Origin of the sequence: Sorangium sp. So ce590, from assembly GCF_051521365.1 — a bacterium.
Taxonomy (GTDB): Bacteria; Myxococcota_A; Polyangia; order Polyangiales; family Polyangiaceae; genus Sorangium.
Genome location: NZ_CP150346.1, coordinates 8,307,184 through 8,537,869 on the forward strand (window position 1 = coordinate 8,307,184; position 230,686 = coordinate 8,537,869).

The window sequence follows — 230,686 nt, forward strand, 5'->3', positions numbered from 1 at the left end:
GCGGATCATCTCTATTCCTGCCCGGGCCCCGGCGCGCGCCCCGTGCCTTACCACGACTGCGGCGCGCGGGACGGGAGCGGCGCGTGCATGCCTGTACGGGAGATCCCGCCCGTGCGCTACCGTGAAGTGACGGGCTTCCAGTCCGCCGCGAACGCGCCGAAGCTCCGCGACTGGGACCGCTGCGACGAGTCGTGCCCGCCGGTGAGCCGCCCGTGCCCACCGGAGGACGCGTCGTGCAAGCCGGCGCGCGACCTCAAGTACTTCCACATCCCCGGTGGGAACAACGGGTACAACGATTGTCAGCATCTCTTCTGCGGCCAGCACGAGATCACCGGTCGCGTCGGGACCCTCTATCGCTGCGCCTACGAGTTCGGTGCCTCGACCACGTGCCCGCCCTCGGCGGGGGACACGGCGGCGGTCGTGGGGCGCCCCGTCCCGTACGAGGAGTGCCCGAGCGGCTGCGGGCTCAGGGATCCCGGGAGCAACAGCGACCGGTGCGACGGGCAGTCGGAGCAGCAGCCGTTCGGCATGCCGGATCCCACGCCCACGCCGAGCATCACGTCGGAGTGCGATCCGACCGTCGACTACCAGGGGAACCCGGTGCCCGCGCGCTCGCTCCGCCTGGGCTCGCAGATCTGCGGCCCGGGCGGGCAGGTGCTCGCGTGCGACGAGCGCCGGCTGAACCGCCCTGACGGCTGGCGCGCCACGGGGATCTCCTGCGGCACCTCCTGCGGCGTCTGCAGCCCCGACCCGTACGGCGCGCAGACCCCCGTCTGCGCGTACTTCGCCAGCGCGGAGGGCCTCACGTGCGATGACGCGAGCTTCGAGCAGCACTGGAACCCATGCTTGAACGGCAACCGGAACGTCACGGAGAACGACCCGGCGTACTGCGGGCACAACCTCGCCGGCCGCGCCGCGGGCGACCCCAACATGCTGTATTTCTGCAAAGCGTACTGCACGCGCGTCGAGGGCGGGAAGACCGTCACGAAGCCGTGTGACGGCACCGAGGGCGATGGCCGGGGCGGGCGCTCATGGGACCGCGAATACCGCTTCGAGCGCTCGGTGTACTGCGCGTTCGGTTGCCAGAAGAACGACCCGGAGAGCGACGAATGCAAGCGGCCCGGGGGCGACAAGCGGATGGCTCCCCTCCGTGACAGCCGCGTGATCCGGGGGTTCGGCGTCGTGGCCGAGGACTACGGCGGCCGCCACCTCGGCGAGGATCTCGTCATCTCGGGCGGCACGGCGGGCGCGGAGGTGCATCCAGTGGCCAACGGCAGGCTCCTCTGGAAGGGCATCAACAGGTCGCAATACCTCGGCGTGGCGCTTGTGGAGCACCCGCCCAAGGACGAGACCGGAGAGCGCTACTGCTCCTTCTATGGCCACCTCGACGTCGACGGGCTGGGGCTGGACCTCGTGGCGCGACAGGAGGTGACGACCGACGACGTGCTCGGGAAGGTGGTGCGCTGGAACGATATCCCTCGCCTACACAACCTCAACTTCGCCGAGAAGTGGGTGGAGTGCCCGACGTCCTCGAACGATTTCGACTGTGATCTCGTCGTCGGGCCGCGGGACAACTCGCACCTGCACTACGCGGTGCTCTCCGACGAGCAGTGCAAGCTCTTCACCGGCAGCCTGGGCGCGCCGTACGGTTACGACGAGTGCAAGACGCCCGACAAGGACGCCGTCGCCCTCACCGCGATGAAGGCGGCAGACGACTGCACGGCGCCGATGTCGGGGGCGACGACGGAGGGGTACATCTCGCCGACGTGGTTCCTCGAAGCGCCGCCCCGGTGAGCGGCGCTCTCCGCGGCGGTCGACCGCCGCTCCCTCAGGGCTTGCCGAGGAAGTCCATCTTGCCGATGTCGAGCCCGTTGTGGCGCAAGATCGCGTAGGCGGTCGTCACGTGGAAGAAGAAATTGGGCAGGACGAAGTACAGCAGGTAGGCCTGGCCCTTGAACTTCAGCGGCTGATCGCGCGTGGGGATCGTGATCTCGCGGTCCTCGGAGCCGTCGATCTGCTCGGGCCGCAGGCTGTTCAGGAACTCGATCGTCTTGGTGATGCGGGCCTGCAGTTCGTCGAAGCTCGCCTCTTTGTCCTCGTACTTCGGCGCGTCGATGGCCGCCAGCCGCGCCCCACAGCCCTTGATCGTGTCGCTGGCGATCTGCACCTGGCGCGTGAGCGAGAGCATGTCCGGGGCGAGGCGCGCGTCGAGCAGGACGCGCGGCTCGATCTTCCTCGCCTCGGCGTACGCGGCGGCCTTCTTGAGGATCGCGGACAGGTTGCCGAACGTCCTCACGAACACGGGGATCGAAGCCTGATACATCGAGATCGCCATCTTCATCTCCTTGCTGTCACACGGTGCGGAAAGCGCGGCCCCGGGTACGTCACGGGGAGCGCGGTGCGGGAGCACCGCCGGCGGGGACGCGCGCAGGCGCCAACCTTGTGGTCGCCCCGCGGCCTAGGCAAGCGCTCCGCCGCACAGAAATCACCTGTGCCTTCCCGGGCGCTCCAGCGCCGCCCTCGTCCGCCGGAAACCACGTACTCCGGCGCCGAGAGCGCGCCACGCAGGCGCTCCGCCGCGCGGAAAACCTGTGAAGTAATGTAAAAACTCTTGACGAACCGGGGTTCCGGTCTTCTTGCAGACCCAGGCTCGGGCGAGCGCAGCCGCGCGCCGGTTCCACACGTCGTGAAAGGATCCTTGTCGGTAGAAGCCAGGCCACGCCGCTCGCCCTCTCGCCTGCGCGCGCCCTCCGCCGTGGCCCTCGGTCCTGCGGAGTGGAGCCGCTCGAGGATCAGCGATCCCTGGACGGCGCCGAGGCGGCCTTGAACGGCGCTGTCGACGGGCGACGCGGGCAGCGGCGTCGAGCGCTCCCGAGGAGCGCGCGGCGGTGCTCCTCGACGGCCGCGCCGGCGGTGCGCTATAGGAGACGGTCATGCGGAATCATCTTGTTATCTGCTTGATCTCGGCGGCGTTCGCGGCCGCGTGCGGCTCCACGACGACCGATCCCGATCCGACCGGGAGCGGCGGGTCGGCCGCCAGCTCGACGAGCGCCAGCTCGACGAGCGCCAGCTCGACGAGCGCCAGCTCGGCCACCGGGACGTCGTGCGTGCCCGGCTCGACGATGCAGTGCACCTGCCACGCCGTCAGCGCGCCGGGCGTCGCGACGTGCTTCCCCGACGGCAGCGCCTACGGGGCGTGCATGGGCGAGGACGGCAGCGACTGCACCTGTCCTCCGGGGCGCGGCGACGGTTGCTGTCTGGGCGACGGCCTCTGCTGCGCGTGCGTGCAAGGCTGCGATCCGAGCACGGATCCGCTGCAGGATCCGGAGACGGACGCGCTCATCGACTGCGTGTGCGCGGCGGGCGTGTGCGCGGACGAGTGCGAGGCGGAGTGCGCCGGCGGGGGCATCAGGGCGAACTGCGCGCCCTGCGTGCAGCAGGCGGGGATGGACGCGTGCAAGGCGCAGTACGAGGCCTGCGGCGGGACGTGAGCCCCGCGGCGCGGCGCTCGCGGGGCGCCGCGCCCGCATCGCGCTCGGTTCGATGCTCTCCAGTCCATTCTCGCGCTCGACGAGGCGCGCGGCAGGTCGTGTATCGACCTGGATCCCCGCGGCGCTGCACATGCCGCCTGGGGGGACATCTTCGAGAAAGACGAGCGCGGTCGGCGATCGGGAGAGCTCTGTCTCGACACCACGCTCCATGGAATGGCGAGCAAACCGAGCAGTGGACGTTTCGAAGGGGCCGGCCCCGCTGTCAGTCCATCGCTCGCCTCGTCTCCCCCGCGCTGCGCTCCCCATGCTGTAGGATCAAGCGCTTCAGGGAGATGCGGTGCTCCTTACGAAGCCATCGGGCGCTCGTCCACCACACGTAAGTACTGGTAGAAGCCGCGCAACCGTGACGCGAGCTCGCGTTCGTGGCGCTGCCTTACGCGCCCCGCACCTCTCCTGGAAAATTGAATCTGCATCAAATATCCATACATCGAAGGGGCGGCCTTCACTCCACGGCCAGCTGGGCTCGACACCCACGTGCCTGGGCGCATCGAAGACAGAAACTATCAATCCCTCTGGATTCTGGGAAGCGGAATTGAGCAGGTGGTACTGGAGGCGAAATGGACGCTGATCTGGAGATCAAAATTCGCGATCGCGGGAATTACTTAAGATCCATGGCAAAAATCGCGCGCGTAGGCGCGGCGGACTGGACAGTCTTGGGCGAGTGGCGGCAGCGACGGCACCGGTGGCATCAACGGTGGTGTCTACAATTTTGATTTCATCGCACAATGATTGATAAATATACAGGCACCGCAACAGCCAGATGTTCTTGTTGACGACGCATGTATGCCACTGGTAGAGTGTGGCCGCCCGCCCGCTGTGGGGCTGGACGCGCCTGACGGACTGAGCTTACCGGCCTGCGAGAGCGATATGCAATTGAACGATCTGCACCACGCATCTGCAACCGACCGCCGCAAATCCCGACGACGCCTGGCCACGTTCGTGGCGCTGGCTGCGTTGTCACTGAGCGCATGCGGCGGCGATGACAACGACAATTCGTTGAGCGGCGCCGGGGAGGGCGGCGCCGGGGGCCCCGGTGCGACGACAGGCGAAACAGGCGGTCCGGGCCCGGGATCGAGCTCCGTCTCGGGCGGTGCTGGTGGCAGTGACACCGGCAGTGGCAGCGGCAACGGCAGCGGCAGCGGCAGTGGCAGTGGCGGCACGGTCGACCACGAAGATATGAGTGACCACTGCGTGTACGGCTATCCTCCCCACGAGAGCGACTCGAGCCCGACGATGAAGGATGGCCCCGCGGACTTCTTTCCGCCCGGCAACAACGATCCGAACATCGTCGATACCACCGTGCAGCCGGAGGTCCTGAAATGGATGTATGACAACTCCTGGCAGGTGGCCCACATCGAGTGGCACGCGGTCCGCACGTGCAATGGCCCCTTCGGCGGTGGTGGGAGCAAGGTGGGCATCTGCGACTTCAAGCAGCTGATCCCGGCGGATCAGAACTGTCAGACCGCCGGCGACGGCTATCAGTTCCTCGTGTTTCACCGCCACATGATTCAAGCGCTGAAGCAGCTCTGGCCCAATCACAGCGAGCAGTTCACCGGCTTCACCAAGTTTCCGACCTCGGCGGAGGACGTGCCGCCCCAGTGGCGCTCCGCGTGGCGGAACTGGGATGCGTCCGCCCTCGAAGCCGGAAGGATCGGCGACGAGATCGACAAACCCGAGAACCTCGCGAGGTTCCCGGACGAAGGCACGCTCGGCTTCTGGCTCCAGTGCAACGTGGGCCAGGCGCTGAGGGGGGCGACCAACATGCCGTGGGTGGGCCTTCACTTCGTGCTGCACGCCAAGTGGGCGCGGCCGGGCAACACGACGCACGGCGTGAACAACACCGAAGCGAACATCGACAACTACATGTTCTGGAAGCTCCACGGCTGGATCGATAACGTGTGGGAGAAGTATCGCCTCGCCAAGGGGATGCAGCCGACGGATCAGAAGTTGAAGGACGATCTCGCCGCGCAGTGCCGCGAGATGGACACCCACATCAAGATCATCAAGCAGAACCTGGACCCCGACGAGGTCAACAATCCCAACGAGCCTTTGCCGGTGGAATCAGGGTTCTTCCACGAGAAGGTGCGGCCCATCTTCGCGACAAACAAGAACCTGTGCAGCGGCTGCCACGCCGAGACGGGCGCCAATGCGAAGCTGATCCTCGGTGGCCACATCAGCTCCAGGAAGATCGTCGACGGTCTGGTCAACAAGCCCTCCCGCGACGGCGGCCAGTTCAAGCTCGTCGTCCCGGGCGATCCCGAGAACAGCTGGCTCTACCGCAAGGCCGCCGGCACGGCGGAGACCGCCGGCTGCGTGGAGTCCGCCACGGCAGTGTGCATCTCGGGCGTGATGCCCCCCAGCGGGGCCGGGCCGACCGTCAGCCAGGACGAGCTCGCGATCTTGCGGCAGTGGATCCAGGACGGCGCCGCGGGCCCGCCCTGATACGTAGCAGCGACCCGAGACAGCGCCTGCCCTGAGCCCCCGGCTACGTCCCCCCCGCCGGCTCCACCGCCCTCGCCGGCAGCAGCGCCTCCACGCGGCGGATCAGCTCCGCCGGATCGATCGGCTTCGGCAGCACGCGCCCCCCGTGCGCTGCCAGGAACCGCCGGCTCGCCTCGCTCGTCCCGCCTCCGGTCATGAACAGCACCCGGTCCGCGAGCGCCGGCAGCTCCGCCTCGATCCACTCGTGGAGCTCGATCCCCGTGCCTTCCTGCATCACGAGGTCGCAGAGCACGACATCGAAGTCCGCATCGAGCCGGAGCGTCCTTTGCGCCTGGGCGCCCGAGGACACGCACACGACCTCGTGGGATGTCCCGAGGAGCCCCCGCAGCGCCCGCAGGATGAGCGGCTCGTCGTCCACGACGAGGATCCGGGCGCGCCGCGTCGGCCCCTGCTCGCGCGCTGGCGCGGGCAGCGCCGCGGGCTCCGCGCTCGTCCAGGCGGGCAGACGGACGCGGACGCAGGTGCCCACGCCGGCCGTGCTGCTGATCCCGATGGTCCCGCCGCACGACTCGACGATGCTCCGGCAGATCGCGAGCCCGAGCCCCGTCCCCTCCCCGGCGCGCTTCGTGGTGAAGAACGGCTCGAACAGCCGGTGGATGTGCTCCTCGGCCACGCCGCAGCCCGAGTCCACGATCTCCGCGACGACCTCGCGCCCCTGCTCGCGGGTGCGCACCTTGACGAGGTTGTCGGCGACGCGCCCCTCCCGGATGGACTGCGCCGCGTTGATCAGCAGGTTCACGAACACCTGCGTGAGGCGCCCCTCGGCCCCACCCACGCGCGAGACCGGGGCGAGCTCGCGCACCACGCGCGCGCGGTGCTTCATCTGGGCGTGGACGATGTTGAGCGCGCTCTCGAGCACCGCGTTGACGTCCGTCGGCCCGATCGCCTCGTTCGCCTCGCTGCGCGCGAACACCCCGAGATCCCGGACGATGTGCATCACCCGCGCCGCGCCGTGGCGGGCGTCGTCGAGCGGCTGGGCGAGCTGCTCGGTGGCCACCCCGTTGCCGGCGAGGCGCCGTATCTCACGGGCGAGCAGCTCGAGGTTCGCCACCACGTAGGCGAGCGGGTTGTTGATCTCGTGGGCCACGCCCGCCGCCAGCTGCCCGACCGCGGCGAGCCGCTCGCTGCGCTCGAGCCGGAGCCTCAGCTCCTCCCCCCGGCGCCGCCCGGTCACGTCGCGCAGGAGCGCCATGCGCGAGGGCCGCCCCTGCCAGTCCACGTCGACCCAGCGAACATCGATGAAGACCGTGTCCCCGCCGAGCTCCAGGCTCGTCTCGCCGGCGCGCAGCGCCACCGGGCAGCCCCGCCCGGCGACGAGGCGCCCCTCGCCGAGCAGCGCCTCTGCAGCGGGGTTCGCGAACAGCACTGTGCCGCCGGGGTCCAGCACGATCACCCCGTCGGCGCTCCGGGCGATGAGCTGGTGGAGATTGGCCTCGTTCTCCCGGGCCTCCGCCATCGTGCGCGCGAGCTGCGTCACGAGCTGCTGGCGGCTGACCGCATAGCGGATGGCGCGCCACAGCGTGTCGGTGTCGAGGCTGCGCTTCACGAGGTAATCCTGCACCGAGGCCCCGAGCGCGCGCTCCGCGAGGCGGACGTCGTCGTGGCCCGTCAGCACCACGATGGGCACGTGGGGATCCACGTCCCGGACGCGCTCGACCACCTCGAGGCCCTCCCCGTCGGGCAGGGAGAGGTCGAGGAGAACGACATCCCACCCTTCCTTCACGCGTGCGAGCCCTGCCGCGAGCGTCTCGGCGTGTGCGAGCTCGGCGCGCTGCCACGGCACCGCGTCGAGGTGGCTCTGCACGATCGAGGCGGCGATGGCGCTGTCCTCGATCAGCAGGAGGCGAAAGCACGGCCCTGGCGGAGCCCGGCTGGGTTCGGCGGACATGAGTGACCCCCTGGGTCTAAGGAGCTCAAAGGCCTTCCCGGAAGTCAAGCGTCTCGCACGCGCGGCGGTGCCATCGGCGCTATCGTCGGCGGGAATGGAGTTCCTCCCCTTCCCCAAGATGCCGTGCCTCGGCGCGAGCAGCGCAAGGAGTGGCTCCGGAACGACGACCCTTCTCCGGCTGGCAGCTCCTCCGCGCGTCGCTCCGGGACGCCGCCCGCGCGACGTTCGCGGCGTTCGCGGCGGTCGGCGCGGATCGGCGCGTCCTCTACGGTGAGCTCTTCGGCGGCGGCGACCCCCATCCGGACGGCCCCACGGGCGGCGTGATCCCGGTGCAGACCGGCGTCTGGTGTGCGCCCGACCTGCGGTGGGCGCTCTTCGCGCTCCGCGCCGTCGACGAGGGCGAGGACGCGTTCCTCGCCTTCAGCGAGGCGGCCGCCGTCGCCGCCGCCGCCGGGCTCATGATGCCCCCGCTCCTCGCCCGCCGGCGCAAGGCGGAGGTCACCGCCCTGCCCGAGCGCTTCCCGCCCACGCTGGTCCGCTGGGGCGAGCGGCTCGCGAACGGCCCGCGCCTGGCCTCCGGTGAGGGCGGCGATCGCGGGGCAGCCTGCCGCAGCGACGAGCGATGCCGCGCACAACCAACGTTGAGCCCTCGCAAGGATCGGCTCGGGCCAGTGGGATCTCTTCATGGACGTGCAGCCGCGAATCCGTGGACTCGCGCAGCTCTGGCCGATACGGACACACCCACCCGTGACGGAGGCCGGTCAGTCGGCTGGAACGCAGGATTGCTCTGCCGTGTCGCAGCGGTACCCGTCCCGGCAATTGGCATCGGTGAAGCAGAAGTGGAGACAGCGCGCGACGCCGTCCGCAACACCGCACGTGCTATCCGGGGGGCAGACCAGGTCGCCGTCGCAATGGTCCGTGGCGCAGGAGCCCCCGGGCCAGCTCGTCAAGCAATATCCCTCCAGGTTGCCGAACGAGGGGCACTGCGCATCATCGGTGCACGGGTCTCCGACCCGCTTCCTCTCCGTACCGCCGCCGCCGGCGGCGTCGCCGCCGCTGCCTGAGCCAGCGCCGCCGGAACCGCCCGTGTTCCCGCCGCCCGTCGTCGACGAGCTCCCCCCCGCCGTACCGCCCGCCCCGGCGCTCGTCTCATCGTCGCCGCCGCACGCCATCGGTACAAGGAGTGAGCACAAGATCGGCAAGGCAGGAGTTAAATTGCGCATCTCCATCGATCTCCTGCGCGGAGCCTAGCAGCGCGATCTCGCGCCGGTCAAGCGTGCTCCTGCGCTCTGGGCTCGTGCCCCCAGGATGACGGCATCGCCGCCGCCAGGCCGCTTGGCGTGCCGTCGCATCCATACGATATCGGCAACGCGTGCCAGGCACTCGTGCCTGCAACACGTGCCTGGCACCGGGCCTATGTCCCCTCCGTGACACGCGCGCGCCGGGCCAGCGTCGCCTCCGCGCTCGCGCACGAAGCGCGCTTCAAGGTAGGCGAGCCGGGACGCGAGCGGCGACTGCGTCAGCCATTGCGATATGGCCTGGGTGGCAATATCGATTTCGAGCTCAACCCGAGCACGCTCCTGGGGACGGGCAGCGAAGAGAAGATCGCGAACGTGAGGGCGAACGCAAAGCCCTACGCCTTCGCGGGCGTGGGTCTGTTCGTGGGCGTCGGCTTCGACGCGGGCCCGCTGGCGCTCAAGGCCGGCGTGCAGGGCGATCTAAAGCCGATCCGTTCGGCGTGCGCGAGGCGAGCCTCGGCGCGGGGTCCCCCCGGCGCCGCCACACGCTAGCTCGTCAGCTGGGGGCTCCACGCCGGCGCTTACCTCGGCGTCCTCGTCGGCGTCTTCCTGGACGGCCGACCCGCCCTCCGCCGATCGCCCCGGCCGTGAAGTACGATGACGAGCTCATCCCACACCGTCCTCTCTGGAGAGAGCGGGAATGACCCGCCGCGACCATGCGTTCCGGCGGCCATGGCGCGACGCGTGATGAGCTGGGTCCTGATCCTGTTCACGATGGCCCTGGTGGGGTGCGATCACGCGACCAAGGCGGTCGCGCAGGCCGCGCTCGAGCGGCGAGCGCCCCTGTCGATCGTGCCGGGGGTGCTCGATCTCCGCTACGCCGAGAACCGCGACATGGCCTTCAGCCTGCTCCGGGGCATCCAGTCGCCGGCCAAGGTGGCGTTCCTCTTCGCGTGCTCGATGATCGTCCTCGGCGTCGTGATCCTGGGCTGGTGGCACAGCCGCCGCGCCTCGCTCGCCGAGCAGGCCGCGTACGCGCTCATCGTCGCCGGCGCGATCGGGAACGCGATCGATCGCGCCGTCCGCGGGTACGTCATCGACTTCATCCACCTTCATCGCTGGCCGGTGTTCAACGTCGCCGACATCGCCATCGTGGCGGGCGGGATCCTGCTCGGGATCGTGATGTTCCAGCGTGCGCGCCGGGAGCCGCGCGAGGTGTCCTGAGCTTCCTCATCACCACGCTGCTCTCGCGCGAGCACGCGGCGACCGGACGAATCTCCGCGAAAGCACGGCGCTGGCGTAGCCCGGCTGGGTTCGGCGGACATGAGCGCCCCCCTAGGTCTAAGGAGCTCAAAGGCCTTCCCGGAAGTCAAGCGTCTCGTGGACCTCGAGGCGGCGTTCCCGGGCGCGATGCGCGCCCCCTCGCCCGAGGACAGCGAGGCGCCAGGACGCCATCAGAGAGGGAAGAGAGAAGGAATGATACGCCCGCGCGGCTGGCGGCGTCGGTTTCATTTCGACCCCAGTACTCTTCTGGCGTCCTTGGCGCCTTGGCGGCTCATTCTCCTCTCGCGGGAGCACCGCCGTCCATCACGGATCTGAGCTCTCGACCCACGACGGCCCTTCGCTATCATCGCCCGGTGCCGACCGAACCGCCGCGCCTCGTTCGTCTCGTCCTCGTCACCAGGGCGGGAGAGCTCCTGGGCGCGCTGCCGCCCTATCCGGTCGCGATGCCGTGGTGGCAGGAGACCCAATCGGTCCTCCAGGGAGCTCGCGAGCGCCACGGCATCGAGGTGACGGTCCTCCGGATGCTCGCCGCCGAGCTCCCGGTTCCCCACGGCGGGGCGGTCACCTACCTCGCGGAGACCGAGGCGCCGCCGCCGCCCGGCGTCGAGCGCCCCGCGCCAGGGCTCGACGCCGGGCGGGCGCGGGCATGACCGGCCTGCCGGCCCGGCCCGGAGGGGCGCTGCTCCGGCTGCGGCTGCCGGGCGAGCGTTGCAGTGGACGGGAGAAAAAGCGAGCCGAACGGCTTTGGGGGGCCCATGGCGCCCGTCGGAGGTCGCCAGCGCGAATCCTGCGCTCGCCGAGATCCACGACAGGCCTTTTTCTGGGAGCTGCACTCCTGGCGACGGCTCATGTTTCCTGCCGCTCCGGCGGTGCGGCTCCAGGTACCCTCTCGCTCGGCAGCGACGCCGCGCGACGTGCACCGGACGCAACGGGGCCATCTCTCCCGCGACCCCGAATTTCGTTTGGCAAGGTCGCCGAGCTGCCCGTCCGTACGGCCCATCTGTGGCCCCTGGAGGGTGGACAGATCTTGCTGGAGCGCAATGGCACCTCTTTCGCCTTGATCGAGGGTGACCATGTAGGGTCGTCGGCAGAGATCGCCGAAGGCCTGCCCATGGAGTCCTCCGTACCGGACGGAGAGATAAGGACCCTCGTCGGGCGCTGGCCCGATGCGGCATGGATGGTCTTGCGCACCCCGGACAACTCGAGCCGGGATTACCCGTTCTATCATGAGCGCGTGTTCCGTCTCGGTGGTGCTCGCTGGACGAGGGTCCACCAGGCACCGGAAGGCGACCACGCCGAGGACCTGTACCAGGACCTGTGGGATCAAGGCAGCGGGTGCCTTGTCGGCCTGCTCGTGGACAACGAGGACGCGACAAATGCCTGGACGGCGCGCCAGGAGGTGCTCGATTGCCCCGGACAACCAGCGCCGCGTCCCTCGTACAAGGCGACGAACGAGAAGACGTACGGGATAGCCGCGGCGCGGGGCTGGCGCTCGGGAGACGTGCTGGCGCTCGAGGCGCACGCTGCAATGAAGGAAGGCGAGCCAGCGCCGGTCCGGCTCGTCCTGTCCCGCCCGGGGCGGCCGGACAGGACCGAGATTCTCCTCCCGCTGCCGCCCGAAATCCGGCGCGACAGGCGAAAATTCTACCCATGCGACACCCGCCTGCTCGGAGAGAGCCCGACCGACGTGTACGTTGTCGGCAATCATGAGCTCGGTGTAGAGGCACCCCAGGGGGTATATGGGCCTTACCCCTCGGAGGAGACGTCGCCGCCCCTGCTCTTCCATTTTGATGGGACCGCTGTCTCGGAGATGCCCGCCCCACCGACAAGGAGGATCCTGAACGCTGCTCGCGGGCAGGACGGAACGTTGGTGATCCTCGGCCTGCCCCGAGACGCTTCCCGAGGTGGGAAGGCGCCGGAGGTCTGGGCTCTCCCACGGGGCGGCGCCTGGGTGCAGGTACAAATGCCCGTCGATCCGGAGGTGAAGGCCGCGTACACGCCGAAAAGCGTCGCGGCGCGGTCGCTGTCCGACATCTGGGTCGTCGGCGTTCATGAGAAGAGTGAGAGGGATCGCCGGCTCGCCCTCTTCCGCTCTCACCGCCTGACCGAGATCGCGCCGGGATCGGGCCCGACGCACCGGTAGCCGGTCGCCCGTCCCGCAGAGCGCGCGGTCGCCGAATGCGTGCTCACGTGGCGCCGCTCCTTGCGGCCCGCCCCCCCGGCTCCTGGTACACTGCGAGGGAGCGGCGCTCTCTTCGAGCTGGCAGCGGACGGGCGTCGCGGGAGGGGAACAGGGATATGGCGACGCGAAGCGTACTGTGCACGCTGGTGAACTATACGGGCGAGCCGCTCACGTTCGTGGGCCCTCCTCGGCTCGACCACGGGATCCTCACCCCGGGCCGGGAACCACCGCCGGCGTGCCGATCGACGGCAGTCTGGTCGGCCGAGTCCGACGGCGTCATGACCGGGACCGAAGGCCGCGTGACCTACCGCGGCCCGAGCGGATCGGTGACGGTGTACTGGAACAACCCCTTCGTCGGCGGCAACGACTACGGCGCCACGCCGGACGGCGCCTATATCATCACCAAGGTGCAAGGCCCGAAGGTCGGCAGCAACGTGAACGCCACCTACGTCGTGGACCGCAAGCACGAGGCGGCGCCGGAGGCAGATGCGCCCGGCGGGGCCGCCCCCGCGCAGGCCCAGCCGCAGGCCGAGCGGCCGGAGGAGCCGGGGAAGAACAGCCACCTGCCCACGGGGACTGGGCAGGTCATCGTGATCAGCCCGAAGGACTGGCTCGTCGACATCGCCTGGCAGGCCGTCAACAGCATCGAGTGGAGCCCGCTCATCCTCGAGATCACCGAGAACCGACACGGCAGCCAGAGCGGCGCTGCGTGCCCCGGCATACTGCCCACCTTCCCTGGGGTCAAGGCGAGCGGGAAGTGCCAGCTGCAGCACCAGGCGAAGGCAGCGGAGCGAGAGGCGAAGTACGCCGCAGCGTTCGAGCGGCTCAAGAAAGAAGGAATGGATGAAAAGCTCGCCCGGGCCAGGGCTCGCGAGGAATCCAGCCAGAATTACAATGACTTTCACTCCTGGTGCGGCGACTTCGTGACCTGGGTGTTCTGGAAGGCCTGGGCCTTGCGTGGCGAGCCGGAGGACAAGATCACGAGCGCGGAGCTCGGCAAATTCCTCAACCGTGAGGCCCTCAACGGCGCGTGGAGACCCGGGGCGAACCTGAACATGATCGAGGCCTATGCGAAGGGTCTCTCGCTCGAAGCATTCCGCGAGAACCAGAACGCGAAAGGTACGCCCACCGGCCTCCTCGTCTGGCATGCGCCGGGGGACGGGTATGCGCCCAAGCCGGGAGACATCTTCATGGCGAACCGCAAGTCCGGAGGCCATATATCCATCGTCGCGTCCTGCGAGCTCGAGGCGATCTACGCCCCGTCGGACACGCAACGGCAGCATCCGCACTATCGATTCACGACGCTGGACGGCAAATCTTTCGATTTCCGCGACGAGGACGGCGAGGCCGGCTGGAACGAGGCGCTGGCGGAGCTCAGCCCAGAAGAGCGCAAGGAGATCGAGGTTCCGCAGGGAAAGTGGCAGGGGGTTGCCCAGAACGAGCGCAGCACCGGCGCGACAAAGGACCCGCTCCGGGGTTTCATCGACACCTCGAAGCTCCGGGAGGCCCTCGGGTACCGTTGATACGGGACGGGTCGGCCGCTTCGACCAGGTTCGTGGCCGGCGCGACCAGACGGATCCGCGGCGAAGCGATTAACCTCCTTGCACGCGTCCGCCGGGTAGCGGTCGACGCGCTGGAGCAGGCGCCATCCCTCGGAGAGATCGTCATCGTAGAAGCCGTGAGCGACGAGCGCCGCGGCGACCTTGTTCTTGCGGAGCCCCATGAGCAACAGGAGCACTCGCTCAGCCTTCTGACCTATCGTGAGCTTTGCCACGATCCATTTCCCGGCATACGGCTATCAAGGAGGTAGAGGGGTTTCGAGACGTCGAGTGCGCCCGGAGCGTGCTCTGCGCGCGTGATCCCCAGGGCCGGCAGAGAGAGGAATGGGGTCCGGGAGAATCGCGCCGGGGTGCGTGGCAAGGGCGCCGGCGGTCGACGAGAGGAGCCCCCGGCGCGGGCGGCGGGCGGGAGCCCCGGGACGGCGGAGGCCGCCCCCGGGTCGGGAGACGAGCGCCCCCCGGGGGAACGAGGCGGGCGAGGTGGGGGGTGAGTCGGGCGAGCCGGGGGACGAGACGGGCGAAGCGGATCTCTGTGTGTCAGGCGCGCGCCATCGCGATGGCTCTCCGCCGCTGAAAGGCGGCGCCCTCGAGATCGCCGTTGAGCACCCCCGGCTGGACCACGGCGAGCATCGCCGCCTCGTCGATCGCGACGATCCGGTTCATGCGTTCGAAGCTCACCACCACGCAGCCGTCTCCGGCGGCCGCCCCGCCCGCCACCCCGGTCCCGGCGCCGCGCGGCACCAGCGCGATGCGGTGCCGGGTCGCCCACCGCGCCAGCGCCTGCACCTCCGCGGTCGACGAGGGCCGCGCCACCGCGAGCGGCCAGCCGCCCGCCGCCCAGATCGCGTGATCCTGGCGATATCCCCCCCATCACATCCCGATCGGTGACCAGGCCACCACCCAGCGCGAGGGCGAGCTCTTGAAGCGCGCTCATGTCTCGTGGACCTCCGAGCGGCGCGCCCGCAGGAGCGCCGCGGCCGACCTCGCGTCGCGGGACCGCAGGACCGTGGAACGCCGAAGCTGCGAGACCCGCAGGCCGCTCCTCATGGGCAGGGCGGCCCGTCCGGAACGCGGCATCGCGCCTGCTGACCAGGCCGGCTCGATCCCGGGCCCCCGACCCCGACCCCGGCCCCGGCCATCTCCCGATCGCCCCCCAGAGGCGCCGGCGCCCGAGCGGGTCATGCGGGCTCCCGGACGCCCGCCGCGCCGGTCTCCGGGCTCCCGGGACCAGCGACGCCGGACACGGCAAGCCGGCCGGGCGGGCTCGTGCCGTCCGGCACGCACGATTGCTCCAGGACCACGCACCTCCGTGCTTGACTAAGGCGCCGCCGGTTGATACTCCTCCGCCGCCTCGACGGAGACAGCCATCCGACGACGGCTCGACGCACTCGGCGCATTCTCCGAGAGGCGCCGGGATGAGTGGATCTCCAGATCCCTCGCTTTCTGTGCTCGACGTTTGCGGGAGTAACTCAGTGGTAGAGTGCAACCTTGCCAAGGTTGACGTCGCGGGTTCAAATCCCGTCTCCCGCTCCACGACCTAGACGCTGCGACACGAGCCGCGGCCGAGCGCCGCGATCTCTGTGGCGCGTCACCGCGCGCCGGCGCCCAGCGCGAGGAGCGCGAAGCTCGCCAGCCAGTGCTCGCCCGCGTAATCGCCGGCCATGTGCGGCAGGCTCGCGTCGAGGTGCCGCTCCGCCGCGTCGAGGGCGCGGGCGCGCACCGGATCCGCTCCGGGCAGGGCCGCGGCGACCGAGCGCCAGCAGAAGGCGCGGCTCAGGTTGAGCCCGTCGAGGTGGGCGATCTTGCCGTCGCTCCGGTCGCTGACCGTCGCCGGCTCGAACAGGGTCGCGGGCTCGCCCGCTGCCGCGCGCGGCAGGAACCGCGCGAGCCAGCCGCGGAACTCCGGCCCGGACAGGACCCGGCGCATGCACTCGGCCTCCATGAGCGCGGGCGAGAGGAAATCGTCCTGCGAGGGCTCCCACGCCTGGCAACCCGCGTCGCGGCCATACCACGCCCGGGCGGCCTCGGCGCAGCGCCGCGAGAGCCGCTCATCGCCCTTCACGGCGGCGTACTCCAGCGCGAGCGCCAGCGCGAAGGCGCTGTTCGTGTGCGCGCCGGCGCGGACCGGATACGTGGCCCTCGGCAGGTACTCGACGAACCGCTCGGCGAACGCGTCGCCGAGCGGCGCCAGCGCGGCCGACCACCGCCGGCCCTCGTCGGTCTCGTACCGCGCGAGCTCGGCCGCGAGCAGGAGCAGCCACGCCCACCCGTAGGGCCGCTCGAAGCCGCGGCTCGCCGGCCGCCGGACATAGGCCAGCTCGACCGCGACCTTCTCGGCCGTGAGCTGCGCGTCGAGCAGCGCGCGGATCGCGGCCGCGCAGGGGGCGCCGGGGAAGAGGCGATGGACCCGCGCGAGGAGCCAGTGGCCGTGCACGCACGAGTGCCAGTCGAAGCTGCCGTAGAAGATGGGGTGCAGGTCGCGCGGGCCCTTCACGTCCTCGGGGCCGGCCATGACGTGATCGAGCTTGCTCGGATACTCCCGCGTCACGTGCCCGAGCGCGATGGCGGCGAGGCGCGTGGCGATGTCCGGTGTCAGGACGTGCGTCATGGGTGGAGACCTCGGCGCCCGAAGACGAGCACGTTCACGAGCCGATGGCCACCCGGACGCGGGGAACGGGCGCGGCCTCAGCGCCGGAAGACGAGCAGCTACATGAGGAGCGTGTTCCCGATCAGCAGGAGCAGCGCGGTGGGGAGCTGGGCCTTGATCACGCCGTCGCGATCGGGCAGCCCGAGCAGCGCCGCGGGCACGATGTTGAAGTTGGCGGCCATGGGCGTCATCAGCGTCCCGCAGAAGCCGGACAGCATGCCGATGGCGCTCATGACCGCCGGGTCGCCGCCGAGCCGGCGCACGATCAGCGGCAACCCCACGGCCGCGGTCATGACCGGAAACGCCGCGAACGCGTTCCCCATGATCACCGTGAACACCGCCATAGATGAGCAGGATCGACGCGATGGCGAGGAAGATGTCCTCTCCGAAGAACAGCGCCACGTTGTCGGCCGCCGCCGCCGAGGCGCGGATCAGCCAGCGTGTCCTGTCCGGCAGCGGCCCGTACCGGTTCTCCGCGGCGGCCTCGGCCATGGGCGCGATCAGCGGCCGGACCATCTGCGCGTGGCCGCCCAGCGAGGTCATGCCGAGGGCCGCGCTGAGCTGCCGTATCACGAAATACACGAGCAGGAGGCGCCCGGTCGTGGCGGTCTTCACCCGCGAGACCAGCGCGCGCGCCCGCTCCTGGAGGCCAGCGCTCCAGGAGACCGATGACCGGCAGGACCAGCCAGATCCACGGGCGCGCGCTGGATCGAGCCCGCGCCGGCGCCTCCTCTTGACGCCGCGCGGTCCCTCGGATGCTCTCCCCGGAGAGCGACGGACACACGGGTCGCTGGAGGAGCCGTCAGGGACCAGGACCCCGAGCGCGCAGGCTGAACGGAGGATCGCCACAGTGGAGCATGAGGCAGCTGAAGACATCGTCATCTCGTCGGACAAGGCGCTCCTCGACATCGAGCGGATCCACGCCTTCCTCGCGTCTGCCTACTGGAGCACGGGCATCCCCCGGGAGGTGGTCGAGCGGGCCATCCAAAGCTCGCTCTGCTTCGGCGTCTACAAGGCGGGAGCGCAGATCGGGTTCGCCCGGGTGATCACCGACCACGCGACGTTCGCGTACCTGGCCGACGTGTTCATCGTCGAGGCGGAGCAGCGCCAGGGATACGGCAAGGCGCTGATCGCCCACGTCGCCGAGGCCCTGGGTCACCTCCGGCTGCGGCGGACGCTGCTCGCCACCGCGGACGCGCACGGGCTCTACCGGCAGTTCGGCTTCACGCCGCTCGAGAAGCCGGACCTGTTCATGGAGATCAACGTCAAGGACATCTACCAGCAGGGAAAGGCGGGGAACTCTTAGAGCGCCGAACAAAACCGGACCGAGCCAGGCAGCCGAGGGTGGGTGCAGCGCTAGGCGCGACGAGGAGCCCTACTGAAGTAGGGCGACGAGGAGCAACGACGCGATGCGCCCGCTCTCGGCTGCCTGGCGACGGGAGGTTTTGAGAGGCGCTCTTGGCCGAGGGGCGCGCCCATCCGGAGGCCCTGTCCCCCGCGGGCGCGATCTCCACCGGCAGGGACTGCAGGTTGCGGAGCATCACCGCCTCGCGCTGCCAGTCCTCCTCCTGCCTGGCGGGCCGGATCCTCGGCCGGTACGGGAGCAGCCGCTCGCGGACGACCTACCCCGAGAGGAGCGCGCGCGCCCTTGCCTCAGCCTGGGAGGTGAAGCATTTCAAGAACGCTCGCTCACCGGGCCGCTGGAACGCTATGAGGTCGCTGGAGACCGCCAGGGTCGCCCAGTCATCGGTTCCGATCGGGTCGACAACGAGCCCGAGACGCTCGCAGAGCTCGACGATCGGGAGGTCTGAAGCGTGCGTGGCGGCGATCTTCGCGTCGAAACGAAGGATACGCTCGACGTAGGCGGCGTAGCTCGACGCCGAGACGGACCACAGGTCATCCTCGAACGTGTAACGGTAGATGCGGCGGTCCTCACCGAGGTAGAGGAACGCTTCCGATGTCCCGATGTCCCAGTAGCCGACGAGCAGCCGCGATGACTCACCCGCCGGAAGCCAGGGGTCACCGGATCGCAGGAGCGGCGATTCGAACGCCTGTGCGGAAGCGGCGCCCGCGAAGAACTCTGCGTGGCAGAGGACGGGACCACACATGGCGGCTCGATCGAACCGCCGGATGCCACGCCCGATGCCGAGCGCGTCCGAGACGGCATCGACGAGGCACGATGACGGTCCTTGTGCATGCAGCCATGCGAGGAAAGCGGGGCAGCCCTCGTCGTTGATGACCACGAATGCCGGGACCGTGGGCACGCCGTCAAACGACGACTGCCACGGGTCGTGCAAGCGCACTGTCGCTCGTTTGTCGAGCCCCTGCGACATCTCCCCGCCAGGGAGGCGGTAGCGGACTGCCGCGCTGCCGTTGCGCACCAGGAAGGCCCCCTCGACGCCCGGCTCCCGGTCATCGAACAACAGCCCCTCGCCTTCCAGCGGCTCGCTCTCGGCAAGCACGGCCGAGTAGGCAGGGAACCAGATCGGCTTGCGAGGCTGTCGCTCACCGAAAGCCCGGAGCCAGGGGACGAGCTGCTCGGCGCTTCGCGCATGAAGGCACCACGTGTCCCGGTTCTCGGTGACCAGCACCGAGCCCTCGTACCACCTGAAGGAGCCACACGACTCCGAGGCAGGCGGCACGTCACCACCCCGCGCGCGTACGGCGTCGAGGATCTCGTCGCGGGCGACGGTGGGGGCGCCCGTGCAAGCGAGGTAGCTGTCGTTCCACCCCGCGAAACGCGAGCGGAGCCGTTCGCGGTCCCTGGACGGGATGCCGGGGAGCGCGGGGAAGTCGAGCACCTGTGGTTCCAGCGATGAGGTCATAGCTGCTGCCATTGGCCATTCACGTAATCGTACGTGCCCGGGTTCATGGCGCCGACCCGCCCCACGCGTCGGTCCCGCTCGGCCCGTGACATCTGTCCAGCGGCCACTTGCTGGTCCAGCGTCTCCGCGTACCTCGCCGTATTTGCGCGGTTCGCGTCGGCCACATTTCCGGCGTTGATGTCATTGCGGAGCTGCGTGTTGGGAAGCGCCCCGCGAGCCGCCGTCGGCGGCGGCAGCGGGGTGCCGGGCGGGGCGTTTCGCGGTGGTGGTGGCGACGCCGGGGTCACGGGCGGAGGCTGACCCGCGCCCGCCATGGCATAGAGGCGCGAGAGCATCTGCGAGCAGTTCGGGCACGGAGCGCACGCGGTAGCGTTGGGGTCGCTATCATTGCTCCCGATGCTGCCCATCCGACGAAGAGCCCGCCGCAGATGCCGCTGCCCTCGCGGAGTGCCGGGGTCGCACGAGACGCCATTTCGCCGCTCGTAGTCCTGAAGGTAACGGCTCACGGCGTCCGGCTCGGAGCAGCCGCCGGCCGGCCTTGGCATGGCATTGCGCGTCGGGAGCGCGGCCGCGACGGCGGGGTGGAGCTGCCGCTGGTACGGCTCATTGCTGCCTGGCTCGGTCGGCGGTGTCCTCGGGTCGCGCGCCGAATAGCCTGTCTGCGTGGGCCCTCCTCCCCGACGAGATGTCACCGTCGAGCGCATCAGGCCATCGGCGTCGATCACGGCGAGCGGCCTCCCGCTCACGTACCCGTACGCCTCGAGTCCTCCCTCGAGCCCCAACGGCTCCGGGCTCAGGTACGTCGCGCTCGCCGGATCGAAGTACCGCCACCGGTTGTAGTGGAGCCCTGTCTCCGGCTCGTACCAGTGCCCCGGGAACCGGCTCAGGGTGGCCGCGGCGTCGCCCGCCATCACCCGACCATACGCCTCGGTCTCGAAGACCTGGTCGACCGTCCCGTCGGCATCCACGAGCGCCAGCGGCACAGGCGCCCCTTCCCGGTGCACGAAGTACTTCCACGCGCCCCGGCCCGCCTCGGTGTCGACCGCCTGCGCGATCGGCGCCGGTGAGCCCGGCGAGTACGCATAGCGCCGGCGCTCGACCAGCGTGAACGTCGCGCCAGCGCTGGCGGTGGGCGCCTGGCGCTCCACCGTCTCCTCCAGGAGATCCTCGCCATCCCAGCGGTAGCGGTGCCGCACCATCGCCGCGCCTCGCCGTGTGACGCGCTTCTCGAGGCGCCGCGCGAACCCGTCGTAAACGAACTCGAGTTGCGTGCCGTCGGGCAGCGTCATGCCCGAGAGCAGGCCGAGCACGCTCCAGGAGTAGGTGGTCACCGCGGCGCCGTCCACCTTCTTCACGAGCCGGCCGCGCGCGTCATACGTGAGGGTCGCGCCGTTCGTGGTCACCAGGCGCCCGCCGACCAGGTGGGCCTGCGCGCGGCCGCCGATCCAGCGCACGTCGCCTCGCGGTGAGAGCACGTAGTCCTCGGTCCAGGCGCGCCCCTCATGGCGCTTCTGCGCGACGCGGCCGCGCGCATCGTACGTGAAGGACTGCGCCCCGCGATCGCGATCGGCGAGCACCTGGAGCTCGTCGGCGGGCGACCATCGGTAGTCGAACCGCAAGGTCTCCGGGCCGCCCAGCTTGCCGACCCATACGGGTTCGCCCGGACGGTCGACGGCGGTCCCACGGCCGGAGACGGCCAAGCGGAGGACGTTGCCGTGCGCGTCCCTCGTGAGCGCGATGCCCCCGCCGCCCGCGAAGAGGCGCCCCGTCTCGGCGTCCATCGGGTCGTACGCGAACGTCGCGATCGGCTGGTCCGCGCCCCTGTCATCCGAGAAGAAGAGCGCAGAGCACCGTCCGGCGGGGTCGCGCGGGGTGGCGATCGAGACGGCGCCGGGCACGGTCATCCTCGTGCGGTTCATGCCGGCGTCGTACAGCTGCTGGACGCTCGCGGCGGAGGCAGGATCGTTGACCAGCGCCGTTTCCTCACGGATGCAACGCCCTCGCGCGTCGTACGTGTACTGCGTGCAGGCGGCCTCCGTCTCGAAGAGCACGAGGCGGCCGCGCTCGTCGTACTCCAGCTTGTGGAACGTGTCGTCCGAGAAGGCGCGCTCGATCACCCGATCGAGGTCGTCGTAGGTCATCTCGACGAACTCGCCATCGTCGAAGGTGATCCTCGACAGCCGCCCGGCCTGGTCGTTCCTGTACCGCAGCGAGCGGCCGTCGAAGGTGCGCTCGGCGAGGATCCGCCCCTCGAGGTCGCGCTCGATGGTGTGCACGTCGCCCTCCTCGTTGACGATGCGCACCATGCCGAGCTCGCGATCGTAGGCGTACGAGACGCGCGTTCCGTCGCTCCGCTCGACCGCGATCACCTCGCTGAGGCCCGCGTAGATCAGCCGGAACCAGCGGCCGTCTGCGTCGCGCTCGCCGGCGAAGCGGCCGGCCTCGTCGTAAATCGTGGACGTGCGCGCGCCGAGCGGAGAGCAATAGCCGACGACGCGGCCCATCGCGTCATAAAGCCAGCGGTGGACCCCGCCCTTCTCGTCCCGCATCTCCACCAGTCGCCCGAGGAAGTCATAGCGCAGCGCTCGCGTGCCGCCGTGGGGCTCGACGATCTCGACGCGGTTGCAGAGCGCGTCGTACTTCATCGTCGTCTTGCCGCCGTCGGCGGTCTCGGCGTGAACCAGACAGCCACGCTCATCATGGCGAAAGCTCGCGACGAGCCCCATCGCATCGGACAGGTAGATGAGATTGCCGTTCGGGTCGCGCGCGTGCTGCGTCTCCAGGCCGTCGGGGCCGCGCGTGGCCACGACGTTGCCGCGGTCGTCGTACAGGTACTCCGTCACGTGACCCAGCGGGTCGACCACGCGGTACGCGCCGCCGGCCTCGCCCATCTTCCACGCGCGCCCGAGGCCGTCGCGGTACCCCACGAGCTCGCCCGCCTCATCGAATGCGTTGTCGTGCACCTGCCCCGCCCAGACGATCCGGTCCGCCTTGCCAAACGCGTTGACCTCGATCCTCCGCAGCGCGCGCGAAGTGATGATGTTGTTCTCGCCCGCACCATACTCGACCTTGGCGTGCAGGAACCCCTTCGCGCGGCTGCCGTCCGCGAGCACCTCCGGAACGCCCTCGGCCAGGAGCGCACGCTCGTTGGGATCGTTACACCACGTCTCCACGCAGCGACCGTGTTGGTCATAGCGGTAGTGCACCGCGAGGCCCGTGGGCCAGCGCTCCGTGGCGAGCCGATGGTCTGCGTCGTACGCGAACGTGACCGCGTGCCCCAGGGCGTCGCGCGCGGCCACCAGATCTCCGCGCTCGTCGTACTCGTAGGTTCGGAACGACGTCCAGGCGCCCCTCACGGACGCGTTCTTCACCTCGAAGGCGGCGATGCGGCCGTCGCTGCGCCTCCGTACGCGAAGCAGGCGGCCCACGCTGTCATTCACGAACTGGAGCGGGCCGGTCCCGTTCTCGTAGAAGAGCCGGGCCTGGTTGCCGTTGTGGTCCACGAGCGCGCTGAGGCGGAACTCGTTGTCGATCGCAAAGACGTCCTCGAAGACCCGCGTGATCCCGTCGTCGGCCTTGAGGAGATAGCCGTCGCGGGTCCGCGTCAGCAGTCCGACAGGGAGCTTCACGGTCTCGCCCTCGTCGGGGCACCGGCCCTCGCAGGCCAGCGCCGTCGCCGTGACGATGCGCACCCTGCGGCGGCGGAGCTCGATGACGCGCCAGCCGAGCGAGTGGTTCCACCCGTGGCCGAGCCCGTAGTCGAGGTGGCGCTGCGCGGAGCTGTAGGCGCGCTCGATCACGAGCGGGAACGCGCCCGGAAGGGCCATGTCGGTGACGGCGAGGGTGTAGACGCGACCCGTGACCGGGTCCATGGGGTGACCCGCCTGCGTTCCTCCCCCGCCTCCGTGCGACGGGTTGGGGCAGCCACCGCCGCTACCCTGGCCGCAGCTCGAGGCGTTGGGGCCGCCGCCCTGGGCGCCGTTGCCACCGTTCTTGCCCCCCGCGCCCTGGTCTCCGCCGGCTCCGTTGCCGCCGCGCCCGCCGCTGCCCCCGCCGCCTGCGCCGCCGCCCATGATGAAGACACCGGGGTTCATTCCCGGGATGGCCGGGATGTTCGGAACCGGAGCTGTGCGTGCCATGAAGCGATGGTCCCGGATCCGGCCAGGGTGTCAATACCCGCCGCCGTGCCGGATGGACGGCGCCCCGGCGTCCGCAGGGGCCGCCGCCCTGGGTGCTCACCGCGCTCGGCTACAAGCCCGACCTGGGGGCGCGCGTGCTGTCCGCCGAGGTGGAGGTGCGGCCGCCAGCGACGCCGGAGGACATCGCTGCCCACAAGCGCGATGTGGAGATCATCCGGGAAGCGTTCGAGGCAGCAGCCCGCCAGGAACCGGCGATCGCCTGGCCGGAGCTCTGGGCGCGGCATGAGCGGCTCGCCAGGTGCCGCCCGCCCCCGGCACCGTCGATCCTATCCTGCGCGCGATGGAGGTCATGTTCGGGTTGAACAGGAGCGCGCCGTCGCGCGGTCGCCGTCGCGTGGGCTGGCGAGGGCCGCGTCATCGACAGGTCACGAGAACGTCCGCACCGCGCTCCTCGAGCGCCCTGATGTTGCCCGCCTGGGAGGACCAGATTGCTGGGAGTGGGCGGGATCCGGGCTGGGATACCCGGCTACCTTCGTATGAGTCGACGCTGCAAAATACGGTGGCGTGCCTCGGAGTCAGCTCAAATCGCAAGACCTGGACGGCTGACGCCGGCGAACACGAGTACCTACCGATGAACTGTCTGAGCTGGTATATCGCATTCGCATTCTGCGCCTGGGACGGTGGTCGGTTGCCAACGGAATCGGAGTGGAACTACGCGGCAGCTGGAGGAGAAGAGCAACGGGTGTTTCCGTGGTCCAATCCCGCAGACTCAACCGTAATTGATGACAGCCCCCGGGCTGAATTTCAATTCACCCGGCCTCCCTCGACCCCCTCCGGCTCGATCCCCCCGCCCCCCTCACAGCCCCAGCCGCCGCAGCGGGAGCTCCCGCGCGCGCGTCTTCGTCAGGGCGAACACGGCGTTCGCGATCGCGGGCGCCACAGGCGGCACCCCGGGCTCCCCGACGCCCCCGGGCGGCGCGTCGCTCTTCACGATCTCCACGTGGATCCGCTGCGGCACCTCCGTGGTCCGCACCACCGGGTAGTCGCGGAAGTTCGTCTGCTCGACCGCGCCGCCCTTCACCGTGATGGCGCCGTGGAGCGCGATGCTCATCCCGAAGACCACCGCCCCTTCCATCTGCGAGCGCACGCGGTCCAGGTTGATGACCGTGCCGGCGTCGGCGACGAGCCACACCTCGTCCACCTGCACCTTGCCGAGCGCGTCCTTCGACACCGCGGCGACGACCGCCACGTACGTGAGGAAGCTCCGGTGCGCGGCGAGGCCCACCGCGCGGCCCGCCTTGCGCGCGGCGCTCCACCCCGAGATCTCCGTCACCCGCTCGATCACGTGCCGCAGGCGGCCCACGTCGACCGGGTGCTTCTCGATCGGCGCCCCGTAGTTCGGGACCTTCTGGACCCCCAGCTCGGCCGGCGTCGCCTGGCGCGCCGGGCCGAGCACCTCGAGCAGCACCTCGCGCGGATCGGCCTGCCGCGCGTGCGCGATCTCGTCGATGAAGCTCTGCACCGCGAAGGCGTGGAAGATGTTGCACACCGACCGGAGCCACCCGATCCGGACGTGCGCCGGCGCGTCGCAGGCCTCGGCGCGGACGTTCGGGGCCGCGAGCGCGAGGTCGAGCACGCCGAGGCCGAGCTCGTTGTCGCTCGGGGTCTTCACCCTCCCGTCGAACGTCGACGGGATCGGCGGAAACGCCGTCCGGTGCAGCCAGGCGCTCACCTTGCCGTCCGCGTCGAGCCCCGCCTTGAGGTACTGCGCGCTCACGCTGTGGAAATAGCCGCTCTGCACGTCGTCCTCGCGGGTCCACTGCACCCGCACCGGCGTCCCCATGGCGCGCGCGAGCAGCGCCGCCTCGGCCACATAGTCCGGCTTGGACTTCCGCCCGAACCCGCCGCCGAGGAACGTCACGTGCACGGTGACCTTGCCCTCGTCGACCCCGAGCGCCCGCGCCACCTCGGTGCGCGCCGACTGGGGGTTCTGCGTCGGCGCCCACACCTCGCAGCCGTTCGCGTCGACCCGCGCCACCGCCGAGGGCGGCTCCATGGCCGCGTGCGCCAGGTGCGGCACGTAGTACTCGGCCTCGAGCGTGCGCGCCGCCTTCGCGAGCGCCCCGTCCACGTCGCCGACCTTCCGCACGACCTTGCCCGGCGCGCGCGCCGCGCCCGAGAGCGCCTCGCGGTAGCTCGCCGAGTCGTACGCCGCGTTCGCGCCGTGATCCCATTCGATCTGCAGCGCCGCCCGGCCGCGCATCGCGGCCCACGTCGTGTCCGCCACGACCGCGACGCCGCCGAGCGGCTGAAACCCGACCGCTCCGCCCTGCGGACCCGGCAGCTCCACGAGCTTCTTCACGCCCGCGACGGCCAGCGCGCGCGCCCCGTCGTACCGCACGACCTTGCCCCCCACGACCGGCGGGCGCGCGATCACCGCGGTGAGCATGCCCGGCAGGCGCACGTCCGCGCCGAACTGCGCTGTACCCGTCACGATGGCCGGTGCGTCGAGCAGCGGGAGCGGGCCGCCGACGCGCTTCAGCTCCGAGACGGGGCGGAGCGCGACGGTCTTCGCGTCGGGCACCGGGAGCTTCGCCGCGTCGGCCACGAGCTCGCGGAAGTCCAGCGAGCGCTTCGACTTCGCGTGGTGGACTGCGTGCTGCTCGGCCACGCACTCCGCGGCGGGCACGCGCCACTTCTTCGCCGCGACCGCGACGAGCATCGCGCGCGCCGTCGCGCCCACGCGGCGCATCGGCTCGTAGCCGTCGCGCACGCTGCGCGAGCCGTCGGTGTTCTGATCGCCGTAGGCCTTGTCGCCGTCGCCCTGCACGATCTTCACCCGCGCCATGTCGGCCCCGAGCTCGTCGGCGACGAGGACCGGCAGCGAGCTGCGGATCCCCTGCCCCATCTCCGACCGGTGGCAGACGATCGACACCGTGCCGTCGGTCGCGACGTGGAGAAACACCCCGGTCCGGAGCCCCGGCTGCGACGGCAGCGCGGCGGACCCGGGCGGCGGCGGGGCGGCCGGGGGCGGCGCGGCCTCGGCGTCGCCCTCGGCGAGCCCGAGCGCGAGCCCGCCCGCCGCGAGCCCGAGCCCCGCGAGGAAGGAGCGGCGGAGGAGGACGACGCGTTGCTGTTCCATCTTCACTCCGTCGGGAGGCCGGCGGCCTTGCGGACCGCGGCGCGGATGCGCGTGTACGTCCCGCACCGGCAGATGTTGCCGGCGAGCGACTTATCGATATCGTCGTTCGACGGCCGCGGGTTCTTCCGCAGGAGCGCGGCCGCGCTCATGATCTGCCCCGCCTGGCAGAAGCCGCACTGCGGGACGCCGAGCTCCACCCACGCGCGCTGCAGCGGGTGATCGCCGGCCGGGCTGAGCCCCTCGATGGTCGTCACCGAGCCGCCCGCCGCGCGCTTCACCGGCGTCACGCAGGCGCGCACGGTCTCGCCGTCGAGGTGCACGACGCACGCCCCGCAGAGCGCCTGGCCGCAACCGTACTTGGTCCCCGTCAGGCCGAGCACGTCGCGCAGCACCCAGAGCAGCGGCGTCTCCGGATCCACGTCGAGCTCCTGCTCGGCGCCGTTCACCTTCAGGATGATCATGGTCGGGACTCCTCGGGCGGGCACGCGGCGCCCGCCTTCACCCACGCATCGATGAGCGCGGCGAAGACCGCCTGCGAGCCGGGCGCCTTCGTGCGGCCATGCCCGGGCGCCCAGCCCCACGCGACGAGCTCGTCGTGCGCGGCGTGCTCGACGATCTGCGCGAGCGTCTTCTTGCCGTTGCGCGCCGGATCCTTGATCTGCCCGCAGATCGCCGCCGGCGAGCGGCCGAGCCACGCCATCTCCGCCGGCGCGAGGTGCCAGCCCGGCGCCCCGGGCACGCGGGCGAAATCGAGGTTCTGCGCCTGGTGGCACGACGTGCACTCCATCGCCGCGACCCCGCGATCGGTCGGCCCGCGCTCGGCGGGCGGACTGTGCCGCTCGCCGGCGTCGCCCTGACGCGGGACGCCGTCGTGCGGATGGCAGTTCACGCAGCGCGGATGGAGCAGCACCTTGCTCGCCTCGAGGAAGAGCGAGGCCGCGCGCGCGCCGTCGTCCCGGATCGACGCGAACGCCTCCGGACTGCGGAGCTCGCCCGCCGGCACGGGCGGGAGCTGGACCGGCCTGGGCGCCTCCGCGGGAGGGGCATCGCACGCCGCGGCGAGGAGGCCGACGCCCGCCAGGAAGCAGAGGAAGAGAGGCTGCATCGCGGCGCGTAGACTGATGGCTTCCTGCGCGCAGCACAAGCCCTTCCTCGGACCCCGGCTCTCCGCGCGCCGCGCCCCCGATGAGCGCCGGACGCCGCCCGCCCGCCCGCTCGCCCCGCGCGCTCCCCGCGTCGCGCGAGCCCCCCCCGAGGACCTGAAGCAGCTCGTCACGCCTTGATGGCGTCGAGCTCACCCGGGTTGCTGATGCCTGGCCCGTCGATGACGTTGCCTGCGCCATCCGTGGTGAACGACGGAGCGCTGCCACCGAAGCCAGCCGAGACCGCGTCCGACACGCCGAATCGATCGACCGGAACCCACTCGGGCGTCCCGGCGCCGAGCGCGTTGATCAAGGTCGTATAGAGCTTGTTCAACGGGACGGTTCCGCCCGATGAGCCGGTGTTGCCGCTGTTGTTCTCGTCCTCCCCGCCGCCCGCGCAGCTGGCTTCGCTGTTGCCCACCGCGAGGTTCCCGCCCGCGAGGTTCACCGCCACGCCCTGCTTGAGGTAACCGCCGGCGCCGCCGGCGATCACGATGGGTAAGTTGTTTGTGTTGTGCGCGTTGCCATCGGCGAGCTCCGGCAGCCACATGACCGCGGAGTTGTCGAGCATGGTGCCGCCCCCCTCCTCGATGCTGTCGATGGTCTTGACCAGCTTGGCGTAGCGCCCTGCGTACCAGCGGTCGATCTCGTGGATCTGCTCGAGGACGCCGCTCACGCACTGGCCGCCCGTGGCGGCGCTTCCGTTCCGGTGCGAGAGCCCGTGATGATCGTGGGTGTGGCTGATGCCGTCCCACTTGAACGTCACGAAGCCCGGCCACTGGAGCACGATGGAGCGGTTATTGTCGCACATCATCGTGAGGGCGATGAGGCGGATCATCATCTCGCTGCCCAGCGTGTACACCGTCTCGCTGTTACCGCCGAAGCCGCCGCCGCGGGCGGGGTAGCCCGCCGCCGTGAGGGCAGCGTCCGTGACGCCGAGCGCGGCTGCAGCTTCCGCGGTGCAAGCAGAGGGCAGGACCCGCTGCTCCGTCTCGCGGAGCAGGGCGAGCCAGTCGTCGACCTTCCTCCGATCGGCGCCGCTCATTTTCCGGGCCTTGAGGGCGTTCAGATCATGAGTCACGAGATCGATGATGCTCTCGCCGCGAGCCACGCGATGATCCGCCTCGGTCTCGGAGCCGCTCGCGAAGAGCCCGGTCAGGCTGCTGTACACCGTGCGCGCGTTTGTCACGGGGGCGAACGGCGTACTCGACGCCGAGTACGACACGATGCCCTTGACGTTCGTGAAGGCATTGCCGACGGAGAGCACGAGCGGGATCTTGTTGGTGCCCTGGTTGAAGCGGCGCGCGATCTCGTGGTCGAGCGAGTGCGACAGCGCCCAGTGCTCCCCGGCGGGATCGAGGGGCGCGCAGGTCAGCTTGCTGCCCATGCCCTGATCGTGGGGATCGAAATGCACGGCGCCGTCCACCTTGTTGTTGAGCCCGTTCAGGGGCATCGCGAGCCCGCGCGGGAAGAGCAGCTTCGCCGCGTAGGGAGCGAGCGGGGCGAGGGTTCGAGGCTTCCCATCCGCCTGCACCGTCTCCAGGGACGCCGCGGTGACGCTCCCGGCCCCGTTCTCGATCGTCGGGAACCAACGGTTCGTCAGGCAACCGTTGTTTGTGTAGAAGATCACCAGGCGCCGCGGCGACGGGGCTTCCTGCGCTCGCGCGGAGCGGACGAGCGAATTCAAGAAGGGAACCGCGAGCGCTGCGCCACAAATCCCGCGCAGGAATAATCTTCGGTTCACGGCGCCACCTCCGTCTGTAGTGCACGATATCGGAACGACTGACTTTGCGTGAGGTCTGCGATCAGGTCGAGCACGGTGTAGCCGCCCTGGGTGAGCTTGGCGGTCAGCTCGTCCACGGTGCAGGAATCTTCGTTGTTGAGCTCGCGCTGGTAGGCGAATGAGACCCACTTTCGCACGTAGCACCTGTGCGCCTCCGGGGAGCTCGCGATGGCCTCGGAGAGCGCCACCGGGCCGTCGAGCTCCACGATGTTCTCGCCCATGTCGACGCTCACCCGTGTGTCGATGGACGCGCCGGAGAACGACTCCGTCTGCTGGTAGGCTCCCACGGCGTCGTACGCCTCGAGCGCGAAGCCCGTCGGGTTGATGTACGGGTGATGGCAGAACTTGCAGCCGTCTCCCGCCGTCTGTGCGTCGACGCGAGCGCGGTTTGTCGTGAGGTTGTCATCCGTGGGCAGCGGCGTGCCCTCCACCATCGGTGGTGGCGGCAGGATGTTCGCGCAGAGGATCTCTTTCTGCAAGAACGCGCCGCGCAAGATGGGCGACGTCCGGTCGTACCCCGAGTGCGACACAAGGAAGCCCAGGCGAGTGAAGAGGCCGGAACGCTGCGTCGGGTCGAGATCGACCGGTACGAGCTCCGCGCCGTTGAACTGCGCAGGATCCAGGTCGTAGAGCGGCGCCAGGGAGGCGTTGGCGAAGCCCACCGGCGTGGTGACGAGCTCCTGGAACGTCCCGGCCTGGTCGAAGACCACGTGCTCGATGAAGCGCTCGGTCTCCTCCGACAGAAGGGGGACCATCGAGGCATTGAAATCCGGGAAGGCGTCCGGATCACGCTGGATGTCCGACCAGCGCGTGCCGGGCCCCATGTGGAGGTAGTGCTCGTGGAAGCCTTTGACCATCGCGCGGCTCCTGGGATCCGCCAGCATTCGCTGTGCCTGCGCGAGAATTTGCTCGGGTGTGAGCAGCGCGTCGGCGTCCGCTGCGGCGAACAGCGCGTCGTCCGGCATGCTCCCCCAGAGCAAGTACGAGAGGCGCGACGCCACCTCGTGGCTGTTCAGCGCGAAGTACTCGCCCTCGGCTTTCTCGCTGATCTCTGCTCGCGTCAGGAAGGAGGGCGAGAGCAAGAACGCCTCGATGATCAGCTGGGCGCCGTCGGCGAACGAGCCGGTCGGCGTGAGCGCCTGGCGGCGGGCGTAGAGGGCCTGGAAGAGCCCCCTCTCCTCGTCGGTGAGCGGGCGCCGGAAGGCGCGCCGTCCCAGCGTATCGATGAGCTGGTGCGCGCACGCGGTGCCGTCGGCGTCCGGGGTGCAGGGGATGGTCCTGGCTCGCGCCCCGGGGTCTGCCATGACCGCCGCCGCCACCGTCGCTGCGGCGGTTTTGTACCCATCCCACGCGCGCTGATCGACGCTTCCGACGCCGTCCGGCGCGAGCATCGACGACGGCTGGTTGTCGATGCCGACCAGATCGCGAATCGTGTTGTCGTACTGCCCCCTCGTCAGACGCGGCAGCGCCGACGTTCGCGGGACCCCCGGCACGCACACCGTCGGCTCGACGTCGGGGTTGCCACCCGTCGAGCCGCTCCCGCCGCTGCCCGCTCCGCTGCCAGGCCCGCTGCCAGGCCCGCTGCCGGGCCCGCTGCTCCCCTCTACGTCGTCTCCGCCGCCGATCATTGCAGTGCAGCCGGACATGGCCGCACAACCCGTCGTGAGCAGCGCAGGAACGATGAACCGTCTCGCCCACGTGTTCATAGAACTCACCTCATCCGGGGGGCTCTCACATCGGCCATCGCCCAGACATAGAATGCCCTGTCAGGGGGTCGCTGATCACTATTTTTCTCGTATTTTCGTGCTGGCGCAAGTTTGCTTCTGCCTCGAAATTCGCTCGGGCGAGACGTTTTGGGGGCCGGCCCTGTCGAACAGCGCGCCGTGCTCCGCCTCCGTGCGCTCGTGCCCGGACGACACGCGCATCCTGCGGATATCGAACAGCTTCGAGAGGGGGTGTCGACGAGGGTGTGCGACCGAAAGATCTATTGTCTCCATCAGGGCTTCAAGGACCCACGCGCGCTGTGGTGCGCCACCTTCGACGGGGCGTGGTGCCCTCCGCGGCACCCCTTGGTGTAGCGAACTGTCACGAGGGCTCTGCACAGCGCGGCCCCACGCCACGATGCGCCACGCCGACGCCAGCTCATGCCCCCGTAACCCCTCAATACCCCTCGAGCGAGCCGCTGGCTCGCCGCATGCAAGCCGGCTCCGGCATGAGCAACACGGTAGGAATGGGTGAGGCCACACAGCCATCGCCGTGCCTGATCGCCCCATCTGAGGCAATCCGCCACATGGCGCCGTCGAGCTCGGAACGCGGGCCGCTGCCCGGGATGCAGGTGAGCTCGCAGCTCCGGCTCCTCCGCGCGCTCGGTCAAGGCGGCATGGGGAGCGTCTGGCTCGCCGAGCACGCCGCGCTCAGGACGCAGGTCGCGGTGAAGTTCCTCCGCGACATCTACGTCGATCACCCGCTCGCCGTCGTCCGCCTCCGGCGCGAGGCGGAGGCCGCCGCCCGGATCCAGAGCCCGCATGTGGTGCGGGTGTTCGACCTCGGGCTCACCGACCAGGGGGTCCCGTACATCCTGATGGAGCACCTCGAAGGCGAGACGCTCCAGGACCTCGTCGAGCGGCGCCGGCGCCTCTCGCTCGATGAGACGGCCTCCATCCTGCGCCAGACCTGCGCTGCGCTGGCCAGGGCGCACGAGTCGGGCATCGTTCACCGCGACATCAAGCCAGAGAACATCTTCCTCGTGGAGGGCGAGCGCGAGCCGTTCGTGAAGGTGCTCGACTTCGGCATCGCCAAGAACACCGTCGAGGAGGCCGATCCGCTCACGGTCACGGGCGCCATCCTGGGGACGCCGCACTTCATGTCGCCCGAGCAGATGGCGGGCGGAGCGCGGGTCGGGCCGCACAGCGATCTCTGGGCCCTCGGCGTCGTGGCCTACTTCTGCCTGACCGGGCAGCTCCCCTTCGGCGGGGCCACCATCGCGGCGGTGGCGGTCGCGATCGACCGCGGGTCGCCCCCGCCGCCGTCCCGCTTCGCGCCGGGCCTGCCGCCCGCGATCGACGCCTGGGTCCTCTCGCTGCTCGAGCCGGACCCGGCGCGCCGCGCCCAGAGCGCCCGCGCCGTCCTCGAGGCGCTGGACGCCGCCGTCGCCGCCCCGCGCGACGCGCGGCCCTCCCCCGCCCCGACCGAGCTCATGCCCCCGCGCGACACCCTCACCTCGGGCGAAGGCTTCTCGTCCCTCGTCACCACGCTGATGCCCTTCGGCACCCTCGGCGCCGCCGCGCCGCGGCCGCGGGCGCGGGCGCGCACCTGGGCCATGGCGGCGGCCGCCGTGATGGGGATCAGCACCCTCGCCTGGGCCGGCGTCACCCGGACGACGACCCCCCAGGCGGCGCAGGCCGCGTCGCTCGCCAGCATCGGAGCCGGGCCGTCGGCGCACCCCGCCGCCGAGCCCGCAGCTCAGTGCGCGACGAGCGCGCCGCAGGCCGCGGCCGACGCGCCGCCCCCGGCGAGGGCGCCGCAGCCGGCGACGGCCACGCCGCAGCCGGCGACGGCCACGCCGCAGCCCGACGTGCAGCCTGTCGCGACGGCGCCGGCCGCGGCGCAGCCCGACGTGCAGCCTGTCGCGACGGCGCCGGCCGCGGCGCAGGCCGCCTCCAGGGCGCCGGGTGTCGCGCAGGCGGCGCGCGTGGCGCCGGTCAAGCAGGTGGCCACGCGGACGCGCGCGCGCCGCGATCTCGGGTTCTGACGGGGGAATGCATGCACTCCGGGCCCAGGACCCTGATGATGATCGCCGGCCTGATCATCGCGGCCTCACCGGCGCTCGCCGGCGAGGACGCGGGCGCCGCCGCCGGCGGCGAGGCGGACGAGGAGGCGCGGATCGAGGCCCGGGAGCTCGTGTACATGGGCGACGAGCTCTTCGCCCAGAAGAAGTACGCGGAGGCGCTCCGCGCCTACAAGCGCGCCGAGGGGCTCGTCTGCGTGCCCACGACCTCCATCGAGGTGGCGAAGACGCTCGCCGCGATCGGGCGGCTCAGCGAGGCGCGCGAGCTCGCGTCGACGATCACCGCGTCGCGCGCGACCCCCGGAGAGCCCTGGCCGTTCACGCAGGCGCGGCGCCGCGCCGACGCCCTGCGCAGCGAGCTCGATGACCGCATCCCACGGCTGAAGGTGAGGCTCACGCCGAGCCCCGCCGGCGCCCGGCTCAAGGTCGACGGCCAGGCGGTGAAGGCCTCCGCCGAGGGGTCCCTGATCGATCCGGGCAACCACTGGATCGAGGTCGAGGCCGACGGCTACGTGGGCGCCCGGCAGCGGGTCTATGTCCCGGAGCGGGAGATCACGACGCTCGACGTCGCCCTCACCCCGGAGACTCGCTCGGGCGGCGCCTCGGCGTGGGCCATCGGCGGGTTCGTCGCCTCGGGCGCCGGGCTGGCGGTGGGGATCGGCGCAGGCGCGGCCTACCTGGACGCGCGGAGCGACCTCGAACAGGCGTGCCGGCGGGGCGCCACGAGCTGCTCCGACGACGCGCGAGGCAGCGCGAACGCCGTGGGGTGGGTCTCGAACGTGGGGTTCGGCCTCGCCGTCGCCGGCGCGGCCGTCGGTGGGCTCGCCCTCGGGCTGGAGCGCTCGAAGACGCCGGCGTCGAGCGTCACCTGGGCGGTCGGTCCGGGCTACATCGGCGTGCGAGGGACGCTGTGAGGGCGCGCCGCGCTGCCGCCTGCGCGTTCGCCGCGTGGGTCTCCGGGTGTCAGGTCGTCGCCCCGCTGCCCGGCGCGGACGGCGAGGGCGGCGGTCCCTCGGCCGAGAGCGCCGGTGTCGACGGCGACGCCGCCGCGAGCGACGCGGGCGACGCCGGCGATGGAGGCCAGGAGCGCTGGGCTCCGCCACCGCAGGAGACGGGCCCGTGCGAGATCGCCGCGTGCTCGGCGCACTGCGCCCGGTCGATGGATCTCTGCGAGCTCACGCCGCAGTATCCGTCGGTCGAGGCGTGCTGCGCTGTCTGCGAGGCGATGCCGTCGCCCGCGGGCTATGCCGGGTGCCGCGCGGTGGAGAGCGGCGATCCCGCCGGCTGCACCGTCGCCGGGCCGCTCGGCCCGGCGGGCGACGCCGGGTGCGTCGGGCGGTGCGAGGCGATGTGCGCGCTCTATGCGGCCGTGTGCCCGCGCGAGCTCGCGGACATCGCGGCCTGCGAGGCCCGCTGCGCGCTCTTGCCGGCGCCGCAGGTGTTCGACGCGTGCGGCTCGCTCACGGCCGAGGGCTCGCTCGGGTGCAGTACGCAGCAGATCTACGCCGCGCTCGGCGCGATCGACAAGAAGGAGCGCGACAAGGCGTGTCGCGACATCCTGCAAGGCCGCTGCCCGAAGCCGGCGTGCGCGGACAGCGACTAGCTCGCTCCCGCCTCGCGAACGGCACCGCAAGCGGCGGAGTCTGCCTGCTCTCCGCCGGTGCGTTCGCCTGGGCAGCCGATCCTTGGGAGCGGGAAGCGCTCGCCGCGGAGGCGGGCGGCGATGTCTAACCGGTAGGCGCCGTGCCGTTCGGTGCGGCGCCGGGCACCGCGGGCGCTGCCATGCCGTTCAGCGCAGCAGGCGCTGCCATGCCGTTCGGCGCGGCGGGGGTCGCAGCGCCGGGCGCCGCCGGTTCAGCCGGCGCCTCGTCGCCCGGGGCGGCGACGGTGTCGCTGTGCGCCGTCGCGCGGCCAGTGCGGCCCTTGTAGAGAGAGGGGGCGATCGTATCGGCGTCCTCCTCGTCCCAGCGCAGGTACGCGACGGCGCGGCGGGTCTGGTCGTAGGCGTGGACGAGCAGCGAGAACGCCCGCGCCCTCCTGTCCGCCGCCTCGGTCGGCCCGGGGCCTTTGCCGTGCTCCCGCACGCCGAGGGCCGCGAGCAGCTGCGGCCCGATCTCCCCGGCGCGCCTCACCTCCTCCTCGGTCGCCGCCGTCTTGTTGGCGACCTCCGCCCAGCTCACGGTGAACAGCGCCGAGAGCGCGACAAGGTCGTTCGCCGTGTCGATGTGCCCCAGCCCAGCGCGGATCTCCGCGACCGTGTCCGCGTCGAGCAGGCCGCGCCGGGCCAGCGCCTCGGCGTCGCTCAGCAGGTTCTCGCGCAGCGGGGCCGCCTCCGCGAGCAGCGGCTTCAGCGCGTTCTCGGCGCCTCCGCTCGACAGCCACGCGAGGTGCGCGTACCAGGCGGCCAGCGCGTAGGTCTCGAGCCGGTCGAGCAACGCGACATCGTGCGTCGGCACGTGCTCCGCGATGGCGGAGCGCAGCGCGAGGAGGCCGGGCAGCACGCCCAGCACCTGGGAGACGACCCGGGGAATATCGAGGTTGATGGCGATCAGCCGATCCGGGCTCAGCGCCTCGATCTCGGGCAGGATCTTGTCGAACGCCGCCGCCGCCTGGGGCGGGGCCGCGGGCTTCTTGGGAGCGGGCTTCTTCTTGAGCGGAGAAGGCTTCTTCATGAGGGGATGACCTCTCGTTGTTCGTCGTCGCGGAGCAGCGGAGAACAGGTACGTCGCGCTCCACCCCCGCGCGCTGGACGTGTTGAGAACGTCAGGCGCACGCCGGACGTTCCGGGCAGGGATAATCACCCCCGCGCACCCGTCAATCGACCTGCCGGCTGATTTTCTGACGGCGTGCCGCCCCTCGTCGTGATCTTGCGTCATGGGCTGGGCCCCGCGAGGCTCGCGAGAAGTCGCCTGAAGGTGTCATGTGCCCGGCGCGCGGCGGGGTGGCGTCACGCGCGCAGCGAAGGTGGATGGGAGCGATGACCGCCCCATTGCCGATGTGGCTCGTCTTCAACTGCGCTCCGTCCGAGGCGCAGGAGGGGGCCTTTCCGAGTCCCGTCGTTCAGCCGGTCGCGCGGCGGGTCTACGCGCCGGTGGCGAGCCCGGCCTTCGCGGAGCACGAGCGGCTGGGCCAGGCGCTGCTGGGGTCCTGACCGGCACGCGGGGGGTGTGCTGCTCTCGTTACGGCGCCTGGTAGCTGCTGGTGTCAGCACGCAGTCAGCACGCACCATGCCATCCGCGTGTGGCGGTTCGCGGCCGACCGTTTCCGTTGCCGGCAGGGCTGCCGGCTGCCTCCCCCAGACCGTTTCCGTTGCCAGCAGGGCTGCCGGCTGCCTCCCCCAGACCGCTTCCGTTGCCAGGAGGGCTGCCGGCTGCCTCCCCCAGACCGTTTCCGTTGCCAGCAGGGCTGCCGGCTGCCTCCCCCAGACCGCTTCCGTTGCCAGGAAGGCTGCCGGCTGCCTCCCCCAGACCGTTTCCGTTGCCAGCAGGGCTGCCGGCTGCCTCCCCCAGACCGCTTCCGTTGCCAGGAAGGCTGCCGGCTGCCTCCCCCAGACCGTTTCCGTTGCCAGCAGGGCTGCCGGCTGCCTCCCCCAGACCGTTTCCGTTGCCAGGAAGGCTGCCGGCTGCCTCCTCCAGACCGTTTCCGTTGCGACCTGCGGCTCGTCAATGCTGCTCGACGCCCGAGCCCTTCCGGAGCACGAGCGCCACGTCGTCCCGCGCGGTGCGCCCCAGGGGGCGCTTTACGCTGTTCGCGAGCAGCAGCACCGAGTTCCTGCATCAGCGGCTCGTCGATCGCGAGGCGGCCGGCGGTGTCGTAGAGGATGACGTCGCGGCCGAGCCGCTTCGCCTCGCCGCGGGCCGCGGCGCAGATGGCAACCGGCGACTCGCCCGGGAGGTTGAACACCGGGATCTTGAGCTGGTCGCCGAGGACCTTGACCCGTGGGCTGTCGCCGCTCTTGCCGAGCGCACTCGCGTTCGCCAAGCCGCTGTGCGCCTCGCTGGATGGCTTCACCTTGCACGCCAACCTGACGGTGCGCGACACCGTGATCGAGACGCTGGCCGCGGGGCCGGGTAGCGACGGCGGGCCACCCGAGCAAGGGGGCAAAGGCGGTCGAGGAGCATCGGGCGGCGCCGTGGGGGACGGCACGTGGTCCTGTCAGGGTGGCAACGGCGGCCGAGGGGGTGAGGGCGGCTACGGCGGCCCCCCGGGCGCGGCGGCGACTCGATCGGCATCGGCTACGTCGACGAGGACCAGCTCACGCTGGAGCGGGTCAAGTACCAACTGGGACCGCCGGGCAAGGGCGGCGTGAGCTGGGATTGGTCTGGCGAAGAGATCCGAGGGGAGGACGGCACCCGGGTCGAGACGCTGCGTTTCCCTGAATAGGATCACGACACTTCAGGCGAACCCTGTCGTGACAGGGCGCCGTCGGTGGCACACTCGGAGCTCCACGAGGGCGCCCGCGGGCCTGCTGGTGGCGACGTGGACAGCCGCGCGGCGCCCCAGGAGCGCGACGCCGAGACCTCGCTCGCGGAACTCGCCGGCGAGCGTCACGAGCTCAGCGGCCTCCGCCTCGACCCCGCGGCCGGTCCGCAGGCCGTGGCGCCACGCACCCCCAAGCACACCTCTCCGGTTCCGCGACTGTCCGCGCATTGAGGACGGACAACCTGGCGCTCGGGGCGCGATCCACGGCCGAGCAATGTCCTAGCGCTCTGGTGGGGACGCTTGCTTCTGGAGGACGTGCGGGCGAGCGTGCGCGGGCAAGAAAAATCGCGGGGTGGAGGGAATGAGCATGAGCGAGAGATCGAGACCGTGGCGACGGAGGACGATCCTTGCGGTGGCTGTCGGCGTCCTCGCGCTTGGGGCGGCGGGGGCCGGGTGTTTGTGGGAGCGGGAGGACCGCACGTTCGGGAGCTTTTGCGCGGCCTCGGTGGGCGGCGACGAGCATTGTGTTGGCGAGAACCTTGGCCCGGGCATCGCGTGGAGTCAGGCCGAGAAGGACGGCGCCCTGCCGATCGAGATGTGGGCCACGTGGCCGACCAACAAGACGCTGGAGGAGATCGTCGCGAGCGGCACCTCGCTCGACGTCTGGTTCGGCCATGTGGACGAAGCGATCGACTACGTGCGGGACGACGCGAGGAACGCCGAGTCGCTGCGGGCGACGCTCGCGGGCAGGCTCGAGTCGCTGCTCGACGAGGCGACGGACCGCCAGAGAGCGCTGCTCGCGCAGGCGCCGGTCGACGCGACAGGCAGCTTCAAGGCGGCGATGATCGACAAGGCGAGCGCCGAAACGGAGCCGCTCGCCGCCGCGCTCGCGGCCGACAAGCAGGCAATGGCGGTCGTGCAGGCGATCTTCGACCAGGCCAGGGACGAGGCCGCGCCGCTGCGATCGAGGTACGCGGGCGCTGCAACGCGGTTCGCCGCGTACCGCGCGACCGAAGCGGCCGAGACGGCGGCGTATGCGGCGCTCTCGGAGCAGGCGTCGCGGTCGGACATCGACGGCCTCGACGGTGTGGAGCAGGCGGTGCTCGCGGCGGCGCGCGAGGCGAGCCGGGCGCCCGGCGAGCTCGCCGCGGAGATCCTAAGGTCGTCGGCGGCGCTCCAAGTCTTCGCGGCCTCCTTCGACGAGGCGATGGCGCCGCACAGGGAGTTCCTCGCGACGCACGGCGCGGTCCTGCCGGACATGACCTCGGGCGCGCTGCGCTCGCTGAACGCGATGCTGGGTTACGTGCAGCGGCGGGTCGGCCGGAGCGACGCGACGGCGACGGCGCTGCTCGGCGGGATCGCGCTGCGCCGGCAGGCGCTCCGCGTGCTGCGGATGGACGAGGGGGCGCGCGAGGCGATCGCAGGGGCGCGGACCCGGAGGGCGTCGGAGACCTTCGGGGAACGTGCGCGCACGCAGGTCGCGGCGCTGTCGGCGGCGCCGCCGGTGAGTGAGAAGCTCGGGCTGCCGCTGCTGGCCGAGCGGTGCGGGGAGCTGGCGGGGCTCGTGCAGATGCGGCCGCTCTGCGAGGCGGCGGGGTCGTCGTGGCGCGAGGCCGGGTGCGCGGCGCTTCGGGAGCGGTTCGACGCCGCAGAGACCGAGCTCAGGACGGGATTGCCGCGGAAGATCGCGGAGGGCCTGGCGGCGCTGCGGGAGAAGGGGATGGCCGCGGCGGCGCTCGACGCGGCGCAGGCGAGGCTCGACGCGAGCGATGTGAAGGGCGCCGCGGTTGCGTATGACGCCGCCGTGCGCGGCGCGGAGGGGACATGAGAGCCTCGAAGGACGTTGCGCGGCCTGGCTGGAGTGCCGCGGCGCTGCAGAAGCTCGTCGCGCTGATCACTGCGGCGGTGTTGGTGGCGCCCTCGTTGGCGCGGGCCGGCACGCCGTACACCCTCGACTGGGTCTCCACCCAGTTCAACCCGGGGTGTCTCACCCCCGAGCTCCTCAACCCTGGAGCGCCGTACTTCCGCGTGAACGATACGCCGCTTCCCACCTACGAGGTTCCGGGCGAGTTCGCGTTCCATGACGACGGCTCGGAGAGCAACCGGATGGAGGCGGCGTTCGATTCGGTGTTGCTCGGGATGGGCATGAACGACTTCCACTTCCACGTCAGCAGGGAGGGGGGCGACAACACGTGCGTCAACGCGCGCGAGGTGGTGAACCTCGTGTCGGTGCCGCTCGGGCTGAACAAGCCGCTCTTCGACGTCCGGCGGCGCGGGGTGGCGTTCTCCGGCGACACGACCCTCGACCTGAGCCTCGCGGAGATCAACCCGGCGCTCGCGCGCGACATCGAGATCCTGCTGGCCGAGATCGCCAAGGAGCGCAGGGATCTCGTGGCGAACGCCCCGCGGGTGGCGCGCCTGGCGGAGAAGATGGACCTGCTCCAGCAGCTCGACACCGAGCTGAAGGACCTGGTCAGCCGGCCGCTCGACGAGATCTCGCGGACCGATCTCGACGCGATCCTCGACCGGTACAAGGACGCGGTCGGCGCGGAGACGCGGGCGGCGATGGAGCAGCTCGTCGACGACCTGAAGAAGAGCGTCAGCGATCTCGAGGACGAGCTCGCGCGGCTGATGGACGAGTTCGGCGCGCAGGCGGACGAGGTGGCGGACCTGGCGACGCAGGACGCGCGCGCCGAGTGGTGGAACCCGGACGACGCGGGGGCGTACGCGCTTGGAGCGAGCGAGGTGCCGTGGGTCGAGGTGCCGGACGTCTCGGAGGTGGACGGGGCGTTCGACGAGGGGAGGGACCCGTACGCGGCGTACGCGGACGCGGTGCTCGCGGCGCTGGAGGCCGATGTGAGCGGTCGGGTGGTGGTCCTTCGGGCGGACTTCGTGGCGAACGTGAGGGCGTGGCGGGACAACAGCGCGGCGCTGGAGATCGCGCTGCGCGACCGGATGGGCGTATCGCTGGCGGAGACGAACGCGTTCCTGAAGGCGCAGAACCGGATCACGGGGTTCGTGCGGCAGTTCATGGATGCGTCGGACTGGTTCGAGGACTCGCCGGTGCCGGCGGACCTGCGGGCGCAGGTGGACACGGTGCTGAAGCCGCGGTTCGACGCGCTGGCCGACCAGATGAAGGACAGCCTGAACCAGTGGACGGGGGACGGGCTCGACCTGGAGCAGACACAGCTCTACCAGACGATCAGCGCGTTCGCGGGGGCGATGTCGACGGTCGGGGAGGGCTTCGAGGCGTACGCGGGGGTGATGCAGACGCTGGTGCACGCGACGACGCGCATCGGGGTGGGGTTCGTGCCGGTGGTGGGGCCGGCGCTCGACCTGTGCGAGGCCGTGACGGGCAAGGCGTGGTGCCTGCCGTCGGGAGAGGAGCTGAGCGACGAGGAGCGGATCTTCTCGGGGCTGGGCTTCGGGCTCGGGGCGGTCGGGCCGATGTGGCGGGTGGTCAAGACCAGCGGCGGGCTCAGGCCGTCCGCGATCCGGGTGGCTGGGGAGATCGCCGAGATCGAGGAGTTTTTCGCTCAGATCGTGAAGACGAAGCGCGTCAGGGGTTACAAGAACCTCCGCGGGGCGGTCACGAAGCAGAAGAAGGTGGACATCTTCGAGAAGAAGGCGGCGAAGTTCCTGGTGGACGACGGCCGATCGCTCGTCGGGGTCGGCGACGACGGCGTGCGCGACGTGCTCGGGATTCCGAAACACTCAAGCCCCGGTGGTAGCGAGGGGGCGGCGCCCGACTTCGTGTCGGTGTCCAGCGGGCACAAGCTCATCCTGAGCGAGGCGAAGGGCGGAAAGATCGATGTCTTCGAGGTACGCGATCAGCTCTCGAACGGGATGGAGGGGGTGAAGAGGAAGGGGCTCGTTGGAGACGTGCAGCGGGTCGAGCTCATCATGGAACAAGGTGCCGAGTTCAAGCAGAAGAAGTTCATCGTCAAGGACGGCTACCTGTTCGATTGGGACGCTGGCAAGACGGTTACGCTCGAGGGCTTCAACAAACCCATCATGGTGATCCGGCTATGAGTAACTCAGGACCTCAATTCTTTGCCTGGTGTAACGAGCCAGAACGGATCGATGCGTTCGCGACGGCGCTGTCTGCGCTGGTCATCCCAGGGTATATGATCAGCCTGGGGATGAGCGCGATCATCTCGTGCCGGACGTGCTCCATCGACGAGGTGCTCGCCATGGTGCGCGCCCACTTCGGAGGTTTGAAGAGCGCTCACGTCGGCTCCAGCGTGAGGCCGAACGATTCCAAGCGCGTCATGATGCTCAGGCTCGCGTGCTACCCTGAAGAAAGCGAACGTGACCATCCGTACGGCCCCCTCGAGGCGAAGGCGGGCGAACGCAAGTGGGATTTCTACCCCTACGAGATCCCCGTGGGCACGGGCCCCCGCTCCGTGGAGGCCGAGGCCGCAGCCGCCTACCACCTGGTCCAGGGCGACGTCGAGGACCTCCTGCTCCGCTTCTGCGCGCCGGACGCGAGCGGCCGCGTGCCGACCGGCGCGTGCACGGACAAGGAGGACTGGATCGCTCCGGTCGAGATGTGCGCGACCTACAACGCGAACGCCGCGGAGCTCGCGCGCGATCTCGCCCTCTCCTGGGTGAGCCTCCACGACAAGGAGCGCGTCCCGCGCATCGCGGGCACGCCGCTGGAGGCGCTCCGCGCGCGGGTGGAAGCCGCGCCGCGCGGCGCGCGTGTGTCCATGAAATGCGAGAGCGAGCTCACGGGCTCGCTCTCGCGTGAGACCGTGCTGAAGGTTCTCGCGACGCCGCCGGCGGCGCTGCTCGATGCGCTCGAGGCCGCGGCTGTGCCCGACGACGCGTGGCGCGCGGTCGAGCCGAAGGCGCGCGAGCTCCTGGAGCTACGCCGCCAGCTTGACGACGAAGCCGCGGGGGAGGTCCCCCCCGCCTTCTGGGTGGACGTCACGACGCGCGAGCACACCCGCTTCCTCGAAGAGCACGCCCCCTTCCACGTCCGGCGCCTCCCGAGCGGCGGCGTGGTGCTGGCCACGCACCCCTACCGCACGCTCTGGCCGCTCTGGGCCGATGCGATCTTCGTGCTCGGCCTGATGTCGTGACGCAGGCTACACCATGAGGATGATCGAGCGATGAGAGAAGGGCCGTTTTTCTTCGCCTGGTGTGACGAGGCACAGAGGGTCGATGCGGTCGGCGCGGCGCTGTCGGCCCTCATCAAGGAGCCACAGTACAGTATGCGCGCGATCATGGACCGCGACACGGAGTGCAACACGACCTCCGTGGACGAGGTGGTCGCGATGCTCCGCGCCCACTTCGGGCGCACCGACGCCGAAGCCTACTTCGTCGCGTCGTTGAGCCAGGAACACTTCGTCCATTGCATCCTTCGCTGCTTCACCGACAGGAGCGAACGTCTCAAGCCGATGGGCCCCATCCACATGCACGCCCGCGAGATCGAGGATTTTTCCCCCATGCACATGGACCTCGCCCTGGGGAGGGGCCCGCGTTGCGTGCAGGCCGAGGCCGTGCTCGCGTGGCACATGGCGCTGGAAGACATCGACGACGTCCTGCTCCGCCTCTGCGCGCCGGACGCGAGCGGGCGCGTCCCGACCGGCGGCTGCACGACGGCGCGGACCTGGCTCGCGCCGGTCGCCCTGTGCGCGACGTACAACGCGGACGCCCGCGACATCGCGCGCGATCTCGCCCTTTCGTGGATCTGCCTCCACGACAAGGACAGGGTGTCGCGCACCGCGGGGCTGTCGCTGGAAGCGCTCCGCGCGCGGGTGGAAGCCGCGCCGCCCGGCGCGTGCGTCGCGTTGAGACATGCCAGCGCGCATTCGAGCTCGCTCTCCCGTGAAGCCGTCCTCAAGGCGCTGGAAACTCCGCCTTCCGCCTTGCTCGAGGCGCTCGAAGCGGCGGCGGAGGCGCCCGACGGCGCGTGGCGCGCCGCAGAGCCGCGCGCGCGCGAGATCTACGAGCGGACGCTCCCATTCAGGGGGCGCGACGAGCAGGGCACGGAGACGGGCAACGGCTCGCCCCTCTCGCAGGTCGAGATCACCCTCGATCACTTCGAGTTCCTGGTCCACCACGCCCGGTTCCACGTCCGGCGCCTGCCGAGCGGCGGCGTGGTGCTGGCGACCCACCCCTACCGCACGCTCTGGCCGCTCTGGTCGGACGCCCTCTTCGCGCTCGGCCTGATGCCCTAACGATCCCGCCCAGCCGCCGCGGCGTGCCCGCCTCGCTCGTGCGCATCGACCTGGTCGTCGAGATCGCCGGCCGGCGCTTCGAGGAGCGATTCGCCTGCCCCTGCGAGCCGAACAGCGAAACGACGTTCTCGTGGGACGGCAAGGACGCCTCCGGGCGCCCCCTCGAAGGCGCGCAGCCGATGACGGTGCGGATCGGCTACGTCTACCGGGGTGTCTACATGGAGCCCGCGGAGCGCAGGAAGGCGTTCGCAGCGTTCTCGATCACCCCGATCGCCAGCACCAGGACACGCGACGACGTCACGCTGTGGAAGGTCTGGCGCGGGGCGCCCGCAAGCGGCGGAGTCTGCCTGCTCTCCGCCGGTGCGTTCGCCTGGGCAGCCGATCCTTGGGAGCGGGAAGCGCTCGCCGCGGAGGCGGGCGGCGACGTCTAGCCGGTAGGCGCCGTGCCGTTCGGTGCGGCGCCGGGCACCGCGGGCGCTGCCATGCCGTTCAGCGCAGCAGGCGCCGCCGTGCCGTTCAGCGCAGCAGGCGCCGCCGTGCCGTTCGGCGCGGCGGGGGTCGCAGCGCCGGGCGCCGCCGGTTCAGCCGGCGCCTCGTCGCCCGGGGCGGCGACGGTGTCGCTGTGCGCCGTCGCGCGGCCAGTGCGGCCCTTGTAGAGAGAGGGGGCGATCGTATCGGCGTCCTCCTCGTCCCAGCGCAGGTACGCGACGGCGCGGCGGGTCTGGTCGTAGGCGTGGACGAGCAGCGAGAACGCCCGCGCCCTCCTGTCCGCCGCCTCGGTCGGCCCGGGGCCTTTGCCGTGCTCCCGCACGCCGAGGGCCGCGAGCAGCTGCGGCCCGATCTCCCCGGCGCGCCTCACCTCCTCCTCGGTCGCCGCCGTCTTGTTGGCGACCTCCGCCCAGCTCACGGTGAACAGCGCCGAGAGCGCGACAAGGTCGTTCGCCGTGTCGATGTGCCCCAGCCCCGCGCGGATCTCCGCGACCGTGTCCGCGTCGAGCAGGCCGCGCCGGGCCAGCGCCTCGGCGTCGCTCAGCAGGTCCTCGCGCAGCGGGGCCGCCTCCGCGAGCAGCGGCTTCACCGCGTTCTCGGCGCCTCCGCTCGACAGCCACGCGAGGTGCGCGTACCAGGCGGCCAGCGCGTAGGTCTCGAGCCGGTCGAGCAACGCGACATCGTGCGTCGGCACGTGCTCCGCGATGGCGGAGCGCAGCGCGAGGAGGCCGGGCAGCACGCCCAGCACCTGGGAGACGACCCGGGGAATATCGAGGTTGATGGCGATCAGCCGATCCGGGCTCAGCGCCTCGATCTCGGGCAGGATCTTGTCGAACGCCGCCGCCGCCTGGGGCGGGGCCGCGGGCTTCTTGGGAGCGGGCTTCTTCTTGAGCGGAGAAGGCTTCTTCATGAGGGGATGACCTCTCGTTGTTCGTCGTCGCGGAGCAGCGGAGAACAGGTACGTCGCGCTCCACCCCCGCGCGCTGGACGTGTTGAGAACGTCAGACGCACGCCGGACGTTCCGGGCAGGGATAATCACCCCCGCGCACCCGTCAATCGACCTGCCGGCTGATTTTCTGACGGCGCGCCGCCCCTCGTCGTGATCTTGCGTCATGGACTGGGCCCCGCGAGGCTCGCGAGAAGTCGCCTGAAGGTGTCATGTGCCCGGCGCGCGGCGGGGTGGCGTCACGCGCGCAGCGAAGGTAGATGGGAGCGATGACCGCCCCATTGCCGATGCGGCTCGTCTTCAACTGCGCTCCGTCCGAGGCGCAGGAGGGGGCCTTTCCGAGTCCCGTCGTTCAGCCGGTCGCGCCGCGGGTCTACGCGCCGGTGGCGAGCCCGGCCTTCGCGGAGCACGAGCGGCTGGGCCAGGCGCTGCTGGGGTCCTGACCGGCACGCGGGGGTGTGCTGCTCTCGTTACGGCGCCTGGTAGCTGCTGGTGTCAGCACGCAGTCAGCACGCAGTCAGCACGCACCATGCCATCCGCGTGTGGCGGTTCGCGGCCGACCGTTTCCGTTGCCGACAGGGCTGCCGGCTGCCTCCCCCAGACCGTTTCCGTTGCCAGGAGGGCTGCCGGCTGCCTCCCCCAGACCGCTTCCGTTGCCAGGAAGGCTGCCGGCTGCCTCCCCCAGACCGTTTCCGTTGCCAGGAGGGCTGCCGGCTGCCTCCCCCAGACCGTTTCCGTTGCCAGGAAGGCTGCCGGCTGCCTCCCCCAGACCGTTTCCGTTGCCAGGAGGGCTGCCGGCTGCCTCCCCCAGACCGTTTCCGTTGCCAGGAAGGCTGCCGGCTGCCTCCCCCAGACCGTTTCCGTTGCCAGGAGGGCTGCCGGCTGCCTCCCCCAGACCGTTTCCGTTGCCAGGAGGGCTGCCGGCTGCCTCCCCCAGACCGTTTCCGTTGCCAGGAGGGCTGCCGGCTGCCTCCCCCAGACCGTTTCCGTTGCGATCTGCGGCTCGTCGATGCCGCTCGACGCCCGAGCCCTTCCGGAGCACGATCGCCACGTCGTCCCGCGCGGTGCGCCCCAGGGGGCGCTCCACGCTGTTCGCGAGCAGCAGCACCGAGCTCCTGCATCAGCGGCTCGTCGATCGCGAGGCGGCCGGCGGTGTCGTAGAGGATGACGTCGCGGCCGAGCCGCTTCGCCTCGCCGCGGGCCGCGGCGCAGATGGCGACCGGCGACTCGCCCGGGAGGTTGAACACCGGGATCTTGAGCTGGTCGCCATGTGTGCCCGCGGCACGCCGATGCGCCCCTTTGCACGCCCTTTGCACGCCCTTTGCACGCTCTGCGCCACGCGGGGCCCACTCTTTCGACCCATGAACGACGCGTCGCGACGCTCGCGGTCCCGCCACTTCGATTCGCCGCGCCACACTTCTTCGCGCAGCGATCCGGCTTCCTTTACCTACGCGCCGCCGTGCGATCGGGCAACAGGTCGATGGAGACCCGCCGCTCGTGAACGACAAGGATCGTGCCGTAGGCGTGCCCGCGCCGGATCGCCCGATCGTCCACCCCCACGATGCGCCGGGGCGGGGCCGGGTCGACCTCGGCATGGTGCACGAGCCGGAGGAGCGTGTCGGCGCTGCTCTCGAAGCCGAGCGGGCCACCACAGTTGCCGCAGAGCGGCTTCGTCCAACCGCGGCTGTAGTACTGGACGGTACTGACGATTCCCCCACGAACCAAACGCTGTCGACCACGAATTCACGCAGGCGGAAGATCGATGACGACGAATATGCCGTTGAGATCCTTGCTCTCTGCAAGCAGCGGTGAGCCGGCAGGATGCGCGTTCCATGGCCGTCGGAGCGTGCCCACTTCTTTCAGACGCGACTCCTGGCAGAGTTTGTACACCAGGTCAGGCGGCTCGTGCGTCTCCGGCGTGTCCGAAGCCTTCCACTCGACGCGAGGAGGATCCTGCGGCGGCGCGCAACATATCTCGTTGATGAGCTTCCTGACATCGGAGTCGGAGTACCGCGACACGGACGGCGCGAGCCATGCAGTGTCGACCCGCGACCAATCACTGGGGTGGGACGGCAGTTTCGCTGGATTGAACAAGCCGATGCCGGTCTGCCATGGACCAAGCTCGCACCCCTCAGGAACCAACGTATTCGCCAGCCTGAAGGCACGCAGGATATCCTCGGAACGAAAAGGACCTGCAGCGATACTCTCCGCTGTCCATCCATCCTCCACGAGCCAGAATTCGCCCTCCCGACCCCTGCGAACCACGACGTAGCGAAGCTCGTCGGATGGCTTGTACAGCAACCTTCCTGCGGGCAGTACAATGTGAGACGCAGCTCGAACATCTGTCATTTTCATCTCAGGACCAGCCCTATTCTTGCTGGTTCACTCGCACGAGCGCCGTAGCATCAACGCTGGAAGCTCGTAGCGGAGTCAGCCCAGATACTGTAGATGTCCTGCCGGATCACCCCAGCCTCTTCGGATGTCAAACCTCTTCCCAATTCATTCTCCGCCTCCGAGATCACAGCCGCCGATCTATCTTGGATTTTGCTGAAGTTCGGTCCCAGCCCGACAGGGATCGACTCGAGAAGCCCAAATGGGCCAGCCCATTCCAGAGCCGTCTCGAACCAAGATTTCTCATCTTCTGCACTCTTGTATCTGGTCGCGGTATCAAGGTCTGCCGCCTGGGCCTCGTTCTCATAGAGCGTGGCCAGCAAAGCGGCCGCGGCGATCTGCGCCGACACTTGAATACCTCTGATCGCGACACGCTTGAGGAGATTATCAACCGGGAACGCCGTCACGACCCTTCCTTCCTTGTCCACGACGACCCGGAGTATGCGTTGGCCCTTTTCTCCGATCTTCTCCTTGAACTCTTTCTCGAACACCCAGGCGAGCTTGCCATTCTCGGACATCTCGCTCAGGACGGGCTTGCCTCCAGTTCTTACGGTATCCTTGATGAGGCCGAGCAGCTCCGGCTTCTTTTACCTACGCGCCGAGATCTGCTCGATCGCGCTCGTGATCTGGCGCCCGCCGCGCGCCTGCTCCGCCGTGGCGGCGGCGATCTGCTGCACCGTCTCGGCGATGCGGCCGATCGCGCCCGTGACCTGTGCTTCGACCCCTTGGCCTGCTCGACCGTGGCGCGGGCGATGGCGCGCACCATGTTGGTCGACTTCTGCGAGCTCTCGAGGATCTTCTTCAGGGCCCGCTCGGCCTCGTTCGACACCTCGACGCCGCGGTCGACGTTGTGCGCGCCGCGCTCGACGGCGGCGATCGCGTTCTTCGACTCGGACTGGATCGTCTTGATGAGCTCCGCGATCTCCTTCCTGCTGCCGCCGGCGCGCTCGGCGAGGTCCTTGATCTCGTCGGCGACGACGGCGAAGCCCTTGCCGTGCTCGCCGGCCTGGGCGGCGATGATCGCGGCGTTCAGCGCGAGCAGGTTCGTCTGCTCGGCGACGTCGTCGATGACGGCCAGGATCTGCCCGATCGCCTCGATGCGGAGGCCGAGTCGTGTCCCGGGTCGCGCCGGACGCGGCGCGCTCGGCGCGGTACCGGGAGATCCACGCGGTGTACCGGGGGCTCTACAACGACCTGCGCGGGCAGTTCCGGGAGCTCGGCAGGCTGGCGTGATGGGGTGACAGGATCCAGGCGGCTACGGTGACGCGGTCGTTGTCCCGGTGGGCGTGAGGTCTTGCCGGGTCGCCCGGCGCCCAGAGAGGGGGTTCTCCGCGCGGGGCCCCACCCCGCGCGGAGAACCCCCTCTCTGGGCGCCTGCCGCTCGCACTTGCGCGACCGGGACGCGCCTGGCAGGTCGCGGACTACCGGGGCCTCGGGCCCGTGCCGAGGATGTAGCGAATCCAGATCGGGAGCGCGGTGTCAAAGTCCGGCGAGAAGGAGTGCTGTTGCTGCTCGGCGTAGGGCTTGTGGAAGACCTCGGCGCCGAGCGCGCGCAGCCGCGTGGCGTCGCGCTCGGCGAGCCAGACGTTGCCCGGCGACTCGCCGGCGCCGACCACCACGACACAGCGGCGCTGGGCGAGCTCGGGCGAGCGCGGCACGCCGTCGAGCGAGAGCTCGGTGGCGGACCCGGGAGACATGACGACGGCACCGGCGTAGTGGCGCGGATCCCGGGCCGCGATCTCGGCGGCCATCTGGCCGCCCTGCGAGAAGCCGATCAGGATCACCTGGCCGGGGGCAACGGTCACCCGGTCGCGCACCTCGGCGAGCGCCTCGTCCAGCCGCGCGCGGTCGCGCGCGGGCGACTCGGACCATACGAACTTGCGTGGTCCGCGCGGCAGGGTGCCGCTCACCGAGACGAAAGCGACCGAGAGCGCGTCGGCAGCGCGCTGGACGCTCTCGTCCGTGAAATCCTCCGGCTGCGACCCCAGGCCGTGCATGCCCATCACGACCGGGATCGGCTTGCCGGTGCGATAGCCCTTCGGGAGCACCAGGAGCGTCTTCTTGATCCCGGACTGCTCCCAGTAGCGCCCGGCCCGCGCCAGGTAGGGATAGACCGTCGCCCATCGCGCATCGCTGCGCAACGCCTCCAGGTCGGAGTCCCGGGCTGCCCAGTCCGGGTCGACGCCCTCCTCGACCGCAGCGCGCTCCAGCCAGTGGAAGGAGGCGTCGAGCTGCCCGGTGCGGGCGTAATAGCACGCCAGGTTGTATTTCCCGTCCACCCCGCCCGCCACGGCCCAGTGCTGGATCTGCGCCGCGGCCTGGTAATCGCCGTGCGCGGCGGCCCTCCGCGCTTCCATGAAGAGCCGCACGGGCTCGATCTTGCGGAGATCGTGGCCATCGCGCTGCGCGGGCGGCTCGGGCGGAGCCGGGAGCGCGAGGGGGCGCTCGGGGAGCACGCGCTGGGGAGGCTCGGGCGGCGGCGGCTCGAAGGAGCGAAGCATGGCCTCGATGTCCGGGCGCACCTTGGCCATCGCCTCCGCAGGGACGATGCCGACCAGGTGATAGCCGATCTGGTCCTGGACGAAGACGCCCGTCATCAGCTCGACGCGGTGCGCGTCCTTCTGAGCGCGCGCGTGGACGACCACCCCGCCCGCGGCGCGGCCAGGGAACGGCTCGCGGCGGGTCTCGTCCAGACCCGACATCCCATCCCGCATCCTCTGCACGAAGGTGTTCGCGACGTCATCCGCGGTGAGCGCCTCGTTGGCGACGGGAAGCACCTTCACCGAGAGCGAGGCGGAGGTAGGCTCGTGAAGGAACGCGAGATCCACGCTCCCGTCCTGCGCGGACGGCCCCCGCTCGCGGTGAATCCTCTTCCACGCAGGGCTCGCCGGCGTGATGCGGTAGCGCGCGGCGATGCCTTCGACGGCCACGCCCGGGCGCGCTCCGGGTTCGACGGCGCCGCTGTGCGCGGTCGGGCTGGGCGGCGAGCCCTCGGGGCCGCCCGCAGGCCGCGCGGTCCACCAGGACGTCAGGCCGACTGCTCCCGCGACGACGAGGGCGATCAGCGCGATCCTGGCATTCGCTGGGCGCGGCAGCGCTACGGGCGGCACGCCAGAGCGTTCACGGGACGAGCTCTTCATGTGAGGCGGGGCCAATGTGACCCCATGCTACCGCCCACCGCGGCGCGCAGTGCACGAGATTCCAGCGCGCGGCGCGCCGAGCGGCGTGGCCGCCGCGTTGTCTAGCTCTACTGCGGGAAGTCGGCCGGGGAAGCGAACCGCCAAGCCGCCAAGGGCGCCAAGAAACACGGGGAATAGGGGGCAATGCCGCGGACGGTTCCCTTCCCCCTCTCCCCTTGGCGTCCTTGGCGGCTTGGCGGTTTTTCTGCTGATCCGGGGCAACTTCCCCACGGAGAGGGGATGATCGACCCTGGATGGCTGGATGGTCAATCCACGGAGAGTGGATGGTCGACCCTGCATAGGGGGATGGTCGACCCTGGATGGGCGGATGGTCGACCCTGGATGGGCGGATGGTCGACCCTGGATGGGCGGATGGTCGACCCCCGGCCGGTGGTGATCCCGCCCGTCCGCGCATCTTTGCGCAATCACGCAGCGGCTTGCGGCGATGCATTGCGCAGCCACCGCTCCTCGCGCGTCGCCGGACCGCGTGTGTCCGGGCGTTCGGCCGCGGGCACCGTCGTTGATTGCGCCCTGCGCAGACCTGCGCGCCGCGCCGACCGGGACGACCGCCGTGGCGCGCGCCCTCCAAGAGGAGCCCATATGCCGTCGCGAAAGGCGCGCTGTTCGAGACGCGGGCGGCGTCCATCGTCGAGGGGCGAGCCCGGGCCGCGAGGGGCGCGGCCGCCGTCGCGCGCCCTGGGGCCGCACAGCCCCAGGGCGCGCAGCCCCAGGGCGCGCAGCCGCCGGGCGCACAGCCGCCGGCCGCGCCGTCGCCGGGCGTACAGCCGCTCCAGGCACCTCCGCAGACGACGTGAGCCGCCGTCCCGCCGGACCGGCGCCGGCGCGCGCCGCGCTCGAGTTTGTTTGACTTCAAAGTAATATGCGCGAAGCATCCCGGCCGGTTCGGCCCGGGACGAGCACGTGTCCCGCCGCCGTGTGCTCGGTACCAGATCCCGGAGATCGACGAAGTGAAGCGAACCCGATCGGGGATCGCGGCGGCGGCGCTGCTCGCGCTGCTGACCGCGATGCTCATGTTCTCGACGCGCGCGGTCGCGGGGCCGCAGGACGGCCTGCCGCCGGCCCCCGCGGACGCGGACCGCTCGACGCCCCGGCGCGCCCTGCGGCTGCTCATCGACGCCTCGCGCGAGGGGCGCCACGACGTCGCGGCGTACGCGCTCGACCTGTCCGCCGTCCCGCGCGCCGCGCAGGCGGAGCGCGGGCCCGAGCTCGCCGCGCAGCTCACGTTCGTGCTCGAACAGCGGCTCTGGAACGCGTGGGAGGAGCTCTCGGACGAGCCCGAGGGCGACCCGGCCGACGGGCCCGGCCGCGACGAGGTCGGGCGCATCCCGCTCGGGGACACCGGGATCCCGATCGTCCTGAGCCGCGCGGCCGGCCCGGGCGGCGCGCCGCTCTGGCTCGTCTCGCGGTCGACGATCGCGGCCGTGCCCGAGCTGCACGAGGCGTTCGGTCCGGGGCCGATCGCCGAGCGGCTGCCGGCGGTGCTCTCCCGGGTGCGCTTCCTGGGGCTCGCCGCCTGGCAGTGGCTCGGCCTCGTGGCGGCGCTCGCCGCGTCGTCGCTCGGCGGCCTGCTGCTCGGCCGCCTCGTCTCCGTCGCCGTCGGCAGGCTCGTGCGGCAGACGGAGGTGCCATGGGACGACCAGCTCTTCGACGGGGTCCGGACGCCGCTGCGCGCGCTCTTGACGCTGGCGCTCGCGAGCGGCCTCGTCAGGCCGCTGCGCCTGGCCGCCCCCGCGCAGGAGGTCGTCGACACGCTCCTCCAGACCCTCCTCATCGCCGCCGCGGCGTGGCTCACGACGCGCCTCGTGCGCTTCGCCAGCGACACGGTGACCGAGCGCGTGACCACGAGCGTCACGGACATGGCGCTCGCGCGGGGCAGCAAGACCCGCGTCGCCATGCTGCGGCGCATCGCCAACGCCCTCGTGGGCGTGGTGGCCGTCGCGCTCGTGCTCCTCCAGTTCGACGTGGTCCGGAAGGTCGGGGTCTCTCTGCTCGCCTCCGCCGGCATCGCCGGCGTGGTCGTCGGCTTCGCGGCGCAGAAGTCGATCGCCACGCTGCTCGCCGGCCTGCAGCTCTCCTTCTCGCAGCCGATCCGCATCGGCGACACCGTGATCGTCGAGGGGGAGTGGGGCTGGATCGAGGAGATCACGCTGACGTTCGTGGTCGTGAAGGTCTGGGATCTGCGCCGGCTCGTCGTGCCGATCACCTACTTCCTCGAGAAACCGTTCCAGAACTGGACGAAGGAATCGCCGGATCTGCTCGGCACGGTCTTTATCCACGCCGACTACACGGTCCCGATCGACGAGATGCGCGCGGAGGTCGCGCGGCTGTGCGCGGCCAACGCGAACTGGGACGGGAAGGTCGCGGGCCTCGTCGTGGTCGAGGCGACGGCGCAGACCCTAGCGCTCCGGGCGCTGGTCTCGGCCGCCGAGTCGGGCAAGCTCTGGGACCTGCGCTGCGCGGTGCGCGAGGGGCTCATCAAGCGGCTGACGTCGCTGGAGGGCGGGCGGTACCTGCCGCGGGCGCGCGTGGCGATCGAGGGAGAGGGCGAGCCGCGGGGCGCCTCGGGCCCGACGGGGGGGATCGCGTCGGCGTGAGCCGGCGGCGCCCCGTCGGCGCCCTGCGCGGGCCTACGTCTCCACCGGCTGCGGCTCCTCGTGGAACATCCCTGCGAGGATCCGCTCCGCCGCGTCGGCCAGGATGTCGCGCGAGAGCCGGGTCTCCTCGTCGAAGAACCGCGTGGCCACCCCGGCGTCGAGCGCGTGCGTCGCGAGCAGCGCGAACGCCTCCGCCTCGTCGAACGTCGCCTCGGCGGTGAGCACGCGCTTTCCGGGCCTCAGGTCCTCCTGATCGAAGCGGCCCTGCCACGTCTCGCCGAGGATCACCGAGAAGTACTGCGCAGCCACGTTCCCCGGGCGGGCCGTGTGCGAGACAGCGACCACCGCCCGCAGCCGGTCGCGCTCCTCGATGAAGCTCGCCGCCATGATCGCCGAGCCGAGCAACATCGCCCGCTTCCTCACCGCGCTCGGTGAGCCGACCGACGTTCCAGGCCGCTCACCCAGCGCCGACGCGGCGGCCGCACTGCTGGGGGTTCGGGGCGCAGGGCGCCGCAGGCGACCCGGAGCCCCGAGCGTTGAAGAGCACCGTCCTGCGCCGCAAGGCGCTCGGACACGCCGCGTCGCCGCAAGAACATCCCGGGCCAGACCAACGCCCGGAGGGCGATGTAAGGGACACGGTCTCTGCCCGAGCTGCGGAGCACGGCGCATGTGCAACACGGCGGCGCACGTGGTGGAGGCGACGGGGAAGGCGTGTAAGGGCGAGCAGCGCGCCGGAGCTGATAGCGCGGGCAGCGATGACAAGAAGACGACGATCACGCCCATGCCGACGAGGCAGGCGCCGAAGGGGCGGGCAAGAGGCATGGCGAAGCCGTCGCGCAGAGGAGGCGAGCGAAGGGAGGCGGCGCCGTCGGCAGTGTCGGAGCGAGGCGCTCGGGACGTGGCGGTTGGGGCGCTGCTGACGATGGTGCATGGCGAGGTCGAGCGCGAGCGGGTGTCGACTGCGCTGGGCGCTGTGCTGCCGTGGGCTGATGTTGGATTCGTGTCGGAGGGAATCTCGGTCCGGCACCTTGATCGGCTGCTGGATGGGCTCCTTCTGGCGACGTCGCCTCGCGTCGAATGGGCGAAGCTTTTGCGGCGGACTTACGCCGTAGATGTTCTCGCGTGCCCGCGATGCAGCGGACGGATGCGACTCATGGCCGCGATCACGGATAAGGCGACGGCGAGGAAGATCTTGAGCCACCTCGGTCTGTTCGCCGAGCCGCTGGAGTGCCGCGCGCGGTACCCGGCGGACCCCGCGTGACGAAACTGACAGAGAGGGACGCTGCTCGACGACGTGGCCGGGGGGAAGTCTGCCCTGAGGTGCGTGCGCCGGCCATCACGACGCGCCGCGAACCGCGACGGCGGCCGTTTGGACGAGCTCAGTAGGGTACAGCTATACGGTAGGATGCCTTCCGCTTGGTGCTACGTCGCGGTAATCCCAGGCGTTTCAGGCGTGGAAGACCTGCCTGATCGCATAAGGCCCGTTCTGCCAATGAGCTCGTACGGTCGGACTGCACGAGTCAGGAACGGCTCCGATAATCTTGACTTTGCGGAACGCGTTTGCTTGTCCTATCCGCGAACCTCGTCGCCTCGAACCGCCCATGCGTGTACGCCTCTTCGCACTCCTCGCCTTGCTGATCACGGCCTGCCACACGCCCGCGGTCCCCGTTCCTCCCCCTCCCAGGCCGGAGCCTCCGGCTCCTCCCCTCGCGTGCCCATCGCTCCCCGAAAACCCCGAACGAATCGCCGTCCCCGACCCCATTCCCGGCGAGCTGCACGAGGTCTTCGATCTCCCGGACGAGCCCGCCCTCTGGGCCCCCGCGCCGCCGGATCCGGAGCGGGATCGTTATCGCGCGGGCCTCCTCGCCAAGGTCGGCAGCGACGAGGGGCTCTCCCAGCGCGCCTTGCTCGAGCGCGCGCGCAAGGTGATGACCGGGCCCCCCGGATACCGCGAAATCGAGAACGTCAACGTCATCCTCGACGGGAAAGCGGGCGCCGTGCAGCCCATCTCGTGCCTCGAATGGCGCCTCTTCCAGCGCCAGGCGCGGAGGTATCCGATGATCGAGCACCCGACCGAGTTCGGCGCGTACATCCTGCGCGGAGAGGCCCGCGTAAGGGTCTACTATTCAGGGGCAGATCGCGTGGGCGGGAAACTACGCGGCGAGGTGAAGGAGCGCGTGGTCGCCGATCTCGGGCGCGGGTTCGTTCCGTTCGCGCACCTGCATAACCATCCGTTCCTGTTCGACCGCGTCCCCGGCGATCGCATGTGGACCACCGAGGAGACGAAAAACAACTACGAGGGCGGCGTCGCCCCGAGCCTCACCGACGTGCACGCTTATCGAGGGATGCGGGACGATTTCGGGCTGCGAGGCGCCTGGGTCACGAATGGGCTCGACACGGCCCATTTCGAGGCGGCCGATTTCGACGTGCTCTCGGCGAGGGATTGATCAGCCGAGCACGTCCGCCATCGAATACCGCCCCGCGGGCTTGCCGAACAGATACCTCGCCGCCCGCAGCGCTCCCCGGGCGAACAGGTCCCGGTTCGTCGCCCGGTGCGTCAATTCGAGCCGCTCGCCCGGGCCGAGCAGATGCACCGTGTGATCGCCGATCACGTCGCCCCCGCGCACCGCGAAGATGCCGATCTCGCTCTCCGCCCGCGGCCCCACGTTGCCCTCGCGCCCCGTCACCGTCCGCAATCCTTTGCGCGCGTCCCGCACGGCGTCCGCGAGCCGCGTCGCCGTCCCGCTCGGCGAGTCCACCTTCGCCTTGTGGTGTGTCTCGACGATCTCCACGTCGAACCCGGGGCCGAGCCTGCGCACCGCCTCCGCACGATCTCGGCGAGCACCTGCACGCTCAGTAGGGTACCGCTATACGGTAGGATGCCTTCTGCTTGGTGCTACGTCGCGGTAATCCCAGGCGTTTCAGGCGTGGAAGACCTGCCTGATCGCATAAGGCCCGTTCTGTCAATGAGCTCGTACCGTCGGACTGCACGAGTCGGGAACGGCTCCGAGAATCTTGACTTTGCGGAACGCGTTTGCTTGTCCTATCCGCCCAAGCGCTCTCGACCGGTGGCCTGGCGCCGTGCGTGGCGCGCGGCTGGCATGATTTACGGATTCTTGGCCCATTCCTCCGCCCCGTGACATTGCGGCTGACGTGGAGGAGTACTGCGCATGAACGGCTCCCTGCTCTCGTCGCTAGCGCCTGTCCTGGTGGAGCGGCCACCGCTGGCCTCCAACCACGAGGCCTCTTGCGAGCCATGCGAGCCATGCGAGACATCAAAGGACGCCTCGTGCCCGGACGCCGGGCCCTGCGAGACCTCTCTGCTCGCCGATTCCTCCGAGCCCAGCGCCCCTTCCGAGCCCGCCGTGCTCGAGCGCGCCGAGCGCCTGTCGCGCTCGCTCTTGTGGAAGCTCCAGCGAGCGTACTTCGAGCGGACCGGCATCGATGCCTGGCGCAAGGGCCAAGTCCCCCACTACATCACCTCCAACCCGTTCGTCGCCGCCTCCTACGCGCGCGTGGTCACCGGCTTCCTGCGCGACGTCTCGGCCGCCAGGACGCTCGCGCCGGGCGAGCCGCTCACCATCGTCGAGCTCGGCGCGGGCTCTGGCCGCTTCGCCTACCACTTCCTCCAAAAGCTCCTCGCCGAGCCGCGCGTCCCTCTGCTCGATGGCGCCCCGATCCGCTACGTCATGACCGACGTATCGCCCAACAATCTCGCCTTCTGGCGGGCCCACCCGCAGCTCCGCCCCTTCTTCGACGCCGGCGTGCTCGACGTGGCCCTCTTCGACGCCGAGCGCGATGAGGCCATCCACCTCGAGATCGCCGGGACCGAGCTCGCGCCGGGCTCACACGCGCGGCCGCTCGTCGCGATCGCCAATTATGTGTTCGATGGCCTCCCGCAGGACGCCTATCGCCTGAAGGACGGCGCCCTGTTCGAGGCCCGCGTCACCCTCAGCGCATCCGGCCCGCTCGGCGACCTGTCAGAGCCGCCGCCGCTCGATCAGATCCACGCGGCGTACGAGCACGTCCCCGTGACGGGCGAGCCCGACCTCGACCCCGACTTCCGCTTCCTCGTGGAGCACTACCGCGACGTGTTCGGCGAAGGCGCGTTCCAGATCCCGACCGCCTCGCTCGCGTGCGTCCGTACGCTCGCGCGGCTCGCGGGCGGCGGCCTGCTGCTCCTGTCCGCCGACAAGGGGTATTGCCACGAAGAAGAGCTGCTCGACCGCTCCGAGCCCGAGATCGCGCGCCACGGCAGCGTCTCGCTGTTGGTCGATTACCACGCCATCCGCCGGTACATCGAACGCGCCGGCGGGCGCGCGCTCTTCCCGCCCCAGCCGTCGCAGAGCCTGTGCGTCGGCGCCTTCCTGATCGGCGCGCCCGCGGGCGGCGCGGAGACGATCGCGGCGTTCTCCGACGCGGTCTCCGGCTTCGGGCCCGACGGCTGGTTCTCGATGAAGAAGAGCGTCGAGGCGGCGCGCGAGGCGATGAACCTCCGGCACCTCCTGGCCGCGCTGGCGCTCGGCGAGGCGGACGGGAAGCTGTTCTTGGATGTCTTCGACCGGCTGATCGAGCTCTCGTCCTCGACGTCCGGCATCTCTGGCGAAGAGCGGCGGGTGTGCTTCCGCCTGGCGCGGCGGATATCGGAGCTCCACTACGAGCTCGGCGAAGGGCGGGATCTCGCGTTCCACCTCGGAGTGTGGATGCGCGAGCTCGGATACCTCGGAGAGGCGATCCGCTATTTCGAGCAGTCGAAGGCGCTCTACGGGCCATCGCCCGAGACCGCCTACAACCTGGCGTACTGCCCCTTCGGGCAGCAGCGTTGCGAGGAGGCGCTCCGGTGGATCGACGCGGCGCTGGCCGAAGCGCCGGATCTGCCCGGAGGACGGGCGCTGCGCGTACAGATCCGCGCGGTGGCGCGGGACGAGGAACGGCCGCGCGGGGCAGCGCGCGCGGCGTCGTGAGGGAGCGGGAGGCGGAGGCACGGATGGGCGCTGGAAACCGGAGGGATCCGCGGTTGCCGCCGCACCCGGCGACCCTGCAGCCGCGCGAGCAAACAGGGGCGCTGCCGCCGCATCCGGCGACGACCGCGGCGCCGCGCGCCCCGCACCCGGCGGCGCTGCAGAGACGCGAGGTGCCGCTCGGGCCGTCGAAGACTCCGCCGCATTCCGCCACGTTGCCGGGGAACGATCCCCCGCAGTCGAAGACGGCGCCTGGGAGACCGCGCCATCCGGCGACGATGCAGCCGCGGCCTTTGCCGTTTGGAATTCCGGGGACCCGGCCGCCGCACCCAGCCACGCTCCTCGGCGTGGCGCAGCGGCCCCTCGCCGTGCAGAGGGCCGAAACTGCCCCGTCCAGCGACACGAAGGATGTCAAGCAAGACAGGAAGCCGGACCCCGGCGCCATCAAATCCGATGGCAAGTCCAGCGGCCACCAGTTCTTGAAGAAGCTGTTCACCCATAGCAGAGACACGAAGACGGAGACCGTCTATGGGCGAAACAGCGAATTCACGAAGAAGAGTGACTACGGGACATACCTTTATCGTGCCTTCTCGGAGACGCAGTTCGCTGCATTCCTGGAGAACGGGGGCAAATTCCCCGAGACCAGATCCTTCGGAGGACTCACCGGGAATCCTCGCTATTCGTCCGGTCTCATCGGCAACAAGGTGAAGGACCAGAATGAATTGTACAGGTATCTGGTGGAGTTCTACATCGAGGACGACGCCGTCGTGAAAGAGATACGGGACGAGCTGAGCAAGGGGAAGCCCGAGGGCTACCACGGAGAGAAAAAGGGGCTCGAGAAGTGGGAGAAGGCACTCTACCCCAAATCCCTCTCCAACATGTCGATCGGGCTGGGTGCGACCGGCGCGGGCGGCATCGACGTGAAGACCTTCAACGGCTGGATCGAGGAAGGCCAGGTCTGGTGGATGGTGATCAAGATGCAGCTGCCGAGGTGACCCGCGCTGCCGCCGGGCATCCAGGCGAGACGCCTGCTCTACGGTCCGAGATCATGGCCGCGCAACCCGGCGGGCTCCGTGCCAACATGCAGGAGCCCCTTCGCCGCTCCCTTTCTCGCCGCTCCCTGTGGCGTCCGCAGTTCCGCCACGGCGTCACCAGGGCGTCCGCGGAAGCGGGGGAGGACCACTCCCTCGATGCCCTCTGTGTCACCGTCGAGGGATCCCACACTCTCCAAAGGGTCGACTGCATTCTTTTGCGGCGGAGTGCACAACTGAAGGTGGGGTTGTGTCGATAGACACGAGATGAACCGCCAAGACACCAAGGACGCCAAGGAAGAAGTGAGGAGCGAGCCCGACGCGGAGTTGGATCGCCTCGCCCACTGCGTGATCGGCGCCGCGCTCGAAGTGCGCCGAACTCTCGGCCCTGGCTTCCTCGAAGCGATCTACGAGGAAGCGCTCTGCGTCGAGCTTTCCTTGCGCCGCATTCCGTTCGCCCGGCAAGTGCCCATCGGCGTGGACTACAAGGGGAATCTGGTGGGCCAGGCTCGTTTGGATCTCGTGGTGGATGGTCAGCTCGTCGTCGAGCTCAAGGCCACCGAGGGCATTGCCCCGATCCACGTTGCGCAGCTCCTGTCGTATCTCAAGGCGGCAAGACTACGGCTTGGCCTCTTGATCACCTTCAAAATGGCCTTCCTCCGTACCGGTGTCAGGCGCGTGGTTCATTCCCCGTAAATTTGGCGTTCTTGGCGTTCTTGGCGTTCTTGGCGTTCTTGGCGGTTCCTCTCTTTCCGCGACGAACCTCCCGCAGTAGTGCTAGCCAAGGTTGCATCCCCCGTCGTGGTCGACGATGACGATCTCCTCCTGGGGCCATCAAGAATCGATCCGAAACGTCATCGTGCTGCGCGCGTTGGATACTGGGGTGGAGAACCGTCCACCGATCTCAATGAAGAGCTTGCGCGTTCTGATGGGCCGCCGGTCTGCGTGGCGCTTCCACCGACACCAGGCGGCCTGATGAGCCTCTGTCGGATCTGCGCTTCCGTAGTCGAGCGAGGGCGCGCGCTGTTCGTCGTTGATCTCAGCCCAGACGCCGCCGGAGCATTCAAGCGCAGGGGAGCAGACCGGTTCTGTCGTGAGAAGCGGCTTGATGCGTCGACGTGCGCGCGTGTGATCCACGCCGAGATCTTGGCGCTCGATCCGGCGCCCTGGTAGGACGATGCGGCCGCGGGCTCGCGCATGTCGCGCGGGGCGCGCGCGAGCGAAAAGGCGATCCATGATGGCGTCGGAGCGCACGGCGGCGGCGTCGCAGGAGGACGAGGCGCCGGAGAGCGGCAAGGCGTTCGTCCTCGAGCGGGCGCGGCCGCTTTCGCAGTCGGCGCTGTGGGGCTTGCAGCGGCGCTATTTCCACGACCGGGGCGTCGAGGCGTGGAGCTCGTCGAGCGTCCCCTGCTACGTCACCACGAACCCGGCGCTCGCGCACGCCTACGCCGAGGTGCTCTTCGGCTTCCTGCGCGATTGCGTGGCCTCGCGACCGGCGCCGGGCGAGCCGTTGACCCTCGTCGAGCTGGGCGCCGGGAGCGGGCGCTTCGCGTACCTGCTCGTGCGCGCGCTCCGCGAGATCGTGGAGCAGTCGCCGCTCCGCGGGCTGCGGTTCCGGTACGTGCTCACCGATTTCACCGAGACCAACGTCGCCTTCTACCGGGCGCACGAGGCGCTCCGCCCCCTCGTGGCGCAAGGGCTCGTCGATTTCGCGATCTTCGACGCGGAGCGCGACCGGGAGATCCGGCTGCTCGAGGCGGGCGAGACGCTCGGGCCGGGCGGGCTCGCGGATCCCCTCGCGGTGGTGGCGAACTACGTGTTCGACGGGATCCCGCAGGACGGGTTCTCGTTCAAGGGCGGTCGGCTGGAGGAGGTGTGCGTCGCGCTGTCGTTGCCCGAGCGCGCGCCGGATCCGGCCGATCCGGCGCTGATCGAGCGCCTCACCGTCGGCTACGAGCTCCGGCCGGCGCCGCTCGCGTACTACGGAGATCCGGATCTCGACGCGATCCTGGCCGACTACGCGGGCAGCGTGGAGGGGGCGGTGCTCTTCCCCTCGGCCGCGATCGGGTGTCTCCGCCGCCTCGCCGAGCTGTCGCGCGGGCGGGTGCTGCTGCTCTCGGGGGATCGAGGCGGCGTGGGCCTCACGCCCTCGGCGCAGCTCGACGCGCTCGGGATGGCGACGCACGGGAGCTTCTCGTTCCCCGTCAACTACCACGCCGTCGGCGCGTACACGCGGCGCGCGGGCGGGCGCGTGCTCGCGGCGTCCCACGCGCAGCCGCACCTCGCGGTGGCCGTGTTCCTGCTGGGCGAGCACCCGACGGCGTACGCCGAGACGGCGCTCGCGTATGCGCGGGCGTTCGAGCAGGGCGGGGCGAGCGATTTCTTCGCGTTGCGCCGGGGCATCCAGGACCATTACGGCGAGCTCGATCTCGATCAGCTGACGTCGCTCCTGCGGCTCAGCCGGTGGGACCCGCGGATCCTGCGCGACTGCCTCGCCGCGCTGTGGGGCCGGATCGAGGGGGCCTCGGAGGGGGCGCGGCGCGAGGTGACGCGGGCGATCCACGCGGTGTGGGACAATTACTATTTCATCGGGGAGGAGCAGGATCTGGCGTTCGAGCTCGGCCTCCTGCTCCACGCGCTCGAGGAGCACGGGGCGGCGATCCGGATGTTCGAGGCGTCGGAGCGGCTCTGGGGCGGCGATCCGCGGGCGCGCTGGAACATCGGGCTCTGCCATTTCGCGACAGGGCAGATCGAGGAGGCCCTCGGGTGCTTCCGGGCGGCGGGGGAGTGGCCTGGGTTCCGGCCTGCCGGTGGCGTGCAGGTGAAGCGTGCGCTTCCATGACGGCTCCGCGAGCGTGACGCCATGACCGATCGATCTCCCCCCCGCGCGGCGCGCCCGCCGCATCCCGCGCTGTCGACGCGATCGGCGCCGCCGCACCCGGCGACGGTGGCGCAGCGGAAGGAAGCGCCGCACCCGGCGACGGTGGCACAGCGGAAGGAAGCGCCGCACCCGGCGACGGTGGCGCAGCGGTCGACGCGGTACGCGGCGACGACCGGACCGGCGGCGGGGGCGCGCGCCGTGCAGCGGAAGATCGGCTTCGAGTTCGAGACCAACTGGGTCGTCAAGGGGCCCATCACCATGAAGAAGGGCATGGTGTTCTTTCGCGGGAAGGGATGGGAGGCCACCGGCGACGAGCATCACGACTACAACAACCCGCGCGCCGCGAGGGTGCACGAGGAGCTGAAGGTCTCGTTCATGCAGACCAAGCGGAAGTACGGCAAGTTCATGGCCCTCGAGTTCAACATCCTGCCGCTCGAAGAGGACGATCAGGAGGGCCTCCGTGCGGTGTTCGAGGACCTCGACCTGTTCATCAAGGCCCTGATCAAAGAGCGGTCGAAGGACCGGAAGACGCCCGCGAGCCGGATCTCGGGCTTCACGCGGGGGGACGTCGACGAGAAGGCGCTCGCCGGCTACACGTTCGACTCGCGCAAGCTCCCCCTCCAGGGGAACCCGCAGCTCACGGCCGGAATCCAGCGCGGCCGCACGCTCGCCGCGCTGCGGGAGATGACCGAGAAGAACTCGCCGCTGCTCGGCCATATGACCGAGGCGAGCTACCGGATCGAAGGCATCCTCGACCGGGCGAAGACCGTCGCGAAGGGGTATCGCGCGGCGTACAGGAGCGCGTACCTGGACGCCGTGCACGTGCACCACGGCCAGGCCATGCCGAGCCTCGACGAGGTCGAGGCGGCGTGCGAATCGCTGATCGCGCTGCTCGCGATCTACGTCGCGGAGACGTTCCGGAACGTCCGTTACAAGGAGCACCCGAAGGACTTCGTGCCGATCCTGAGCCGCACGGCGCCGGCAGCCTTTCCCATCCTGGACATCGTTCCACCGGCGGCGATCGCTCATGGAGTGTGCGAGGCAGCCGGCGTCCAACCCAACGCGAGCCTGCCGCTCCACAAACGGATAGGGAAGGAGTACAAGGCGTCGGCGCTCGTCGAGGAGGTCCTCCTCGTCGCCCAGAAGTACCGGTATGTCTTCGAGCAGCAGGCGGACTGGAAGCGCTGGGAGCCGCAGGAGGTCGGCCCGCGCGGGCACCGGAGCGTCGGCCACGTCTACGAGCTTCGATCGCTCGCGCGGGAGGTCCCTTACCAGAAATGGCTGCCGGTCGCGCTCGAGCTGGCGGGTAAGATCAGCGCGATCAATCGAGGGGGCGCCGACGACAAGAAGGCTCCGGCGCCGACCGGCGCGACGTGAGGGGAGGGCACGGGCGGCGGAGAGAGCTTGTGCTCGAGATCGGTCGAGAGGACGTAATCCCAGGCCCAGCGCTCGATGGTGCCGGGCGGGGGCGCGTCGCTGGGCGGTGCTGTGGGAGACGGCATGGCGCGGCAGGACAAGGGCGGGCTGCTCTCCCTACCACAGCGCCGGTGCTCCCGCGCTTGTCCTATCGGCAGCGCCGCCGAGCCAGCGCGGTCGCCCTGTCACGATGACAAAGGTCCCCGCGCCGCACCGACATTTTGCCGGAAAATCCCCGGGAATAGATCAGAACGACGAGATTTGCGCGGAGATGACCGCTCGAGAAGCGTGGCTTACGCCTTGCTCTGAGACTCGGCATGAAGGCGGAGCGGCGTTCCCAGGCGGTCGACAGGAAGCGCGAGGAGCAGACGGTGCTGGTCATCGGGGGCAGCGGCGGCATGTCCAGCCGCTACCGCGATGTGGTCGAGAAGCACGGCTGGTCGCTGCGCCATTACGAGAACCGCGTGCCGCCGGGGGCGCGCCGCGGCGTGGGCAGGATCGCGCTCATCGTGATCATGGTGACGATGGTCTCGCACGCGCTGCGCGATCAGATGCAGAGCCTCGCGGCGGACGGCGCTCAGGTCGTGTACCTGCGCAGCGCTTCCGTGTCCGCGCTGCGGGCCGCCATCGAGCAGGCAGCCGCCTGACGGGCGGCGGCGACCCGGCGGAGGACGGGCCACACAGCGGCTCAGCGCACGCCGACGAGGCGCTGCATCAGGCGCTGGAACTCGGGGACCGAGAGATCGATGTGCTCGACGACGCGGCCGTAGAGCGTGGCCGTGGGCACGTTCCATTCTTCCTCCGGAAACATAGGCCTTCGACTACACGATGCAGCGCGGCGACCATGGGCGGCATCCGCAGCCCGCGGCAGCGCGGGAGCGCGTCCTCGCGAGCACCGACCTCGCCGAGCTGGACCGCTGGATCCGCTAGGCCGCCGTCGTCATCGACGCCCGGGAGCTCCTCGCCCACGCGGGCCTCGCAGAGGGAGCCCCGTGCCCTGGCGTCGGGGCACACGGAGGTCACACCGCGTGACGAATCCGGAAAGCTGACCACGATTCGAGCTGGAGATAGCCGAGCGGCCCTGCGGGAGGACCAAGGCCTCGAAGAGATCGGGCGAAGGCGCCTCGATTCCGAGGCTGTAGCTCAACGCTTCGGTCCCCCGCGCCGCATACCCGCGGTTGATCCCGGGATGCGCCGGCCGCACCAAGAGCTTGCGATCGAGCGGTAGCGCGACGAACTCGTCGCTCGCGGCGCGCATCGCGGCGATCATCGACTCGGGGATCCCGTGTCCGACGACCTGCAAGAACCCGCTCGTTTCGCACGCCGCTGCCACCGCGCTGGCCACTCGCGCGCGCATAGTCACCGATCCGAGGCGCCCCGACAACCGGCAACTCTAGAGGCAACCGCAAGCGAGCGAGCCTTCGCGCACCGAAAAGCCGTCGGCGTCGGCGTCGTCGGTCCAGAAGAACGGCTTGACGCCGCCGCTGCACTCCGCGTCCGGCGCGAGCGCGATGCCTTCGTTGTTGGAGTCCGGCAGCCCGCCGGGGTGCGTGAAACGCCGCTCCAGCACGAAGCGCCCGAGCGCGTCGTCGATACCGAGCACGGCGGATTGGTTGTCGCACGTGTCGTCGCAGTAAGCCCACAACCTCCCGGTGTCACGGTCGAGCTCGAGCCCCATCACGCCCCCGAGCGGCGTCGAGATGCTGGCCACCAGGGTGGCCGCGCCGCTCTCGTGGTTCAGCGCGAAAGCGTACACCTTGCCGGTCTGTTCCACGCCCACCAGAAACAGGCCGGCGCCGTGCTCGCCGTAGTCGCTCGGGACGTAAGCTCGGGCCTTGCTCTCGTCGAAGAAGCGGTGCGCCGTGAGCAAGCTGTCAGCCGCCCAAGTGATCGCTTCCAGACCCGCGTTCGCGCCGACCTCGGGCAAGAGCGCGGTGAGGTTCCATTCGTGAGTCGCGGTCAGCGTCGCTCCGGCGGCCGTCACGTCGTAGCGCAACACGGACAGCCGGCTCACGGAAGAATCGTCCGCGTCGCGCTCGGCGCACACGTAGACGCCCGCGGCGCTCGTGGCGGCGAACGTCACGCCCTCCGCGTCGGGCGTGCCCTTGCCGTTCGGGTAGTGCAGCCGTTTGCCGGAGGCCCAGTCCTTGGACGTGTCCGGCGCGTAGCTCCCTCCGCTCTTCAGCAACCGAAACAGCTTGGCGGAGAGGTTGTCGGTCGCCCACAGCACTCCGGGCGCCTCGTAGGTCAGCCCGCTCAGATCGCGCTCGAACGCGTCCTCCCTGTCGAGCGTGCGGACCTCGGCCTTGCCGGGCCACGGCGACAGCTGCGTCGAGCCCGCCGGGCACGCGCCGGCACCGCCCGCCCCCGCGCTCGCACCACCGGCTCCGGCGGCGCCCCCAGCGTTCGAGGTGCCGGCCGCGCCGGCCGAGCCCGCGACAGCCGCAGCGCCGCCGCTCCCTCCCGCAGCACCTGCTTGTGCTGCGCTCCCGCTCGACCCTCCTGCCACGGATGAGGCGTCGGCCGCCGACATACCGCTTGCCCCGCCCGACGGCGCTGGCAGAGGCGGCTCGCTCGAGCCGCTGCTGCACGCGGCCAGCCATGCCATCGCGACGACGGTCGCGTGAGCCCGGAGGTTCATCGTCTTCTTCCCCTCGGCCTTGAACTCTCGCCAACCGGTCGCTGACACAAAGCAACGATAGCGCTCGAGCGCGCCACGCCACAATGGCTCGTGTTCGAGATCCTCCGCGCGAGCGTCAGCGTGGCGTGGACGAGTGGTGTGCCGGCGGCGCGTCACGTCGTGACGGCGCGTTCACTGCTGGCTGCGGCCGGCGAAATTTTTGCGGCTCCCCGTCTGCGACGCATGCGCTCAGCGCGGGCGGCGCTTCGGGCGACCGAGCAGCAATCCCAGCGCCGCGAGGAGCTGGCCCCGTGAGGCTGCAAAAAACCTCGGAAGCTGGCCCATGACCTTGCAAAAAACTGGGTCACGCCCCCGCGCGGGTGGCCCCATCCTCCTGCGTTTGGGGTGGCCCCATGGCCGTGCAAAAAACGCCGTCAGGTGGCCCCATGAGGCTGCAAGCTGGCAGGGAGGAGTGGTTTGGTCAGCGTCGCCCCGCTCGCTGCGCTCAACCGAGCGACTGCAAAATCGAGCTGAATCCGTGCTGGCCGGGGCGGGTGCCCTGCGGGGACAGCCACGCTTCGTATGTGTCGCCGCTCGGCGAACGGAGCTGGATGAACTCGAGGCCCACGAGAGGGTTGAAGGGGTTGCCGGGGCGGGAGCCGATGTCTTGGCCGGGATACGTCGCGTCTTGGTTGAAGGCGCGGGTGCCCTGATCGAGGGCGGCGTGGTGCTTGTAGTTGCCGCGTTTGCCGAAGTCGCTGTACTCGCGAGAGACGAGGACGCGGCCGCTGCTGGTGAGGCCGACGTGGACGTTGGGAACGTAGCTGGAGACGCCGATCATGGCGGCAGATGCGGCGTTGAGGGCTCCGCCGGCGATGCGGCGGGCCGTGCCGGCGGGCACCTGGTACTCGACTCCGCTCCAGTTGCCAATGATGCGCTCGCCGGGCTGGAGCTCGTAATACGGGGCGTAGAGGTCGCTGAATCTTTGCTCGTTCTGCTCCGGGGTCATGCTGGCGGCCTCGGCCATGGCCTTCTTGCGGACGTGCATCGAGTACGCGAAAGCGGCCGCCATCAACACGAGCGGGATCAAGTAATACATCTGCATGACCATCTCCTCCTAGAGAACCCACGCTCCACTCGGGAGCCATCGAAGGCGATGGTTACGCGGCGGCGCACGCCAGGTCAAGGGGGCGCGCTTCACGTGATGACCATGCCCTCGGCGCCCGCCGCCGTCACTGCCTCTTCTATCTGTTGATTCTGGAGCTCCATGGATTAACGCGGCATCCGGCACGCCGAAGTGCGCGTGAGAGCATGTCAAAAAAAAAAAAAAAAACACGTTCACTGGTCATCACACGGACGACACGGCATATCGGCAGTTCATCGCCGGCGAGGGAGTCTTTGCCCCCCGCAAGGCAGCCGCGCCACGCCCGGCGGCATCCCCGACGCGGAGCGCGCCCCGTGTGCCCTCGCCGCCCCCCCCGGCCGCTCGGGGGAGATCCGCGCCTGCGAAGGTGAAGGCGGGCGACGCAGCGACGCGCGCCCGCCTCCTCGCGACGCGGCCCGACTCCTCGCCCGCCGTGCGGGGCGTCCTGCAGAAAGCTCCGCGCGCTGCGGTTCGCCAGGCCGTGAAGACCTGGCCGCGCGTCGACAGCGCCGGGGGAGCACCAAGGCCGCGCGCGGCGCGCCGTCGCCCGAGGGGCGTGTTGATGCTCGGGAGAGCGGGCGCGGCGGGGACCGGCACGATAGCCGTGCATCGCGCCTCCCTCCGGAGCAGAAGCGCGAGCTTGACGCGCGGATAGGGCTCGCATCGACGGAGAAGCCGATCCGACGGGAGGGGAGCAAGGTGATCTTCGGACCGCTGACTCCCGAGGAGGCGCGGCGCCTGCTCGCGTCGCGAGCGCCCCGCCCGTGACGGCCACCCGGCGCTCGAGCGCTCGCCCGGACCCCTGTGCGGGTCCACGCGATGAAGCTCACCTGTGCCCGGCGGTCAGCCGGGAGATCGGGAGACTGATTGGCATCTTCTCGTCGCGGTCGACGTCCTCCGTCGACGGGCTCAGCACCTCGCAGATCCAGTCCGGGGCGAGCGCGAAGTACGCCGTGTCGGGCAGTTCGGGCATGCGTTCGCGGCGCCAGCCGGCGAGGTCGGGCACGAGCGCGTCGATCTCGCCCGGCGCGTGCGGGTCGGGGAAATGGAGCTCGGGCTCCGGAAGGATCCACCCCCCGCCCGGACCGCCGCGCCCGCGGTGGAAGGGGCCGAAGAGCTCTCCTTGCAGAGCACCCGCAGCATTCGCGTGCCGCGGCGCCGGCCGGGGGACCACGTGCAGGGTGCCCCCGATGATCTCCGCCACCTTGTTCGGCGGGACGGCCTCGAGGTCGGCGTACGTGGCGCGCCGCTGCTGCTCGGCGGGCTGGCCCATGGACGAAGCCTGCCCGGGGGCGGGCGGCGAGGCAAGGCGGTGAGGAGCAGGGCCGGGGCGGCGCGCCGTGGAGGACAACCCGCGCCTGCTCCAGGAGCTGCCGCCGAGCCGGGTCATGCAGCAGACCGGCAACATCTTCAAACCAGAGCTGTTCCACCTCGACGAAGAGGCGGGCATCGTCTACCGCAAGGAGCAGTTCGAAGGCGACGGTCGGCCTCCGGGCGAGTACATCGTCCGCGACCGGCGCTACACGCGCGAGGACGTCGCGGCGATGTGCGGCCAGGCGGGGCTCAGCCTCGTCTGGGCGAGGCCTGTGGCGCTGGGGATGTGGGAGCAGGAGCTCGCGGCGGACGATCCGAAGGCGAAGGAGATTCTGTTTCTGGTAGAGCGGGGCTGAGCGAGCTCTCGACCGGTTGCTCGTCGGCGCTCCTACCCCTTCCCTACTCGAAGTCCATCTGGACATCCCTCCGGCTCATCTGGACAGCCCCCTCGCCCATCTGGACATGCCGGCCGCTCATCTGGACATCCCCCCGGCCCATCTGGACATCCCCCGGCCCATCTGGACATCCCACCCCTCGGCCTCGCCTCCCGGGTCCCCCCACCCGCGTCCAGACGCTGTTCCGTGCTGGACGTCTCCACGAACGAGCTCATCCTCGACGCTTCGCGCCGTGCCCCGAGGGGCACGGGACGCAGGAGGAGGGGTCAAGCAGTCATCATGGCAAAGCAGGGGAAGGACTTCGAGCGCTGGGTCTAGGTCGCCGCCGAGACGGGGCGGACCGACAACCCGCTGAACATTCCGTACGATATCGCCGTGCGCGAGGCGTGGCCGCCGCGGCGTTCGTGAAGAAGTACTGGGAGCCCGACGGCGATCGCCTGGGCGCGGCACGGCCTCTCACCAGATGGAGCTACCCACTCGGGACGTGGCGGTTGGGGCGCTGCTGACGATGGTGCATGGCGAGGTCGAGCGCGAGCGGGTGTCGACTGCGCTGGGCGCTGTGCTGCCGTGGGCTGATGTTGGATTCGTGTCGGAGGGAATCTCGGTCCGGCACCTTGATCGGCTGCTGGATGGGCTCCTTCTGGCGACGTCGCCTCGCGTCGAATGGGCGAAGCTTTTGCGGCGGACTTACGCCGTAGATGTTCTCGCGTGCCCGCGATGCAGCGGACGGATGCGACTCATGGCCGCGATCACGGATAAGGCGACGGCGAGGAAGATCTTGAGCCACCTCGGTCTGTTCGCCGAGCCGCTGGAGTGCCGCGCGCGGTACCCGGCGGACCCCGCGTGACGAAACTGACAGAGAGGGACGCTGCTCGACGACGTGGCCGGGGGGAAGTCTGCCCTGAGGTGCGTGCGCCGGCCATCACGACGCGCCGCGAACCGCGACGGCGGCCGTTTGGACGAGCTCAGTAGGGTACAGCTATACGGTAGGATGCCTTCCGCTTGGTGCTACGTCGCGGTAATCCCAGGCGTTTCAGGCGTGGAAGACCTGCCTGATCGCATAAGGCCCGTTCTGTCAATGAGCTCGTACCGTCGGACTGCACGAGTCAGGAACGGCTCCGAGAATCTTGACTTTGCGGAACGCGTTTGCTTGTCCTATCCGCCGCGTGACCTTGCCCTCCGTGCGGAAGCTGGTCACGGCGGCGGAGCGCATCCGGGGCGGCGACCTCGATCAACGCTTCGAGGCGTCGGGCACCCGGGAGTTCGTGCACATCGGCGACGCGCTCAACGCCATGGCGCAGCAGCTCCGCGCGTCGTTCGCCGCCCTGGAGAAGACGAACGAGGAGCTCGAGCAGCGCGTCGAGCAGCGCACCGCCGAGCTCAAGGAGGCCAAGGTCGCCGCGGACGCGGCCAACCGTGCGAAGAGCGACTTCCTCGCCAACATGAGCCACGAGCTGCGGACACCGCTGAACGGCATCCTCGGGTACGCCCAGATCCTGAGGCGCTCCACGCGCCTGGGTGAGCAGGACCAGCGCGGCGTCGACGTCATCTCCGAGTCCGGCGCCCACCTGATGACCCTCATCAACGACGTCCTCGACCTGGCGAGGATCGAGTCGCGGACGATGGATCTCCACCCCAACGATTTCGACTTCCCGTCATTCCTGCGCGCGACGGTCGAGATCTGCCGGATCCGCGCGGAGCAGAAGGGGATCGAGTTCGTCTACAGGCCCGGCCCCGCGCTGCCCGCGGGCGTGCGCGCCGACCAGCGGCGCATGCGCCAGATCCTGCTCAACCTGCTCGGCAACGCCATCAAGTTCACCGAGCGGGGCCGCGTCACCTTCACGGTCGCGGAGGTGCAGGACGGCGCGCGCGAGGGCCTCCCGGACGACGGCGCGGGCCGCGAATCGCGGACCGGCAAGCGCACGATTCGCTTCGAGATCGAGGATACGGGCAGCGGGATCAGCGCCGAGCACCTCGACCAGATCTTCTTGCCCTTCAAGCAGGTCGGCGACAAGAAGCGTCACGGCGAGGGCACCGGGCTCGGGCTGGCCATCAGCCAGCGGATCGTCGCGCTGATGGGCAGCTCCATCCAGGTCAGGAGCGAGCTCGACAAGGACAGCGTCTTCTGGATGGACCTGACGCTCGCCGAGGCGCCGAACTGGATCGACAAGGCGAGGCTCACGGAGCAGGGTCGGATCGTCGGCTACGAGGGCGCGCGGCGGAAGCTCCTCGTGGTGGACGACAAGCGGGACAACGGCGCCGTGATCGTCAACATGCTGGAGCCCCTCGGGTTCGCGGTGACGGAGGCGAGCGACGGCCAGGAGGGCCTCGACAGGATCGCGAGCGAGGCGTTCGACCTGATCATCACCGACATCTCGATGCCCGTGCTCGACGGCTGGGAGATGATGCGCCGCGTCCGGAAGATGCCAGAGCGCGCGGATTCGATCCTGATCGCGTCGTCCGCCAGCGCCTTCATCACCGACCAGGACAAGAGCCTGGAAGCAGGCGCCAACGACTTCATCGCCAAGCCGCTGCAGATGGATGAGCTCCTCGAGAAGGTTCAGCGATACCTCTCGCTGGCGTGGATCCACGAGCGGCAGGGCGGCGCGCGCGAGGAGGCGGAGCCCAGGCCCGACCCGGGGGTGACCCCTGCGGTCGCCCCCGCGGATGTCCCCCTGCCCCCCGTCGAGGATCTCAAGGCCTTGCGCGATCTCGCGCGCAGAGGGCTCGTCAACCAGATCCAGAAATACGCCGACAGGCTCGATCAGGCGAGCCCTGCGAACGCGCCGTTCACCAGGCACCTGCGCAAGCTCGCCAGGGACTTCCGGCTGGAAGCCATTGAAGAATTCGTCGGCCGGCACCTCGACAGCGGCCCCCCGTGAACGGCGCCACGTGAACGCGCGTTTTTTCGTTGTGGAAAACAGCACTTCACGTACGTTCAAAAAATGCTGCCCGCATGCTGCCTGCGCCGCATCCTGGCTGTATGCACCGGTGCTACAGCCGCTCTTCTCGCTGCCGCTCTCCCCGCGGCGGCCGCCACGCCGTTCACGACCTTCGAATCGGGCCAGGTCCGCCCGATGGCCCTGTCGAGGGACGGCAAGCTGCTCTTCGCGGTGAACACGCCCGACAACCGGCTGGAGATCTTCCGCGTCCAGGCGGATCGTCTGCGGCTCAAGGCGTCTGTGCCCGTGGGCCTCGAGCCGGTCGCCGTGGCCGCCCGCGGTGACGACGAAGTCTGGGTGGTGAACCACCTGTCCGACAGCGTGAGCGTCGTCGACGTTCGAGACGAGGAAAAGGCGCGCGTCGTTCGCACGCTGCTCGTGGGCGACGAGCCGCGCGACATCGTGTTCGCCGGGCGGGGGCGCTCGCGCGCCTTCATCACCACGGCCCACCGCGGCCAGAACATCCCCTTCGATCCGCAGCTCACGACGCCCGGCGTCGGGCGGGCGGACGTCTGGGTGTTCGACGCCGACCACCTCGGGACGTCGCTCGGCGGCACGCCGCTCTCCATCGTGACGCTGTTCAGCGATACGCCGCGCGCGCTCGCGGTGACGCCGGACGGCAGCCGCGTCTATGCCGCCGCCTTCCACTCGGGGAACCGCACGACCAGCATCGACGAGAGCCTCGTGCCGAACGGCGGCGAGGCGGAGGGCGGATTGCCCTGGCCCAACACCAATTTCGAGGGCATTCCCCAGCCCGAGGTCGGGCTCATCCTCAAGTTCGACGGGGCCCACTGGGTCGACGAGCTCGGTCGTGACTGGGACGGCGCGGTGCGCTTCACGCTGCCCGACAAGGACGTCTTCGTGATCGACGCGCTCGCCAATCCGCCGCGCCAGGTGGACGGGCCAGGCGGCTTCTTCACGGGCGTGGGGACCATCCTGTTCAACATGGTCGTGAACCCGGTGAGCGGGAAGGTGTATGTGTCCAACACCGACGCCCGCAACGAGGAGCGCTTCGAGGGGCCGGGCCTCTTCGCCGGCCACAGCGTGCGGGGCCACCTGCACGAGAGCCGGATCACCGTCCTCGGCCCGGGCGGCGTCGTCCCGAGGCACCTCAACAAGCACATCGACTACGACGCCTGCTGCGCGCCGGTCTCGAACGGCGAGAACGCGAAGAGCCTCGCGCAGCCGACGGGGATGGCCGTGACGCGCGACGGCGCGACCCTGTATGTCGCGGCGCTCGGCTCGGACAAGATCGGCGTCTTCGACACCAGGCAGCTCGAGAAGGGCACGTTCGTGCCGAGCCGGTCGAGCCAGATCCACGTCCCCGGGGGCGGCCCGACCGGCCTCGTGCTCGACGAGGACAGGCAGCGGCTCTACGTGCTCACGCGCTTCGACAACGCGATCTCCGTCATCAACACGCGGACCCGCCGCGAGGTCGCGCACGTGCCGATGCACAACCCCGAGCCCCCGAGCGTCGTCCGGGGGCGCCGCTTCCTCTACGACGCGTCGCTGAGCTCGAGCCACGGCGACTCGTCCTGCGCGAGCTGCCATATCTTCGGCGACTTCGACAGCCTCGCGTGGGATCTCGGGAACCCGGACGGCACCGCGCTGGTGAACCCGGGGCCGTTCTGCACCGATCTCTTCGGCCAGGACCCGACCCTCCATCCGATGAAGGGGCCGATGACGACGCAGAGCCTGCGCGGCATGGCCAACCACGGGCCGATGCACTGGCGCGGCGACCGGACCGGCGGCCATGACGCCCCCACCTCCCAGCCGGACAGCGGGGTGTTCGACGAGCGGGCGGCGTTCCAGAAGTTCCGGGCGTCATTCGTCGATCTTCTGGGGCGCGACGAGCCGATCTCGGAGGAGGACATGGAGGCCTTCACGGACTTCATCCTCCAGGTCACCTATCCGCCCAACCCCATCCGGGCGCTCGACGACTCGCTCACGCCCGATCAGCGCGCGGGGCGCGACTTCTTCGGGGGGCCCGTCTCGAGCATCCTCGGCGAATCGTGCATCGGGTGCCACGACGTCGACCCCGGCGCCAACCCGGACGACTTCGCGCCTGGCTTCTTCGGCAGCGACGGCGGCTCGGCCAACGCCAACGAGTCCCAGGTCTTCAAGGTCCCGCACCTGCGCAATCAGTACCAGAAGATCGGGATGTTCGGCATGGCGGAGTCGTTCGTGTTCCCGTTCGGCGGCTCCAACGACCCCATGGGCGACCAGGTCCGCGGCTTCGGTTTCCTCCACGACGGCGGGGTCGATACGCTCTTCCGGTTCAACTCGTTTTCCGATTTCGTCCAGATCCCGGAGAACCCCGGCGGCTTCCCCATCGGCCCCGAGGGGGACCTCCTGAAGCACCAGGTGGCAGCGTACATGCTCGCGCTGGAATCGAACCTGAAGCCGATCGTCGGCCAGCAGATCACGCTCACGTCATCGAACGCGGCGGTGGCCAGTCCACGCATCGCGCTGCTCATCGCGCGCGCCAACGCCGGCGACTGCGATCTCGTGGTGAAGGGCTGGTCCCACGGCGAGGAGCTGGGCTTTCTGTACACCGGGAATGGCCGGTTCGAGCCCGACCGCGCGCGCGAGCCGCGGCGGTGGGACACCGAGCTCCGTCAGCTCCCCCGGGGGCACCGCGGCGAGCTGACGTATACGTGCGTGCCGCCCGGATCGGGGGAGCGGATCGGCATCGATCGCGACGGCGACGGCTTCCGCGACGGGGACGAGCGGGACGCGGGCAGCGACCCGGCCGATCCGGCGAGCGTCCCGTGACGGAGCGTTGACGGAGGGATTGCGGGGCGGGCCCGCGACCCGCCGCCGGACGAGCCGCCCCTCGACGAAGATGGCCAGTAGGGTACAGCTATACGGTAGGATGCCTTCCGCTTGGTGCTACGTCGCGGTAATCCCAGGCGTTTCAGGCGTGGAAGACCTGCCTGATCGCATAAGGCCCGTTCTGTCAATGAGCTCGTACCGTCGGACTGCACGAGTCAGGAACGGCTCCGAGAATCTTGACTTTGCGGAACGCGTTTGCTTGTCCTATCCGCTCCAGTCCCCGCTGAGCCCGCACGTCGATCGCGCTGCGCCCGCACGTCAATCCCGCTGAGCCCGCAGGGCATGCCGGTTGCGTAGAGCCACGTCATGCTGCGTTTCGAGTCGCTGCTGGGGCAGGGCCACGAAGAGGAGCCCTCGTTCCTGCTCGGCACCGCGGCGATCTCGGACTTCATCAACACGTGCTACGCGCGCGTCGTGAGCGCTGGAGGCAAGCAGCGCTCAGGCGATTTGCGACAGATGTGGCCAGGTGCCCCATCGCGGCGCTCGGCCCTCGCGAACAGGCGGGGCGTTCCCCCGTGGAGCGCCCCTTGCACCCACCCCGGAGACTGGAGGTCAAGGTGGCACTTGATTTGTTGAACGAGCGGGGCACACCGCTGGACAAGCAGCAGTTCGACTGGCGCGAGATGGTCAGCATCCCGTCCAGCAAGCTGAACGATGACGCGTTCACCCGCGTCCGGATCATCTTGATGAACGGCATCGAGTCGGAGGCGGTGCGCTTCTCGCACGCCTGTGCTCGCATGAACGGCCCGCTCCAGCGGGAGCTCGCCCTCATTCGCCGCGTCGAGCAGCACCAGCAGACGATGGTGAACTGGCTCCTGCCGGGCGATCTGTCCGTGCTCGAGACCACCATCGGCTTCGAGCAGGTGGCGATCGAGGTCACCGCGTCGGTCGCGATGCGCGAGCCTGACGAGTACATGGCGCAGGTCTACCGGTTCGGGATGCTCGAGGACTTCGACCACCTGTACCGCTACTCGGCGCTCATGGACCGGGTGCACGGCAAGGACTCGAACAACATCCTGCAGTGCTACACGGACGTCTGCCCCGGCAGGCCCACGAGCGTCGAGCACCGTCACCCCGACGACGACCTGCGGGCCCCGTACGATCGGACGACGGCGGCGCCGCTCACCAAGCTGCACGCGCTCACGATCATGGCGGCCGAGCACCAGACGCACGACTATTACATGAACGTCGGGCCGACCTTCGCCGACCCCATGGCGCGGCAGCTCTACGCGGAGATCGCCTCCATCGAGGAGCAGCACGTCACGCAGTACGAGTCGATCATCGACCCGAACGAGACCTGGCTCGAGAAGTGGCTGCTGCACGAGGCGGCCGAGGTCTACAACTACCATAGCTGTGCCCAGTCCGAGTCGAACCCGCGCATCAAGGCGATCTGGGAGCGGTTCGTCGATTACGAGCTCGGCCAGCTCCAGCACGTGCGCCGCCTCTTCGAGGAGATCGAGGGGCGCGACGCCGCGGAGATCCTGCCGAGGGAGCTGCCGGATCCCATCGAGTTCCGGAGCCACCGCGAGTTCGTCCGCCGCGTGCTGCAGGGCGAGGTGCACCTGCGCGCCGTCGGCAAGAGCATCGTGGATCCGCGGCAGGTGCCCGAGTCGCCGCAGACGCTCGCCTACCGCGATCGGCTGAACATGGCCGGCTCGCCGTCGGAGACGGTGGCGGCGGGGTACGTGTACGTCCCCGGGACCGAGCTCGCGGTCCAGGCGGCGCAGGGCAGGCAGGCGAATGGCGCGAACGGTAACGGCGCGAAGGTTTACAGGATGAGGTCAGCATGAAGACCGAGACGACCGCGGGGATGAACCGCACCGGAATGGACATGTCGCCGATGGACTCGAAGGAGCTCGTCGTCGGCGCGCGGATCATGCCGCCGAGCAGCGCGGGCGACGATTCGGCCATCGCCAGCGTCATTGCCCACTACGCGCGGCGGGAGGAGCGGGTCGGCACGATGCCTCCGCCTGGCACGCTGAAGGGCGCCATGAAGACGGCGCTCCAGGCGCTGAAGGGCGAGGCGCCGCTCGTCCTGCTCGACAAGCTGGGCGAGCGCCTCGCCTTCGAGCGGGCGGGGAGCCGGCTATGGAAGGGCGTGCTCGCCAAGTTCGACGCGCTCGGCTCGTTCGAGGGCGGCCCGACGCGCGAGGAGATCGAGCTGATTTACAGAGAGGAGTCGGAGCACTTCCTCCTCGTCGCCTCGGTGATCCGGATGCTCGGCGCCGACCCGACGGCCGAGACGCCGCTCGCCGACGTGCACGGGGTCGCCTCGTGCGGCCTGATCAAGGTCGTCACCGATCCGAGGACGAACCTGGCCGACGCGCTGGAGGCGATGTTGATCGCCGAGCTCACGGACAACGACGCCTGGGACGTGCTCATCGAGATGTCCCAGGGCCTCAACGACCAGGAGCTCCTGAACCAGTTCGCGGCGGCGCGCGCCGCCGAGGCGCGCCACCTCACGATGGTGCGCTCCTGGATCAAGGCATCCGTGCTCGCCCGGGCGAAGGGCGACCACGCGAACATGGTGTCGAGCTGATTCGACGGCTCGTCGCGCAGGCCGGGAGGCCTGCGCGGCGTGGGCGCCGGGCGCCGGGGTTTCCCGGTGTGCCCGGCGCCCGCGCGGCGTTTCAGCCTGCCCGGTGCTCGAGGACCTCCTCGAGGAAGCTCCGCATCGCGGCCCACGATCGCCTGGCGGCGGCGGCGTCGTACTGGAGGCCTGCCTGCGGGAGGTTCGCGCCCGGGTAGGTGAAGGCGTGCATCGCGTGGCCGTAGGCGTGGATCTGCCAGTCGGCCCTGGCCTCGGTGAGCTCGCGCGCGAGGGCGAGCACGTCGGCGGGCGGCGCCATCGGGTCTTCCCAGCCGTGGAGCACGAGCACCTTGGTCGTGATGGGCGCCTGCGGTCCCAGGTTCGGCGGGTGGAGCACGCCGTGGAAGCTCACCGCGCCCCTGAGGCCCGGCGGGCTGCTCCGCGCCAGGTCGAGGGCGCACAGCCCGCCGAAGCAGTATCCGATCACCGCGATGCGGTCCGGGTCGGCGAGCGGGTGCTGTCGGGCCGCGGCGAGGCCTGCCAGGAGGCGCCTGCGGAGAAGACCGCGGTCCTGCACGAAGGGCGCCATGAGCCGGGAGTTGTCGTCCATCTCGCCGCCGCGGACGCCCTTGCCGTACACGTCGAGCGCGAAGCCGAGGTAGCCCAGCCCGGCCAGCTCCACGGCCTTCTCGTGCATGGCCTCGTTCTGCCCTGCCCACGCGTGGGCGATGAGCACGCAGGGCCGCTTCGCGGCGCTGGAGGCGTCGTGCGCGACGTACGCCTCGCAGATCGTCTCGCCCGCTGTGTAGTCGAGGCGTTCGGTGTGGATGGGAGAGGGTGATTGTAGCGGCATGTCCTGTTCCTTTCGACCGAGATAGCATTCTCGGTTCAGCCGCCAGAAGCCCGACCAGGGATCCGGCGAGCTATTTCGACGCAAGCCTGGGTCAGACGTTCGGCCAGTGATCCGCAGCACGCTTCGACGCAAGGGCGCAGCGCGGGGTGCGCAGCCGACCGGGCCGCGGTCGGCCGGAGCGCGCGCCTGGCCGGGGTCGCGGCTTTGTTTCTCAGCGGAGCGGTCTCGTTCTCCTCGCCGCTGCCATCCATCCTCTCGGCTACCATCCATCCTCTCGGCCGCACCGTTCGTCCCCTCGGCCGAAGAGAGGATTGGATCTCATGTTCTCGTTCACCGACCCGTCCCCCGGAGGCCCGACGATCGCCCCCGCGCCCCGGCGGGAGAGGATCGCCGTGCTCGGCGGCGGGATGGCATCGCTCACGGCGGCCTTCGCCTTGACGGAGACGCCGGCGCTGCGCGATCGCTACGAGATCACCGTCTACCAGGAGGGCTGGCTGCTCGGCGGCAAGGGCGCGAGCGTGCGCAATCGCGCCATGCACGGGCGGATCGAGGAGCACGGCCTGCACCTGTGGCTCGGCTATTACGAGAACGCGTTCACCCTGCTCCGCAAGTGCTACGACGAGCTCGGCCGCCCGGCCGGCGCGGCGATGGCCACGCTGCGCGAGGCGTTCCTCAAGCACAGCGCGATCGTCGTCGAGGAGAAGACCCCGCGTGGCTGGGAGCACTGGAGCGTCTCGTTCCCGCAGACCGACGAGTGGCCGGGCGACGGGCGCCCCCTGCCGAGCTTCGCCGAGAGCCTGCGCGCCGGCGTGCGACAGGTGCTCATCTACGCGCGCGCCTTCTTCGGCGAGCTCGGCGGCCGCCGCCCCGACGTCGACGACGCGGCTGCGCAGCTTCGAGGGCTCCTCGAGCCCGCGCTCGCCCCCGGCGCGCCGCTGCTCCTCGGCGCCGCCGCGCGCGCGCTCGCCGAGGGGCTGCGGGCGCTGATGGCGCGGCTCTGGACCGCGGCGCGCCGCGACGTCGATCTCGACCCCGGCCTCCGGCGCCTGTGGGTGGTCTTCAACTTCCTCGGCGCCGTCCTCGTGGGCGCCCTGCGCGACGGCCTGGTCGGACCGGACGCCGATTTCGAGGCGCTCGACGACATCGAGTTCAGCGACTGGCTCCGTCGGCACGGCGCCTCGGAAGTGACGCTATCGAGCGGCCTCGTGCGCGCGTTCTACCACCTCGCTTTCTGCGACGGAGACGGCGCCGGCGCCGGGCTCGCCCTCCTCGGGATGATGCGCATGTTCACGTGCTACCGCGGCGCCGTCTTCTACAAGATGCGCGCGGGCATGGGCGAGACGGTGTTCTCGCCGCTCTACGAGGTGCTGCGGCGGCGAGGCGTCCGCTTCGAGTTCTTCCACCGCGTGCGCGGCCTCGAGCTCTCCGCCGACCGGCGGGCCGTCGAGCGGGTGGTCATCGGCCGGCAGGCCACGCCGAGATCGGGCGAGTACCGCCCGCTCATCGACGTCGGCGGGCTCCCGTGCTGGCCCGAGGCGCCGCTCTACGAGCAGCTCGTCGAGGGCGAGGAGCTCGCGCGCCGCGGGGAGAACCTCGCCTCGTTCTGGAGCGACTGGCCCGACGTCGAGCAGCGCATCCTGGAGCGCGGCGCGCACTTCGATCACGTCCTGCTCGGGATCTCGATCGGAGCGCTCCCGTCGATCGCGCCCGAGCTCATCAAGGCGAGCCCGCGATGGCGGCGCATGATCGAGCACGTCAAGACGGTGCGCACCGTCTCGTTGCAGCTCTGGGTGAGCCAGCCCGTCGGTCGGCTCGGCACGAGCGCGCACGCGCCCGTCGTCGGCGCCTACCGGGTGCCGCTCGAGACGTGGGCCGACATGTCGCACCTCGCTCCGGTCGAGGGCTGGCGCGCCGGCGAGGGCGTGCAGGGGATCCTCTACGCGTGCGGGCAGCTCGGCCATGGCGACGATCCGGTCGCGGCGGGCGATCCGCGCGTGGACGACCTCGCCGCGCTGGAGCGCACCGCGCTCGATTTCCTGGAGAAGGACCTGGGGCACATCTGGCCTGCCGGACGGGAGGCCGCTGGCGGCGTGCGCTGGGACGCCCTGTTCGATCCGGAGGGGCGCGCCGGCGCCGAGCGCTTGCGCGCGCAGTACCTGCGCGTCAACGCGAGCCCATCGGATCGTTACGTGCTGTCGGTGCCTGGCTCGCAGAAGCACCGCATCGCGCCCGACGATACGGGGTTCGAGGGCCTCGTCGTCGCGGGCGACTGGACCCGGACCGGCTACGATCTCAGCTGCATCGAGGCCGCCACGATGTCCGGCCTGCAAGCGGCGCGGGCGCTCGGCGCGCCCGTGGAGGTCCTCGGCGAGGTCCGGCGCCAGCGGGCTGTGCCGCGGATCGAGCTCCCGCGCTACGTCGACCGCCCAGGCGAGATGGCGCTGAGGTCGCCCTACGTCCTGGAGGACGTGTGGATGACCGCGCTCGTCCTGCGGGCCGAGCAGCGCGCGCTGCGCGCGCTGCTGGACCGTTACCTGAACGTGCCTGCGCGCGGGCACGTCCGGTACGTGCCGGCGGCTCCCTTCGTCGTCCTCGCCGCGGCCTTTGCGGGGCGCGCGTTCTCGGGCGATCCCGAGCACCGGCGCGTCGGCACCATGCCGGAGACGGACATCGCCTTCTGGGTGCCGGCCTGGGCCCTCGGGCGCGGTCGCGGCGGGTTGATCCCAGAGCGCCTTGTCTGGTTCCTCCCGCACGTCTTCGTCTCGACCGGCGCCGCTGCGGCCGCGGGGCGCGAGATCTACGGCTTCGCCAAGAGCGTGGTCGACGTCGACGTGCGCCGCACCGGGTACGCGCTGGATCGGCTGTCGGTCGTGGGCGAGGTGATCGCGCGGCACGCGCCAGACGCGCGCGGCGGCCCTGGCCGGATCCTCGAGGTCACGCGGCGCGACGCCGGCCCGATCCCGCCGCGCGCGCGCGCCGTCGACCGGCTGTTCTTCGATGCCTCGGGGCCGCTCGGCGGGCTGTCCCCGTGGCTCACGCCGATCTCGCGCCGCCTCGCCGCGAACGAGGTCACGCTCGCCTTCCTGAAGCAGTTCCGGGACGTCGAGCACGCCGATCGCGCCTGCTACCAGGCGATCGTGGAGGCGAAGGCCAGGGTCACGGCGCTGCGCGGCTTCGGTCCGCTCCCTGGCACGCTGCGCGTGGACTGGGATGATCACGACAGCCACCCCTTCTCGGCCGAGCTCGGCCTGGCTCCCGGCGGCCAGGAGGCCCTCGCGGCCGCGTGGGTCGATTTCGACTTTGTGATGGAGTCGGGCCGCGAGGTGTTCAATGCGGCCCGCGACGGCGGCAGCTCGGCGCGGCTCACGGCTTTCTGACACGGCATGGCGAGCTCCGGGTGGGCACGAGAGCCATGCCCGCAGCTCGGCGCCTGTCTCCGACCGCCGCTCCGGGAGCCTGGGCGGCTCCGTCCTCGTCGACCATGCCCCGGCCCAAGGGGCTCTCGGTGCCGCCGAGGCGCCTGCCGTCCGGCGGCCAGCGAACCAAGCTCACTCCATCTCGATGTCGTCGATCCACATCCCTGCGTTCGCCTTGTCGAGCTCGATTTGCAGGATGGAGGAAGACTGGGGTGCGTAGAAGCCGACCGCGGCGACGAGGGCGCCGTCGACGTACAGACTGGCTCTCTTGGTGGTCCAGTCGATGTTGCGCAGCTCGATGTGGTACCACGTGTTGGCCCTGGCTGTGACGCCGTGGAAGGTGCCGCTCGGCGCAGCCACGCCGACCCTGCTGCTGTGGAAGCCGAGCCATGCCACCTGACCGCCCGTGTCGCCGCGCAGCACGACGCCGGCATGGTAGGTGCCGAGCACGGTCGCGGTGCGGAGCCAGAAGCTCACCCGCGTGGGGCGCGCCGCGTCCAGCGAGCGGAACGCGAGGTCGTTGTCGCCGTCATAGTAGAGGCTGCGGCTGCCTTCCGCGGCGTGGGCGTCGGTGACGTGGAGCTGCACCCTCCCCTTGCCAAACGTCCAGTCGCTGCCGTCGGTGGTCTCGAAATCGTCCGCATACCAGTCGTCGCGGCAGGCGCCCTCGAAGCAGCGCTGACCGGCGGCCGCGCAGTCGATCCCCCCGGGCGCGTACGTACCGTCGTGGTTGCAGGTCGTCGCCACCGAGCCGTCGCAGGCGGGTCCCGGCGCGCAGGCGCAACCGCCGAGGGAGCTCGAGCAAACCTCGGGGTGCTCGCAGAGCCTCACACGTGTGCTCGAGTGCCCGTCCGGGCCGCACAAGGCGACCTCTCGATCGTTCGTGCAGAAGTTGGCGCCGGGCGTACATCGTTGGGTGGTGCGTACCGGGTACTGAGCCAGCTGCTTGACGACGACGCGGCCGTCCTGGATCCAGGCGCCGAAGACACGTGGGATGGCGTGCCTGCTGCCGAGGTTGTTCACGAGGATCCGGCCCACGACCGCCATGTCCAGATCCTTCGTGCTGTGCCCGGCGCACGCCAGCGAGAGCCCCTCTTCGAGCTTCGGCGTCGACATCGGCGGGAACGAGCCAGTACCGATGCGCACCGTGTCCTCGGTGAGCGACCCCGACCAGCCGAGCAGGTAGTCGTTGTTGCCGAGGAGCGGGCGCTCGTCGGGCTTCCTGGCGCGGAAGTGCGGGAGCGTGGGCCTCGACGCGACCTCGAGGGGCGCAGGGAACGACCGAGGAACGCCGCCGACGAGGCGCGACGCATGGAGGCGCCGGCCCTCGCCGACCCTGGCCGTGTAAACGACGAACGGGACATTGCCGTGGAGCTGGAGCGCGGGCTCCGCGGGGTCCTGTTCGGTACCGACGCGCTGCACGGATCCGGACGGCAGGAGCGTGTCAGCGTGCAGGCGCTGGTAGTAGAGGGCCGCATGGCCGAGGCGGCTGTCGATCCACGCAACGGCAGGGGCACCTGACGAGACGTCGGCCACGGCCAAGGTGGCCTCCGTCACGTTGCCTTCGCCTTGCGTGACGTCGACGACGTCCGACGCCGCCCCCAGCGAATCGAGCCGCAGCGCTCGCAGCCGACCGACGCCGGAGACCTCCTCGATGAACGTGACGACGATCCTGTCGACGTCGTATTGCGCGATTTCCACCGAGTGGAGGCCGGTGCCCGCGTGCAGCTCGCCGCCCGTGAGCAAGGCGCCGTCGTCGCTCACCTGCGCGTACCGCAGCGAAGCCTGGTCCTCGATCCAGACGACGTGCGTGTTCTTTCGCGTCTCGCCCACATCATTTTCGCGGACGAGCGCCGGCCGCTCCGCGTCAGCGCCCGCCGTGGAGAGCTGGAGCGGCGCGAACCCGGGCACCACCTGAGGCTCACCCAGGAAGTAGCGACCGGAGAGCGCCAGCACGGGGCCGCCCGTGAGCACGGCGACCCCTTTGCCCGCCACGACGTCGCGATAGCTCACCAGGACGACGTCGTCGTTCCCTGTGATGCGCGGCGACTCCGGCGCGGTGGGGTTCTCGCTCAAGACGTCCGGCACGAACTCCGAGAACGAAAACTCGATGCCGACTTCGGACACGTAATCCGTGCAGGTCGAGGAGCTGCACACGTTGAGGACATAGGCTGCCCACAGCGTCGCATTCGGGCGATCGACCTGCACGAAGGCCGGCTCCACGTGGCCATCGTTCGGGCCGTTGTAGCGGGTTCCGACGAGCGAGGCCGCCGGTCCTTCGCCAGAGAAGCGCGGGACGATGGAGAGTTCGGACCGGGCGTACTTGCGGTTCACCTGCGCAGCCGAGGCGCGAAACGTTATCACGACAGGGCCGCAGGCCGGCACGAGCTCCGCCGCGGCCCCGTTCCAGTACTGGTCGCCGGTTCGTCCGGTTCTGTAGCTGACCGAGAAGGGGTACTCACGGGGGCAGCCGGGGGTGCCATTGTCCGCCTCGAGGCAGCACGAAGCGACCGGGGAGGTGAAGCAGCTCGCGCGACAGTTCGTCTCGTTCAGGAGCCACGTGTTGAAGCAGGTTACGTTGTTGGCGCACGACCTCGAGGAGCCGGCGCACACCGCCCTCGTCACGCAGTCGCTGTTGCAACCATCGTTTTCGACGCGGTTGCCGTCGTCGCAGGCTTCGCCGCGTTCAATCGTCATGTTGCCGCAGACGGGCTCGTCGCCGCCGCCGCCGGTCCCAGCGCCGCCGCCCGTTCCCGCGCCGCCTCCGGTGCCTGCGCCGCCCGCTCCCGCGCCGCCTCCGGTGCCTGCGCCGCCCGCTCCCGCGCCGCCTCCGGTGCCTGCGCCGCCCGCTCCCGCGCCGCCGCCGGTCCCAGCGCCGCCGCCCGTTCCCGCGCCGCCTCCGGTGCCTGCGCCGCCCGTTCCCGCGCCGCCTCCGGTGCCTGCGCCGCCCGTTCCTGCGCCGCCTCCGGTGCCTGCGCCGCCCGTTCCTGCGCCGCCACCCGCCGCGGAGGCACCGCCGGTCGCCGAAGCGCCGCCCGTCGAGGAGGCTCCACCCGCGCCGAGGTCACCGCCGCCGGCAGCGTCACCGCCGCCGGCAGCGTCGCCGCCGCTGCCGGCGTCGCCGCCGCTGCCGGCGTCGCCGCCGGTTCCCGTGTCGCCGCCGGCTCCAGCGTCGCCGCCAGCGCCTACCGCGCTCGTCTGGCCGCCGGTGGCATCGCCGCCGCCTTCCGTTGAGCCGCCGCCACGACCACCCGTGTTCGACGAGCCGCCGCCGCTTGTCGCGCCCCCCGTCGCAGCGTTGCTCGTGCTGCCGCTCGGCGAACCGTCGCCCCCCTCGCCATCAGGCTCGACGGCCCCGCCACCGGGCCTGATCTCAAGACAGGCGACGACACACGTCAAGAGCCAGGCCTTCGATAGATTCTTCAGGAAACGTGTCATGCGTGATCCTCGGCAAGGAGCGACATCGGCGCTCATCAAGCGACACGACAGCGGTGGACACTGGAGGCTAGCAAGTCCAAGCGCGATCAGAAAGTCAAGCACCTCGTGATGGCCGTCCCGTCGTCCCGTCACGCTGCACGCGCTGGTTGTCCTGGCACCAAACGTCTCGGCAGCGCCTCGCGCGGTCAGAACCGATCTTCGGCAGCTCGGGGAGCGCAGGCTGCGCGGCGGGGGTCTTCGTCTCCTCTCATTGCCTCCGCCCCGCGATGTGTCTCTCCTCGCGCATGCTCGCTCGCGCGTCCGCCGGCCGCAAGCGCCAGGACACAGGCGATAGGACGTTGCCCATCCGAGCCTCGCACGAGACATCTCCCGTCCGCTCTCGGCGCAACGGGCGAGCCCGCGATGGCGGCGCATGATCGAGCACGTCAAGACGGTGCGCACCGTCTCGTTGCAGCTCTGGGTGAGCCAGCCCGTCGGTCGGCTCGGCACGAGCGCGCACGCGCCCATCGTCGGCGCCTACCGGATGCCGCTCGAGACGTGGGCCGACATGTCGCATCTCGCTCCCGTCGAGGGCTGGCGCGCCGGCGAGGGCGTGCAGGGGATCCTCTACGCGTGCGGGCAGCTCGGCCATGGCGACGATCCGGTCGCGGCGCGCGATCCGCGCGTGGACGACCTCGCCGCGCTGGAGCGCACCGCGCTCGATTTCCTGGAGAAGGACCTGGGGCACATCTGGCCTGCCGGACGGGAGGCCGCTGGCGGCGTGCGCTGGGACGCCCTGTTCGATCCGGAGGGGCGCGCCGGCGCCGAGCGCCTGCGCGCGCAGTACCTGCGCGTCAACGCGAGCCCATCGGATCGCTACGTGCTGTCGGTGCCTGGCTCGCAGAAGCACCGCATCGCGCCCGACGACACGGGGTTCGAGGGCCTCGTCGTCGCGGGCGACTGGACCCGGACCGGCTACGATCTCGGCTGCATCGAGGCCGCCACGATGTCCGGCCTGCAAGCGGCGCGGGCGCTCGGCGCGCCTGTGGAGGTCCTCGGCGAGGTCCGGCGCCGGCGGGCCTACCAGGCGATCGTGGAGGCGAAGGCCAGGGTCACGGCGCTGCGCGGCTTCGGTCCGCTCCCTGGCACGCTGCGCGTGGACTGGGATGATCACGACAGCCACCCCTTCTCGGCCGAGCTCGGCCTGGCTCCCGGTGGCCAGGAGGCCCTCGCGGCCGCGTGGGTCGATTTCGACTTCGTGATGGAGTCGGGCCGCGAGGTGTTCAATGCGGCCCGCGACGGCGGCAGCTCGGCGCGGCTCACGGCTTCCTGACACGGCATGGCGAGCTCCGGGGGGGGCACGAGAGCCATGCCCGCAGCTCGGCGCCTGTCTCCGACCGCCGCTCCGGGAGCCTGGGCGGCTCCAGGGACGCGTGGTGCGTGTGCAACAGGCCGTTCTGGCCGCGCTCCGCCGGGCCTCAGGCCGGCGCGCTCGTCGCTCCGCCGCCCTCCGCGCCCGCCCCGGTCGCCGGCGCTGCCGTCGCGCCGTTCGCCGCCTCGCCCTTGGTGCCGCCGTGCGCGCGCCGGGCGCCGGACTCGCGGTGGGCGTCGAGCGGGCGGAGGGCCCTCCGGACGGTCTCGAGCGTCGCGGGGTCGTCCTCGTCGACCATGCCGACCACCTTGGTCGCATAGCTCACGATGGCGGCCTGGATGGCGCGCACCACGGTGCCGAGGTTGGATGTCGCGGCGGCCTCCTCCTGCGCGACCATTTCGTCGCGTTGCTTCTTCATGGCGTGGAGCTCCAGCTCGGCGGCTGCGATGCGCCGGTCGAGCTCTCGCACGGTGAGCCGCAGGGGCAGATGGAAGGCGCGCGGGAGGCGGCGGGCCGAGCGAAAAGGAGCGTGGAGCGTCGGGACGGCGTCACGCCTCGTCGTGAGCGTCGAACCGAGGGCGTTTACGCGCTGCGACGAAGGCAGCGGCCACAGCAGAATTCCCCGCCGTCCATCCCGAACTGCGCATCATTTCGGCTGCGTACTGGCCTTGACGCGCCGATGCCTCGGGGGTTGTTTGGTAGGGTCCATGGTTACCAAAATATGTCGTCTTGCCCAGCCGTGCGATGTCTCGGCGGGCCTCCTGGGAGAAGCTCATGAGAAAGCGTTCTTTTGTGAGTCTCGAGGCAAGCATGATTCGCTGCGTCGCGCGGGGGCTCGGCGTCCTCGCGGTCGGACTCGGCGCGCTGCCTGCCTGTAGCGAACATTCTGGCGCGGGGCAGTCTGCCGGATGGTCCTCCGCGCTCCCCACACGCATGGATGCCCCCGCCGACTTCGACGCGGTGGTGCGCGATTTCCGGCTCGCCTACCGGCCCGAAGCCGACGCCTTCGTGGGCGGCGGCGACGCGTACGACGTCCGGTTCCACGCGGGCGCTTTCGAGGTCGCGCATCGGCCCGCAGATCGGAGCGTCGGGGCATCCGCACATTTCCGCACCGTGACGATCACGCGCGGCGGCCAGGATTTCGCGGGCGCAGCGAACCCACGCGTCGCGCCGGACGGGCACCTCGCGATTGCACATGGCGCGGTGGAGGAGCACCTGCGCAACACGAGGGAAGGCGTGGAGCTGTCGTATTCGTTCGCCGAGCGGCCCGAAGGGCCAGGCGATCTCCTGGTCCGGGTGGAGGTCTCCGGCATGGAGCACACGGGGGAGACGGCGTCCGGTCACCATTTCATGGATCCGGCGACGCACCTCGGCTTGCGTTTCGGGATTGCCACCTGGATCGACGCGTATGGGGCCCGTACCGGCGTCCCGGCGCGCGTCGCGGGGGGCGCGATCGAGCTGTCCGTGCCTGCGGCGGTCCTCGAAGCGTCCACCTATCCGGCGGTGCTCGATTCGCTCGTCTCGCCGGAAACCGGGCTGGATCAGCCCGTGCTCACCCGAGCCGCAGAGCCGCAGGACCATCAGGCCATCGCGTATGGCGGCGGCCAGTACTTGCTCGCCTGGCGCGACCAGCGCGCCTACGAGGCTCGTGTCTTCGCCGCCCGCGTGAAGCACGACGGCACGGTGCTCGATACGTATGGCATCCCGATCGCGGCGGGCTCGAGGCCAGCGGTGGCCTCGGACGGGGAAGATTTCCTCGTCGTCTACGAGGGGGTCGGCGGTATCTACGCGAGGCGGGTCGACGCCAACGGCCAGCTCGTGGGGAGCCAGTTCCAGGTCAGCCCGGGGGGCGGGGTATATCCTGACGTGGCCTTCGACGGAACGAATTACGTCGCCGTCTGGAGCGACCTCTTCAATACCTCTCTCGCGCGCGTCAGCCCCGCGGGCGCGGTCCTCGACCCGAGTGGCGTGCTCGTCGGGCCCAGCCTGGGCCTTCCCCTCGAGACCCCCTTCAACAACCCCGCCGTCGCGTCGGCCGGACAGGGCAGCTCGCTCGTCGTCTGGAGTGACGGGCGTATCTGGGGACGGCGCGTCGATTCGCAGGGCGCCTTGCTCGATCCGATGCCATTCGCCATCAGCCCGCCGCTCACCGGAGACGAGCCCGCCGACAAGCAAACGGATGTCGCGTTCCTTTCGGGCTCGTATTTCGTCGCCTGGACGCGGCGTGACGGGCTCTTCGGCCCGCAATCGATGGGCGCGGCGCGCGTCGATCCGGCGGGCACGGTGCTCGACCCGGCGGGGATCCTCGTCGCGGACCAGGTAGAAGTGGATTCTTACTTCTACGGCACCTCGGTCGGGTCCGACGGGACGAACGCGGTCGTGCTCTTCGGGGTCGGCGTCTACTCGGACGGCTCCAACGTGCTCGGCACCTTTCGCGTCCGCGTCGACGCAGGGGCGACGGTCCTCGATACCGCGCCCGTGCTGCTCGCGCCGGGCGCCATCGAGGCGGACATGACCGTGGCCCCCTCGCCCTCGCTCGCGACATCCACCGTATGGGACGTGAACGACGGGCCCCCCATGAATACGTTCATCGCGGCGACGCGTGTCGATCCCATGGGCGCCACCCTCGATGTCCCGGGGATCGTCGTGTCGAAGAGCGCCAACGCGCAGATCACGCCGGACGTGTCGTTCGACGGGACGAACTTCCTCCTCGTCTGGACGGATACCAGAGACTATGACCAGGCGGCCTCTCCTGGAAACGAATACCTCACCGATGTCTGGGCGGCGCGGGTGAGCGCGTCCGGTGACGTGCTCGATCCGAGCGGAATCCAGATCCGGAAGGCGGTGGGCTGGGACGTCGCGCCGCGAACGGTATTCGACGGGCAGAATCACGTCGTCACCCTTCTCCACGCCGATTACCTCTCCGACTACAATCCCCCGACCTGGGAGCCGCAAGTCGTGCGCGTGAGCCCCGCCGGCGTGGTGCTCGACGCGACGCCCCTCGCCGTGCCGGTAACGTCGAATTCGCACTGGAACGACCCCATCGCGGCGGCCTCGGACGGGACGCAGACGCTCCTCGCGAACGACGATGGTCAGGGCATTTCGGTGGCGCGGGTGCTGCCGGACGGCACGCTCGCGGCTCCGCCGGCGTTGCTCGTCGACGAGTCCGGCAATTTCGGGACCATCTTGCCGACGTTGTCGTACGGCGGCACCAATTTCCTCCTCGCATGGAGGGACGGGGTGGACGGCAATGACCTCGTCGCGTCGAGGGTCTCGGCGGCGGGCGTCCTCCTGGATCCGATGCGCCTGCAGATCTCGGCGCCGACGGAGCAGGTCGGGCGGAGCGCCATTGCGTACGGGGGCTCGGTCCACCTCCTGGTCTGGCCGGAGACGGTGATGGGGGGCTCCGTGCTCCGCGCCGCGCGCGTCGACGACAATGGAACGGTGCTGGATCCGGGCGGCTTCGTGCTCGCCACGGTGCCGGGCCTGGAAATCGAACCCTGTTCCTGGCACGACGCGACGAACGCATACGGCGTTTGCCCGTCGGTGGTCCACGACGGCAAGAGCTTCGTCGTCGCGTGGCGTTCGCCTCCGGACATGGCGGGCGTTATGCCTCCGGACCTCTTCGGGGCGCGTGTCGGCGAGGACGGCACGATCCTCGAGACGTTCAACGTGGCGAACGACCCCGAGGTGGAGGGCCCGCCGGCGCTCGCCTCGCGTGGAAATGGCAAGACGCTCGTCACCTACGCGCGTTTCGCCCCGGGAGCGCCGCTCTCCGCATACCGCGTGTTCACGCGTTTGATTCGCGTCCCGCAAGAGCTCGGCGAGGCGTGCGACGTGGCGGAGGATTGTGCGTCGGGCGCGTGTGATGCGGGCGTCTGCGTGACGCCGACCATGACGGGCAGCGGCGGCGCTGGCGGCGGCAGCGGCGGCGGCGGTGGCTCCGGTGGAATGGCCGGCGCCGGCGGCGCGGGCGGCGAAGGGGGAACCGCCGGGAATGGCGGCAGCGGCGGCGGCGGCAGCGGCGGCGCCTGCTCCTACCGCGCGGCGGGCGACACGCCTCACATGGGCGAGGCGCTCGTGGTTCTTGCGATGAGCGGGCTCGCCGTCGCGCGCCGGAGGCGGAAGCGCTTCGTCGCTTCGTGACGGCCGGTAGGAGGTCGCGCGGAGCTGGGGCCCTGCCCCAGGCCCCGGCAGGGGCTATCCGCCCCTGCACCCGGACCAGGCACGGCCTGGACCGATGTGGGAAGAACTGCGCGATGCGCAGTTCTTCCCGCGGGCCCGTGAGAGCCGAGCGCTATCCCTCGCCGCCCGCCGTCCTCGATCTCCGCGGCGCGGCTCTGGAGCACGGGGATCCGCAGCGCGCGGCGCTTGTCCTGCTGCGCGCCCCGAGCGCCTCGGTCACGGCCTGGATGTCATTCCCGGCGGGAGCGGTCTCCGGAGAGAGCAGGGATTCGACGATTGTCGTGGGGAGCGTGGGTGGACGTGCGTCAGGGGAGGCTCCTCGTCGTGGGGAGCGAAGGTGGATGGGCGTCAGGGGAGGCTCCTCGCCACGGGGAGCGTGGGTGGACGTGCGTCAGGGGAGGCTCCAGTAGGGTACAGCTATACGGTAGGATGCCTTCCGCTTGGTGCTACGTCGCGGTAATCCCAGGCGTTTCAGGCGTGGAAGACCTGCCTGATCGCATAAGGCCCGTTCTGTCAATGAGCTCGTACCGTCGGACTGCACGAGTCAGGAACGGCTCCGAGAATCTTGACTTTGCGGAACGCGTTTGCTTGTCCTATCCGCTCCGGCTCGATATCGAGGGCTTCCCGGAGATCCGCGCGCTGCGCGAAGAGGTCGTGCGCCTGCGGGCCGAGGCGCGCACGCACGACACGGTGCTCGTCGGCGAGAGCGAGCCGATGCGCTTCCTCCGCGCCAGCATCGCCCGGGTCGCCGCGACCGACGTGCCGGTGCTGATCGTCGGCGAGACCGGGACCGGAAAGGAGCTCGCGGCCAGGGCGATCCACGAGCACAGCCCGCGCGCGAGAGGGCCGTTCATCGCGGAGAACTGCAGCGTCTTCGCCGAGGGCGTGCTCGCGAGCGAGCTGTTCGGCCACGAGGCGGGGGCCTTCACCGGGGCCGCGAGAAGAAGAAGAAGACGAACGACCGATGAAAGGGCGAACGGCGCCCGGGCCGCCGGCGTCAGCAGCGATGTCCTTGATGTCCTGAGGCTGGGCGCTTGAAGCCCGGAGAGCCGATGCCTACGCCAGGTGCACCCACGAGCGCGCGCGCCTGGTTCAGCCCTTGCATTGCCCCATCGAACAGCGTGGGAGGTAGTGCGAATGCTGGCGCTCACATACCATGGACCGAAGAACGTCCGCGTCGAGGAAAACCGGGAGCCTCGGGTTCAACATCCGAACGACGTGGTCCTGCGCGTGAGTCGCGCCACGATCTGCGGATCGGATCTGCACCTCTATCACGGCTACGTGCCTGACACGCGCGTGGGGACCATCTTCGGCCATGAGTTCACCGGCGTCGTGGAGGAGCTCGGGGCCTCCGTGCAGACCCTGAAGCGCGGCGACCGCGTCGTGGTGCCGTTCAACATCGCCTGCGGGACGTGCTTCTTCTGCCAGCGAGAGCGCACCTCCGCGTGCGAGAACACGAACCCGCTCACGACGCTCGCCAGCGGGATCTTCGGTTACTCACACACGACCGGCGGCTACCAGGGCGGCCAGGCCGAGCGCGTCCGCGTCCCCTTCGCCGACGTCGGCCCCATGAAGATCCCCGACGACCTCTCGGACGAGGACGCGCTCTTTCTCTCGGATATCCTCCCCACGGGGTACCAGGCCGCGGAGATGGGAGACATCGGCCCCGCGGACACCGTGGCCGTCTTCGGCTGCGGGCCCGTCGGCCTCGTGGTCCAGCGGTGCGCCTGGATCCTCGGCGCGCGCCGGGTCATCGCCGTCGACTCGGTCGGTTACCGCCTCGATTTCGCGCGCCGGCACAACAAGGCAGAGACGCTCGATTTCAGCGAGACCCCTGATGTCGTGTCCGCGCTCCGGGACATGACCGACGGCCGCGGGCCGGACGTCTGCATCGAGGCGGTCGGCCTCGAGGCGAACGGCTCGGCGCTGCACGACGTGCTGGGCAAGGCGCTCAAGCTCGAGGCCGGGTCGCCCGTCGCCCTCAACTGGGCGATCCAGTCGGTCCGCCGCGGCGGGAGGGTCTCGATCATCGGCGTCTACGGGCCGCCGTGGAACCTCGTCGACGTGGGCGCGGCCATGAACAAGGGGCTGACGATCAAGGCCGGACAGTGCGACGTGAAGCGGTACATGCCCCGCCTGCTCGAGCACATCCGCAGCGGGAACATCGACCCGAGGGCGCTCATCACCCACCGCGTCCCGCTCGAGGCGGCCGCGGAGATGTACCGGGTGTTCGCGGCGAGGACCGACGGGATCCTCAAATGCGTGCTCATCCCGCGAGGGGCCAAGTGAGCTCTGCCATCGAGGAGGAGGCGATCATGGAAGCCGAGATCGTGCTGCCGAGAGAGCTGCCGTACTGGGGAGTCGACCTTTGCCCCGAGGACAGGCCCGGCGTCCCGAGGGAGGTGCCGCCGCGCATCCTGGCGAGCGCGCACTGGCTCGAGCCCGAGCAGCAGCCGATCGAGGGGCCGCTGCTCAGACACCCCGGGCGCGCCCGCCCGACGCCGGTGTTCAGCACGGCATTGCCGCCGAGAGGAGCGAGCGGCGTGCTGCGCCGCATCGCCTACAAGGTCCCGGATCACCGGCTCTCCCACTGGGTCGCGCTGTTCATCGCGGATCGGGTCGACGTGATCGAGAGCCTCCCGCTCCTCTTCGATGGACTCAAGAGGCGGGCCGTCAGGGCAGGCAAGCCCAGGCGCACGGCGTCACAGCGCGCGTGACGAAAGGCGTGCTCGCGTCGATCCAGCGTGGCACACGCGAATGCCGGATCGGGACCAGGGCCCCCGGGGCCATGGCGGCGAGGAGCCGAGCGCATGCGCACTGGATCGATGGAAGCTGAAGGCCAGGAGAGCTCGGGCATGCGGCGCGTGATGTCCGGCGCCGCCGAGCAGGCGGCATGGTCGCGCGCGAGCAGGCGGTCACGCGGTGTGTCCCCGGGGTCGTCGAGCGCTGGGAAGGCGTCGTGGACTGCGCGGTCAAGATCGTCGGTGTCAGCGACGACGCCGAGGTGCTGGAGCGCTGCGAGTCGGGCCTCCAGGGGGCCTGCGCGTTCTTCTCTGCGTCACGCCCCGCGCCCCATTGCATCGAGGTGATGCACCCGCGGGCCAACTCCGGAGAGGTCGCGAGGACCCTCTCGGCGCGCCTCGGCCTCTCCGGCGCGGCCATGGCCACGATCGGCGAGCTGCCCGACCATGTGCTCATGTTCCGGGAGAGCGGGCTCAGCATCGCCATGGGGCAAGCGCGCGCCGTCGTGCAGCGGCAAGCCCGCTTCATCACGCTGTCGAACGCCGACGAGGGCTTCGCGCACGCCGTGGAGACCGGGCTGCTCGCCACGGGCGGCGGCGGCCAGTGAGGGACGAGGGGGAACGCGCCATGACGCCCCCACCCCCGCAAGCAGCCGCTCCAGCTCGGCCGCGCACGAGAATGCGTGTCGGAGGCGAACCTCGATGTCCCACGTCGTGCAGTCCGCGGCGCCCGGCCCCGCCTACGCGACGCGCCTCTGGCTCAAGAGGTCCCTGGCGAGGCGGACATAATCGGACGAGGTGACGATCCCGACGACGTGGAATCGATCGTCGACGACCGGGAGACACCCGATCTTCAGGTCGAACAGCTTGGCGGCAGCCTCGGCGGCGTCCGTGCCGGGGCGCACCGTCTCGACCACCCCGTGCATGATCTTGGCGACATGGAGCTTGGCCTTGTACTCGATCTCGTCGTCCTCCGACGGCACGCTGATGCTCGGCGGCGACGCCTCGAGCACGTCGTGCCGGCTGACGATCCCGACCAGCACGCCGCCGTCGGTCACGGGCAGGTGCCTGATCTTCTCGCGGTTCATCATCTGCTCGGCGCGCTCGACCGAATCGGTCGGAGCGACCGTGAAGACCGGGTGAGTCATGATCTCATCGACGCGCATCGGTTTCGACCTCCTCCGCCGCCGGGCGGGGCGCCCCCGGCGGGCGGCGCGCGGCGCAAACCCAGCGTCTGCGCCGCCCGCTCGTGGCCCTCCTCGGTCTGAACATTCCGATCGGCCATCTCGCCATCCCCCGCCGAAGACCGCCCCGCGCGCCCCGAGGACGCGCGCTGGGCGCGGTCTCCGGGCCGGGGCGCCTGTCACATGCTGGCCACCGGCCGCTGTCGCGCGGTGGTGCCGATCAGCAGCATCGAAATGCCGCTGACGAGGACGTCGACGCCGACGAGCAGCCCGATCGCCCACGCCCCGGTGCTCGGCCAGCCCCACCAGATCAGGACCCCGAGCGCCAGCGCGAGCAGCCCGTCGAACAGGAGCCAACCCCAGGCGGGCATCTCGCGATGCTGGAGCGCGCGGACGATCTTGAGGAAGCCTTCCACGAAGAAGAAGGCCGCGAGGATCAAGGTCAGCGTGACCGTGCCCGTCACCGGGAAGACCATGATCAGGACGCCCGCGGCGAGCTGGATCAGGGCGCTCGCGAGCGACCAGCCGGAGTTGGCCCATCGCCGGTGCTGGATGGCGTGGACGCCCTGGAACACGCCGCTCGCCACCAGCACGGCCCCGATGGCGACCGCCGTGACCAGCGAGGCGATCACGGGCATGAGGATCGCGAGAGCGCCAAGCACCAGGAGGGCGATGCCGAGCCCGATGAACGAGCCGCGGTGCTCCCGCAAGGTATGGGGCTCGACCAGTCGCAATCCGAAGCTCGTCGTACGAACAGGGTCCTCCCAGCGATCAGCCATGTGTGTACCCTCCTCTTCCCGGAGCTGGAGTTTCGCCGAAACCGTGACCGTGAATCGAAGCCCAGCGCCTCACCGGCGTGCCTGCTCGCCGCAATGAACGCCATGCGCTCCGCCGAGAGCGCATGAGCCGGGCGAGGCACGGCAGGGGCCGGGCCACGGCGAACAAGGTGCCGCCCCCGAGCGGTGTCAAGTGACCCCAGGGCGGCCGGTCTCGCGCGCCCGTGATCAGGTTGCTCACCCCCTCACGCCCGGGGGGACGGCGGCCGGCCCTCCCCGCTCACGCCCGGGGGGACGGCGGCCGGCCCTCCCCGCGGCATGGTTCTACCAGCGATCCGCGCGGCCGGGCCGCTCAGCCGGCGAGCCAGCGCAGGAGCGCGCGCCCGCGCTCACTCGTACCACGTCGGCACGATCTCCCGCACCTCGGCCAGCGCGGCGATACGACAAACCTGGTCCCATGCCCCGTCCTCGAGCGCGCCATGGCGCGCCGTGCACTCGGCGTCTCCCGTGGGGAAGAAGTACAGGGTCTCTGCGGGCACATCGCACCTGGCGCGGCCCCTCGACGAGCCGGCCCGGATCGCGGGCGCGATGCCCCGCACGCGCGCGAGGAGCGCCGCGTCGTCCGACGGCAGGCAAAACTCCAAAGATCCATCGTTCACGCACCCCGTTTCCCTGGTGAACGCGAGCTTCTGGGTCGGGCACGACGGCGCAGGGGGCGGAGGCCCCTCGACGCCCCCGTCCCCCGGCGTCGACGGCGGCGCCGACGTACAGCTCGCCAAGCACGCTATCAGCCAACGAGAGATCGCGAATCGTCGCATGGATCCACTCCCCGTGTGCTCCGGCGGCGCACCTGCAGCCGATATCGCAGAGACGCTGAGACTGTCAACCCGGAGGTCCTGCAGTTTGGGCTTGACGTTTCAAAAACGCTTGGGTGTGCTTTCCCCCGGCCTCGGCGGGCTTCAACCTCGACCACCTCGGGCTGGTGCAAGAATGAACGTCCGACTCCTTCTCTCGCTGTCTGCGCTGGGCGCTCCGCTGCTCATTCCCCCGCGCCGACATCGGGCTCGACGAGGCATCGCGCGCGATCGTGCTGGAACGCGGATACTCAGGAAAATTGTGACCCACTTCAGCCCGAGGCTGGGATAACATCGCCCTGAAGGGGAGATGGACGCGCAGAAGACCGTGGCGCTCGAGGCGGAGCTGGACGTGTTGCAGAAGGAAGTGCAGCGCCTGCGCTCCCGCGTCGCCGAGCTGGAGGAGGCCGGCCGCGGCTTCCCGGAGCGCTTGCTCGACGCGCTGCCCAGCCTCATTTACGTGCTCGATCTCGATGAGGGGCGGTACGTTTACTGTAACCGGGAGCTCGCCGATCTCATCGGAGAGGGCGGCGGAGCCGCGGCAGACTCGCCCCGCGGCGACGGCCTGTCCCCGATGGTGCATCCGGACGATATCGGCCGCATCGAGGAGTACCGGGCTCGCGTGGCCGCCTCGGAGAGCGGGGAGCAGGCGACGGTGGAGTACCGCGTGCGCGGTCGCGACGGCGGCTGGCGATGGTTCCTCGAGCGAGGCGTCGCGCTCGGCCGCGATCCGGAGGGACCGGGGCGGCGGATGCTGGGGTCGGCGCACGACATCAACGCGCGCAAGCATACGGAGCAGATGCTCGAGCGGAGTGAGAGCCTGCTCCATGCGTTCCTCGAATACACGCCGTCCATGGTGGTCGCGGTGGACGCCGCGGGCCGGCTCCTCCTCGTGAACCGCGAAATCGAGTCGTTCTACAAGATGAGTCGCGAGGAATTGCTAGGGCGGGTCGTCTACGACCTTCTCCCGGCGCCGGCGGCCGCCTCGATACGAAAGGCCAATGAAGAGGTGGCGGCCGCCGGACGCCCGGGCGCATCCGAGCAGGTGCTCGTCTACCCGAACGGTCCGCGCACCTACCTGTCGACCAAGTTCCCCATCCGCGACGCCGAGGGGAAGATCTACGCGGTCGGGACGATCTCGGTGGACATCAGCCGGACCAAGCAGGCCGAGGCCGAGCGCGCGGAGATGCAGCGGCAGCTCATCGAGATGCAGCAGGCGACGATCCAGGAGCTCATCACGCCGCTCCTGCCGCTGGCGCCTGGCGTCGTCGCGATGCCGATCGTCGGGAGCGTCGACCCCGCGCGCGCCGGGCAGATCCTGACGACGTTGCTCGAAGGGATCGCCGACCGGCAGGCCAAGATCGCCATCCTCGACATCACCGGGGTGAAGGTCGTCGACGAGCGCGTGGCGCAATCCTTCGTCGACGCGGCCCGAGCCGCGGGATTGCTGGGCACCCGGGTCGTGCTCACCGGGATCAAGCCGCAGATCGCGCAGACGCTCACGACGATGGGCGCCGATCTGAGCGGCATCGTCACCAAAGGGACCCTGGAGAGCGGCATCGCCTACGCGCTCGGGCGCCAGCTCCGCTGGTGACCGAGCGCGCTCCCACCGAGAGATCGGGTGTGCGCGGGTACGCACAGGGCCTTCACGGCGTCGGCGGAGCCCGCGACGACCTCGTGAGAGCAGGTTTCTGGCGCCCCTGACGGTGTACTCTAGTGATGACATGCGCCCGCGCCCATGACGGGAGCGCGAGGCGCTGTCGGTACAACGTGCGATGTGACCCAGGAGGTTGCGTATGAAGCCTAGAGTGATGCCGTTACGTGGCGCGATCGTGGTGACCATGGCCGTCAGCCTGGTCGCGGGGGCCGCGCTAGCCCGCGGCGTGCCGATGCTGCAGGGTTACGATCCGGTGCCCGGCCCCTCGCCGTGGGGCCCTGACGACGAGGCGGGCGCCTCCAACACGCAGACGCCGGACAAGGTCCTCGAGGGCAAGCGCCTGATCAAGGAGGGCAAGGTCTATCGTCTGGGTCACGTCTACGAGCCGGGGATGCCGACGTTCCCGGGCAACCAGGGGCTCTCCGTGGAGGCCGGGCCGACCGCGGTCATCCAGCAGCAGGTCACGAACTCCGAGGTGATGCACGGAGAGTTCGGCCAGATGGGGACGGAGTTCGACGCGCTGGGCCATTTCGGCTACATCCCGCCCGGGAGCACGGACCCCGCCGACGCGCTCTTTTACAACCAGTTCACTGGCGCCGAGATCCTCACGGAGGACGGGCTCGCGCACCTCGGCGTCGAGAAGGTGAAGCCGCTCGTCACGCGCGGCGTGCTCCTCGACGTCAAGCGCTACGCGAACGGCGGGGAGACGCTCGCGTTCGGCCAGGAGATCACGCTGCCCATGGTGATGAAGACGCTGCGCGCGCAGAAGATGGACGCGCGCGACATCGGCGTCGGCGACGTCGTGCTGATCTTCACGGGCTGGGAGGAGAACTGGGAGCTCGGCACCGAGGGGTATTACACGCAGCCGGGCGTGGGGCTGGCCCAGCCGGGGATCGGGCTCGAGGTCGCGAAGTGGCTCTCATCGAAGGGCATCGCCTGCGTCGGGTCGGACAACTTCGGCATCGAGGTCCTCCCGCCGAAGCCTCCGGTGGCGCCGGGGGTGATCTTCCCGGTGCACCATCACCTGCTGGTGAAGAGCGGAATCTTCATGCACGAGGTGATGGTGCTCTCGGAGCTGGCCGCGGATCTGGCCGCGGAGCTCCAGGAGCGGCCCCACGGCCACAAGAGCCCCTACGAGTTCTTCTACGTCTACAGCCCGCTGCCCCTCCGGGGCGCGTCCGGATCACCAGGGATCCCGCTCGCGATCCGGTGAGCGGATCGGCGCGCCGGCGCCGCGCGCGCCCGCGTCACCCGGCGAAGAGTTGAGGGCCCCTGGAGCATTCCGCCGGCCGAGCGCATCCCTCGCCGCTCCTGTCCAGGACTTGCCACTGCGCGTCAGAGTGATTCACGCGGTGGGGCTCGCCGAGCAGGTTTCCAGTACGTGTCCGAGGCGTCTCTTCCGGCGGCGTCGAAGAAAGAGCCAGGCAGCATCGGCGAACTCGGCAGCTTCACCCGGGGTGCTCGGGATCGCTCGCTCGCTCGGCTGCTCTGGGTCTGATAGAATGGTCGTCGGCCATGCTCGAGCTCCTCCGCAACGCGCACCACACGGTGACGATCGACCCGGCTTCGCAGATCGCCCGGGTCACGAGGAGCGCGCTGCCGTCCGAGTCTGTCGCGCAGTTCGAGGAGCTGTGGATGGAGGTGAGCCGCGCGCTCGACCGGGTCGACCGCCATCGGCTGTGTCTGCTCATCGATCTGCGCGCCGCGGTGGGGCGGAACGACCCGCAGTTCGAGGCGGCGATGCAGCGGATTCGGCCGCCCGTGATGGGCCGCTTCCGGCGCGTCGCCATCCTCGTGCGGACGACCGCGGGGGCGCTGCAGATCCAGCGTCATTTCCGCGAGGACGGCATCGATCGGATGATCGGCAGCGACGAGGCCCGGCTGCTCGACTACCTCCGAGAAGCACCGGCGCGCATTCGTTGATGCGGGTCGCGATGGGCGCAGCCCCCAGACGCGCGCTGATGCGCCGTCTGCGATCTGCATCGAGGTGTCCTCCGTCCGGCGATATCCATCGCGGTGTCCCATGTTCCGTGAGGAGACGAGGATCCGAAGTCACCCGCGGCGCCGCCGCAGGGGGAACCGCCGCCAACCACGCTCCATCCCAGACCGACCCCCGACCCGCCCTCTACAGTGCTCAGGCGAGCCAGACGCGGCTCACCTTTCGTGACCGGCCGGCGACGATTTTTGTAACCTGGCGAGAATGAACGATTTTGTGGGCCGGCGACCGGGCCGCCCACGCGGGCTCTCGACGACCTCCTGGGCCGGTGAGGTGTCGCCCTCGACAGACGTGGCCAGTCGAAGACTGGGACGGATCACCACGCTTGGGCGCCGCGGTCCATGTCCTTTTCGAGTTTGTGCAGCCCCCGTACTCCGGTCTTCTCGTTTGTTGTGCGATGTGCTTGTCAGTTCGTGAATTCGACGTATAGTAGTATTCGAGTCGCGCCCCTGCCGTCCGCAATGTAGTCATGCGGCGTGTTGCAGCGCTCGTGTCGATCTGCCAGGTCGAGGCCCCATCCGTCCCGGTTTCGCTCTTGCGATGCCCTGGACGGTGTGTTCCGCGTTCGTCGATGCTCATGTCGCGGTGTCGCAGCCGACCGCCGCGGTCGTCCTCGGCCAGTAGGGTACAGCTATACGGTAGGATGCCTTCCGCTTGGTGCTACGTCGCGGTAATCCCAGGCGTTTCAGGCGTGGAAGACCTGCCTGATCGCATAAGGCCCGTTCTGTCAATGAGCTCGTACCGTCGGACTGCAGGAGTCAGGAACGGCTCCGAGAATCTTCTTTGCGGAACGCTGAAGTCATGTCTGCTCGTCCAGCATCGGAAGACAGGCTTTCGACCGAGGGGCTATCCGCGTGGACTCCATCGCGGTGCGGGCTCTCCCCAAATCCCCGGGGACGCGACGGATCGCGACGGATCGGCGCCGCGGAACAGTCCCGCGAGATCCATCACGGAACATCTCGCGCGAGCTGGGGCGGTCCGTAAAGTCATCAACCGGCGCTCAGCGAAGCCTACGTCCCACTGTTTGAGGCCGCGTGCCCGGACGAGCCGGCAGAGGACGCCCTCGCCGCGTACATCGACGAGGCGCGCGCCCTGCGCAGGTCCTGCGCGGCCCAGTGAGGAGGGCTCCGCCGGCGAGCAGCGGCGCGCGCCCGAGCTGCCGATCAGCGCCCGAGCACGTCGAGGAAGCGCTCCTCGTGAAACCCGATCGAGATCCGCGTGCGCGTCCCCTGCACGGCGCGCGCACCCCATTCGCCCTTCGCTCGATAGATCTCGACCTCGGCGAGGTCGCAGACGCGCTCGTCAAGCGCACAGGCGGCCGCGACGAGATCGTGCATCGCCTTGCCGACGCCCTTGTCGTCGAGGTAGCGGTCGAGCGCGTCGATCATCATCCTCAGACCAACCCGCGACGGATTGCTCGAGATCCGGCGATTCAGCGCGTCCTGCATGGATGGGGTCCACACGACCCCGTGGCACACGTTCTTCGAGACGAACACGCGCTGGTCGATCTGCGGTGAAGCGAGCAGCGCGAGCGTCTCCCGGGGCGCGCCGCCGGGGTTGAAGCTCGGGCAGGTGAGCCGGCCGCGGAATTTCTCGAGCGGTTCGGCGACCAGGTCATCGCCCGCGAAGCCGCCCTGCTGGACCCAGCGCGCGAGCCTGAGCTCGGGAACGTCCTTGAACGCCTTGCCGATGTTCTTGGGCGCCGCCCCGACGAGGACCGTGGCGTCCGGATCGCGCAGCAGCTCGGCAAGCAGCGCGGGGCCGATCGCGACCTCGCCGACCGGGTGCTGGAGGATGCCTTCGCCGTAACACGCGTGATGGAAGCCGGAGACACGCGCCTTCTTGCCATCGCTGGTCGCCCACCAGGACGGACCGTGCAGTGCGCCGATCGGGACATCCGGCCGGCCGCAGCGATCGAGCCCCCAGCGGACCAGCTGGCACTGGTCCTGCGAGCCGGGCGTGACGAGCACGCCGAGCAGCTCGACGCCGGGGTGATCGGCGAGCCAGAGCAGCGTCATGAAGTCGTCCGGGTCCGAGGTCTCCATCTCAAAGATCATGCGCCGCATGACCGCTACTCTATCCCATCACCCGACGAGCCGCCGCTCGAAACAGGCGGCTCGAGGAGCTGTATCGGCTCGGCATTCCAGCCCAGGGCACCATCACGTCGTCGTGCGTGCTCCGGGACTGCTTCCCCTGGAACAACATGAACGTCGGCAATCCGAGCGCCCGGCCGGCCTCCACCTGCACGGTCATGCCCATCAAGGAGCGTGCTCGGTAACACCCAGGACCGAGCCATCACGACGCTCGCGGTCCCACCCCTTCGGTTTGCTGCGCTACACTTCCTCGCGCTGCGATCCGGCTTGATTTGCCTACGCGCAGAGCCGTCATGCCGGATCGCGCACGTATGGCTGCCGCCCGCAGCCACCATGATGGCGTCGGCGAGCGTGGGGCCGTCTGGCGGGATCTGGCATCCAGGATCACCTCCGCCGCCCCCGCCGGACGCGCCCCCGCCGGACGCGCCCCCGCCGTCGCCCCCGCCGGATGCGGCGTCGCCCCCGCCGCCTTGCGCATCGATCGGACCGCCGCCCATTCCGCCGCCCGCGCCGCTGTCCGAGAAACGCCGGTCGGGAGCGGTGCATCCCGCCCCCGCGGCGAGGGTGGTGGCGATGACGAGAAGGGAGACCGTACAGCCCGTCTTCGGCAACGGCCTGGCGATCAGCGATCCGCCGTTCTGGCTGCGGCAACGGCGCATCATGCCAGTAGGGTGCAGCTATACGGTAGGATGCCTTCCGCTTGGTGCTACGTCGCGGTAATCCCAGGCGTTTCAAGCGTGGAAGACCACGCCTGATCGCATAAGGCCCGTTCTGTCGATGAGCTCGCACCGTCGGACTGCACGAGTCAGGAACGGCTCCGAGAATCTTCTTTGCGGAACGCGTTTGCTTGTCCTATCCGCCCACGCAGGCACCGCGAGCTTACCGGCGAGCACCAGCGCCAGGCCCGTCGAGGGCCGCTCGCTGCGCACGCCGCCGAGCCCCTGCAACATCAGCGCTAGCGCTTGCATCGAGCCGCGGACCTGGCTACGTCAGCGTCTCCGTGACTCCCGCCCCCTCGCCCTACGGTGTCCTAGGCCCCCTCGACGTTCCCCTCGGCCTCGGCCTGCTCCGGCTGGCCACGGAGGGGCGCCCCTCGGAAGAGGACGCGACCGCCGTCATCCACGTTGCCCTCGATCAAGGCATACGCCTCCTCGACACCGCCGACTCCTACTGCCTCACCGACCGCGAGGTCCACTATGGAGAGCGCCTCGTCCGCAAGGCGCTCGACGCTTGGTCCGGCCCGCGCGACGACGTGCGCGTTATCACCAAGGCGGGCCTCACCCGACCCAAAGGGCGATGGGTCCCGAACGGCAGCCGCGACCACCTGCGCCGCACGGTCGAGGGCAGCCTGAAGGCGCTCGGCGTCTCGCGGATTTTCATGCTCCTCCTCCACGTGGCCGACCCCAAGACCCCCCTCGAAGAGAGCCTCGCCGCCCTCGCCGAGCTCCAGAAAGAGGGCCTCATCGAGCACCTCGGCCTCAGCAACACCACCATCGCAGTGGTCCGCCAGGCCGAGCGGCACTTTCCGGTGCGGGCCATCCAGGAGGAGCTGAGCGTTCTCGATCGCGGCAGCGCCGCCCGAGGCCTCATCGAGCTCGCCAAGCACATGGGCATCCCGTTCCTCGCCCACCGGCCGCTCGGCGGTCACGCCAAGGTCGATAGCCTCCTCAAGAACCGCGCGATCAAGCCCATCGCCGCGCGGCACAGCATCACGCCCCACGAGGCGGCCCTCGCGGCCCTGCTCGATCTCGGCCCCCCGGTCCTTCCCCTGTTCGGGGCGACCAAGCGGGCGAGCGTCGAGTCCTGCTTGCGCGCGCTCCGGGTCCCCTTTGGCGCGCGCGATCGAGCCGACCTCTCGAAGACCAGCTTTGCGCCCACGGCCGATGTGCTGGCCTCGGTCGCGCCCCCCGTGATCCCCGCCGGCCTGCGCAAGCTCGAGCCCGGCGAAGGCCCGGGCGATGCGCCCGAGGTGGTCGTGGTCATGGGCATTCAAGGGGCAGGCAAATCGTCGGAGGTCGCCCGCTACACGGCCAAAGGGTACGCGCGCCTGAACCGCGATGAGCTCGGCGGCGCGCTCGACGGCGTGGTCAAGAAGCTCGGAGAGCTGCTCACCTCGGGGCAAACGCGGGTGGTCCTCGACAATACGTACGGCACGCGCGCGTCGCGCTATGCGGTGCTCCGGATGGCGCACGCGCACGGCGTGCCGGTCCGGTGCCGGTACCTGGCCACGCCCATCAACGAGGCCTACGCGAACGTCGTCCTGCGCGTCCTCGAGCGCCACGGCAAGCTGCTCGGGCCGGAGGACATGAAAGCGCTCGGCAAAGAGGATCCCAACCTGCCGCCGCCGCAGGCGCTCTCGCGGTGGGCCGCGAATTTTGAGGCGCCGCACGTGGATGAGGGGTTCTCGGTGGTCGAGGAGATCCCGTTTGCCCGGCGCGTTGATCCGCTCTTCACGGGCAAGGGCCTGCTCCTCGACGTCGACGGCACGCTGCGAAGGACAAAGAGCGGCGAAATCTACCCGCGCGACCCCGACGACGTCGAGCTCCTGCCCGGTCGGCGCGCGGTCCTGGAGCGCTGGGTCAACGACGGATATGCGCTCTTCTTCGTGTCAAACCAGAGCGGCATCTCGAAAGGATCGGTGACCGAAGAGGCTGTCCTGGCCGCGTTCTCGCGGACGATCGAGCTCCTCGGCCTGCCCGTGGCCGAGGTCGTGTACTGCCCGCACCCGGCGTTTCCGGTCGGCTGCTTCTGCCGCAAGCCCCTGCCGGGGCTCGGGATATCGCTGATCCAGCGCCATAAGCTCGCGCGCGAGCACCTGGTTATGGTCGGCGATATGGAAAGCGACCGGGAGTTCGCGCAAGCGCTCGGGGCGAAGTACATGACGGCCGAGGAGCTCTTCCCGGGCGAGTGAGCGCCCGCGATGGAGAGCTACCAGGCGCGCAGCGCCCCCCGTGGGCCCCCGCGGGGACGCGCCGGGCGCCGTCCTCGCCCAGGCAACCGGCCGTCAGCGCGGGCGACCCGTCGCTCAGGTGGCAGTCGCCGGCGAGGAGATCCGAGAGGAGCGGGTCCGCGACGATGTTCCCGTCCTCGCCGGCGACGATCACGTTGCCCAGGCGCTCGTTCGTAGGCGCCCGGACCCTTCGTTTGCGTAGCTCAAGGTACTGCAGCGGGGATTTGGCGAACTGTGACGGGAGCCTCCGCTGCGGGAGTTGCTGACAGCACCTCCCGACCCTAGCCGCTGGGAGCGTGAAAGAGGGCCACGTGGATGAGCACGGAAGCATCGAGGGTGCTCGGCCTGTGGGTCGAACATGCCGTTCCCTAGAATGCGCCTCCACGGTCCCGTTTCGGACCCCAGTATGCATCCAGGCCACCAGGGCGACCGCCGGCCTGTGAATGCGGATCGTCGATCGAGCCACAGCTCGCTCCTGCGGACGCGATGAGGCGCTCAAGCACAAGCGGAACGACGCCCCACCAGGGCGAAGGGAGAGGTCCATGCCGAAACGACCTGCACTGACGACGCCGAGCGCCGCCGCTGCCGAGCCGAAGCCCGCCCGCCGCGCAAAGAGAGCGCTCGAGCCCTTGACCTCAGGGCTGCTTCATCGTCGATGCATGGATAAATGATTGATATAGCGTCGTTGTTCCAGGAGGCTTCAGCGGCGCCCTACCTCTGATCCACCCTTCGGCGCCCAGCTGATCCACCGCGCCGCCACCTGAGGGCGCCGCCTGCGGCGCTTTCGTGATCCACTTGGGGCGCGCGCCGCGGACCCGGCATGCTGCGTGCACCCTCCACGACGACCCGCCGAGCAAGGTGGATCTCGCGAGAGCGCCGCAGCAGGGCGCGCGGCGGTTGCCACGTGGCAACCTGAGCGAGTGGACGAACTCCACGCCGCGCGGCAGGACCGCTGTCTCGCTGAGGACGCCTGTGCGCCGCGCGGTTGCGCCCTCGACCCCGAGGCGAGTGGGAGCGCCGTCTCGCCGGAGACGTGGTGGCGCCTCGGGGTCTCGGCCGCCCAACTGTGACTGATGGGTCAGTGCAAATCTCGCAGAAAGGTGCGAGATATGACCAGCCTGTCGCGGTCGAGATCCATGTGCGCGCCGCGCTCGGTGGATCACGAAAGCGCCGCCGTGGATCCACCACAGCGCCGGGGTGGTGGATCTCGAAGAGGCTCCGGATTGGATCAGTCCCGGGGCGCCGCCGAAGAGGAGGGCCGGATCGCATAGAAGAAGGCTCTGTCGATCCAGGGCAGGTCCCAAAGGTGGGGCTTGACGTCTCCGAAACGTTTGGATTTCCATCTCCCTCGGCTTCACCGGCCGCGGCGGATGCGTGGTTGCTTTGCCACGGGCGGTGGCTGCTCACGCACGCGGCGAGGCGTCCGCGCGCGTGAATTGCGTCATCGATCTGCGGCACGGAGCTTGCTGGCGCGCGACCCGTGAATCAGCTGCTCAGCGCGCTCCTCGTCGCTTTCGGAGTACTGGCTTGGCCGCGTCTCGCTCAGGCAACGTACAGCGTTCATTGTTCGACTACGCGCGTCACACTGATCGTCAACTACAGCGGCGAGGGCGAGCTCGTCGCGATCACCTACTCGGCGCAGGACGAACCAGCCCCAGCCTATCTGGAGCCGACCTTCTGGCGCATGGCCGGACAGCAAGTGCTTGCACTTCGCAAGCGCGCGGACGCTGACAGGCCGCAGTTTCATCTCGGCATTCGCGGCAGGCACGCGGCATTGATCTTCCGGCAACAGCGCCATTTCCTACGCTGCGACTGGGATACCGAATGACGTCGGGGCGCCGCCATGATGGCGAGAGATCGCGAAGCGACGAATATCGCGTAAAACACGCAGATTGCGCCACTTTCGCTGTGGCACAACCAGAACAAGGGGCTTTCCCCCAACGCCCAATCAGCGCGTCCCGCGTGGCGCGGCGAGCCCGCAGGTTGTGGAGTGAAAGCGGCCCCGTAGATGCATGGACAAGCTGTTGATACAGCGTCGCTTTTCCAGGAGGGGAGTGGATCGCGTAAGGTGTTCTATGTCGACCAGCGCGCGCAGCGTGGCCGTACGGTGGGACCGGTGATGCCGCGAGCCCTTCACCGCGGCCTACGCTGGGGAGCTCGCCGCGACCAATCCGTCGCCTCGGGCGGCCTTGGTCGCCTCGCTCGCCAGCACCCTGGGCCGCGCCGTCGCCCTTGGCGATGAGGTAGGGGCCCGGGTCGTTCACGAGGCGATCGGTCGGTTGCTCGGGCTGCCGGTGGCATCGGAGGGGTGAGCAAGTTTGGACTGAACGTCGAGCCCGCCGCTCGCGTCGACTCGCTGCCGAAGCCTTGCCGCTCGCCCACGCCCGCAGGCTCTGCTGAGATCGCCCGCGCGTGGTGCTTGCGTGCCGAAGCGCCCCGGAGGCCTCCGGCAAAGTGCTGTCGGCATGCAGCAGTCCTGTGCCGGGGAGGCAAGCGCGAGGGCGTGCGCGGGCGATCCACCTCTCTCCGCGATGATGCCTGGCGACGCCATGGCGCAACTGCGGAGGCTCAGTAGGGTACAGCTATACGGTAGGATGCCTTCCGCTTGGTGCTACGTCGCGATAATCCCAGGCGTTTCAGGCGTGGAAGACCTGCCTCATCGCATAAGGGTATGCGTCCTGTAGACCCCATCCTCGCGTGGTGCGCGCCGTCGCCGTAGATTCGCGACGCGATGCGAGAGCAAGAGCGGTCTGCGACGAAGGGTGGCTGGGCCCAGCAGCGAGCGGAGGAAACGGCGGTCGACGCCGAGGTCGCCGCCCGCGTGCACGTCGCCCGCAGGCGCGCGGCGGCGAAGCCGCGTGCCGCCGATGCCGCTGCCGGGCCCGAGTCGTCGACGAGGCGCCGGAAGCCATGCGTCGACCGCGCGAGCATCGAAGAGGCGGCACCAGCACCCCAAAGCCGGCGAGCGACGCGCCCGGCGGGCGGCAAGGCGGCGTCCATGCCCGCGGCAGTGGACGGCGACGCAGAGCAGCGATCAGCTGGGCGTCGCGGCTGGCGCCCGGGGCCACGGACTGGCCGCGAGCCGCTGCCGAGCGTCGGCGTTCTCGAGGGTCTGCTTCCAGGACTTGGGAGCGAGCTCGATGACCCGCTCGGGGGGCCAGGTTGGCAACAGGATCAACACGTCGCGCAAGTAGGCCCACGGCTCGATGCCGTGCAGCGCACAGGAGGCGATGAGCGACACGATGGTGGCGTTCCACTCGGCGCCGTCCTTGCTGCCCACGAAGAGCCAGTTCTTCCTGCCCACGGCTTCACGACGGAGCTCAAGCTCGCTCCGATTGTTATCCAAGCGAAGCCGCCCATCCTCGAGGAAGCGAGTGAGTGCGGACCATTGGTTGAGCGCGTAGCCGATGGCCCCGGCGATGGGGCTCCGCGGCAGGACGAGCAGATCCTCTGTCTCAAGCCAGACGCGGAAGGCCACGAGCACGGGCTCGGCATCGGTCCGGCGCTGCTCGGTTCGACGGCTCGGAGGCAGCTCCTTGGTCTCCTTGTCGATCGCGTAGAGCTTGCGAATGAAGCCGATGGCTACCGTCGCGCGGTCCCGGTCGGAGGTCATCGCTTCGAAGAACTTCCGCCGGCAATGGGCCCAGCAACCGACCTCGGTCACCTGCTCGGTGCGGTAGAGCTGCTCGTAGACATTCGAGGCGTCGGCCTGGACATAGCCCTTGTAGCCGCGAAGGAACGCCTTCGGGCCATCCTGGTTGTGATGGGGCGTGAATCGGAACAGGACGTGCTCTCGGTCCGCCACCAGGACCCAGAAGTGGCCCCGCCGGCACTTGTCCTTTGCTTGCACGAGCACGCCGGTGGCATCGATGGCGATGCAGTGCGCGTTCAGGGCATCGTTGGTCATCGCCCCGACGAGGATCGCGAGCTTATTGGCGCACGATTCGACCCAGCCGCACAGCGTCGAGCGCGAGAGGTGAAGGCCCCAGCGCTCGAAGATCTTCTCCAGCCGGTGGAGCGGCAAGTGATCCGCGTACTTGCTCACCAGCACGTGCGCGAGCAAACCCGGACCGGCGAGACAGCGCGGGATCGGGCTGTCGGGGACGTCGGCGATCGTGATGCCCTGCTCGGGCTCCCCTTTGACCGCGAACTTCGGCCTCACGATCTGCAGCCGCACGAAGCTCGCGGGCCGCCACTCCAGCGTCTCCGATATCTCCTCGCCGACGCGGACAAGCGCGGTCGCGCGCTCATCGTGCGCCTCCGGCGGCAACAGCTCGATCCGCTCGACAGGCAGATGCTCGGGCAGGCGTTGCCGTCCGTGCGGGCGGACCTGGCGCCCCTTGTCCCCGCCTCCGGAGGAGCCGTTCGGCGCCGCGCCATCGCGGCCGTCCGGCGAGCTGGTCGCGCCCGCGTCCGGCTGCGCACCGGCGCCCGCGAGCAGCTGCACGATCGCGTCGAAGGCGAGCTGCATCTGCCCGGGGTCGACGTGCTCGGCCTTCTGGCCGAAGATGTGCCGGCGAAGCCGCTCCAGCTCGATGCTGGCGAGCTCGTAGAGCTTGCGGTACTCGTCCCGCTCGTGGGCAGCGCGCGCGAGCTTGTCCTTGAGCTCACGAATCTGCTCCTCGATCGGCTTGCTCACGGCGCGGTAAGTACTCGTGAGCTCCTGCTTTTTGAAGGGGTTTGTTGAGGAAAATTACTGCCTCTCACGGGAATGCATCCATGGGTGCTACCCGCGAGAAGGCAGAGCTATCAGGTAGGATCAGGGGGCTGGAGGCGAGGCAGTCTCGGCGAGCCGGACCTCTCGCCGCAACTTCGAAGGCGAAAGCGCGATGCCTTCAAGGATCTTCGCGAGCTCGGCGGCGTCGATGACGACGCTTGTGGCTCCCGGAGTGACGGCACGCGGGGCTCGGAATGCCCCGCGCTCAAGCCTTTTGTAAAGTAGACAGTACCCGCTGCGGTCCCACCAAAGGGCCTTGCAGCGGTCGGCTGCCCGGTTGAAGAAGAGAAACAGCGCTCCGGAGAGCGGGTCTTGTCGTAGCACCTCGCGCACGACGGCAGCGAGACCATCGAACGAGCGGCGCAAGTCGAGCGGCTCGGTGGCAACGTAGATCGAGACGCGGCCAGGGATCATCGCGCCCCCCCGAGCGCACGAACAACGCGCGCTAGCATCACCTCATCGAACGACGGCGGGACGCGGACGACCGCTCCGTCCGGCAAGACGATCTCCAGCGGTGCGCTCGAGGAGGGCGCCGTCGCCTCCGGGGAGGCTACCACCACCGGGAGGAATGAAGGCAGCTTCGCCGCGTCCGAGCGGTGCCGGTACTCGCTCCGCTTCATCCCCAGTCGGCGGCTCCAGGAGTAGAGCGTACCTGGGTTGACCCCCTCCTTCTCCGCGAACACGCGGGCTGAGTGCCCGCTCTTATGCCAGCGCGCCACTCGGTCGCGCCAGGTGCGTGTGCTCTCGTTCATCGACACCTCCGGCTCGGGGTTTTACGCAGCGCCGGTGCTCCAGGACAGCATGGTGGTCGCCGAACGGATACCATAAGGCCCGTTCTGTCGATGAGCTCGTACCGTCGGACTGCACGAGTCAGGAACGGCTCCGAGAATCTTGACTTTGCGGAACGCGTTTGCTTGTCCTATCCGCTCCCCTGCGCCGCCGCCACGGCGTGATCCAGGAACGAGAACCTCGACTCGTCCGTCGTCCGCCGGAACGCCGCGGTGAGCTTCGTGTGCACGTCGTACGGCGGCGACCACTCGTAGAGCACCGTGAAGTGGTCGCGGATGCTGTCCTGATCGGCGCCGTACCCGGGCAGGATCGTAGCCGCTGGCGGCCAGCGAGAATTCGAGCGTGTGCTCCGCTGCGTTCAGGTGCCCGAGCGGGAAGTTGTAAGGGCCCTGATCGAACCCACGGCGGTAGAGCAGGTTGCCGTTCAGCCTCACGTTGTCGGCGTGGGCGAACTGGCCGGGCTCGGTGTTCCGGTAGGCGCCTCCCTTGAGGAACACAGGGGACGCCGCGCCCTCCACGGCGACCCGATTTCATGTAAACCCTGCCAGGGACCTCGAGAGCTCGGAGGGGAGCCAGCGTCTTCTGGAGGGCCTCGTCCGGGATGTTGGGGATGCGCGTGAGCTCCTGAGCGGAGGTCTCGACCGGGGCCTCGAGCGCGAGCTCGTCGTCGGCGCATCCGACGACCGGGCCGAGGGCGCCGAGGAGCAAGAGGGCCAGCGCGTCGCCGTGACGGGCGGCGCGCCGGGCGCGACCAGACGGGACGTGCGTCGACGAGATGCTGGTGTCGGTCATGAGCGGATAGGGCGGATAGGACAAGCAAACGCGTTCCGCAAAGAAGATTCTCGGAGCCGTTCCTGACTCGTGCAGTCCGACGGTGCGAGCTCATCGACAGAACGGGCCTTATGCGATGAGGCAGGTCTTCCACGCCTGAAACGCCTGGGATTACCGTGACGTAGCACCAAGCGGAAGGCATCCTACCGTATAGCTGTACCCTGCTGGCTCGACTCTTTGGCGCGACAAAATGCGCCCTTCGCGGCTCGGGCCGTCCACTCGGGCCGCCTACTCGGGAGACAGCCCCCCGATTGCCGCTCTGCCTGGAAAGCTTTGACGACGCCTAAGCGCCCCTGTAGATTGCGCCAGATTTGGCGGAGCGGCAGCGGGTGAAGGCGAAACTGGTGATCAAAGGCGCCTGCCTTCGAGCCCAAGGCTTGCCTCATCAATCGAGAAAACCATGAAAATTCATCACAACGAACTCAAGAAACTCTGGCTCGCCTTCGGGATAGCGGCGGTGAGCTTAGGCGCCTCCGCTTGCACGCTCACACCTGAAGACGCGCAGCTCTTCGAAGAAGAGGAAGACGTCCGCTCGCATGAGCAAAGGCTCGTCATCAGCATCGCCAGCCTCGCCGACCTGCGCGCCATGGGCACCACCGGTGACTACGAGCTCGCAGCGAACATCGACGCGTCTGCAACGCAGACCGCCGGGCAAGAGTTCGAGCCCATCGGCGAGCAAAGTGCCTTTTGGTTCAGCGGCACCTTCGACGGCAACGGCTACACGATCAGTGACCTCAAGATCAAATCCGGCGTCTTCGGGACAGGCCTCTTCGCGGGCACGGATGACTCCGAGATCCGGAACGTCAAGCTCACCAACGTGTCGGCGACCGGCCAGGAGGCCGTGGGTGGGCTCGTGGGCTGGGCGAGCAGAACGACCATCAAGGACAGCTCCGTCACTGGCACCGTCACTGGCACCGCTGGCATGAGTGCGCGCGCGAGCGCCGGCCTGCTCGTCGGAAGAATTGGCATCGATACCCTGATCGACCGCAGCTGGGCCCAAGGCACCGTGAATGGCCTCGTCCAGAGCGCGGGCGGCATCGTGGGGAAGGCGGACGGGACCGGTTACAGCAACGGAGGCCAGCCCCCCCATATCCGCGAGGCTTTCGCCGACGTGACAATCAGTCCCACCTTTGGCAGTCCAGCGACGATCGCTGCCGGTGGTATCGTCGGAGAGCTTATAGCTGGCCGTTTTGAGGATGTCCTCAGCACCGGCGCCGTCCTCGGCGACTACTCGGGGGGCGTGGTTGGCGCCATCTACTTCGTCGATGACTGGGAGGTCTCCTGGCTGCGCTCAGGCGTGACGCACGCAGTGGTCACGGTGAACAACGTCCCCAACCGCACCGGCGCCATCGGCTACTACGACACCACGAACGCCATTGGCGATTGCAGGGGTGTTCTCTACAACACGACCACCGATGGCGGCACGGTGCGCCCCGACAGCACCGCCTGCCAAGCAGGGCTCAGCGAGAGCGTGCTGCGCGCCCCCAAGCCTGCGCCGGACCCTTTCTACTATCCTTATATTTTCGGTAGCCAGCTGCCACCGAGTGATCCGTCCTACCCAGCGGGCAGCGATGGCACCTGGAACTTCAGCGCCTGGGCCCTGAACTCGGCCTCGGAGTACGCCACGCTCCTCAACATTCCTTGGTCCATTCAACCCAAGTAACAGCCGAACCGGCGCGAGCAGGGCGGCGATCACGCCGCCTTGCTCGTTTCGGCAAGCACCCCGCGCAGCCTCCCCTCGTCCCACTCGTCTTCACCGCGACGCGCAACCGAACGAAGGGTGATCCCCACGGCTCTGGTCCTCCCCCGCTTCCGCGGACGACATCGACAGCGATCCGTTCGCCGACCCGAGCAGCGACAGCGCGTACATGGCCACGACCCTGGCGAACCGCTTCGACCTCGCGCCGCCGGACGGCGCCCATTGCGGCGAGTACCGCATCGTCTTCGCGAAGAGGTCGGGCATCACCAACGGCCTGGACCGCAACTTCATCATCTTCGAGGCCCAGCTCCCCAACCCGACCCCGAGCCAGGGGCGGCTCGGGGGCCTCCCGGTCGTCCAGTTCTGGCTCGACCAGTCCGACCCCGCGAAGAGCCCGGCGACGAGGGCGGCGGAGCTGCGCGACTTCTACTTCGATGGCCTGAGCGGGTTCGAGCCCGTCGTTCACATCGATCACTACGGCCCCGAGGGGGGCCAGATACGCACCAACGAGTTCGTGAGGCCGGGTGGCCTCCCGCTGAGCTCCTGGACGCTCCGGCAGTTCGAGACCGCGCACGCCGGTCCGACCGGCGGCTGGCTGCTCGTCGTGCCTTCGTTCGTGTCGGACAACCGGGCCGGGAAGCTGTTCACGAGCGCGTCGGGCGATCCGCGCGTCACCAGCTTCCAGGGCACGTTCTTCCCGGGCGTGGTGGAGCGGCTCGCGGCCGCGGACGACATCGACCGCTTCGCCTACGGGGCGGCCGTGCCCAGCGAGCACGAGGCGGGCGAGAGCCTGATGATCCCGCTCCACAACAACTACCTGAACAAGTTCACCACCGCGCCGACGGCCTTCAGGAACAGCATCCAGGCGAAGCTCACCGCGATGGGGAGCAGCTTGACCCCGGAGCAGCTCGTGGGGCTCACGATCGGCAACAAGGTCACGGTCGACCTCTTCGTGTCGCCCGAGCAGCCGAGCCCGAGCTGGGGGCAAGGGGAGGTGGTGAACGGTGAGGCGGCGCCCCTGCTCCGAGATGCCGGCCGGAACGTGGTCGGGCAACACGTCCACCCCCCTGTCGTCCAGCGAGAGCAGCCCGTCGGCGATCGCGAGCCCCACGGCGACCGAGGTGAACGACTTGGTCAGCGAGTAGAGAAGGTGCGGGCGTTCGGCCGAGTACGGCGCCCACCAGCCTTCGGCGACGACGTGCCCGTGGCGTACGACCATGAGGGAGTGACACTCGATGGATTGCGCTTCGAGCCGGTCCAGCAGCGCGGCGATCGAACGGGACGACATCCCCGAGGCAGCCGGCGCCGACCGCGGCAGCAAGGTGCGCTGAGAAGGCATCCGGTCACCGTAACAAGATCCGCCCGATCGAGTTACCCGATTCGGCCTGGTCAGACGGGCCGGGTGACGCCGGTCAGGCGCTCGGAGATCTCCCGGAGCCGCCGCTGCGCCGCCTCATCGCGGGCCGACGCGCTGCAACGGAGAATCTTCGCTTGCGCCACCGAGCTGTCATCGGCGAACGCGCGCAACCACGGGCGGACAGCCGCCGACGTGACCAGGGACGGACGTCGTTGCCGTGCCCTCGCGCAAACGCTGGTGCTGCGCACGGACGGCGCTTCAGGGGTCGTGGGGCACGGGCTTGCGCGGGAGCTGGGCGAGATCCGCGAGCGCGCCGTGGGCTCCTGTCAGCGCCCGAGGGGCTCCGAGGCGCGCTGCAGGCCGCTCAGCACCTTGTAGCGGGCGGAGATGGCCTCCAGCTCGCCGGGGGCGAAGACGTCCTCGATACGGTCGAAGCCGCCGGGCGCGCGCTCGTAGGCGATCTGCAGGCACTGCTCCGGACCGTTGCGGCGATTGGCCGCGACGATGGCGGCGGTGGCGGGCAGGCGCTCGGCCTCGTAGGCGGCCAGCGCTTCCACCGGATCGGCATGGGCGGCGAGCGCGCGGACCAGGGCGCGGGCGTCCAGGATGGCCTGGGTAGCCCCGTTGGAGCCGTTCGGATACATGGGATGGGCGGCGTCGCCCAGCAGCGTCATGCGCCCATGGCTCCAGCGCGGTAGGGGATCGCGGTCAACCAGCGGGAACTCGTAGATCGCCTCGGCGTCCCGGATCAGGCCGGGCACATCCAGCCAGCCGAAGCGCCAGTCCTCGAACCTGGGCAGGAAGTCGGCCGGGTCGCCCGGCCGGTTCCAGTCCTCCCGTCGCAGGTTCCTGGCGACCGCGAGATCGGTGGCCCAGTTGATCCTCTGGCGGCCGTCCGGCTCCGGTGGGGAAATCGGATAGGCGACGAACTTCTGGTCCTGATGCCCGGCAATGATCATGCTGGCGCCGGTGAGGAAGGGCGCCGCCAGGCTGGTCGCCCGCCACAGGAGGCGACCGCCGTAGATCGGCGGCCCCTCGTCCGGATAGAGGCCGGCGCGCGCCGCCGAGTGGATGCCGTCGGCGCAGATCAGGAGGTCGGCGGGAACCTGCCACGCCGCGCCCGCGCGCTCGCGGAAGAGCGCCACGACGCGGCCTCCGCCCTCCTCGTGGCCCGAGAAGCGCCGGTCGCAAATCACCCGGTCAGGGCCCAGCCGCTCGACGGCGGCGTCGAGCAGCACGCCCTGCAGGGCGCCGCGGTGCAGGGAGATCTGCGGCGCGGCATGCCCGGCGAAGCGGCCGCGCGGCTCGCCCCAGATGCGCTGGCCGAAGCGGTTGAAATAGACAATCTCGCGGGTCGCCACCCCGTGGGCCAGCAGGGCCTCGGCCAGGCCCAGCTCGTCCAGCACCTCGACGGCGTTGGGCAGGAGGTTGATGCCGACCCCGAGCGGCAGGATGCTGGACGCCGCCTCGAACACTGTCACTTCATGGTCCGAGGCGTGCAGCGCCAGAGCCACGGCCAGGCCGCCGATCCCGGCGCCCGCGACGATCACTTGCATAAGTCCTCCCGTAGACATGCGGCTCGACGCCGCCCCTTGTTGGAGCCGCCGCCCTCTCGAGCGCCGGCACGGCGGCCGCGGAGGGTCATCATCGCGGCCCCCGAGCATCGAGATACCCATCCTCGTGTTCGAGCATCCGTGCTGAGCCCCAATATGTCATGACGATCCGTTGCGATCCACGGTGACCTGCTGCGCTCTGCTGCAACCGCGAAACCGCGGGCCAAAACGTGCATTTTGATTGACGCGAAGCCGTGGTCTGCGCGAGGATGTCCGGCTAATCTCCCCGGAGGTTCGCGGTAAACCACGCCCGACCTCGCATCGTGTACATCATTCGTGAGCGTGGGGACTCCTGCCCGCAGCCTCATGCGCGACGTGGCCCGGACCGGCTCACGGAATCTATTGTCACGGAGGACTTTTGAATGAGCACCATGACGAAGGTCTTGAAGCCTGCGTGTGCTGGAGCGGCGAGCCTCCTCGTGGCCGGCTGCGGCGTCGACGCCGGCGCGTCCCAGCGGACGACCGACCGGCGATAGCTGCTCTCGGCACCGGCCGCAGGCGACGTGACCCTGGTCTGGCGAGCCGACGCTCACCGTCCCGATCACGGACATACCGTCTGGCGCTGCCGCCCTCCTCCTGCTGGACGTCACCGACGGGACGAGCAGGAAGAGTCGCCTTCAGGGCTTCGCGCGCAGCGGGCAGCGGAGCCTCCGCCTCGCAGCGCAGCCTCGTTAGCGCATCTTGCGATGAGGCCGTGCGGGGCGGTTTCGCCGAAGCAGAGCTCGAAGGTCGCCGCGGCTTGGGCCGTCACCGCCCCTCTCGCCTGAGCGCCGTAAGCTCGGTCACCAATGCTCTCAACAATTCTCGACGCCATGCGATGTCAAGGGCGAACCGCCACGCCCGCGTCAGGTGACAGAAGGTCCCTTTGCGGTCCGCCTCCCTCCTGAAAATTACACTGCATTAACAATTTAACACCGATACTACCCAGGTGGGCGGGCTGCATACTCCGAATAAACGGGGGCGATGGCGACGATGACTGCACCGCGCGCCGCGCCGGTGTATACCCCCCTCGACATGGTGCATTTGGACGAGAAAGTTGAGCCACTCTTCGAGCAGATCGTTCGCCGCAACCCCGGCGAATCGGAGTTCCACCAGGCGGTCCGTGAGGTCCTCGAGTCCCTCGGCCCGGTGTTCTCCAAGCATCCCGAGCTGACGCGGCACAAGATCATCGAGCGCATCTGTGAGCCCGAGCGCCAGGTGATCTTCCGCGTGCCGTGGGTCGACGACCGCGGCGAGGTGCAGCTGAACCGCGGCTTCCGTGTGCAGGTGAACAGCGCGCTCGGTCCCTACAAGGGCGGCCTCCGCTTCCACCCGACGGTCTACCTCGGGACCATCAAGTTCCTCGGCTTCGAGCAGGTCTTCAAGAACGCGCTCACCGGGATGCCGATCGGCGGCGGCAAGGGCGGCGCGGACTTCGACCCCAAGGGGAGGTCCGAAGGCGAGATCATGCGCTTCTGCCAGAGCTTCATGACCGAGCTCCACCGCCACCTCGGCGAGTACACCGACGTGCCAGCGGGCGACATCGGCGTGGGCGAGCGCGAGCTCGGGTACATGTTCGGGCAGTACAAGCGCCTCACGAACCGCTACGAGTCGAGCGTGCTCACCGGCAAGGGCCTCGCGTGGGGCGGCTCGCTGGTGCGCAAGGAGGCGACCGGCTTTGGCGCCGTCTACTTCGTCGCCGACATGCTGCGGGTGCGCGGCGAGAAGCTCACGGACAAGACGTGCGTGGTGTCGGGCTCGGGCAACGTCGCGCTCTACGCGACCCAGAAGCTGGAGCAGCTCGGGGCCCACGTCGTTGCGTGCTCGGACTCGAGCGGCTACGTGCACGACCCCGACGGCATCGATCTCGCGCTGCTCAAGCAGGTGAAGGAGGTCGAACGCGCTCGCATCAGCGAGTACGCGACGCGGCGCGGCCGGCGCTCGCGCTTCGTGCCGGGCGGCAATGTCTGGGAGGTGCCGTGCCAGATCGCCCTCCCCTGCGCGACGCAGAACGAGCTGAACGCGCGCGACGCGGCGATGCTGGTGAAGAACGGATGCCGCGCCGTCGCCGAGGGCGCGAACATGCCCACCACGCCCGACGGCGTGCGCGTCTTCCTCGAGTCCGGGGTGGCGTTCGGCCCCGGCAAGGCGGCGAACGCCGGCGGCGTGGCGACCTCGGCGCTCGAGATGCAGCAGAACGCGAGCCGCGACTCGTGGTCGTTCGAGCACACCGAAAAGCGGCTCGCCGAGATCATGACGAACATCCATCGCACGTGCTACGACACGGCGGAGGAGCTCGGCGTGTCGGGCAACTATGTGGTGGGCGCGAACGTCGCGGGGTTCCTGCGGGTCGCGCGCGCCATGATCGCGCTCGGCGTGACCTGACGGCGGGCCGCGAGCGAAAGAAAACCGCGCACGAGGCGGCCAGCTGGGATTCACCACCACGTCGACTTCGCGATCGTGGGCTCCGGCTTCGGGGGCAGCGTCTCCGCGCTGCGCCTCACCGAGAAGGGCTACTGGAGCGCTCCACCGCGCTGCTCAACGAGCGGCGCCGCCGGCTCCGGGCGCGGGGGGGGTGGTGCTCAGCGCCGGCGTGCTGGGCTCAGTAGGGTACAGCTATACGGTAGGATGCCTTCCGCTTTGTGCTACGTCGCGGTAATCCCAGGCGTTTCAGGCGTGGAAGACCTGCCTGATCGCATAAGGCCCGTTCTGCAATGAGCTCGTATCGTCGGACTGCACGAGTCAGGAACGGCTCCGAGAATCTTGACTTTGCGGAACGCGTTTGCTTGTCCTATCCGCCGAGAGCGCCGACAAGATCTTCCGCGCCGGCCTCAAGATCGAGCGCGAGCGCAACCCGCAGAGCGATCTGTGCGGCACGCTGATGAAGCGGATCTCGCTGCTCTAGTTCCGTACGTCCGGTTCAGCGCGTCCGATCGAGGGGGCAGCGCGCTCGCGTGCCTCCATGCGCTTCGCCTCGCTGCGGGGCGCTTGCAGCGGCCTGGATCCACAGTGAGCGCGGAGCCTGCACGGTAGCGCGGGCGACGGCGGAGGGGCGCTCCCCCGGGGGGCTCGCAGGCCGTCCGCCGTGACATGTCCCGCGCGCGAGACGCTCACCGCGCCGCTCCTCGTGCTCACGCCGCGTGAGATCCTCGCTTCGTAGCGTGGGACGTTCGCGTCCGGATCGCGGCTTTGCCGGTGCCGGCGAGGTTTTTCTTCACGAGAGCCGATCTGCCGGACGAGGACTTCGCACGGCGTGTGGCGATGGCAAGCCGCTTGCAATGTTCCATCCGGAACGCCGTCGCTGTCTCGCTCCTGGGGACGCGGAGAGACGGCGCGCCTTCTGGCGCATGCCTCAGATGGGCTGTGCCGGCGCGCCCGGCCTCCACGGCGGCTGCGTTTGTCCTTGGATCAGCTGGATTGGATCGAGGTGGTGAAATGACACAGGCATCGTGGAAGTTGATATCTAGATTTCTTGGTCTATCGCTGCTCGCCGCGGCCGGATGCACCGTCGAGGCGGTCGGGGCACCGGAGGAGCTGGACGAGGAGCCGCAGGCGTCTGTCAGTGCAAAGCGGTTCGGCACGTATTGCCAGGAGACCTTCGAGAACGGTTGACAGGACGAGGTGATTGACGCGTGGGATCGCTGCTCCGCGTTCAACGACGAGCTCGACGATACCGATACCAAGGTCTTTTACTGGAACCTCCACGGCGCGAAGCCATTCTGGGAGGGGGCGTCGGACCAGGTCTTCGTCGAAGACGTGGACCTCATGTTCGCCAATACCCACGGCGGCGGCTGGTTCGACTCCGCGGTCTACACGATGTGGGACGACGGCGATCTCGTGCACTCGACGAACCTGCGATGGGGGAACGAGGGGGTTGGCCTGAGCATCTTCGCCTCGTACGCCTGCGAGACCTTGAAGTACTCGGATGACCGCACGTGGCAACGCTGGAACGTGGCGATGAAGGGCGGGCTGCGCATCATTCTGGGCAGCCATGACGAAGTCTGGAACTCCGATACGACCGACGAAGTCGGAGAGGATTTCGCTGACAACATCCAGGGCGTCCAGTCCCTCAGGAACGCGTGGAAGGACGCGCTGAGCGACTGGCACTTCGATAACGACGCCGCCGCCGTTTCCTTCGGCAATAGCCTCGCGGACTGCGAGTCTCGTCGCGACGGCATGACGTGGAACAACTACACGTCTTTCCCGAGGCGAAGGGACGGGGACGTGACCCACTGGTGCTACGTGGCCTGGGAAGATGTTTGATTGACGTCGGCTGGTCTAGAGGAGGAGCTACAGTGAATCGACAAATGATGAAAAGGTCAGTGGTCGCGGCCCTGGTCGCGTCAATCGCGGCGCTGTCGTCCGGCGCTCAAGCTCGTGAGAGCGCGTACCGGGCGGAGCTCGGGGCTCGTTCGCGCGCGAGCGGGCTCGGCGCCAAGACGGTGGAGTTGCTGCGGCGCCTGCCCGGCAGGGGCAATGCTGAAGTGGCGAGCCTCGTGACGTCCCGGCTGCGAGCGCCGGCCGGCGTCCTGCGGCTCGCGGAGGGGAGCGAGCGCCAGAACGTCGACGGGGGCCGCCTGCAGGTCACCTCGACGAGCGGGTGGTCCATTCGAGTGAGGGAGGATGGCACCAGGGTGGAGTTCGACAACCGCGGTTATCTGGAGCAGGCGGCGGCGGGCAAAGTGGCGGTGAAGGACCGTATCTCGCACGAGGAGCTCGAGCAAATCGGCAAGAGCTTCATTTCGAAGACGCTCGGGGGCCTGGTCACGACGAAGGCTGGCGAGGAGCTTGTCCCGCTGAAGAGCGAGTACGAGGTCCACGGAGGCGGCGAGGGCGCGGGGCCCAAGCAGTACGAGAACGTCGTGGCCAACACCATCGTCTTCGGGCGCACGGTGAACGGGATCGCCGTCCTCGGCGCCGGCTCGAAGATCGCGGTGACGTTTGCCAACGATCGCACCCCGGTGGCGTTCTCCTACGACTGGCCTGAGTACGCCGCGCTCGGCGAGCGGCAGGACGTGCACGACATGTCGGTCATCAACGAGCGCATGTCCGCTCTCGCGTCCATGCGCTTCGGAGCGTCGGAGGTCGAGGTCAAGCGGTTCGAGTGCGGGTACTTCGATCGGGGAGCGAAGAGGAAGCGAGACGTGGCCGCGCCGATCCAGGCTGCATGCGTCGTGCACTACGTCGGCCGGCGGCAGGTCCAGGAGGTCGCCGCGGACCGCGCGGCTCCGGAGAGCGGAGCCGTGGTCACGGCGATCTCCGACGCCATCCCGGTGGGGGTTCATGTGCTGGAGGATGCGGCCTGGCCTCACGCTCAGGCGCTCAGGAAACACGGGGACGTGTGCGCGGTCTCGGAGATCTCCGAGGCCCTTCTCCCCGACCAGTCTCCGCGTTAGGGTGACCTCATGAAGAATGGGTGGACGGCGGCGGGTATGGTTATCTATGGCTGTTTGGCCGGCTGCGGTGGTGCTGAAACGCCGCAGGGAGACTGGAAGCAGGTGCTTGCGTCGCTCGATGGCGAGTCGGCGACCTTCTCCCTCTCCTACAGGGCCGATCCGCCGGACGGAGCGATCGTGCGCGCTGCCGTTCATCAGGGGGGGATCGATGCGCCGTGCAGCTTGTACTCTGGATCGGAGACCAACAAGGGGGACTTCTGGTATCTATCCGTCACGGCGAACAGCGCGCGCTCCGGCGCCTTCAACATCGTCCCGCAGATGAGCGGAGGGGACGGCTTGCCTGAGCACAGGGACAGCGCGCTCGTGCGCTTGATCGATGTGCGCGGCTGGGAGAAGAGGCGGGTCTACACGGCGCTTTCGGGGACGGTCACGCTGGCGGACGTCCCGCTGGACCTGGAGGAATGGGCGGAGGGGCGGCCGATGGTGATGGACATATCCGCCTCGTTCCCGGACCAGCCCATGCAGAGCCTCGGCTGCTCCGGGGGAGGGAGCGGCGACGGGAGCATGTCTGTCCATCAATGCGAGTGCGGCAGGGAAGACGGCACGACGGTCACCTGCACACCGGATGTGCCAGGACAGGACTGCTGCCTGCGCGACGCCGGTTCGGGCGCGGGACCGCAGGTCCGGTTGAACGCGGTAGCCCAGCAATGCCCAGACATGTGCAGCTTCACTGATCCGGGGCTGGCCAGGTACTGCCGAGCGCTGAAGGATGGTAACTGAGAGTCGGGTGAGCGTGAGGCCTTGGCGGACCGTCTTCGCTTGCTCCTTGTGCCGGTACTGCCAAGCGCTGAAGAAGACCCTAACCACGCGTCAGGTGAGCATGAAAATTGGGTGGAGTGCCATTGCTTGCGTTTTGGTCGTCGGTTGCGGCGCGGGTCCGTCGGAGGGAGACGGCTCCGCGGGAGGGTCGAGCCGCTGCAATGGCGGATGTGAGCGCGACATCTGGCCGAGGCTCATCCTCGGGATCAGCGGCTCGACGCCAGAGGCGGAGCTCGACGTGGTCGTCCTGGCGGAGGGAGACCGCTCGGGGGAGCGCGAAGCCCGCCTGCGAGGGTGCCCGACGTCGCTCCCGGCGCGGTATCTCTGCTCGTACGGCATCCTGCCGAGCCCGACGGACAGCACCGTCACGCTGACCCTGACCCTGAAGGGCAGCGGGGCCTCGGAGGAGGTCGTGATCGACCTCGCGGAGTATAACACCTGTGGTCGACAGATCAGCTATCTGCTGGTCGAGCATGACGGAGCTTCGCTGAAAGTCGGTGAGCCGACGCTGATATCCCCCTGTCAATCGATCCCCGAGTGAGCGCGCGCACCGACCGGCGCCGCCCCCGCGGGCGTGGCCGGTCCCGCCCAGCTCAGCAGGGTACAGCTATACGGTAGGATGCCTTCCGCTTGGTGCTACGTCGGGCACCCTCGCAGGCGTCCCGCGCTCCGCCGCCTCCCACGCGGCTCGCATGCTGCTTTCAAGTTTTCCTCCCCCCTCCATCGGTGGTCCCATTCGCTTCAGCGCCTCCAGGCGCGCAGCCTCCAGCCTCGACCGGCGCGGCGCCGTCGCCCGGCGCTTCTCCACGAGCTCACCGAGCACCTGCTCCGCGCGCTCCCACTGCGCCGCCGCCCCCGGCGCGTGCGCGATCCTTCGCACGGCGTTCCAGGACGCTTCAAGCTGATCACACAGGTTGCCGATCTCGGGGTGCAGCCGTGCGATCGCGCGCAGGTGGCACCGGGTCTGCTTGTTCATCTGAAAACACTCTTCCAGGACGTGGCTCGGCGCGCGGACAACTCCGCACGCGAGCTCGTACCAGCGCCGCGAGCTCATACGTCTACAAAAGCACCGAACCACAAACCTGCCAGAGCGAAGCCTTCATTTTCCGTTCAACTTCAAAGAGCTTTAAAGCACAGTACAAGAGTCGGCTCCTGGCGAGGGCGACGGCATTCAAGTCTGATGTAGCGTGCGACCAAGAGGACGCCGGTTCTCACGTGGCACCGTGACCTGACTGGCATTCGCTGGGGCCCGATCACGTGACCTCGGTGTGCGGGGTGACCCCTCCGGCGATCCCACGGCCCGGCCGTCGAGCGGGGCCAGCTCGCCCGGCGTCGCGGCCGCGGGCCGCCCCGCGGTCGTGCCCGCCGCGCGTCGCCCTTGCCTACGTATGCGACAAAACGGACGTCGGCGGCTCGCCGGAGACCCTCAGCCGACCCCGCGCAAAATTACCAAATCGACCGCCTTCGCCCCCCCCAATCGGCCCCTCGGGAGCCCCCTCGAAGCGGTCCAACTGCGCGTCACCAAAGCGGTTTCCACACCTGACCAGATCCCGGTAACTCGCGACGAGATACCGGGTCGTCAGAATTACCTTTTCGGGCCTCCTCACGGGCTCTCGTGCAGGCTCCGTCCCGATCCCGAAACACCACAACAACGGAGGTTCCGATATGGCAGGAGCAGCTACCCTCGCGCCCTCGACGGCTCCAGACGCGCGGTCGTCGGGCCGCGCAGGCGGGCGACGCTGCTCCACGGGCGGCATCGTGCGCAGCCCCAGGCGTTCGTCCGTCAGCGCGCGGTCCCCGCGACCTGCCCCACGACGCGCTCCGAGGAGCCGCCCGCCCGCGGAACGGCCGCGCGCGGGCGACGTCGTGCAGCTCGAACCCCGACAGCGAGAGTGCCGACGACCTCCTCAAGGAGGAGGAACCGATCTGGCGCGCGCTGCGAGCCGTCGCGCTCGAGCGTGCTGGCTAGAGTTCGTCAGGTCGAAGGGTGGCGGGCCTGAGCGCGGTAACCGCCAAGCCATCGCCATGGGCATGGCCCCTTGCGGGTCTCGCTGAGGTCGACGATGCTGGGCGCGGGGCGGCGTCGGCCCACGGCCCCGCGCCAGCCCTGGCCGAGAAGGCGGGCGTAGGAGGATGCTCGGCGAGGCGGTCTTCGCCCGCGTCGCAGACCGAGGCCCGCGTTGTTCAGGATGCGCCGGCGTCGCCAGCGGCCGGAGCCGCGAGCGACGCTCGCGCCCACGCGGCGGGCAGCAGCTCGTCCAGCCGTTCGCGCGACCAGCCCGCCTGCAGCATGCCGATCACGTCCGTCGCCCAGGCGAGCGGGTTGACTCCGTGCATCGGGCACGAGCCAAATACCGTGTAGCCGACGGCGAGGCGTTCAGCTCCCTTGTCCGAACCTGCGAACAAGTAGTTCTTCCTTCCAAGCGCTACACATCGTATCCGCCGTTCGACTTCGCCGATGTCGATCTCGAAGCGCCCATCCGTGAAGCAGCGCCGCCACGCTGCCTCCTGATTGATGGCGTACTGCGTTGCGACGTAAAACGGCGTACTTGGCACGAGCCCCAGGTGCAGCTCGTGAGCAAGCTCGACATCCTCGTGAACAACGCCGGCGTCGCTTCGACCTCGAACGTCGAGACCGAGACGCTCGAGAAGTGGCGCTGGTTGCAGTCGATCAACCTGGATGCGGTGTTCGTCGGCACCCAGGCTGCGATCGGAGCGATGAAGGAGAGCGGCGGCGGGTCGATCATCAACGTCGCCTCGATCGAAGGCATCATCGGCGACCCGAACCTCGCCGCCTACAGCGCCAGCAAGGGAGATGTACGGCTCTTCACCAAATCAGCCGCGCTGCACTGCTCGAAGGCAGGCTACGGCATCCGAGTGAACTCCGTACATCCTGGCTACATCTGGACGCCGATGGTCGAAGCCGTTGCCGGAGAAGGTGGTGACCAGGACGCCGGACGTCTCCGCTCGCACGCCAGGCCGCCACATGCCTCTTCCACGTAGCTGCATCCGCCATCCCCTGCACCGCTCAGCCGGTCATGCTCAAGACGGGGCTCGTGCAGCGGGTACGCCGTGTTGCGCGGCGAGAAGGCTTCCGACGACGCGCTGGCCCGCGAGCTGGGCGCGATGGGGCTGCTCTGAGTCAGCGCGCGCGCCGGTAGTGCATGGCGACCGCGCCGCTGCGGAGCGGCTTCGCCGAGACCAGCTCGAGCCGTCGCGTGCTGGGCAGCCCGCTCTGGTACAGGGTCGGGCCGTGGCCGGCGATCCTGGGGTGGACGAGGAACTTGTACTCGTCGATCAGATCCAGCCGGTCCAGCTCGGTCGCGAGCTTGCCGCTACCGAGGAGCACGCCGGCCGGGGTCGCGTCCTTGAGCTTCTGCACGCCCGTGCGCAGGTCGCCCGCGATGTGGTGGCTGTTGGTCCACGGGAAGTCCTTTCGCGTCGACGACACCACGTACTTCGGCTTGGCCTCCAGCTTGACCGCCCACTCGCGCATCGCCGGCGGCGCCTCCTCGTCGCCGCGGGCGACCGCCGGCCAGTAGCTCTCCATCATCTCGTAGGTGACGCGGCCCCACAGCATCGCCCCGCCCTCGTCCATGAGGCGGGTGAAGAAGGCGTGTGTCTCGTCGTCGGCGATTCCCTCCTGGTGGTCGACGCAGCCGTCCAGGGTGACGTTGATGCTGAAGGTCAAGAGTCCCATGCGGCGAGTCTAACACTCCTGGCGATGGAACGGCAGGCCGTCGCAGAACTTGTCGCTGAGGATGTGCGCCAGGAGCGACGGTGTCGCGAGCGCGCGCGGCAGGATCCGCGGCGGCAGCGGTGCGGTCACGATCGTCGGCTCGGCAGTGTCCGCCGCGCCGGCGTCGCGGTACTTGGCGCGGGCGATGACCATGCGGACGTGGCTCGGGCGCCGCCAGGCGAGCTGACAGCTCTCCTCCCAGCCGATCCTCGGGGCGGAGCCCTCGAGCAGCGGGTCGGTCAGCTCGATGCGTTCCTCCGGGAGGTCGGCCTCGCGTAGGTCGCGACGCCCAGTCGGCTTGCGCTTGCCGCCAGGCGGGCGCGCCCCGCCCGTCTCGGTTGGATCCGCCGGCGCGGACGCAGCGGGCTGTCCGAGCTGCTGGTTGAGCGCGCCGAGTGCCGCGAGCTTGTGGGCAAACTCGAGCTCGAGCTGGGTCGTATCGAGCCGCTCGGCTTTGGCGACGAAGAGCCGGCGCCGCATCAACTCCAGCTCGTGCTGCAGGTTGCGGTAGGCGAGCCGCAGCGTGTCGCGCTCGACGGTCAGCGCCGCGACCGCCACGCGCTCCGCGGCGAGCGCCGCCTCGAGCTCGGCGACGCGTTGCTCGGCGCTGCGGGACTCCGTCATCGGCGTGTCGGTGGCATCGGCCACCCGCGTCCTGTACTCGACTGCGATCCGGGGGTCGAGCCCCGCCGATCACGATCTGCGATCAGTGCCAGTAGGGTACAGCTATACGGTAGGATGCCTTCCGCTTGGTGCTACGTCGCGGTAGTCCCAGGCGTTTCAGGCGTGGAAGACCTGCCTGATCGCATAAGGCCCGTTCTGCAATGAGCTCGTATCGTCGGACTGCACGAGTCAGGAACGGCTCCGAGAATCTTGACTTTGCGGAACGCGTTTGCTTGTCCCATCCGGCGCGGTCGACGATGCCGTCGAAGAGGCGCTCCTTGCCCGAGGTGTCCACGACACGCAGGCAGAGGCGGCTGCGCAGGCCGTCCTCGACCCGGAAGGAGGCGTCCATCGTCGCGAAGCGCTCCTCGACCGTGTAGGGGGTGGAGATGGCCTCGACGGCCTCGAAGCGGGTCACGGCGGTGTCCGCGGGGAGCGTGTCGCCCTCGAGGGAGAAGGTGGCGGCCAGCGGAGGGATGGTAGGCGATCGGCGGGCGGCGCCAAGCCCCGGCGCCGACCGCGGCCCGGAAACGACGCGGGGAGAAGGGCATTGGGGGGCCGGCTCTCGCAGAGCTCAGGGCGATGCGCGGCGCGTGCCCGCGCGGACGCGGAGCACGCGCCGCGGCTTCTGCGAGGTGTCGAGGCGCAGCCCCGATGGGCCGAGCGCTGCCAGCGGCCCCCCCAGGCGACCAGGTGTCGCCTTACTGCTCGTACAGCTCGGCGCTCCCGGTAACGCCGCTGCCGGGGATGACGCCGGCCGTTGCCAGCACCTTGCCGTTATTGAGCAGCGTCATGGTATGATAGATGCGCCCGATGGTCATCGATCCGGCCGACGACCAGGTGCCGGCCGCCGGGTCATAGATCTCGGCGCTCGCCACGGGCGAGAAGCCCAGGCCGGGAACTCCGCCCGCCACCACCACCTTGCCGTTGCCGAGCTGTACCGCGGTATGCGCCAGGCGACCGAAGCTCAACGCCCCGGTCGCCGCCCAGGAGTTGGTCCCCGGGGTATACAGCTCAGCGCTCGCGAGCCCGCTCAGGTCTCCGCCCACCACCAGCACCTTGCCGTTGTTGAGCAGCGTCGCGGTATGGTACTCCCGGGCATCCACCATGGCTCCGGCCGGCAGCCAGAGGCCCGTCGACTGCTGGTACAGCTCGCAGTTGCTCAGACTCCCGGAGCCGCTACTCCCGCCCGTCACCAGCACGTCGCCGTTGCTGAGCAGGGTCGCGGTATGATGAGCGCGCGCCGAGGAGGGCGCGATCGACGACCAGGTGTTGGTCGCCGGGTTGAACACCTCGGCCTGCCCGACGTAACCGCCCCCGTTATAACCGCCCACCACCAGCACCCTGCCGTTGGTGAGCAGCGTCGCGGTATGGTGCTCGCGGGCGCTGGACAGGGTGCTGCCCAGCAGCGTCCAGCCGCCGATCGACGGGTCGTACACCTCGGCGGTGTTGGCGACCGTGCCGGATCCGTTATAACCGCCAGCCACCAGCACCCTGCCGTCCCAGAGCAGCGTCGCGGTGTGAGCTGACCGCGGGGCGCTCAGCGAGCCGGTCGCGGCCCAGAGGCCAGTCGACGGGTCGTACAGCTCGGTCAATGACGTCGAAGCCTGGCCGCCCGCGACGAGCACCTTGCCGTTGTCGAGCAGCGTCGCGGTATGCGCGTCACGACTGAAGCTCATCCCCCCCGTGCGTGACCAGATATGGACCGACGGGTCGTACAGCTCGGCGCTCGCGTTCGCCGCGGAGCTGCCCCGGCCGCCCGTCATCAGCACCAGGCCGCTCCCAAGCGCCGTCGCGGTATGGAGGTAACGCGCGGCGCTCATCGATGTCTCCGTGTACCAGCTATTGGCAGCCGGGTCGTAGATAGCGGCGACCGAGAGGTACCCGCTGGCGCCCTGACCGCCCGCCGCCAGCACCGTGCCGTTGCCGAGCAGCGTCGCGGTATGACCGTAACGCGACCCGGGCATGGTCGCGGCCGCCGACCATGTGTTGGTCGACGGGTCGTAGATCTCGGCGGTGGAGATGTTCGTGGTGCCGGCGTCTCGACCGCCCGTCACCAGCACCGCGCCGTTGCCGAGCAGCGTCGCGGTATGGGAGCGGCGAGCAGTGCTCAGCGTTCCAGCCAGCGACCAGGTGTTGGTCGTCGGGTTGTAGAGCCGGGCCTGGGTGGTCAACCCGGTGGTGTCGTAACCGCCCGCCACCAGGACGTTACCGGTGTTGAGCAGCGTCGCGGTGTGGGCGTAACGGCCGTTCGGGATCGCCAGGACCCCCGCCCAGGTACCCGTCGACCCATCATACGTCTGGACGCTGGTGACCGTCGTCCCCCCGGCGTTCCTGCCGCCGATCACGAGCGCCTTGCCGTTGTTGAGCGTCGTCGCTGTATGGCCGTAACGAACGGTGCTCATCGTTCCAGCCCCCGACCAGCCGTTGGTCGACGGATCGTACACCTGGGCTGTGTTGTAGAACGAGGAGCTATCGTAACCGCCGGTCACCAGCACCTCGCCGTTGCCGAGCCGCGTCGCGGCATGCTCGTAACGAGCCGAGCTCATGGTCCCAGCCGACCACCAGGTGTTGGTGGTGAAATCGTACACCTCGGCTGTGTTGAGGTACACAGAGCCGTTGGTACCGCCGGCCACCAGCACCTTGCCGTTCTGGAGCCGCGTCGCGGTGTGGCCGTAACGAGCTGATGTGCTCAGCGACCCGGTCGCCACCCACAGCGGATCGATCAGCATCTCCTCGCCGTCCGCGTCCACCGTCAGCTCGATCTTCGCCCCGCTCACGGCGAGGCGAGCCGCGACCGGCTGTCCGCCGGCCAGGTAGGCCGCAGGCGCCGTGACCCGGATCCGCTCGACGCCGCGCTCGTCGACGATCGCGACCGCCTCGCCCTGCTGCTGCAGCGTCGCTCCGGCGACCTCCCATGCCGCGACGGGCGCGCCGCGCTTCGCGTGGCCTGCGTCGAGCAGCAGCCACTCTTCGTAGCCGTGCTCCGTCGCGCTCCAGTAGGAGGTCACGCCCTCTCGCTTGTAGGCGACCGCGCGCTCGGTCGTCGCGCCAGGCCCCGACGCGCCGAGCTCGCGCACGCGCACCTCGAAGCCGCCGACGAGATGGAAGCTGATCTCGTCCTCCGCGTTCGCCGGCAGCGCGATCGAGAGCCCGCCCCGGCGATGGAGCGCGGCCTTGATATCCGTTCCCAGCTCCGTCGCGAAGGTCCGCCCTCGCGTGACCAACCTGTCGTTGCTCTCGAGCACGCGCGCCGCCTGCTCTGGGAACCTGACTCGGAGCGCGTCCACGCCCTTCGATTCCTCGTCCACCTGCGCGTCCATGGCGCAACCGGCCCCGAAGGGAAGCACGGAAGCGAGGAGCAGCATAAGGAACGTGCAGAGCAGATGGCTCCGCGACGGTTCCGCGCTCCTCCCTAAGTTTCTTGTCGATAGACCTATTCTCACTATTGTCCTCATTTCGCGGGTCTATTTGTCGTTCGGCTGGCGTCTTGCAGCCTTGGCGAGGCGAGAACCCTGATCCACCCGGATGCCCCACTCCTCGGCGGCCGCGCTCGTGGCCCGCGCCGCCATCTCTGCGCAGGAGGCGACGACGATGGAGCCGTCGAGCGTGAGCGCGCCGTCGAGGACATAAGGCAAGATACGCGCCAAATCAGGCTCATGGAGCGCTCGGCCAGGAGCACCAAGACCGGGCCGCCGCAGCGCCCGAGCGTCGCAACCGCGGTGGGTGCGGCCGGGGAGCGCTCCTTCGCTGCGCACCGCGGGCCGTGGCTAGGTGGATTGTTCTGTTGAGCCTGTAGCCCGCGTCATGCTGTCACGTGACATGTCACGTGACATGTCACGCTGACTCCGTGACATGTCACGACCCAGCCGCTCCTCCTGACGCCACGAGCCAGTAGCGTACAGCTATACGGTAGGATGCCTTCCGCATTGTGCTACGTCGCGGTAATCCCAGGCGTTTCAGGCGTGGAAGACCTGCCTGATCGCATAAGGCCCGTTCTGCAATGAGCTCGTATCGTCGGACTGCACGAGTCAGGAACGGCTCCGAGAATCTTGACTTTGCGGAACGCGTTTGCTTGTCCTATCCGCCCGCCTCGGCGAGCCGCTGCGCTCGACCTTTCGCCCCGAGGCGATGCGGGCCCTGCTCGCCGAGCACGGGTTCGAGGTCGCGCGCGACGAAGATCTGTCGACGATCGGCCGAGCCTTGTCGCCCACGAACGGCAAGGCCACCCAGGCCTGGAAGCAGATGAGCGTCGTGACGGCGGTGCGCGCCCCCGCGGGCGCGCGCTGACGCGCAGCCGCCTCACGACTCCGGGTCGTACCCGAACTGCCGCAGCTCCTGCGGCGTGCGGCACGCGGCCGCGATCCGGGCCGCCCAGCGCTCGGCCTCAGCGCGCGTGGGCACCTCGAGCACGCAGAAGCCGCCGTCGAGGTGCGTCGTCTCCGCCGAGATCGTGCCGTCGGCGGTCACCAGCACGGGCGCGATGTCCTCGTCGATGCCGCCGCCGAAGACGTACACGCCCGCCCCCTTCGCCTCGCGGATGACGGCGTGCGCGTCGGCGGAGACCTGGGGCCGGTCCTCGTCGGCGATCTGCATCGCGCAGCTCGGGAACGAGATGAGATACTTGGTCATGCGCCCATCCTGTCGCCGCCGGCCGCCCGCGACCAGGGCCATCTCGAGGGCTCATGGAGGCCGCCCCCAGCCGAATGCGCCACCCTGGCCCTTCGTACCCCCGGGGCGGGCAATGCCTTGGTGACGGCTCACGGCGAACGCCCTCTTGCCACGACGGCGAGGGGGCGTTCACGCTCCCCGGTAAGCCGGGGGCTGCCAGGGCGGAGGCGAGGGCGTGGTCGACGCAAACGACGAGCACGTCGACCGGGCAGCGCCGTCGGTCTCGTAGGACAGCGGCGTAGGCGGCGCGCAGCTCACGCGCGTGCTCGCCGGCGAGCTCGGACTCTGCCGCGCGGTAGTGCCACGCGAGCGTCACCGTCTTCTCCTCGATGAAGCTGCCCGGGGTGCGCCGGGTGACGTCCTCCAGGAGGCCCCGGATCTCGCCCTTCCACGCGGCGGCGTCCGACGCGAGCGGGCCCCAGTCGTTGCACGCCTTGAGGCGCGACCAGAAGCCGTGCTCGGCGTGGAGGTGGAGCGGCAGCGCCCCGAACCAGCGCTCGATGTCGGCGCGCCGGCGCCGCTCACGACGTGGACGCGATCGCGCTCGGACAGCGCCCGGAGCTCCGTGCCGCTGCCCACGAGATCAAGGCGATGCGCTCGGCGGGGACGCTCGATCCGAACGACTTCGACGATCACACCGACCGGCGCCCGCAGGGGTGAGCCGTGACATGTCATGCCAGCACCGTGACATGTCATGCCAGCACCGTGACATGTCACGTGACATGTCACGCCAGCACCGTGACATGTCACGCCAGCACCGCAATCAGCGACGCTCGACTCGGATTCGAATCGGTGTCGACACGCCGATATCGCCGCGCGAAGTGGCCACGCCGCGCTAGGCACGACCGTTGCTTGGGCGCGCCTCGCCAGCACGGGCGCGGGCCAGGTGCGAGGTCATAGGAGAATTTATGCATCGTCATACGTTCGCGATCACGATGGCGTCGGCTGCGCTGCTCGTCATGGGCTGCACCGCGGAGGTCATCAACCCGGAGGAGCAGCAACGGAGCGAGGATTCCATCGCCGCGGGGGAGGCTCCGCTCTCCTTCGTCAACAGCAAGGGGCTGCGCTTCGTGCGCCGCGGCCCTGCCAAGAACGCCGACAGCCTCGCCGCGGGGCCGAAGGTCCGGGGCGCGTCTCGTCGCGACGCCGCTCCCAGGGTGCCCGTCGCGGAGCGGATGACACGCGAGCAGCTCGCCGAGGCGCTCCGGCCGGTGACCGCGATCAACGGCTATGAGTACATCTTGGATGGCCCGGCTTACCAGATCGCTGATGCGGTCATCGCGGCGCGAGGGAAGGAGCTGCGGTCACCGCCGGGCAGCGGGAAGGCCGCGCCGCCAGGGGTGGACCTCACGCCGGGCACCTTGCAGTCGCAGGCGATCATAGGAACGGACGATCGAGATCGGATGCGTGACAACACTTCGGGCGCCGCCGCGGCCACCGTGTTGATCACGGACAGCAAATGGAATACGGACCCTAGCAATGCAGCGAAGTGCACCGGGACGGTGATCGGCCCGACGACCATCCTCACCGCGGCGCATTGCCTCGTCTCGGGCGGAGCGATGGTGTGGGGGTTCAAGTGGAGCCCCGGCGTGGACAGCCAGGACTCGAACCCGTTCCCGTACCAGGCCAGCTACTTCTACCCGGATCCCAGCGGCGTCGCGCCGATGGGCGGCTGCTACGAGCCGGCTGTCCCGAGCGGCTATCTCACGGCGGCCGACGAATGGGAGGAGCTTGACTTCGACTACGGCGTCATGGAGATCATGCCGGCGTGCGGCTACCAGCCAGGGAACCAGGTGGGGTGGCTCGGTATCGGAGTCTTCAGCGACTCCTTCATCGAGCAGGCCTCAGGTTACCTCAATGGATATCCTAGCATCACTCCGTTCGGGTATCCGAATACCTGGCCGCAGATCTGGGGGGAGCATGGGCCCCTCGAAGCGGCCGGAGACCTGGTTGAGTATGATATCGACACGACATCGGGCCAGAGCGGCGCGGGCGTGTACAGGTTCGACTCGGCCAGTAACCGCTATATCGTCGCGATACACAGCAGGCCGTATACGAACTGGCTAGGAACGACCTGGAACATGGGGCGCCGGATCACCACGGACGTCCACAATTTCATCATCTGGAACTCATCGCTCTGAGGGACCTGGTCGCCGGCGGGGCGGCCGGAGTAAAAGTAGCGCAGCCGCGCGCGACGGCGCCACCCGCCCCATCGGCCGGCGAGCGCCCCCGCCGCCGCTCCCGGCGCCTTCACCGGCTGCGCCTGCATCGGGGTCGCTCGCGTTTTCCGCGCGCCCCGTGGAGGCCAGCCCTCCCATCCGTGGCTCCTGGCGGCGCTGCCACGCGCCCTCTTCACGCCCCCGACGTCGCCGAAATCGTCGTTCCGGCGCCCCTTGCGCCCGCCCGCTCCCCTTGCGAGGATCTCCGCCTCGCCGCCGAGCCCTCACCGACTTCGTCCCACCGACGTCTTCTCCGCCGAGGACGACGACCGGCGCGCCGTGCGCCGAGGCGCGCTCAGCGCGGCCAAGAGCGGCGCGGTGACCGTCGTGCAACGCACGTCCGGCGACCTGCGGCTCAATCCACATTTGCACGTTGTCATTCTCGACGGGGGTACGAGGGGCACGGCGACGCGGCCACGGCCGCGCGCAGCCTCCGCCACGAGCTGGAGGGCATCGTGATGGCCCCGGGCGCCTCCGCGGCGGCACGTTGCCCCTCGAGGACCTTGCCGTGCGCGCCGTCGACGGTGACGAGCTCGCCGTCCCGCAGGGTCCGCGTGGCGGACCGCGTGCCCACGACACACGGGATGCGGAGCTCGCGGCTGACGATCGCGGCGTGGCAGGTCATCCCGCCGCTGTCCGTCACGAGGGTCGCCGCGCGGCGGATGGTTGGCACCCAGTCGGGCGACGTCATGGGCGCCACGAGGACCTCGCCGGCCTTGAGCCGCTGCCCCTCCGCCGACGCGCGGAGCACGCGCACGACGCCGGACATCGGCGAGCTCCAGCAGATCGCGCTGTCGATGCGCGCCGCTGCGGAGGCGTGCGGGGTCGAGCTCGTGACGGGCGACACCAAGGTTGTCGACCGGGGCAAGGGCGATGGGCTGTTCATCAACACCGCCGGCATCGGCGTGGTGCCCTTCACATCGCGATCCACAGCGGGCCATCCTTTTGAAAAGAGTCAGTATGCGTCCGGCGTCCGAGCAACGTGCTTCGAGGGCCGCACCTTCATGCGCGCCTTGACGCTCTTTTCGAGCCGTACGCCGGCCAGCACGTGAGCCCCGAGCTTGTCCTTGGCTCTGCAGTCAAAGGCTGACGTGACCTTCCGGGACATCATGACCGGGGTCGGCTTGGTCCCCAACGACTGGAAGGTGCACGTGCACCTGGATGACCTGCTGGGACCCGTCCCCCGTTTGCGTGCGCCCGACGGGCAGGATCTCCACGTAGCCGATTTCGCTGCATCGTCAGGAGCCGGTGCGGGTAAAATCATTCCGATTCATTGGGGATCATGGTCAACAAACCTGCAGTACTGCCCGGTGTACAGGAACCGGCTGCTCCGACCCCAACCAAAGCGAACTTTTGTGGCCGAAGCCGTTTGATGCGTGGCGGCGTGCCGCGTATACTAGGAGAAAGCCCTCGCTCACCTCTCTGCAACAAGCCGACCAACCGTGACCCAGCTCGACCTTCGGTGGTGCGTCCGCACCGAACAAGCACCCTGCACGTCCTTCGTCAAGAAGAACGACCCTTCGCTGCCCGCTGCGGCCGTCGAGGCGCTCGAACCATTGGATACGCATGCTCGCAGCGCGAATGCATTTTTCGCAGGCCTTGGCTTCGGAAACGCCGCTCGGCATGCGGATATTCTGCTCATTGCGAACCTTGCCGAAGCGAACGCGCGCAGCATCACGTCCGCCGATGAATGGGGCGGTTGCAATGGGTCGCTTCGTGATTCGTCGCTCTGCGACGGGCGAGGAGCCATTCTGTTCGGCGTGCGCGGCTCGCAGCTTTGCGCCGATCCGGACGTGGTGACGCACGAGCTTGCACACGTCTGGATGCATCCGATGCTGGGCGAAAGCCGCTGGACCCTCGACGCCGCAGGCAGCTCGGACGACCCTGCGATCATCAAAGAAGCCCTCGCCGATTTCTACGCGGCCGTCAAAAGCGGCGATCCGGTCTGGGGAGAGCGTTCGGCATTTTCAACGGAGGCCGCTCGATCTCTTCGTGTAAAGGTTGTTTTCCCGGAAGCCCGTACCGGCGCCGCCCATAACGATTCATTGGCGCTTTCGAGCGCATTGTGGGGCGTGTACACGGAGGGAAAGGACCGTTTCGTCGAGGGGCTCACGCGCTACCTCGTCCACACGGCGTCGCCTCCGAAAGCGCTTGGTCCTTGGGCTCGCGGGCTGGTCGTGGAGCTGCAATCGATGGCCCCGGCGCTTGCCGCGATGTGGCAGCGCGCAGCGGAGGAGCATGGGCTTTTGCTGGAAGAGCGGGTGCTCGAACTGAACTTTGGGGCGATGACGCGCGCCCATGCGGATGGGTTTTGGGTTCCCGGGCGGCGTGATGTGCCGGACGCGCCGCTGCCGCGGTCGGTCCTGCAATTCCGTGGGCAATCGCCGGCAACCGGAAAGGCGATCCTTTCGCTCCGCGTCGCCGCGGGCGCCGAGCGCGACTTGGAGGCCGTCGTTCGGGCCGGAGAGCTGGTCGACGAGGCAACGGCGCTCGGGGCACGGGCAGCATTCACGCGTGCGGGTGGTCGATTCGAGGCGTCGTTGGAGCTGCCGCAGGAGCGTTATTACGTGCAAATCACCAATCGGGGGGAGGCCGCAGCAGTATTTGATGATCTGGCCATTCGCCTGGTGGAATCGGCGCCTACATCGACGTCGCCCGACGGTGGGTCGCCCTCGAACGCGATGGTTGTCGGCGTGGGCCTCGTGGTGGCAGGTGCATTGGCGTTCGCGGTGCTGAGGTCGCGCTTCAAGAAGCGTGCGGCCGCCGTGAGCTCGCGGCGATGAGGTGTTGGCACAGGCATGTCCAGCGCTTCGACTCGACCGCTGGCGGATAAGGCGCCCGAGGGCCTCCCGCGGGGTCGACGCTCAGCGGGGGCCCTCGTATCCGGGGTCGCCCGCGAGCCTACGGCCGGTGCCAAGCTCGCCCGTTGCCGATTCGGGATCGGCTATCTAGCGCCCCACCCTTCGGCGTCGCTCAGGTTGTTCCTACATTATCTGGCGTCTTTGAACGACGTGGCGGGGGTGACGAGCGCATACACGAGCTGGAGCGGTGGGACGACCTCGATCGGGTTGCCGCCTGTGACCGTATTCCAGCCGCAATGGCCGCCGCCCGTGAGGTGCACCGTGCGCCCACCTGCACCATACGTGGTATTGCCGCTCGGCATGAAGCCAGCCACGGTAAACTGGTCGGGGGCGACGACGAATGGGATCCCTGTGAGATCGACGTTTCCGACGCCGGAGCTGCTCTCCCGGGCCAAGCAGTCGACAGCGGACCCATAGGGTACGGAAGTGAGGATTGCATCGGAGTGGTCCAAACTGCCGGTCGATGTGGAGAACGTCAGGTCGTTGGGGTCCACCTGAAGCGTCGCCGGATCGATCCGCACCTTCGTGAAGCTCGTCCGCACGTCGGTCCCGGGAGAAGCCCCTCCGGCGGTGTATTGCGAATAGTTCGCGTTCGTCGTGTTGACGAGCGAGAGGTAGGTCCTGGGCGTGCCCGCCATGTCATGGCAATATGCCGTCCAGGGCTTTTGAGGATCGCCGCCGACGTAGAGCGTGTAATCGCCGTCGGCGGCTGCCGGATCCGCTGCTCGGCGCTCCGCACAGCTCGAGAGCCACTGGTTGTCGCAGATGCCCGCAATGCAACTTCCATCGGCGCAATCAGCGTCCTGAAAGCACCTCTGACCCTGTGCGCAGCCGATGAAGCAGGCGGCACCGCAATCGATGTCCGACTCGCCAGGCGAGCGCTTCAGGTCCTTGCACGTCTCATCGACGCATCGATAACCGTTACTGGCGCCGGTCGCGCATTCCGCGTCGATGTTGCAATACGCGCCCAGCGCGCAGGCATTGCAACCGCCGCCGCAGTCGGCCCCGCATTCGCCGTTGTTCTTCGTGTTGTCCTCGCAGGGATCGGCCACGCAGAATCCAAGGCTGGAGCCGCTTCCCGGCAACGCTTTGCACAAGCCGCTCTTGCAATCGCTCGGCGTCAAACACGCCCGCCCAAGGGAGCACTTGTCACAGAGCGCTCCGCCGCAATCCGTGGCGGTCTCGTCCCCGTCGATGATCCCATCCTGGCAATGATCCGTATTCGAGCACTTCCCGGCCGCGCAGAAACCGACCGCGCAATCGCTGTTCTTCGAGCACCCTTCGCCTTCCGCACAACCATTGCATTGACCTCCGCCGCAATCGGCGTCCGTTTCGAGGGCGTCCTGCGCCGCGTTGGTGCACGTGGGCGTGCAGTAACCGAGTCCCAGTACGCTCCACTTGTCTTCATACAACGGAAATTCTTTTGTGAAGAGCTCGGGCGGATACCACGTCGCCCCAAGCGCGGTTCCGGATGTGCCAAGGAAGCTCGAGCCCGGGACCTGTCCGCGCGCTCCGACCTTGAGGCCGAGGCCGGCCGAAAGGCCGAGATTCACTTCCCCTTCGGGCTTCCAGGTCGTCGCGGCGTTTTCGCAGGAAGTCGTATACGATGCTCGCCCGATGATCGACGCCCGGAGCCCCGCGTTCAACCCAATGGTGTCATAGATGAACGCATTGATGCGGGGAATGAGCCCGCACGTGGCGACAAGCGAGCCACCGGCGAGCACTTGAATGTTGAACCTGTTGCCCAATTTGACGTCCGGCTTCGAGCTCGTGACGGCTCCGTTCTCATAACGTGCCGAGTATTTGAACGTCAGCGATTGCTCTGTTTCGAGCACCGCGGTGATGTTCGCCTGCGCTTGGAGGCCGCACTCGAGGTCGAGCTGGAACGTTTCGGTGAAGACCACCGGCACGGGGCCGGCGGCAACCGTTTGTGTCATTGGCTTGGAGATGAAGATCGTCTTCGTCCAGGCCGTGCCCGGCTTGAGATCCGGATGGCCCAGGAAGAATTCTTTGGTGTGCGTTTCGACTTCGGCACGGGTCGTGGGCGCTTCCTTGAAGAGGTTTTCCAAGTCGACCCCCGACTTGCCTCCGGCCGACTCGATGGTAGCCTTGAACGCGAGATCGATCTTCTCCGATGCGCGCAAGTAACTGTCGGCGTTGATCCACAAGGCAAACGGCTTGTCCCCTCCGATGGATCCCAGCCCCGGAACGGTGAAGCCGACCTGCACTTTCGGGTTGAAGGCCAGCGTGCCGCTGACGATTGCGTTGCCCTTGATGCCTAGCTCCAGCGGCAACTTGCCCGAGGGGTTGAAGGTCTTCTTGTAGTCGAGGTCGAGAAAGTCTTGTGAAACCGACTTGCTGATTTCCTTGTCCAGCGGAACGCTGCCGTCGAAGCTCTTCGCTGTCACGGTTTGCCAAACGGTGTTCGACGCGCTCGCGATGGCCTTCGCCGCTCCGCCAATGGCGCCCCCGACGGCGCTGACGCCGCTCTTCACGGCTTTGGCGAGCCAGCCGAAGCCCGGATCGCCAGGCATTGCCGGAGGCAGCGATATGCCGTCCTCACCGACGTCGCCTGCATCGAGGGGGAAGCTGTCGGTGAGAACTCCGGGGCTTTCGCTGGAAAAGTCGACATTGGCGTACAGATTCTCGGCGGCCCACTCCAGGTCGAGCTTGGTCAAGTCGACTTCCTGAGCTTTGGCGGGGTCGAACGTCATCTGCACGTCGCCCTCGAAGAGCTCTTGAAGGACGGGGACTTCCGTCGTGACGACGATGTTCGCTCCCTGCTCGGCGACGCTCACGACGCGCCGAGCAAAGCCCATGGGGTTCTTCCCTGCGCCTGCACCCGGTCCCGCGACGACGATGCGCCCGGGCTTCCAGGTGAGAACTTCCGGGTGCGTCGCTCTCGGGAAGACGAGCTCGGTGGCCGTGACGGTCACGTCGTCCGTTTGCGCCTTCGTCGCGGGTTCGACACCCGGCCGTGGGGTCAGGTTGTTGTAATCGGGGTCGAGCGAGGGCTGCCAATTGGCGGCGATGGCGTCGAGGGCTTCTGTCGTGTCGCCTCCCGAGATGTTCGTTCCCGCCGGCAGCGCTTCGTCGGGCGGGGGGCTGATGGGCGGGGGCGCCGTATCGCCGCAACTGGCAGCGATGATGACACCGAAGCATACGAGGGGAAGCACGACCGTGTGTCTGGTTCTCATTGGCTCCTGTTACGAGTGAAGAGGTGAAGGCTCAAGGGGTGGTCCCCCGTGGGGGGGCGGCGCACGGCAAGTCCCGTGCCTGTCGCGATCAGGCAGGAGTCGGCGTGATTGCTGCTTTACCACCCAAGAGCTCCAGGAGAGGCATTCGGGGCTGCTCATCCACGAAAAATTCAGAATGACGCAAGCCCAGCCGTAACATCTCCCGCATACGTAACGCAACCCCCACAATGCGCGTGGCGTGCGACATGGGCAAATCTCGCGTGCAGATTCATCGTTGGATGCGGAAGTTGTCGATCAATGTCGGCACGTATCGCGAGTGAGCGCCCGGATAGGCGTGGGGGTGCGCGCTGTACGTAGTGCCGTGCATGTGTCGCACAGGTTGCAGCTATGGAATCGGTCCTACGAGTTCGCCTAGCATGCCCCACTTGCCGACAACGAGGCTGCCGTGATCGAGCGCACTCCCTACGCCCATCTCCTGCGCCAGCGTAGTGTAGACAATATTGCACAGTCGAGTGAACTCGTTGGATCTGTTGGCTTTTGTAGGCGGATCAGTGGATCCGTGTTTTTTGTACGTTATGTCAACTGCTGGTCGTTGGCGGCCAATTCTTGACAGGTCGGAATGGCTTTGCGCGGGCTATCCTCATCATCGCCTGGCTCGCTTTCGGCCGGCTGGTGCTGGTTCTCGCCTGCTCCGGTCCTGTGCCACCTCGGCCTCCATCTCCGACAGTGCCGGCCAAGGACAGGACGGTTCGGTCTCCGCGGATCTCCGCACCTGTCCTATCCGGGCGCCTCGTCAATGCGGCTTGCTACCATCGGCGCGACCTTTCTCTCCCCTCCGGTGCTGGCACCAGGCCGAGCCAGTAGGGTACAGCTATACGGTAGGATGCCTTCCGCTTGGTGCTACGTCGCGGTAATCCCAGGCGTTTCAGGCGTGGAAGACCTGCCTGATCGCATAAGGCCCGTTCTGCAATGAGCTCGTATCGTCGGACTGCACGAGTCAGGAACGGCTCCGAGAATCTCGACTTTGCGGAACGCGTTTGCTTGTCCTATCCGCCCAACATGGGCTTGGATCTGACGGCCGGTACTCGATGCGTGCACGGCTGCGCCGCACACTTGCTCGCCACGGCCTCAGCGCAAGCCCGCGCTCTGCGCACGGTGCTCCGCCGGCGTCGCTCGCGCGTGGCCTTGGGGTGGAGGGCGCCCATTCCGGCGTCCCCACCCGTCGCTTGACACGGGTGAAAGTTCCACTGCCTACTATGCCCGGATCGTTTGCAGAGCGGACAGCCTTCGAGCGCGGCGAATCCGCCGATACTGTGCGGCGGTGCGCATCGTGCGGGCACGACGTCGCATACTTCGATGCCGTCATCGAGGACGAGAAGCTGACCGGCTATGCGTGCCCCCACTGCACCGCGAGCCCGACCGAGGCCTGGGTCGAGGAGCGGATGCGGCCGGGCGGCTGGTCGCGCTGCGGTTTTCTGGGAGAGGCGGAGGTCCTGCGCGACGTCATGGCCCGGGACGCCGAGACGCTGCAGCGGCTCGGGCTTGGTCACGCGCAGATCGCGGACGCGCTGGATCGCCTCCTCGCGGAGGCCCTGCGGGCGTCCGAGGATCGCATCGCACGTGCGACCGACCAGTTCGAGGAGGCGGTTCCTGCGAGGCTCCGGTCTGCTGGTGCACCTGATCCGCGATCATCGCTTCTTCGAAGGCGAAGAGAGCCCTTTCCGGCTGGATCCCGAGCGGGCCGCGCATGTGCTGGGGCTCTCGTCCTGACCGGGAGCGCGCTGGTCTGTGGGCGCGATGCTCCGCCGAACCAGCCGCTGGCGAGGACGGCTTCGCCACGCGGCTGTCCGAGGTGGCCTTCTCTTCCTCCTTGCATGTGAAAGCCGCCACAAGGTACTTTCTTGGCGCGATAGCAGTCCCCGCTCGAACAGCTCGAGGAGATTATCATGCCGTGGTATGTCTATCCCGCGCACTTCTTCGGTGGGGCGATCTTCGCCAATGCGCTCCCTCACCTGATCGCGGGCGTGTCCGGCCTACCGTTGCAGAGCCCATTCGCATCTCCGCCCTTCAAGGGGCTGTCGTCGCCGACGGTGAACGTTGCCTGGGCGCTGGTCAACCTCGCCTTCGCGTATCTCTTGCTTGTGCAAGTCGCTGCATTCGACCTCAACAACTGGTCTGATGTTGGTGTCTGTTTTATTGGGTTCGGCACCATGGCCCTCCTGTGCTCTCGTTCTCTAGGTCGCCTTCGCAAGATGGCCGTCCCCTGAGCTACCCCGTCGCGAGCGACGAGAGCGCGCGCCGCGAACGCCATCAGCCTCTCATCCGAGCTACGCTGGGGCGGGCCGCAGCTGAACAACCAAACGTCGGGCGAGCGAGGGAACACTCCTACGCTGTATCGACCGCAGGGACCCATGCCGGAAGACCTGGACGTTCAGTACCTGGAGCGATTTGTCGCTGATCCAACGACCATGTTCGACGTGCCGGAGCGGAATCTATCGTGGGACGACCGGATGCATTCACGTCGAACCGCCTCGTGCGGGGCGGCGTACGATCACTCAGGCATCTCTTACCCGGACTGCGAGATGCCGCGGCTCGCTCCTGATCATGCGCGCCAGCGTTCAGGAGCGGTGGCAGCATGCGTTCGACAGCATCCAGGGTCTGCTCGAGCCCAACGCGGTCCCGAGCGCGGGCCTCCCGGCAAACTCCGGTCCGCGGCACCTCGCGTTTCATCCGCAGGGCGCGGTCGCCTTCGGGATCAACGAGACCGCGAGCACGATCACGTCGTTTCGGTTCGATCGAGCCTCGGGCCGGCTGACGCCCATCGCGACGGCCTCGACGCTGCCCGAGGGGTACTCGGGACGAAACACCGGGGCCGAGATCGCCGTGCACCCGACCGGCAGGTTCGTCTACGGTTCCAATCGCGGGCGCGATAGCATCGCCGTCTTCTCGGTCGACGCTTCGTCCGGGAAGCTCTCGCCGCTCGCCGATGTGCCGTCAGGGCACGGCGGCGGCCCGCACAATCCGCGCAGCTTCGCGCTGTCGCCAGACGGCCATCTCCTCTATGCCGCCAACCAGGGCTCCGGCCAGCTCGTCGCATTCCGTATCGGGGCCGACGGCAAGCCCGCGCCGCTCGGCGTCAAGGCGCAGGCGCCGGGCGCCACGTATGTCGGTTTGTTCCGCTTCCCGGCCCACCGCGAGCCGGCGCCACGATAGAGATCGACCTCCGGGAGGAGCTACCTCATGATCGCGCGCCATCCGAGGGTTCAATGGCCTCGCCGCCTGCAGTGCTTCCTGCTGTGGGCGACCGTCGTCCTGGCCAGCGCTTGCCGGCCGCCGGCGGCCGCCGACTTGATCTCGCCCGTGGACCGGGCGCCAGACGCGCCGGCGCCGACGCAAGATGCCATCGCGCGATGCCTCGCCCCGGCCGCACCCAGGACGGTCTTTCCGAGCTCGGCGGGCTACGAGCGCGACCGCCGTGGCTTCAACCTCCGTATCCAGGTCCTTCCGGGCGTGATCGTCCACCCCGTGAACGTCCCGCAGGTCCAGGCCGCGGTCAGGTGCTCCCGTCGCCTCGGCCTGAGCATCGCGGTTCGCTCCGGCGGCCACAGCTACGAGGGCTACTCGCTTGGCAAGGACGGCGGCATGATCATCGATCTTGCCGGCATGACCGACCTCGCCATCGACAAGGACCGAAAGACGGCGACGGTGGGCGCCGGGTGGCGCCTGGGCCCGCTTTATCACGCCGTGTGGCAGCAGGCGCAGCTGGCGTTCGTGGCGGGCAGCTACCCGAGCGTCGGCCTGGCTGGCCAGAGCCTCGGCGGCGGCTATAGCTTGATCTCCCGCAAGTTCGGCCTGGTCGCGGACAATGTCCTGAGCATGACGGTCGTGGACGCGGAAGGAGAGGTCCTGAGCGCCGACAGCATCAACAACCCCGATCTCTACTGGGCCCTGCGCGGCGGCGGCGGCTCGTTCGGCATCGTGGTGTCGTTCACGCTTCAGCTACACCAGCTCCCGGATACGGTCGCGGTGTTCCGCTACAAGTGGCCGCGCGAGGCGATCAAGGCCGTCATGACGGCCTATCAGCGCTGGTCGCCGGCTCTCCCGCCGGAGGCGAACGCCATGATGGTGGTGAGCTCCAGCGGCGTATCCGTCAAAGGTTTGTACATCGGCGCCGCGTCGGCCGCCGCCGCGGCCGCCGCGCCCCTGCTCGCGACGGTGCCCGGCGCGAAGACGCTCTTCGTCGAAGAGATGCCCTTCATCCAGTCGGTGCTCTTCTTCGCCGGCCTCCCGACGACCGACCCGAAGGTGCTCTCGCCCGAGCGCCTCGTGATCGAACCGGTCTGGTTCAAGGCCAAGTCGGTGTACCTGGACGCCCCGCTCTCCTCGGAAGGGGTCGACATGATCGTCGAGTCGCTGGCCGGGACGGGGCTCGGCCCCGACCTCATCGTCAACACCTACGGCGGCGCGATCGGCGCCGTGGCCCCGGACGCGACGGCGTTCGTCCACAGGAAGACGATGTTCAGCATGCAAATCTACCTCGAGGGTGACGCGAGCACGAATCATGACGACGCCATGGCCTGGATGACGGCGTTCGGTGACAAGCTGCGGCCGTACGCGTCCAGGTTCGCCGTGCCGAACTACATCGACGCCGACCAGAAGGATTGGCCGACCGCCTACTACGGGAGCAACTTGGCGCGGCTCGTCGCCGTGAAGCGGAAATACGACCCGCAGAACGTCTTCCGTTTCGCCCAGAGCATCCCGACTCACTCTCCCTGAGGACTCGTACGAGGAGGTGCACGGCTATCACTGGGAGAGCTGGGTCGTGCCGTTCCGGGGGGACGCCGGCGAGATCGAGGGGGTACTCGGGAGATGGTCGCGCTGGGGCTCGACCTCTCGCAGATCACCACCCAGCAGAACCTTCGGGCTGCCCTCGGCCATTGCATCCGCAAGATGAGCGCAGAGAAGCAGGTCTCGCCGGTGCGTGGCGATGCGGCCGCCGGGGGAGCGCCCTCCCGCTGGCCGAGGAGCGCTTCGCTGACCGCTGCGCGATGGGCAGGACCGGCGCGATTGGAGCGGTCAAATCATCGACACGTGCAGTCGACCGAGATGGTGTAGCTGCCTTCGGCCCCGGCGTAGCCGTCCACCACCAGGTAGGATGTCTGGCCTGGCGCGCTCGTCCAGCTCACGGTCTCGACGGTCTGTAGATCCAGCGGGGTCGAGGAAGCCATCTCGTTCGACCGGATGGGGTCGCAGGCGGACAGCAGCAGCAGGTCCAGGTCCGTCGCGAGGTTCTCGAGCTTTGCGACCACCATGCACTCGGTCGTCGAGGAGATGGCATAGACCGTCTCACGGCCCGACTCGGCACGAGCGGTCCGGTCATAGCAAACGCCTGGAGCGCGAGCTCGAGCGCTTCGACCGCGCGTATCCAGGGCGCTTCCTGACCTATGCCAACCTCGACCTCACGCTCGTGGGCGCTCCGGGCTGGGGCGAGCGCGTGGCCGCGCAGCTCGCAGCCGACTTCGAGGCCGGCGCCAAGGGGCTCAAGATCTTCAAGGAGCTCGGGCTCACGGTGCGCACGCCCGAGGGCCGGCGCGTCGCGCTCGACAGCCCGGAGCTCCAGCCAGTCTGGCGCGCGTGCGCGCGCTACCGCCGGCCCGTGCTCTGGCACGTGGCCGACCCGGCGGCGTTCTTCGTCCCGCTGGGCGCGAAGAACGAGCGCTGGCACGAGCTGCACGAGTACCCGAGCTGGTCGTTCGCAGACCGGACGCGCTTTCCCACGCGCGCGCAGCTCTTCGAGGAGCGCAACCGCGTGCTCGAGCGCCACCCCGACGTCACCTTCGTGGGCGCGCACATGGGCAGCTCGTCCGAAGACCTGAAGCAGCTCGCGGGCTGGCTCGAGCGCTTCCCCAATCTCCACGTCGACATGTCGGCCAGCGCCAGCGAGCTGGGCCGGCAGCCGCGCGCGGCGCGCCGCTTCTTCGTGCGCTACCAGGACCGCGTGCTCTTCGGCACCGACCTCAAGAGCGCCAACACCGCAGGCTACGAGGTCTACGCGCGCTTCCTCGAGACCGAGGACGACTACTTCAGCACCGAGGCCGCGAACGGCCGCCAGGGGTTCTGGAGGATCTACGGCATCCACCTGCCCGCGCCCGTGCTGCAGAAGATCTACCGCGACAACGCCCGCCGCCTGCTCTGGCCTGCAGATCCCGCTCGGCCCGCGGCACACCCGTGACGCTCGGCGCCAACGAGTCGAGCGAGCAGTTCACCGAGAAGCGGCTGCGCTGTGTGCAGCGCCCCGCGAGGGCGACCCGGGCGCCGTTGCTTTGCCGCTACATGATGAACTCATAAGCGCCGATGTCCCAGCGGGGCCCCTGGGGCCGAGCGACCCAGTCCAGATCGATGAACACAGGGACCGCCGTTCCCCTGTCGATGGCCAAGGAGCCTGGCCTCAGGCGGAAATCGGGGTCGAACGGCGCGTTCGGGTCGACGAAGAGGTTCGTCGGAGAGGCGACCAGCGAGTTCCTGTCGTGGCCGCGGTTCCGCCACGTGCTCAGGTTGACTATCGAGCTGCCGCCGTCCGTGCTGAAGCGGTTCACGACGACGTTGTAGTCGCTCTCGAAGCCGGCGATGGTGGGCTGGTAGATCAGGATGGATCCCCTGTCGATCCGCGGTGTATAGAGGATGTTGTTCTTGATCTTGTTGCCGACCGGATTGGAGATGCCGCCCTCCGAGCTCGGGATGTTGATCACCCAGCGGCTGTCTGCCGCCATCACGATCGTGTTGTTGTAAACCTGGTTGCGGCTCGATCCCTCCGCCCCGTCTATCGCGTAAAGCGAGATGCCGCTCGCGTGGTTCCCGTAGAGGAGATTGTTCCTGAACATGCTGTCGCTGACCCCATCGCAATTGATCGCGGAGGCCCCGCTCGTGCCGTTCTCCCAGATCTCATTCTGCTCGACGGTAGCGCCGGTGATGATCCCGTCGCCCGGCGTGAAATTTCTGTCGCCGTTCATGTGAACGCCGGCGGACGCGTTGTGATGGAGCAGGTTGCCGCGGACCTGGGGGCGATCCCCGCTGTTGCTGGTGTACACCCCATGCTCGCCGTTGAAAGCGGATTCGTTGTACTCGATCACCGCATCGTCGCTGAACGCGGTGAATATGCCCGTCCGAACGCTGTCGTGGACATCGCAGAGCCTGACGGTGATGTCGCTCGTACCGCGTAGATCGACGCCGGCTCTAGGCGCGTTCGCCACCTCGAAGCCCTCGATGATCCAATGGCTCACCGTGGCGTCAACGAGCTCGACTTCGATGTTGCTGCCGTGTGCGTTCTCGGTCCCAGGCATATCGATCGTGACGCCGGGCTCGCCCCTCAGGGTCTTTCTCCCTGCGCCTGGCGCCCCCGACTCGCTGATGCGACAACCCTCACAGAACCCCGGGCGCACGATGATCGTATCGCCGTTGTTGATGTTGTCGACGGCGAATTGAAGGGTCTGCCATGGGTCGTCCGAGTTGCCCTCTCCACCGTCGTCGCCAATGTCGCAGTCGACATAGTAATTTGCTGCCAGGGCGCCCCGATGAATCAGGAGCGCCGCGGTCAATGTCAGCAAGAGGATCGTAGACTTCATCCTGGTGCTCCTCTCTGTGCTGGAAGTCGAAGCCGCCGGTCGAGGCGTGAGCTGGTGTCTTCCCGCGTGGGTCGGTGTTCGCCTTCGGCGCTGTCCAGCGTCGAGGGGTACAGCGAGTCGGGCCGCAATGATGGAATCCGGAAAAGGTATCGGCAATCCAAAATCGCGAGTTTTCATCGCGTGGATGATCGTCGATGACAGAGCGGCTTCGACGCTCAGCTCATGATCTGCGTCGGCGCACGTCCCAGACCGACGATCGGCGCCACGTGGTGGACGGTGCTCCCAGGCGCCAGCATGGGTGTATGGGATGTTCCAAAAACGAGTGAAGCCGTTGGGGTTGCTGGCTTTTGTCGGCGGATCAGCGGACCCCGCTTTGGGTGTCATGACGACCGCCGGCCGTCGGTCGAAGATTATATTGACCGAGCGGAAACGCTCTGCGCCGCCCTGGCCCGGCGTACCCCCGGCCGCCGTCGCCGGCCCAGTCCGCTTCCCAGCCGGCGTCCATGGCCGCCTGCGTCCGCCATGGCGCCGCCACCCCTGAGCTGGAGCTTTGCTCGCATTTTCCCGGCGTTTCGTGTCGGCATGGGGGGTGCTGAAGGCCGAGCGTCATGCCGACGCTCGAGCACAACGCCCTCGTCGAGATGTTCCGCGAGGACATCTCCGGCGCCGAGGCGTCAGCGGCAGAAATATCTATTATTTCAATTGGTTCCGACTGCCGCGTGGCCGAGTCCTCTTCCGGCGTGGCCCAACGCGGGCCCAACGAACCGCCTGTGAAGGCGCCAGCGTCCGCCGTGGCGGGGGCGGGGACGTCGTCCGGGGGCGCCGTCTGACCGGGCGGCGCGCCGGAGGCGGAAGCTTCGGCGCTCGCCGAGCCCATGCCTGCTCCAGCGGACGCGGGTTGGCCTCCTCCTACCGAGCCGCCCTTTCCTCTCAGCTCGGGGATCGCCTCGTCCAGGGGGGCAAAGTCGCCCAGCCCAAGCTCGGCGATCTTGCGCGCGGCGCGCTTGTAGTGGTGGATCTGGCCGCTCGACTTGTGTCCGGTTCGGTCGGAGATCCACGTCTCCGTGCGACCATTCGCGAGCTTGATGGTAATGAAGGTCGCTCGAGTGTCGTGCAATCGGATGTTCAGCCTCGACTCCGTGGTCTCGAACAGCTCGGGTCGATCGACTCCCGCGCGTTGGAGGTGTTCTCTGAAGCGTTCCGCCCCGTGACAACCCGGCAAGGGGTCACACTTTGGCCCGACGAAGACACGCCGATTGTCCGGCCAGAGCTCGCGATAAGCACGAAGCGCGCGCACCACATCCGGCGATAGTGCCCAGGCACGGGGGTCATCGGTCTTGTTCTCATCGAGAACAACGGCTCCCCGGTCAAGGTCGACATCCGACCATTCGAGAGTTCCGGCCTCGTCGGCTCGCATTCCCTCGCGCGTGAGGAAGCCGTAGTAGATCCGGAAGCACAGCGGGACCAACTGACTCCTCATGAGGCGTTGATCCTCGTCGGGGTACAAGTAACCCTTTGCCTTGTTATTCTCTATCTTCGGAATCCACCCGCGTGGCAGCGGGTTGTGCGCGATGATGCGCGCGGGGTAGGCAGCCAGTGCCAGTAGCCGATGGATGACAATCGCAATATTTCGGCGCGATCCGGGCTCCAGGTGCACCGGCAGCCGTGACATCGCGTGGTCAGCATGGTCGAGTGTGAAGCGCACGAGGGGAACAGGGCCTAGCACGTCGAGCACGTGGCCCAGCCTCTGCTCATATTTATCGGCTGTCCGAATCGCCTTCACATGATCCGGATACTGCTCGGCAAGCTTTCCAGAAAGAACCCGCTCAGCGAACTCGGCGAACGTGGTTTCCCCGGAGGCACGGGCGCGCGCTTCGCCCCTGCACAGGTGGTTGATCGCGATCCGGACGTCACGGAGCGCGCTGCCCTCGCGCGCGGCAGCCTGCTCCAGCAGCGGCAGGCCGAGCACGATCTGCCCGGCAGCGAGCAGGTGCCTGCTGAGATCGGCCAACACTTCCAGCCGCGCGTTGGCGTCGTGCTCGGTCCGACACGTCGGCAGGCTGAACGTGCGTCGCCCCGCCTCGCCGAGGCTCAGACGCGCGGTCCACGTGCTCCTGCGCAACCGGACTGACCCGGAGCCGTTGGCGCGCTTGTCGCCTGCCGCTGATGGCGCGGTGCCCTGCGGGCGCTCTGCAGAGCTCGACGCTCCCGGTAAGCTCGCACCGGGCGCGGCTCCCGCCTCCGGCGGCGAGGCGCGCCCACCAGGGCGGCTCGCACGTGCGCGGCGCTCGGTTGATCCGGCTGAAGGAACGGACGAGGTAGCGACTGCCGGCGAGCGCTTGGCGCGCGCCCGCAGCTGCGGTACGTCGGTCATGGGTCGGTCTCCGGGAACGCGGGGGTCGATCAAGGGCCCGTCCGGCGTTGGTAGCGCCGAGCGGGCCCGCTCTACTTCAGCGCCAGCCTAGCACGCCTCGCATCGGCGTGACGGGCGCTCGCTCGGCCGGTGGGCGGCTGCGGAACAGGTTCGAGCCCGGCAGAGGCAAGCACGGCGGCAACCCGAGTGTTCTCATCCGCCTCGGCGGTGCGACGCGACGCCGGCTCACTGGCCAGCGCCCGCAGGTACGCAACGAACGACTCGCGCTGGACCACGCGCAACTTGCCGAGTTTGGTGATCAGCAGGGGAAAGCCCGGCGCGCGGATCGTGTCGAGGAAGACGCGCGCCGGGATACCGGTGACCGACTCGACGTTCTTCTGCGAGAGCATCTCCGGCTGCGGCGCCGTGATCGTCAGCCCATCCAGCGGGATCGCGAGCGTTGCGGTTGCCGTCGCCGTCGCTGGCTGGCCGATCACCTTCGGGCTGGACCATCCGCCGGCGGGCGTCTCCAGGCTCTCTCTGTCGATGGCGAGCGTGCCGTTACCAGCCTGACGAAGAGCAAGCGGTGCCGATACACGCGCGAGAGCCGCTCGTGTCATACTATACATCCATTCGTGTTGGGTTCGTGCGCGACCGTGACCGCCGCTTCTGAAAGGAGCACGAAACGGTAATTCCGTGTCGCCGGTGATTCGACATGAATTGCCCGGAGACCTGCCTGGGGAAAACACCCTGTTGCATCGCGGGGTTGGGTGTTCTGGAAAGCCCTGCCGAGGGGCAGAAAATGGGGGCTTGCGAAGGACTCGATTTGGTAATTCGCGCGCTCCGGCGACGCCGCGCGTGGAGGCGACGTAGAGCCACCCATCGGGCCTTGTCCACCCCGGGCGGGCGCGACGCCGTCGCAGAGATCGAGGCGGACGTCGGCGAACGTTGCGCCGTCGGCCTCGTCCATCGGGCCGAGCGCGGCGCCGTACCGGCGCCGTGGCAGCACTCCTTGACGCACCTGGAGCTGCACGACGTCGCGCGTGCGCCAGCGTCGCCTGCTCCCTGAATTAGGATCGGCGAGCGGGCGCGATCGGCACGCACGGGAGAGGTACGCGGCGAAAGTCCAACGCGACGCCGCTTCATGTGCTCGACTGGCGCGCTTCCCGGCGGGTAGCTCTGCACCGCAGACTAGCATGCCGATCGCTCGGACGTGGGCTTGAGACCGCGGGCGTCCCGCGCTCTGCCGCCTCCCACGCTGCTCGCAGGCTGCTTGCAAGTCTTCCTCCCCCCTCCATCGGCGGTCCCATTCGCTTCAGCGCCTCCAGGCGCGCAGCCTCCAGCCTCGACCGGCGTGGCGCCGTCGCCCGGCGCTTCTCCACGAGCTCACCGAGCACCTGCGCCGCGCGCTCCCACTGTTCCGCCGCCCCCGGCGCGTGCGCGATCCTTCGCACGGCGTTCCAGGGCGCTTCAAGCTGATCACACAGGTTGCCGATCTCGGGGTGCAGCCGTGCGATCGCGCGCAGGTGGCACCGGGTCTGCTTGTTCATCTGGAAACACTCTTCCAGGACGTGGCTCGGCGCGCGGACAACTCCGCACGCGAGCTCGTACCAGCGCCGCGAGCTCATGCGTCTACAAAAGCACCGAACCACAAACCTGCCAGGGCGAAGCCTTCATTTTTCCGTTCAACTTTAAAGAGCGTTAAAGCACAGTACAAGAGTCGGCGCCTGGCGAGGGTGACGGCATTAAAGTCTGATGTAACGTGCGACCAAGAGGACGCCGGTTCTCACGTGGCACCGTGACCTGACTGGCATTCGCTGGGGCCCGATCAGGTGACCTCGGTGTGCGGGGTGACCCCTCCGGCGATCCCACCGCCCGGCCGTCGAGCGGGGCCAGCCCTCCCGGCGCCGCGTCCGCCGGCCGCGCGTACGTCCACCTGGACGAGCTCCGCCTGCCGTCAGCCTCCCGTGTGGACGAGCTCCGCGGCCCCGTGCGCCGAGTTCGCGCCCCGCCGCGTGCTCGCGTCCAGGCGCCAGCCCCAGGCCGCCCCGGCGTCCGCCAGGACGAGCTCGCGCAGCGCCGCTCGGGCCGGCCCGCGGTTGTGCCCGGCGCGCGCCGCCCTGTCGCATGCGACAAAACGGAGGTCGGCGGCTCGCCGGAGACGCGCAGCCGACCCCGCGCGAAATTACCAAATCGACCCCTTCGCGCCCCTCCAAAATCGGCCCCTCGGGCGCTCTCTCGAAACGGCCTAACTGCGCGTCATCAGAGCGGGTTCCCCGCCTGACTAGATCCCGGTAACTCGCGACGAGTTACCGGATCGTCAGAATTACCATTTCGGGCCGCCTCACGCGCGCTCGTTCAGGCTCTGTCCCGAACCCGAAACGCCACAACAACGGAGGTTCGGATGTGGCAGGAGTAGCTACCCTCGCGCGGTCGGCGGCTCCAGGCGCGCGGTCGGCGGGCCGCGCTGGCGGGCGACGCTGCTGCACGGGCGGCATCGTGTGCAGCCCCAAGCGTTCGGCAGTCAGCGCGCCGTGACCGCGACCTTCCCGACGGCGCGCTCCGACGAGCCGCCCGCGCGCGAATGAGAACCGTCAGGGAGATGGAGGGGGCTGGGGCCCATCCTGATCAACTTGTTTGAGGGGCGCACAAGGAAGCCCCCTCACTGAACTTGGTGAAGTTCGTCCGAGGGGGCTCCCCTCCGGGTTTCAGGACCGGAGGTAGACCATGCTGGACGACCCCCATCTTGGGCGCGGGTTCTTCAGGGTGCTGGTGGAGGTGGACGAGGCGGTGACGCGCCGGGTCGCGGCCGAGGGCTGCCCCGTGTGCGACGGGCCGCTGCACCGGTGCGACTGCGACCGCAAGCCGCGTGGGGCCCTCGTCGCGCCAGCGGGCGAGGCGTTCGCCCGTCGGTTCAGCTTGTGCTGCGGGCGCGAGGGCTGTCGGAAGCGCGCGATGCCGCCGTCGGTGCGCTTCCTCGGGCCGCGGGTCTATTGGGGGGCCGGTGGTGATCCTGGCGACCATCGTCGCGCTCGCCCTCCGCGCGGCTGCGAAGATCCGGCGGCGGACTGGGGTGCCGGCGCGCACGACGCGCCGATGGCTCGGCTGGTGGCAGGGCCCCTTCCTGCGCACGGGGGTGTTCGTCTCGATCTGCGCGCGACTCATCGGCGCCGACGTCGGGCGCGTGCCGGCTTCGATCGTCGATCGGCTCGAGGGTACGCAGACGCAGCAGGTGAGGACGATGCTCGAGCTGCTGGCGCCGCTCACGACGATCTCGGTGCCCTACGGATCACGTTTCTTGAGGGGGAGCGCCTGAGCCTCGCGCCCCGCGGAGGAGGTGATCTCCGCGGGGATTCCGCGGCAATGTAGGGTCGAACACTCGAGCGACGACGAGACGTCGCTCGTGAAGGAGGCCCTCATGAGCCAAGACCCGCGGGCGGCGGCGCGCCCGCCACGGGCCGGTCCGTGTCCGTCGAGGAGCTGCGCCGTCCCCATGTCCGCGTTGGCGCCGCCGCGAAGGAGGCGCCGATGAGCCACCCGATGAAGCCCGACGACGGGGCACCGGCGCGCGTGCGCTGGGCACGTCTGCGTTTCTCGATCACTCGAGGCTGCCGGCAACCCGAGCCTCATGACCACCGAGCTCAAGGCCACGCTCGCCGATTACGCCGCCGGCAACTACCGTGGAGGAGCCGTCGGCGATCGTCGCTATCCTGCGGCATCTGGGTCTGCCGACGGAGGCTCCTCCGCTCGCGCGGGCGCGGCGGATAGGCATGTTGGGAACGTGGCGTCCGCAGCCCCGTGCCCGCAGATCCCCGCATGCGCCGACGGCGCCGGTCCGACCGGCGACGTGGGCGCATCTTCGCCGTCGCCTGGGGACGGTGGCACCGTGCTCGCTCGTGTCCAGGCGCATCGCCCCGCTGCGCGGGCGCCTGCGGCGGCCCGGACACGAGCTGCGCGCGGTGCCTCACGCGAACCGTGGGCGACGTCGGAGGGGCGCTCCGCTGGGGGCTCGAGCTCGGGGCAGGTGGGGCTGACTGGCCGCGAGGGTGGCGTCGAGGCGAGCGAGCCCATGACAGCGAGCCTGCGGAAGGGCTGGCGCCCTCCGTTCGTCGAGGCCAGCGCTGGTTTGCAGGTCCACGCAGCTGCGAAAGGGGGCGCCAGTGCAGAAGTATATCGGTCTGGATGTTCACGCCGCAAGCAGGACGTTTGCGGTGATTGGGGAGAGCGGCAAGCGGCAGGGGTCGCACGTGGTCGAGACGAACGGCCAAGCGCTCGTGGAGCAACTCAAGACGATCACCGGCAAGAGGCACGTGGTGTTCGAGGAAGGGACGCAAAGCAGGTGGCTCTACGAGATCCTCTCGCCGCACGCGGAGGAGATCGTGGTGGCGATGGTCTCGGAGAGCCGAGGCCAGAAGAGCGACGAGCGCGACGCGTTCCGGCTGGCCGAGCAACTGCGCACGGGAGCGATCAAGACGCGCGTGTTCAAGGAGGTGGGCGAGTACAAGACGCTGGGCGAACTGGGCCGCACCCACGCGATGATCGTGCAGGACGTGGTGCGGGTGCAGAACCGGATCAAAGCGTTGCTTCGGTCGCGCGGCGTGGCCGTGGCGGGCAAGAGCGTGTACTCGGAGCAGGGCCGCGGGGAGTTTTTGGAGAAGCTGCCCAACGCGAGCCGTGCGGCGGCGACGATGCTCTACGCGCAGTACGATGCGGTGGAAGCGGTGCGGCGGCGAGCGGAGAAGGGCCTCGTCGCCGAAGCGCACCGACACCCGATGAGCCGGGTGCTCGAGTCGTGCCCTGGGCTGGGGCCGATCCGGGTGGCGCAGATGATGCCCATCGTCGTGTCGCCGGCGCGGTTCCGGACCAAGCGGCAGTTCTGGTCGTATTGCGGCCTCGGGATCGTGATGCGCTCGACGTCGGACTGGATCCAGAACAAAGAAGGCGGCTGGAGGCGGGCCGAGGTACAGAAGACGCGCGGCTTGAACCTGAATCACAACCGCACGCTGAAGAACGTCTTCAAGGGCGCGGCGACGACGGTGATCACGCAGCTGCCGAACGAGCCGTTGCAACAGGACTACCAGCGGCTGATCGATGCGGGCACGAAGCCGAACCTGGCGAAGCTGACGATCGCCCGCAAGATCGCCGCGATCGCTCTTTCGATGTGGAAGAGCAAGGAGAAGTACGACCTGACGAAGCATCGCAAGCAAGGCTAAAGACTCGTCTCACGTGTGGATTTATCAATCCCCAGCAGCGGTGTAATCGCCGGCGCAGCAGCTGGAGACGAGCAAGGTTCGAGGGTGAGTATCCATGCTTGTCCTGGCCCAGGCGCAGTCGACCTGAGGTCCCTCGGATAGGCTATGCCCACTCGGAGTACCGAAAGAAGCCATGGTCAGAAGAGGCCCAGATAGAAGGATGGTTCCCGCTCCGTGCGCGAGAACAACAGGGCTTCGATCTCGTCGAGGATGCCAGCGAAAACACCCCAGAAAGGGAGCTACCGTCATCCTCCGTATTGGCCAGCGGTTCCGATGCCAATCGCGGACGCGTGGTCGACCGGGAAGCGCTCAAGGCTCGCCGCGCTTGCCAGCTGAACGCGGGCAAGCCCCGTCGCAAAAGCCAGCCGAACCCGGACAAGCCACGCCGCACGTGCCGACTGGGAGCGGACGCCTCCGTTGAAGAGGACGGTCGGCGATCGGGAGGGATCTGGCTTGACACTACGTTCCATAGAAGGACAAGCAAACGCGTTCCGCAAAGCAAGATTCTCGGAGCCGTTGCTGGCTCGTGCAGTCCGACTGTACGAGTTTGTCGACAGAACGGGCCTTATGCGATCAGACAGGCCTTCCACTCGTGAACCGCCTGCGATTACCGCGACGTCGCACCAAGCGGAAGGCATCCTACCGTATAGCTGTACACTACTGGCACCAAGCGGAAGGCATCCTACCGTATAGCTGTACACTACTGGTCGACCCCATTGGCGTCAACCTCCGGCATGGGAAAGTCGGTCGGCTCGGTCAGGCTCACGAGGTGACGATACTCCCGCCGTCGGGCGCTAGAGCCGTCCGGCCGAAGTCCTCGAGTTTAGCGCGGTTTGAACAATCGCGCGGCAGCGGAATAGGTGGACTTCGTAGCGGAATCGGGTCATGTGTGCGCTCACATCGCAGCCGCCGCACAGCAGCGAGTCGTTCGGATTTTTCCGCTCCGGTAGCAGGTTGGCCTGAGGGCCGTCGTCAAGAAAGCGCGCTCGGAGCTCCGAGGTATCCCATGAGGCAACTAGCTCCTTCTGTTCTCATTCTAGTTCTTGCTTGCTCGAGCGAGTCCGCTCCCGGCGACGGCTACAGCCCAGGGGCGAGCGGTTCGAGCTCGGGTGCCGCGGGCTTGGGCGGAACCGATACCAGCTCTGGCGGCGGCGCTGACCCCGCCGGAGCGGGCGGCACGGGCGAGGCCGCTGGCAACAGCTCGGGTGGTACCACTGCGGGGTCCGCAGGCACCGGCACGAGCTCCGGAGGCAGCGACTCGGGCGCGGGCGCGGGCGGTAGCGGCGGCCAGGTCAATCGGCCCGAAGTGGTGCTGGCGGGTGACAATGTGAACGCTAACGGACCGCTCGAGACGACGGTTCAGGACCTCTCGTTCAGCGGCGGTGGCCACATTCTCGTCAGGCCGACGACGCTCACCACCGAGCCCAACAAGAAGCACCCGGTGGCCATTTGGGGTCCGGGCGGAGGTACCCCTCCTCGCGACTACCTACAGCTGCTGACGCGCATGGCCTCGCACGGCTTCGTCCTCGTCGGTATTCGAGAGTCGACGGGCGACGCCGTGCTCATGTCGGCGGCGATCGATTGGCTGGAGGCTCAGGACGCCGATCAGAACAGCCCCATGTACGGCCGCTTGATCCTCGACCGCGTTGGTGTGTTCGGGCACTCGATGGGCGGGCTGTCGTCGGAAGCGGCTGCTCAAACCGATGAGCGCGTCTCCACCGCGTTGCTCAACAACAGCGGCTCCTTCGAGCACAACGCCCTCGTCAATCTCAAGATCCCTGTCGGCATCATCTACGGTGAAACGGGTCAAGAGGCGCCCAACGCCGAGGGTGACTTCAACAACGCCGGCAACAAGGGGCCAGTCTGGCTCGGCAAGATGAAGGGCGGTGGTCACGGCTCGGGGCCTTGGGACGGCGCCGGAGCGAACGTTGCTTGGATGCGTTGGCACCTCGGCGGGGAGAACTCCCGCAAGGACGCGTTCCTCAAAGACGGTGGCGACTACAACAACAAGGGCGTGTGGCAGACTCAGTCCAAGAATTGGAACGAGTGGAAGAACTGGAACGAGTGACAGGCGGTACACCGAGCAGACGTTCGTGCTCGGCAGCATCACGTTTCAGGACGGGCTCGTGACATGAGCCCGGCTGGCTGCGTCTGGCGCGCCCTGTTCTTCGAGGATGTCGCAACCTAGCAGGCGATCGAGCGGCACGTAGGTGTCCGGCTTGCCCGCTTCGCCGGCGACTCGCACGCCGACCGTGCTGGGCATGTAGTGGCCTTGTCGCTCGCGACGCCATAGCTTGCGCGCCGGCTTGTAGCTGGAGCTCACCTCCGCGCGCGCGAGCACGCCGTTCCAGTAGACTCGCCGCCGCCGCTCCTCTGGAATGACGCTGCGCGGGAACGCGCTCAGCAGGCTCTCGTCGACGTGCGCCGCTTGAAAGCCATGGGCTCGGCGCCGCGGCCTGGCGTGAGATTCCTGGAGCTCGGCGCGACCGTCCACCTTGCTGACATCAGGCTCACGTGCGCTGTCGCGTGGGCCCGGGCGCGTCGCCGCTAATGCGCTATCGGTACCGGTTCACAGAGCCTCCCCGTCGACCCTACTCAGGGAAGCGCAGCGTCTCGACAGCGATGCCGTCCTCCCCCGTGATCTCCTCGCCAGACCAATCCCAGCTCGTTCCGCCTGGGCCCGGCAGCCCGATCTCGAAGGTGACCCCCTCCAGCGTGAGCTGGTCCTCGTCGAGGTAGGCGATGGCGATCGAGTCGCCGCCGCGCCCGGGACCGCCGTAGCCGCCGTCGCCTCCGAGGCCGCCGCTGCCACCCTGGCAGGACCACATGCCGTCCCCGAAGGCGCCTCCTGGTGCGCCACGCCCGCCAGGGCCGCCTTCCTCCGGCTCCCCGCCGTCGCCGCCTTTGCCCCCGTCGCGGGCGGTGATGATGCTATCGCGCACCGTCACCTTGGCGTGGAGCGCCACCATCGCGATGCTCGGTTGGCCGTTCTCGCCCCCTCGGCCGCCCCGCCCCCCGCAGCCGCCCGCGCCTCCGGAGCCGCCACCGGCGCCGCCCTTTGTGGCCACGCCGCACGCCGCGAGCCCACCGCGACGCCCGCCGCCCCCGCCGCCGCCTTGGCCCGGCATCCCCCGGGCGCCGTCGCCGGCCCTGTCGGGGTGCCATCCGGTCTCATCGATCCGCCCGCGGCCCTTGCCCGGTGCGCCGGCGGCACCCCACATCCCGCTTCTCCCGGGGGCGCCGCTGCTGCAACCTCCGTCTGCCCGGTTGCCACGGCCTCCATACCCATCGTAGTTGGGGTTCGGCTGGGGTACGGGCTCGCCATCCTCCCCATCTCCAGCGCCGTCCGCGAGCCCGTCTCCTCCCTTGCCACCGTCGCTCGGGATCCCTCCCTCGCAGGAGTTCACCGGCGGAGCCCCGCCCGGGACCGTCGCTGCGGAGCACGCGTCTCCCCCATACTGCCCGTCCGGCCCCGACGCTGCCCCACCCGGCCATTTCTCCCCATGGTGGCCCCTCAATCCCTGCTTGGCTTGGATCCAGCTTCCGATGATCTCTACCGCGGTCCCCGACTGAACGATCATTCCCATATGCCTTGGGCTGCGGACGTACACGTGATCGATGATCGAGACGCCATCCGCAGCCCCCGTGTCGCCTGCCCGCGCCGGCTCGATGGTCAGCGGGATGTGCCCAACCGGTGCAGTGAGCTTGGCCATGTTGTACACCGGATCTCCAAGCTCCCGATGCCGTTCCCATTCCAAGAAGTCGAAGCCTCCATAGATATCCACCCCGGAGGGCAGCAGGATGGACTCCACGAAAGCATTGCCAGTGAGGAACACGCGACCGCGCCCGGTGCGCGCGAGCTCGATGGCGCGCGGCAGGGAAGTAACCGGCCTGTCTTTCGTGCCGGGGTTCGCGTCGTCACCGCCGAGAACCGGATCGTTGACGAACACGCCGCAGCCGTCCATCGCCCGCCCCGCCGCGAGATGCTCCAGGCAGACCGACTCGGGAATCGGATCACCTGCACACGTCGATGGATCGCCGCACGGCGGCGCTCCGTCTGGGTCGTTCACCCCCGGCGCCGTGCCGCAACCGACCGCGGCGAGCGGCACAAGAGAGACCAGGAGAATCGCGGAATTCAAGTGCATCGGCATCCCTCGCTGGCAGCGTCTCGCGAAGCGCGCGTCAATGGGGCGGCTCGCTTGCCGCACCGAAACGATAGAGCTCACCCCACGGGCCTTCCGCCCCAGCGCCCGCATCGTCCGCCGGGCCGGCGTTCCCCGCGAGGCCACCATCACCGGCGGGACCGGCAACAATGTTGGTCCCGGGTCGAATGGCGAAGTTGGGCACCACGTAGGCGATGCCGACGGATGCGCCGCCGAGCCCGCCGCCGGCATCGCCTCCGCGACCGCCACTGCCTCCCCAACCGCCAGGGCACCCCGTCCACATTTCAGCGTCAGAAGTCCCGCCCCCATGACCACCGGTCCAACCGACCCCCCCCGGTTGGCCCGTCCCGCCCACGCCGCCCTGGCCGCCCTTGCCCGTGAACACGTCGCTGGCTGCGACCGTGAGTTCCGTGCCGTCCAGCGCAACGATCCCGATGCTCGCACCGCCATAGCCGCCGCCATAGCCGCCCTGACCGCCACAGCCGCCGCTTCCTCCCGAGCCGCCGGCGGCACCCCCCTGGGGGCCGCCTGCCCGACAGGCGACCATGGGCCCGCGCGACTTGCTGCCGCCACCGCCGCCGCCCCCCTGGCCGGTGCGGCCTCGCTTCCCGTCCTCACCACGGACACCGATCCATCCATCGCCGCTGAGGATGCCTGGGCCAAAGGCACCACGCGCGCGACCGGCGTCGGCGCCGTCTGCGCCATTGCCGCCTTTGCTGCATCGCCCGAGAGCCGCGCCGAGCCCGGCGTGGCCGTCGTACTCGGAATCCTCCGCAGGCAACGGCTGTCCCGGTGCGCCATCGCCGCCGACGTCGAGTCCGCCGTCACCGCCATAGCCGCCCGTCGACTCGATGCCGTCGTCGCACACGGTGACCACCGGAAGGGCGCCCGTCGGGGAGTCCGCGGTGCAGGCATCCGCGCCGTCGTTCCCCACCACGCCATCCGTCGCTCGATAGCTCGGCGCGTCCTCGCCCGGCTCCCCGTCCTTGCCGTTGCCCGCGACGATCACGCTGTCCTGCACGATCGCCCTGGCCCCCGTGCTCAGAACCATCGCGATCGACGACTTGCGATCGGGCGCCGAGGCGTCCGCCGCGACAACTCGCACGCCGGCGATCACCGACGTCGTGTCGTCCCGCGCGAGCACCGTACCCTCCTCCCCGAGGACCCGCAGCGGGATCCCTCCCGGCGGAGCGATGATCGTCGGGTGCTCCGGCCCGCCGAACGACCCTTCATATGACCAATCCCCGCCGTTACACCGGCGGCCCCCCCAGAGGTCGACCCCCGAGGGAAGCGAGATCGTCTCCGCGAACTCCCCGCCGCACGCGTACACGCGCCGGGTCGCTGCCTCGCCGTGGCTTCGCCCGTGCGCGGCGAGCCCGATCGCGTGTCGCAACGTCCTCACTGGCGCGCCCTTCGTTCCGGGGCTGTTGTCGTCGCCCTGCTCGCTGACGAACACCCCGCATTCATCCAGCGCCGGCGCCGTGCCGGGCTCTCCCTCGCACGGACCGGGCGGAGGCACCGGATCGGGTTCGCACGCCTCCACCTCCCAGCAAGGGTCGGAGTACGGGCACCCTGTCAGCGTGCTCGCGCCGCACATGAAGATCGCGACGGCGACGACGGACGTCGCCACGCGCCGGCCTTCCTTCGAATGCATCGGCTCGGCCCCTGATGTCCTCACCACAGCCCCTCGACCTTCACGCCGATCTCTCGCTCGGTCGCCACGGGCGAGGCGTGGATCCGATCCTCAGCCGGCGTGAGCCCCAGGAAGGAGAAGTCCGTGAAGAACGAGGCGGCGGTCGCTGCCCCGATCACACCGCCGGCGATGAGCATGGCCGTGCCCACGCCCGCGGACAGGTTGCGCTCGTCTCGGAGGCGGAGCAGGTCAGCGCACGCCGGGCGGTCCGCCGCTTGCCAGCACCTGGACCCGCTCGCCGCCGCACCGCCGCTGAGCCCGTCGCGCCGTTCGCTCAGATCGCCGTCAAGACTGGTGGCCCGGATCATGAGCAGGGTGCCCGCGGACAGGGTGGCCGTCGTGACGGCGATCCCGGCGATTCGCAGCGTCGTCGGCCACGACGCCGGCTGCCCGGGAGCCTGCGGGCGCAAAGCGGGCGGTGCGCTCGCGGTTATCGGTGCCGCGGGCGCGCCCTCCTTGGCGCTGCTCACGACCGTGCGCGGCAACTGTATCGTCATGGTCGGCTCCGTCGCCGCCTGCGCGTCCAGCGTCTGAGATCCTTCCTCACGGCCCGGTGCTCGGGCCCGCACCATGTGCTTGCCAGGCTCGAAGAACAGTGTGTAGGTCCGCCTGGGTCGGCCGATGGGCTTGCCGTCGATGAGCACCTCGGCATCCGGCGGATCTACCGACAGATAGAGCGTCGGGACGAACTGAACGGCCTTGGCCAGTCCGTCCGCGAATCCTTTTTGCTGGTCAGGAGAAAGGGCCTTGCGCCGCTCAAGGCTCCAAGCCAGGTGCTCCGCTGCGTCACGAAACTTGCGTAACTTGAGCTCGCAGAGCCCCAGCTCTCCAGCGACCTCAGCGGACTCTTTCTCTGTAACAGATGTCGAGTCGATCGCCTCGAATGCCGCCTTATAGGCGGCGTGTGCCTCGGTCCACTTCCCCGATGCCCAAGCTCGTCGGGCGCGGCGAAGCTGGTCCTTTACGCTCGAGCCGTCACTTCGTGCGGGGACCGGATTGCGATCCTCCGCACGAACCGGATGGGTAGTGCCGATCGCGACGCCAAGCATCAGGCATATCCAAAGCGATTGCGCAACAAAACGCATGCATAGACAGTACTTACGCCAGCCGTGGCGCGTCAACGGCGCTGAAACTGGCATGCCCTGGACGATCGGACGAGAAAAACCCCGCCCGAACAGGGAATGCGGCCATCGCTGCTCGTGTAGTCGCGCCCCTGCGGCCCCGCATGTCGCACCTTATCCGACCGGCCCTGGAGCCGCCCTGCATTTTCTTGAAGCCCTGCAGACGGCTCAGGTGTTCTACCGGTGATGGGCGAGCCAGGCAGCACCCCTACCGGCTTCGAGTTCTTCCGGCGCCTCGCGCGGCGTTTCGGGGTCCCTGCGCGGCACGCGGAGGACCTCGCGCAGGACGCCTTGCTGCGTGGACTCGAAGCGGATCTGCGGGTCGAGCTCGGGGAGGCCCGAGCGTCCTACGGTGCCACCATCGTCCTGAACCAGGCGCGGAACCACGTGCGTGTTTCGCGCATCGTGAACACTCGTCCCGCGCCATCGTGAACGCCCGTCACGCGGCATCGTGATCGGAGCGAAGCGACGTCCCTCTGGTTCCCTCTTGGTGTCTCCTTCCCGTCTTGCCGGACGGGTCCGAGCGTACCCCACGTTCCACTTGACAATCAACCGCCCGGCCGTCGCGGCGTGTCTCATCTCCATTGTGGGTGAGGCGCTCCCCGTCGCGCGCTCACGTCCGTCGCGCGCTCTTACCCGTGCTTGCCCTCCTTTCGCCTCGAAGGCCCGTTCAGCGCGATGCGGTGGGCGCCGTGCAGGACGCGGTCGCAGATCGCGTCGGCGACGATCGGATCGGCGAGGTAGTCGTGCCAGCGCTCGGGAGGCAGCTGGCTCGCGATCACGGTGGCGCGCATCGCGTACCGGTCCTCGAGCACCTCGAGCAGATCGCGCCGCTCGGTCTCCAACACGGGCGCGATCGCGAAGTCGTCGATCACGAGCACGTCGACGCGCGCGAGACGCGCGAGCAGGCGCGGGTAGCTGCCGTCGGCGCGGGCGAGGCGGAGCTCGTCGAAGAGGCGGGACGCGCGCCGGTACACCGCGCGGTAGCCCTTGCGACACGCTTGCTGGGCGAGCGCGCAGGACACGTACGTCTTGCCCGTTCCGGTCGCGCCGCTGATGAGCACGACCTGGTGCTCCTCGATCCATTTACCGGTCCCGAGTTGCCGGATGAAGGCTTTGTCGAGTTCTCGACGCGGTGGATAGTCGATGCCCTCGACCGTAGCCTCTGCGATGCGCAGCTTCGCCTCCGTGAGCGCTCGCTTCAGGCGCTTGTTCTCGCGCGCCATCCACTCAGCGTCGACGAGCATCGCGAAGCGCTCGTCGAAGGACAGCGCCACGGTGTCTGCACTCTGTTGCTGCTCCAACCATGCGGCGGCCATCGTGCCGAGCCGCATCGCGTAGAGCTTCTCCATCGTTGGTTCTTTCAACATCTATTCTCTCCAGTTGCAACAGGATTGTCTGACGTCCACGCACTCGTTGCCGACCACGATCGGGGGCCCACGCGCGCGTCGCCGTGCCTCCCGGGGGCGCGACGTCGGAGGCAACGTGCGTGGGCACGAGACCGCGTCGACGAGCGCGCCGCGCTGCAAGGCTTCAGCGTCCTCGTCCAGTGTCTCGAAGAGAGCTCTCGCCCGTTGCTCGTCGAACCGTCCACCGAACACGGCGGCGAGCCACTGCGCTCGATGCGCCTCTGTTGGCAACGTCGTGACGGCGAGCAGCATCATCGTCAGCGAAGCGATCATGAGACCTGTCGGCATGTCGTCACTCCGGTCAGTGGTAGTAGTCGCTGCCGCGCACGTTCTCGTGGGCGACGCTCGGCGCTTCGCGTGGCGCGTTGTCGAGCATGGGCGCGCGATCCAACCCATGCTTCAGGATCGACTCGACGTGCCTATACGAGCGCGCCCCCACGGCGAGCGCTCGCCCGCACGCCGCCTCGACGCGCTCGTTGCCGAAGCGCTTCGCGAGGCGGAACAGGCCGAGGCACGAGCGGTAGCCGTGCTCGGGATGGCGGCGCTCGGCGAGGATCGCCTCCGACAGCATGGCCGTCATCGGCCCCACGGTGCTCGCCCAGCCGAGGATGCGTGTCGGTGTCCACTCCGCGTGCTTCTGGTGCGATGCCGGCATGTGCTGCGGATCGGTCGTGTGTCGCCCGGGAACATCGCTGCGCAGGTGCGACGCGACGCGCCCACGGCTGTGGAACAGCTCCACCGTCGTCGCCGTCGAGCGCGCCCAGAGTTCCTCGTGCACCAGCGTGAACGGCGCCGAGTAGAAGTGGTCGCGGACCTTCGCGTGATAGTCGATGTTCAGCCGCGTCTTCGTCCACTCGGCGTGCACGAACGGCTCCTCCGGCAACGGGCGGAGCGCGGGCTTGTCGAGCCGCTCGAACAGCTCGAGCCGGCTCGCCTTGTAGTGCCTCATCACACGGCGATTGAGCTCGGCGCAAAGCTCGGCGATCCGCGCGTTGAGCGCGCCGAGGGAGTCGAACTGCTCGTTGCGCATGCGCGCGAGGATCCATCGCTCCGCGACCAATACGGCGACCTCGACCTTTGCCTTGTCGCGCGGCGATCGCGGGCGGGCCGGCAGGATCGTCGTGCCGTAGTGACGCCCGAGCTCGGCGAACGTCCGCTGTACGCCGGGCTCGTAGCGGCTCGACACCGTGACGGCGCTCTTGAGCTGGTCGGGCACGACCGCGTTCGTCACGCCGCCGAAGAACGTGAACGCCCGCGCGTTGCTCGCCGTGAAGTCGGCGAGTCTTTGCGTGCGCGTCGCCTCTGCGTACGTGTAGCTCGAGGCCCCGAGGACCGCGACGAACAGCTCGACCTCGACGACCTCGCCGGTCGCCCGCTCCACGTAGTGCGGCTTCTTGCCCGCGTAATCGACGAACATCTTGTCGCCGGCGGCATGCACCTGGCGCATCGTCGGCGCACGCTGGTCGAGCCATGCGCGGTACACGTCACAGAACTTCGTGTAGCGGTAGCCGTCTGGATGATGCTCCAGGTACTCGAGATGAAGCAGCTGCAACGTCACGCCTGGCCGTCGCAGCTCCACGTGCAACGACGCCGGATCTGGCAGCGGTCGCGGGTCATGCGACGTGATCCGCGGCCCGAAGAGCCGCTCGTCGAGCGCCTCGTCGTCGAGCGCCTCTATCGCCGTCCAGTCCAGCCCGAGCGCCATCGCCCGGCCCGCGACCTTGCTGACCGTCCCTATGCTCACGCCAAGCGCGGCCACCACCTCGCGGTGGCTTTGCTTCAGCGTCAACTTCTGCCGCAGGATCTCTCGTGCTTGATGCATCGCCAGCCTCTCCGTCGCCATCGCACCTCCTCGCGGGGCCGACGGCGTTCGGGGAACCAGCAGACGTCGCTCGCCGTCGTCCCGGCACGACGGTCGTACCGGAACAGACGGTCAGGTGATGCTACGTTCACGCGGCGGCGAGACGGGCGCTCACCATCGCGAAACGAGCGTTCACGATGCTGCGATCTGGGTGTTCACGATGCCGCGATTTCGGCGTTCACGATGCCGCGGCGCACGCGACGTGGACCCGGACAAGAAGTTCTCGTGGCCGTCGTACGTCGCGGTCGTGCGCGCCAGGAAGCGCTGCGGCACGATCGTCCTGGTGGTCGCGCCGGACGCCGGCGTGGCTGCCTGGGCCGCGGAGAACATCGATCTCGGCCTGGGTCGCGGCAACGTCGAGCCGCTGGTGCTCGGTCCGTCGGTGGTCCCCGAGATCATCGACCCGGCCGACGCGGAGAAGGAGACGGAGCTCGCCGTGCTGTCGGCGGTGGCGCACGGCAACGGGCCGAGCGGGCTCACCGTGGTCCAGGCGGCGCTCGCCGGCCTCGGCCGGCTCGACCAGGCGCACGCGATGGTCTATTTTCAGCTCATCTGGAACGGGTTGCGTGAGCCCATGAGGCAGGCTCTGGAGGCATTGGTCATGGAACGGCAGATCGAGGGCGAGGCGACGTTTCCTCCGTTCGTGCAGAAGCTCGTCGATCGCGGCAAGCTCGAGGGCATCCGTGAGGGCAAGAGGGACACGCTGCTGCGGCTGCTTGCGCGTGCAGGGATCGTGCTCACCGAGGACGAGAGCGCGCGCATCCAGGCATGCACGGACGTCGCGACCCTCGACCGCTGGATCGAGAACGTCCTCGGGGCGAAGACGGCCACCGAAGTGCTCTCCTGACGGGATACGCCCTGTCAACCGGAACGCCCCACGTCATCGAGTCAACGAACGCCAGGCCGCTGCACGGATCCCCGCTCGTGGGACAGGGCTGAAACCCGGGGCCGCCGCCGCTGCTGCTCGCGCGGAAGGTGCTGCCCGAGCTACCCTGACCGCCGCTGATTGTGATCGTTCACATGGCGGCATCAATCGAACAATGATCGGCGCGCGGCTCTCCTCGATCCCGCCGGGGGCGCAGCGGCGGCCGGCCGCGGCATCCGTGTGGGCTGCAATTACGACCTCGGCTCGTGCGCGCTCGAGCAAGGTCGACCTGGATGGGATCGTCAAGGCCCGCGATCTGGATGTCCGGGTCGACCAGGGGGAGAAGGAAGCGCGCCGGGATGCCCGCGCCGCCGAGCGGCCCGGATCTCAGTACGCCATGCGCACCAGAAAGTAGCTCGTCCCGTCGATCGACTCGATCACGCCGTCGAGGTCGAGCTGGTTGGTCGCGGTGAGCGTCGCATAGACGAACCCTCCGGCGCGGGCCCCGACGCGCGAGAGGCTGAACGCCGGCCCGGGCGACCTCGCCCAGCGCGTCGCGCCGACCTCGCGCATCACGTAGAAATTACCCGTGGCGCTTCCCCCGTAGGGAGGCTGCGGCCCGAGGCCGAAATCAGTGGTCCCCGCGCTCGCGAACATGGCGAAGATCGCGTCTCCGCCGATGGGCGCCGACGTCCGGTCCGTATAGGTGAGCCCCGTGGGCGCCGCGTCCTCGACGAGGGTCGAGCCGTCGGCGAGGGACACCCGAAGAAAGCCGTCGATCGTCACGACCCCGATGAAGCCTCCCCCGACCGACAGGGCGTAGGCTTCGTACTCGGGGCCCGGCCGCGTCGACCACTGGCAATTCCCCGCGGCGTCGTAGCGGGCCAGCACGAGATCCCGGTTGCCGGCCGACAGGGGAGGCACCGGACCGCACCCTAGATCAACCTCCCATGCCTCGGTGATCGCGAGCACGACGCCGCCGTCGGGCACGGCCGCGAGGGCGACCGATGACGGGGTCCCGGTGTTCGCTCTATCCCAGGCGACGGCCCCGGAAGGGTCGTACTTGATGACGTGCGCGTTCGAATAGAAGCCGTTCGCGTAGAAGACGCTCCCGTCGACGCCGGCGGCGATCGCGTGCGGAGCGTTCTTGTCCTCGAAGGCGTGGAGCCTGGGCGCGTCCACCGCGTAGAGCAGCGCGCCGCTCGGATCGACCGAATAGATGACGCGGAACGTCTCCCTCCCCGCGGTGTGGATCGGGCTCTGGCCGAACGCGGCGGCTGACATCTCGAAGACGGGGACCGTGAGGGCGATGTGCCCGTTCGCGCCCGCGACGAGCTGATAGGAGAACGACGTGGTGAAGGGGATCTCGTTGCCGTAGGCCTCTTTCCCCCACAGAAAGGAGCCGTCCGGCCCGAAGCGCGCCACGAGGATCTGCGGGTACGACGCGGGATTGACCGGTTCGTAGCCGGCGACGGCGGCCTGCTGGCGGTTCATGAGGACCACGGCGCTGCCGCCCCCGTCGACCGCGAGCTTCAGCCCGCTCCGCGGGAGAGCCAGCTTCCAGAGCGTCTCGCCAGCATCGGAGGAGCAGCTCTCGTCCGGGAGCGACGCGGCATTCTCGGGCATCGGAGGCTGCTCGCCGGCGCAGGGCCCCCAGCCGTCGCCCGCCGGAAGGCAGGTCCGGACGCCCTCTTTGCAGATGCCGACGCCCGCGGTGCCCGGCGGGCCGCCGTAGCAGGCCTCGGTCGCGCCCGGCACGCACGAGCACGCCGACGACGCCTCGTTGACCTGGCCGTCGCAGTTCTCGTCCTCGGGCGTGGTGCAATCCTCGGCCGCGGGCACGACCTCGCCCGCACAAGGGCCGAAGCCGGTCCCCGAGGGAAGGCACGCGCGCTCGCCAGCTTTGCACGCGCCGACGCCCTCGGTGCCGGTCGGGCCGCTGTAGCAGGCCTCCTTGGTGGACGGCGCGCAGACACACCCCGAAGCGGGCTCATTGACCTCGCCGTCACAATTCTCGTCCTCGACCGTTGCGCAATCGTCCTGGGGCGCCGGGGTGACTTCGCCCACGCAATCGCCGAAGGATTGGCCCGAGGGCAAGCACGCCGCGCTGCCCGCCTTGCAGACGCCAACGCCCTGCGTGCCCGCCGGCCCGGTGTAACACGCCGTCACCTGGCCCGGCTCGCAGGCGCACCCGTCGTTGGCCAGGCCGTTGCAATCGTCGTCCTCGGGCGTGCTGCAGCTTTCGAGCTCGGGCTTGATCTCGCCCGCGCAGGTCTCTTCAAAGCCCGACCCGTCGGCGAGGCACGCCCTGGTCCCGGCGCGGCAGATCCCGACCCCCGCGGTCCCGGCCGGGCCCCCGTAGCACGGCAGCGTCTCGCCGGCGGTGCAGACGGGCTCGGGCGGCGGGGGCTCGGAGCAGCTGCAACCCTCCGCCAAGGAGGCCAGCAGAACGAAGACGAGAAGAGGACCATAAGGGCGCCGCATCGCCCCATCGTAAGCGAAGAATCCGACCGAGATGGTCCGAAATCGTCGGGCCGGCGCGGCCGCGGCCTCCTGCGCGATCGCCGAATGTCGCGCTGGCCAGGCTGGTTGCACGATCCGGCCGCACTGTCGACGTTCGTCCGCCGAGCAGAAACAACTTCCGCGAGCAGCGTTCCAGACCAAGCCGCAGCTGGCGATGCCGTCTACGAGCGCCGTCGCCCCGAGAGGACGACGCTACGACTGGCCGGCGACGAGCGGCACCTCTCCGCTGGGGATCAGGGGCATCGCCTTTGATCCATCCGGCAACCTCGGCATGACAGGGTACACGGCGTCGGACGTCGACATGGGCGGCGGCGTGCTCCGGTCCGGGGGAACGGACGACGCCCTCTTGGCAAAGTACGATGCCGCCGGCAACCACACCATCAGCAAGCTCTTCGGCGATGATTCGATCCCGCAGGCCGGCAATCACATCGCCTTCGACGCGGACTGCAACATGTTCCTCGTACGCAGGCACGTGACCTCGTCCTGGTTCGACATGTTCCTGGACAAAGTCGACAGCGCCGGCAACCCCCTCTGGAGCGAGCGCCTCAACGCCGGGCATGAAGCAGATTGGCACATCAGTTCCATCGCGGTGGATCCGACGACGGGCAGCGTGGTGTTCACGGGAAGATACTACGGGGACTTCGATCTCGGGGGAGGTCTGCTACCGCGGAGTGAGAGTGACTACGACCCGACGAGCGGCTACGTGGCGAAGTTCGATGCGATGGGACATTTCGTCTGGAGCAAGTTCTCCCCCCGCCGCAGCGGCAGGTACATGCCAGGCGCCATCATGGCCGTCGACCCTTCAGGGCAAATTGTGATCGCGGCCGACGACTCGGACATCGTCGATGACGGGTCAGGCAAATTCGCGCGGTTCCTCCTCGCGCGGTTGGACGCCTTGGGAAACCCTCTCTGGAATCAGGAATGGACCGCTCCTGTCCATGATAGATCGGCCTCGAGCTTCAATGAGTGCCTTGCTGGCATCGCGGTAGACGGAGACGGAAGCGTGATTCTCGCCGGGAACGCGCCGGGCCTGCGCACACGTCGTTGCGCTCCGCCCACGTGAGCCCGGCGATCTGGATGTTGTTCGGGTCCGAGTCGTCGATGGCCGACGCGGGGACGAGCGCCACGGCGAAGTCGAGCGCTCGCGGGGGCGTACCCCTGACGACGGATTGACCATTGTCCAATGTATTGGCGCCGCCTCCAGCAAACGGACATCCCGGGTTTACCCTCGTCGCATCGGGAGATCGTCCTCCCAGGGAGCACGACCATGAAGGTAGCCATCTTGACCGGCAGCGTGAGGAGCGGGAGACAGTCGCACAAGATCGCCCATCACCTGGAGCGGAAGCTCCGGGAGCGGGGCGCCGAGGCCGACCTGATCGATCTGGCGGAGACGCCGTTGCCCATCCTGGAGGACCGGTCGGGTCGCTCCCCGCAGCTCCAGGCGACGGTTCAGGCGCTGAGCGCGCAATTCCGCAGGGCGGACGCGCTCGTGTTCGTGACGCCGGAGTACCACGGGAGCTTCTCGGGCGTGTTGAAGAACGCCCTCGACTATTTCTGGGAGGAGTTCAACAAGAAGCCGATCGGCGTGGTCGCGGTCTCCGCGGGGAAGCTCGGGGGCATCAACGCCTCGACGCAGCTCCAGCACGTGATCCTGAGCCTGGGAGCATTCCCGCTGCCGCTGAAGCTGCTCGTCCCGGAGGTCCAGAACGTCTTCGACGAGTCGCTCCAGCTCAGGAGCGAGCAGGTCGGGAAGGCGGCGGACAGATTCCTCGACGAGTACCTGTGGTTCGCTCAGGCGATCGTCCAGGCGAAGCAGGCCGGCGAGAGGATCCGTGTTCCGGTGCCGCCCTTTGCTCTGCGGGGTCCCTTGGGTCGGTTCCCCCACTTCTTCGCTCATACTGCGGCACTCCGACTGCCCGACGCCCCCGCTCCGCTCTGCTCCAGGCTTCGCCAGGCGCACCGAAGTCTACGTTTAGGGCAAGGGTGGCGAAAAACGGACAGACATTAAGAGCGCCGAACAAAACCGGACCGAGCCAGGCAGCCGAGGGTGGGTGCAGCGCTAGGCGCGACGAGGAGCCCTACTGAAGTAGGGCGACGAGGAGCAACGACGCGATGCGCCCGCTCTCGGCTGCCTGGCGACGGGAGGTTTTGAGAGGCGCTCTAATCTCACGAAGCAGGCCCTCGTCGCCTGGGAGGGCACGAAGCCTGTCCTCTCCGAAACGTTTCGAGCTCCTCGTCCCTTGACCGCTTTCCCAGAGGGAGGCAACGCGGCGTATGGGGCGCGAGCCGCCCCTGGCACGCGTGCCCGCACGGATAAGTTGTTGGTACAGCGTCACTTTTCCAGGAGGGAAGCGAATCGCGAAGGTTTCCTATATCAACCGGCACGTGCGGCGTGGCTGTACGATGAGAACGTTCACAAAGAGGAGCTTGACATTCGGATCGCGTTTGGATTCTCTAGCTCCTCGGATCGCGATTGGATTTCCTCGCCCTGTTGGTCCTCGGAACGCCTGAGGCGTAGTTTTGCATGCCAGCTGCAGCGCGGCGCGCGACCCGTGCGTCGGCACGTGCCGCTTGCTTGGGACACCACGGTGACAATGCAAAATGCGCCAACGCACTTGTAGCGCGGGCCATGGAACTAGCGCGGGCCATGGAACTCGAGTTTGACTTTTACGCACGTTGGAGGGCCTCATGCTCTTAAAGAACTGGCCTGCTGTCCTTTCGTTCTCGGTCATCTCTGTCCTCCCCGCCGCGGTGTATGCCAGCGACCCCGCTGGTCTTCCCCTTCCGCCCAGGGGTTTCGATGCCAGGGACGCCAGCATTCCCCATGGGAAGGTGGACGTCTCCGTCAGCTATCCGACCCGAAACTACGGAATGCGGAAGGTGACGGTTTATACGCCGCCAGGGTATTCGACGAGCCAGAAATATCCTGTCGTTTACCTGCATCATGGAATCGGCGGCAATGAGGTCTCCTGGATCGGCCAGGGGAGCAACGAAGGCAATGCCGACAATATCATGGACTATCTGTACTCGAAGCAGATGGCCAAACCCATGATCGTTGTGATGCCCAGCGGCAAGATGGACGGAGCGGACGATTTCGCGCGCTTCGCAAACTTCGGGGACGTCCTGCTCCACGACCTGATCCCCTGGGTCGAGGAGACTTATTCCGCCGCCACCGACGCCGATTCGCGGGCCATCTCCGGCCTGTCAATGGGCGGGGGGCAGACCTTCAACTTCGGGTTCCCCAATACCGATGTCTTCCATTACATCGGACCGTATTCGGCTGCGCCCAATACCCAGCAGCCAAGTCAGACCATCAAGAATGTGGCTGCGGTCAAGGACAACGTGAAGCTCATCTTCATCTCTTGCGGCAGTACAGACGGCCTGATCGGCAATAGCGAAAATTATCACAACTTCCTGGATCAGAACAACATCGACCATATTTACCAGATCGAGCCGAACGAAGGCCATACCAAGACCGTCTGGAACCGCAGCTTTTACAACTTCGCCCAACGCATTTTCCTCGACGGGGGTGCGACGGGCGCCGGTGGGGCCGATGGGGCCGGTGGGGCCGGTGGAGCCGGTGGGGCCGGTGGAGCCGGTGGGGCCGGTGGAGCCGGTGGGGCCGGTGGAGCCGGTGGGGCCGGTGAGGCCACGGGCAACGGCGGGAGTGCAGGGGACGGAAGCGGAGACGGCGGGGGCGTGACCGGAGGTGGTGCCGTCACGACAGGCGGTTCTGCAGCGACTGGCGGGCAGGTTTCGAGCAGTGCGAGCGGCGGCACCGACCAAGATACGCCCCCGACGGAAGACTCTGGCTGCAGCTGCTCGGTCCCCGGGTCCGAACCCGGAACGCCGCCTTGGCGCTTCGGGATCCTCCTTGCGGCAATCGGAGCCGTCCTCTTCAGAGCGCGAGCAAGACGGAATCGAGGCTGAGCGGCCGAGCGTCGCTCGAGCTCGCACAGCGTAGAAGACGGCGGATGCGCCATGGAGGGCCCGTGGAGGGCACAGCGTGCGAAGGCGGCGCCTTGGATGCCTGGATAAATTGGTTGAAATGGGCGAGAGGCTCGGCTGCGGAAGCGGATAACGCTTCAACAGGTCGTTCATTCGCGCCCAATCTACCCGTGCGCGTTGCGAGCGGCGGTCAAGCCATCTCCGCCACGCGCAGGTGACCTCGTAGCGGAAGCGTTCGAGGGCATCAGAGTTTCCGGTGATCCCGAAGTACCCATAGTGCCCTGAGGGGTTCGCCGAAGCGGTTGCCCTCGGTGCGGGTGAGCGGCACGGCGCGGCGCCTCGGAGCGGGGCACCGCGCCGTGCCGCTCCCCCAACCGAGGGCCGCCCTACTGGGGGTTCGGGGCGCAGGGCGCCGCAGGCGACCCGGAGCCCCGAGCGTTGAAGAGCACCGTCCTGCGCCGCAAGGCGCTCGGAGACGCCGCGTAGCCGCAAGAACATCCCGGGCCAGACCAACGCCCGGAGGGCGATGTGTGCCCGCGCCACGCCGATGCGCCCCTTTGTCGTCCGCAGGGGTCCCTCGACAGGGCGTGCGGTGTGGCGAGCGCACGGCTTCGAACGGCGCGCCGCGGCGGGAGGTGCTACCCCCTCGCGCACCGTGAGCACCCGCGTTCCGCAAGAGCCCTCCCCCACGCCGGCCGCCCCCGGCGGCCGGACCTCTCCCCCGCCCCCGACCGCGAGCCCGGTGCGGTTTCCCGAGGAGCTGCCCATCTCGGCGCGGGTGCGCGACATCGCCCGGGCCATCGAGGCGCACCAGGTGGTGATCGTCGCGGGCGAGACAGGCTCGGGCAAGACCACGCAGCTCCCGAAGATCTGCCTGGCCATGGGCCGCGGGCTCACCGCCCGGATCGGCGTCACGCAGCCGCGCCGCATCGCCGCCACGAGCGTCGCCACCCGGGTCGCCAAGGAGCTCGGCGTCGAGCTGGGCAAGGAGGTCGGCTACAAGATCCGCTTCTCGGACAGGACGAGCCCGACCACCTACGTCAAGTACATGACCGACGGCATCGTCCTCGCCGAGATGCAGGGCGACGCGCGGCTCTCGGACTACGACACGCTCATCATCGACGAGGCCCACGAGCGCAGCCTCAACATCGACTTCCTGCTCGGGTACCTCAAACGCCTCTTGCCGAGGCGGCCGGATCTCCGCGTCATCATCAGCTCCGCGACGCTCGAGACCGACCGGTTCGCGGCCTTCTTCGACGGCGCGCCCGTCATCGAGGTCTCCGGCCGCACGTACCCCGTGGAGGTCATCCACCGTCCCCCCGAGAGCGGCGAGGCGGAGATCGCCGATGCGGTCGCCAACACCGTCGAGGAGATCACCGCGATCGATCCGCGCGGGGATATCCTCGTCTTCCTCCCCGGCGAGCGGGAGATCAACGACACGATGGCCGAGCTGGAGCGCCACGGCCTGCCGCACACGACCCTCTTGCCGCTCTACGGGCGGCTCCCTCAGGGCGACCAGCAGCGCGTGTTCCAGTCGCTGCCGGGGCGGCGGATCGTGCTCGCGACCAACGTGGCGGAGACCTCGCTGACCATCCCAGGCATCGTGTATGTCGTCGACTCGGGGCTCGCCCGCGTGAACCGGTACAGCCCCCGCACGGGCGTCACCCAGCTCCAGATCGAGCCCATCTCGCGCGCGAGCGCCGATCAGCGCAAGGGGCGCGCGGGCCGCGTGCAGAGCGGCGTGTGCTTCCGGCTCTACGCCGAGCAGGACTATCAGGCGAGGCCTTCTTACACCGATCCGGAGGTCCTGCGCGTCGGCCTCTCGGGCGTCATCCTCACGATGAAGTCGCTCGGGCTCGGCGCCATCGAGGATTTCCCGTTCCTCGACGCGCCGTCGAAGCGGGCGGTGGACGAGGGCTACCGGGTCCTCGAGGAGCTCGGCGCGCTCGACGACGCGGGCGCGCTCACCGACATCGGCCGGAAGCTCGCGCGGCTGCCGCTCGACCCGCGGCTCGGCCGGATGGTCCTCGGCGGCGAGGGCGAGGGGGCGCTCGCCGAGGTGCTGATCATCGCCGCCGCGCTCGGGGTGCAGGATCCGCGGGAGCGGCCGCTCTCCGCGCAGAGGCAGGCCGACGACGCGCACCGGAAGTTCAAGGACGAGACATCGGACTTCGTGGGGCTCCTGAAGCTGTGGAGCTTCTATCAGGACGCGCAGGGCCGGTTGACCCAGAACCAGCTGAGGAAGGCGTGCCGCGATCAATTCGTGTCGTACCTCCGCATGCGCGAGTGGGTCGACGTGCACCGGCAGCTCAGCCGCATCACGCGGGAGATGGGCTTCTCGCCGAACGGCACGCCCGCGAAGGGCGACGCCATCCACCGCGCGCTCCTGCCCGGCCTGCTCAGCCGGATCGGCATGTGGAACCAGGAGAACAGGGTGTATCTCGGCGCCCGACAGACCCGCTTCCAGCTGCACCCCTCGTCGGGCCTCGCCAGGAAGCCGCCCGCGTGGATCATGGCCGCCGAGCTGGTCGAGACATCGCAGCTCTTCGCCCGGATGGCGGCGGGCCTCGATCCCGCGTGGATCGAGGCCGCGGCCGGGGCGCTCTGCAAGCGCAGCTACGGCGATCCTCACTGGGCCGCGAAGCCGGCGGCCGTGATGGCCAAGGAGCAGGTGACGCTGTACGGCCTGCCGATCGCGCGCGACCGCAGGGTCGATTACGGGCCGATCGATCCGAGGTCGGCGCGCCAGATCTTCCTGCTCCACGCGCTGGTCCGGCAGGAATACACGACGCGCGGGGCGTTCATGGAGGCGAACCGCCGGCTCTTCGAGGAGGTCAGTCGGCTGCGCGACAAGGCGAGGCGGAGCGAGATGCTGGCCGACGAGCACGCACTCGAGCTCTTCTTCGACCGGCGCGTGCCCGAGGGGGTCTACAGCGGCAAGACGTTCGAGGCGTGGCGGAAGGAGGCCGAGGAGAAGGACCCGCGGGTGCTGCACCTGTCGCTCGCCGACGTCCTGCTCGACGACGCCGCCGAGCTCTCGCCCGAGCGCTTCCCTGACGCGCTCGACCTCCATGGCGCGGCCGTGCCGCTCTCCTACCGCTTCGATCCCGGCGAGGACGACGACGGCGTCTCGCTGTCTCTGCCGCTCGTGCTCCTGCCGCAGGCGGATCCGGACGAGCTCGAGTGGACGATCCCCGGGTGGCACGTCGAGAAGATCACCCTGCTGCTCGAGTCGCTGCCGAAGTCGCTCCGCAAGGCGCTGGTCCCTCTCCGGGAGACCGCCCGGGAGATCGCGGCGGATCTGCGGCCGTTCCAGGGCCCGATGCGGCCCGCGCTCGCGCGCGCCGTCGAGGACCGCACCGGCGAGCGCGTGCCGGCGGACGCGTTCCGGCCCGAGGATCTCCCGCCCTACCTGCGCTTCTACTTCCGCGTGCTCGGCGAGGACGGCCGGGTGATCGGGGAGGGGCGCGGCCTGCGGGAGCTCAAGGAGCGCCTGTCCGGCCGGGCGCGCGAGGCCTGGGCGAAGGTCGGCAAGGCGGGTCTGGAGCGGGACGGACTCACGTCGTTCGCGATCGACGCGCTGCCCGAGGGCGTGCAGGTCGACGCCGGGGGACAGCGGGTGCTCGGCTATCCGGCGCTCGTCGACAACGAGACCTCCGTCTCGGTGCGCGTGCTCGCCTCGAGGGCGGCGGCGGCCGAGGCCACGCGCGCCGGGCTGCGGCGGCTCATCTTGCTGCAGCTCGGGAGCAAGATGAGCCAGCTCGAGCAGCCGCTGCGCAGCGCCGTGGCCGTGAGCGGGCTCGGCGCCAGGGTGGCTCCAGGCGAGCCGGGTCTCGCCCGGCAGATCGCGCTGCGCGCGCTCGACGAGGCGTTCCAGCTCGGCGATCCCGCGTCGTTCCCGAGGACCCGGGCCGCGTTCCAGGCGCGCCTCGACGAGGGCCGGCGGTCGCTGCAAGGCGTGCTGGGGAGGCTCTCGGGGCTGGCGCGCGACATCGGCGTCGAGCTCGATCGCGTGCAGTCGATGCTCCGGTCGATGACGGGGAAGCCGGGCTCGCCGAGGCCGTCGCTCGACGACGCGCGCACGCAGGTCGACTTCCTGCTGCCGGTCGGGCTCTTCTCGCGCGCCCCGCTCGACCGGCTCGCGCACCTGCCGCGCTACCTGCGCGCCATCCAGATCCGGCTGGAGCGGCTGCCCAACGGACCGCAGAAGGACCAGGCCAAGGCCGCGCAGGTGCTGCCGTTCTGGCAGGACTACCTCAAGCACCAGCAGGCGCTCCGCGAGAAGGGGGTGCCCGCGGAAGAGCTGGAGTCGTTCCGCTGGTTGATAGAGGAGCTCCGGGTGTCGCTCTTCGCGCCCGAGCTGAAGGCGGCAGTCCCGGTCTCGACGCAGCGGCTCTCGGAGCAATGGAAGCGACTGCTGGGGTAGCGGGGGCGGAGCCAGAGAGATTTGGGGAGCATTACGTTGAGATGGCTCGATTTTCCACTCACCTGATGTTTTCGATGATTCCCAGCGAGCTCCCCTCCGCGTGATCTGTTTTTGGTATGTAGCTCCTGGTGAACATCACGGTCCTGCGAGCGCTCGTCCGGTCGTTGCTCCTGCTGGCGCTGGTCCTCGTGCCTTCCGTCGGTCGCGCGGACAGCCCCTCGAGCGGGCCCCAGGGTCGACTCCAGCGCTCGGCGGACCGGGCGGTCGCGGAGGGTCGCCTGGCGGAGGCGCGGGACATGTGGTTGCAGATCTGGCAGCTCGATCCCTCGGAGATGGCGGCGTGCAACGTCGGGCAGCTCTCGTTCCGCGTCGGGGACATGCCAAGAGCGGCCGAGTTCCTCACGGCGTGTCTGGAGAGGGCGCCGGCGCCGGCGCCGGCGGACGCCGGCGCGCGTGAGCGGTACCAGAGCCGGGCGCTGGACCTCGCGCGGGCGACGCAGGCGGTCGGCGCGCTGACCTTCGCCGTGCCCCTGGGCGCGGAGCTGTCGGTCGACGACCGGCCTGTGGGACGGGCGCCGCTCGGGCGCGCGGTGTTCGTCGCGCCGGGCTCGCACCGCGTTCGAGCGGCGCTCGGCGAGGCGGCGAAGGAGACCTCCGTGGAGGTGCGCGCGGGGGAAGTGCGCGAGGTCGTCCTCGATCTCGCTGTGGCGACGGACACCGGACAGGCGGAGGCGCGCCCGCCGGCGCGGGCCGAGCCGGGCGCGCCGGTCGCGCCGCGCGCGCCGGCGCCGCGCCCACCGGCGCCGGTCGGGCTGGGTGCGGGGCCTTCGCCGGGGCTCATCGTGCTGGGCGCCGTCGCGTCCGCCGGGTGCGTCACGCTCGGCGCGGTGCAGCTCGCGAGGTCGGGCGAGCACGAGCGCAGGTTCAACGACCTGCTCGAGCGCAACCACGGAGGCTACCGGATCGCCGGCCTGGAGCTCCAGCGCGCGCAGCGCGCCTACAGCGCGATGGAGCTCGCCGAGGAGCGCGCCGCGGTCGCGCTGACGGCCGGCGCGCTCCTGGCCGCAGGGACGCTGATCTACGCCTTCTACCCGAGGGGCCGCGGCCCCAGGCTGACCGCGGTGGGGACGCGGCTCCACCTGGAGGCGACGTGGTAGACGGGTCTGGCCTGGGGTACCGGATCGTCGAGCGGCTGCAGGGTCGCGGCCCTGTGGACGTCTATGCCGCCGTCGATCGCGACGGCAGGGACGCGCTGCTCCACGTGAGCGAGGCGGTTCCCGGCGGGTTCCGCGACGACCTCGCTCGGCTGCGCGCCGTGAGCCAGCGCATCGAGGAGGTCCCGCGGGTCCTCGACGGCGGCCTCCGGGACTCGTTCTGCTGGGTGGCGGTCGAGCGGTGCGACGGCCGGTCGCTGCGCGCCGTCCTCGAGGAGCGCCCCAGGGACATCACTCCGCCGTGGGCGCTCTCGCAGGTCGCCGAGTTCGCCGAGGTCCTGAAAGCCGCGCACGCGGCGGGGATCTTCCACGGGGACCTCTGCCCGGAGACCTTGATCCTGCTCGAGGACGGCTCGTTCAAGCTCGCCGGCCTGGGCCTCGCGCAGCTCTTCGGCCTGAGCGCGGCGGACGCGGCGAGCGCCGCGATGTACCGCGCGCCCGAGCAGCTCGCGGAGCCCGCGGTCCTGGACGAGCGGACCGACGTGCACGCGCTGGGCCTCGTGCTCTACGAGCTCATCGGGCTGCGCCGGCCGTTCGCGGAGCGCGCGCCCGAGGAGCTCGTCCGCTGCGTCCTCAACACCACGCCGCTGCCGCTCGAGACCTTCGTCCCCTTGCCGCCGGTGGTCGCGGGCGTCGTGAGGCGCGCGACCGAGAGGCACCCGGACGCCCGGTACCGCGACATGGCGGAGCTCATCGCGGCGCTGCACGGCGCGCTCGAGGGCTGGTGTCGCTGGCAAGGCGAGGTGAAGCAGGACGTCGGCTCCGGGGTGCGCGGCGCGACCCCGGCGTCGCGCGGCCTGGGGTCGGCGCGGCCAGCGCGGCCGGCCGAGCGGCCGGCGCGGCCCTCGGGCGCGGCGAGCCCGCCGGCCGCGGACGAGACGCCGCTGCCGCCGACCGCGCCGACGCCGGGGACCGCGACCGCGCCGACGCCCGGGCTCGCGACCGAGCTGCCGCGCGAGGCCCCCTCCCCGGCCTCGCCGGAGCCTGCGTCGGCGCCCCCGGTGCAAGCTCCGCCGGCCCGTTCACCGCGCGAGGGGCGGATTCGCGTCGCGCTCGCCCTGGGAGCAGGCGGGCTGGTCCTCGCGGCGGCGCTCCTCGGCGGGATCCATGCCGGCGCGCTGTCGGCAGCCCGTACCCCGGCCGTCGCGCGGCTCCCGCGCGTCATCGTGGTGAGCCCGAAGGCTGCGCCGGCTCCGCCCGATCCCCACGCGGTGGCCGCCGTCACGCGGGAGCGCCCCCTCCGCTCGAAGTCGGCACCTCCTCCCCGCCCGCGCGGCGAGGGGATAGTCCCCTCGCCTCCTCCGGTGCCGGATTCGCCGCCCCCCGGAGAGCCGCTGCCGCCGTGCGACGCGGACTGGTACACGTGCGGGGCCACCTGGCCCGACGCGCGTTCCAACACGTTCCGTTGACGCCCGCGAAGTTTCCACCTTTTAGCAGCGACTTCTGTCGATTTCTTACGCGCTTCTGCGACTGCGGTGCTGTATAGGAGGAGTCGTGTAGAGGGCAGTCCGCGACCCTCGCTGGTCTTTTTGCCGGCGAGCGAAGGCGGGCGCCCGGAGGCTCTGTTCGCATGCACACTCTATTTCGCCGCGTGGTGCTCGCCGGCGCCGCGTGGCTCGTGGGCTCTTGTGCCGGAGATTCTCCCTCTCTGGGAGGCTACTGCGAGGACAAGGCCGATTGCCACACGAAGTACCAGGACATCCCCGGAGCCACGTGTCTCAGCGATCGTTGCCAGTGTATCGATCCGGGCCAAGGGATCTGTTGCTCTCCCGACGCCGCGAAGGATCCGGACTGCGCCCTCTCGTGCAGGCCGTGCGCCGAGTGCGCGCCGGGCACGGCGGGGTGCGCTCCTGACGTGGGGCCCGACGGGGGTGTCGACGCCGGCTGCAAGAGCGACGCGGCGTGCCCGGGGCCGCCGAGCCGCGAGTGCGGCGCCGGGCGGTGCGTCGAGGGCGCGTGCACCGTGGAGATCAACCCGGGGCCGATCGCCTCTCAGCGGAGGGGCGACTGCCAGCGGATGGAGTGCACGGTCACGGGCGAGATCATCGCGCTCGAGGACCCGTCCGACGTCTACGACGACGGTGAGCAGTGTACGTATGATAGCTGCGGTGCCGGCGGGCCGGTCAACATGCCCCTGACCGAAGGCGTGGTGTGTCCTGGCGAGCAACAGAGGATGTGCCATGCGGGCACGTGCGTCGCTTGCTACAGCGGCGACGTGACCATGAACGACTGCCCCAACAACCTGGCCTGCGACGGCGTGCTGTGCGTGCCGTCCCATTGCGTGAACGATGCTGTCGATCCCGCGCTCGGGGAGACCGCGAGGGACTGCGGCGGTCCGTGCCGCCCCTGCACCGCCGGCGAGGCCTGCGGAACGGGTGCCGACTGCAAGAGCAAGGTCTGCCGCGCAGGTCGCTGCGCGGCGCCGACGTGCGATGACGGCGCGCAGAACGGGGATGAGACGGGGGTCGACTGTGGCGCGCTGCCCTGCCCGCTGTGCCCGGCGGCTCAAGGATGCAGGGCGGGCACGCAGTGCGAGAGCGGCGCCTGCTGGGCGGGCATGTGCCGGGAGCCGTCGTGCACCGACGGCGTGATGAACGCCGGCGAGGCCGGTGTGGATTGCGGCGGCGCCTGCGCGCCGTGCCGGTGAGCCGGCGGCCTGGCGAACCCCGAGTGATGGGCGCGGAGCGGGCTGAGCGCCGCGAGAGCGGCGGCATCCAGCAAGCAGCGGGCACAGCGGCTTCAGCTCGTCCAAGCTCGGCTGGCTCGCTCGGCGCCCACGCCTCGCGACGGGCGGCTCACGCCGTCGTTGCTTCGAGCCTCTGGGAGGAGGAGCTGCGTCGCCGCGGCTGGACGCCGGGCGGCTGATCTGACACGCCGGGGCCTTGCGGTGCCCCCCCGCGGGGAGGACAATCGGGGGCGATGGTGACCGGTCGGTGAAGGTCGCGCTGCTGGAGCAGACGGATGTATACGTGGTGGCGACCTGGCGGCGGATCATGCTGCTGGTCTGGCACGGGCAGGCCAGCGTCGCCGGCATCGAGCGTTCCCGGGCGCTCTTCCAGCCCTGGGCGGAGCGCCTGCCGGGAGGGGCAGCATTCCTGATCGTGCTCCCCCCCCAGCACACCGGGCCGCCCGACGAGGAGAGCCGGGCGGCGATGCAGCGGGCGGCGAGCGCTCCCGGGAGCTCCTTGAAGGGCATGGCCACGCTCATCGAGGCCGAGGGGTTCATCGCCGCCTCGGTCCGCGCCATCATGATGCGGCTGCAGGCCCACGGGACGCAGGGGCCCGTGCCGAACATCTTTCGGACGCCGGCCGAGGCCGCGGCCTGGGCGGCGGCGGTGCTGCAGGACCCGGAGGTCACGCCCGAGGAGCTGGCGGAGGCGATCCGCGTGGCGCGCGAGGGCTGAGCACGCACTGCCTGCATGGACCGGCATGGAGCTCTAGCGTGCTCGCTGCGCACCAGCCCTCCCACACTTCCATGACCAAGACGAGAAACGACACCTCGCTGCCGTGATCGCTCTCAGCGACGACGGAGTACTTGAAACCAGGGTGTTTCTTCAGGTGCCCGCGGAGGAGGCCGAGGAAGAACGGCTCCTGCGCAGCCTGGGCCGCCGCCATCGCGCCCATCAGCTCGGTGAGAGAAGGGGTGGGGTTCTGGGGCTTGTCGTTGTCCATGGTCCTGTCGCCAGCGTGGGGTGGACAAGTCAACACGAACGGGTGAAGACGACTGTCGGTCGTTGCGGAAAACTCTTATCGAATTGGCGGAGAAAGCCCGGCAGACTGTAGCGTGAAGGCGGCCCCTTCGAGGCATGAATAAGCTGTTGAACATGCGCTTCACTGCATGCGCAGGCTCGATCGGCGCGCACGCGCCTCGAGGCGCTCAGCCGCCGGCGCGCCGCACGGCGACGCCGACGCCGGCGGTGCTCCAGCAGCCGCCCACCGTCCAGGAGATCATGGTGTTGGAGTTGGCCACGAGGTAGCCGGCCAGCGCGACCATGGTCGTCGGATCGGTCAGGCGCCGGTTCATGGTGGACGTCGCCGCGGTGGGGCTGATCGTGGCGCCGGTATTGGCGTTGCGCGCCGCCATCACCGTGTACACGAACGAGCCGCTCGCGCTGAAGTTGGTGCTGACCCCTCGGGACACCGTGCCGCCGCAGTCCGCCGCGCTGGCGTGGATGCCGGTCGAGGTGGCGCTCGCGAACGGGTTCGACTGGTGCACGCCCTTCAGCTCCACCACGTTGGCGAAGTACACGCCCCAGGTGTTCGAGTTCGCCATCTGCACCACCACGGGCTTGTTGCCGGTGGCGGCCGGAAGCTGGCTGTCCAGGAGGTAGTAGATGCGCGCCGCGGCGTTGTTCTCGCCCGACACCTGCTGCCCATTGAAGAGCGTCATCGGCGTGCCGTCGTACGTGACGCTCACCGGCACGAGCGAGTTCTCGGAGGCGACGACCCCGACAAGGATCATGCGATCGTGATCCCGCGGCGTCTGCAGGGCGTGGTTCACGTTGATGATGGGCGCCGACATCCCGATGGTGCCCAAGGTGCCGATCGCGCCCGAGTTGACGACGACGATGTCCGGCGTGACGACGCAGTTGCCGTTCGAGCAGATGGTCCTCGTCCCCGAGCACACGTGGCCGCAGTCGCCGCAGTTGCTGGCGGTGCCGAGCTGGGTCGTGCAGCCCTCGTGGGGGTTGCCGCAAGCCTTCCAGCCCGGGTCGCAGGTGGGCACGCAGGTGCCGGCCGTGCAGGCGGTGGCGCTCGCGTTCGCCTGGAGGCACCGGGTGTTGCAAGCGCCGCAGGCGTTGATGTCGCCGGAGGTGTCCTTCTCGCAGCCGTTCATTCCGTTGCCGTCGCAGTTGCGCCACAGGCCGCTGCACACCGGGCTGCAGCCCGACGAGCCGCATTGATTGCTGGCGACGTGGGCGCTGGCCCCGCTCTCGCACACGAGGTTGCAGCCGAGGCAGTTGCTCTCGTCGCTCCAGAGGTCGATGTTGCAGCCGTTCCTCGGTACCCCGCAGTCGTCGTACTGCGCGCTCGTGCACACCGGGTTGCAGGTGCCGTCGAGGCACTGATTGCTGGTGGTGTGGATTGTGTTACACTGGGTGCCGCAGGCGCCGCAGTGCCCCTCGTCGGTACTGACGTTGACCTCGCAGCCGTCGGTCAGCGAGCTGTTGCAGTTGCCGTAGTCCGCCCTGCAGCCGACGAAGGTGCAGCTGCTGTTCTGGCAGGTCGCGGTGGCGTTCGCGTAGATCGTGTTGCAGTTGACGCCGCCGGCGGCCGCGCAGGCGCCGCAGTGGGTCTGGTTCGAATTGACGTTCGTCTCGCAGCCGTTGTCCGGATTGCCGTCGCAGTCGCCCCTGCCGCTGTTGCACGTCCGCACCTTGCAGGCGCCGCCCTCGCACTTGGGGGCGCCGTCGGCGATTGTGCACGTCTCGCCGCAGCCGCCGCAGTGGCTGAGACTCGTGTCCGTGCTCGTCTCGCAGCCGTTGTCGTAGCTGGCGTCGCAGTCGGCGAAGCCCGGCGCGCAGCGGTCGATGGCGCAGCCGGTGGCCGTGCACTTGCCGGTGCCGTTGGCGACCGTGCACAGGCCGCCGCACGTGATGCAGTTCTCCGGATCGGCGGCCAGATCCACCTCGCAGCTGTCCTCGGGGTCGCCGTTGCAGTCGCCCCTGCCGGCCGGGCAAATCGTCTCACCGCAAACGCCGTCGCGGCACCAGGGCCTGCCGCCCGCCTCGGGCACGCACTCGATGCCGCACCCGCCGCAGTGCAACACGTCACGGGTTGTCGCCCTCTCACAACCGTCGACGACCTGACCGTTGCAGTCGGTGAAGCCCTCGTCGCACTCGATCTTGCACTCCGACGCCTCGCAATACGCGTCGCCGTTCGCTGCCGGGCACAGCTCGTCGCACCCGCCGCAGTGGCTCGCGTTGGTCGACGTGTTCACCTCGCAGCCGTTCTCGGGGTCGCCGTCGCAGTCGGCGTAAGGCGCTTCGCACTCCTTGACCTTGCAGGAGCCGCCCTGGCACTCGGCGGTCGCGTGCGGCAGCGCGCACTTCAGGCCGCAGCCGCCGCAGTTGTCCGCGTCGGTGCGCACGTTCACCTCGCACTTCCCCTCGGCCTGGCGATCGCAGTTGGCGTAGCCGTCCGAGCAGGTGGGGCCGCACACCTCGCCGATGCAATCGCTGCTCAGGCAGTCCCTGCTCGAGCGGCAGATCTTGCCGTCCTCGCAGCCCTCGCAGTCGGCGCCGCAGTCCACGTCGCTCTCGGTGCCGTTGAGCACGCCGTCGGTGCAGGTCGCCCCGACGCACGCGCCGTCCTGGCACACGCCGCTCTCGCAGTCGCTGGCCTGGTTGCAGTCCTGGCCGGTCACGCACTTCTTGTCGCAGCTGCCGCCGCAATCGACGTCCGACTCCGAGCCGTCGCGGACGTCGTCGGTACAGTGCGCCGGCAAGTCGGGGTTGGGCCCCGGCGCGAACTCGAAGTCCGGCACGCTGCACGAAGCGGCGGAGATCCCCGCCGTCAGCGCGGCGGCCGAGAACGCGCGGAGCAGCGCGAAGCAACGCAGAAAGCTCGGGGTCGACATGCAACGACAAAAGTATCATTCGCTGGCGGATTTCGCGGCCACAAATCGAGCCAGCGTCAGCATCCGCGCGCGGAGCTCCGCCGGCACGTCGCACCTCGGACCACGACGCGGCGCGGCGAAGTCCACGCCGCCACGTTGACGCGCGCGGCGTGGCCTTCGCCGCCACGTTGACAGGAGCGGAGGCGGCAAGTCACTATGGCAAGCTCACTATGGCAAGCGTCGCATGAGGAATTTTCCACGAATGTTCCGCGTCGCAGCGGTGAGGAATTTTCCACGAATGTTCCGCGTCGCAGCGGTGCTGCTGCTGCTCGAGGCGCCCGCGCTCGCCCAGGACACCGACGAGCTCAAGCAAGCTCGCGCGCAGTTCCAGCAGGCGACCGAGCTCGAGCAAGCGGGTAACTGGGCCGCGGCCCTGCAGCAGTTCCGCGAAGTCGGGCAGGTGCGGATGACGCCGCAGGTTCGCTTCCACATCGCCGTGTGCGAGGAGAAGCTGGGGCGGCTCGTGGCCGCGCTCGGTGGCTACGAGCTGGCGCTCGCGGAGGCCGACGCCGTCGGGCCCGATTTTCGGGCCGAGGTCGAGCAGTCGATCGGCCGGCTGCGTGCCCGGATCCCGAGGCTCGTCATCGTACGCGGCAAAGGGGCGGCCTCGGCGGCCATGGAGCTCGACGGCATCGCCCTCGGCGGTGCGTCCATCGGCGTCGAGGTGCCGCTCGATCCCGGGCCTCACGCGCTCACCGCCAAGGCTCCCAATCACAAGCCGTTTCAAGAGACGGTGGAGCTGAAGGAGGAGGGGGTGACGCGCGTCGAGGTGACGCTCGAGGCGTTGCCGCAAGAGCTGCTGATCCAGGCGGGCGCCTTGCCGGAGAGGCCGCCGTCCAAGGTGGTGCCGTACGTCGTCGGGGGCGTCGGCGCCGCGAGCCTGATCGGCTCCGGGGTGCTGTTCGTGCTCCGCCAGGGAGCGCTCCAGGATCTGGAAGACGCCTGCGGCCCGCGCGGCAAGTCGTGCCCGCCCTCCATGGAGTCGCGCTACGACGACCTCAGGCTCTATCACTACGGCGCGCAGGTGGCGCTCGGCGTCGGCGTCGCCGCGGTCGGCACGGCGACCGCGATCTTGCTCCTTCAGAAGAAGAAGCCAAAAGAGCCCGAGAAGACCTCGCTCGAGCTCGTGCCCATCGCGGGCGGCTCCGAGATAGGTGCGAGTCTCTCAGGAACATTCTGAGGGAGTCGAGCTAGAACCCCGGATCGTGCTTCCACGACTTGGGCGGCGCGGGCGCTGGGGCCGGGCTCGGCGCCTTGATCGGCTCGGCGGGCTTGTTCTGACGGCGGGGCGCCGCGCTCGCGGGTGACGCCGGGAGCGGAGCCGGCGCTGCGCTGGCCGAGACGGAGGCAGAGGGCTCACCCGGGGGCGCGCCGAGCTCGGCCGCAGGGGGCGCCTCCGCCTTGGGGGGCGCGGGCGCTGGGGCGGCGGGCGCGGCGGGCGCGGCGACGGAAGGAAGCGGGGCTGGCGCGTCGGCGCCCCGGAGCAGCAGTACGGCGAGCACGCCGGCGGCGCAGAGAACGAGGATCACGACGGCGAGCAGCGCGCGGCTCTTGGGGCGCGCGAACGGCGGGATCTCGCTGTCGGGCGCGCTCTCTCCGGCCTCGCCCTGGGTCGCGCCGCGGAGGTTGACGGTCCTGAAGGCGCTCACCGCCGAGTGGCTCGTGCCGGTCACGTCGGAGATGCCGAGGTTGTTGCTCAGCTGATTGCGGTCGGCGCGCTCCAGCGCTTCGGTGAGGGCCGCGCGCGTTTGCTGTTGCTGCTCCTCGAACAGGTCGCGGATGAAATCGGCGACGTCCGCGTCGGCGGCTCGCTGGCTGGGCGGCAGCGCCTTGTCGAGCGCTCGCAGCAGCTCGTTGGCCGTGGCGTAGCGCTGGTCGCGGTCCTTTTCGAGCGCGCGCAGCAGCACCGCCTCGAGCGACGCCGGGTAGTCGGCGTCGAACTCGTGCGGCGCCAGCACCGGGTCCGGCGACGAGATGGCGAACAGCGTCGCGCCCTCGGATTCCCTGCGGAACGGGTGCTTGCCGGTGGTGAGCGCGTAGAGCACGATGCCCATCGCGAACACGTCGACGCGCCGGTCGATCGCGTCGCCGCGCACCTGCTCCGGCGCCATGTAGCTCACCTTGCCCTTGAGCTGGCCGGCCTGCGTCGTGCTGTCGTTGAGCGCGGTGGCCTTGGCCACGCCGAAGTCCACCACCTTGGCCACGCCGTCGTACGTGACCAGGATGTTCTGCGGGGAGATGTCGCGGTGCACCAGGCCGACGAGCGTGCCGTTCTTGTCCTTGAGCTCGTGCGCGGCGTGCAGGCCGGCGCAGGCCTGCGCCACGATGCGCACGGCGATGGGGATCGGCATGCCGTTCCGCCTCTTCGCGGTCTTCATCACCTGGTTGAGCGGGACGCCGTCGAGCCACTCCATCGCCAGGAACAGCACGCCGTCCTGCTCGCCGAGATCGAGGATCTCGACGGCGTGCGGGTGGCGGATCTGTGACGCGAGCGACGCCTCCGCGAGGAACATGCGCTCGAACTGGTCGTCCTCGGTCAGCGTCGGCAGCATCGTCTTGACGGCGACGATCTTCTGGAAGCCGCGCGTCCCCTTCAGCCGCGCCGCCCACACCATCGCCATGCCGCCTGCTGCGATCGGCAGCAGCAGCTCGTAACGACCCAACACGGACCCGGGCCCGAGCTCGGGCGGGGAGTTGGGGAGGAGGTTCGGCGCAGGATTCACGCTACTCGGAATGCTTGCTACGTTCCCTGACTGTACGAGTGTGCGGCGACACCAAGCGAGTGCCTAGCGATAAGAAACACGGCGGAGACAAATTGCGTCCATCGTACCAGTAGCCCCACTTCCTTACATTCACCGACAGCCGGCGGCGGCGCTTCGCGGGTGGGCAGCTGCCGCAAAAACTTCGCTAAGAAGTCCAAACGCTGTCCGAAAGTCAAGCCTCTCTGATCCGCCTACCATCGTACAGCCTCGTTGTACGCACGGGTTGAGGTAACGCGCATTCTGAGCTCCACCTGGTTCCACGAGAGGTGGAACGTCGATGAGCCGCGGCCTTCAGCCTCCGGCACCGGCGCCTCGCACCGCGGACTGTACCTGGCCGAGCTCCTGGATCGCGCGGGCGTGGGCAGGGCGTCGAGGAGATGGGCGTGGACCGTGTTGTTGTTATGAGACAGGTGCGCCTCGGTCACGGCACCAGCTCTCCGTGCTCACCGCACCTACCTTCCGCCCTCTCCTGACGTTGCCGAGCTCGACGCCGCCGCGCCGGAGGCTCCGTGTCCACAATGCGGTCTTGCCTTCCTTCATTGCAGCGATCCGTGTTGCGAGGCGTTCGTGCAAGACGAACCGGTATTGGCGCAGCGGTTACGGGCGAGGTCACGCGCGACGCCGCCGATGACGACCGCCTGCTCGTCCCTGCAACGACGGCTCTCGCCTCGACAGGCGCGATCACGGCGCGGCGTCGTCCAGCCACGCGCGGGAGAGGGCGAGTGTGCGGGCGTTGGCGGAGACGTTCTCGAGAAAGCTCTTCCTGATCACGGGGTCGCCGATCCTGGCCGAGCGGGCGAGCAGGTGGGCGCGCGCCTCGCGGAGGACGGCGCGGGCCGCCTCGACGTCGCCGCTCGCGTGGAGCGCCTCGGCGTGGAGCGCGGGGAGCAGCTCCTGGCGAGGCGCGAAGCCCGCGCAGGCGCGCCGGTTCCACGCGAGCGCCTCGCGGGCGAGCGCGACGGCCTCCGCCGCCCGCCCCTGCCTGAGCCGGAGCTCGGAGAGCAACGAGAGGTGCATGGCGTGCACGCTGGGCACCAGCCGGCTCGTGTCCCCGGCCGCGCGGTGCGCCGCCTCCGCCGCCGCGAGGTCGCCCCGGAGGAGATGGCACTCGACGAGGAGATGGCGCGCCATCGCGGCCAGCCTGGGATCGTCGCGCGTCGACGCATACTGGAGCAGCGCGCCGGCCCGCTCGATCGCCTCTGCTGGCCGCCGCCGCTCCAGGAGCGAGAGGACCCGGAACGTCATCGAGCTCGAGAAGGCGAAGATGGCCGCGCCCTCCGACGCGAGCACGCGCTCGTTGAGCTCGTCGGCAGCGTCGAGCGCGCCGAGCGCCATGTGGACGAAGGGGAGGAACGACGACACCGTCAGGGCGAAGAGGTGATCGCCGACCTCCTCGATGCGGCGCACCGCGGCCAGGTACGCGACGAGCGCGCCCCACGGGTCTTGCGCCGCGTGGCGGAGCCACAGGCCCTGGCACACGTGGATGCGGATCGCGAGATACGGGTCGCCCTCGCTGGCGCCGGCGACGTCCTCGTACAGCCGCCGAAGGTAGGGCTCCGCCAGCTCCGGCAGCCCCTCCCAGAGCAGGGCGGCGAGGATCCGGGAGATGACCGCTGCCCCGTGGACGTCGGCGGGGAGCTCCTCGGGCGGAAGGCGCTGGAGCAGCGCCTTGACGACCTGCCGGTCCTCGAAATGCACGACGCAGCTCAGCGCGCCGGCCACGGCATGCCGGTCGTGCTGGCTGCCGGGCGCGGCGATCTCGAGCGCCCGGAGCGCGGCCGCGCGGCCCTCGGCGTAGGCGCTGCTCCAGATGAGCGCATCCATCCAGACGAGGTGGAGCGCGGCGAGGCTCTCCCCCGCGGCCCCGCAGGCGAACCCCGCCTGCACCCGCGCGAGCACCGCCGGCAGATCGGCGCCGCGCAGCGCCAGCTCGGCCGCGCGCAGGTAGAGCTCGGCCGCGCGCGACCTGTCGTCGCTCCGCACGAAGTGCTCGGCCAGCACCATCGCATCCTGCTCGCCGGCCTCGAGCAGCCACTCGCCGGCGATCCGGTGGCCGAGCGCCCGGTCGCGCTCGGTGAGCATGGCGTAGGCCGCCTCCCGCAGGAGCGCATGGCGGAAGGCGATCTCCTCCTCGCCCGCGAAATGCGCGCCCGACCGGCGCTCCAGGATCTCGCGCTCGAAGAGCTCGGCCCAGGCTTCCGCCTGGCTCGCCCCCGGCGGCGCCGCGCCGAGCAGCGCGCGCACGCCCCGCATCCAGGAAACCTCCCCGAAGAGGCTCGCCGCGCGCAGGATCCGCCGCGCCTCGGTCCCGAGCGCCGCGAGGCGCGCCTCCACCATGCCGAGCACCGTCTCCGGCAGCGCGCCGCCGCGGCCCTCGACAACGGCCCGGATGAGCTCTTCCAGGTAGAAGGCGTTGCCCTCGGCCCGCCGGACGAGCGCGGAGACCTCCTCGGGCGCGATCGACGCGCCGACCGCGCTCCGCACGAGCTGCTCGGCGGCCCGGGCGGGCAGCACGCGCAGCCGGAGCTCCGAGAGCCCGCGCTCGGCCCAGAGACGGGGGAAGAGCTCGTGGACCTCGGGCCGGGCAAAGGCGAGCACCGTGTAGGGCCGGTCGCCGAGCTCGCGCAGCGCCCGGTCGAAGATCCTCGCCGAGGGCGCGTCGCCCCAGTGGAGATCCTCGAGCACCACGAGCATGGGGCGCGCGCCGGTCACGGCCCGCGCGTAGTCGACGTACGCGCGCTGGATCCCCTCGGCCAGGAGCGCCGGGCTCTGCCGCGCGGCCCGCAGCACCGGCCGGTCCTCGTCCGGGGCGGCGACGCCGAGCAGCTCGCCCAGGAACCCGGCCACGCGCAGCCGCTCCTCGCCCGCGAGCAGCGGATCGAGCGCCCGCGCGAGCTTCCCCCGCCGCGCCTCCAGCGGCTCGCCCGCCGCGATCCCGAGCGCGCTCCGCACCGAACCGGCGAGCAGCGCGAAGGCCGAGCCCGCGCCCATGGAGTCCCCGCGGCCGACGCCGAGATCCAGGTCGGCGTGGCGCCGGCGCAGCGCCTGGACGACCTCGTGACGCAGGCGGGATTTGCCCATGCCGGCCGCCGCGGTCACCAGCGCCGCCGCGGCGCGGCGCTCGGCGAAGCTCTCCTCGGCGAGCTCGACCAGGCCGCGCAGCTCCCAGTCGCGCCCGACGTAGGGGCTCGGCTTGCCGAGCAGCTGGCGCGCCCCCTCGCCGACGTCCCGCTCCGCCTCCACCCAGAAGAGCCCGTCCTGCTCCGCGAGATCGAACCGCCCCTGGAGCAGGGCCTCGGTCACCGCGTCGACGCCGACGCACTCGCGCGGGCCGGCGGCGCGGGCGCGCGCGTCGACCACCTCCAGCAGCGCGGCGGCCCGCTCCAGCACCTCGCCGAGCGGCGACCTCCCTGTGTCCTCGCTGCGCCCCGTGACAAGCACGACGCTCGCGCCGGGCAGCGACGCCCGGATCTGCAGCGCGCAGCGCGCCACCAGCGCCGCCTGATCGATCGCGTTGCCCGCGCCCGCCACCATGGCCACCACCACGCCGCTCGCCAGCACCTCGACCTGGGCGCCGAGCGGCAGGGCTGCGAGGCGGACCGCGCCGAGCGCGCTCGGCGACGGCGCGTCGAGCGACAGGGTCTCGGTCGTATCGAGCAAACAGGCCTGCGCCGGCCGGACCGCCACGACCGAGGTCAGCCGCTTCTCCCCGGTGGTGATGACCTCGACGGCCGCGAGGCCCGGCGAGGCGCCGCTCCGCTCCAGGGCGCCGAGCGCGTCCAGGCAGCGCGCGACCACCGCGCCGTCGGCGAGGCGCGCCGCGGGATCCTTGGCCAGCATCCGCGCGACGAACTCGTCGAGCGCCGGCGGCACCCCGGGCTGCAGCTCCGCCGCCCGCGGCGAGTCCACGAAGAGCAGCTTCGACAGGAGCGCGATCGGGTGCTGCGCCCGGAACGCCCGCTGCCCGGTCAGGCACTCGAAGAGCACGCAGCCGAGCGAGAAGACATCGGCGCGCGCGTCGATCGTCTCCCGCTCTGCCCTCGCCTGCTCCGGCGCCATGTAGCCCAGCGTGCCCACCACCGCGGCCGTCTGCGTCAACCGCGACGTGGCGTCCGGCAGCTGCGCGATGCCGAAGTCGAGCACCTTGACCTGGTCGACCGCCCCGTCCACCAGGAAGAGGTTGCTGGGCTTGACGTCGCGGTGCACGATCCCGCGCGCGTGCGCCGCGCCGAGCGCGCCGGCCACGGCGCGCGCGAGGGCGACGCTGTCCTCGACGCTCAGCCCCTGCCGCGACAGGCGGGCCGCGAGGCTCTCGCCGGAGAGCCACTCCATGGCGAGAAACGGCTCGCCCGTGGGCGTCACCCCGTGCGCCACGTACCGTACGATGTGGGGGTGCTCGAGCCCGGCGAGCGCGCGGGCCTCCCGGGCGAAGCGCGCGGCCGCGCGCTCGTTCACCTCGCGCATCAGCTTGACCGCGACGACCGCGCCGGTCGCGCGATCCACGGCGCGGTGGACCACGCCCATCCCGCCCGAGCCGGCGAGCTCGCAGATCTCGAAGCGCCCGTCGAGCAGCCTGCCAGGAAGCATGCGCGCCAAGGATCACCCACGCCCGATCGCCGGGCAAGGAGCGCCGCAATCTGTCACCGCGCAGGCGCGAGCGGCGCGACCTCCCCGGGCAGGGCAAGGGCCATGTCAGCGGAAGCAGCGGCGGCCCAGGCACGCTGGACGCGACAGGCCGGCCGTGGGCGGCACCAGGCTGTTCCATCATGGGGCCTGCACAGGATTCGATGGCTCAGAACGGGGATGGTGACGCTGCCGCTTGCCTGACCCGCAGCGACGGCTGCGCAGGCGGCGGGCGTGGGTGACAATGCGCCTCTGCGCCGTCCGGATCGGTCAGGGTCGGGCCGACATCGCACGACCCGTCGCAGATCCCGTCGCCGCGGCACGGATCGCCCGCCTCGATGCGGTCGATCTCGGGCTGGATGAACGCCTCGATCGCCGGGGCGTCCGCGCGGGCGCTCACGCCGTCGATCTCGCAGTGGGCGTCGCCGTAGGAGATCACGCCGGCGACGCGCTCGACGCCCCCCCGCACGAGGAGCGCGGGGCCGCCGGAGTCGCCGAAGCAGGTGTTGGCGCCGGGGCTCCGCGCGTAGAGCTGGGTGGCGTCGATGGGGCCGCTGTCCGTGTCCAGGCCGACGTCGTCCGCGGGCCCCACGGCGGCGATCGGGAACGCGGCGACGCGGCGCGCGAGCGAGGTGCCCGCCTCGTCGATGCCGTGCCCCACGAAGGCGAGGCGCGGGCCCACGTACCGCGGGCCGCCGTCCAGGGTCTCGCGCAGGAGCGGCGCCGGGGCGACCGGCGCCGCGGCGGCGAGCTCGACGATCGCGAGGTCGCTGGAGAAGGTCGCCTCGTCGAAACCCGGGTGCCGCACCGCCGCGACCGCGCGGACGACCGCCGGCGGCCGCGCCGCGCCCGGACGGAGATCCTCGCCGAAGTAGATCCGGGTGATCCCTCCGCCGGGCTCGAGGCAATGCGCGGCGGTGAGCACCACGCGGCGCGCGACGAGGACGCCGGAGCAGAAGGCGCCGCCCTCGTCCCCGACGCCGACCGCATAGTCGCGCGCCGCATCGAGCGCGCCGCCGAGGATCGCGGCCCGATGCTCGCCGACGCGCTCCGCCGCACCCTCGAGCGCGTCCCGGGGAGCGCAGCCGGAGAGGGCGGCGAGGGCGAGAAGCGACAGGGGCCGAAGGCGCCTTCCAGACATCGTGAACCTCACCGCCTCTCGCCGTCTCGGCACCTCACCGCCTCTCGCCGTCTCGGCACCTCACCGCCTCTCGCCGCCTCAGAAAGTGATGCCGGGCTTCATCCAGCGCTGCGCGCGCGTGCCGTTGCATTCCTCGATCTGGACGTTCGTCCCGAAATCGATCGCGCCGCCGCTCACGTCGAGGCAGCGCTCGTTGTTGACGAAGCTCCGCAGCGCGCCCTCCGGCGTCCAGAGCCACCGCTGGGCGTTGCTGCCGTTGCACACGCCGATCTGGACGTTGGTGCCGGGCTGGACGTCGTTGCCCGTGGTGGCGGCGACCTCGAGGCAGCGGTCGTCGGCGACGGCGCTCCGCAGCTCGCTGCTCGGCGAGATGAACCACTGCTGCCCGTTGCCCCTGTCGCAATACACGATGGCCACGTTGGTCCCCGGGGTCGAGCTGGCGCCGACGACGTCGAGGCAGCGGTCCGGGGCCACGCTGCTCCGCAGCTCGCCGCTCGGCGTGAGCAGCCACTCCTGGGCGCTCGTGCGGCGGCAGCCCTGGGTCTGCACCGTCGCCCCCTCCTCCGTACTGCCGTTCGACACGCCGAGGCAGCGGTCCGCGGCGACCCCGGTCCGGAGCCGCACGCGGCGGCCGTACATCGCCTCCAGCGCCCTGATGTCGCCGATCGACAGCCCCGCGCGCTGCGACGTGAAGGTCGACCCGTCCTTCTTCGTGATCGTGGGCTGGCCGTTGGCGGAGAACGCGAAGGAGTTGTAGTGCATGATCGAGCCGAGGTCGTACGGCCCGAGATCCACGCCGTCGCTGCGACCGAGGTGCGTGAGGAAGTTGTGTTCGTGGCCTGGCTCGATGTTCTCGAAGTGCACCGTGACCTTCTCGTCGCGATCGCCCCTCGACTGCTCGTGGTACAGGCCGACGGCGTGCCCGATCTCGTGGATGGTTTCGCCGGTCAAGCAGCCGGGGGCCAGGAGGATGAACTGCTGGCCGCCGCTCCGCCCAATGGCGGACGAGCACCCGGTGCTCGGCCGGAACGTCACGTAAGCGACCTCGGTCGTGCGGGGCGTGAACCGGAGCGGCGTCACGGACTGCACGTGAGCGATGGCGTCGTTCACCCGGACCTGGTAGGGCAGGCTCGCGTCGATCGTGTACGGGACGACCCCGCCCGGCCACCGGGAGGCGCCGTCGAGCCGCGCCGCGGAGCGCTCCTGCCGGTCTCGCTCGTCGAGGAGGATATCGCCCTCGAACACCGCCACGCCGCCGATCCGCTCGTAAACCACCCTCTGCGGCCCCAGGCCGGGGAGATCGACGATGCGCTCCTCGACGCGGCCGCGCACGCCGGGAAACGCGAGCTCCGTGCGCGCGTCGAAGGAGCTCTCGGCGTCCTCCCCGTCCGCGCCGGGCTCTCCGACGCACCCCGGGAGGAGCGCGAGCCCGAGACCCAATATCGCCTGAACACCGAACCTGTTTCGCATGATCATGAGTCCTCCTCGACGGGCAAGCGGTGCGCCGAGATCGAGAGATCTCCGCCCTCCGCGCAGCCACGTCGTCCCGGCCCTCGGATCCGAGCGGCGCTCCCGCGAGCCCGGAGGCGCCCACGGAGGCCAGTGGCGCTGGCCGCGGATCATCGGCTGTCGCTCTCGTCGCGACCGCGGAGGTCATCCGGGCTGCAGCGCTGGGCCAGCCGCGGTCCTCGGTCGGACGCGGAGGTCTCCCTGCGGGAGGACCTCGAGAGACACGTCGATGCCCCGCTCGGGCGCGAGCCCGTCCCGGGACCCTCCTCTGCGCGATCGTTCACCTGTGCCCTTTGAATGCCGCCGGGCCCGGCCGGCCTTCATGGTGTCGAACACGGCACATCGTTTTTTTCTGGAGCGCGTTCCGGGGAGATTTCGGGGCAAGCCGGCCAGGCCCCCGCCTCGTGGGTCATCCCCTTCGCGCAGGTACGGGCGCGCGACCTTCCGCGCGTCGGCGGCAAGGGGGCCAACCTCGGCGAGCTGGCGGCCGCCGGCTTCCCCGTGCCGCCCGGCTTCTGCGTCACGACCGCTCGCCAGCGCTCGGCCTCGGCGCGGTGGAGCGGCTGCCGCGGGCCGTGGATCGCGGCGTGGCCTTCGTGCCCGGCGCCGCCTTGAACAGGGTCTCCTCGGGGGTCGTGAGCTCGGCGCCCAGTTCCGCGCGCCAGGGGTCCGGGAGAGATTTCAACGTAAAAGCGTAATAGAGTAGAGACGATGACAATGGGTCTGATCGGCAACAGGACCAAACTAGCTGTTGACATTGGCGATTACTGGGAGGGGTCGAAGCAGAACCAGCACATAAAGGTCTGGTTAGGCGGGAAAGACATAACCAGCGTTGACGATGTGGTGTACTTGCCGACCTTTTACCATAATCTAAAAAATGACATCGAAAAACTGAAGAGCCATACGCATGTAATAATTGACAATAATTCAAGCGACGAAGCGCTGTTTATCCAATTTGAAATGACTGACGCAGCTCAGCACAGGATTCTATCGTTGGACTTGACCACCATGTCTGCGCGCTGTTACTACGTCCACTCTCAAAATAGCAGCTACATTATCTTTTCCTACTGGGACGAAAGACATGAACCCAGGAGCGAGGTGGGCAAAGTATTTCACGTCGACATTGAAAAAGAAGAGATTGTTAATACTCTTCAAGAAACATTACATAATATTTCGACAAAATGGTATTAACGTCAACCTTGCCCCGGCTTCCTAGCCCCCGACCCGGGCCCCTTCGAGCGGGCGGCGACCGAACGAGCCGCTGCTATCCGAGGGCCGCGCAGCCTCGCTCCCCTCGGCAGCGCGGCCACTCGTTAGCCGAAGGGCGAGCGCCGCGACGGGATCGGGCGTATCATCTCCACCGATGACGAGCGTCGGATTACGGGCACGCGCACGGAGCTGCCTCCTCGCAGGCGCCCTCGGCGATGCATGGGGCGGCCCGTACGAAGGTCTCACCGGGCCCGTTCGGCCTTCGTTCCCTGACGCTCCGCGGCTCTCGGACGATACTTGGCTGACCCTGGCCACGTGCGAGGCGATCGTGCTGAACCGAGGGCGTGTGCAGCCGGAGCGAATCGCGGAGCGCTTCCGCCGCTGGTTCGAGGAGAGCCGCATCACCGGGGCGGGCTCCGCAACCCTCAAGGCGCTTCGTGACCTTGCCGCCGGCGCCCACTGGGCTCTGGCTGGAGCTCGCGGCGAGTTCGCCGCCGGGGCGGGCGCCGCCATGCGGGCCGCTCCGCTGTCGTTCTTCCTGGACCCGAATATCGAGGCCGATCGTCGGACGATCCGTGACATCTCACGGATCACCCACCACAGCGACGAGGCCTACTCCGGTGCGCTCGCGGTGATCGTCGCGCTGCGGCTCTGTGCGACGGCCTCGGTGGTTCCGCAGGATCTCCTCTCCGCGGTCGCCAACGCCTTGCCCGACACGGCGGTCCGCGACCGGCTCCTCGACCTTTCTGCCTTTCGAGAGTCTCCCGGCGACGCCGCCCTTCGCTTCGGGTGCTCCGGCCATGGAGTCGAGGCCGTGCCGATCGCCTTGTTCGTCGCGGCAACGACCGCGAGGGAGCCCCTCGAGTCGGTGATCGCGACGGCGGTCTCTCTGGGCGGTGACACCGACACGATCGCCGCCATCGCCGCCCAGGTCGCCGCCATCTCGGGACGGCCAGTCCCGGAGGGCCTCATCGCGAGGCTTCCGGAGGCTCCGCAGCTCGCTCCGGTGCTCGACCCCTTCATCTCTCTTCTGCAATGACGAGCGGGGCCGGTCTCTGCTAACATGCCGGTGCTGCCGGCGGGCGCTACGCGCCCGCGGCAGACCGGTAACGCGTCAGGTGCCCGAGGGGAGTTCACATGCCCGACCGTGTCGCCTCCTGCAGTTGTGGTCAGCTCAAGGCTCGAGTTACCGGCGAGCCTGTGCGTGTCTCCATTTGCCACTGCTTGGCCTGTCAGCGCCGAACTGGCAGCGTCTTCGGGCAGCAAGCCAGGTTTCGGCGCGAGGACGTCTCGCTCTCTGGCGCCTCGTCTGAGTACGTCCGCGTGGGCGACGAAGGCTCTCATAGCAAATTCCACTTCTGTCCAGGCTGCGGATCGACCGTCTACTACGAGTCGGAGGGAATGGAAGAATACTTGGCAATCCCTGTTGGGGCGTTTGCTGACCCAAGCTTTCCAGCGCCGCTCGTCTCTGTTTACGAGGCTCGAATGCACAGCTGGGTCATTCCCCCTCCCGACGCCGAGCACATCCCATGAGCAATCAGGCACCTGACCCCTCCATCGAGCGGACCAGGCCGATGGAGCTCCACGGCTGCTGAACCGCCGCGATCGGCTCGCCGGTCTCGTCCTCGCGCCGCGCTGGCTCGACGAAGACCGGGCACGCGAGCGCGCTGCGCGGCGGGGTGCGGGAGGAAGAGCAGCCGTGCGGGAGGCAGGAGGGACTGTCGCTGATCACCCCCCGCGCGGCGTGGTGATCTCCAGCGAGCTCACCCGAAGAGCGGCGCGGTCAACGCCTGCTTGGCGGAGACGAGCGCGTCGATCAGGGCCTCTCGCTCGGCGACCGGCGTCGCGGCGATCCGCGCCCACGCCTCGTTGCGGCGGCTCGCCTTGACGAAGCGAAACGCCGCGGCGGGGCGGCCGCACGCCTTGGCGAGCCAGCGGCGCGCGTCTTCGAGCGGATCGGCGGAGAGCGCGTCGCCGACGCCCATCTCGAAGACCTCCGCGGGGGAATGGAGGTCCGCCCCGAAGACGAGCCGCCGGAACGCGCGGGGGGGACAGGCGGCGCGGACGATCTCGAAGGCGACGCGCGGAAAGGGGATACCCACGGCGAGCTCGGGGAGCCCGAGCTTGTAGTCGCCGGCGCCGAGCGCGATGAAGTCGGCGCACATCGCGAGCACGGCGCCGCCCGCGATCGCGTGACCGTGCACGGCGGCGGCGAAGGGCTTCGGGAAGCGGAACACCGCGCCGAAGGCGGCGTCGAAATCGTCGAGGAAGCCCGCGAGCGCCTCCCGTTCGAGCGACGCGACCTCGCGCAGGTCGAGCCCCGCCGACATGCATTTGCCGGCGCCGCGGACGAGGACGCCGCTCACGGCGTCGTCCTCCGCGAGCCGCCCGAAGACGTCGGTCATCTCGCGGAGCACCGCGTGGTTCATTGCGTTGACCTTGGGTCGGTTCAACGCGACCTCGGCGATGCCGCCGCTGGTGAGCACCTCGATGAATTGCATGGCGCGAGCATCGCGCACGGCCGATCTCGACGCAAGAACGCGCGTCCGGCGGCGCTCCACCGATCCACCTACCCGCTGCGCGCGGCGCTCGCCCTCGCGAGCCGAGAACGGGCGGTGGTTGTCGGATTTGAACATGAAGGCGGGAAGAAAAGCTCAAGGATCTTCCCGCCTTCCCGCCTTCATGTGAACTCTCTCTGGGGAAATGAGACCACTACCGAACGGGCGTGCCCCCGCTCACGGCGCACACGGTTTCTCCGCGGGGCGCGGCGCACGGCGAGGAGCGGCGGTATCGCCCCCGCCGCCTACCGCGCCCGGACGAGCGGCGTGTCCACGAGGTGCTCGGACAGGAACCACACCTGCATCTCGTTGACGCGGACAATCTCGCTCACGAGCAGGTCGTTCGTCCCGTCGTCGCCGCCCTCGGCCGCCTTGCCCGCCGCCTCGCGCGCCTCGATCAAGATCTGCTCGTGCGCCTCGAGCAGCCGCGAGATCTGCACCGGCACCTCCTCGCGCCCGCGCGGCGGCCGCTCGATCTTCGTCATCTCGGCGACGTCGTGCGGCATCGCGATCGCGATCCCGCCGAGCGTCTGCGCCCGCTCGGCCAGGTCGTCGACGAGCTTGACCTGCTCTTCATAGTGCTTGTCGAGCAGGAGGTGCAGCGAATAGAAGGTCGCCCCCGATACCTGCCAGTGGTGCTTCTTGTACATGTCGCGCAGCACCATCGTGTCGCTCAGGATCTGATTGAGCGCCTTCACGCTCGCCGCGCGCACGTCGTCGCTCAGCCCGAGCGGATAGCGCGCAAGCGCCCCGTACGGCTGAATCTCCTCCCCACGCTGGCGCAGGATGGGTTGCGCCTCGGGCCCCGGCCTGCCGTCCCCGGTCGTCTGCTCACGCACCTGAGTCATGATCGCCATGATCGCTCCTCTCGCCACCAGGCCTTCTTCGCGTCCGAACCGCCGGGTGGCAACCCTCCACGTGCGCGGCGAGGCCGCCTGTGCACGCCTGCCGCGCTCGCCTCGCCCGCCGCCCTCGCCCCGAATGAGCACTGGACGCAGAGCTCGTCTCGCTGGCAGGCTGGCCGCCGGTGAGGCCCCTCGCCGGGGTCCTCGGTGAGCGATGCAGGCAGGAGATATCATAGACGGCCGGTTCGCCATCGAGCACCTGGCGGCCTCTGGCGGGATGGGGGCCGTCTACCAGGGCCGCGATCAGCAGACCGGCGAGGCCGTCGCGATAAAGCTCCTGACCACCGAGGGCCCCCAGCACCTCGGCCGCTTCGCGCGCGAGGCGCAGGCGCTCGCGGCGGCCCGCGTCCCCGGCGTCGTGCAGTACGTCGCGCACGGCACGACCGCGTGGGGTCAGCCCTACCTCGCCATGCAATGGCTCGACGGCGAGACGCTCTCCGAGCGGCTCACCCGCCAGGGGCTCACCCTCGAGGAGACCCTGGAGCTCGGCCTGCACGTCGCGAGGACGCTCGGCGCCGTCCACAGGCTCGGCCTCGTCCACCGCGACCTGAAGCCGAGCAACCTGATCCTCGAGGGCGGCTCGCTCGAGCGCGTGAGCCTCATCGACTTCGGGCTCGCGCGCGCCGCCACCGACGAGCCGCTCACGGCCGCCGGCCTCGTCCTGGGCACGCCCGGGTACATGGCCCCGGAGCAGGCGCGCGGAGAGCTCAGCGCCGACGCCCGCGTCGACGTGTTCGCGCTCGGGTGCATCCTCTACCGCTGCCTGACCGGCCACCCCGCCTTCCAGGGGAACGCCGGGCTCGCCGTGCTGATGAAGGTCCTCCTCGAGGACCCACCCCGCGTGCGCGAGCTCCGGCCCGGCACCCCCGCGGCCCTCGACGGCCTCGTCGCCCGCATGCTCGCGAAATCTCCGCAAGATCGGCCGGCCGACGGCGACGCCGTCGCGGCCGAGCTCGCCACGATCGGCGGGCCCGAGAGCAGCATCGGGGGGCCCCGCTCCTTCCCGCCGCGGGCCGTGGAGCTCACCACCGGCGAGCGGCGCGTGATGTGCCTCGTGGTCACGCGCGAGCACCCCGCCGAGGGCGACGCCGCGGAGGAGCCGCGCCGGGCGCAGCTCTGGCAGCTGCACGACGTGGCGGAGCAGTACCGCGGCGAGCTCGAGCTCGTCGAGGGCCGCTCGCCGCTCATCGTGCTGTCGGGCGCGGGCACGCCGACCGATCTCGCGGCGCGGGCCGCCCGGTGCGCGCTCGCGCTGAAGGAGCTGCTCGGCGGCGCGCCCGTCGCCCTCGCCACCGGCCGGGCGGAGCTCTCGGCGCGCGTGCCCGTCGGCGAGCTCATCGACCGCGCCTTCCTGATGCTCGCCGCCGACGACGACCGCTTCCCCCTCGCGGGCGTCCGCATCGACGAGGTGACCGCGGCCCTCATCGGCGCCCGGTTCGACGTCACCGAGGACGCCGCCGGCCGCGTCCTCCACGGGGCGCGCGACGAGCGGACCGCGCAGCTGCTCGGACGGCCGACCACGTACGTCGGCCGCGAGCGCGAGCTCGCGATGCTCGTGGCGGAGGTCGACCGCTGCATCGACGAGGGCGCCGCCGGCGCGGTGCTCGTGACCGCCGAGGCAGGCATGGGCAAGTCGCGCCTGCGCCAGGAGCTCATCCGCAAGCTCCGCGAGCGGGGCGACCGGATCGAGGTCTGGATCGGCCAGGGCGACCCCATGGGCGCGGGCTCGGCCTTCGGCCTGCTCGCGAGCGCGCTCCGTCACGCCCTCGGCCTCACCGACGGCGAGCCGCTCGCGGCGCGGCAGAGCAAGATCCGGGGCCGCGCGGCGCAGCACGCGGAGCTCGACGCCGCCCGCGTCGCGCCCTTCCTCGGCGAGCTCGCCGGCGCGCCGTTCCCCGACGAGAACGACGTGCAGCTCCGGCTCGCGCGGCGCGACGCCGTGCTGATGGGCGACCAGCTCCGCCTCGCCTGGGAGGCCTTCCTCGGGGCGGCGTGCCGCGCAGGGCCCGTGCTCCTCGTGCTCGAGGATCTGCAGTGGGGCGATCTCCCCACCGTCACGATGGTGGAGGGGGCGCTGCGCCAGCTCAAGGACATGCCGCTGCTCGTGCTGGCGCTGGGGCGGCCCGACGTGCGCCGGCTGTTCCCGAGGCTCTGGGAGGGCCGGCTCGCGCACGAGCTCCACCTGACGCCGCTCCCGCGCCGGGCGAGCGAGCGGCTCGTGCGCGAGGCGCTCGGCGCGCACGCGCGGCACGACCTCGTGGCGAGGCTCGTCGAGCGCGCGGACGGCAACGCGTTCTTCCTCGAGGAGCAGATCCGCGCCGCCGCGGAGGGCAAGAGCGAGGGCCAGCCCGAGACGGTGGTGGCCATGGTGCAGGCGCGGCTGGAGACGCTCGACGCCGAGGCGCGGCGGCTCCTCAGGGCGGCGAGCATCTTCGGCGAGACGTTCCGGTCGAGCGCCGTCGCGGCGCTCCTCGGGAGCATCGACATCGCGCCGCTCCTCTCGGAGCTGCTCCGGCGCGAGGTGATCGTGCGGCGGGGCGAGGGGCGGCAGCGGGACGGCGCGGAGTACTGCTTCCGCCACGCGCTCGTGCGCGACGCCGCCTACGGCATGCTGACCGCGCGCGACCTGCGCATCGGCCACGCGCTCGCGGGCAGCTTCCTCGAGGCGGCCGGCGAGGGCGACCCGCGGGTCCTCGCCGAGCATTTCGAGCGCGGCGAGGAGCCCGAGAAGGCCGCCGAGTGGTACCTGCGCGCGGCGGACAAGGCGCTGCGCGGCAACGACCTCGCCGCGGCGATCGCGTGCGCCGAGCGCGGCATCGCCTGCGGGCCCGGCGCGGCCGCGGTGGGCGCGCTCCGCCTCGTCGAGGCCGAGGCGCTGCTCTGGCGCGGGGAGGCCGCCCTCGCCGAGCAGCGCGGGCTCGAGGCGACGCGGCACCTCGCGCCCGGCTCCGTGGCCTGGTTCTCGGCGTTCACGCAGCTCGCCGGGGCGGGGCACAAGCAGGGCCACTACGAGCGCGTCGAGCGCTGGATGATGGTCGTCCTCGGCACCGCGCCGCTCGCGGGCGCGCTCATCGCGAGGAACGCCTGCCTGCTCGAGGGGGCGATCGTGCTCCTGCTCGGCGGCCGCTACGCGTGCGTCGACGCGCTGATCGACGCGGTCGAGCAGGCCACGGAGGACGCGTCGGCCGCCGATCTCATGATCGAGGCGAAGCTCCTCTACCTGCACGGGCTGCTCCGGCAGCACAACGGCGATCCGAGCGCCTGCATCGCGAGCATGAGCGCGGCGCTCGCGGCGTTCGAGGACATCGGCGATCGCCGCGAGGCGTGCCGGGCGCGGCTCAACATGGGGCTCTGCTACGTGCAGTTCGGGTACTTCGAGGCGGCGGCGGAGGTGCTCCGCGCCGGGCTCGAGGAGGCGGAGCGGATGGCGCTCGACGACCGGGTGCCGAACGCGCTGCAGAACCTCGGCCTCGCGCTCGCCCACGCCGGCGAGGTCGACGCCGCCAAGGCGGCGCTGCGGAGCTCGATCGAGGCGCTGGAGCGCCGCGGCGACCGGCGCCGGGAGTGCGAGAGCCGGCTCCAGCTCGCGCGCGTCCTGCTGCTCGCGGGCGAGCCCGCGCTCGCCGAGGTGGAGTCGCAGGCGGCCGAGGCGCTCGCGCGGGCGGTGCCGGAGCGGCTCCCCGCGGCCATCGCGGCCCGCGCACGCGCGCTGCTCGAGCTCGGGCGCGCCGGCGAGGCGCTCGCGGCCACGACGGAGGCGCTGTCGCTGCTCGAGCCCGACCGCGGCGACGAGGAGGGCTTTCTGGTGCGCCTGGTCCACGCCGAGGCGCTGGCGGCGGCGGGCCAGAGGGCCGAGGCCAGAGGCGCCATCGCCCTGGCCCGCAATGGGCTGCTCGTGCGGGCCGGGAGGATCAGCGACCCCGTCTGGCGCGAGCGCTTCCTGAGCGATGTCCCCGACAACGCGCGGCTCCTCGCGCTCGCGCACGAGTGGCTCGACGAGGCGGCCCGCTGAACCGCCTGCGGCCTGCGCAGCGCCCGCGGCCTGCGCAGCGCCTGCGGCCTGCGCAAAGAGATCGGCGCGGCGCACAGGAGAGCACGTATCTGGCGGTGGCTGGCGCGCGTCGGCGGGTGAAGTTCTTTTGTCGCACTGCACAGCCGACATCGCAAGTAGACTGTAAGCCTTCCTCTGACCTCGTGTTGAACACAGGGAGGCAGCTCCATGATCCGGTCGACTGTCGTTTTGATTCCCCTCGTAGCCCTCGCCGCGGCCATCTCGTGCAGCAGCGAGGAGGGGCGCCGCCCTCCGACGGCGTCGAACCGGCCCACGACGGGCAGCACCACGGGCCCCGCCGGCGGCACCGGCGGGCAGGGCGGCGGCACCGGCGGGCAGGGCGGCGGCACCGGCGGGCAGGACGGCGGCGCCGGCGGGCAGGGCGGCGGCGCCGGCGGCGGGCAGGGCGGCGGCACCGGCGGCGGGCAGGGCGGCGGCACCGGCGGGGGCGGTGGTGAGCCCTCGGCGAGCTGTACCAACGGCGTGAAGGACGGCGACGAGTCCGACCTCGATTGCGGCGGCGCCTGCCCTCCCTGCCTCGACGGCCAGGCGTGCGCTGCGCCCACGGACTGCGTCTCACGGCGCTGCGAGGAGGACGCCGGCGGCGGCAGCGCCGGGACCACGTGCGCGGCGGCGCAGTGCGATAACGGCGTGAAAGACGGCGACGAGACAGACACCGACTGCGGCCGCGGCGCCGCGCCGCGCGACGGCAACCCGGCGTGCCCGCCGTGCGCGGACCTCCAGCACTGCGTGGTGGGCTCGGATTGCGAGTCGCTGAGCTGCGTGTCCGGCAGCTGCCTGACGGAGAGCTGCAGCGACGGGGTGAAGAACGGCGACGAGACCGACGTCGATTGCGGCGCCCTCTGCGGCGACTGCAAGCCCGGCGACACGTGCGAAAGGTCGACCGACTGCAGCGAGCTCGTCTGCGTCGAACAGATCTGCCAGGCGCCGAGCTGCAGCGACGGGGTGAAGAACGGCAAGGAGACCGACATCGACTGCGGCGGGGGGGAGTGCAGCGCCCGGTGCCCTGCGGGGCAGCGGTGCGCCCTCAGCACCGACTGCGCGACGTCGATCTGCAACGGCACGGCCCGTGTCTGCGCCTGCCCCGCGTCGATGGTGATCGCGCCCGTGGCAGGCGGAGGGAGCTACTGCATCGATCAGTACGAGGTGACGAAGCAAGAGTACGACCTCTTCATGCAGGCGAACCCGGTGCTCGCCGGCCTGCCGCCCGAGTGTGCCGGGAACATTTACCGGCCCTCGAACGAGTGGCCCTACGACGAGGGGAGAGCGCCCGTCAACTACGTCGACTGGTGCGACGCGTACGCGTACTGCACGTATATGGGCAAACACCTCTGCGGCAGGATCGGCGGTGGAGAGAGCTCGCCCGCCGAGCTCGCGAGCGCCACGCAGAACGAGTGGTACAACGCGTGCTCCGGCCAGGGAGTGAACGAATATCCCTACGGCCACGGGTATGAGCCGAGGTGCAAGGTCGACGATCCGACCGGCGAGTTCGCCAGGAAGTCCGTGGCTCCCACTCCGATCCCGCCGATCTCGAGGTGCGAGGGAGGCGCCACGGGCCTCTATCACATGAGCGGCAACGCGGCCGAGTGGGAGAACGCCTGCGACACGGAGGGCAACTGCCTTGTCCGCGGCGGCTCGCGGGCCTCCGTGCCGGATGCCGAGGATATCGAGAACGGGTCGCTCAAGGCGGCCAGGTGCGATGCGCGCCTGTCCGCTCCCCGGCGCGACGACACCAATCGGGACATCGGCTTCCGCTGCTGTCTCTGATCGTTCGCGCGTGACGGCACACAGGGCAGCGCGCCGGGCCGTCCACGTCGGCGGCGTGCCTGCTCCTGGGCCTCCGTCGGCGCCGCGCTCTGTCTCGGCACGTCTGCGCCCAACGTCGTGGCGGCGGGATGCACCACGCATGCGAGCCCCGCCGAGCCCGCCCTCTGCGGCCTTCTCGGGCAGGATCTCCATAGGCCTCGCGACCGCCCCGCCCGGCCGCGAACCGGCCCGGTCCAACCCGACGTTCGCGGGACTGCGCCGGGACCTCGCCGCCGCTGCTGCTCAGGTGCAGTCCCGCAAACGCCTATTGGTTGCCGGGAAACTCTTGACGGGTCGGAATGGCTTTGCGCGGGCTATCCTCTAAACGGTCGACGTGAATCGACCCGAGGGGTAGGGCCAGTGACTGGAAGGAGGGCGCGCGCCTTGCGCGAGGAGCGGAGAGGGCGAGAGCAGGGCGCGGCGCCTCAGAAGGCGGCGTCGCGGAGCTTCGCCTTGTACTCCGCCTTGTACAGGTCATGGCAGGCCTTGCAGCTCGCCTTGGCGCCGTCGATATCGCCCTTCTTGGCCTTCTCCGCGCCGTCCTTCGAGATCGCGACCCACTTCGGCATCCCGGGCGGCGGCTTCGACGCCACATAGTCCAGCGCCGACGCGATCTTCGCGCCGTCGCCGCTCGTGGTCGCCGACTGCATCACCGTCTTCATCCAGCCCTGCATCGGACAGGCCTTCTGTCCTTTCGCGCCGCAGCCGAAATCCTTCCCCTCGGCGACCGATGCGGGGACGCCCGCCGCCTCGCCCACGGCCCATGCTGCGCCCGCAAAACCCATGCTGACGCTCATGATCATGGCCCCCATCAGCTTCATGCTCATCGACATCCGGCGTCTCCTGTTCCGGTGAAGGGCAAGCTCAACCCCCCCATCGCAGATCGAAATGTGACCGTTCACATCGGCGGCGTCAATCCAAATCGGCTGATGATGCGGCGAGCTCTTGGCCGGAGCGCGCGCTCGAGTCGCCGCGCACGAGAGGCGATACCCAGGGCGCCGGCCGCCTGCGTCATCGAGCGCCAACCGTCCGTGCGCAGGTCGGCATCGAGCGCATCGGGCCGGCGATCGCCGCGGTCCTACGCCCGCCCCCCCCGTGACGCGGCGCTCCGGAGGAGCCCGCCAGCGCTGTCCTCCCTTCGGGATCGAGGATCCGGCTCGGGCCCGTCGATTGGGTTTGACACTAGAAATGTGATCGTTCACATTTCGAAAGGGGTATACCTGTGCTTTGCCCTGGGTGGGTCGTCCTGCGTGCCTTTGCGCGGGCTATCCTCTCATCTGATGCGCCTCCGTCGAGTCAGCACCAGGGGTGCGGGGCGCCAGCAATTCCGCTCGCGAGAGGATTCAACGTGCGCCTGAACACAACGTGGTACCGAGCAAGAAGAATGACCCTGTCGGCGATGGCGCTGGCCATCGTCGCCGCGATCCCCTCCCCCGCTCTCGCGGACAACCCGATCGTGCAGACCTTCTACACGGCCGACCCCGCGCCCATGGTGCACGAAGGCAGGTTGTACCTCTACACGTCACACGACGAGGACGTGTCGGTGAACAACTTCTACACCATGAACGACTGGAGGTTGTACTCCACCACGGACATGGTCAACTGGACGGACCACGGCTCGCCCGCGAGCTACAAGACCTTCCGCTGGGGAACCGGCGATGCGTGGGCGCCGCAGGGTGTCGCCAGGAACGGCAAGTACTACCTATACGTGCCGCTGAACAACGCCACCGGCGCAAGGATCGGCGTGGGCGTATCGGACAATGTGGCAGGCCCGTTCATGGACCCGCTGGGAAAGGAGCTGGCCGCGACCGGATCCGGCAACATCGACCCGACGGTGTTCGTCGACGACGATGGACAGGCCCACATGTACTGGGGGAATGGCACCCTCCGGCACGTGAAGCTGAACCCGGACATGATCAGCACCTCGGGAAGCATCACCAACGTGTCGTTGAGTGGCTTCACCGAGGGGCCATGGCTCCACAAGCGAGGGTCGCTGTACTACATGGTCTACGCCGCCATCGCCGGGACCGAGAAGATCAGCTACGCGACCAGCAACAGTCCGACCGGGCCCTGGACCGTCCGCGGCGACGTCATGGACGCTGGCCGGACCTACACAAATCACGCCGGCATCGTCGACTACAAGGGGCGCTCGTATTTTTTCTATCATAACGGCGCATTGCCGGGCGGCGGTGACTTCAAGCGCTCGGTCTGCGTGGAGGAGTTCACGTACGGCGCCGACGGCAGCATCCCGAAAATCTCGATGTCCACGAACGGACCGTCCGCCGTCGACACGCTGAATCCGTTCAGTCAAGTCGAGGCCGAGACCATCGCCTTCTCGTCCGGGCTCAAGACCGAGGTATGCACCGACACCGGCGCCGGCATGAACGTCACCGCCATCAGCAATGGCGACTACATCAAGGTGAAGGACGTCGATTTCCTGGACGGCGTGACCTCCTTCGAGGCTCGGGTATCGTCCGCAGCCAGCAACGCGAAGATCGAGCTTCGCCTCGACAGTCAGACCGGCACGCTGCTCGGGACGTGTGACGTCTCGGGCGCGTCGTCCTGGACCACCAAGACCTGTGCGGTCAGCGGGGGCAGCGGGAAACACGACTTGTTCCTGAAGTTCGTCGGTGGCAACGGCGACCTCTTCAAGTTCAACTGGTGGCGGTTTACCGGACCCACCATGCCGGATGGCGGAGACGGCGGAGGCGGTGCCGGCGGCAGCGACGGCGCCGGGGGCGCGGCCTCGGGCAGCGGCGGCTCGGCCACCGGAGGCACCGGCGGAACGACCGGCACCGCTGGCTCGGGCAGCGGCGGCGGCGCCGCTCCCTCCGGTGGGGCAGGTGGCGGTGACAACGCCGGCGCTGGTGGTCGCGGGGACAGCTCGCAAGCTGCCGGTGGCTCGGGTGGGAACGGCGCGGCCGGCGCCGACCCGGACGGTTCGTGCGCTTGCCGGACGGGCGCGAGCACTGGGAACGGCGGACTCGCCGCCGCGCTCTCGCTTGTCGCTTCCGGGCTCGTTCTTCGGCGTCGGCGCCGGTAGGCGCTCGCGATCCGGTGACTGATCGCTGCGAACGGCCGGCATCGTTTGCCAAGTTGGCGCCCGCCTTCGAGAGCCGGCAGGTGCGGATCCCGGCGATGGACTTCGCCCAGCCGTCGTATCACTTGCGCCGTTCGTTCTACCTGCCGCAGTTCTTCAAGGCGAACCTGTCGCTGGTGCGGTTCTGCACGAGTCTGCTCGACATCGGGCAGGCTCGACTCCCGGCGCCTCCACAAAACCTGATGATGTCGCCGACGGCGTCGGTGATCGGACCCGGGTAGAGTCGCCCGGGTCCGATCGGGGCCAAATCTTTCGAGGCCGCAGGTCAGCGCTTGTGTCGAAGATCGTCTGAGGGGCGCGCATCGGAGAAGGAGCCGATATCTCCTGCTGGGCGTCGGTGAGCTCCATGGAGTGAGCGCCGGCCGGAACGGTCGGGCCGATGTAAATCGGCGCGATCGCGGTCTCCAGGATCGGGATGCCGTCGAGCCGGTGCTCGTCGGCGCGGTGACGCCGGGTCGCGCGACGTCGCCTACAGAGGGGCGAACGTGCACGCACCGCCGGCGCAGACGGGCCTGGACGCGAGGCACGCAGGCGCGCCGGAGGGGCAGCCCATCCTCCGATGCTCGCGACATACGGTCGCGTTGAGGTGGGAGATGACACGCCTCATCTGCTGGACGCCCGCCCGGTTGACCACCTCACCACAGGTGCCGCCGCAGTCGGTGCTCGTATCGACCATGAAGCAATCGTTGTCGGTAGCGCATGCCCGGTAAGCCGCCCGGACACGCTCCACCTGGCTGGTGGCGTGGGCATGCCGCTGCTGACAGGCCTTCCAGTCCACCTCTCCCTCGTCCTCCGTGCGTTCCATCGTGTCGGTGAAGCCCGCGATCGCGAGCCCGAATGAGGCCATGGCAAAGAGCGCAGAGATCCCCAGACGAATCCGGTTCGTTTTCATGCTGCCTCCATCGCGCGCATGCTCGTGTTCGCCGGCGACGCGGGCGCATCGCGGCTACTCGCCTGTCATGGGGCTCCACCCGCGGGAACGGAAGGCGCTCGATGGCGTGTGCCACGGCACAATCTGGGCGGGCAGGAAGTCCAAGCGCTTTTGTGGAGTCAGGAAACTTCTGTCTTTCTAGCCTCTGGGTCGAATCGAGCCGAGCCCCTCGTCGATCGAGCGCTGCCGGCGGCGCGCCTTGACCGCGGCCCCCTTCATGCCTTGCGTTTGCCGAGGGCTTTCCGCAGCGATCGGCGGCTGTCATGACGCTCAAAGTACGATCCCCAGATCCACTGACCCTCGGCATGCCGCCCTCGGTCCTCAGCCACATGATGCGAGGCCTGGAGCAGCGGATGGGCGTGCGCCTGCTGCACCGGACGACGCGCAGCGTCCCGACCACGGAAGCCGGCGAGCGCCTGCTCGCCCGCCCGCGCCCGGCGCTGCGCGGGCTCGATCTGGCATTGCAGGAGCTCGACGCCTCCGGGGCGCTTCGGCCTGCAACCGCTGCGCGCGGGTGATCTCAACAGAAGCCGCGGGCGCTGGCGAGCGGCAACGCTCCGGCAGCGAGTCCACGCGAGCGGCGGGCCGGAGGCGCGCGGCGCACGCCTGCATTCACGGCGACGATAACCCGATAACCCCCAGTTGGCCCAACGAGCCCACGGCCTGGGTCGCGAGGGCGTCGGGGTCGTTCACGCTAGCCGCCGTTCACGCAAGTCTGCGAGGAAGCGGGCGGAACGACCGAGGGCTCGCAGGAGCGGGAGGCGAGCGCGCTCTCCGGCATGAGGAGGACCAGGATGAACGGCCGGTGGCCATCGCGCTCCTCCCCGGTGAAGCGCACCAGCGCGTCGCCGCCGCGAGCCCGGAGGCTCGCGCGCACGATGTCGAGCCCGACACCTCGACCGGCTACTTGACCGATCGTCTCTGCGGTCGAGACGCCGGACAGGAAGATCTGGTCGGCCAGGGCTTCATCGGGCAGCGCATGAACGCCCTCCCGCCGACGCAGCTTCTCGAGTGAAAGTCCGCTGCCATCGTCGAAGATCTGCAGCTCGAGCGCGCTCGGTCCGCTCCGCACGCGAACATGGATGCGGCCCTGCGCCGGCTTGCCGGCGAGCTCTCGCACGTCGGGCCTCTCGATGCCGTGATAGAGGGAGTTGCGAAAGCACTGAACCAGGATGTCTTTCACGAGCCCCGTCCAGTCGCCGGCCAGCTGCGCCTCGGCCTGCTCCGTGAGCACCGCCGGCGCGGGCTTCCCGAGCTCGGCGGCCAAGCTCGGCAACATCTCGCGCGTCTCGTCGACCACGCGCGCCACCGAGCTAGGGTCGAGGCGCGCGAGGACTCCACGCAGCGCGCGCACCAGCTCCTGGGCCGCGCCGGTGGAAGCGGCCGTCGCGACCAGGCCCCGGATGTCGTGAAGGACACCCTCGCTCCGTTCATCCAGCCTCTTGATCACGGCCGTCAGCCTTTGCTGGCAAACCGACTCGTATTCCGCGACCGTCCGCTCGACGGCATCCAATTGCTCCAGCAGCTCGTGCCCGCCGATCGGCTGCTCTGACCCCCGGCGCAACGCCTGGCAGGCGCCCTCCGCAGCGTGCAGGCAGTCGACCAGGTGCGTGAAGCCGTGCAGGCGAGCGTTGCCTTTCAGGGTGTGCAGGTTGCGCAAGGCGGCATCACAGAGCTGCTCGGAGCTCTCGACGCGCGGCCCGAGCGCCGCGCGATTTGCGGCTAGCAGCTCGCGACAGTCGGCGCAGAACGCTCGCGTGGCCTCGACGCCGCAATCGAGCGCCTGCACGATGATGTCGACCTCGCGCTCCTTGTTGCGCGCCGCTTGCCTCAAGCAACGCAGCAAGGTCACGTCGCGAACCGTGACCAGCATGCGCTCCACCTGGCCTGCTTCCGACTCGATGAAGTTCCAAGAGAGCTCCAGGAACTGGGGGTTGCCGCCGGGACCCGTGCGCTCCACTTCACGGATCAGGTGGTGCGCGTTCAGCGCCGCCAGCCACTGCTCTTGATCGAAGGCGCAGCTGAGCGCTGCCGCCGCCGCGCTCCACGCGTCCGGTCGCACGTTGGAGCCATCGAACAGCAGCGCGAGGCAGTCTTGACCGACCAGCTCGGCATTGCCGAGGATCTCCGCCAATCGTCGAGAGTATCCCGGTTCGACGCGCCGGCTCCGGTCGATGGTGAAGACGCCCTCGTCCAGATTGTCGAGCATCGAAGCGATTTGACTGTTCTTGAGCGCCAGCTCCTCGGTGCGCTGGGCCACGCGTCGCTCCAGGCTCTCGTAGAGTTGTGCGTTGTAGATCGAGATCGCCGCCTGGCTGGCGATCACCCGCAACGCAGCCAATCGGTCGAGCGTGAAAGCATACGCGCTGACGTTGTTCTCCACGTACAGCGCGCCCAGGACGTCGCCCTTGCGCATGATGGGAGCGCACAACACCGAACGTACGCCCCGCGTTCGAATTTGCGGGTCCGCCTGGAAGGCGCCTGCCTTCGATGCGTCGTCCAGCGTGACGGCCTCTCCCGTGCGCAGCACGTAGCTGACGACGGTGGGGCACAGAAACTCGGCTTCCGAGTACTCCACGCGCTGCGAAAGGCTCGTGATCGGGCGCTCCACGTGCGCGCGCGCCTCCACGTAGTACGTGCGATCGGTGTCGTCTCGCAAGACGAGGCAGCCGTGCTCTGCCCCGGCGTTCTCGATCAACGTGGCCATCAGCGCGGCGAACAGCCCCTCGGTCTCGACCTCGACGAAGATGCTCTGCGTTGCCTTGAGCAGCGACACGCTGTCGAAAGCCTGGCCGGCCGCCATCGCGTCGCGTGGCGTCGCGATGTCTCCTCTGACGGTATCCGCGAGCAGAGCGGGGTGCTCACGCGCGAGCAATTCGAGCTTCGCCGTGGCGCCCCAGTCAGCGTGGAGCCGGTAAGCCGTCTCCAGGCATGTCCTGGCGTGAAGGGGCTCGTCCAGCGATAGCCACATCTGGGCCTGATGCTCGTGGACGAGCGCCCGCAAGTGGATGAAACCGTCTCCGGCCGTTCTGATCGCGTCGCGGTAGCGGGCGAGCACGACTTGCAGCGGCTGCCCCGTCAGGCGCGCGTGCTCGGCGGCCAGGAAGTGAGCCTTGTGAGCGAAGTTCTCCGAGCACAGACGGGACCAAGCCTCGAGCTGCTTCAGGTTCTCCTCGATGACGGCGAGCAGGGCCTCCCGCGCCTCCGGGCCGCCTTCGCGGCACGCCCTCGCCGCCAGCAGCCCTTCGAAGAGCTTGTAATCGGGAAGCGAGAACTGCCCCGCCGCGATGATCAAGAATTCCCGGGTGAACTCCATCCACTGACGCGCCGAAGCGAAGTCGCCCAGGATGAAGCTCGTCATCATCTGGGCTTGCCCGTAGGCGTAGCCGTACTGGGTGCTCTTCTCGGCGACCACCACGGCGGTCGCCTCGCGGTCGGCCGCGGCGACGGCCTGCTTCTCCGCTCCGCGTGCCGTCAATCGAGCGACGGCTCGCTCGACGACCAGCGCATTGACCAGCTGACCTGCCGCCGAAATGTGCGTCAAGTACCGCCGCAGCTCCGCTGCCTGCTCGCGGCAGGCCCGCAGCCGCGCACCGACCAAGAACGAGCGCTGGGCGCGATCGCTCTTGGCGTAGGCGACGTGCTGCAGGTCGCCGAGCATGAGCCCGCTCTTCTCCCCTCGGTCGTAGACCGCGAACAGGTCTCGGTAAGTCGCCTTCCAGTGCGCAAGAAAGCCCGCGAACACGAAGCACACGCCCGATTCGACTGGAGTCGGCGAGAAGCGCTTCAAGAGCTCGAAGGCAGCCAGGCCGAGGCGATAGGCGGCATCGTAGTCGCCCAGCATCGCGAGGAGGAGGATGCCGCAGTCGGCGAAGTTCTTGCACGAGACCGCGTCGACGCCGTGGCATAGCGCCAGGTCGAACATGATGAGCTCCGCCAGGAAGAACAAGGGCGGACAGGTTTGAAACGCCGGAGGAATCACCTGCGCCAGCAATTCGAGGACCAAGCGCGACCCTGCGTCCTCTGCCATCGGAAGCGCCGGCAGGCCCTCGATCGTCACGCGCGCCAGGTGCGCTTGCAGCTTGCCGATCCCCTCACCGATGCCCTGGTTGATCTCGTCGGGCGCCTCCGGCAAGCGCACGCCGAACTCGGCCAGCGCTGCGCGCACCTGGGCCACGGCGTCCAGCATTCGCCCGCCGTGCTCGAGGATCCGGGTCTTCAAGACATGAACTCGGCCGCGCGCCAGGCGGTCGGGGGCGAGCCTGAACGCCTCCTCGCAGAACGCCTCGACATGCGGATCAGCCAGCACGAACGCCGTCTCGGCGCGCGCGAAGATCGCTCGAAAGGCCAGCGCCGGCGAACATTCGCCCTCGCAGCTGGCCAGCAGCTCGACGGCGGTCTCGGCGTGGGTCCCCGCGATGGTCCACGCGCCGCTCTGGAGCGCCTGGTGACTCGCGGTCAGGTTGAGCTCCACGAGATCGCGGCGCTCTTCTCGGTCATGGATCGCGCCGCGAGCGGCGTTCAAATGATGAAGCACCTCGAAGATTCGACTCGGCGCGCGATCACCCCCCAGGCGCTCGCGCAGGATCCGTCCGATGCAACCATGAGCTGCCACACGCTCCGCGTCGCTGGCGCGCGAGAGCGCCGCCTGCTGCACGCGCTGGTGTTCGAAGGCGTACGATGCAGACTCGTGGCTCCGGCCAGGCGCTGACGGCTCCGCTCGAGGCTCGACGGAGACCTCGGACAGGAGACGATGGGCGAGCCCCTCCCGAACGAGCTCGAGACAGGCCGCGAGCGGTCTGTCCACGGCCTCCGACAAGGTCTGCAGATCGAAGCGCATGCCGAAGCACGCAGCGGCAGACAGCAGCCTCGCCGCCTCGGGACAGAGTTTCTCGAGGTGCTCCGCCATCAACGCGCCGACATTGTCGCAAGCGGGGTGCGCCTCCGCGCGCTGCAAGTCGGCGGACCATCGGCCGCGCTCGACGTCCAGGCGCAGAATGCCCTGTCGATGCAAGGAGACGAGCAGCTGACCGATGAAGAACGGATTACCGTCGGTCTTGCGCCTCACGACCTCCGCGAGCCCACGGGCCTCGGCGACGGGCGCGCGCAGCGAGCGAGCCACGATCTCCGCGACCGCGTCGGAGGACAGCGGCCCGAGCGGCAATGTCAGCACGCTCTCCTCCGCCCGGTGCAACGCTCTCTGCAGGTTCAGGAGCGTCGGTACGTCACCGACATCGCCGCCGCGGAACGCGGCCAGCACCATCACGTGACTCGAGTCGGGGTTCGTCAGGATGGCAGACAGCACCTCGGCAGAGGCGGCGTCGAGCCACTGAGAATCGTCGAGCACGAAGGCGAGGGGGCGCTCCGGCGTGGCGAAGATACGGATGAACGAGAGGAAGACATGCTGCAGACGGCGCTGCGCCTCGATGGGATTCAACGCGACGATGGACGTGGAGGGACCGGTGACGCAGGAGAGCGCCGGCATCAGCTCGGTCAAGATGCCCGCGTTGTGCCCCAGCGCTGCGGTCACGCGCTGGCGCAGCTCCGTCAGCTCGGCTTCGGAGAGCGACAGCAGGTCCCCTGCCAGGCGTCGTAGCACCTGCGCCAAACCAGACAGCGGGACTGCCTGAGCTCGCTCTTCGAACGCCGTCGACAAAAGGCGCGCCGGCGCTCGGCCGTGCTGTCGCAGGAGCTCCGCGAGTACGGCGGACTTCCCGGCGCCCGCGGCTCCTGGCATGAGCACGAGCAGCCTCTTGCCGGAGCACACGTCGTGGAGGGCGCCTCCCAGCGCCGACAGCTCGGCGTCGCGTCCTTGGACGTCTCGACTGACGATGAATTGACTGAAGACGTCATTCGCCCCCAGGACCACGGCAGGGAGGGCCTGCGTTCGCCGGAAGCTCTCACAGAGCGTGGTCAGGTCGCTCAGCAGCCCGTGATCACTCTGGTAGCGCTCGTCAGGATTCTTCGCGAGCAGCTTGGACACGAGCTGCGCGAGGAGCGGCGGCACGTCGGGCGACAGCTCCGTGACGAGCGGAGCGCGCTTGGACACGTGCGCGTGAGCCCAGCCGATGGCATCGCTCGCCGCAAACGGCAGCTGGCCCGTCAGCATCTGGAAGAGCGTGACGCCCAGAGAATAGTAGTCTGCTCGGTGATCGGGGCGACGGTTGAGGCGGCCCGTCCGCTCCGGCGCGACGTGGGCGAGCGAGGGCGCGGATCCGCAAGCGGCGCCGCCTGCCGCGTCCCCGGAGACCGCCAGGAGATCAGCGAACTCGACACGTCGAGTCTCGAGGTTGACCAGAAAGCTGCCATGGCTCACGTCCTCGTGAAGCAGCCCCTGCTCGTGCAAGCGATGCAGCAAGCGAGACATGCCGAGCGCGAGCTCCAGGCACGTCCCGACCTCCAGACCCTTCGCGGGGATCTCGAGCGGTGCGCCCCCGAAGTCCTCCATGATGAGCGAAAGCTCGCCGTCTACCTCGCACACGTCGCTGTCGATCTCGAGCGTGCCGATTCGACGCCAAATCTGCAGCTCGAGCTCCAAGACCCGGCGCGGCTGCGCGGCTCCGCTCCGGAGCGAGTGCAGCAGCACGCTCGCGCCCGACGTCGCGCGGCGCGCGCGCCGCCAGACGCTGCGCGGCAATACGGCCACGGTCTCCGTGATCTGATAAGCGCCCTCACCGAGGTGCGCTTGACTGTTTCGGTTCATTGATTTTCGCCCCCATCGCTCTCGTCGGCCGACGCTGGTTCTGCCGTGTGCTCGAGGACGGCGCTCCCCCTGATGGCTGAAGGATACACAGCGCTTCGCGCCCCCCCTGCCGGGAGCCGCTCACCCGCTGCGCCCCCGTCGCCTCCCGCTCTCCCCCTGGCGCCTCCCGAGGGAGAAGGGTCGGCGGCGCGCTCTGACCTGACGACGAGAGCTCGACGACCCAACGCAGCTAGAAGGAAATCCAAAGCCTTCGGAAACGTCAAGCCCCAACTGCGGGACCTCGCCCCGGTCGGCAGCGCATTCGTCGCTGCGATCTGGCACACACCCATGAAGAAAGCGACGCTATATCAATGACTTGACCCATGCATCGAAGGACGCCGCCATCACGTTACAGCCTGCGGGAGCTCGTGCAAAGCGGCCCGGCTTCGCCCCGGGAAGGGCGCTGCAGAGCCCGTCGCAGGGGAAGAACGAGGATACCATCGGGATGGATTGTGAACGATCACATTTTGCGGTGTCAACTCTCATCGGCGGGACCGCACGATCGCGGACCACCGCAGGCCGGCCCTCGTCGAGGCATGGATGTCGGCGATCTCCGCGACAAAAGTGCCCAGGTCGAGGCGAGAGCGGCGGCGCTCGCCGGCGCCGCCGCCCGGCCGCGGAGCTCAATCCGCCGGCTCGGGATCGCAGCCGTAGAGGACGTCGATCTCCGCCCCGGCGTCGGCCTGGACCGCCTGGCACGCGTCGGGGCAGAGCCTGATCATGTCGTTCTCGATGAAGAAGGAGCCCGCCGCGCACGCCTCTGCGCTCGGCACCTGAGCGAACGAGCGCGGCTCGCCCCCGTCGCCGGGCGTGTACTGGACGACCACGGTCGAGAGGTTGATGACCTCCCCCGGCGGCGAGTCCGGCACAGCGAAGTCGCACTCGACCACCGCGCCGGTGATGACGCTCTCCGCGATCGCCCGGAACACCACGTCGTAGGAGCTCGTCTGGCAGAGCGGGAACCTGAGGCCGCCGGTCCTCCTGCTGAGCGTCTGGTAGCCCGTGCCGGGCGCGACGGCGGTGCCGCACGTCTCCTCGACCAGGTCGCTGTCGGGCCCGTATGCGTCGGTGGCGGGCGTGTTCTCGAGGAGCCCGACGATGCTATGGAAGACGTAATTGGGCGCCGTGACATCGCCGAAGACCGCCGGATCCAGGCCGAACAGCAGCTCTTCAAAGTCCGCGGCGACCTCGTCGAGGGGCTGCCTCGTATCATCGATATAGATGTTGCGCGGGAGGTGCGTCGACTGGCAGCCCACGTGATCGTCGGTGATCACCGTGATCACCTTGAGCGAGTCCTCGCGCACCCACTCGGACCACCCGGACGGCGCGACGCCGTGCTGGTCGGGCATGACACCGTTGTAGCTGCCGAGGAGGACGCAGAGCGCGTCGTTGCTCCTGATCTCGTGGCTGTAATGGTAGAAGATGGGCGGGTTGTTCCCGGGCGCCTCGGGGACCGGGGCGCAGCTCGCCGAGCTGAGCGGGGCGCCGACGCAGATCGAGTCGTCGACCCCCGCGGTGCCATGCGCGGAGATCATGATGACACGGTAGTCGATGCCGCTCTCGCCGATGATCGCGGCGAAGCTCTCGTTGATGTTGTCCTGTACGCTGATGATCTCGTTCGCCATGCTGGGCGAGTTGTCGATGACGAACACGACGTCGACCGGCCGCTTCGTGAGCGTGGCCTGGGCGGCCGTGGCGACGCACTCTTCGCCCGGCTTGACCGGAGGGGCGCCTCCCGTGTTCTGCCCCGTGCCCTGGCCGACCACGTCCCCGCCGCCCTCGCCGCCCTCGCCGCCCTCGCCGCCGGTGCCCCCGCCGCCCCCCGCTCCGCCGCCTCCGCCGCCTCCGCCTCCAGCCGTCGTGCTTGCCTCGCCTTCTGCTCCGGAGCTGCAGGAGCATCCCGCCGCGCCGGTCATCATCAGAGCACCCAACCCAAGAAGCGGAGCCAACATGATAGACCGGGAGACCTTCACATGAACCTCGACCGCAAGGGCGCAGGAGCGCGCCATTCCAGATTGCACAGTTGCAACGAGATGTGGTGATGAATTTGACCCGAACGCGATTTTTTCTCGCTGGCTGCTCCCCATGACATCGGCCGAGTGAGGGCCGTTGTGCGCGGTTCTCGGCGGCGCGGTGGCGCCGGGCGGCGCCGCGGCGCGCCCGGCTCCTCCGAGCTTCCGCGCGAGCTCGATGGTCTCTGCACAATGCTCCCCTAGGATGCAGGCATGAGCCTACGTCATGACTTTCCTCCCATCGGCATCGATGCGATCGCCCTCGCCGTCCCCCGCCGCTACGTCGAGCTCGGCGAGCTCGCCGAGGCCCGGGGCGTCGCGCCGTCCAAGTACCTGACCGGCCTGGGCACCCGCCGGATGGCGATCGCGGCGCCCGATGAGGATCCGATCACCCTCGGGGCCAACGCGGCCCGCCGCCTGTTCCAGCGCTCGGGCGCGAGCCCGGCGGACATCGGGCTCTGCGTCGTGGGCACCGAGACCGCCGTGGACCACGCGAAGCCGGCGGCCTCCTTCCTCCACGGCCTGCTCGGGCTGCCGAGCGCGTGCCGGGTCTTCGAGGCCAAGCACGCCTGCTTCGGGGGCACCGCCGGCCTGCTCAACGCGGTGGACTGGATCGCGTCCGGCTCGGCCCGCGGCCGCGCCGCCCTCGTCGTCTGCTCGGACGTGGCCCGCTACGCGCTCGGCTCGGCGGGCGAGCCGACCCAGGGCGCCGGCGCGGTGGCGCTGCTCGTGCGCGAGCGCCCGCGCCTGCTCGAGATCGAGGTCGGCCAGACCGGCACCTACGCGCGCGACGTCTACGATTTCTGGCGGCCGCTCCACCACAAGGAGGCGCTCGTCGACGGCCACTTCTCGGTGCAGTGCTACCTCGACGCCCTCGCCGGGGCCTACGGCGAGTGGCGCCGCCTGGCGGGCGACGGCGAGCCGCTCGCGCGCACCTGCTACCACGTCCCCTACGGCAAGATGGCCCGCAAGGCCCACCGCCACCGGCGGACGATCGACGGCCTGACCGAGCAGGCCGCCGACGAGAGCTTCGCCGTCGAGGTGGAGCCCTCGCTCGACCTGCCGGCGCGCATCGGCAACATCTACACGGGCTCGCTGTACCTCGCGCTCGCGTCCCTGCTCAACGCCGAGGCGCGCGTCCTGGAGGGGCGGCGCATCGGGCTGTTCAGCTACGGGTCGGGCTGCTGCGCCGAGTTCTTCGCGGGCAGGGTCCGGCCGGAAGCCGCGGCGCTCGTGGCCGATCTCGCGATCGACGCCCCGCTCGACGGGTGCCGCCACGCCTCCGTCGCCGAGTACGAAGCGCTGCGCCAGAGCGACGAGGCCGCCGACCGGCGGCCGGCGCCGGAGGGCGCCGAGCGCGGGGGCGCGAGCCTGAGCCGCCGGGCCGTGTACCTGGGGCTCGACTCGAGCGAGCGGCGCATCTACGCGAACGAGTGAGCGCCGCGCGAGCAAGAAGCGAGGGGGTGGCCCTGTTTGCCCCGGCGTGATTCACATGAAGGCGGGAAGATCATGGAGCTTTTCTTCGCGCCTCCCCGCCTTCATGTTCAAATCCGGCCACCGCTGAAGCCAGCGCCGGCGCGCTGGCGCAGCGGGCGGCTCAGCCGTCCGGCAAGTCCGAGACCTTCACGGTGAAGAGCTCCGCCCCGCCGGCCGCCGCGACGACGACCCGCAGCGTGCCGGAGGGGGCCGCTCTCTTCAGCTCCGCGGCGACCGCCCGCGTGACGGGCGACAGCGGGGCGAGGATCTCGGCCAGCGCCGAGCGCGCCATCACGCCGGCCAGGACCGGCGCGCGGACGCCCGAGGCCAGGGCCGAGCGGAGCGTGCGCTCGGGCTCGAGATCCGGGTCGCGCTCCTGCAGGCCGATCGCGATGAGATAACCTGTCGGCTCGCGCAAAGAGAGGAGATACCCGGAGAGCGACGCGGTGGCGCCGCCGCGCGGCGGCAGGCTCCGCAGCAAGCGCCCGAGCTCCGGACGGTGGTCGTCGAGCAGCTCGGCGCGCTCGTCGTGATCAGACGACATGCTCGGCCTGCCCTTTCTTCGCGAGGGCCCGCGTCGTGAGACCGCGGTTCAGCTGGATTTCCGTCGCTACGTGTTTCGTGACCATATGCCTCCAGCGAGGGCACCTGCCCTCTCTGTTGTTTGTTCCGGTCACTCCGCCGCGCGTGTCATGGAATCGGTCGCAGCGCTGCGATGCCCGCGATCCGGCGCCAGAGGTCCGCGCCGCCCCGTCGCGCGGCCCCTGTCCGTGCCCCGCCCGTCGCGCGGCCCCCGCCCGTCGCGCGGCCGGCCCATGGCCGGCTAACGGCCGGGAGCGAGCGGCGAAGGAGTCATCGAGTCGGCGTGGCTCGGCCGGGCGCGTGAGACGCCGGCGGAGCTGCGCATCCAGGGTCGGGGGCGCGGTCCTTGCGAGCACGCGCCGCGAGCTCGCTGCCCTTCCGCACGAAACGCTCCGGCGCCCGGTGCGCGCGCGCGAGGGAGCGCCAGCCAGATGGAGAACCAGGCCATGGGATATCGAATGGGGAGGATTGAACAGGTGATGGCGGCAGCCGCCATGGTGGGGGGATGCGCCTCCACGGAGGCGTCGCGAGACCCCTCCTCGGCCGTCGACGGCGCGGCGGCAGCGCCCGCGGCCCCGGAAGCCGCAGCGGCGCCCGCGCACCTGCGAGCGGCGTACATCGCGGCCGTGCAGTCGAGCGCGCCCGAGACCTACCGGGTCCGCGAGGTGTCTCCGGGCGGGAAGGAGCCCGGGCTGCGCGCGCCGAACCCGGCGCACCGGCTCACGGCCGATTTCAGCGCGTCGGGCGTGCGGATCGCGCCGGACGACGGCGAGGGGCGGTGGAGCTTCTCGATGGCCTCCACCCGGTACGGGTGCCCGGGCGATCTGCGCGAGGTGGCGAGCGCGGCGCCGAGCGCCGCGAACAACCGCGTGGAGCTCCGCCGGCAGGGCGTATCGCCGGGCGAGGAGCTCGTGGAGTGGTACGTGAACGGACCGCTCGGGCTGGAGCAGGGCTTCACCGTGCCCGCGGCGCCGCCCTGCCGCGCGCCCGGGGACCAGGACCTCGTGATCGAGCTCGCCCTGGGCGGTGAGCTCCACGCGACGCCGCTCGGCGGGGGTGAGGGGGTCGCGCTGCGCGACGCCTCGGGCGCGGTGGCGCTCCGGTACACGGATCTCCACGCCAGCGACGCCGCGGGGCGGGCGCTGCCCGCGTGGATGGAGCTCGGCGTCGACAAACGCACGCTGTCGCTGCGCGTGGACACCGCCGGGGCCGCGTACCCGGTGACGGTGGATCCGCTCGCCGCCTCGGAGCGGACGGCGCTCATCGCGGTCGACGGATCGAGCCAGGTCCACCTGGGCGGCGAGGCGATGGCCATGTCCGGCGACACCGCGGTCGTCGGGGCGCCCGGGAGCGCCGCGTACGTGTTCGTGAAGAGCGGCGGCGCCTGGGCGCAGCAGGCCAAGCTCGTCCCGAGCGACGGGGGCGGGGGCGACAACACCTTCGCGCGCTCCGTCGCGGTCTCCGCGGACACGGTCGTGGTCGGGGCGCCCAGGGACCCCTGGGACACCGGCGGCGTGAGCGCCGCCTACGTCTTCGTGCGAAGCGGGGGCGCGTGGTCCGAGCAGGCCAAGCTCGTCGCGAGCGGCGGGGTGTCGGACCGCATCGGCGCGGCCGTCGCGGTCGACGGCGACCGGGCCGTCCTGTCCGCCGCGAGCTCGGTCCACGTGTTCACGCGGACCGGCGGCGCCTGGAACGAGGAGATCGAGCTCACCACCCCGGCCGGGGCGAACACCTGGACAACCCCGCCCGTCGCGATCGCAGGCAGCACGGTGGTCGTGGGCGCCCCGGGGAACGCGTGGTGGCAGGAGGACGACGGCGGCGGCTCCGCGTTCGTGTTCGACGCGAGCGACTGGGGCGACGTGCACAAGCTCACGGCGCAGCCGCCGGAGGGGCTGTACGATCGGTTCGGCAGCTCGGTCGCTATCTCGGGCTCGCGCATCCTCGTGGGCGCGCCGGGCGTCGTCATCCCGACGATGCCCTGGTACAAGCTCGGGCGCGGCATGGCCTACGTGTTCGACCGCGTGGGCAGCGGCTGGAGCCTGGATTCCAGGCTGATCGGGACCGACGGCGCGACTGGCGACGGCCTGGGAGGGGCGGTGGCGATCTCCGGCGACGTGGCGGTCGCCGGCGCGATCCAGGCCGATCGCTTCGGCCAGCCGGACGCGGGGGCTGCGTACGTGTTCTCGCCGGCGTCCGGCGAGTGGATCGAGACCGAGCAGGCCAAGCTCACCGGCAGCGGCCCGACCTTCGGCGGCTTCGGCAACGCGGTCGCCGTGTCGGGGAGCTCGGTCCTCGTGGGCTCTCCCGCCTACGCGTTCGAGATCGCGCAGGACGGCGACGGGGACGGGGTGGTCGACGCGCAGGACAACTGCCCTGCCGCCGCGAACCCCTCGCAGGTGGACGGCGACGCCGACGGCGTCGGCGATGCGTGCGACCCGCGGTGCGTGACCTTCCGGCGCGGCCTGGACGGCGGGGTGGCCGACGCGACGATCTGGCAGGTATCGCCTTCCTGGAACGACGGCGCGAGCACCACGCTCACGACGGGCACCGGCACGGGCGGCGTCCGGCGGAGCCTCCTCCGGTTCGACCTCGCGGGCGTCCCGGCGAGCGCGGAGATCGCGTCGGCGACGCTGTCGCTCTACCAGACCTACAAGATCGAGAGCAGCGCCGTGCGCGTCCACCGGGCCACCGCCCCCTGGTCGGAGTCGACCGTCACGTGGAGCAGCTTCGGCGCCGGCGGCCACTTCGATCCGGCGATCGAGGCCTCCTTCGTCACCGGCGGGACCGGCGGCACCACCGGCTTCCGCACCGTCGACGTGACCGCGCTCGCGCAGGCCTGGGTGAGCGGCGCGGTCGACAACCACGGCGTGCTGCTCGAGGAGGCCGCGGTCACCCGGAGCACCCTGCGGAGCAGCGAGAGCGGCAGCGCCGCCGAGCGGCCGGCGCTCACGGTCTGCTACCACGACACCTGCGAGGACGGGATCCGGAACGGCGCCGAGTCCGCCGTGGACTGCGGGGGTCCGAGCTGCGCGCCGTGCGCCCCCGGCGCCCTCCTCTGGAGCAGGCTCTTCGACAACGGCTGGGGCGAGGGGATGCGCGCGTACACCGTCACGGTCGGCAGCGGGGACAGCGTGATCTTCGGCGGCTACGCCTATGGCCCGATCGACTTCGCCGGGCAGGGCAACCCGACGTCCGTCGACCTGTACACGAGCGGGTTCCTCGCGAAGCTCGACGCCGCCGGGAGCTACCTGTGGGACCGGCGCCCGTCCGGCGTCAGCGCCTACCTGAGCGTCGCAGAGTCCGGGTCCGGCGAGCTGCTCGCGGGCACGGAGTTCGGGCTGCGGCGGTTCACCGCGTCAGGCAATCTCGTCGCGCAGATCGACGGCCTCGAACAGATCGAGATCGCCCGGGCCGGCTCGGGCGCCGCGCTCGCGGCGGTCATCCGGGACACGGTGGATCTCGGCGCCGGCCCCCTCGGCGGCGGGCCGGGCAGCGAGCTGCTGATCGCGCGGCTCGACGGGGCGGGCGCGCCGATCTGGGCCAAGACCTTCCCGACGATCCCGTACGAGAGCGGCCCCCGGAGCGTCGCCGTGGACGGCGCCGGCAACGTCATCGTGCTCGGCAACTACGCCGGCATCATCGACCTCGGCGGCGGGCCGCTCACGAGCTCGCCGGCGGAGGACGGCATGTACCTGGCGAAGTTCGACGCGGCCGGTCAACACGTGTGGAGCCAGATCGTCTCCGGCACGCCGCAGGCGGCCGAGGTCGCCGTGGCCCCCTCCGGCGACCTTGTCGTCGCCTTCGGCGGCGCCGTGACGAGGTTCTCCGCCTCGGGCGCGCCCCTGTGGAGCGTCGACACGACCGGCCTCGGCCCGGAAGGCGTCTTTTACAACCTCCATGCTGTCGCCGTCGACGGGGCCGGCAATGCGATCATCAACCCGAACGGCGCGATCGCGAAGCTCTCGCCCTCGGGCGACGTGCTGTGGTCGGTCGACCCGATCGACGAGATGAGCAATGGCGGGATCCTCGATGTGGCCGTGGACAGCGCCGGCAACGTGATCGGCGCCGGCACGTACGACAATGGGGACGCGTTCGTCGTGAAGCTCGCCCCGTGACCCGCGCGCGCGCGGCGCCCCTCCCGCCACAGCGCGCCGGCGACGCCCCCCGCGCCGCGGCGGGCTCCGCGCGGCCGGCCAGCGAGAACAGCAGGGAGAGCGCTCCCGAGACGAAGAACCCCAGGCCGGCGGGTCAGGAGCCCGGGATCATGAGCTCCGCGCGCGGGCGGTGGCTTCCAGCCCGCCAGGTACGAAGTCTGTCCCCTGCTGGACACGGTCGTTCCACGTCTCAGGCGGCCTGCCCGAAGGCACCTCCCTCATCGTGATGCACCCGGAGACCGGGCACACAAGCGCGCACAGGTTGCACCCGATACACTCTTCTTCGTCCACGAACGGGACGCGCGACGGCGCGGCGACCCCGCTCGGGTTCGCCGTCACGGCGCGATCCGGGATCACCTTCGGGATGTGGGTGTGGCCCGCCGCGCGCGCCTCCGCCTCCGTCCTCCCCGGCAGGTGGATGCACTGGTGCGCCCCGTCCATGCAGGCGACGTAACAGAGCTGGCACCCGATGCACTTCTCGGCGCTGATGTCCGCGACCACGCGGTACGAGAGGTCGAGATCGCCCCACTCCTGCACCTGCGGGACCGCCCTGCCCCGGAGCTCGCTCACCGAGCGCATCCCGTGCTCGTCGAGCCAGTCGCCGAGCCCCTCGATCATCTCCTCGACGATGCGGTAGCCGTGGTGCATCACCGCGGTGCAGACCTGCACGCTGGTCGCGCCGAGCGCGATGAACTCCGCGGCGTCGCGGGCGCTCGAGATGCCGCCGATGCCCGAGATGGGCAGCCGGCCGATCTCGGGGTGGCGCGCGAGCTGGCTCATGAGGTGGAGCGCGATCGGCTTGACCGCGGGCCCGCAGTAGCCGCCGTTGGTCGACGCGCCGCCGACCCGCGGCAGCGGGACCATCCGCTCCAGATCGACGCCCATCAGCGACTTGATCGTGTTGATCAGCGAGATGCCGTGCGCCCCGGAGCGGAGCACCGCCTCGCCCGGCTCGACGATGTCGCCGACGTTGGGCGTGAGCTTCACGATGACCGGCGTCGTCGCGAACTCGACGGCCCACCGCGCGATCTCCTCCAGGACCGCCGGCTCGTTGCCGACGGCCGAGCCCATGCCGCGCTCGCACATCCCGTGCGGGCAGCCGAAGTTGAGCTCGAGCCCGTCGGCGCCCGTGTCCTCGGCCTTGCGGATGATCTCGCGCCACTCGTCCTTCGTCTCGACCATGAGCGAGGCGATGAGCGCGTGGCCCGGGTAGCGCCGCTTGACCTCGCGCATCTCCCGGAGGTTCGCGTCGAGCGGGCGGTCGGTGATGAGCTCGACGTTGTTGAGCCCCATGAGCCGCAGGGTGCCGTAATCGATGCCTCCGAAGCGGCTCGACACGTTGACGATCGGGTTTCCGAGCGTCTTCCAGACGGCGCCGCCCCAGCCGGCGTCGAAGGCGCGCCGGACCTGATCGCCGGTGTTTGTCGGCGGCGCCGAGGCGAGCCAGAACGGGTTCGGGCTCTTGATCCCGGCGAAATCGATAGAGAGGTCGGCCATCGCTCAGCTCCCTTGCGGTGCGGCCCCGGGCGCCGCGTCGCCCGGCCGCGTCATCATCGCTTCGTGCATCGCGCGCGCGGCGATCTTCGCCTCGGCGACCGCGTTGACGACCTCCTTGCCGCCGTTCACGCAGTCGCCGCCGCTGTAGACCTTCGGGTTGCCCGTGCGGTGCGTCGCCGGGTCGACCACCACGCGCCCCCGCGCGTCGAGCGCCACGCCCTGGAACGCGAGCGCCGCCCGCGTCGCCCGGCTCTGCCCGATCGCGACCGCGACGAGGTCGGCCGGCACGAGCTCCTCCTCGACCGGCGCCGGCGCGGGGCCCTGCGCCGCCCGCCGCGCGTCCGCGGGCGCGACCCGCAGCGCGACGACCCGCCCGCCCTCGCGCACCACCTCGACCGGCACCCGGTTCTCGACGAGCCGCGCGCCGGCGACCCGCGCGCCCTCGAGCTCGTGCGCGTAGCCCGACATCTCGGCCTCGGAGCGGCGGTACACGATCGCCACGTCGACCCCGAGCAGCGCGAGCTCGTGCGCGACGTCGAGCGCCGTGTTGCCGCCGCCGACGACGGCCGCGCGCCGCACGCCCGCGAGATCGAGGCGCGGATCGGCCTTGAGCCGCTCGATGAACGCGGTCGCGCCCACCACGCCCTCGCCGTCCTCCCCGGGGATGCCGAGGCGCGCGTCGGCGCCGAGGCCGAGCCCCAGGAAGACAGCGTCGTGCTCCGCGAGCAGGTCGCGCGCGGAGACCTCCCCCGGCGCGGCCGCCCGCTCGACCACCGAGACGCCGGTGCGGAGCTCGATGTCCCCGAGCGACAGCACCCAGGAGAGCTCGCGGAGCGCCTCGTCCCCCTTCATCTTGTAGGGCGCGATCCCGAGCGTGTTCAGGCCGCCGGGGATCGACCGCTGCTCGAAGATCACGGCGCGGTGCCCCTCGAGGGCGAGGTAGCCCGCCGCGGCGATCGACGCGGGCCCCGCGCCGACGAGCGCGACGCTCCGGCCCGTGGGCGGCTTCGCCCGGAAGAGCCGCGGATCGCGCGCGAGCGCCGACTCGACGGCGTGGCGCTGGAGGCGGCCGATCGCGATCGGCTCGCGCCCCCACGCCTTGTAGACGCAGTCGCCCGCGCAGAGCACCTCCACGGGGCACGCCTGTCCGCACGACTGGCCGAGCAGGTTGGCCGTGAGGATGGTGCGGGCGGCGCCCTTCACCTGACCTGTCGCGATCTTCCGGATGAAGCTCGGGATATCGATGGAGGTCGGGCACGCCTTCACGCAGGGCGCGTCGACGCAGTAGAGACACCGGTTCGCCTCGGCGATCGCCTCGGACTCGGTGTAGCGCGGGCTCTTGTCCTCGAATCGCTCTTCGATCCGGCCGGACGGGAGGGCTGAGAGGCGGGTCGGGGCTCGGGTCATGCTCGTGCTCGCGCGCTCCTGCGGTTTCGACTAAGCGGCCCGGGAGCCCTGGGTCGGGCCGAGCCGGCGCGGCAGGTAGCGCCCGGCGCCGCGCTCCACGTCGAGCTTGCCGTCCGAGCACTGCACCCGGCCGTTCACGACGACGTGCGTCGGCCTCCCCTTCACCTCGAAGCCCTCGAAGATGCTCCGGTCGCACCGGTGATGGTGGGTCTTGGCGGAGATCGTGCTCGTCCCCTTCGGGTCGAACACCACGAGATCCGCGTCGCCGCCCGGCACGATCGAGCCCTTGCGCGGGTACAGCCCGAAGATCTTGGCCGGCTGCGTGGAGAAGAGATCGACGAAGCGGTGGACGTCGATCCGCCCCTCGAGCACCCCGTAGGTCCAGAGCAGCGCGAGCCGGTGCTCGATGCCGGCGGCGCCGTTCGGGATCCGCGAGAAATCGTCCTTGCCCATGTCCTTCTGGCCGACCTGGTTGAAGGGACAGTGGTCGGTCGCCACGGTCTGGATGAGCCCCGTCGACAGCGCGGCCCACAGCGCGTCCTGGTGGCCCTTCGGCCGGATCGGCGGGCTCATCACGTAGGCCGCCCCCTCGAAGCCGGGCTTGTCGTAGACCGAGTCGTCGAGCAGGAGGTACTGAGGGCACGTCTCGGCCATGACCACCTGGCCCCGGCCCCGCGCCTCGGCGACCGCGGCGAGCGCCTCCTTGCAGGTGAGGTGCACGATGTAGATCGGCTCGCCGAGCACCCGGGCGAGCATGATCGCGCGCCCCGTCGCCTCCCCCTCGATCGGCGAGGGCCGGCTCTCCGCGTGGTGCCGCGGGCGGGTCTTGCCCTGCTTCAGCAGCTTCTTCTGGAGCGCCACGACCGCGTCGCCGTGCTCGGCGTGGACGGTCACGAGCGCGCCGAGGCCCTTGGCGGCCTCCATCACCTGGATGAGCTCCGGGTCGTCGACGCCGATGGCCCCGCGGTAGGCCATGAAGGTCTTGAACGACGGGATGCCGTGCTCGCGCGTGCAGGCGGCCATCTCCTTCAGGGTCTCGTCGCCGAACCAGGTGACGGCCATGTGAAAGGCGTAATCGGACACCGCCTTCTTCGCCTTCTCGTTCCACATCGCGAGCCCGTCGAGCAGCGGCTGCCCGCGGCTCGGGATCACGAAATCGATGATCGACGTCGTGCCCCCGGCCACGCCCGCCGCGGTGCCTGTCTCGAAGTCGTCCGAGCTCTCCGTCCCCATGAACGGCAGCTCCATGTGCACGTGGGCGTCGACCCCGCCCGGGAAGACGAGCTGCCCCGAGGCGTCGATCACCGTGTCTCCCGCGCGCTCCTTCGCGAGCCCCGCGCCGACGGCCGCGATCTTCCCGTCCTCGCAGTAGACGTCGCCGATGAACCGGTCGCTCGCTGTGATGATCTCGCCGTTCTTGATCAGGATGCCCATGTTGCTCCTCCGCGGGTGCGCGCCGGGCGGCGGGTCCCCTCCGGGGGACGGCGCCGCCATGGCGAGGGAAACGCCGGGGGAGAGTGCCGGCCGCGACCAGCGCCCCGGCGCTGCTGGTGCCTTCGCGGTGAACGTCGCATGGCTCGGCTAGCGCTCGCCGTCCTCTCGCCGCGGCCGAGGGCCCTCAGGGCAGCTGCTTCGTGAGCTCACCGTAGCTCTCGGGCCGGCGGTCCCTGTAGAACTGCCACGTCCGCCGGACCTCCTCGATCAGGTCGAGGTTCATCTCGGCGACGACGAGCTCGTCCCTGTCCTCGCTCGCCGTCGCGAGGAAGCTGCCCCGCGGGTCGCAGAAGTAGCTCGTGCCGTAGAACTTGCCGATGTTCCACGGCGCCTCGGTGCCGACGCGGTTCGAGGCGGCGATGAAGTAGCCGTTGGCCACGGCGTGCGCGGGCTGCTCGAGCTTCCAGAGATACTGGGAGAGCCCGGCGACCGTCGCCGAGGGGTTCCACACGATCTCGGCGCCGTTCAGGCCGAGCAGCCGCGCCCCCTCCGGGAAGTGGCGATCGTAACAGATGTACACGCCGATCCGCGCATACCGCGTCTGGAACGTGGGATACCCGAGGTTCCCCGGCTTGAAGAAGAACTTCTCCCAGAACCCGTTCGTGTGCGGGATATGCGTCTTCCGGTACTTGCCGAGGTACGTGCCGTCGGCGTCGACCACGGCCGCCGTGTTGTAGTAGACGCCGGCCATCTCCCGCTCGTAGATCGGGATGATCATCACCATCTTGTACTTCTTGGCGTAGGCGGCGAGCCGCTCGACCGTCGGGCCGGGGACGGGCTCGGCCACGTCGCACCAGGTCGCGTCCTGCGAGGGACAGAAATAAGGCGTGTTGAAGACCTCCTGCAAACAGAGGATCTGCACCCCCTTCTTGCCCGCCTCGTCGATGAACGGGAGGTGCTTCTCGAACATCGCGTCCCGGATCGAGAGCACCGAGGCGCCCTCGTCGTGGATCGGGGTCGAGCACTGGATGAGCCCGCCAAGTACGTTTCGTGCCATCAGAACCACCTCGTGATGACGATCTTGCGCTCCGTGTAGAAGTCGATGGCCGTCGGGCCGTGCGCCTTCAGGTCGCCGAAGAAGCTGCCCTTCTGGCCGCCGAAGGGGAAGAAGGCCATCGGCGCGGCGACGCCGATGTTCACGCCGACCATCCCGGCGGCGACGCGGTGCTGGAACTCGCGCGCGGCGCGGCCGCTCGACGTGAAGATCGACGCCGCATTGCCGTACTCGCTCCGGTTCGCGATCGCGATCGCCTCGTCGAGGTCGTTCGCGCGCATCAGGCAGGCGACCGGGCCGAAGATCTCCTCGGTCGCGATCACCATCCCCGGCCGCACGTCGTCGAAGACCGTGGGCCCGACCCAGTTGCCGTCCGGATACCCCTCGACCCGCGCGTCCCGGCCGTCCAGGAGGAGCGTCGCCCCCTCCGACACGCCCTTGGCGATGTACGAGACCACCCGGTCCCGGTGCGCCGCCGAGATCACCGGGCCCATGGTCACGCCCTGCGTCGCCCCGTCGCCCAGCACGATCGCCTTCGCATGGCGGACGAGCCCCTCGCGCACGGCCTCGTACGCGTCGCCGACGCACACGACGACGCTGCCCGCCAGGCACCGCTGGCCCGAGCAGCCAT

The 230,686-nt window shown here is 69.6% G+C and carries 163 protein-coding genes, 1 tRNA gene and 12 pseudogenes (2 of these 176 running past the window's edge); 95 read left to right on the plus strand and 81 right to left on the minus strand.

The annotated features are described in order from the left end of the window. Positions 1–1,794: the 3' portion of a hypothetical protein gene (locus WMF28_RS31320; protein ID WP_437597055.1), read on the plus strand. It extends 996 nt beyond the left edge of the window; only the last 1,794 of its 2,790 coding nucleotides appear in the window; the start codon falls outside the window, past its left edge; its stop codon occupies positions 1,792–1,794. A 34-nt stretch (positions 1,795–1,828) separates the two neighbouring features. On the opposite strand, the gene WMF28_RS31325 is transcribed toward WMF28_RS31320, so the two are convergent. Beyond that, on the minus strand, positions 1,829–2,335 hold the full coding sequence (locus WMF28_RS31325) for a DUF1993 domain-containing protein (RefSeq protein ID WP_437597056.1): 507 nt from the start codon (positions 2,333–2,335) through the stop codon (positions 1,829–1,831). A 598-nt stretch (positions 2,336–2,933) separates the two neighbouring features. Between WMF28_RS31325 and WMF28_RS31330 the strand changes: the two genes are divergently transcribed. Next, a complete protein-coding gene (locus WMF28_RS31330) occupies positions 2,934–3,491 on the plus strand; it encodes a hypothetical protein (protein WP_437597057.1) in 558 nt (185 codons plus the stop codon). Between the two features lie 927 nt (positions 3,492–4,418). Continuing rightward, entirely contained in the window at positions 4,419–5,993 is a 1,575-nt protein-coding gene (locus WMF28_RS31335) for a hypothetical protein (RefSeq protein WP_437597058.1), read from the plus strand. Positions 5,994–6,036: 43 nt separating this feature from the next. Here the strand turns inward: WMF28_RS31335 and WMF28_RS31340 are convergent, their stop codons facing one another. Continuing rightward, positions 6,037–7,941 (minus strand): response regulator, encoded by a 1,905-nt coding sequence (locus WMF28_RS31340; protein ID WP_437597059.1) that lies wholly within the window; start codon positions 7,939–7,941, stop codon positions 6,037–6,039. A gap of 149 nt (positions 7,942–8,090) precedes the next feature. Between WMF28_RS31340 and WMF28_RS31345 the strand changes: the two genes are divergently transcribed. The 6 genes from WMF28_RS31345 to WMF28_RS31370 all read left to right on the plus strand — a co-directional run bounded on the left by WMF28_RS31345 (position 8,091) and on the right by WMF28_RS31370 (position 14,168). After that, the gene (locus WMF28_RS31345; RefSeq protein WP_437597060.1) at positions 8,091–9,005 is read left to right on the plus strand and encodes a hypothetical protein; all 915 of its coding nucleotides are present in this window, start codon (positions 8,091–8,093) and stop codon (positions 9,003–9,005) included. Positions 9,006–9,281: 276 nt separating this feature from the next. Next, positions 9,282–9,731 carry a hypothetical protein gene (locus WMF28_RS31350; protein WP_437597061.1) on the plus strand — a complete coding sequence of 150 codons (450 nt, stop codon included), beginning with the start codon at positions 9,282–9,284 and terminating at the stop codon, positions 9,729–9,731. Positions 9,732–9,911: 180 nt separating this feature from the next. Beyond that, positions 9,912–10,403, plus strand: coding sequence for a signal peptidase II (lspA, locus tag WMF28_RS31355; RefSeq protein WP_437597062.1), 492 nt, complete (start codon positions 9,912–9,914; stop codon positions 10,401–10,403). Positions 10,404–10,816: 413 nt separating this feature from the next. Beyond that, the gene (locus WMF28_RS31360) at positions 10,817–11,113 is read left to right on the plus strand and encodes a hypothetical protein (RefSeq protein WP_437597063.1); all 297 of its coding nucleotides are present in this window, start codon (positions 10,817–10,819) and stop codon (positions 11,111–11,113) included. A 527-nt stretch (positions 11,114–11,640) separates the two neighbouring features. Next, positions 11,641–12,606, plus strand: coding sequence for a hypothetical protein (locus WMF28_RS31365; RefSeq protein ID WP_437597064.1), 966 nt, complete (start codon positions 11,641–11,643; stop codon positions 12,604–12,606). A gap of 155 nt (positions 12,607–12,761) precedes the next feature. Then, the gene (locus tag WMF28_RS31370) at positions 12,762–14,168 is read left to right on the plus strand and encodes a hypothetical protein (protein WP_437597065.1); all 1,407 of its coding nucleotides are present in this window, start codon (positions 12,762–12,764) and stop codon (positions 14,166–14,168) included. Between the two features lie 573 nt (positions 14,169–14,741). Here the strand turns inward: WMF28_RS31370 and WMF28_RS31375 are convergent. Then, on the minus strand, positions 14,742–15,017 hold the full coding sequence (locus tag WMF28_RS31375; RefSeq protein ID WP_437597066.1) for an FAD-binding oxidoreductase: 276 nt from the start codon (positions 15,015–15,017) through the stop codon (positions 14,742–14,744). Positions 15,018–15,662: 645 nt separating this feature from the next. On the opposite strand from WMF28_RS31375, the gene WMF28_RS31380 reads away from it, so the two are divergent. Beyond that, positions 15,663–15,737: transfer RNA gene (locus WMF28_RS31380), tRNA-Gly, on the plus strand. 55 nt (positions 15,738–15,792) lie between these two features. Here WMF28_RS31380 and WMF28_RS31385 read toward each other — a convergent pair. The 3 genes and pseudogenes from WMF28_RS31385 to WMF28_RS31395 all read right to left on the minus strand — a co-directional run. Continuing rightward, a complete protein-coding gene (locus tag WMF28_RS31385; protein ID WP_437604329.1) occupies positions 15,793–16,812 on the minus strand; it encodes a DUF2891 domain-containing protein in 1,020 nt (339 codons plus the stop codon). A gap of 98 nt (positions 16,813–16,910) precedes the next feature. Then, positions 16,911–17,195, minus strand: a pseudogene (locus tag WMF28_RS31390) (5-oxoproline transporter, DUF979 family subunit); the annotation flags it as partial. A gap of 46 nt (positions 17,196–17,241) precedes the next feature. Beyond that, a pseudogene (locus tag WMF28_RS31395) lies at positions 17,242–17,760 on the minus strand (5-oxoproline transporter, DUF969 family subunit); the annotation flags it as partial. On the opposite strand from WMF28_RS31395, the gene WMF28_RS31400 reads away from it, so the two are divergent. Continuing rightward, entirely contained in the window at positions 17,702–18,157 is a 456-nt protein-coding gene (locus WMF28_RS31400; protein ID WP_437597068.1) for a GNAT family N-acetyltransferase, read from the plus strand. The pseudogene WMF28_RS31395 and the gene WMF28_RS31400 sit on opposite strands and share 59 nt — an antisense overlap. 316 nt (positions 18,158–18,473) lie before the next feature. Here the strand turns inward: WMF28_RS31400 and WMF28_RS31405 are convergent, their stop codons facing one another. Both WMF28_RS31405 and WMF28_RS31410 read right to left on the minus strand, forming a co-directional pair. Continuing rightward, positions 18,474–19,442: a hypothetical protein gene (locus tag WMF28_RS31405; RefSeq protein ID WP_437597069.1), complete on the minus strand. Its 969-nt coding sequence runs from the start codon at positions 19,440–19,442 to the stop codon at positions 18,474–18,476. Between the two features lie 230 nt (positions 19,443–19,672). Beyond that, positions 19,673–23,815, minus strand: coding sequence for an RHS repeat-associated core domain-containing protein (locus WMF28_RS31410; protein ID WP_437597070.1), 4,143 nt, complete (start codon positions 23,813–23,815; stop codon positions 19,673–19,675). A 92-nt stretch (positions 23,816–23,907) separates the two neighbouring features. Here WMF28_RS31410 and WMF28_RS31415 point away from each other — a divergent pair, with 92 nt between their 5' ends. Continuing rightward, a complete protein-coding gene (locus tag WMF28_RS31415) occupies positions 23,908–24,177 on the plus strand; it encodes a hypothetical protein (protein ID WP_437597071.1) in 270 nt (89 codons plus the stop codon). A gap of 101 nt (positions 24,178–24,278) precedes the next feature. Further along, positions 24,279–24,572, plus strand: a pseudogene (locus WMF28_RS31420) (SUMF1/EgtB/PvdO family nonheme iron enzyme); the annotation flags it as partial. Between the two features lie 99 nt (positions 24,573–24,671). Here WMF28_RS31420 and WMF28_RS31425 read toward each other — a convergent pair. The 5 genes from WMF28_RS31425 to WMF28_RS31445 form a co-directional block, all read right to left on the minus strand. Further along, positions 24,672–26,957, minus strand: a complete 2,286-nt coding sequence (locus WMF28_RS31425; protein ID WP_437597073.1) for a molybdopterin cofactor-binding domain-containing protein — start codon at positions 26,955–26,957, stop codon at positions 24,672–24,674. A 2-nt stretch (positions 26,958–26,959) separates the two neighbouring features. Then, on the minus strand, positions 26,960–27,418 hold the full coding sequence (locus WMF28_RS31430; RefSeq protein WP_437597074.1) for a (2Fe-2S)-binding protein: 459 nt from the start codon (positions 27,416–27,418) through the stop codon (positions 26,960–26,962). Next, positions 27,415–28,062 carry an Isoquinoline 1-oxidoreductase subunit gene (locus WMF28_RS31435; RefSeq protein WP_437597075.1) on the minus strand — a complete coding sequence of 216 codons (648 nt, stop codon included), beginning with the start codon at positions 28,060–28,062 and terminating at the stop codon, positions 27,415–27,417. The genes WMF28_RS31430 and WMF28_RS31435 overlap by 4 nt, the downstream gene beginning before the upstream one ends. Before the next feature lie 167 nt (positions 28,063–28,229). Then, positions 28,230–29,843 (minus strand): DUF1552 domain-containing protein, encoded by a 1,614-nt coding sequence (locus tag WMF28_RS31440; RefSeq protein WP_437597076.1) that lies wholly within the window; start codon positions 29,841–29,843, stop codon positions 28,230–28,232. Next, the gene (locus WMF28_RS31445; RefSeq protein WP_437597077.1) at positions 29,840–31,588 is read right to left on the minus strand and encodes a DUF1592 domain-containing protein; all 1,749 of its coding nucleotides are present in this window, start codon (positions 31,586–31,588) and stop codon (positions 29,840–29,842) included. Before WMF28_RS31445 ends, WMF28_RS31440 begins: the two co-directional genes overlap by 4 nt. Before the next feature lie 584 nt (positions 31,589–32,172). Here WMF28_RS31445 and WMF28_RS31450 point away from each other — a divergent pair. The 3 genes from WMF28_RS31450 to WMF28_RS31460 are packed head-to-tail and all read left to right on the plus strand — an operon-like array spanning position 32,173 to position 35,272. Beyond that, on the plus strand, positions 32,173–33,633 hold the full coding sequence (locus WMF28_RS31450) for a serine/threonine-protein kinase (RefSeq protein WP_437597078.1): 1,461 nt from the start codon (positions 32,173–32,175) through the stop codon (positions 33,631–33,633). 11 nt (positions 33,634–33,644) lie between these two features. Continuing rightward, a complete protein-coding gene (locus WMF28_RS31455; RefSeq protein WP_437597079.1) occupies positions 33,645–34,583 on the plus strand; it encodes a PEGA domain-containing protein in 939 nt (312 codons plus the stop codon). Next, positions 34,580–35,272 (plus strand): hypothetical protein, encoded by a 693-nt coding sequence (locus WMF28_RS31460; protein WP_437597080.1) that lies wholly within the window; start codon positions 34,580–34,582, stop codon positions 35,270–35,272. Before WMF28_RS31455 ends, WMF28_RS31460 begins: the two co-directional genes overlap by 4 nt. 124 nt (positions 35,273–35,396) lie before the next feature. Here WMF28_RS31460 and WMF28_RS31465 read toward each other — a convergent pair whose 3' ends face one another. Beyond that, complete coding sequence (locus WMF28_RS31465) at positions 35,397–36,341, minus strand: hypothetical protein (protein WP_437597082.1); 945 nt, start codon at positions 36,339–36,341, stop codon at positions 35,397–35,399. A gap of 305 nt (positions 36,342–36,646) precedes the next feature. Between WMF28_RS31465 and WMF28_RS31470 the strand changes: the two genes are divergently transcribed. Next, positions 36,647–36,820: a hypothetical protein gene (locus WMF28_RS31470; RefSeq protein WP_437597083.1), complete on the plus strand. Its 174-nt coding sequence runs from the start codon at positions 36,647–36,649 to the stop codon at positions 36,818–36,820. Between the two features lie 53 nt (positions 36,821–36,873). Here the strand turns inward: WMF28_RS31470 and WMF28_RS31475 are convergent, their stop codons facing one another. After that, entirely contained in the window at positions 36,874–37,815 is a 942-nt protein-coding gene (locus WMF28_RS31475; protein WP_437597084.1) for a hypothetical protein, read from the minus strand. A 688-nt stretch (positions 37,816–38,503) separates the two neighbouring features. On the opposite strand from WMF28_RS31475, the gene WMF28_RS31480 reads away from it, so the two are divergent. The 5 genes from WMF28_RS31480 to WMF28_RS31500 all read left to right on the plus strand — a co-directional run bounded on the left by WMF28_RS31480 (position 38,504) and on the right by WMF28_RS31500 (position 44,710). Next, complete coding sequence (locus tag WMF28_RS31480; RefSeq protein WP_437597085.1) at positions 38,504–39,919, plus strand: hypothetical protein; 1,416 nt, start codon at positions 38,504–38,506, stop codon at positions 39,917–39,919. Beyond that, the gene (locus WMF28_RS31485; RefSeq protein WP_437597086.1) at positions 39,916–42,123 is read left to right on the plus strand and encodes a hypothetical protein; all 2,208 of its coding nucleotides are present in this window, start codon (positions 39,916–39,918) and stop codon (positions 42,121–42,123) included. Before WMF28_RS31480 ends, WMF28_RS31485 begins: the two co-directional genes overlap by 4 nt. Positions 42,124–42,233: 110 nt before the next feature. Next, positions 42,234–43,178, plus strand: coding sequence for a hypothetical protein (locus WMF28_RS31490; protein ID WP_437597088.1), 945 nt, complete (start codon positions 42,234–42,236; stop codon positions 43,176–43,178). A 30-nt stretch (positions 43,179–43,208) separates the two neighbouring features. After that, a complete protein-coding gene (locus WMF28_RS31495) occupies positions 43,209–44,279 on the plus strand; it encodes a hypothetical protein (protein ID WP_437597090.1) in 1,071 nt (356 codons plus the stop codon). Positions 44,280–44,302: 23 nt separating this feature from the next. Further along, positions 44,303–44,710 carry a hypothetical protein gene (locus WMF28_RS31500; protein WP_437597091.1) on the plus strand — a complete coding sequence of 136 codons (408 nt, stop codon included), beginning with the start codon at positions 44,303–44,305 and terminating at the stop codon, positions 44,708–44,710. Here the strand turns inward: WMF28_RS31500 and WMF28_RS31505 are convergent. Beyond that, positions 44,707–45,678, minus strand: a complete 972-nt coding sequence (locus tag WMF28_RS31505) for a hypothetical protein (RefSeq protein WP_437597092.1) — start codon at positions 45,676–45,678, stop codon at positions 44,707–44,709. The two genes, WMF28_RS31500 and WMF28_RS31505, sit on opposite strands and share 4 nt — an antisense overlap. A 305-nt stretch (positions 45,679–45,983) precedes the next feature. Between WMF28_RS31505 and WMF28_RS31510 the strand changes: the two genes are divergently transcribed. Further along, positions 45,984–46,157, plus strand: a complete 174-nt coding sequence (locus WMF28_RS31510) for a hypothetical protein (RefSeq protein ID WP_437597093.1) — start codon at positions 45,984–45,986, stop codon at positions 46,155–46,157. Between the two features lie 63 nt (positions 46,158–46,220). Here WMF28_RS31510 and WMF28_RS31515 read toward each other — a convergent pair whose 3' ends face one another. The 6 genes and pseudogenes from WMF28_RS31515 to WMF28_RS31540 form a co-directional block, all read right to left on the minus strand. Beyond that, positions 46,221–47,129 carry a hypothetical protein gene (locus tag WMF28_RS31515; RefSeq protein WP_437597094.1) on the minus strand — a complete coding sequence of 303 codons (909 nt, stop codon included), beginning with the start codon at positions 47,127–47,129 and terminating at the stop codon, positions 46,221–46,223. A 28-nt stretch (positions 47,130–47,157) separates the two neighbouring features. Then, a complete protein-coding gene (locus WMF28_RS31520; RefSeq protein ID WP_437597095.1) occupies positions 47,158–47,439 on the minus strand; it encodes a hypothetical protein in 282 nt (93 codons plus the stop codon). An 18-nt stretch (positions 47,440–47,457) separates the two neighbouring features. Then, entirely contained in the window at positions 47,458–48,069 is a 612-nt protein-coding gene (locus WMF28_RS31525; RefSeq protein WP_437597096.1) for a hypothetical protein, read from the minus strand. Positions 48,070–48,119: 50 nt separating this feature from the next. Next, positions 48,120–48,623, minus strand: a complete 504-nt coding sequence (locus WMF28_RS31530; RefSeq protein WP_437597097.1) for a hypothetical protein — start codon at positions 48,621–48,623, stop codon at positions 48,120–48,122. Positions 48,624–48,692: 69 nt separating this feature from the next. Beyond that, positions 48,693–49,216: pseudogene (locus WMF28_RS31535) on the minus strand (methyl-accepting chemotaxis protein); the annotation flags it as partial. Between the two features lie 310 nt (positions 49,217–49,526). Next, positions 49,527–51,215 (minus strand): alpha/beta hydrolase, encoded by a 1,689-nt coding sequence (locus WMF28_RS31540; RefSeq protein WP_437597098.1) that lies wholly within the window; start codon positions 51,213–51,215, stop codon positions 49,527–49,529. A 1,037-nt stretch (positions 51,216–52,252) separates the two neighbouring features. On the opposite strand from WMF28_RS31540, the gene WMF28_RS31545 reads away from it, so the two are divergent. Then, a complete protein-coding gene (locus tag WMF28_RS31545) occupies positions 52,253–53,899 on the plus strand; it encodes a mechanosensitive ion channel family protein (protein WP_437597099.1) in 1,647 nt (548 codons plus the stop codon). 33 nt (positions 53,900–53,932) lie between these two features. Here the strand turns inward: WMF28_RS31545 and WMF28_RS31550 are convergent, their stop codons facing one another. Then, positions 53,933–54,307, minus strand: coding sequence for a hypothetical protein (locus WMF28_RS31550; RefSeq protein WP_437597100.1), 375 nt, complete (start codon positions 54,305–54,307; stop codon positions 53,933–53,935). A gap of 259 nt (positions 54,308–54,566) precedes the next feature. On the opposite strand from WMF28_RS31550, the gene WMF28_RS31555 reads away from it, so the two are divergent. Next, positions 54,567–55,160, plus strand: coding sequence for a transposase (locus WMF28_RS31555; RefSeq protein WP_437597102.1), 594 nt, complete (start codon positions 54,567–54,569; stop codon positions 55,158–55,160). A 340-nt stretch (positions 55,161–55,500) separates the two neighbouring features. After that, positions 55,501–56,346: a hypothetical protein gene (locus WMF28_RS31560; protein ID WP_437597103.1), complete on the plus strand. Its 846-nt coding sequence runs from the start codon at positions 55,501–55,503 to the stop codon at positions 56,344–56,346. On the opposite strand, the gene dapB is transcribed toward WMF28_RS31560, so the two are convergent. Beyond that, complete coding sequence (gene dapB / locus WMF28_RS31565; protein ID WP_437597105.1) at positions 56,347–56,718, minus strand: 4-hydroxy-tetrahydrodipicolinate reductase; 372 nt, start codon at positions 56,716–56,718, stop codon at positions 56,347–56,349. It lies immediately after the preceding gene. A gap of 546 nt (positions 56,719–57,264) precedes the next feature. Here dapB and WMF28_RS31570 point away from each other — a divergent pair. The 7 genes from WMF28_RS31570 (at position 57,265) to WMF28_RS31600 (ending at position 64,835) form a co-directional block, all read left to right on the plus strand. Then, positions 57,265–58,863, plus strand: a complete 1,599-nt coding sequence (locus tag WMF28_RS31570) for an SAM-dependent methyltransferase (RefSeq protein ID WP_437597106.1) — start codon at positions 57,265–57,267, stop codon at positions 58,861–58,863. Between the two features lie 365 nt (positions 58,864–59,228). Then, positions 59,229–59,855, plus strand: coding sequence for a hypothetical protein (locus WMF28_RS31575; protein WP_437597107.1), 627 nt, complete (start codon positions 59,229–59,231; stop codon positions 59,853–59,855). Positions 59,856–60,158: 303 nt separating this feature from the next. After that, positions 60,159–60,587 (plus strand): GxxExxY protein, encoded by a 429-nt coding sequence (locus tag WMF28_RS31580; RefSeq protein ID WP_437597108.1) that lies wholly within the window; start codon positions 60,159–60,161, stop codon positions 60,585–60,587. A 105-nt stretch (positions 60,588–60,692) separates the two neighbouring features. Further along, entirely contained in the window at positions 60,693–61,064 is a 372-nt protein-coding gene (locus WMF28_RS31585) for a hypothetical protein (protein ID WP_437597110.1), read from the plus strand. A 61-nt stretch (positions 61,065–61,125) separates the two neighbouring features. Next, positions 61,126–62,733, plus strand: coding sequence for a hypothetical protein (locus WMF28_RS31590; protein WP_437597111.1), 1,608 nt, complete (start codon positions 61,126–61,128; stop codon positions 62,731–62,733). A 21-nt stretch (positions 62,734–62,754) separates the two neighbouring features. Next, positions 62,755–64,149, plus strand: a complete 1,395-nt coding sequence (locus tag WMF28_RS31595) for a hypothetical protein (protein ID WP_437597112.1) — start codon at positions 62,755–62,757, stop codon at positions 64,147–64,149. Between the two features lie 356 nt (positions 64,150–64,505). After that, a complete protein-coding gene (locus WMF28_RS31600; RefSeq protein WP_437597113.1) occupies positions 64,506–64,835 on the plus strand; it encodes a DUF2325 domain-containing protein in 330 nt (109 codons plus the stop codon). 293 nt (positions 64,836–65,128) lie between these two features. Here the strand turns inward: WMF28_RS31600 and WMF28_RS31605 are convergent, their stop codons facing one another. The 4 genes and pseudogenes from WMF28_RS31605 to WMF28_RS31620 all read right to left on the minus strand — a co-directional run. Beyond that, a complete protein-coding gene (locus WMF28_RS31605) occupies positions 65,129–65,545 on the minus strand; it encodes a 2-oxoglutarate and iron-dependent oxygenase domain-containing protein (RefSeq protein ID WP_437604330.1) in 417 nt (138 codons plus the stop codon). Positions 65,546–65,581: 36 nt separating this feature from the next. Next, complete coding sequence (locus WMF28_RS31610) at positions 65,582–66,985, minus strand: SOS response-associated peptidase family protein (RefSeq protein ID WP_437597114.1); 1,404 nt, start codon at positions 66,983–66,985, stop codon at positions 65,582–65,584. A 328-nt stretch (positions 66,986–67,313) separates the two neighbouring features. Next, entirely contained in the window at positions 67,314–67,913 is a 600-nt protein-coding gene (locus WMF28_RS31615; protein ID WP_437597115.1) for a hypothetical protein, read from the minus strand. 904 nt (positions 67,914–68,817) lie between these two features. Then, positions 68,818–69,225, minus strand: a pseudogene (locus WMF28_RS31620) (Uma2 family endonuclease); the annotation flags it as partial. A gap of 67 nt (positions 69,226–69,292) precedes the next feature. Here WMF28_RS31620 and WMF28_RS31625 point away from each other — a divergent pair. The 6 genes from WMF28_RS31625 (at position 69,293) to WMF28_RS31650 (ending at position 77,977) form a co-directional block, all read left to right on the plus strand. After that, a complete protein-coding gene (locus WMF28_RS31625) occupies positions 69,293–69,622 on the plus strand; it encodes a hypothetical protein (protein ID WP_437597116.1) in 330 nt (109 codons plus the stop codon). 523 nt (positions 69,623–70,145) lie between these two features. Next, entirely contained in the window at positions 70,146–70,508 is a 363-nt protein-coding gene (locus WMF28_RS31630; protein WP_437597117.1) for a hypothetical protein, read from the plus strand. Between the two features lie 319 nt (positions 70,509–70,827). After that, the gene (locus tag WMF28_RS31635) at positions 70,828–72,543 is read left to right on the plus strand and encodes an ATP-binding protein (RefSeq protein ID WP_437597118.1); all 1,716 of its coding nucleotides are present in this window, start codon (positions 70,828–70,830) and stop codon (positions 72,541–72,543) included. 63 nt (positions 72,544–72,606) lie between these two features. Next, positions 72,607–75,378 (plus strand): beta-propeller fold lactonase family protein, encoded by a 2,772-nt coding sequence (locus WMF28_RS31640; RefSeq protein WP_437597120.1) that lies wholly within the window; start codon positions 72,607–72,609, stop codon positions 75,376–75,378. Positions 75,379–75,995: 617 nt separating this feature from the next. Continuing rightward, positions 75,996–77,228, plus strand: coding sequence for a hypothetical protein (locus WMF28_RS31645; RefSeq protein ID WP_437597121.1), 1,233 nt, complete (start codon positions 75,996–75,998; stop codon positions 77,226–77,228). Beyond that, complete coding sequence (locus tag WMF28_RS31650; protein ID WP_437597122.1) at positions 77,225–77,977, plus strand: ferritin-like domain-containing protein; 753 nt, start codon at positions 77,225–77,227, stop codon at positions 77,975–77,977. Before WMF28_RS31645 ends, WMF28_RS31650 begins: the two co-directional genes overlap by 4 nt. A gap of 91 nt (positions 77,978–78,068) precedes the next feature. On the opposite strand, the gene WMF28_RS31655 is transcribed toward WMF28_RS31650, so the two are convergent. Continuing rightward, on the minus strand, positions 78,069–78,821 hold the full coding sequence (locus WMF28_RS31655) for a dienelactone hydrolase family protein (RefSeq protein ID WP_437597123.1): 753 nt from the start codon (positions 78,819–78,821) through the stop codon (positions 78,069–78,071). A 320-nt stretch (positions 78,822–79,141) separates the two neighbouring features. Between WMF28_RS31655 and WMF28_RS31660 the strand changes: the two genes are divergently transcribed. Continuing rightward, complete coding sequence (locus WMF28_RS31660) at positions 79,142–82,198, plus strand: NAD(P)-binding protein (RefSeq protein WP_437597125.1); 3,057 nt, start codon at positions 79,142–79,144, stop codon at positions 82,196–82,198. A gap of 171 nt (positions 82,199–82,369) precedes the next feature. Here WMF28_RS31660 and WMF28_RS31665 read toward each other — a convergent pair whose 3' ends face one another. Further along, a complete protein-coding gene (locus tag WMF28_RS31665; protein ID WP_437597126.1) occupies positions 82,370–85,675 on the minus strand; it encodes a hypothetical protein in 3,306 nt (1,101 codons plus the stop codon). Positions 85,676–86,087: 412 nt separating this feature from the next. Here WMF28_RS31665 and WMF28_RS31670 point away from each other — a divergent pair, with 412 nt between their 5' ends. After that, a complete protein-coding gene (locus WMF28_RS31670; protein ID WP_437597127.1) occupies positions 86,088–86,987 on the plus strand; it encodes an FAD-dependent oxidoreductase in 900 nt (299 codons plus the stop codon). Between the two features lie 145 nt (positions 86,988–87,132). Here WMF28_RS31670 and WMF28_RS31675 read toward each other — a convergent pair whose 3' ends face one another. Continuing rightward, positions 87,133–87,495 (minus strand): hypothetical protein, encoded by a 363-nt coding sequence (locus WMF28_RS31675; protein WP_437597129.1) that lies wholly within the window; start codon positions 87,493–87,495, stop codon positions 87,133–87,135. A 464-nt stretch (positions 87,496–87,959) separates the two neighbouring features. On the opposite strand from WMF28_RS31675, the gene WMF28_RS31680 reads away from it, so the two are divergent. The 5 genes from WMF28_RS31680 to WMF28_RS31700 all read left to right on the plus strand — a co-directional run bounded on the left by WMF28_RS31680 (position 87,960) and on the right by WMF28_RS31700 (position 94,560). Continuing rightward, positions 87,960–91,172: a hypothetical protein gene (locus WMF28_RS31680; RefSeq protein ID WP_437597131.1), complete on the plus strand. Its 3,213-nt coding sequence runs from the start codon at positions 87,960–87,962 to the stop codon at positions 91,170–91,172. 627 nt (positions 91,173–91,799) lie between these two features. Beyond that, positions 91,800–92,249 carry a sigma 54-interacting transcriptional regulator gene (locus WMF28_RS31685; RefSeq protein ID WP_437597132.1) on the plus strand — a complete coding sequence of 150 codons (450 nt, stop codon included), beginning with the start codon at positions 91,800–91,802 and terminating at the stop codon, positions 92,247–92,249. Positions 92,250–92,348: 99 nt separating this feature from the next. Then, on the plus strand, positions 92,349–93,500 hold the full coding sequence (locus tag WMF28_RS31690; RefSeq protein ID WP_437597134.1) for a zinc-dependent alcohol dehydrogenase: 1,152 nt from the start codon (positions 92,349–92,351) through the stop codon (positions 93,498–93,500). 26 nt (positions 93,501–93,526) lie between these two features. Next, on the plus strand, positions 93,527–93,928 hold the full coding sequence (locus WMF28_RS31695; RefSeq protein ID WP_437597135.1) for a hypothetical protein: 402 nt from the start codon (positions 93,527–93,529) through the stop codon (positions 93,926–93,928). Positions 93,929–94,104: 176 nt separating this feature from the next. Further along, positions 94,105–94,560 carry an HAD hydrolase family protein gene (locus WMF28_RS31700; protein ID WP_437597136.1) on the plus strand — a complete coding sequence of 152 codons (456 nt, stop codon included), beginning with the start codon at positions 94,105–94,107 and terminating at the stop codon, positions 94,558–94,560. Between the two features lie 132 nt (positions 94,561–94,692). Here the strand turns inward: WMF28_RS31700 and WMF28_RS31705 are convergent, their stop codons facing one another. From WMF28_RS31705 to WMF28_RS31715, 3 genes are all read right to left on the minus strand, one after another. Continuing rightward, on the minus strand, positions 94,693–95,118 hold the full coding sequence (locus WMF28_RS31705) for a CBS domain-containing protein (protein ID WP_437597137.1): 426 nt from the start codon (positions 95,116–95,118) through the stop codon (positions 94,693–94,695). Positions 95,119–95,315: 197 nt separating this feature from the next. Continuing rightward, complete coding sequence (locus WMF28_RS31710) at positions 95,316–95,915, minus strand: HdeD family acid-resistance protein (RefSeq protein ID WP_437597139.1); 600 nt, start codon at positions 95,913–95,915, stop codon at positions 95,316–95,318. A 386-nt stretch (positions 95,916–96,301) separates the two neighbouring features. Beyond that, positions 96,302–96,691, minus strand: coding sequence for a hypothetical protein (locus WMF28_RS31715; protein WP_437597140.1), 390 nt, complete (start codon positions 96,689–96,691; stop codon positions 96,302–96,304). Between the two features lie 385 nt (positions 96,692–97,076). Here WMF28_RS31715 and WMF28_RS31720 point away from each other — a divergent pair, with 385 nt between their 5' ends. The 3 genes from WMF28_RS31720 to WMF28_RS31730 all read left to right on the plus strand — a co-directional run bounded on the left by WMF28_RS31720 (position 97,077) and on the right by WMF28_RS31730 (position 100,346). Continuing rightward, on the plus strand, positions 97,077–98,360 hold the full coding sequence (locus WMF28_RS31720) for a PAS domain-containing protein (RefSeq protein WP_437597141.1): 1,284 nt from the start codon (positions 97,077–97,079) through the stop codon (positions 98,358–98,360). Between the two features lie 202 nt (positions 98,361–98,562). Further along, entirely contained in the window at positions 98,563–99,636 is a 1,074-nt protein-coding gene (locus WMF28_RS31725; protein WP_437597143.1) for a cyclase family protein, read from the plus strand. Positions 99,637–99,938: 302 nt separating this feature from the next. After that, positions 99,939–100,346 carry a hypothetical protein gene (locus WMF28_RS31730; RefSeq protein ID WP_437597144.1) on the plus strand — a complete coding sequence of 136 codons (408 nt, stop codon included), beginning with the start codon at positions 99,939–99,941 and terminating at the stop codon, positions 100,344–100,346. Between the two features lie 1,236 nt (positions 100,347–101,582). On the opposite strand, the gene WMF28_RS31735 is transcribed toward WMF28_RS31730, so the two are convergent. After that, positions 101,583–102,476 (minus strand): nucleoside hydrolase, encoded by an 894-nt coding sequence (locus tag WMF28_RS31735; protein ID WP_437597146.1) that lies wholly within the window; start codon positions 102,474–102,476, stop codon positions 101,583–101,585. A 1,036-nt stretch (positions 102,477–103,512) separates the two neighbouring features. Between WMF28_RS31735 and WMF28_RS31740 the strand changes: the two genes are divergently transcribed. Then, positions 103,513–105,423, plus strand: coding sequence for an aldo/keto reductase (locus WMF28_RS31740; protein ID WP_437597147.1), 1,911 nt, complete (start codon positions 103,513–103,515; stop codon positions 105,421–105,423). A gap of 1,519 nt (positions 105,424–106,942) precedes the next feature. Beyond that, on the plus strand, positions 106,943–107,290 hold the full coding sequence (locus WMF28_RS31745; protein ID WP_437597149.1) for a hypothetical protein: 348 nt from the start codon (positions 106,943–106,945) through the stop codon (positions 107,288–107,290). Positions 107,291–108,496: 1,206 nt separating this feature from the next. Here the strand turns inward: WMF28_RS31745 and tnpC are convergent. From tnpC to WMF28_RS31765, 4 genes are all read right to left on the minus strand, one after another. After that, positions 108,497–110,101, minus strand: a complete 1,605-nt coding sequence (tnpC, locus tag WMF28_RS31750; protein WP_437597150.1) for an IS66 family transposase — start codon at positions 110,099–110,101, stop codon at positions 108,497–108,499. Between the two features lie 120 nt (positions 110,102–110,221). Next, complete coding sequence (gene tnpB, locus WMF28_RS31755; RefSeq protein WP_437597151.1) at positions 110,222–110,593, minus strand: IS66 family insertion sequence element accessory protein TnpB; 372 nt, start codon at positions 110,591–110,593, stop codon at positions 110,222–110,224. Continuing rightward, entirely contained in the window at positions 110,590–110,931 is a 342-nt protein-coding gene (gene tnpA, locus WMF28_RS31760) for an IS66 family insertion sequence element accessory protein TnpA (protein WP_437596411.1), read from the minus strand. The genes tnpB and tnpA overlap by 4 nt, the downstream gene beginning before the upstream one ends. A gap of 167 nt (positions 110,932–111,098) precedes the next feature. Then, positions 111,099–111,227 (minus strand): hypothetical protein, encoded by a 129-nt coding sequence (locus WMF28_RS31765; protein WP_437597152.1) that lies wholly within the window; start codon positions 111,225–111,227, stop codon positions 111,099–111,101. Positions 111,228–112,199: 972 nt separating this feature from the next. Between WMF28_RS31765 and WMF28_RS31770 the strand changes: the two genes are divergently transcribed. Continuing rightward, a complete protein-coding gene (locus WMF28_RS31770; protein ID WP_437597153.1) occupies positions 112,200–113,462 on the plus strand; it encodes a GLUG motif-containing protein in 1,263 nt (420 codons plus the stop codon). On the opposite strand, the gene WMF28_RS31775 is transcribed toward WMF28_RS31770, so the two are convergent. Together WMF28_RS31775 and WMF28_RS31780 are read right to left on the minus strand one after the other, a co-directional pair. Beyond that, the gene (locus WMF28_RS31775; RefSeq protein WP_437597154.1) at positions 113,431–114,837 is read right to left on the minus strand and encodes a serine hydrolase; all 1,407 of its coding nucleotides are present in this window, start codon (positions 114,835–114,837) and stop codon (positions 113,431–113,433) included. The genes WMF28_RS31770 and WMF28_RS31775 overlap by 32 nt on opposite strands. Before the next feature lie 344 nt (positions 114,838–115,181). Beyond that, complete coding sequence (locus WMF28_RS31780) at positions 115,182–116,411, minus strand: flavin-dependent oxidoreductase (RefSeq protein ID WP_437597155.1); 1,230 nt, start codon at positions 116,409–116,411, stop codon at positions 115,182–115,184. 1,071 nt (positions 116,412–117,482) lie between these two features. On the opposite strand from WMF28_RS31780, the gene gdhA reads away from it, so the two are divergent. The 7 genes from gdhA (at position 117,483) to WMF28_RS31815 (ending at position 123,203) form a co-directional block, all read left to right on the plus strand. Beyond that, positions 117,483–118,832, plus strand: coding sequence for an NADP-specific glutamate dehydrogenase (gene gdhA / locus WMF28_RS31785; protein WP_437597156.1), 1,350 nt, complete (start codon positions 117,483–117,485; stop codon positions 118,830–118,832). A gap of 397 nt (positions 118,833–119,229) precedes the next feature. Next, a complete protein-coding gene (locus tag WMF28_RS31790; protein WP_437597157.1) occupies positions 119,230–119,352 on the plus strand; it encodes a hypothetical protein in 123 nt (40 codons plus the stop codon). Positions 119,353–119,882: 530 nt separating this feature from the next. Continuing rightward, positions 119,883–120,059, plus strand: a complete 177-nt coding sequence (locus tag WMF28_RS31795) for a hypothetical protein (protein ID WP_437597159.1) — start codon at positions 119,883–119,885, stop codon at positions 120,057–120,059. Positions 120,060–120,068: 9 nt separating this feature from the next. Further along, complete coding sequence (locus WMF28_RS31800; RefSeq protein WP_437597160.1) at positions 120,069–120,710, plus strand: DUF6345 domain-containing protein; 642 nt, start codon at positions 120,069–120,071, stop codon at positions 120,708–120,710. Between the two features lie 44 nt (positions 120,711–120,754). After that, positions 120,755–121,843 carry a hypothetical protein gene (locus WMF28_RS31805; RefSeq protein ID WP_437597161.1) on the plus strand — a complete coding sequence of 363 codons (1,089 nt, stop codon included), beginning with the start codon at positions 120,755–120,757 and terminating at the stop codon, positions 121,841–121,843. A gap of 9 nt (positions 121,844–121,852) precedes the next feature. Then, a complete protein-coding gene (locus WMF28_RS31810; protein WP_437597162.1) occupies positions 121,853–122,623 on the plus strand; it encodes a hypothetical protein in 771 nt (256 codons plus the stop codon). A 277-nt stretch (positions 122,624–122,900) separates the two neighbouring features. Beyond that, positions 122,901–123,203: a hypothetical protein gene (locus WMF28_RS31815; protein ID WP_437597163.1), complete on the plus strand. Its 303-nt coding sequence runs from the start codon at positions 122,901–122,903 to the stop codon at positions 123,201–123,203. Between the two features lie 1,643 nt (positions 123,204–124,846). Here WMF28_RS31815 and WMF28_RS31820 read toward each other — a convergent pair. Next, positions 124,847–125,242 (minus strand): annotated as a pseudogene (locus WMF28_RS31820) (IS66 family transposase); the annotation flags it as partial. Between WMF28_RS31820 and WMF28_RS31825 the strand changes: the two are divergent. Next, positions 125,240–125,599 (plus strand): annotated as a pseudogene (locus WMF28_RS31825) (SDR family NAD(P)-dependent oxidoreductase); the annotation flags it as partial. The pseudogenes WMF28_RS31820 and WMF28_RS31825 sit on opposite strands and share 3 nt — an antisense overlap. 205 nt (positions 125,600–125,804) lie before the next feature. Here WMF28_RS31825 and WMF28_RS31830 read toward each other — a convergent pair. The 5 genes from WMF28_RS31830 to WMF28_RS31850 all read right to left on the minus strand — a co-directional run bounded on the left by WMF28_RS31830 (position 125,805) and on the right by WMF28_RS31850 (position 130,714). Next, positions 125,805–126,362, minus strand: a complete 558-nt coding sequence (locus WMF28_RS31830) for a dihydrofolate reductase family protein (protein ID WP_141254428.1) — start codon at positions 126,360–126,362, stop codon at positions 125,805–125,807. Positions 126,363–126,371: 9 nt separating this feature from the next. Next, positions 126,372–127,025: a hypothetical protein gene (locus WMF28_RS31835; protein ID WP_437597164.1), complete on the minus strand. Its 654-nt coding sequence runs from the start codon at positions 127,023–127,025 to the stop codon at positions 126,372–126,374. 82 nt (positions 127,026–127,107) lie between these two features. After that, a complete protein-coding gene (locus WMF28_RS31840; protein ID WP_437597166.1) occupies positions 127,108–127,482 on the minus strand; it encodes a hypothetical protein in 375 nt (124 codons plus the stop codon). A gap of 283 nt (positions 127,483–127,765) precedes the next feature. Continuing rightward, a complete protein-coding gene (locus tag WMF28_RS31845) occupies positions 127,766–130,510 on the minus strand; it encodes a Kelch repeat-containing protein (protein ID WP_437597167.1) in 2,745 nt (914 codons plus the stop codon). A gap of 21 nt (positions 130,511–130,531) precedes the next feature. After that, entirely contained in the window at positions 130,532–130,714 is a 183-nt protein-coding gene (locus tag WMF28_RS31850) for a hypothetical protein (protein WP_437597168.1), read from the minus strand. A 421-nt stretch (positions 130,715–131,135) separates the two neighbouring features. Between WMF28_RS31850 and WMF28_RS31855 the strand changes: the two genes are divergently transcribed. Next, positions 131,136–131,354: a hypothetical protein gene (locus tag WMF28_RS31855; RefSeq protein WP_437597169.1), complete on the plus strand. Its 219-nt coding sequence runs from the start codon at positions 131,136–131,138 to the stop codon at positions 131,352–131,354. Between the two features lie 12 nt (positions 131,355–131,366). Here the strand turns inward: WMF28_RS31855 and WMF28_RS31860 are convergent, their stop codons facing one another. Together WMF28_RS31860 and WMF28_RS31865 are read right to left on the minus strand one after the other, a co-directional pair. Further along, complete coding sequence (locus WMF28_RS31860; protein ID WP_437597170.1) at positions 131,367–131,696, minus strand: YciI family protein; 330 nt, start codon at positions 131,694–131,696, stop codon at positions 131,367–131,369. A 298-nt stretch (positions 131,697–131,994) separates the two neighbouring features. Then, positions 131,995–132,237, minus strand: a pseudogene (locus WMF28_RS31865) (trehalose-phosphatase); the annotation flags it as partial. 26 nt (positions 132,238–132,263) lie between these two features. Between WMF28_RS31865 and WMF28_RS31870 the strand changes: the two are divergent. Both WMF28_RS31870 and WMF28_RS31875 read left to right on the plus strand, forming a co-directional pair. Then, positions 132,264–132,395: a hypothetical protein gene (locus tag WMF28_RS31870; RefSeq protein WP_437597171.1), complete on the plus strand. Its 132-nt coding sequence runs from the start codon at positions 132,264–132,266 to the stop codon at positions 132,393–132,395. A 248-nt stretch (positions 132,396–132,643) separates the two neighbouring features. After that, the gene (locus WMF28_RS31875) at positions 132,644–133,876 is read left to right on the plus strand and encodes a trypsin-like serine protease (protein WP_437597172.1); all 1,233 of its coding nucleotides are present in this window, start codon (positions 132,644–132,646) and stop codon (positions 133,874–133,876) included. 538 nt (positions 133,877–134,414) lie between these two features. On the opposite strand, the pseudogene WMF28_RS31880 reads toward WMF28_RS31875, so the two are convergent. Then, positions 134,415–134,720 (minus strand): annotated as a pseudogene (locus WMF28_RS31880) (PEP-utilizing enzyme); the annotation flags it as partial. A gap of 19 nt (positions 134,721–134,739) precedes the next feature. Here WMF28_RS31880 and WMF28_RS31885 point away from each other — a divergent pair. Together WMF28_RS31885 and WMF28_RS31890 are read left to right on the plus strand one after the other, a co-directional pair. Then, positions 134,740–134,868: pseudogene (locus tag WMF28_RS31885) on the plus strand (AIR synthase related protein); the annotation flags it as partial. A 528-nt stretch (positions 134,869–135,396) separates the two neighbouring features. Beyond that, the gene (locus tag WMF28_RS31890; RefSeq protein ID WP_437597173.1) at positions 135,397–136,737 is read left to right on the plus strand and encodes a hypothetical protein; all 1,341 of its coding nucleotides are present in this window, start codon (positions 135,397–135,399) and stop codon (positions 136,735–136,737) included. Between the two features lie 206 nt (positions 136,738–136,943). Here the strand turns inward: WMF28_RS31890 and WMF28_RS31895 are convergent, their stop codons facing one another. Continuing rightward, complete coding sequence (locus WMF28_RS31895; RefSeq protein WP_437597174.1) at positions 136,944–140,012, minus strand: hypothetical protein; 3,069 nt, start codon at positions 140,010–140,012, stop codon at positions 136,944–136,946. Positions 140,013–141,958: 1,946 nt separating this feature from the next. Here WMF28_RS31895 and WMF28_RS31900 point away from each other — a divergent pair. The 3 genes from WMF28_RS31900 to WMF28_RS31910 all read left to right on the plus strand — a co-directional run bounded on the left by WMF28_RS31900 (position 141,959) and on the right by WMF28_RS31910 (position 144,788). Then, positions 141,959–142,279 (plus strand): hypothetical protein, encoded by a 321-nt coding sequence (locus tag WMF28_RS31900; RefSeq protein WP_437597175.1) that lies wholly within the window; start codon positions 141,959–141,961, stop codon positions 142,277–142,279. A 337-nt stretch (positions 142,280–142,616) separates the two neighbouring features. Then, on the plus strand, positions 142,617–143,225 hold the full coding sequence (locus tag WMF28_RS31905) for a lactonase family protein (RefSeq protein ID WP_437597176.1): 609 nt from the start codon (positions 142,617–142,619) through the stop codon (positions 143,223–143,225). 27 nt (positions 143,226–143,252) lie between these two features. Continuing rightward, positions 143,253–144,788, plus strand: a complete 1,536-nt coding sequence (locus tag WMF28_RS31910) for an FAD-binding oxidoreductase (protein ID WP_437597177.1) — start codon at positions 143,253–143,255, stop codon at positions 144,786–144,788. 305 nt (positions 144,789–145,093) lie between these two features. Here WMF28_RS31910 and WMF28_RS31915 read toward each other — a convergent pair whose 3' ends face one another. Continuing rightward, positions 145,094–145,324 (minus strand): hypothetical protein, encoded by a 231-nt coding sequence (locus WMF28_RS31915; RefSeq protein ID WP_437597178.1) that lies wholly within the window; start codon positions 145,322–145,324, stop codon positions 145,094–145,096. Positions 145,325–145,479: 155 nt separating this feature from the next. Here WMF28_RS31915 and WMF28_RS31920 point away from each other — a divergent pair, with 155 nt between their 5' ends. Further along, positions 145,480–146,244, plus strand: coding sequence for an amidohydrolase family protein (locus WMF28_RS31920; RefSeq protein WP_437597179.1), 765 nt, complete (start codon positions 145,480–145,482; stop codon positions 146,242–146,244). A gap of 97 nt (positions 146,245–146,341) precedes the next feature. On the opposite strand, the gene WMF28_RS31925 is transcribed toward WMF28_RS31920, so the two are convergent. The 3 genes from WMF28_RS31925 to WMF28_RS31935 all read right to left on the minus strand — a co-directional run bounded on the left by WMF28_RS31925 (position 146,342) and on the right by WMF28_RS31935 (position 150,607). Next, a complete protein-coding gene (locus WMF28_RS31925; RefSeq protein WP_437597180.1) occupies positions 146,342–147,634 on the minus strand; it encodes a right-handed parallel beta-helix repeat-containing protein in 1,293 nt (430 codons plus the stop codon). A gap of 358 nt (positions 147,635–147,992) precedes the next feature. After that, positions 147,993–150,008 carry a tyrosine-type recombinase/integrase gene (locus WMF28_RS31930; protein ID WP_437597181.1) on the minus strand — a complete coding sequence of 672 codons (2,016 nt, stop codon included), beginning with the start codon at positions 150,006–150,008 and terminating at the stop codon, positions 147,993–147,995. A 71-nt stretch (positions 150,009–150,079) separates the two neighbouring features. Next, positions 150,080–150,607, minus strand: a complete 528-nt coding sequence (locus tag WMF28_RS31935) for a hypothetical protein (RefSeq protein ID WP_437597182.1) — start codon at positions 150,605–150,607, stop codon at positions 150,080–150,082. Between the two features lie 2,384 nt (positions 150,608–152,991). Between WMF28_RS31935 and WMF28_RS31940 the strand changes: the two genes are divergently transcribed. The 3 genes from WMF28_RS31940 (at position 152,992) to WMF28_RS31950 (ending at position 157,307) form a co-directional block, all read left to right on the plus strand. Further along, positions 152,992–153,303: a hypothetical protein gene (locus WMF28_RS31940; RefSeq protein WP_437597184.1), complete on the plus strand. Its 312-nt coding sequence runs from the start codon at positions 152,992–152,994 to the stop codon at positions 153,301–153,303. An 844-nt stretch (positions 153,304–154,147) separates the two neighbouring features. Beyond that, the gene (locus WMF28_RS31945) at positions 154,148–155,200 is read left to right on the plus strand and encodes an IS110 family transposase (RefSeq protein WP_437597185.1); all 1,053 of its coding nucleotides are present in this window, start codon (positions 154,148–154,150) and stop codon (positions 155,198–155,200) included. A 1,159-nt stretch (positions 155,201–156,359) separates the two neighbouring features. Continuing rightward, positions 156,360–157,307, plus strand: coding sequence for a poly(ethylene terephthalate) hydrolase family protein (locus WMF28_RS31950; RefSeq protein ID WP_437597186.1), 948 nt, complete (start codon positions 156,360–156,362; stop codon positions 157,305–157,307). Positions 157,308–157,352: 45 nt separating this feature from the next. Here the strand turns inward: WMF28_RS31950 and WMF28_RS31955 are convergent, their stop codons facing one another. The 4 genes from WMF28_RS31955 to WMF28_RS31970 all read right to left on the minus strand — a co-directional run bounded on the left by WMF28_RS31955 (position 157,353) and on the right by WMF28_RS31970 (position 162,180). Then, entirely contained in the window at positions 157,353–157,733 is a 381-nt protein-coding gene (locus tag WMF28_RS31955) for a hypothetical protein (protein WP_020738812.1), read from the minus strand. A 97-nt stretch (positions 157,734–157,830) separates the two neighbouring features. Beyond that, positions 157,831–159,384 carry a hypothetical protein gene (locus WMF28_RS31960; protein ID WP_437597187.1) on the minus strand — a complete coding sequence of 518 codons (1,554 nt, stop codon included), beginning with the start codon at positions 159,382–159,384 and terminating at the stop codon, positions 157,831–157,833. 37 nt (positions 159,385–159,421) lie between these two features. Continuing rightward, positions 159,422–161,056 (minus strand): hypothetical protein, encoded by a 1,635-nt coding sequence (locus WMF28_RS31965; protein ID WP_437597189.1) that lies wholly within the window; start codon positions 161,054–161,056, stop codon positions 159,422–159,424. A 20-nt stretch (positions 161,057–161,076) separates the two neighbouring features. Continuing rightward, the gene (locus WMF28_RS31970) at positions 161,077–162,180 is read right to left on the minus strand and encodes a hypothetical protein (protein WP_437597190.1); all 1,104 of its coding nucleotides are present in this window, start codon (positions 162,178–162,180) and stop codon (positions 161,077–161,079) included. A gap of 222 nt (positions 162,181–162,402) precedes the next feature. Here WMF28_RS31970 and WMF28_RS31975 point away from each other — a divergent pair. Continuing rightward, positions 162,403–162,618 (plus strand): annotated as a pseudogene (locus WMF28_RS31975) (sigma factor); the annotation flags it as partial. A 230-nt stretch (positions 162,619–162,848) separates the two neighbouring features. On the opposite strand, the gene istB reads toward WMF28_RS31975, so the two are convergent. Genes istB through istA form a run of 3 tightly spaced genes read right to left on the minus strand, consistent with a single transcriptional unit; the run spans position 162,849 to position 165,447 of the window. Continuing rightward, entirely contained in the window at positions 162,849–163,586 is a 738-nt protein-coding gene (gene istB / locus WMF28_RS31980) for an IS21-like element helper ATPase IstB (protein ID WP_437597191.1), read from the minus strand. Then, on the minus strand, positions 163,587–163,913 hold the full coding sequence (locus WMF28_RS31985; RefSeq protein WP_437597192.1) for a hypothetical protein: 327 nt from the start codon (positions 163,911–163,913) through the stop codon (positions 163,587–163,589). It lies immediately after the preceding gene. A 13-nt stretch (positions 163,914–163,926) separates the two neighbouring features. Continuing rightward, complete coding sequence (istA, locus tag WMF28_RS31990; RefSeq protein ID WP_437597193.1) at positions 163,927–165,447, minus strand: IS21 family transposase; 1,521 nt, start codon at positions 165,445–165,447, stop codon at positions 163,927–163,929. Positions 165,448–165,688: 241 nt separating this feature from the next. On the opposite strand from istA, the gene WMF28_RS31995 reads away from it, so the two are divergent. Together WMF28_RS31995 and WMF28_RS32000 are read left to right on the plus strand one after the other, a co-directional pair. After that, positions 165,689–166,333 carry a hypothetical protein gene (locus WMF28_RS31995; protein WP_437597194.1) on the plus strand — a complete coding sequence of 215 codons (645 nt, stop codon included), beginning with the start codon at positions 165,689–165,691 and terminating at the stop codon, positions 166,331–166,333. A 193-nt stretch (positions 166,334–166,526) separates the two neighbouring features. Beyond that, complete coding sequence (locus WMF28_RS32000; protein WP_437597195.1) at positions 166,527–166,766, plus strand: hypothetical protein; 240 nt, start codon at positions 166,527–166,529, stop codon at positions 166,764–166,766. Here WMF28_RS32000 and WMF28_RS32005 read toward each other — a convergent pair. Continuing rightward, on the minus strand, positions 166,739–168,835 hold the full coding sequence (locus WMF28_RS32005) for a hypothetical protein (protein WP_437597196.1): 2,097 nt from the start codon (positions 168,833–168,835) through the stop codon (positions 166,739–166,741). The genes WMF28_RS32000 and WMF28_RS32005 overlap by 28 nt on opposite strands. A 31-nt stretch (positions 168,836–168,866) precedes the next feature. Between WMF28_RS32005 and WMF28_RS32010 the strand changes: the two genes are divergently transcribed. The 8 genes from WMF28_RS32010 to WMF28_RS32045 all read left to right on the plus strand — a co-directional run bounded on the left by WMF28_RS32010 (position 168,867) and on the right by WMF28_RS32045 (position 181,866). Beyond that, positions 168,867–169,937, plus strand: coding sequence for a hypothetical protein (locus WMF28_RS32010; RefSeq protein WP_437597197.1), 1,071 nt, complete (start codon positions 168,867–168,869; stop codon positions 169,935–169,937). 204 nt (positions 169,938–170,141) lie between these two features. Then, complete coding sequence (locus WMF28_RS32015; protein WP_437597198.1) at positions 170,142–170,882, plus strand: NADPH-dependent FMN reductase; 741 nt, start codon at positions 170,142–170,144, stop codon at positions 170,880–170,882. Positions 170,883–171,562: 680 nt separating this feature from the next. Continuing rightward, positions 171,563–172,804, plus strand: a complete 1,242-nt coding sequence (locus WMF28_RS32020; RefSeq protein ID WP_437597199.1) for an alpha/beta hydrolase-fold protein — start codon at positions 171,563–171,565, stop codon at positions 172,802–172,804. 673 nt (positions 172,805–173,477) lie between these two features. Beyond that, on the plus strand, positions 173,478–177,248 hold the full coding sequence (hrpA, locus tag WMF28_RS32025; protein WP_437597200.1) for an ATP-dependent RNA helicase HrpA: 3,771 nt from the start codon (positions 173,478–173,480) through the stop codon (positions 177,246–177,248). A 128-nt stretch (positions 177,249–177,376) separates the two neighbouring features. Continuing rightward, entirely contained in the window at positions 177,377–178,405 is a 1,029-nt protein-coding gene (locus WMF28_RS32030) for a hypothetical protein (protein ID WP_437597201.1), read from the plus strand. Then, positions 178,399–179,871, plus strand: coding sequence for a serine/threonine protein kinase (locus WMF28_RS32035; RefSeq protein WP_437597202.1), 1,473 nt, complete (start codon positions 178,399–178,401; stop codon positions 179,869–179,871). Before WMF28_RS32030 ends, WMF28_RS32035 begins: the two co-directional genes overlap by 7 nt. Positions 179,872–180,032: 161 nt before the next feature. Further along, positions 180,033–181,109, plus strand: coding sequence for a hypothetical protein (locus WMF28_RS32040; RefSeq protein ID WP_437597203.1), 1,077 nt, complete (start codon positions 180,033–180,035; stop codon positions 181,107–181,109). 286 nt (positions 181,110–181,395) lie between these two features. Then, positions 181,396–181,866, plus strand: a complete 471-nt coding sequence (locus tag WMF28_RS32045; RefSeq protein ID WP_437597205.1) for a hypothetical protein — start codon at positions 181,396–181,398, stop codon at positions 181,864–181,866. Positions 181,867–182,339: 473 nt separating this feature from the next. On the opposite strand, the gene WMF28_RS32050 is transcribed toward WMF28_RS32045, so the two are convergent. After that, on the minus strand, positions 182,340–185,042 hold the full coding sequence (locus tag WMF28_RS32050; RefSeq protein WP_437597206.1) for a hypothetical protein: 2,703 nt from the start codon (positions 185,040–185,042) through the stop codon (positions 182,340–182,342). 277 nt (positions 185,043–185,319) lie between these two features. Here WMF28_RS32050 and WMF28_RS32055 point away from each other — a divergent pair, with 277 nt between their 5' ends. Continuing rightward, on the plus strand, positions 185,320–186,261 hold the full coding sequence (locus WMF28_RS32055; protein ID WP_437597207.1) for a PEGA domain-containing protein: 942 nt from the start codon (positions 185,320–185,322) through the stop codon (positions 186,259–186,261). 10 nt (positions 186,262–186,271) lie between these two features. Here WMF28_RS32055 and WMF28_RS32060 read toward each other — a convergent pair whose 3' ends face one another. The 4 genes from WMF28_RS32060 to WMF28_RS32075 all read right to left on the minus strand — a co-directional run bounded on the left by WMF28_RS32060 (position 186,272) and on the right by WMF28_RS32075 (position 195,077). After that, positions 186,272–187,804, minus strand: a complete 1,533-nt coding sequence (locus tag WMF28_RS32060; RefSeq protein WP_437597208.1) for a serine/threonine-protein kinase — start codon at positions 187,802–187,804, stop codon at positions 186,272–186,274. Positions 187,805–188,524: 720 nt separating this feature from the next. Beyond that, positions 188,525–192,430 (minus strand): protein kinase domain-containing protein, encoded by a 3,906-nt coding sequence (locus WMF28_RS32065; RefSeq protein WP_437597209.1) that lies wholly within the window; start codon positions 192,428–192,430, stop codon positions 188,525–188,527. A 205-nt stretch (positions 192,431–192,635) separates the two neighbouring features. After that, the gene (locus WMF28_RS32070; protein ID WP_437597210.1) at positions 192,636–193,607 is read right to left on the minus strand and encodes a trypsin-like serine protease; all 972 of its coding nucleotides are present in this window, start codon (positions 193,605–193,607) and stop codon (positions 192,636–192,638) included. 78 nt (positions 193,608–193,685) lie between these two features. Then, positions 193,686–195,077: a M12 family metallopeptidase gene (locus WMF28_RS32075; RefSeq protein ID WP_437597211.1), complete on the minus strand. Its 1,392-nt coding sequence runs from the start codon at positions 195,075–195,077 to the stop codon at positions 193,686–193,688. A 450-nt stretch (positions 195,078–195,527) separates the two neighbouring features. Between WMF28_RS32075 and WMF28_RS32080 the strand changes: the two are divergent. Next, positions 195,528–195,647 (plus strand): annotated as a pseudogene (locus tag WMF28_RS32080) (PEP/pyruvate-binding domain-containing protein); the annotation flags it as partial. Here the strand turns inward: WMF28_RS32080 and WMF28_RS32085 are convergent. Further along, complete coding sequence (locus WMF28_RS32085; protein ID WP_437604389.1) at positions 195,637–195,801, minus strand: hypothetical protein; 165 nt, start codon at positions 195,799–195,801, stop codon at positions 195,637–195,639. The pseudogene WMF28_RS32080 and the gene WMF28_RS32085 sit on opposite strands and share 11 nt — an antisense overlap. A gap of 26 nt (positions 195,802–195,827) precedes the next feature. Here WMF28_RS32085 and WMF28_RS32090 point away from each other — a divergent pair, with 26 nt between their 5' ends. The 3 genes from WMF28_RS32090 (at position 195,828) to WMF28_RS32100 (ending at position 197,858) form a co-directional block, all read left to right on the plus strand. After that, positions 195,828–196,307, plus strand: coding sequence for a hypothetical protein (locus WMF28_RS32090; protein ID WP_437597212.1), 480 nt, complete (start codon positions 195,828–195,830; stop codon positions 196,305–196,307). Positions 196,308–196,479: 172 nt separating this feature from the next. Continuing rightward, complete coding sequence (locus WMF28_RS32095; RefSeq protein ID WP_437597213.1) at positions 196,480–197,364, plus strand: ADP-ribosylglycohydrolase family protein; 885 nt, start codon at positions 196,480–196,482, stop codon at positions 197,362–197,364. 98 nt (positions 197,365–197,462) lie between these two features. Further along, entirely contained in the window at positions 197,463–197,858 is a 396-nt protein-coding gene (locus tag WMF28_RS32100) for a GFA family protein (protein WP_437597214.1), read from the plus strand. Positions 197,859–198,088: 230 nt separating this feature from the next. On the opposite strand, the gene WMF28_RS32105 is transcribed toward WMF28_RS32100, so the two are convergent. Together WMF28_RS32105 and WMF28_RS32110 are read right to left on the minus strand one after the other, a co-directional pair. Continuing rightward, positions 198,089–198,826, minus strand: a complete 738-nt coding sequence (locus WMF28_RS32105) for an enoyl-CoA hydratase/isomerase family protein (RefSeq protein WP_437597216.1) — start codon at positions 198,824–198,826, stop codon at positions 198,089–198,091. Positions 198,827–199,128: 302 nt separating this feature from the next. Then, complete coding sequence (locus WMF28_RS32110; protein ID WP_437597217.1) at positions 199,129–199,740, minus strand: Dps family protein; 612 nt, start codon at positions 199,738–199,740, stop codon at positions 199,129–199,131. 202 nt (positions 199,741–199,942) lie between these two features. On the opposite strand from WMF28_RS32110, the gene WMF28_RS32115 reads away from it, so the two are divergent. Both WMF28_RS32115 and WMF28_RS32120 read left to right on the plus strand, forming a co-directional pair. Beyond that, on the plus strand, positions 199,943–203,800 hold the full coding sequence (locus WMF28_RS32115; RefSeq protein ID WP_437597219.1) for a serine/threonine-protein kinase: 3,858 nt from the start codon (positions 199,943–199,945) through the stop codon (positions 203,798–203,800). A 207-nt stretch (positions 203,801–204,007) separates the two neighbouring features. After that, a complete protein-coding gene (locus tag WMF28_RS32120; protein WP_437597220.1) occupies positions 204,008–205,627 on the plus strand; it encodes a formylglycine-generating enzyme family protein in 1,620 nt (539 codons plus the stop codon). 464 nt (positions 205,628–206,091) lie between these two features. Here WMF28_RS32120 and WMF28_RS32125 read toward each other — a convergent pair whose 3' ends face one another. Then, positions 206,092–206,493, minus strand: a complete 402-nt coding sequence (locus tag WMF28_RS32125) for a hypothetical protein (RefSeq protein WP_437597221.1) — start codon at positions 206,491–206,493, stop codon at positions 206,092–206,094. A gap of 557 nt (positions 206,494–207,050) precedes the next feature. On the opposite strand from WMF28_RS32125, the gene WMF28_RS32130 reads away from it, so the two are divergent. Continuing rightward, a complete protein-coding gene (locus tag WMF28_RS32130) occupies positions 207,051–208,709 on the plus strand; it encodes a family 43 glycosylhydrolase (protein ID WP_437597222.1) in 1,659 nt (552 codons plus the stop codon). A gap of 14 nt (positions 208,710–208,723) precedes the next feature. Continuing rightward, positions 208,724–208,987, plus strand: a complete 264-nt coding sequence (locus WMF28_RS32135) for a hypothetical protein (protein ID WP_437597223.1) — start codon at positions 208,724–208,726, stop codon at positions 208,985–208,987. A 248-nt stretch (positions 208,988–209,235) separates the two neighbouring features. Here WMF28_RS32135 and WMF28_RS32140 read toward each other — a convergent pair whose 3' ends face one another. Further along, positions 209,236–209,613 (minus strand): hypothetical protein, encoded by a 378-nt coding sequence (locus WMF28_RS32140; protein WP_437597224.1) that lies wholly within the window; start codon positions 209,611–209,613, stop codon positions 209,236–209,238. A gap of 389 nt (positions 209,614–210,002) precedes the next feature. On the opposite strand from WMF28_RS32140, the gene WMF28_RS32145 reads away from it, so the two are divergent. Further along, on the plus strand, positions 210,003–210,215 hold the full coding sequence (locus tag WMF28_RS32145; protein WP_437597225.1) for a LysR family transcriptional regulator: 213 nt from the start codon (positions 210,003–210,005) through the stop codon (positions 210,213–210,215). A gap of 176 nt (positions 210,216–210,391) precedes the next feature. Here WMF28_RS32145 and WMF28_RS32150 read toward each other — a convergent pair whose 3' ends face one another. Then, positions 210,392–216,235 carry an AAA family ATPase gene (locus WMF28_RS32150; RefSeq protein WP_437597226.1) on the minus strand — a complete coding sequence of 1,948 codons (5,844 nt, stop codon included), beginning with the start codon at positions 216,233–216,235 and terminating at the stop codon, positions 210,392–210,394. An 827-nt stretch (positions 216,236–217,062) separates the two neighbouring features. Beyond that, entirely contained in the window at positions 217,063–218,358 is a 1,296-nt protein-coding gene (locus tag WMF28_RS32155) for a hypothetical protein (protein ID WP_437597228.1), read from the minus strand. A gap of 306 nt (positions 218,359–218,664) precedes the next feature. Here WMF28_RS32155 and WMF28_RS32160 point away from each other — a divergent pair, with 306 nt between their 5' ends. After that, positions 218,665–219,888, plus strand: coding sequence for a hydroxymethylglutaryl-CoA synthase family protein (locus tag WMF28_RS32160; RefSeq protein WP_437597229.1), 1,224 nt, complete (start codon positions 218,665–218,667; stop codon positions 219,886–219,888). A 160-nt stretch (positions 219,889–220,048) separates the two neighbouring features. Here WMF28_RS32160 and WMF28_RS32165 read toward each other — a convergent pair whose 3' ends face one another. Beyond that, the gene (locus WMF28_RS32165; RefSeq protein ID WP_437597230.1) at positions 220,049–220,471 is read right to left on the minus strand and encodes a hypothetical protein; all 423 of its coding nucleotides are present in this window, start codon (positions 220,469–220,471) and stop codon (positions 220,049–220,051) included. A gap of 517 nt (positions 220,472–220,988) precedes the next feature. Between WMF28_RS32165 and WMF28_RS32170 the strand changes: the two genes are divergently transcribed. Beyond that, the gene (locus WMF28_RS32170) at positions 220,989–224,624 is read left to right on the plus strand and encodes a DNRLRE domain-containing protein (RefSeq protein ID WP_437597231.1); all 3,636 of its coding nucleotides are present in this window, start codon (positions 220,989–220,991) and stop codon (positions 224,622–224,624) included. A gap of 147 nt (positions 224,625–224,771) precedes the next feature. On the opposite strand, the gene preA is transcribed toward WMF28_RS32170, so the two are convergent. The 5 genes from preA to WMF28_RS32195 form a co-directional block, all read right to left on the minus strand. After that, entirely contained in the window at positions 224,772–226,160 is a 1,389-nt protein-coding gene (gene preA, locus WMF28_RS32175; RefSeq protein WP_437597232.1) for an NAD-dependent dihydropyrimidine dehydrogenase subunit PreA, read from the minus strand. A gap of 3 nt (positions 226,161–226,163) precedes the next feature. Beyond that, positions 226,164–227,567 carry an FAD-dependent oxidoreductase gene (locus WMF28_RS32180; RefSeq protein ID WP_437597233.1) on the minus strand — a complete coding sequence of 468 codons (1,404 nt, stop codon included), beginning with the start codon at positions 227,565–227,567 and terminating at the stop codon, positions 226,164–226,166. Positions 227,568–227,597: 30 nt separating this feature from the next. Further along, positions 227,598–229,001 carry a dihydropyrimidinase gene (hydA, locus tag WMF28_RS32185; RefSeq protein WP_437597234.1) on the minus strand — a complete coding sequence of 468 codons (1,404 nt, stop codon included), beginning with the start codon at positions 228,999–229,001 and terminating at the stop codon, positions 227,598–227,600. A gap of 184 nt (positions 229,002–229,185) precedes the next feature. Beyond that, positions 229,186–230,058: a nitrilase-related carbon-nitrogen hydrolase gene (locus WMF28_RS32190; protein WP_437597235.1), complete on the minus strand. Its 873-nt coding sequence runs from the start codon at positions 230,056–230,058 to the stop codon at positions 229,186–229,188. After that, a protein-coding gene (locus WMF28_RS32195; protein ID WP_437597236.1) for a CoA-acylating methylmalonate-semialdehyde dehydrogenase crosses the window boundary here: on the minus strand, positions 230,058–230,686 show its final stretch. Its footprint extends 820 nt past the window's final position; only the last 629 of its 1,449 coding nucleotides appear in the window; the start codon falls outside the window, past its right edge — the gene reads right to left on this strand; its stop codon occupies positions 230,058–230,060. Before WMF28_RS32195 ends, WMF28_RS32190 begins: the two co-directional genes overlap by 1 nt.

Excerpts from the sequence above, each read along its gene's own strand:
- WMF28_RS31810 (WP_437597162.1), top strand. The coding sequence starts at position 121,853 with ATGAAGAATGGGTGGACGGCGGCGGGTATGGTTATCTATGGCTGTTTG.
- WMF28_RS31435 (WP_437597075.1), bottom strand. The coding sequence starts at position 28,062 with ATGCAGCCTCTCTTCCTCTGCTTCCTGGCGGGCGTCGGCCTCCTCGCC.
- WMF28_RS31770 (WP_437597153.1), top strand. The coding sequence starts at position 112,200 with ATGAAAATTCATCACAACGAACTCAAGAAACTCTGGCTCGCCTTCGGG.
- WMF28_RS31580 (WP_437597108.1), top strand. The coding sequence starts at position 60,159 with ATGAACCGCCAAGACACCAAGGACGCCAAGGAAGAAGTGAGGAGCGAG.
- WMF28_RS31830 (WP_141254428.1), bottom strand. The coding sequence starts at position 126,362 with ATGGGACTCTTGACCTTCAGCATCAACGTCACCCTGGACGGCTGCGTC.
- WMF28_RS31485 (WP_437597086.1), top strand. The coding sequence starts at position 39,916 with ATGAGAGCCTCGAAGGACGTTGCGCGGCCTGGCTGGAGTGCCGCGGCG.
- WMF28_RS32140 (WP_437597224.1), bottom strand. The coding sequence starts at position 209,613 with ATGGCCTCATTCGGGCTCGCGATCGCGGGCTTCACCGACACGATGGAA.
- WMF28_RS31650 (WP_437597122.1), top strand. The coding sequence starts at position 77,225 with ATGAAGACCGAGACGACCGCGGGGATGAACCGCACCGGAATGGACATG.
- WMF28_RS31670 (WP_437597127.1), top strand. The coding sequence starts at position 86,088 with ATGATCGAGCACGTCAAGACGGTGCGCACCGTCTCGTTGCAGCTCTGG.
- WMF28_RS31665 (WP_437597126.1), bottom strand. The coding sequence starts at position 85,675 with ATGACACGTTTCCTGAAGAATCTATCGAAGGCCTGGCTCTTGACGTGT.
- WMF28_RS32070 (WP_437597210.1), bottom strand. The coding sequence starts at position 193,607 with ATGTCTGGAAGGCGCCTTCGGCCCCTGTCGCTTCTCGCCCTCGCCGCC.
- WMF28_RS32115 (WP_437597219.1), top strand. The coding sequence starts at position 199,943 with ATGCAGGCAGGAGATATCATAGACGGCCGGTTCGCCATCGAGCACCTG.
- WMF28_RS32010 (WP_437597197.1), top strand. The coding sequence starts at position 168,867 with ATGGTCCGAAATCGTCGGGCCGGCGCGGCCGCGGCCTCCTGCGCGATC.
- WMF28_RS31705 (WP_437597137.1), bottom strand. The coding sequence starts at position 95,118 with ATGCGCGTCGATGAGATCATGACTCACCCGGTCTTCACGGTCGCTCCG.
- WMF28_RS31910 (WP_437597177.1), top strand. The coding sequence starts at position 143,253 with ATGATCGCGCGCCATCCGAGGGTTCAATGGCCTCGCCGCCTGCAGTGC.
- WMF28_RS32120 (WP_437597220.1), top strand. The coding sequence starts at position 204,008 with ATGATCCGGTCGACTGTCGTTTTGATTCCCCTCGTAGCCCTCGCCGCG.
- WMF28_RS31735 (WP_437597146.1), bottom strand. The coding sequence starts at position 102,476 with ATGATCTTTGAGATGGAGACCTCGGACCCGGACGACTTCATGACGCTG.
- WMF28_RS31720 (WP_437597141.1), top strand. The coding sequence starts at position 97,077 with ATGGACGCGCAGAAGACCGTGGCGCTCGAGGCGGAGCTGGACGTGTTG.
- WMF28_RS31905 (WP_437597176.1), top strand. The coding sequence starts at position 142,617 with ATGCGCGCCAGCGTTCAGGAGCGGTGGCAGCATGCGTTCGACAGCATC.
- WMF28_RS31835 (WP_437597164.1), bottom strand. The coding sequence starts at position 127,025 with ATGACGGAGTCCCGCAGCGCCGAGCAACGCGTCGCCGAGCTCGAGGCG.
- WMF28_RS31970 (WP_437597190.1), bottom strand. The coding sequence starts at position 162,180 with ATGCGTTTTGTTGCGCAATCGCTTTGGATATGCCTGATGCTTGGCGTC.
- WMF28_RS31335 (WP_437597058.1), top strand. The coding sequence starts at position 4,419 with ATGCAATTGAACGATCTGCACCACGCATCTGCAACCGACCGCCGCAAA.
- WMF28_RS31700 (WP_437597136.1), top strand. The coding sequence starts at position 94,105 with ATGGTCGCGCGCGAGCAGGCGGTCACGCGGTGTGTCCCCGGGGTCGTC.
- lspA (WP_437597062.1), top strand. The coding sequence starts at position 9,912 with ATGGCGCGACGCGTGATGAGCTGGGTCCTGATCCTGTTCACGATGGCC.
- WMF28_RS32130 (WP_437597222.1), top strand. The coding sequence starts at position 207,051 with ATGACCCTGTCGGCGATGGCGCTGGCCATCGTCGCCGCGATCCCCTCC.
- WMF28_RS32005 (WP_437597196.1), bottom strand. The coding sequence starts at position 168,835 with ATGCGGCGCCCTTATGGTCCTCTTCTCGTCTTCGTTCTGCTGGCCTCC.
- WMF28_RS31510 (WP_437597093.1), top strand. The coding sequence starts at position 45,984 with ATGACCGCCCCATTGCCGATGCGGCTCGTCTTCAACTGCGCTCCGTCC.
- WMF28_RS31455 (WP_437597079.1), top strand. The coding sequence starts at position 33,645 with ATGCACTCCGGGCCCAGGACCCTGATGATGATCGCCGGCCTGATCATC.
- WMF28_RS31895 (WP_437597174.1), bottom strand. The coding sequence starts at position 140,012 with ATGAGAACCAGACACACGGTCGTGCTTCCCCTCGTATGCTTCGGTGTC.
- WMF28_RS31445 (WP_437597077.1), bottom strand. The coding sequence starts at position 31,588 with ATGAACACGTGGGCGAGACGGTTCATCGTTCCTGCGCTGCTCACGACG.
- tnpA (WP_437596411.1), bottom strand. The coding sequence starts at position 110,931 with ATGAACGAGAGCACACGCACCTGGCGCGACCGAGTGGCGCGCTGGCAT.
- WMF28_RS31680 (WP_437597131.1), top strand. The coding sequence starts at position 87,960 with ATGGATGCCCCCGCCGACTTCGACGCGGTGGTGCGCGATTTCCGGCTC.
- WMF28_RS31795 (WP_437597159.1), top strand. The coding sequence starts at position 119,883 with ATGACACAGGCATCGTGGAAGTTGATATCTAGATTTCTTGGTCTATCG.
- WMF28_RS31505 (WP_437597092.1), bottom strand. The coding sequence starts at position 45,678 with ATGAAGAAGCCTTCTCCGCTCAAGAAGAAGCCCGCTCCCAAGAAGCCC.
- istB (WP_437597191.1), bottom strand. The coding sequence starts at position 163,586 with ATGTTGAAAGAACCAACGATGGAGAAGCTCTACGCGATGCGGCTCGGC.
- WMF28_RS31600 (WP_437597113.1), top strand. The coding sequence starts at position 64,506 with ATGAAGGCGGAGCGGCGTTCCCAGGCGGTCGACAGGAAGCGCGAGGAG.
- WMF28_RS31330 (WP_437597057.1), top strand. The coding sequence starts at position 2,934 with ATGCGGAATCATCTTGTTATCTGCTTGATCTCGGCGGCGTTCGCGGCC.
- WMF28_RS31925 (WP_437597180.1), bottom strand. The coding sequence starts at position 147,634 with ATGAAGTCTACGATCCTCTTGCTGACATTGACCGCGGCGCTCCTGATT.
- WMF28_RS31470 (WP_437597083.1), top strand. The coding sequence starts at position 36,647 with ATGACCGCCCCATTGCCGATGTGGCTCGTCTTCAACTGCGCTCCGTCC.
- WMF28_RS31985 (WP_437597192.1), bottom strand. The coding sequence starts at position 163,913 with ATGCCGACAGGTCTCATGATCGCTTCGCTGACGATGATGCTGCTCGCC.
- WMF28_RS31525 (WP_437597096.1), bottom strand. The coding sequence starts at position 48,069 with ATGAAAATGACAGATGTTCGAGCTGCGTCTCACATTGTACTGCCCGCA.
- hydA (WP_437597234.1), bottom strand. The coding sequence starts at position 229,001 with ATGGGCATCCTGATCAAGAACGGCGAGATCATCACAGCGAGCGACCGG.
- WMF28_RS31370 (WP_437597065.1), top strand. The coding sequence starts at position 12,762 with ATGGCGACGCGAAGCGTACTGTGCACGCTGGTGAACTATACGGGCGAG.
- WMF28_RS31915 (WP_437597178.1), bottom strand. The coding sequence starts at position 145,324 with ATGGTGGTCGCAAAGCTCGAGAACCTCGCGACGGACCTGGACCTGCTG.
- WMF28_RS32100 (WP_437597214.1), top strand. The coding sequence starts at position 197,463 with ATGCCCGACCGTGTCGCCTCCTGCAGTTGTGGTCAGCTCAAGGCTCGA.
- WMF28_RS31775 (WP_437597154.1), bottom strand. The coding sequence starts at position 114,837 with ATGCCTTCTCAGCGCACCTTGCTGCCGCGGTCGGCGCCGGCTGCCTCG.
- WMF28_RS31900 (WP_437597175.1), top strand. The coding sequence starts at position 141,959 with ATGCCGTGGTATGTCTATCCCGCGCACTTCTTCGGTGGGGCGATCTTC.
- WMF28_RS32050 (WP_437597206.1), bottom strand. The coding sequence starts at position 185,042 with ATGTCGACCCCGAGCTTTCTGCGTTGCTTCGCGCTGCTCCGCGCGTTC.
- WMF28_RS32040 (WP_437597203.1), top strand. The coding sequence starts at position 180,033 with ATGCACACTCTATTTCGCCGCGTGGTGCTCGCCGGCGCCGCGTGGCTC.
- WMF28_RS31710 (WP_437597139.1), bottom strand. The coding sequence starts at position 95,915 with ATGGCTGATCGCTGGGAGGACCCTGTTCGTACGACGAGCTTCGGATTG.
- WMF28_RS31590 (WP_437597111.1), top strand. The coding sequence starts at position 61,126 with ATGATGGCGTCGGAGCGCACGGCGGCGGCGTCGCAGGAGGACGAGGCG.
- tnpB (WP_437597151.1), bottom strand. The coding sequence starts at position 110,593 with ATGATCCCTGGCCGCGTCTCGATCTACGTTGCCACCGAGCCGCTCGAC.
- WMF28_RS32165 (WP_437597230.1), bottom strand. The coding sequence starts at position 220,471 with ATGTCGTCTGATCACGACGAGCGCGCCGAGCTGCTCGACGACCACCGT.
- WMF28_RS31550 (WP_437597100.1), bottom strand. The coding sequence starts at position 54,307 with ATGTTGCTCGGCTCGGCGATCATGGCGGCGAGCTTCATCGAGGAGCGC.
- WMF28_RS31875 (WP_437597172.1), top strand. The coding sequence starts at position 132,644 with ATGCATCGTCATACGTTCGCGATCACGATGGCGTCGGCTGCGCTGCTC.
- WMF28_RS31730 (WP_437597144.1), top strand. The coding sequence starts at position 99,939 with ATGCTCGAGCTCCTCCGCAACGCGCACCACACGGTGACGATCGACCCG.
- WMF28_RS31660 (WP_437597125.1), top strand. The coding sequence starts at position 79,142 with ATGTTCTCGTTCACCGACCCGTCCCCCGGAGGCCCGACGATCGCCCCC.
- WMF28_RS32145 (WP_437597225.1), top strand. The coding sequence starts at position 210,003 with ATGCCGCCCTCGGTCCTCAGCCACATGATGCGAGGCCTGGAGCAGCGG.
- preA (WP_437597232.1), bottom strand. The coding sequence starts at position 226,160 with ATGGCCGACCTCTCTATCGATTTCGCCGGGATCAAGAGCCCGAACCCG.
- WMF28_RS31615 (WP_437597115.1), bottom strand. The coding sequence starts at position 67,913 with ATGCAGATGTATTACTTGATCCCGCTCGTGTTGATGGCGGCCGCTTTC.
- WMF28_RS32075 (WP_437597211.1), bottom strand. The coding sequence starts at position 195,077 with ATGCGAAACAGGTTCGGTGTTCAGGCGATATTGGGTCTCGGGCTCGCG.
- WMF28_RS31805 (WP_437597161.1), top strand. The coding sequence starts at position 120,755 with ATGATGAAAAGGTCAGTGGTCGCGGCCCTGGTCGCGTCAATCGCGGCG.
- istA (WP_437597193.1), bottom strand. The coding sequence starts at position 165,447 with ATGCATCAAGCACGAGAGATCCTGCGGCAGAAGTTGACGCTGAAGCAA.
- WMF28_RS31780 (WP_437597155.1), bottom strand. The coding sequence starts at position 116,411 with ATGCAAGTGATCGTCGCGGGCGCCGGGATCGGCGGCCTGGCCGTGGCT.
- WMF28_RS32015 (WP_437597198.1), top strand. The coding sequence starts at position 170,142 with ATGAAGGTAGCCATCTTGACCGGCAGCGTGAGGAGCGGGAGACAGTCG.
- WMF28_RS31385 (WP_437604329.1), bottom strand. The coding sequence starts at position 16,812 with ATGACGCACGTCCTGACACCGGACATCGCCACGCGCCTCGCCGCCATC.
- WMF28_RS31430 (WP_437597074.1), bottom strand. The coding sequence starts at position 27,418 with ATGATCATCCTGAAGGTGAACGGCGCCGAGCAGGAGCTCGACGTGGAT.
- WMF28_RS31640 (WP_437597120.1), top strand. The coding sequence starts at position 72,607 with ATGCTGCCCGCATGCTGCCTGCGCCGCATCCTGGCTGTATGCACCGGT.
- WMF28_RS31495 (WP_437597090.1), top strand. The coding sequence starts at position 43,209 with ATGAGAGAAGGGCCGTTTTTCTTCGCCTGGTGTGACGAGGCACAGAGG.
- WMF28_RS31450 (WP_437597078.1), top strand. The coding sequence starts at position 32,173 with ATGGCGCCGTCGAGCTCGGAACGCGGGCCGCTGCCCGGGATGCAGGTG.
- WMF28_RS31690 (WP_437597134.1), top strand. The coding sequence starts at position 92,349 with ATGCTGGCGCTCACATACCATGGACCGAAGAACGTCCGCGTCGAGGAA.
- WMF28_RS31960 (WP_437597187.1), bottom strand. The coding sequence starts at position 159,384 with ATGCACTTGAATTCCGCGATTCTCCTGGTCTCTCTTGTGCCGCTCGCC.
- WMF28_RS32090 (WP_437597212.1), top strand. The coding sequence starts at position 195,828 with ATGACAATGGGTCTGATCGGCAACAGGACCAAACTAGCTGTTGACATT.
- WMF28_RS32180 (WP_437597233.1), bottom strand. The coding sequence starts at position 227,567 with ATGACCCGAGCCCCGACCCGCCTCTCAGCCCTCCCGTCCGGCCGGATC.
- WMF28_RS31425 (WP_437597073.1), bottom strand. The coding sequence starts at position 26,957 with ATGGAACAGCAACGCGTCGTCCTCCTCCGCCGCTCCTTCCTCGCGGGG.
- WMF28_RS31605 (WP_437604330.1), bottom strand. The coding sequence starts at position 65,545 with ATGCGCGCGCGAGTGGCCAGCGCGGTGGCAGCGGCGTGCGAAACGAGC.
- WMF28_RS32105 (WP_437597216.1), bottom strand. The coding sequence starts at position 198,826 with ATGCAATTCATCGAGGTGCTCACCAGCGGCGGCATCGCCGAGGTCGCG.
- WMF28_RS32065 (WP_437597209.1), bottom strand. The coding sequence starts at position 192,430 with ATGCTTCCTGGCAGGCTGCTCGACGGGCGCTTCGAGATCTGCGAGCTC.
- WMF28_RS31965 (WP_437597189.1), bottom strand. The coding sequence starts at position 161,056 with ATGCATTCGAAGGAAGGCCGGCGCGTGGCGACGTCCGTCGTCGCCGTC.
- WMF28_RS31935 (WP_437597182.1), bottom strand. The coding sequence starts at position 150,607 with ATGACACGAGCGGCTCTCGCGCGTGTATCGGCACCGCTTGCTCTTCGT.
- WMF28_RS31340 (WP_437597059.1), bottom strand. The coding sequence starts at position 7,941 with ATGTCCGCCGAACCCAGCCGGGCTCCGCCAGGGCCGTGCTTTCGCCTC.
- WMF28_RS32155 (WP_437597228.1), bottom strand. The coding sequence starts at position 218,358 with ATGATGACCGGCGCGGCGGGATGCTCCTGCAGCTCCGGAGCAGAAGGC.
- WMF28_RS32055 (WP_437597207.1), top strand. The coding sequence starts at position 185,320 with ATGTTCCGCGTCGCAGCGGTGCTGCTGCTGCTCGAGGCGCCCGCGCTC.
- WMF28_RS31725 (WP_437597143.1), top strand. The coding sequence starts at position 98,563 with ATGAAGCCTAGAGTGATGCCGTTACGTGGCGCGATCGTGGTGACCATG.
- WMF28_RS32170 (WP_437597231.1), top strand. The coding sequence starts at position 220,989 with ATGGCGGCAGCCGCCATGGTGGGGGGATGCGCCTCCACGGAGGCGTCG.
- gdhA (WP_437597156.1), top strand. The coding sequence starts at position 117,483 with ATGGTGCATTTGGACGAGAAAGTTGAGCCACTCTTCGAGCAGATCGTT.
- WMF28_RS32125 (WP_437597221.1), bottom strand. The coding sequence starts at position 206,493 with ATGAGCATGAAGCTGATGGGGGCCATGATCATGAGCGTCAGCATGGGT.
- WMF28_RS32000 (WP_437597195.1), top strand. The coding sequence starts at position 166,527 with ATGATCGGCGCGCGGCTCTCCTCGATCCCGCCGGGGGCGCAGCGGCGG.
- WMF28_RS31860 (WP_437597170.1), bottom strand. The coding sequence starts at position 131,696 with ATGACCAAGTATCTCATCTCGTTCCCGAGCTGCGCGATGCAGATCGCC.
- WMF28_RS32095 (WP_437597213.1), top strand. The coding sequence starts at position 196,480 with ATGACGAGCGTCGGATTACGGGCACGCGCACGGAGCTGCCTCCTCGCA.
- WMF28_RS31410 (WP_437597070.1), bottom strand. The coding sequence starts at position 23,815 with ATGGCACGCACAGCTCCGGTTCCGAACATCCCGGCCATCCCGGGAATG.
- WMF28_RS32160 (WP_437597229.1), top strand. The coding sequence starts at position 218,665 with ATGAGCCTACGTCATGACTTTCCTCCCATCGGCATCGATGCGATCGCC.
- WMF28_RS32190 (WP_437597235.1), bottom strand. The coding sequence starts at position 230,058 with ATGGCACGAAACGTACTTGGCGGGCTCATCCAGTGCTCGACCCCGATC.
- WMF28_RS31695 (WP_437597135.1), top strand. The coding sequence starts at position 93,527 with ATGGAAGCCGAGATCGTGCTGCCGAGAGAGCTGCCGTACTGGGGAGTC.
- WMF28_RS31490 (WP_437597088.1), top strand. The coding sequence starts at position 42,234 with ATGAGCGCGATCATCTCGTGCCGGACGTGCTCCATCGACGAGGTGCTC.
- WMF28_RS31325 (WP_437597056.1), bottom strand. The coding sequence starts at position 2,335 with ATGGCGATCTCGATGTATCAGGCTTCGATCCCCGTGTTCGTGAGGACG.
- WMF28_RS31560 (WP_437597103.1), top strand. The coding sequence starts at position 55,501 with ATGCGTGTACGCCTCTTCGCACTCCTCGCCTTGCTGATCACGGCCTGC.
- WMF28_RS32110 (WP_437597217.1), bottom strand. The coding sequence starts at position 199,740 with ATGGCGATCATGACTCAGGTGCGTGAGCAGACGACCGGGGACGGCAGG.
- WMF28_RS31930 (WP_437597181.1), bottom strand. The coding sequence starts at position 150,008 with ATGACCGACGTACCGCAGCTGCGGGCGCGCGCCAAGCGCTCGCCGGCA.
- WMF28_RS31365 (WP_437597064.1), top strand. The coding sequence starts at position 11,641 with ATGGTCTTGCGCACCCCGGACAACTCGAGCCGGGATTACCCGTTCTAT.
- WMF28_RS31595 (WP_437597112.1), top strand. The coding sequence starts at position 62,755 with ATGACCGATCGATCTCCCCCCCGCGCGGCGCGCCCGCCGCATCCCGCG.
- WMF28_RS32020 (WP_437597199.1), top strand. The coding sequence starts at position 171,563 with ATGCTCTTAAAGAACTGGCCTGCTGTCCTTTCGTTCTCGGTCATCTCT.
- WMF28_RS31555 (WP_437597102.1), top strand. The coding sequence starts at position 54,567 with ATGTGCAACACGGCGGCGCACGTGGTGGAGGCGACGGGGAAGGCGTGT.
- WMF28_RS31655 (WP_437597123.1), bottom strand. The coding sequence starts at position 78,821 with ATGCCGCTACAATCACCCTCTCCCATCCACACCGAACGCCTCGACTAC.
- WMF28_RS31530 (WP_437597097.1), bottom strand. The coding sequence starts at position 48,623 with ATGTCCGAGAATGGCAAGCTCGCCTGGGTGTTCGAGAAAGAGTTCAAG.
- WMF28_RS31465 (WP_437597082.1), bottom strand. The coding sequence starts at position 36,341 with ATGAAGAAGCCTTCTCCGCTCAAGAAGAAGCCCGCTCCCAAGAAGCCC.